We start from the raw sequence: 230,686 nt of genomic DNA on the forward strand, positions 1-230,686 counted from the left end.
TGGCGTCGAACCGGACGGTAATGGTCTGGTCGATGACACCTTCGGCATTGGCGGTTGCGACACCGGGCGTTCCGCCAAAGCCGGTGACCCGGCAGAACCAGTCGTAAAACGGCACCGACGCCCAGGCCAGACCGCCCATGACCAACACCACGCTCACAAGCCGCGTCACGGTTTTGAGTTTTGGGTCCATCGCCATCAGCTGCCCACCTCATTGGTTGGAACGGCAAAATCATCGTTCGACACTTTCGCCACGGTCAGCCCCATCACCAGAAGTGCAAAGGCGGCCAATGTCAGGCCCAGACCCAGATTGCGGCTGAACCGGCGTTTGTGCATTTCATGTTGTTTCGAAAGGCTCATCACCATCCCCCCAGACCGTACCCGGACAAAATGGCCTGAACCCATATCGCGGTAAAATGACCAAAGAGGTAATAGAGAGACAGCTTGAACACTTTTTTCTCGGTGCGATAGCCGTCGGCAATTGCCTGTTCTTCATCCCGGCGCCAGATCTCGATTGCGCCTTTCAGGAACAGTCCGTTCAGAATAAGCGCCACGGCCAGATACACCGGCCCGCCAATGCTGGTGAACGCGGCACCCACCGCAATCGGGGCCAGAAGCGCCGTATAGGCCAGAATATGGTTGCGGGTGGATCGGCGACCATGGGTCACGGTCAGCATCGGTACGCTGGCATCGTCGTAATCGGTCTTCACAAAGAGCGCCAAGGCCCAGAAATGCGGCGGCGTCCACATGAAGATCAACAGGAACATCAGTACGCTTTCGACGCTGACACTGCCCGTGGCCACGGCCCAGCCGATCATCGGCGGGAAGGCCCCTGCCGCCCCACCGATCACGATGTTCTGCGGGGTCCAGCGCTTGAGCCACATGGAATAGATCACGACGTAGAAGAAGATTGTGAAGGCCAGAAGGCCTGCCGCCAGAAAGTTGCTGGCCAGCGCCAGCATCACGGTCGACATCACCGCCAGGGTCATCCCGAAGGCAAAGGCCTCGCCCTCGGTCACGCGGCCTGCGGGGATCGGACGTTTGCGGGTGCGTTTCATCAACCGGTCGATATCCGCATCCCACCACATGTTCAGCGCGCCGGACGCGCCGCCACCCACAGCGATAAAGAGGATGGCCGCCAGACCGACAATCGGATGCACGGAAACAGGTGCGGCCAACAGACCCACAAAGGCTGTGAACACCACAAGCGACATCACCCGTGGCTTCATCAGGGCAAAGTAATCACCAAAACCGGCGTCACCGGTCTGCGCCGTGCCTTGCGCTGTGGTATTGCTGATGCTTGCGTCGCTCATCGTAACTCCGGGAGAGAGGGCCGCCCCACGCCGCATATAGCGTGCAGGGCTATGCCCGACCTATCAGGTCGTTTTACTCGACAGCTGCCACATCGTAATCGAGCGGCGTACCGGCATATTCGTCAATCGCGCCCTTGAGCCATTCATCGTAAGCCTCCTGGCTTACAACCTTGACCGTGATGGGCATATAGGCGTGGTCCTTGCCGCAAAGCTCGGAACACTGGCCAAAATAAACACCCTCTTTTTCCGCCTTGAACCAAAGCTGCGAGAGACGGCCCGGAACGGCGTCCTGCTTCACACCAAAGGCCGGGATGGTCCAGCTGTGGATCACGTCAGCACCGGTCAGGGTCATGACAACGACCTTGTTGATCGGCACAACAACGGCGGTGTCCGTGGCCAGCAGGAATTCATCGCGGGTGTATCCGGCGGCTTCCAACTCGGCCACAACCTCATCGTTGAGCACCTTGCCTTCGCCGATCAGGAAGCTGTCAAACCCAAACTCGTGATCGGTGTATTCGTAGCCCCAGTACCATTGGTACCCTGTGACCTTGATATTGATCTCACCTTCCGGGATTTCCTGTTGCTTGAACAGAACCGGCAACGAAAACGCGCCGATAAAGACCAGAATGACAATCGGAATGATTGTCCATGCCACTTCAACCGGCGAGTTGTGCGTGAAGCTGGCGGGCGTCGGGTTGGCCTTCCGGTTGAACCGGACAATTGCATAGAGCATCAGCGCGGTCACAAAGAGCGAGATCGCCGTGATGATGATCAGCACCATGTTGTCCAGCCAGACAATGTCGCGCATCAGTTCGGTGACAGGCTCTTGGAACCCCAAACCGCCGGTTTCCGGTCTGCCAATGATTTCAAGGTTCTCCTGCGCGGCGGCGGGGAGGGCAGAAAAGGCGGCCAGAGCGGCCAGCAGGTGAGAGGTAAATCGCATATTGCACCTTGATCGGTTGAGGTGGGTTTGGCCCGGCCTGGCACATATTTGTGGGCAGGCGAAGGAATCCCTTTGTTTCGTGGTCGTTAGAAACCATATTCTACGGCAACAGACAAGAATGACCATTGCGGCAAACGGACGCTTTTTCGATTTATTTCGTTAACACGCCGCCCAAAGATACAGGATCGGACCCGATGAGCGATAATTCCTTTCGTCCTTTCGAAACATCGCTGGACCGCGATGCTGCTCTGGCCCAGTTGCGCGCGGCCACAAAAGGCGCCGATGATGGCGAGCTTTTTCTGGAGCAACGGCGCGCCGAGGCGCTGCATTTCGATGATGGTAACGTAAAGACCGCCAGCTACGATGCGACCCAGGGGTTTGGTCTCCGGGCCGTTTTGGGCGACGTGACCGGCTATGCCCATTCCACCGACATCTCCGAAGCCGCGCTGACCCGTGCGGTGGAAACCGCCCGGCTGGCCGCAGGTGCCGGCGGCGGTGTTCTGGCCGACACGCCGGCGCATACCAATCGGCGGCTCTACACGGATGATGACCCGATCGCCGGGATCGACTTTCCAGTGAAGCTCGACACCCTGCGCGAGATCGATGCCTATGCACGCGATCTTGATTCCCGCGTGGTGCAGGTCTCGGCCTCGATCTCGGCCTCATATCAGGAAGTGGTTATCCTGCGCCCCGACGGCTCCGAGGTGGCAGACAGCCGCCCGATGTCGCGGGTCAACATCTCAATCATTGTCGATCAAAACGGCCGACGCGAAACGGGCACGTCCAGCGGCGGTGGCCGTGTGGGGCTCGACGGTGCGCTGGATCCGGCGGATTGGCAGGCCAAGGCTCGCGAGGCGCTGCGGGTGGCGGTTGTCAATCTGGATGCCGTTCCGGCCCCTGCCGGTGTGATGGATGTCGTGCTGGGGCCCGGCTGGCCCGGTATTTTGCTGCACGAAGCCATCGGTCACGGCCTTGAAGGGGATTTCAACCGCAAGGGCACCAGTGCGTTTGCGGGCCTCATGGGACAACGGATTGCAGCCAAAGGCGTGACTGTACTGGATGACGGCACCATCCCGGACCGGCGCGGCAGCATCACCGTTGATGATGAAGGCACGCCATCTGGCAAAAACACCCTCATCGAGGATGGCATTTTAGTCGGCTACATGCAGGACCGGCAAAATGCGCGGCTGATGGATGTGGCCCCCACCGGCAATGGACGGCGGGAAAGCTATGCCCACGCGCCAATGCCGCGGATGACCAACACATATATGCTCGGCGGACACGCGACACCGGCGGACATTGTGGCCGATCTGAAGGACGGCATCTATGCGGTGGGGTTCGGCGGCGGACAGGTGGATATTACCAATGGCAAGTTCGTTTTCTCCTGCACCGAGGCGTATCGCGTCCAAAATGGCAAGGTCGGGGCACCGGTCACCGGGGCCACCCTGATTGGTGACGGTGCCACGGCCCTGAAACAGATCCGCGCGCTTGGCAATGACATGACGCTGGATCCCGGGATGGGCAATTGTGGCAAACAGGGCCAATGGGTGCCCGTGGGTGTCGGACAACCCACCGTGATGATCGGCGGTTTGACGGTCGGTGGTTCCGCCACCTGACGGCACTTGGCTGTCATGCGCGCATGACAACGCAGGTCCGCGTAGTGATTCTGCGCATCAGATGAATCACCCGGGCTTTTATCCGGCTGATCACACCGCGCGTCCCGTTAAGCATTGAATGCATTTGCCCGGAATAGCGCAGGTTTTCTCGCTATAAATGGGGAGGCAAGTGTAAACGGGGCGCTTGCCCAAAATGTGTTTTCACACAAATTTTCAAATTCTTTTCTTTTTATCACAGTCAGTTACGCGATTTTTTGGAATTTCGTATCTGCCCTTTTTCATCGGTTTACCCCCCATTAACTACCCTGAACATAATACTGGTTTTGCAAGCAGGCGGAGTTACGATGTCCGAGGATTTCAAACATCCTTCCACTCACCCCCCACTCCCACCCACCACGGAAGATGATCGGGTATCGTGGCTTCGCCTGTTGCGCTCTCGCCGAGTAGGCCCCTCCACATTCTACAGATTGATGCAGGAACATGGCACAGCTCAAGCCGCGCTCGACGCCCTGCCCGATGTCGCGCGCGAAGCCGGTGTTGAGCGCTATAGCGTTTGCCCCGAAGGCGTGGCGCTGGCCGAGATGAAAGCCGCGCGCAGCGCCGGAGCGCAGATGATCTGTGCAGGCGATCCCGGCTTTCCCGCGATGCTCACAGAAATCTCTGATGCCCCGCCGCTCTTGTGGGCAGTTGGTGATCTTTCCATTCTATCCCGTCCGATGATTGCCCTTGTCGGCGCGCGCAACGCGTCGTCGCTTGGCCTGCGCATGGCGCGCGCCTTGGCTGCTGATCTGGGCACCAAAGGGTTTGCCGTTGTATCCGGCCTGGCACGCGGCATTGACACGGCCAGCCATCAGGCAGCGCTCGAAACCGGGACGATTGCCGTCATGGCCGGCGGCGTGGATGTGATGTACCCCGCCGAAAACACCAATCTGGCGCATGAGATCGCGCAAACCGGTCTACGCCTGTCCGAGCAACCAATGGGATTAACACCCCATGCCAAGCATTTCCCCCGGCGCAACCGGATCATCAGCGGCATTTCCCAAGCCACAATCGTGGTTGAGGCCGCCGCGAAATCCGGCAGCCTGATCACGGCACGCAATGCGCTGGATCAGGGGCGTGATGTTCTGGCCGTGCCCGGCCATCCGTTCGACGCGCGGGCGTCCGGATGCAATATGTTGATCCGGGATGGTGCCCGACTGGTGCGCAACGCCGAGGATGTGATCGAAGCATTGCCCCCGCGTGACGCGCCCGTTGTGAACGCAACACCCCATGATCAAAGTGAAATGCCGCTGGATGAACCACCGATCCTTCCCGCAAGTGGCGTGGGCCAAGCCCGCACGCCCCGCGAGACGAAAGACTTACACCAACAAATTCTGAACCGGTTGGGCCCCTCCCCCGTGGCGGAAGACCAGCTGATCCGCGATCTGGCAAGTTCAGCCCATACCGTGTCGCCCGCCCTGATTGATCTCGAGCTTGAAGGTCGGATCAAACGGCAAGCCGGTGGATTGCTGGCCCTCGCAGATTGACGCATGCCAAGGGGCAGCCCACAAGATGCCTGCTCGCTCGGCACCCTCTCCAAGAAGTTCACATACTCCATTTAGGCATGCTAATTTTACCGGCGCCCGAAAGGCCGCATTGACAATCCCTCTTGCCACCCCACATGTTCCGCCGCCAGAGACCTCGCTCCGAGTCGAAAGGAATTTATATGCCCGTTGTCGTCGTCGAATCCCCGGCTAAGGCCAAGACAATCAATAAGTATCTGGGTTCCGACTACACGGTTTTGGCCTCCTATGGGCATGTCCGCGACCTGCCGCCAAAAGACGGATCCGTCGACACTGAGAACAATTTCGACATGAAATGGGAGGTCGGGTATGACAGCCGCAAGCACGTCAAAGCCATCGCCGACGCCCTGAAAGACGACAATGCCCTGATCCTCGCAACCGACCCTGACCGCGAGGGCGAGGCGATCAGCTGGCACCTTGAAGAAGCGCTGCGCAAGCGCAAGGCGATCAAGAAGGATACGCCCGTCAGCCGCGTCGTTTTCAACGCCATCACCAAATCCGCCGTGACCGAAGCAATGGCAAACCCGCGCGAGGTTGATGAGCCGCTGGTACAGGCCTATCTGGCGCGCCGCGCACTGGATTATCTGGTGGGGTTCAACCTCAGCCCGGTGCTTTGGCGCAAACTGCCCGGCGCCAAATCCGCGGGCCGGGTGCAATCGGTCTGCCTGCGTCTGATCGTAGAGCGCGAGATGGAGATCGAAGCGTTCAATCCGCAGGAATATTGGTCGGTCAAGGCCATCCTCGGCACACCGCGCGGCAAGGAATACGAGGCGCGATTGACGCTTCTGGCGGGCAAAAAGCTCGACAAGTTCGATATCGGCAATGCCACTCAGGCCGAACTGGCCGTGCAAGCGATTGAAAGCCGCGACCTCACTGTTTCATCGGTCGAGGCGAAACCCGCCGCGCGCAACCCGTCGGCGCCTTTCATGACCTCGACCCTGCAGCAGGAGGCCAGCCGTAAGTTCGGCATGGGCGCGCGCCAGACGATGTCGGCAGCACAGCGGCTCTATGAGGCCGGGTACATTACCTATATGCGGACCGACGGGATCGATATGGCGCCCGAGGCCGTGATGGCCGCGCGCGACGCGATCAAGGACCGGTACGGCGAGGAATACGTCTCCAAATCGCCGCGCATGTACAAGAACAAGGCCAAGAACGCGCAGGAAGCGCATGAATGTATCCGCCCCACGGACATGACGCGCGATGCGAGCCAGATCAAAACCACCGACGCGGATCAGCGCAAGCTCTATGATCTGATCTGGAAACGCACATTGGCCTGCCAGATGGCATCGGCCCGGCTGGAGCGCACCACCGTCGATATCGCCAGCGCCGATGGTCAGGTGGGCCTGCGCGCCACCGGTCAGGTTGTGCTCTTTGAAGGCTTCATGAAGGTCTACGAGGAAGGCCGTGATGATACGGTTGTCGATGATGACGACAAGCGCCTGCCCCAGATCACCCAAGGCGAGGCCGCCGACAAGCGCAGCGTCACACCCGAGCAGCACTTCACCCAGCCCCCGCCCCGCTATACCGAGGCGACGTTGGTCAAGCGCATGGAAGAGCTGGGCATCGGTCGCCCGTCGACCTATGCCAGCATCGTCACAACGATTCAGGACCGCGAATATGTTCGCAAGGACAAGAACCGTCTGATCCCTGAAGACAAAGGCCGGATCGTCACGATCTTCCTGCTGAATTTCTTCCGCAAATACGTGGGCTACGAATTTACCGCCAATCTGGAAGAAGAACTGGATGTGATCAGCGCAGGCGAAGGCGACTATAAAGAGACGCTCGCCCGGTTCTGGCGTGATTTTTCCGCCGCCATTGGTGAAACCTCCGAACTGCGCATCACCGAAGTGCTGAACGTTTTGGACGAGGCATTGGCCCCCACGCTCTATCCGCCGCGCGAAGATGGCACCGATCCGCGGGTCTGTCCGCTCTGCGGCAATGGACAGCTGCACCTCAAGACGTCAAAATCCGGCGGCTTTGTCGGCTGCGGCAATTACCCCGAATGTCGCTACACGCGCCCCATCGGTGGCGATGCGGCTGAGGGTGGGGATCGTGTTCTGGGCGAAGATGCCGGGGATGAGATCAGTCTGCGTTCGGGTCGCTTTGGCCCCTATGTCCAGCGCGGCGAGGCCACAGAAGAGGATAAGAAACCGCCACGCGCCAGCCTGCCCAAAGGATGGTCGCAGGAAGATATGGACCTTGAGAAGGCACTGACGCTTCTCAGTCTGCCACGCGAAGTTGGACCGCATCCGGATGATGGCGAAATGATCGAGGCCGGCATTGGTCGCTACGGGCCTTTTGTCAAACACGGGCGTCTTTATGCCAACCTCAAGGAAGTCGATGACGTCTTTACCATTGGCATGAACCGCGCGGTGGAAGAGCTGGCCAAAAAGGCCGCCAGCCGGGGCGCCGGTCGCGCGGCGGCCAAACCCCTCAAGGAATTGGGCGAGCATCCCGATGATGGCGGCGCGGTAAATGTCATGGACGGACGGTACGGCCCCTACGTCAAATGGGAAAAGGTCAACGCAACGATCCCCAAAGGTGTGGAGCCCGCGGATGTCACCATGGAGATGGCGGTAGAGCTGATCGCCGAGAAGGCTGCGAAAAAGGGCAAGGGGCGCAAGAAAGCACCCGCCAAAAAGAAAGCCAAAGCCGCCAAGTAACACGGTCTTACGTACAAACACGTATGCGGGCGGATTGCGGCCGCTCGCACGTTGACTCTTACCCGCCCAACACAGCATATCCATGCAAAAGGGCTGGAAGAGGATTCCAACATGAAAAAGGTATACGCATCAGCCGCCGAAGCGCTGGATGGAGTGCTGAAGGACGGCATGACAATCGCCGCCGGGGGCTTTGGCCTCTGCGGCATTCCCGAATTGCTGATCGACGCGATTGTCGAAAGCGGTGTCAAAGACCTGACAGTGGCGTCCAACAACGCTGGTGTCGACGGGTTCGGGCTGGGCAAACTGCTCGACACGAAACAGATCAAGAAGATGATGTCATCTTATGTGGGCGAAAACGCCGAGTTCATGCGCCAATATCTGGCCGAAGAGCTGGAGCTGGAATTCAACCCGCAAGGCACATTGGCCGAGCGCATGCGCGCGGGCGGCTGTGGCATCCCCGGCTTTTACACCAAAACCGGCGTTGGCACGGTGATTGCCGAGGGCAAGGAGCATAAGGATTTCGACGGCGAGACCTACATCCTCGAACGCGGTATCTTTGCGGATGTGTCGATTGTGAAAGCCTGGAAGGCCGATCCGACCGGCAACGCGATTTTCCGCAAGACCGCGCGCAACTTCAATCCGCCCGCCGCCATGTGTGGCAAGATCTGTGTTCTGGAAGTTGAAGAGATCGTGGAACTGGGCGAATTGGACGGCGACCACATCCACCTGCCCGGCATTTATGTGCACCGCATCATTCAGGGCGAGCACGAGAAACGTATCGAACAGCGCACCACGCGCACGCGGGAGGACGCATAATGCCTTGGGATCGGAACCAAATGGCCGAACGGGCCGCGCAGGAGCTGGAAGACGGCATGTATGTGAACCTTGGCATCGGTATCCCGACGCTGGTCGCCAACTATGTGGGCGACAAGGACATCACGCTGCAATCCGAAAACGGCATGTTGGGCATGGGCCCCTTCCCGTTTGAGGGGGAAGAGGACCCGGACGTGATCAATGCCGGCAAGCAGACGATCACCGAATTGCGCCGCACCTCGTATTTTGACAGCGCCACCAGCTTTGGCATGATCCGGGGCGGCAAGATTGCCGCGGCGATCCTCGGGGCGATGGAAGTCAGCCAGGAGGGAGATCTGGCAAACTGGATGATCCCCGGCAAACTGGTCAAAGGCATGGGCGGCGCCATGGATCTGGTGGCTGGCGTGGGCCGTGTGGTGGTCATAATGGACCACACCAACAAGCACGGTGACAGCAAGTTGCTGACGGAATGCACCCTGCCCCTGACCGGCAAGGCGGTCGTGGATCGCATCATCACCAATCTGGGTGTGCTGGATGTGACCAAATCCGGCCTCGAAATTATTGAGCTGGCACCGGATGTTTCGCGCGAAGATATGATCGCGGCGACAGAGGCAAAAATCGTCTAATTGACCACCCTATATATAAGGGGTCTCTGTGCTCCTTATATATAGGCGTATCCTGAGACAAGCGGCGGGGCATAGAAGCCACCCAGATATAGACGCTCTTTCCGGCTTAGTTTGACGCCAGATCGAGGGCACATCCATCGCTGATCAATTCTGGTCTGGTTTTGCACAGCCCTTTGGCCACCTCAAACGCGGCCAGTACCTTGGGTACGTAATCGCGGGTTTCAGCATAGGGTGGCACACCGTCGTGGTTTTTGACGGCGTTTTCCCCCGCATTATATCCGGCGATGGCCATGACCGCGTCACCCTCAAATTCCTTGAGTAGCCAATCGAGGTAGCTGACGCCGCCCTTTATGTTCTGCGCTGAAGACAAGCTATCGGTCACCCCAAAGCGTTTGGCCGTATCGGGCATCAATTGCATCAGCCCTTGGGCGCCCTTCCCACTGACCGCATCAATCTTGCCGCCCGACTCGACGGAAATGATGGCCAGCACCAAAGCAGGAGAGACCTGCGTGCCGATCGTGGCCGACAGGATGTTCGCCCCCTCGGATTGCGCAATACTCTGCAGGGATTGCAACCGCGGGCTGCTGACCCCTGCCCCGCCGGGACCCGACGACAGGCTTGAGAGCGCCGTGCGCAACCGCTCGGACGCGTTCTCGTCGATGTTGGGCGATACTTTCTGCCAGAACCATCCATAGCGGGCATCCGGAACGACAGGGACAGACGGCGTGTCTGCGGCCTCTGATTCCTGCGCTGGCTCTTCGGGTTCTATCTGAACGGTGATCCTTTTGGACGTCCCGGCCTTGGGCGGGGTTCCCATCTTAAAGGTAAATTCGGGAAAAGGCGGCGGATCCGCAGCGAATCCCGCCCCTGCAATGGCTATTGCCGCAAAAAATGCGCCGAATCTGAATAAACCCATGGCTGAGTGCTGCTCTTGCATGTTCTGGTTGGCGCGAGTATCGCAAAAGTCCTGAATTTCCGCCAGCATTGTCTTTTATTAAGAAACCGTAAACCAGTAAGCGAGGCCTGATTCCACCCCCGATCTTGCGGTAAAAAGGTTTTTTTCATTTTTTATTTCTTTTATTTTCAATGGCTTGACTATTTACATCGGCAAATAAATGTCCGGTGCAGAAAAGGAACTATTGCCGCCTAATTCCTGCCTGATTTCACTGGCTATATCTCCCCATACCGCAACGGCAGCGGACCAGAAGAGAGTAACGGTCCAACGAGTTGTTTAAGCGGTTGCGAACCTTAGTAAATGATCCTTTGGAGGGACCACACAATGATCAAGTTTATCAAAAACTTCAAGAAAGACGAAGACGGCGCCGTAACAGTTGACTGGGTTGTTCTGACAGCCGCAGTTGTTGGCCTGGGCATCGCCGGTGTAACCACAGTTTCTGGTGGTGTTAACACTCTGGCCGGTACCATCTCGACAGACGTTGGCGCGACAACAACTGGTACAGCTGCTCCTTAAGCTTAGGCTTACTTGAAGCATAAAAATTTCAATTGGCCGCAGTTCTCGCAGTTGCGGCCTTTTGTTTACCCCGCGCTTGCAGTGCGCTGATCTCAGACCCAGCCGACCGCTCGGACTAAAATTGGCAAAATCTGCTGCTCGCAAATAGAAAGTTGACGAGTTCATGATACTGAAACGTTTGAAAACCAAAAAGTTTTGCCGCGACGAAAGCGGTGCCGTCACAGTTGACTGGGTAGTATTGACTGCCATGGTCGTCGGCCTTGCCATTGCAGGTGCCACCGCTGTGAGAACCGGCGTCGTGACATTGTCCGGTACGATTGCGACCGACGTAAGTGCCGTCTCCACAGGTACAGCACCTTAAGTCAAAAAACGGCGGCAACTGTTGTAAACTGCTGCCTCTTTTTGGCACGGACGGCAATTGACCTTCGGCATCCGACCTATCTGAAAAGACCGCGGCATCAGGCCTAAGCTCTGCTCAGATCCAGGATACCGTAAAACGTCGATCTGCGCAGTCCAAGGCAGGTATCTGCCCGATCTTTTTTGCGGAGCAATGCCAGGTTTGACGGCCGTTCCGTCAATCACGTTACATTCCGCGTTTGTGGCCCATAATTTCCAACAGCCCAAACCCTATTCTCCGCCGCAAAAATTGTGCCGCGTTGAGGAGCCAAACACCCTAACCCTTTCGTTTGATTTTTAGAAAAAACCCATCGTTTTCTGTCGCGAAACAATCACCACGCGACCCATTTTTCGCCACATTCGAAAGCAATAAGAAACTTTATGCGGATACCTTTGCGTATCGCGACTAAGCAGTAACCTTGAAAGGACTCATCCATGCGATTGGTTTTTGGACTTGTACTGATTGTGGGTCTCGGGCTGGCCGGTTTTGCCGTGTACATGGCCAAAGGCTACATTCAGGGCTATCAAACTCAACTTGCGAATGAACGCGCCCAACGTGCGCCGGTCATCGAAACGGTCGACATTTACGTCGCCGAAAAGCCATTGAAATACGGTGAACCTTTGAAGCAGGACAGTGTGAAACTGGTAAGCTTCCCAAAAGATTCGCTGCCCGAAGGCACGTTTGCAACGGTCGAGGAACTCTTCCCGGAAGGGGATGATGAGCCACGTGTCGTGCTGCGCGCCATGGAAGTTAACGAAGCCATTCTTCAAGTGAAAGTCACAGGTCCTGGCGAAGATGCCGGTCTGACCTCGCAACTTGAGCGTGGCATGCGGGCTTTCGCCATCAAAGTGGACGTCTCCAGCGGTGTGTCGGGCTTCTTGCGCCCGGGCGACCATGTGGACGTGTATTGGACCGGCAATATCGGTAGTAAAGGCGAACGCACCGAAGGCAATTCCACAGGTAAGGTCACCAAGCTGATCGAAACCGCCGTAAAACTGATTGCCGTGGATCAGGTCGCCGATGGTGACACGACCGGCGCGATCATTGCGCGCACCGTCACTGTCGCCGTGCGCCCGCAACAGGTTGCCGCCTTGGCACAGGCACAAACAACAGGTCGTTTGGCGCTGTCCTTGGTGGGTGCCGGTGACGATACGATCGCCGAAGCCATCGAGGTTGATCAACGCAGCCTGCTTGGCCTGACCGAGGCCCCCGTGGCCGAAGTTGTGCCCGAAGCACAGATTTGCACGATCAAAACGCGGCGCGGTGGTGAGACAATTGTATCACCTATCCCCTGCACCTGAAGACCCAACACATGAAAACTCCGGGGCGTCGAGCAATCGGCGCCCCGTTGCATTTTGGAAACTATTGCACGCATGCCACAATAAAGTCGGCCGCAAACCCTTTGATTCTTGAAAAAATTTTCGATCTGCCGCACAGTGCATGCAATCCAGGGCGTTAAGACCCTAAATTGAGGCGTGATCGGAAAGGCAGGTCACATGAAATATCTAGGTTTCTACAAAACGGCCCTATTGGGCCTGGCTTTGGCTGTTTCGCCAATGACCACTGTCGTTAAGGCAGATGACATACAAGTTTTAAGAAAGGGCGCGGGTCGTGATCTAAACGTCGCAATGAACCGCGCCGTTGTGGTTGAGAGTGAAACGCCATTTGCGGAACTCAGCATCGCCAACCCGTCGATCGCTGACTTTTCTACATTGTCAGATCGGACGATCTACGTGCTTGGCAAAACGCCGGGGCGCACAACACTGACGCTTCTGGACGCAACAGGCCGGTTGATCACAAATGTCGAGGTGCATGTCACCCCGGATGTTTCCGAGTTCAAGGAACGCCTGCGTCAGATCCTTCCAAACGAACGGATCGAAGTACGCTCGGCCAATGACGGCATCGTTTTGTCGGGCAGCGTGTCGAGCATCGCAAGACTGCAACGCGCCCTTGATCTGGCAGAACGCTATGCGCCAGAGCGCGTGTCCAACCTGATGGTCGTTTCCGGCCAACAACAGGTCATGCTCAAAGTTCGCTTTGCAGAAATGCAGCGCAGCGCTTCAAAATCACTGAGCTCATCCGTCGCGATCAACTCGCCATCGGGTGATGTCACAATCGGTGGCGAAACAGGCACATTCCTGGACGCAGGCAACGGGATTGGCACACCAATCACCGTTACACCGGGCACTGTTGGCGCGGTTAACTTCGGCATCAGCCTCGGCGACGTCCAGCTTGGCATCCTCCTGGAAGCCATGGAAAGCAAAGGGATTGTTCGCACATTGGCCGAACCGAACCTGACCGCTCTTTCCGGGCAGGAAGCGAAATTCCTGGCCGGTGGCGAGTTCCCGATCCCTGTGGATGAAGGCGATGACGGTATCACCGTTGATTTCAAACCCTTTGGTGTCGAATTGAACTTCGTCCCCCGGGTTGTCGATGACGGCATCATCAACCTCGAACTGGCCGCTGCGGTGTCATCAATCGACACCACCAACAGCGTCGTGCTCAACAATATCGAGCTTCCAGCCTTCCGCCGCCGCGATACATCGACCACCGTATCAATGCGCGACGGTCAAAGCTTCGCGATTGCCGGCCTCTTGCAGGACGACTTCCGCGATAACAACGCGCAGGTTCCATGGCTGGGCGATGTGCCAATCCTGGGCACGCTCTTCCGCAGCGCCGATTATCAGCGTTCGCAAACAGAGCTGGTCATTATTGTAACTGCACATTTGGTGTCTCCGACCCGCGGCGAGGCATATGCCCTGCCAACGGACCGGGTCAAACTGCCAACCGAGAAGGATCTTTTCCTGAACGGACGGGTGGCCAAAGACGTCAACAAACGTGGCGCAGCTGGCGAGGTAGCTAAGCAAGACTTTAGCGGCTCGTACGGCTACGTGATGGACTAAGGGAAAGGCAGGGGCACATGAAACATCTTCTCGCAATCGCAGGAATTCTCGCAATCTCCGCCTGCTCGAAACAAGCTCAGGTATATAAGTCGTACTTCTCTGAAGCGGGCTCGGTGATAGATGGTGGCAATTTCGGCAACGCCAATATGCAGAACCATCTGGTGATGACAGGTCAGCAAAGCTACGTTGAAAACCTGTCAAACCGGTTCTCGAACGAAGTGCTGAGCACCGTCAACTTCGCCTTCAACTCGGCTCAGTTGGACGCAACAGCACAAACCACCCTGCGCGAACAGGCCAAGTGGATCCGTCAATTCCCCGAAGTGCGCTTCCGCGTCTACGGGCACACGGATGCGGTCGGATCGAACGCGTATAACAAACGGCTTGGCATGCGCCGCGCCCGTGCGGTTGTCAGCTACCTGTCAACGCAAGGCATCAGCCGGAAACGTCTGGAAGCGGTCGTATCGCTTGGGGAAACCCAGCCATTGATCGTGACCAAGGGCCGTGAACGCCGCAACCGCCGCACCGTGACGGATGTATCGGGCTTCGTTGGCACCCATCCTATCGTGATGGACGGCAAATACGCCCAGGTGGTTTACCGCGAATATGTCGAAAGCGCGAAACCCGCGTCAGACCTTTCAATTATCTCCGAGGACGACTCGGTGGTGGCTGAATAACGGTCACGAGATAGCGAAATCTCCCTGCTCGGCACCTGCCGAGCCACCTAAAAACCCGCCGGTTGGCGGGTTTTTTTGTATCCCATAACCGCACAATTACGATCTTTTGGCCCAAATGTTGCCTAGATTTTAAGTCAGTCTCTGTACAACGCAACTGCGTTCCCCGTGGATATAGGGGCTGCTGTGATGGAGAAATCGGTGAGAAATATTGGACAAAATACCGATTTCATGACCGCACAGCGCTTACAGGAATAGGACTTTTGGTACGATGACGAGCAGCGCAATAAAACAACCGGATGCAAGCCCCATTGTGGCCTGCACGATAAGCCGTGACGTTCAGAACTTTGATCTGCTGATCGAAGACATGGAAGCCGCCCTTGGGGAAGCCTGGGGAGATCTTGGATTTTCCGAAGCCCTCGCCTTCTTCAACCAACCCGAGGCGGAAGCCCTGGAATTTGTCGCGGTTGCCGTGGACGAAACGGACGAAGAAGACCTTGTTATGTTGGGCGAAGTCATTGCATTGGCCAAAGCACGCAAGATCAAAGTCATCCTGATCGCCGAAGATGTCAGCCCGGCCGCCCTGCACCAATTGTTGCGTCAGGGCGCGGATGAATTTGTCCCCTACCCGCTCCCGGAAAACGAATTACAGGCCGCCATCGAACGGCTGCAAAAACCCGAACCCGTTGCGGTGCAGCCCGAACATACGCCTTTCGCGGCGTCGGGCCCCGAAAGCGACGGCGTGGTTCTGGCCGTGCATGGCATGGCTGGCGGAACCGGATCAACCACCCTTGCGGTGAACCTCGCCTGGGAACTGGCCACCGTTGCTAAAACCGATTCGCCGCGCGTCTGCCTGATCGACATGGATCTGCAATTTGGATCAATTTCTACATATCTAGATTTGCCCCGGCGCGACGTTGTCTACGAAATGTGGACGGATACTGAATCGCTGGATGAGGACATTCTCAAGCAGGCACTCGTACCGTTTGAAGAACAGATGTGGGTACTCACGTCACCGGCGGATATGTTGCCGCTCGACATGATCACACCCGAAGATGTGAACCGCGTGATCGATCTGGCGCGCAGCAAGTTCGACTACGTGATCATCGATATGCCCTCAACTTTGGTGCAGTGGACAGAAACGGTTTTGACCGCGTCGCAGATCTACTTTGCCAATCTGGAGCTGGATATGCGCTCGGCACAGAACGTTCTGCGTCTGAAGCGCGCTCTCAAGGCAGAAGAATTGCCGCTTGAGAAACTGCGGTTTTGCATCAACCGGGCCCCCAAATTCACTGATCTGAATGGCAAGTCACGCGTCAAGCGCATGGCGGAGAGCCTCGAGATCGGGATCGAAGTGCACTTGCCTGATGGCGGTCGCCCTGTGTGCCAAAGCGCAGATCACGGCATCCCACTGGCAACATCTGCGGCCAAGAACCCGCTGCGCAAAGAAATCGCAAAACTGGCCGCTTCTCTACACGAACTCGGAAAAAGCGAAGCGGAAGCCGCGTAAAAAGGTAATTTATAATGTTCTCACGTTACAAAAAACCGGCAGCCGGTGCTGCCAAACCCGATGCGAAGGCCGCTGAAGCGCCCAAGCCAGAGGTCGCGACCAAGCCGGTCGAGCAGGAGCAGGCCCAAAGTCTGCGCCGCCCAGTTGAGGTGACCCCGGCCAAAGCCGCACCAAAAGACAAAGAGCTCAAACGCAAGGAGCGTATGGCAGAACTGAAGCTGGATCTGCACCGGTCGCTTCTGGACAACCTCAACCTTGCAGCACTTGATACCGCAACCGAGGCGGACCTGCGTGCTGAGATCAGCTCGATCGCCGGTGAGGTTTTGGAAGAGCAAAGCATCGTTCTGAACCGCGATGATCGTGCGACGCTGACCCAAGAACTTTATGACGAGGTACGCGGCCTTGGCCCGCTCGAAACCTTGCTCAAAGACGACACCGTCAACGATATTCTGGTCAATGGCCCACAGCAGATTTTTGTGGAACGCGCCGGTAAACTGGAATTGAGCGACGTCACGTTCAAGGATGAAAAACACTTACTGCGGATCATCGATAAGATCGTTTCGGCCGTGGGTCGGCGGGTTGATGAATCCAACCCGTATGTGGATGCCCGTTTGCAGGATGGCTCACGTTTCAACGCCATGGTGCCGCCAATTGCGGTGGATGGCAGCCTGGTTTCCATCCGGAAATTCAAAAAAGACAAGCTGGGCATTGATGACCTGGTAAAATTTGGCGCTTTTTCCGAGGAAATGGCCGCCTATTTGCAGGCCGCGGTTGCTACACGCCTGAATGTTATCGTTTCTGGCGGTACCGGTTCCGGTAAAACGACCACGCTCAACGCGCTTTCAAGCTTCATTGACAACGATGAACGCATCCTGACAATCGAGGATACGGCGGAACTTCAACTCCAGCAGATCCATGTTGGCCGGATGGAAAGCCGTCCGCCAAACGTGGAAGGCAAGGGCGAAGTCAGCCCGCGCGATTGTTTGAAAAACGCTCTTCGGATGCGTCCGGACCGCATCATCGTGGGGGAGACGCGCGGCGAAGAAGTGATCGACATGTTGCAGGCCATGAACACCGGCCACGATGGGTCGATGACAACAATTCACGCCAACAACCCGCGCGATGGTGTCAGCCGTCTGGAAAACATGGTTGCGATGGCCGGGATCGAAATGCCTCTCAAGGCGGTACGCTCCCAGATTTCGTCAGCGGTGAACCTGATTGTGCAGGCCAGTCGTCTGCAGGACGGTTCCCGTCGCATGACCTCGATCACGGAAGTGACCGGGATGGAAGGCGAAGTCATTTCGATGCAGGAGATTTTCCGTTTCCAACGCGTCGGCCTGACATCCGAAAACAAAATTATCGGCCATTTTACCGGTACAGGTGTGCGTTCCAACTTTACCGAACGTTTCCGCTTGTGGGGGTACGATCTGCCACCGAGCATCTTTGAACCCATCGCCGCGGAGTAACCATTATGACCATCAGTGCAGAACCAATTATTTATGGTCTGATCTTCGTCGGCGTTCTCGTCCTGGTCGAAGGTCTGTACCTTACCGTTTTCGGTCGCTCGATCAGCCTGAACAACCGGGTCAATCGCCGTCTGGACATGCTGGACAAGTCCGGCAACCGCGAAGAGGTCATGGAAACCCTGCGCAAAGAGATGCAACAGCACCTCAAGGCGCGTCGTATTCCGCTCTATTCGATCCTGTCCAACAAAGCACAAAAAGCGGCGATTGCCTTTACCCCGAAACAGCTGATCATGTTGATGGTCGGCGTCAGTATTTTGGCGTTCCTTGGCCTGTCGGTCGGAACATCGACGTCCCTGCCCGTGCGCGTTGTGGTTTCTGCAGCGATGGGCGTGGGTGGTGTTTTCACCTGGATCAACATGAAAGCCGGCAAGCGCATGGCGATGCTGGAAGAGCAGCTTCCCGATGCGATCGAGCTGATGGTTCGGTCCTTGAAAGTGGGTCATCCGTTCACCTCGGCCATTCAGATTGTTTCGAACGAAGTCCAGGACCCACTGGGCACCGAATTTGGCGTTCTGTCGGACGAAGCGGCCTATGGTCGTGACATCAGTGAAGCGCTGAAAGACATGGCAGAACGGCTGGACATGCAGGACATGCGGTTCCTTGCCGTTGCGGTGACCATCCAACAGCAATCAGGTGGTAACCTTGCTGAAATCCTGTCTGGCCTGGCCAAGGTGATCCGGGCGCGTTTCCGTCTGTTCCGCCGCGTGAAGGCCATCACGGCAGAGGCGAAATGGTCAGGCAAGTTCCTGTCCGGTTTCCCCATTCTGGCCCTGATCGGCATTCAGTTGCTGAAGCCCGGCTACTATGACGAGGCGATGGAACATCCTTATTTCATCCCCGCCTGTTTGGCCGTTGGCGCCTTTTTGGTTCTAAATCTTATCGTTATGCGTGCCCTTGTGAACATCAAGGTCTGAGAAGGAACGAGTTATGAAATTTACGGCTCAGATTATGGATGTGCTGACGGGCGCGTTAGGCCCTTTTGGTCCGCTGATCGCGGTAGGTACGCTTGGCGTATTGATGATCTTGCTGACGATCCCGATTTTTCTCAAGCAACGTCAGGATCCGCTTGAAAAACTCAAGAAAGCCTCACGTTCCGGCGTTGTTGAAACACCCGACAAGAAAAAACGTCTGCGCACAGGTGGCCGCAATGAGAAACTGGACAAATATGCCAGTTTCCTTGAGCCGCAGGATGCCAAAGCGTTTTCCCAGATCAAGCTAACGCTGGTCCAGGCGGGATATCGTCATCGCGACGCCGTTCGGTATTTCCACTTTTCACAGATGGCGCTTGGGATTGGCTTTCTGATCTTGGGGGTTCTCTACTTCCTGCTCTTCAAAGCGGGTGGCGATTCCACCACGCAGCAAATGCTGCTCTACATTCTCGGCCCGGGTGCCGCGGGTTATATGATGCCCAAATATTGGGTCACCAAGCGGCTTGAAAAACGCAAAGAAGAAATCACCGATGGTTTTCCGGACTCGCTCGACATGATGCTGGTCTGCGTTGAGGCCGGTCAATCCATGGACCAATCGATCATCCGCGTGGCAAGTGAAATTCGGGCGTCCTACCCTGCGCTGGCCGAAGAGTTCGAAATCGTGTCGCATCAGATCAAGGCCGGTCGCGATAAACCATCGGTTCTCAACGAGATGGCAGAGCGCTGCGGCGTTCAGGATATTTCGAGTTTTGTGACCGTTCTTGTGCAATCACAAACCTTCGGTACGTCGGTTGCGGATGCGCTGCGCGTCTATGCGGGTGAAATGCGTGACAAACGTGTCATGCGCGCCGAAGAAAAAGCCAACAAGCTGCCGACCAAGATGACATTGGCCACGATGATGCTTACAGTTCCCCCATTGCTGATCATCCTGGTTGGCCCGTCCGTTCTGGGCATCTTGAAGCTGTTCGAGATGGGCGTGAACTAAGACTATTGAGGTTTCATGAGGCACGCGGGGGCGCTTCTGGTAATTTTGGTGACCCTTGCTGCCTGCAGCGAGGGTCGCGCGCCTGACGACCCTTACGCGCCCGGCATAAAGAAAAACGGCCAGGCGGTTGACGGCATTGTCGTCGGGAACCGTCTGATGACCGCCGGGGAATATGACCTCGCCATAGATGCGTTTTCACGCGCCGCACTCGAAGAAGGCATGACATCTGACGTTTTGGCAGGTCTTGGAACCGCCAATTTGGGCCTTGGACGCCTCGATCAGGCAGAAACGCTGCTTCGTCAGGCCTTGGAACTCGACGAAAAATCCCCCGAAATCTGGAACAATCTGGGGGTTGTTTTGATCGAAAAGGGCAAAAATGCCGAAGCCGAACAGTTTTTTCGCCGGGCATTTGCACTCGACAATGGCGAAAGTGACTCAATTCGTGATAATTTGCGCTTAGCGCTCGCAAAATCGGAAGATCCCGAGTATGATGACGGGCAAGAACAAGATTATAAATTGGTACGTCGGGGCAGTGGAGATTTCCTGATCCGAACGAAACCATGAACGAGGCCGAGGCAGTAAAAGGACGCAAAAATGCGCCATCCTATTTTCCTATCTTTATGTGTGACAGGCACAATTGCTCTGGCAGCCTGTGACCAAAAATCCACCCAGGACGTTGACCGAGCGTTTCAAGACGTGAATGTGATCGACGAAAGCAACCTGAACGACGTCATTCTGAATGCGGGCGACCCCAATGAGGCGGTTTCGTATTTCCAACGGGCAACCGCGCAGACACCTGATCGGATCGATCTGCAGCGCGGACTGGCAAAATCACTGGTCCGAGCCAAGCGCAACACAGAAGGTGTTTCCGCCTGGAAAAAGGTCGTTGAGCACGAAAAAGTGACGGACGAAGACAAAGTTGATTACGCTGACGCGCTGATCCGCAACAATGAATGGGACGAGGCCGACGCCGTTCTGGATCAAATCCCGCCAACGTTTGAGACGTTCAAACGCTACCGTCTGGAAGCCATGATTGCCGACAGCAATCAGGAGTGGAAGAAAGCGGACAGCTTTTACGAAACCGCTGTTGGCCTGACCACGCGCCCCGCAGGTGTGATGAACAACTGGGGGTACTCAAAACTGACCCGTGGTGATTTCCCCGCCGCTGAACGTTTGTTTGGTGATGCTATCCGCCAGGACAACTCGCTCTTTACCGCCAAAAACAACCTGATTTTGGCTCGCGGTGCGCAAGGAAAATATGCACTTCCCGTGATCAACACCACGCAGATCGAACGCGCTCAATTGCTCTATACATTGGGTTTGTCCGCTGTAAAACGCGGTGATACGTCGATCGGCAAAGGGCTGTTGCGCGATGCGATTGACACCCACCCCCAGCATTTCGAAGCCGCCGTGCGCAGCCTTCGTGCGCTGGAAGAGTCCTGATCTCCTGATCCGGTAAACACCAATGTCGCTCCACATCACATCGGCAGAAGCTTTATGGTTTCTGCCGTTTGCCCTTCCAATTTGCATTTGGGTCGCCTGGAGCGACCTCAGTCTGATGTTGATCAGGAACAAGGCCGTTCTGGCACTTGCTGCGATCTTTGTCGTCATCGGATTTATCGCCCTGCCCTTCGAAGAATACCCCTGGCGGCTGGCGACCATGGTCATTGTTCTGTTGATCGGCATTTTGGTGAATGCCGCGGGTCTGCTGGGTGCTGGCGACGCAAAGTTCATGGCAGCCGCAGCACCTTTCATTGATCCCGGTGACATCGTGTTGCTGACGCTTATCCTCTGCGCCACAATGTTTGCGGGCTACGTCACCCACAGAATTGCCAAGCATACCCCCTTCGCAACCTGGCTCCGGACTGGGTCAGTTGGACACGCGAGAAAAAATACCCAATGGGCTTTTCACTGGGCGCAACATTGGTGATCTATCTGGGGTTAGGCGTTTTACACGGTGCATAGCCTATTGCGCGGAAATTCCTAAATTTTTCAGCAAAAATCGGCCTGACCCTGCCGCATCCTCTCCACAATTTCTGCACCTTTCACCTGCATAATCCTTCAAAAGCGCGTGCAAAATGTGCGCGCAACAGTCATGTAACCAAATTGCGGGTCAAAAAACATGAACATGCAAGTAACGCCAGGCGTTCAGCCGCCCCCCTCCTGTCAGTCTTGAGGATATGCGGCTGCCCATCGTGATGATGCGCGACATTCTGATCAAAACGATGTTTCGCAAGAACATCGATCTTGTATCGGAATTGGCCACCGCCATTTGCTTGCCGCGCGCCGTGACCCAAGAATTGGTGGATCAAGCCCGCGCCCAAAAATTGCTGGAAGCAACCGGTACGCTGAGCGCGACAAGCGGCAACGAAATGGGATACCAATTGACAGATGCCGGCAAAGCCCGCGCATTGGATGCTCTGGCACAGTCAGAATATTTTGGCGCCATGCCCGTACCGCTCGACGTTTACCGCGAACAGGTCAAACGCCAATCGATCCGCAACATTCAGATCACCCGTGACCAGCTGACGAATGCGATGGGTCATCTGATCCTGCCAAATGAATTGCTCGATCACCTTGGACCCGCTGTCGGTGCGGGTCGGTCGATCCTGATGTATGGCCCTCCGGGTAACGGTAAATCCAGTATTTCCAATGGGATACGGGACGCAATGGGGGACAAGATCTATGTCCCACGCGCCATTGAATATTCCGGTCAGGTGATCACCGTCTATGACCCGATCGTGCATTCGAAAGCCGAACAGGAAGCAGACGATCCCAATTCATTGCGACGGATCCGTACGTTTGATGCCCGGTATGTGCGGTGCGAACGCCCAACAGTGATCACAGGTGGTGAACTCAGCCTCAACATGCTGGATCTGGTCTACAACCCGACGGCGCGCACCTACCAGGCGCCGCTCCAGTTGAAGTCGACCGGTGGTATCTTCATCGTGGATGACCTTGGTCGTCAGGCTGAACCACCACAGGCACTGGTGAACCGCTGGATTGTTCCATTGGAAGAATCCAAAGATATCTTGGCGCTGCAATCAGGTGAAAAGTTCGAAGTTCCCTTCGACACGCTGGTTATTTTCTCAACCAACTTCCACCCGAACGAAATCTTCGATAACGCGGCTCTGCGCCGGATTTTCTTCAAAATCAAAATCGATGGTCCCAATCAGGAAGATTTCCTGAAAATCTTTGCGATGGTCGCGCGCAAACGCAAAATGCCATTGGATGAGACCGCTCTCGTGCATCTTCTGAAGAAAAAGTATCCGACCATCGAAAATGTCTATGCGAACTATCAGCCGATCTTCCTGATCGACCAGATGATCTCGATCTGTGATTTCGAGGGGATACCGTATCAAATGACCCCCGATCTGATTGATCGCGCCTGGGCGAACATGTTCGTCAAACAGGAAAAAATCGACCACTAAGGTGGCTTTCCTTCGACATGCCGGCGGCCTAACCTGCCGGCATGTCACGACTACCTTCCACTTTTAAAAACTGGTTTAAAAATCGTGGTTGGTCAGTCCATCCGCACCAATTGGAAATGTTGGATCGCGCGCATGAGCCAGCGCTTTTGCTCATCGCGCCAACGGGCGGCGGTAAAACCCTCGCCGGATTTTTGCCCACGCTGGTGGACCTTGCCTCACAAGATCATGAAGGGTTGCACACCCTTTACATCTCTCCCCTCAAAGCGCTCGCCGCGGATATAAAACGCAATCTGCGAACACCTGTTGAGGAAATGTCTTTGCCGGTTCGGATCGAAGATCGAACCGGTGACACGCCCGCCAGCCGCAAGAAACGTCAGCGGGCCGACCCACCGCATATTTTGCTGACAACACCGGAAAGCTTAGCATTATTAACGTCTTACGAGGATGCACCACGCATGTTTCGCGGGCTAAAACGCGTGGTTGTTGATGAAATCCACGCCTTGGCAGACTCCAAGCGCGGCGACCAGTTGATGCTGGCGCTCAGCCGGTTAAACGCAATCTGCCCAAACCTGTGCCGCGTCGGTTTGTCCGCCACAGTAGAGGATCCAAACGCCATAGCCGCGTATTTGGCCCGGCATCCGGACCCGTGCGACATCCTGATGGCGGATCCGGGGCCCGAGCCGGATATTTCCATGTTGCACACCCCGGATCCGCCCCCTGGTCCGGGGGCGGCGCAGCCTATGCAATCCCGGCCGTGATGGAACAAATCCATCAGCACAACACCACATTGATTTTTCACAACACACGCGCCCAGGCCGAAATTTTCTTTCATAATCTCTGGCTTGAAAATGCCGACGGACTGCCCATCGGGATCCACCACGGAAGCCTCGATCGCAAACAGCGTGAGCGGGTTGAAGCCGCCATGCAGCGGGGCGAATTGCGGGCAATCGTATGTACGGGAAGTCTCGATCTGGGCATTGACTGGGGGGATGTTGACCTGGTCATTCAGGTAGGTGCACCCAAAAACGTCAAACGCCTGGTGCAACGGATCGGGCGGGCAAATCACCGCTACAACGCGCCGTCAAAGGCGCTGCTTGTCCCGGCAAACCGTTTCGAAGTCGTCGAATGCCACGCCGCACTTGCCGCTGTTAAGGAACATGATCTGGACGGTGACCCCCGCGGCCCTGGCCCCCGCGACGTGCTGTGCCAACACATTCTGATCCGGGCCTGCGCCGGGCCGTTTGACGCGGATGAGCTTTTTGCCGAAGTGATCACAGCCGGCGCTTATGCCGGATTGACCCGCGCTGCCTTTGATGAGTGCCTGACATTTTGTGCAACCGGCGGATATGCTTTGCGCGCGTATGATCAATGGCAGCGGTTGTTGCAACGCCCAGATGGGTGTTGGCAATTGCGCGATCCCCGTGCAGATCGGCTGATCCGCATGAATATCGGCACCATTCAGGACAGCGACAAGCTTAAGGTGCGCATGAAACGCGCCCGAGGAGGCAAACCTCTGGGCGAGGTTGAAGAGGGTTTTGCCGCATCTTTGACCGCAGGCGACACCTTCCTGATCGGCGGTCAAATCGTGCGCTATGAAGGTCTCCGCGAGATGACAGTTGAGGTCAGCCGCGACAAGGGACGAAAACCAAAGGTGGCGGTGTTTTCGGGCACGAAATTTGCAACCTCAACCCAGTTGAGCCACCGGATTTTGCGCCTGTTCGCACAGGATGACTGGCCCCAATTGCCGGATCACACGCGCAGCTGGTTGCACTTGCAGCGCGAGATGTCGCAATTGCCCGAAGCCGGGCGTCTCTTGATAGAGAGTTTTCCGCATGATGGCCGCGAACATGTGGCAATCTACGGGTTTGCCGGTCGAAACGCACAACAAACCCTGGGCCTTATCCTGTCCAAACGCATGGAAGAATTGCGCCTGGACCCGCTCGGGTTTGTCTCGACCGACTACGCAACCCTGATTTGGGGTTTGGAGCCTTTGACGGATGCGACATCCTTGCTGACACGTGATGCATTGCGGGCCGGATTGGACAGCTGGTTGACCGGAAACGCCGTGATGAAACGCACCTTTCGAGCCTCAGCCACCATCGCCGGGTTGATCACGCGCAACAGCCCGCAGGCGCGCAAATCGGGGCGTCAGGCGACGTTTTCCTCCGATATTCTCTACGATACGCTGGTCAAATACGACCCCGAGCATCTACTGCTGGACATCACCCGCGAAGAGGCCATGCGCGGGTTGATTGACTTTGGCCGGATCGAAGAGTTGGTCTCCCGGGTCGAAGGGCGCATCGATCTGCGCCGCCTGCCCCGTGTCACGCCTCTGGCCGCGCCACTCTTTCTGGAGGCCGGGCGCACCCCCGTGGACGGTGCGGCACAGGAGCGGCTGTTGCAGGAAGAAACGGAACGTTTGATGGCCGCCGCCGGACTGACAAACTGACACTTGCCAAATCATCGCCAACCCGCGAAAAGAACGTAACATGAACGGATGTGATTTCACTTTTGGCGGCGCTGAGATAACGGCGTTAGGGTCAGGCGCGCTGTATTGGGCCGCGCAGAACCTGCTCTGCGTCTCTGATCTTCACTTGGGTAAATCCGAACGGCGCGCCCGCTTGGGGCACGCGACGCTGCCACCCTATGAAACGCAAGATACCCTGACCCGCCTGGAGGCCGACCTGCGCGCAACAGGTGCAGATACCGTGATCTGCCTGGGCGACAGTTTTGATGACCGGGCTGCCGCAGAGGCCCTCTCTGACAGTGACAAACTATGGATCATGTCCCTTCAGGCAGGCCGGAACTGGATATGGATCGAAGGCAATCATGATCCAGGGCCTGTTGACCTGGGCGGCGCACATGTGGTGGAAAAATCACTTGAGCGCCTCAACTTTCGCCACATAGCATCGAGCGAAGGAAAGTACGAGATATCAGGGCATTATCACCCAAAGGTGACGCTACACGCAAAGGGTCGTGCCATCACCCGGCCGGCCTTTCTGGTCGATCAAAATCGCCTGATCATGCCCGCGTTTGGCACTTATACCGGTGGATTACGCAGCAGTGACGATGTGCTGCAAACCTTGATGGGCGACGACGCCATCGCCATCATGACGGGCCCAACACCTCGGCCCGTACCCTTGCCCCGACCCGGTCGCTAGATCAATCCGGCCTCTTCCAGATTGACGCGGTATTTCCGGCTGGCAGGCAGCTTTTGTCCATTCAACAAGACGACAAAAACTTTATGTGCGTTTTCGCGCTCAATCCGCTCAATCGCACTATGCGCCACCCAATGAGACCGATGCACGCAGTACCCATGTACCGGTTCCATCTCATCAATCGCATCGGTCAAACGCATTCTGAGCGTATCCACGCCCCTGGTTGTCACCACATCCACAAAATGATCCTTGGCCGTCAAACACAGGATATCGCCACGCACCTCCTTCGACAGACGCCGCAACAACCGCGGACGCTGCAACGTTTTTGGCATGCCTGGCACCTCAGGTTCGGGCAAAAAATCATATCCTTTGACTTCGAAGCCCGGCGCAATCCGGCGACCCAGAATGATGACCGCCGTGCACAGCATAACATAGCCCATTATCGCCGGTAGGGACGGCACATCGGTCACCGGTACGCCACGCAGAACGCGGGTAAAGACCCACACCATGGGGCCAAAAACAACCGACATGACCAAGATCATTGCGCCGTCGAAGAGCACGGGGCGTGCCGTACCGACAATGGCCAGCAAAACGGCGCGCAAGATATATCCGATGACAACCGCGGCACTGACCACGATAAGCCAATACAACATCCGGATTGGCGCTTCCATCGTCGCATGAGTGCCAAATGGCCCGGCGACGCCCGCAACGATAACGGACGTAGACCACGCGAAAATTGTCATTGGAGAGAAAAATGTCCGAAACGTCTCGGAAAAACTAATCTTGATCCTTGTTTTCAAAGACATACCACCAAATTGTTCCACCCTTATAACGTGTAATACCACGTATTTTTCTTGTTAACCAACTATTCACACAAACGCCCACTGCCGATATCCTGCATCAAGGCGTCCTGCCAAAAAATGGGAAACACCAGCCAAATGTCCCCCTGCAATTCCGACCGCATTCAGCAGAGTTTTTCCGCCCAGTCTTTGATGCAAACTCTTGGGGCTACTCTGGGCACAGTTAGTGCCGGTCACGTCGAAATCCATGCGCCAATTTTGCCCGGCAGCCGTCAGCAACACGGATTTGCCCATGCGGGCCTCACGTTTTCCATCGGTGACAGCGCGGCAGGCTATGCCGCCTTGTCCACCATGCCGGATGATCACGAGGTTCTGACCACCGAGATGAAAATCAACCTGTTGGCGCCCGCCCGGGGCGATCATCTCATAGCGCGTGGTAAGGTCATCAAATCGGGTCGCCGCTTGGTGATCGTGCAGGCCGATGTCTATGCGGTAGAAGACGCCAAAGAGACCCATATCGCCCTGCTCACCGGCACAATGATCCCCGTCAGCACCACATAAAAAAGGCCCCGGACAGTTCCGGAGCCTCTCGAACTTTCACGGCAACGCCTCTTTGGTTCAGGCCGTCAGCCCCTCGGGCTCCGCCAGACCATTGGCACGGCAACAGGCCGTGACCGTGTTCGCCAAAAGACAGGCGATGGTCATCGGGCCAACACCACCGGGCACAGGTGTGATTGCACCTGCAACTTCCTTGGCACTGGCAAAATCAACGTCACCCACCAATACGTTTTTGCCGTCGCGCTCGATCCGGTTGATGCCCACATCGATCACGGTTGCGCCGGGCTTGATCCAATCCCCGGGTACCATTTCCGGACGGCCCACAGCGGCCACCACGATGTCGGCACGTCGAACGACATCCGGCAAGTCTTTGGTTCGGCTATGTGCAATCGTAACGGTGCAGCTGTCGCCCAGCAAAAGCTGCGCCATAGGTTTGCCCACGATGTTCGAGCGTCCGATCACAACGGCATCCAACCCGCTGAGCGACCCGTGATGGTCACGCAGCATCATCAGGCTGCCAAGCGGCGTGCAGGGCACCATGGATTTCTGACCCGTGCCCAGCAAACCCACGTTGGAAATGTGGAACCCGTCGACATCCTTTTCCGGGCTGATCGAATTGATCACCAGATCCTCGTTCAAATGTTTGGGAAGCGGCAATTGCACCAGGATGCCATGCACCGCCGGATCGTTGTTCAGCTGATCCACAAGGGCCAGCAAATCCGCCTCCGACGTGTCCGCATCCAGTTTATGCTCGAACGAATTCATGCCCACTTCGACGGTCTGCTTGCCCTTTGAGCGAACGTAGACCTGGCTGGCCGGGTCTTCGCCCACCAGCACCACCGCCAGACCGGGCGTGATGCCGTTTTCTTCCTTCAGACGGGTCACATGGCCCGCTACCTTTTCACGTACTGTTGCGGCAAAGGCTTTACCATCAATAAGTTGCGCCGACATTCGATCTTCCTCTTCAAATCATACCGTTGCGGGATGGCGGGTGGGGTGATGGGCCCAAAGGCCCGAGCGTCACCCCGCCAGCTCCCTTAGAACAAGCCTTCGATCTGGCCACCATCATTGAGATGGATGTTTTCCGCCGCAGGTGTCCGTGGCAGTCCAGGCATGGTCATGATCTCACCGCAGACCACCACGACAAACCCGGCGCCCGCGCTCAGGCGCACCTCACGCACCGGCACGGAATGGCCCGTCGGGGCGCCGCGCAGGTTTGGATCTGTCGAGAAGCTATACTGCGTCTTGGCCATACAAACCGGCAGGTCGCCATATCCCTGATCTTCCCACAGCTTCAACTGATCACGGATTTTCTTGTCAGCCAGAACTTCATCCGCGCGGTAGATGCGCTTGGCCACAGTTTCGATCTTTTCGAACAGTGACATTTTGTCAGGGTAAATGGGGGAAAACTGCGACTTGCCGCTATCGGCAATCTCGGCCACGCGTTTTGCCAGATCCGCGGAGCCTTCGCTGCCCAATTCCCAGTGGCGCGAGACAATCGCTTCCGATCCCTGAGCTTCGGCGTAATCGCGAACCGCCTGCACTTCGGCATCGGTGTCGGTGACAAAATGGTTGACCGCAACCACGACCGGCACGCCAAAACCTTTGAGGTTTTCGATGTGACGACCGAGGTTGGAGCAGCCGTTTTTGACCGCATCCACATTCTCTTCGCCCAGATCGGCCTTGGCCACGCCGCCGTTCATCTTCATTGCGCGCACCGTCGCCACCAGCACCACACAATCCGGCGCCAGACCTGCCTTGCGGCACTTGATGTTCATGAATTTCTCAGCGCCAAGGTCAGCACCAAATCCGGCTTCCGTTACCACGTAGTCGGCGATCTTCAGCGCCGTTGTCGTTGCAGTAACCGAGTTACAGCCATGCGCGATATTGGCAAACGGGCCGCCATGCACAAAGGCCGGGTTGTTTTCCAGCGTCTGTACCAGATTGGGCTGCATCGCGTCCTTGAGCAGAACAGTCATCGCCCCTTCCGCCTTGATATCGCGACAGAAAACCGGGCTGCGGTCACGGCGGTACGCGACGATCATATCACCCAAACGTTTTTCCAGATCCTTTAAGTCTTTGGCCAGACAAAGGATCGCCATGACCTCCGACGCCACGGTGATGTCAAAGCCCCCTTCGCGCGGGAAGCCATTGGCCACGCCACCAAGCGATACGTTGATCTGACGCAGCGCGCGGTCGTTCATGTCCACAACCCGGCGCCACTGCACCCGGCGCACGTCGATTTCAAGCTCATTGCCCCAGTAGATGTGGTTGTCGATCATAGCAGACAGCAGCGAATGTGCCGACGTAATGGCATGGAAGTCGCCGGTGAAATGAAGGTTCATGTCCTCCATCGGAACAACCTGCGCATATCCGCCCCCGGCGGCCCCGCCCTTCATACCGAAGTTTGGCCCAAGCGATGCCTCGCGGATACAGATCATTGCTTTTTTGCCGATGCGGTTCAGGCCATCCCCCAGACCCACGGTCGTGGTTGTTTTGCCCTCACCCGCCGGCGTCGGATTGATCGCCGTTACAAGGATCAGTTTGCCGGTTTTATTCTTCTGAACCGAGTTGATGTAATCCTGGCTCACCTTTGCTTTGTCATGGCCGTAGGGCAGCAGATGCTCGGTGGGGATCCCCAGCTTGTCGCCAACCTCCTGGATCGGTTTCTTTTGTGCTTCGCGCGCAATCTCGATGTCAGATTTGTAGCTCATTTTGGATCCTTGTTTGGGCAGCCGAGGCCTATGTATCGCGGTAAAGTTCTCTGCGGGTGTACCGAGTCTTCCACGGTATACCGAACGCAAATCCGACACATCCAACGCTTGTTGCGTCGATGCGCCGCAGAATTGTTTCGCATAGGAAACACAATGAGCCAGAAATTACAGGCAAAACGCGGTAGAGGGAAGCGTTACTCCGCCGCTTTCAAGCTGCTCTGAAACATCGCCCAAACCCGTTGATCCGGGATGTGCAGACGCAGCGTGTCACCCACCCGCAACGGGCCTTCGCGTTCGACCCATGCGGTAACACCGCGGCGACCCTTGGCTGCCGGTTTGAATGCCTTGCCGTGCCCGGGGCGGTCTTTTTCAATCTCTTTGGCCGGATAGATACACGGGCGGTTTTGCATATCGATCACCAGCGCGGTGCCGTCCGCGTTCTGCAAGCGCGACGAGGGTGGCACGTGGCTGAAATCCGGGATGCCCTCGATCACGATGGACGCCCCCAACCATTCAGGCTCCAAGTGTTCAACGCCAATCTCACGCGCAATCGCGTCCATTTCTTCGGCGGACACGATGGAGAATTGGCGCACGTTGCGGATCTCGGTTCCTTCCGGGTACTGATCCTTGACCCGCACACAGGATGGGCGCGTCAGCCCCGCATGCACTTCCCCGTCGACACCCGCATACGAGGCCTCAACCTGTTCAAGCGGGACCGAACGAATGCCCTCTCCCCCTTTCTCCACCCGACCTAACCAGGTGATTTTGGCGGTATATTCAGTTGGCAACAGGGCGGGCATGGGGCAACCTCCAAAAATGGTCTGATAGGCGCACTGTTCACCCAAGCCCCTTCACGGTCAAATGAAAAACCGTACGCGACGTATCACCGGGCCTGATGGATCAGACCGTCAGGGTAAAGAACATCCGGCGGAACGGGAACAAGACCGAGCGATCCTGACGCACCGGATAGGCCGCATGCATGACCTCTTCGTAGCGTGCGATCATGTCAGCTTTTTCTTCTGCATTCAGCGCCTCAAGGATGGGCCGCGCATAGGTGCTTTCCGTAAACCGGCGCACGGGATGGCTTTCCGCCTCCGCGCCAAGGCGTTGAAAATACTCGGTTTCCCAAAGCCTGAATTGTCCCAATGGAGAGAGCAATTCTTCGTACTTCACCGGCGCCATCACGCCCGGCGTGCCCATTTTCTCAAACCGATCCGGGTACAGTTCTTCTGCAAGGCTCAACCAGACACGATGCGAAGGGGATTTGTTCTGATGCGGCATCTGAACGGCAAGCGTGCCGCCTTTGCCCAACATCCGCGCCAGACGCGGCAAGACCTGCTCATGATTGCCCACCCAATGAAGCGCCGCGTTCGAAAAGATCAAGCCGGGTGCCGTACGGGGGTGCCAATCGCGAATATCTGCCTGTTGAAGCGTGGTATATCCCTTGGACTGGCGCGCCTTGGTCAGCATCGCGGGTGAGGCATCGACCCCCACCACCTGCCGCCCGGCCGCCCGGGCCGAGAGCGCTTCGCCCAAGGCACCATTGCCGCACCCCAGATCAACCACATCGCCAGCGCCCATGCGACCAACCGCATTCAACAGGTCCAGCCCCGGACGCAGCCGCAAATCATGAAACCGGGCATAGGCGCCCGGGTTCCAATCCGTGTTTCGGGTCATCCCACTCACGTTGAGGGCTCTGGCTCCAGCCCGCCGTCACCGCCACGCCGTGTCTTGGGCTTGGTTTTGGGAATGGCTGTTACCGACGGCGCTGTGCCATCATCCGGCGTGTCGCCATCATCATCCGCTTCAGGCGGATCGCCATTGATCACGCGTTGGATTTGCTCGCCAGTCAGCGTTTCATACTCCAAAAGCCCCTTGGCAAGACGTTCCCATTCATCCTTCTTTTCGGTCAGGATTTTATAGGCCCGGTCATAGGCTTCGTCGATCAGGCGTTTCACCTCATCCTCGATCAGCTCTTTCGTTGCCGCCGAGATCGAGAAGCCGCCCGCCGCATTGCCCATATACCCTTCATGGGCCTGCTCGTAATCAACATTGCCAACCTTGTCGGACATGCCCCACCGCAGCACCATCGCACGCGCCAGGCCACTGGCCTGCTGGATGTCACCCGCCGGACCGTTTGATACATCATCGGGCCCGTATTTCAGGATTTCAGCGGCCTTCCCGGCCATGGTCATGGCCAGCTTTTCCTCACATTCGGATTTGTGCCAGTTCAACCGGTCGATTTCAGGCAGGCTGACAACCATTCCCAACGCACCACCGCGCGGAATGATAGTGGCCTTGTAGACCGGGTCGCATTTGGGCAGCGAGAGACCTACCACCGCATGGCCCGCCTCGTGATACGCGGTCTTTTCCTTTTGATCGTCGGTAAGGACCATGGAGCGCCGTTCAGCCCCCATCATCACCTTGTCCTTGGCATTCTCAAAGTCATCCATGGTCACAAAACGACGTCCCACACGGGCCGCGGTCAGCGCCGCTTCGTTGACAAGGTTGGCCAGATCCGCACCGGAGAAACCGGGCGAGCCGCGCGCGATGATCCGCAGATCAACGTCAGGGCCCAGAGGCGTCTTGCGTGCGTGCACGGCCAGAATTTTCTCGCGGCCCTTGATGTCGGGGTTCGGCACTGTGACCTGACGGTCAAAACGACCCGGACGCAACAGAGCGGGATCCAGAACATCCTTCCGGTTTGTCGCGGCGATGATGATCACGCCTTCATTGGCTTCAAAGCCGTCCATTTCCACCAGAAGCTGGTTCAACGTCTGCTCACGCTCGTCATTCCCGCCGCCATAGCCGGCACCCCGGTGGCGACCAACCGCATCGATTTCGTCGATGAACACAATGCACGGCGCGTTTTTCTTGGCCTGTTCGAACATGTCGCGGACACGGCTGGCACCAACACCCACAAACATCTCAACGAAATCCGAGCCGGAGATGGTAAAGAACGGCACGCCTGCCTCACCGGCAATGGCGCGGGCGAGCAGTGTTTTACCGGTACCCGGAGGGCCAACCAAAAGAGCACCTTTGGGGATTTGACCGCCCAGTCGGCTGAATTTTTGCGGATGGCGCAGGAATTCGACGATCTCCTGCAGCTCTTCTTTGGCCTCATCAATACCGGCCACATCATCAAAGGTCACACGGCCCTGCTTCTCGGTCAGCATCTTGGCCTTAGACTTGCCAAAGCCCATCGCGCCGCCTTTGCCGCCGCCCTGCATGCGGTTCATGAAGTAGATCCACACCCCGATCAGAAGGGCAAAGGGCAAGAGTGACAGCAAGAAGGTCTGGAAGCCCGACTGCTCCTGGCTTTCGGCCGCAACAGGCACGCCTTTTTCGATCAAAAGGGACGTGATTTCAGCATCTTCCGGCTTGACGGTGATGTATTCCTTGCCATCGGTGCCGCGGAACCGAACGTTCTCGCCGTCCAGGGTGACCTGGCTGACATTTCCGCCCTCAAGGGCCGCGACGAAATCGGAATATTTCATCGACTTGCTCTGCAGCGTATTGCCCGATCCGCTGAACAAATTGAACAGCGCCAAGATCAGCAAAAACAGCACAAGCCAGAAGGCGACATTTCTCGCGTTACCCAAGGAAACTCTCCTTTGAATTAGATTAGGTCCGGACCTAGCACATGACCCTTCTCTCTTAAATAGAGATCATCACTGTTTCTTCAACGACATTCTATGCAAACTCATTGCGATAATAATGAGGCGAAGTAATCTTCTTCGTCCCGCAAAAGGTCCAACTGCCAGCCATTTGGCATCATTGCCAACGGGGCCGCGACCAATGTGTCGCCCTGCCAAACCGCTGGACCGGCAAGTTGCGACACCTCTGGCAGGCCCGCATCGCGCCAGTCAGCGCACTGATCAAGGCCGGAATGGCCCAACGCGCCGATCGTCAGATCTTCGGCTGAAACGATACCTGTGAGTTTCCACCGAGCGTCCCAGATCTCACCCACGGGAACGCGCAGGTTGGCCACAGCATTGTGTTCCCGTGTGATCCGCAGATTGTGTTTTTCGACGACAACCTGACAGCCCTGCAGGGTCATGCCATTGCCGCCGCGAACGGATTCCATCAGCAGCTCCATGGCCCGGCCCCTTGGCGCGTATTCGGCATTGCTGACCCACTTCAGCGCCGATTGCATCAGACGGCGCGAGACCTCGCGCTGCAGGGTGCGAAACTCTTTGCGGCCGATAAGCAGGTCACCCGCTTCGAAGGTCACCATCTCGCGCGCCGCCAGAAAAACATACCAGTAGAGCGTCTTGCGCACTTCCGACATGTGATGGGCCACCGATGTCAGAGAGCTTGCGGAAATGCCCAGTGTTTCCAGCGCTGCCAGTACCTGCCGGGCGCGCACCCGTTCGTATCTGAGATCATCGTTGGTGGGGTCTTCCACCCATTCCACATTCAATGACCGCAAAACATCCCGCAACTCCTCGCGGGTGATCCGCAACGCCGGGCGGTAAAAAGTGACGGCGCCGTGACGTCGGGCATCGGACATGGCCGACAATCCATCGACCCCTGCTTCACGGGCAAGACGCATCAAAAAGGTTTCGGCCTGATCATCCGCGGTATGGCCCAAGGCGATACAGGTTACCTGCCGTTCTTCGGCCCAATTGGCCATCAGATCGTATCGCGCGCGCCGCGCCTGATCCGGTAGATTTCCGCGGCCGTCCCAGCCTTCCCACACCAGGCAATCATGGCTGACGCCCAACCGTTTCGCATGCATCCCGACCTGACGTGCTTCATGGCTGGATTCCTCGCGCAGACCATGATCGACAGTGACCGCGTGCAATGTGGGCCCGCCATGGCGCGCCCAATCCTGCAGCAAATACATCAAGGCTAGCGAATCGCTACCGCCGGAAACGGCCACGCCCAATCGGGATGGCGGATTAGGTAAGAATTGACCGGCGATGCGGTCCCTCAACAAGTCCCTTTGGTTGGCGTTCACTGACAGCCCAACTGGGCCATCTTGGATTGTGCCTGCGCAACCGCTGCATCTTGCGGAAATCGCACACCAACCTCGCCCAGAGTGACACATGCCTGATCGTTCTGACCAAGCTGACCCAAAATTGCGCCAACACGGTACAATGCTTCGGGCGCAACAGGACCGCCCTCATTCGTACTGAAAAGATCTAAATACACGCGCCCAGCCTGTTTCAAATCTCCGGCGTTTTCAAGGGCCTCACCGTGCAACAATGCCGCACGCGCACTCAGGGGACTACCCGGGTAACTTTGCTGAAAGGCTGCAAATTTCTCAGCCGCCTCGGCATGGTTGCCTGCGGTCATCGCCGCTTCGGCGGCCTCAAAGTCCGCTTTCTCTCCCACGGCGAGTTCAGGCCCCTCTTCCACCGGCTCTGCACCTGTGGTGCTGACGGCATCGGTTCCGGCATTGGTTGCCGGTGCAACACCACCCAATGTGCTACCAGTCTCGAGAGTTGAAATGTCGCAGCCCGTCTCCAACTCACACAAGCGGAATTCCAGATCACCCACCCGGTTGGTGCCATCCGTCACGACACGGTCGATGCGAAACTCCAGCTGTTCCGTCTTGGACGTCAAACGCTGCAATTCGCTTTCGATGGCCCCCAAACGGTCCAACGCCGAGCCGCCCACGGTCACTTCACCACTGGCGCCCGTGGTGCTCAATTCGCGTTTGAGACGCTGGAGTTCAACGTAAAGGATAGAAAGCTCCTGGCGTATGTCCGCCAGGGTCTCATCATTCTGCGCCCACACTTTCACCGGGGAAAGAACGGCCACAACGGCCACTACTGCTATAAATAGGCGCATGATCGTCTCCGCTCTTAGCTAAGGGGGTCACCGAAACGACGGTAACCGCGCGGCGGTTCTTGGCATAGCAGGCTTCTTCACTGCAGATTTCCAAGGGTCGTTCCTTACCAAAACTCACGACTTTCAGCCGGTTTGACGCGACACCCCGGCTCACCAGGTATTCCTGAACCGAGTTGGCACGCCGCGCGCCAAGCGCCACGTTGTATTCGCGTGTGCCCTGCTCATCCGCGTGACCTTCGATCACAGCGCTGAACTCGGGATTTGCCGACAGCCAATCTGCCTGACCGTTCAGGGTCAACTGAGCTTCGGGCGAGAGATTGGACTGGTCCACCAGGAACAGCACCCTGTCCCCGACGGTTTGCTGGAAATAGAGCGGCGATTTGGGATCCTGCGCACTGCCTTCCGCATAGGCCCCGGCACCCGCGCCGCCCGTTCCGTCACCGGCGCCTGCTCCGCCGAAGCGATCCGCATTGGCACAGGCCGACAAAGCGAGGCCTGCACATAGTAAAACTGTCTTGTTCAGAAAGGTCATTTGTTTGCCCTACTCGATTGTTTGTTTCATTGCCCTTCGTTCTTTTATCACAGCCTGCGTCCCATGAAAACGCGCTCACCCTCGCTATTTCTGCAGGGGTGACCACGCCGGATCGCTGGCGCCTGTATCCGTGTTGACCGGTTTCAGGTTGCGCCCGCTGATATCTACCGAATAAAGGCTCGCACGACCGCTGGCCCCTTGGGTTTCGCGGGTGAACATGATCACACGGCCATTGGGTGCCCAGGTCGGCCCTTCATCCAGAAACGACGCGGTCAGCAAACGTTCTTCGCTGCCATCTAGCCGCATCACCCCGATATGGAACCGGCCCTTGCTTTGCTTGGTAAAGGCCACCAGATCGCCGCGCGGCGACCAGACAGGTGTACCATAGCGCCCCTGACCAAAACTGATACGCCGCGCCTCGCCGCCGCTGGCGGGCATCACATAAAGCTGGGGGGAGCCGGACCGATCGCTTTCAAACACGATCTGAGAGCCATCGGGGCTAAAACTCGGGGCCGTTTCAATCGACGGTGCGTTGGTCAGCCGGGAACTTGCGCCCGAACTGACATTCATTTTGTAGAGGTCTGTGTTGCCGCCCTCAGACAGGGAATAGACAACTGTCTGACCATCCGGACCAAAGCGGGGTGCAAAACTCATCGTGCCCGCCTGACTTTCCAGAACGCGTCGGCCCACATTGGCGATGTCCAGAACATAAATCCGCGGCTCGCCGGTTTCGTAGCTGGTGTAAAGGATCCGGTCACCCGTGGGCGAAAACCGTGGTGCCAGTACGATCGACGCACTATCGGTCAGGTATTTCACGTTTGCCCCGTCGTAATCCATGATCGCCAGACGCTTGGCGCGATTGTCCTTGGGCCCGCTTTCGGCCACGAAAACAACGCGACTGTCAAAATACCCGCCTTCACCGGTGATCCGGCTATAAACCTGATCGGCCACCTTATGCGCCATCCGCCGCCAGCCCTCTTGCGTGCCCACGAGCTGCAAACCTTGTCCCAGCTCCTGACCGGCAAAGACATCGTACACCCGAAACCGCACGGTCAGTTTGCCCGCGCTGTCCACGCTGACCGCCCCGGTGATCAGGGCCTGTGCATTGATCGCTTTCCAATCCGGAAACTGAACCGGGCTGGAAAAGCTGGTAATCTGGCTGATATAGGCCCCGCTCGGCAATTCCCGGAATAATCCGGTTCCGCTCAGATCTGCGGCGATGACCCGCGCGATGTTGCGGCCAAATTCGGCCCCTGCGCCATTGTCGGCAATGAAATCGGGTACCGCGTAGGGCAAAGGCTCAATCACGCCCTCATCGATCTCAATCCGCAAAGGACCCGTTTCTTGTGCCGCAGCGGGTACCGCAAACAGGGTCAGGGCCATCAGGAGGGTCAGAAACTGTTTCATCATTTGATCCTCATTTTCTCCGGATTGAAGGTCATCTCTATATCGCGCCAGTGGTCGAATTTGTCGCGGGGAAGATCGAAACCTTTTGCCCCGCAGCGCAAAACCGCGCGTCTGGCCGCCTCATAAGCTTTTTTGACCGCGGCACCTGATCCACCAGATGCGCTCAACTGACTGACGGATACCGGTTTGCCATCCTCGGCCATCCTGACCGCAAGAACAACCGTGACGCCAAGCGCATCTGTACTCAGGCTGCCGACATTCCAGCATTGCTGCACCGCCACGCGCAGCGCATCTTTCTCGCCGCGTGTCAGAGGCGGACCACTGGGTGCCGCCGTGCCGGTTTCACCGCCGCCAAGCGCTTCGGCCAATGCGTCATTCACCGCGTTGCTGTCGGTTTGTGTCTCGGCCTCGGGCGGTTCCTGTTGTGCTGCCTGTGTCTCGGATTCCGGCTCAGGTGTCGGGCGCGTTGGTCGTGTTTTCGGCCGCAAGGACGAGGTGACGGCGGTCTGTGCCGGTTCTTCGGCTTCAGTGACAATCTCGCTGGTCGCAGCCTCAGGCGCGGTGGCGTCCGTTTCCTCGCGCGGCGTTTCTGCCGCCTCATCCGGCACGGTTTCCGGCTGAACAATATCATCCACCCGCGTGTCTGGCTCGGGCTGGGCCACCGGTTCGGGTGCCACCCTGTCAACGTCCTGGGGCTGAGCCTCATCGGCAACCTCAGGCACCAGCACGGCCACGTCTTCTGAGGGCGGTGTCAGTTCCGGGGCCTCATCACTCACCTCGGCCTCGGCCGGCGGTGTAAGCTCGGGCGTGTCAGGGCTTTCATCCGGTGTCGAGGTCTCCGCCGCGTCAGGTTGCGAAATCTCGGGCTGCACATCCGTGGCGATCCCCACATCCGGCGCCGTTTCTTCATCCGGGGCCTCGGGCGTTGTGACATCCACCGCCGTTTCCGGCGCCGTGTCAGGCGCAACCAGCGCGGCGTATTCCTCACCCGAAATGGCCGTCACCTCCGTTACCTCAAAGGGCAGCGGTTCGGATTTGAACACACCGCCCAGCAAGGCCCAGCCGATCAGGAGCAAATGCCCCGCCCCGGATATGATCTGACCGCTGTTCATGCGCGTTGCCGTCAGCCGCCCTGATCGTCCAGCGTCGGACCGCCGGTATCCGTGACCAGCCCGATATCATTGAACCCGCCGCGATTAAGCGCTCCCATCACCTGAACCACATCGGCATAGGGCACCGCCCCATCCGCACGCAAATAGACCCGTGTGCTGTCACGCTCGGCGGCAATCGCCTGCAACTTGACCACCAATTCATCGCGCACCACTTCGGTCGTTTGGATCATGACGACACCATCTGCCGTGACGGTCACTGTCAGGGGCTCTTCCTGCTCACCCGGCAAGGCCGCAGCGGCAGTTTTTGGCAACTCAACCGGCACACCCACGGTCATCAAGGGTGCGGCCACCATGAAAATAATCAACAGGACCAGCATCACATCCACAAACGGTGTGACGTTGATTTCGGCCATCGGGCGTGACCGGCCCCGGCCCCGCCGCCTGCGCGTGCCTCCGTCCGACTTCTGGACCACTCCACCACCCATGGGTCAGCTGTCCAACTGACGGCTGAGGATGGTGGCAAATTCATCCGCAAAGGCCTCATAGCCCGCAACGATGCGGTCGCTATCGGCACTCAGTTTGTTGTAGAAAATCACCGCCGGGATCGCCGCCAGAAGGCCCAGACCCGTGGCCAGAAGCGCCTCGGCAATGCCGGGTGCGACAACGGCCAGATTGGTGCTTTGCTGCTCGGCGATCTCGATAAAAGCGTTCATGATGCCCCAGACCGTCCCAAACAACCCAACGAACGGCGCTGTCGAGCCAACGGTCGCCAACACCTGCAACCCGTGCTGCAGACCCTCGCTTTCCTTGGCAATCGCCACATCCATGCTGCGGTCGATCCGGGCCGTTGCGCCAGCAATCAGCCCGCCATCATTTCGGTGGCTGCGCCGCCATTCCATCATGCCGGCGGCAAAGATTTTTTCGGACTGACCGGCCGGTTCAGCGCCGATTTCGTCAAACAGCTGGTCCAGCGGTTCACCCGACCAGAAGCGGCGGTCAAACACATCCGCTTCGCGCCGCGCCTTGCGATAGGTAATCCATTTCTGAATGATGATCGACCACGCCCAGAAGGACGCCACGATCAGCATCAACATCACGACTTTTACGATAAAGGTTGCACGCGCGAACAGCGCCCACATAGAGAAATCAATCTCCTGTGCCAGTGCCAGGGTTTCTGCTTCCATTTGCCTGCTCTTTTTTACGACCCGGTTGTTCCGGGCTTATTGAGGAGCAGATTATCCGATTTTAAAGGGGAAAGCCAATCACATCGCATGATTGGCAACAAATAGGTTGGGTTTAATGCAGCATCAGGCGGATATTCGCCGGAAGTCGCGCAGGTTGGCCCGCGTCATTGATGCAAACGATGGTGACAATTGCGGAAAAGAGCAGGTCCTTCCCGCGGGTGACTTTCTGCTCCATCACCAATCGCGCACCAGTCACGACCTGCGGGGTCGTTTCCACCTCGAGCACATCGTCAAACCGAGCCGGGGCCAGATACTCCGCCTCAACCCGGCGTACGGCGAACACCACGCCGTCCGTGTCGCGCATGGCATTCTGGTCAATGCCGATGTCGCGGACCCAGTCACTGCGGGCGCGTTCAATGAATTTGAGGTAATTCGCGTAATAGACGATCCCGCTCATATCGGTGTCTTCATAATAAACGCGGATCGGAAATTTGTGGCTCATGACGCGACCCTACGACCTGCCCCTGCCCCACGCAAGCGCGCTCAATGAGACAGCGCGCCGCCCTTTTGCATACGGGCAAACAAACGCAATGCGTGGCTTTTGTCCTGCGCCACGGCAGGCAGAATGGGATCGTAACCGGCGCGGATCAGATCAGCAATTTCCGGCCGCAGGATGACACTTTCCCCTTCTGGTATGACCGCCAGAGGCGACCGATCCGTGAACGCCGTATCCGACCACAGCAGGATCGTTTGCACCACCTGGCTTAGCGCCAATGTGTCCGCAGGCACCGCACTCAAATGCGTATCCATCCGCAGGAACACGAAACTGGCGCGGATGGCACCTGCCTCATCAAACCGGAAAATCCTGTATTGATTGGCCTCCGCTGATTTCAGTTTCTCCACAAGCGGCCCCAGATCCGGGATCAGCCGATCCAGATCAGGCACCTGTGGCAACTCATCCCACTCCCGAAAAAAGAAGACCATTAGGTTGGCGCCAAGCTCAGGATCAGTCTCGGCCATTGAGTGGCCCGCCAATTGCACAACCGCCTCAATGGCGCCTTTGACAACCGACAGTGTCGCGTCGTCCACGCCAAAAACGATCGGTACAATCGGACGGCCCCACCGGGCAAAAAGAAAGGAGCCATCCTTTCGGGTAAACAGCGCTTCTACATCATCGGCGGTCATAACCTGCGGGCCCTTTTGCATCTTTGCGCCTGCTCATACCAAACCGGCAACGCGGGTCAACGCCTGCAGCAACGCCGCCGCACGTCACTTGCCAAAGAGGTCCGTTTGACTGCGCCCGTCCGGTACGGCAAGCCCCAGGTGCTGCCATCCGCGCTGTGCCAGCATCCGACCACGCGGTGTGCGCTGGATCAGGCCTTGTTGCAGCAAGAAGGGTTCAATCACCTCTTCCAACGCATCGCGGGATTCCGACAGGGCCGCGCTGATCGTCTCAATCCCCACGGGTCCGCCCTGATAGGCCTCGGCAATCAGGCTCAGGTATCGCCGATCCGCCCCGTCACATCCCAGTTGATCAACCCCCAACCGGGTCAACGCATGATCGGCAAGGTCACGGGTCACGCGCCCATCGCCCTCGATCAGCGCAAAATCCACCACCCGGCGCAACAACCGCCCGGCAATCCGCGGCGTGCCACGCGCCCGGCGGGCAATCTCGCGCGCACCTTCGGCATCTGCGGGCGCGCCAAGCCGATTGGCATTACGGCTTACGATCTCGAACAGTTCGTCCACATCGTAAAACTGCAACCGCACCGGAATGCCAAACCGATCCCGGAGCGGCGTGGTCAACAGGCCCAACCGTGTGGTCGCCCCCACCAGTGTAAAGGGCTGCAATTCGATCCGCACGGTGCGCGCGGCAGGGCCCTCGCCAATCACCAGATCAAGTTCAAAATCTTCCAGCGCAGGATAAAGCACCTCTTCGACCGCCGGATTGAGACGGTGAATTTCATCAATGAAGAGCACGTCGTTGCGTTCCAGATTGGTCAGGATCGCCGCCAGATCCCCCGCCTTGGCCAGGACTGGCCCGGAGGTCATGCGAAACCCGACGCCCAGCTCCTTGGAGAGGATTTGCGCCAGCGTCGTCTTGCCAAGGCCCGGCGGACCGTGGAAGAGCGTATGGTCCATCGCCTCGCCACGTTGCCGTGCGGATTGGATAAACACCTTGAGGTTGGCACGCGCCTCGGCCTGTCCGATGAATTCATCCAAGACCTGTGGGCGCAATGACCGGTCCTGATCCTCCGGCATCGGCTCCGGGCGCAAGGTGGGGTCAGGCTCAGACATCGCTTACCCCTTTGGTGCCAGTAGTTTGAGGGCCGCCCGAATGAGCGCCGCGGTATCTGCCTCAGGCGTGTCACCCGCGGCTTGCGCGACGGCGCCCGCGGCCTCGCCCGGTGCGTAGCCCAGATTGCCAAGCGCCGAGAGCGCCTCGGCCTGCGCTCCGGACCCGGCGGGCGGGGCGGCAGGGACAGGCGCCTCTATCACGGCGTCCTCGCCCGTATCCATCACTGGCGCAGGCGTTGATCCCATGGCCATCACCTGCGGCGCCTTGTCTTTCAGCTCGTTGACCACGCGTTGCGCCGTCTTTGGGCCGATACCCTTGGCCGCCTTGACCGAATTCCAATCGCCAAGTGCAATGGCGCGGCCCACACCATCCGGCCCCAATGTGCCCAGAATGGCCATTGACGCTTTGGCGCCGACCCCCTGCACCGACATCAACAGGCGGTGCCATTCCTTTTCAACCAGTGAGGTGAAGCCAAACAGTTGCAGGTTATCGTCGCGCACCAGCAGATCCGTATAAAGCGCCACATGTTCGCCGGTTGCTGGCAGGGCCTGCAACGTCCGGTCGCTGCAATACACGAGATATCCCACACCGCGCACGTCGATCAGCACGTGATCACTGGCCCGGTAGTCAATCCTGCCCGCGATACGCCCGATCATGCGCGCAGTCTTTCGGTCATCACCGACGCGCTGCGGGCATGGTGGGCGTGGCAAATCGCAATTGCCAACGCGTCAGCGGCGTCCGGGCCCGCGGGATCACAGCCCGGCAATTGCACCTTTACCATATGCAGGATTTGCGCCTTGTCAGCATGCCCCACACCTACAACCGTTTTTTTGACCGAATTTGGCGCGTATTCCCCCACGTTCAGGCCAAATTGCGCCGGCACCAGCATGGCGATGCCGCGTGCCTGACCAAGCTTAAGCGTGCCCGCCCCATCCTTGTTCACAAAGGTCTGCTCCACCGCGGCCGTCTCGGGCGCGTAGGACGCAAAGACAGCCGTGAGTTGCTGATGTAAGGACAAAAGACGGGCCGCCAGGTCATCGCCACGGGATTTGCACACACCGTTGGCCACATGGCTCAACCGGCTTCCCTCCACATCAATCACGCCCCAGCCAAGGTTGCGCAACCCGGGATCAATGCCCAATACCCGCATGAATTTTGCCCTGCTCTTCCACGTTTTTCCAAGCACTAGCACGAAACGGGAACAAACACCAAGCAGAATGCAGGCCATCCCGCAGACGAAGACACTATGGAAGTATTTTAAATTCAAACAAAACAACGAACTATGGCGAAATCTAGCCATGCAAAAACTGCATAGGGACTATGCAGTTTTCTATGGTTGTCGCGCACGGCGGGCAGAACTACCTGAGCCTCAATCGTAATACAGTAATGCGCCGCGATTTAACCGGCGCTCAAGGAGTTAACCAATGGCCGTTATCGACACAACCCGCAGCCACGCCGCATCCGGCTTTGCATCCAACACTGTCGCAAAAATCATTGCGACGCTGAACACATGGTTTGAAACTCGCGCAACACGCAAGGCGCTGTCACAGCTGTCTGACCGTGAGCTGGAAGACATCGGTCTGAGCCGTGGTGATATCGCCCGGATCGGCCTTTAAGGCTCGAACTTTCGCCTGCCCCTGAAAACGGGGCGGCACTGATGTCGCGACACCCCGCGCGACAAACAGTAAAAAGCCCTGCGCAGAAGCGATGCGCAGGGCTTTTTCTATACTCAGGAACTGGCGTTACTTTTGGAGGGTGTTACTATTCGGATCACTCTCAGTGCCCGGGCGCTCTGTCCTCTGATGTGGATGAGCACTCCGGGAGGTATTGAGCGTTAATTCAAAAACGGACGGAGCTGTTGGGCAATGCCCATGGTGATCGGATCGGCCTGCATGGCAAATGCGCCAGCCTGCTCCACCATTGTGCCTGCCTTCAGGGCGCCAACGCGCTCGTTGTAGGTGGCTTCACCAGTGTGCGCCATCACCATGCCTTTGAAGACGAAGAAACCAACAACCAGCATCACAACCGCGCGGAGCGGGATGCCACGTTGACGGCGGGTTGGCCGAAACACGATCAAGCCATCGCGGCTGACCGACCCTTTGTAGCCTTGGGCCAAACGGGTGTGTTTACGGTCCAGTTTTTTCAGTCGGGCTTCAAACCCTGCAAAAGATTCACTCATTGTATCACTCATGGCAGTTACCTGCGATCTTGGCCCCCACCTCGATCAAGAAAAAACTACGTTTGAATTGTGGCAAAAAAAGGGCACACGCCGCGAAATAGCTGATTTTTAACTTATTTTAGATCGTTTTTAACGAGTGTTGTCGTCGTCCATTCACCAATCGCCTCGCGTTCCACCAGACTGTTTCCAGCCTGTGTATAAATCGCGATCACTTCATCGGCCTGTTCATTTAAAATGCCAGACAGAATCACGTGCCCCCCGGGACGCAATTGGCCAGTAATATCCCCTGCGAGCGCAATCAGCGGCCCCTTGAGGATATTGGCAAAGATCAAATCATAGGGTGCTGATTCCGTCAGCGTCGGATGATCCAGCCCTGCGGCCTCGACACACTGCACCTGCCCCGCCAGGCCATTGGCCGTGACATTGGCCAATGCCACCTCCACGGCCACCTGATCGATGTCACTGGCCAGAATAGTGCCTGACCAGACACGTGCCGCGGCCATTGCCAGCACCGCCGTGCCGCAGCCGACATCGAGCACGCGCTCGCCCACGAACCCCTGTTCGATCAACCGATCGAGCGCGCGCAGACATCCAAGCGTCGTGCCGTGATGGCCGGTGCCAAAGGCCATGGCAGCTTCGATCAGCAGCGGCTCGCACCCTTCGGGCACCTTGTCGGCATCGTGGCTTCCATACACAAAAAAGCGGCCAGCCTCGACGGGCACCAATTCGCGACGCACCTTGGACACCCAATCCACCTCTGGCACTTCGGAAATGGCAAAAGGGCGCGCCTTATGCAGTGTGGCCAGCAGGGCAAGCCCGGCCTGATCGGGTGGATCATTGAAATACCCACCAACTTCCCAAAGGCCCGAGCCATCCTCCATCTCGAAAACGCCGACACCTGTGGGTTCAGGATCAAGCGTTTCCAACGCATCAGCCAACGCTTCGGCAGGGGCTTTTCCTGCAAGTGTGGTCAGGGCGGTGAAGGTGGGCATCACAGAAGGCTCCTGTTCGGGTCTGATCGATCCTCTAGACCGTCACCCGGCGGATTGCCAGCACGCGCAATGGCAAAGCCGCGCCGAAACGCCCACGGTTTGCGTTGAGTTTTAGAAAATCCGGCCAATACAGGCTATGATTGCGCCATTCATATTTTATCATTTGGAGATTTTACCATGACCATTACCCTTGATATTCAGCAACCTCAGCCCTTCGATCTGGTCGATTCCAAAATCCTGATCGCCGGGAATGCAGCAGCCTTCGAAGGCACGCTCACGGTCAGCGTGTCCGAGGGCCACGACCAGGTTGATTCCTTCATAACGGTCGGATCCCTTGGGCTGCGGCAATTTCAGGGATCGGTTGATATCCCGGACACAAACAGCTTCAAACTGAACCGGCTTTTTCTGACACTTGCAGACAATACCGGCAATGAAAACGGGCCCTCCGTGGTGATCCCGGTCCTGTTTGGTCCAAAAATTCTGCCGGGGTACAGGGGCTGGCAACCTTACGCGGTTCAAGCCGGCGACACGCTGACCAGCATTGCAGAACAAGCCTATGGCAGCGGCGCCTTTCGCCCGATCTTTGAAGCCAACCAGCACATTATTTCCGACCCCAATGTCATATTTGCCGGTCAGGTCCTGCGGATCCCGCGCAACGATATCTGAGCACGGTCCAAATCAACGCGCTCGCTCTATTCAGCCGGGGCGGGCGCGGCACGGGCAAAGATCGTCTCGTTGCCCTTTTCGGGATGACGCGGGATCAGCATCGCCAGCAACAGCGACACGAAAGACATGCCCGCCGCCATCATGAAAACAGCCGCGGGCGAAACCAGCCAGAGATATCCCAGAAGCGCGGGTAAAAACACGGCTGCGATGTGGTTGATGGTAAAGGCCACGGCGGCCGTGGGCGCGATATCCCCCGGGTCCGCAATCTTCTGGAAATAGGTTTTGAGGGCCAAGGCCATGGAAAAGAGCAGATGGTCGACCACGTAGAGCGTCGCCGCGAGCAAAACGCCCCAACCAAAGAAGTAGATGCCCCCATAGGCCAGAAACACGAGAACCAGACCGATATATTCGAATATCAACGTATTCCGCTCACCGAAACGGTGAACCGCGCGCCCGATCAACGGGGCAAAGATCATATTGGCCACCAGGTTGATCATGAAAAGCGAGGTAACTTCATGCACCTCAAAGCCGAATTTTTCGACCATCATGAAGCCCGCAAAGACAATGAAAATCTGCCGCCGCGCACCCGCCATGAACTGCAATGCATAGTAGAGCCAGTAGCGTCGCCGCAGGATCATCTTTTTGACCTGTGGGTTGGGCGCTTCGAACTGCGGATAGGCAAAAAGCGCAAAGAGCGCCAGGGCCACCGTGACACCACCTGCCGCCATGTAAACGGTGTTGTAGCTGAGCCCCAACGCCTCCCACGTGAGGACGATCAGGACATATGCCACCAATGTCGCCGCCGATCCCGCCGCAACCAGCCAGCCCAGCACCTGTGGCGCGCGGGCTTTGTCCAGCCATTGCAGCTGCAGCGACTGATTGACCGTTTCGTAGTAGTGGAAACCGATCGAGCTGAGCATTGTGATGGTCAAAATACCGCCCAATGAAGGGAACCACGCCGTGATGGCCGTTGCGGCCCCCAACAGAACCAGTGACACAAGTCCCAGCACCTGTTCGCGCATGAAGATGATGATCGCGATCACGCCGATGGCAAAAAAGCCGGGGATTTCGCGCACCGTGTGCAGCCAGCCAATATCCGAGCCGTCAAACCCGGCCTGCTCGATCACAAAGTTGTTGAGCAGGGCCGACCATGTCGAGAACGCAATCGGCATAGCCGCTGCCATCAAAAACAGCAGCGTGATCGGGCGCCGCCAGAAAGGCAGGTTTTGCGCCTCGGACAGGGGGACGGTTTTGGTCATATACTGTCCTTACGCCCATCACGCGGTCTTGGCGAGTGCTGGTTCTGTGCGTCAGATCACATCCCATTGTACCGATATGCGGCCAACATTGTATGGCCCCTCTGGTCCCTGCCCCTGCATTGCGCTAGCGATTGGCCATTAAGCTGGCAGAGGTGTCACATGCCCAAGATCAAAATTGCATTGAATGGTTTCGGCCGCATTGGCCGCACAATCCTACGAATTCTCATGCAAAACGGGCAGGATTTCGAATTGGTGCTGATCAACGAAATCGAAAATCTGCAGACCTGCGCCTACCTGTTTCAATATGACAGCGTCTTTGGTCCCTTCCCCGGGTCTGTTGAAACCGGGGAAAAATCGCTGACGGTCAACGGGCAGACCATCCCGATTCTGGATGCCGCGGACCTCAGCACATTGGACCTTTCCGGCATTGATCTGGTGCTGGAATGCACCGGCATGGGCGGCGCTCGCGCGGTCGCCGAACGCGGCCTTGCGGCGGGCGCCAAGGCGGTTCTGGTCTCCGGGCCATCGTCAGAGGCCGACATCACGCTTGTGATGGGCGCCAATGAAGCAGATCTGGGGCAGGAGAAGATCATCTCCAACGCGTCCTGCACCACCAACGCATTGGCCCCGCTGGCCAAGCTGCTGGATGACGCCTTTGGGGTGATCAGCGGTCAAATGACCACGGTGCATTGCTATACCGGGTCCCAACCCACCATCGACAAGCCCCGTCAAACCCCCGAGAGATCCCGTGCCGCGGCGCTTTCCATGGTGCCCACAACCACCTCTGCCCAGCATCAGACGGGCCTTGTCCTGCCTCACCTCAAGGGCCGGATCGAAGCCCGCGCCATCCGGGTGCCGACGGCCAGCGTGTCCGCCATTGACCTGACAGTGCAGACCCGAGAAACCGTATCCGAAACGGCGGTCAACGACCTGCTGCAAACTGCTGCGGCAAAAAACACTGTCTTCGGGTGGACAGACCTGCCGCTTGTCTCCGCGGATCTGCGGGCGCGCCCTGAATCCATCGTGATGTCAGGCCGCGAGACATCTGTGTCGACAGGTGGCCTGCTCCGGGTCTTCGGCTGGTACGACAACGAATGGGGCTTTTCGCAACGCATGCTCGATATGGCGGGGTTGATCGGCCGCCGGTAGACAGATGGGGTTGCGGGGAACGCACAACGCGCACGGTGTTGATCTGTCGACCGCTTTCTTCCACACTCAGGACTGCCGAGACCACCATCTTTGGGAACCCCATGAAAGTCGCAACCGCCGCCTACCCTTTGGACCCGCTGGCCACGTGGTCGGACTACACCGACAAGCTCACGACATGGGTGTCTGATGCCGCGTCAAACAACGCGGATTTGCTGGTCTTTCCTGAATACGCGGCGATGGAACTGGCGATGCTGGCGGGACCTGATGTTGCCGCTCAGCTTGAACCGTCCCTGCATGCCGTGTCCGAGCGTATCGCCGAGGCCGACGCCATTCATGCGGACCTGGCTAAATCGCACGGCGTTCACATTCTGGCCGGCAGCGCACCGGTGTTTGACCCCGAAATCGGGCCTCGCCCCGTCAATCGTGCGCGTCTTTTCACCCCGTCGGGCGCGTGCGGCGTGCAGGACAAACAAATCATGACCCGGCTTGAACGCACGCCGATGCAGATGTCCCCCGGGGGGCCGCTCCGTCTCTTCGATACCGCACTCGGCAAAATCGGCATCCTGACATGCTATGACACTGAGTTTCCTTTGTTGGGGCGGGCACTTCTGGATGCTGATCTGATCCTGGCCCCGTCCTGTACCAAGGCGCTGTCCGGCTATTGGCGGGTGCGGATCGGGGCCATGGCCCGAGCCTTGGAAAACCAATGCGTCACGGTGATGTCCTCGCTTGTCGGTTCGGCCACATGGAACCTGGTCGCCGACGCGGGCACAGGGACGGGTGGTGTTTTTGGCCCCCCTGATGCGGGCTTTCCCGACACAGGCATCCTGGCCGTTGGACAAATCAACGCGCCCGGGTGGACCTATGCCGATGTTGATCTCGACGCTATTGCGCATGTCCGCAAAGACGGCCGCGTTCTGGGTCGCCATCATTGGCCCGAACAGACAGGCCGGGACGACCATGTCACATCTCACCCACTCCGGTGATTATCCCCTTGAAAATCATCCAAAACAGGCCCATTTAAGGGCGCGTTCCGCTATCATGCGGAAATCTTAACGTAGGAGAGACCATGGCCAAGGAAGAATTGCTCGAATTTCCCGGTGTCGTAAAGGAACTCCTGCCCAACGCGACATTTCGGGTCGAGCTTGAAAACGGCCATGAAATCATCGCGCACACGGCAGGAAAAATGCGTAAGAACCGTATCCGGGTTCTGGCAGGCGACAAAGTGCAAGTCGAAATGACACCCTATGATCTGACCAAGGGTCGGATCAACTATCGCTTCAAGTAACGGCGATGTCTGCCCTCCGAGACGCGGTTTCCGTTTTTCGGCTATGGGGCGGAATCCAAGCGATAACATGCGCCTGATCCTCGGCTCGGGCAGCCCACGGCGTCGCGAGTTGCTGGCCCAGTTGGGCATTGTCGCAGATGATGTCAGAGTCCCTGACATCGACGAAACGCCCTTCAAATCCGAATTACCCCGTCCGTATTGCATCCGCATGGCGTGTGAAAAAGCATGGGCCGTCCCCTGCGATGGGGGTGATATTGTCTTGTCGGCGGATACCACCGTGGCGTTGGGCCGCCGCATTTTGGGTAAGCCTGCAGATGCCACTGAGGCCGCGCAGTTTCTGCTGGCGTTGTCCGGGCGGCGGCACAAGGTGATCACCGCCGTGGCCGTCAGACGCGATGACACGATCTGGCAAAAGGTCGTGGTCACCGACGTCAAGATGAAGCGTTTGTCGGATCAGGAGATCAACGCCTACCTGGCCAGCAATGATTGGCAGGGCAAAGCAGGCGGATATGGCATTCAGGGCCCCGCGGGCGCGCTGATCCCGTGGATTCAAGGCTCCTTCACCGCTGTCGTCGGCCTGCCGCTGGCTGAAACGGCTGGCTTGCTGCAGGCCGCAGGTTACCCCCTTTACGAGGACCGCACATGAAAGGCCGCATGATCGCATTGGACCATCTGAACGAGACGGAAGTGGCCGCCTTGCTGGTCGATGGGCGGCTTGAGGATTTGATCGTCGAAAATGACGCGCCGGCCCCGGGCACCATATACAGGGCCGTGGCCGGTCGACCGGTCAAAGGTCAGGGCGGGATGTTTGTAAACACGCCCGAGGGATCAGGTTTTTTGCGCCAAGTCAAAGGCTTGGCGCCCGGAGATGTTCTATTGGTTCAAGTGACTGGATACGCCGAACAAGGCAAAGCCCTGCCGGTCACACAAAAGCTGCTGTTCAAGAGCCGCTACGCCATCATCACCCCCACCGCACCAGGCATCAACATCTCCCGCGCGATCAAGGATGACGACACGCGCGACGAATTGCTGGTCGTGGCGCGTGGTGAAATGGAAGTCAGTCAGATGGGGGTGATCCTGCGATCCTCATGCGCGGAGGCAGACCGCGAGGAGATTGCCGAGGATATCGCGCAGATGCTGGCGCTGGCCACCACAGTCACCGGTGACGCGGCCGGCACAGAGCCTGAAAAGCTGATCGATGGCGACGGCCCCCATACGCTGGCCTGGCGCGAATGGACCGAACCGGCAAGCGTTGCAAGTGACGCAGGCTGCTTTGGCGATCTGGGTGTTTTGGACCAGATAGATGCTCTGAGCGACACCAAAGCGCCGCTGTCGGGTGGCGCATCGATGTTTGTGGAACCCACCCGCGCGCTGACGGCGGTGGACGTAAACTCCGGATCAGACACGTCGCCCGCGGCCGGCCTGAAGGCCAACCTGGCAGCCGCCAGGGAACTCCCTCGCCAATTGCGCCTGCGTGGGATCGGCGGCCAGATCACAATGGACCTGGCGCCCCTCAACAAAAAAGACCGCCGTCAGTTTGAAACGGCTTTGCGCGCGGCCTTCCGGGCCGATCCTATCGAAACGGCGCTTGTCGGCTGGACCCCGTTGGGGCACTTTGAACTGCAACGCAAGCGTGACCGGATTGCCCTCAGCGAGGTCCAGATATGAGCTGCCCGATCTGTGAAAAACCAACCGAAGCAGCCTACAGACCATTCTGCTCCAAACGGTGCGCCGATATCGATCTGGGCAAATGGCTCAAGGGAGATTACGCGGTGCCCTCCCACGATCCGGAAGATATCGAAGAGGCACTCGAGCAGTCGTTGCAGCAATCCCCGCAACAGTCGGAAAAACCACATTGAAAAAGTTGCACACCCCTCTGGACACCCTGCCCCGCCTCGCCTAGAACGCCTGCACCCGAACGCCCATGCGTTCCCCGTGCCCGGGTAGCTCAGGGGTAGAGCAGTGGATTGAAAATCCTCGTGTCGGTGGTTCGATTCCGCCCCCGGGCACCAGTTCAACTTCCAAAGACGAGTAACTACATAGGTTGAGGCCCTATAAAATTGGGCTTTCGTGCTTCCGGTTGTCCGAAAGAGTTTTCCATGGTTCAGCCACATTCCGCCAGATTGGGGGCATTGTCGAATTAGTTGTTTGTAGGATGTCCCCAAACTTCAAAGGCTTCGCAAAGTCGGATTGGCATAGTGACGATTGCTATGACGCGCACGAATGTCCGCTTTGCCGAAACCGAGTGGTAGATTTGTTGACATATCGAATGGCAGCTTTGGACCATCCAAAACAAAGTAAAGTGGATTTGGTACTGACATGCTGCGCCTGTTCCGGCGGCGTCAATGAGCCCAAAGTAACGAACGATACAAGACGCAGGAACGACTGTTTTCGTGACACGTCTCCTTTGGCTGAGAAGGCGCGTCGGATATAAAGGACCTCTTCATTTACTGAACAGTCTCGCCGGGATTTATACCTCAGGCAGCAGCGATTTCACCGATCGGTTTTATGACAGAAAAATCCCCACGCGGATCAGTCTAGTCTGACTTACATTTTGACCTTTTCCGGACCGCGCAAAGAAAGCCGAGCGAACCCAGCAGTAACGGCAATCCGGCTGGTAATGGTACTGGCGTCGGTGACACGGGGTCCCTTGGATCAATCCAAAAATTGTTGACAACATTCGAGGCCTCGTTCGTGATAAAAAAACCATCCGGAAGAAGGAAGGCCGGACCATCTGTTGCCAACGAAGCTGTGAGTAAGCTCGAAAACTCGGCATCTGCGGTTCCGTCAGGAGCCTGTGCACTAACGGTTGTCGTATAGTTGATCGACAAGCTGAGCGAGTCCACGCCGGGCTGGACCAGAAAATTCTGAGTTTGGTGCCGACGACCGAGTGTAAAAAGCGCTGGATCAGACGGTCGATTCTCAAGAACCTCGAGTCGGTTTTGGTATAGCCCTATGTCTTCGTTTGCGCCTGGTCGCGAGCTGTCGGCCGTAAAGGTAAGATCATAGCTGACCGACGTGCCCGCGTTATTTGTGGAATTTGATGGCACGTTCTGAAATGCCAAAAGGGTAAAATCAAAGACGGCCGCGACCTCAATAGGCCCACCTGTGTAACCAACAGGTGCGCTGATCTGGAATGTATCCGACCAGAATCCCCGTGCAAAAACGCTGCTTCTTGCACCGTTAGAAACCGCTCTGGCTTCAATTCCAGTGAAGCCACCACCTGCAATTGCAGTTGATGAGGAGCCGCATGTGTTTGCAGTGTTGGAGCCGGTTCCACCTTCCCGTATGATTTGATTGGTTGGGCTTGTCTGATTTTCGGCGTAGCCGACGCAACTGTTGTCCAAGACACTGACAATAGTTGCGGCCTGCGACAGCGGAGCTATGCCAATTCCACTGAGCACCACCGCACTCGCCACCGCCCACTGAAAGCGCATCGCAACAAATCGAAACATTAACTTCCCTCCACCAAAAATCTTTAAATTAAAGTTATCGGGCAATGCGTAGCATGAGGGAAAGTCAGATGCATACTACAGGTGTTGTATGGGGAAAGCTTCAAGTGGACGTGATTAACGCCAAACTAAACTTCCGCCCATGGCCGACAAAAAGGTTTCGCGGTGCGAATAAGGCAGCATGAAGCCTGCATTCTCGATGTCGGAAAGAGAGACCTGATCGGGAAAGTCGTCCCTGAAACGACGGATATCGTCAACTGATACGGCCTGATCGTGCCGTCCATGCAAGATAGAAATCGGGGCGCGACATCGTTTCAAATCATCAGACCAGTCGCTGATTGCCATCTCAAAATCCTCGGCAATCAAGTCCAGATCCTGAGCGAACCGCGAGCGCATGCTTTCATCAAACTCTTCGACAATGTCTGATTGTTTCAGAAACTCTAAATCCGGCGTGTAGGGTGACATCTGACGTCCGTGGACGCGTTCTACCCCGCCAATTTTCCAGGCGCGTATTGAGAGATGCATCAGCAGTCGAAATAGCTTGGGTGAGGCCTTTCGTGCCCGAATGAAGGCTGCGGATAGTTTGGAATTTGAATTCTGGACTGAAAGGTACGGCAATGGGGGCATGCCTGACACCAACAAAATGTCAGACACACGGTCAGGAAGCTCACTTGCAAGGCCAATGGCATATCCGCATCCTGTATTCTGCGCGACGATCCGCGCTTTGGATACGCCCATTTGATTCAGGAAACTTTCAACGTCTTTCGCATAGCATTGCTTATTCGACTGACCAGGTGGCGCAGGGTCCGTTCCACCATATCCCGGGCGACATAGCGTCGCCACACACAACCCCCGTTCATGGAAGTCCTTTTCGAGTTTAGCTGGAAAAGTCCGCATCGTGACATTGGGGACAACGACTATCATTTCGCCTGCGATATCCCCCGCCAAGAACGCTTCGACTGATCTTCGTTCAGGGCGCAGCATATCGGCGCGTTTTCGGTTGGGGTGTGACGCGGCCTTGGCGATTGGAGTTAGCTGATCCAGGAAGTGAGAAATTGTGAGCACTTTACTGACGAGATCAGCTTGACGGTTTACACCAACTTTCTTCATCACAGAGTGAAACTGGGTACGAAGTGTCTTGATTGATTTATCAGTCTCTTCGGCTACTGACTTTAGATCCTTTCCGTTCAGAAATTTTTCAAGAATAGATTGCTCTGCTTTTGTCATGCCAAAGAAATCGGCCACACGCGCGATAATCCGGCGTTGCATTGTGCTATCGACCACAAAGATCAGACTGAAGGGATTGTTTGCACCTTCAAGCATGGCCGGAATAATTGCCAAAGTGATCGTGGCATCAGAGCCCGATCGCAGCGCGCCAACAAGTCGAATTTCTGCTTTGGAGTTTGTTCGGTCAGCGTGCGTTGGCAGCACATCAGACACCTTTTGCCCATCGGTGGTGAGCAAATCGATGGTGTCTATATTATCATCGGGAAATACGCTGAATTGCGCAATCGCAGCTTCGTTCATACGGACAATTCTGCCTGTGGCTGAGACCACTAATGCAGCATGGGAAAAGTTCGAGATCAATGCCCTTAGCTTAAGGTCTATCCGATCAGCCAAGTCCTGTTTTGTGAGAGCGGCAAGCGCCTGATCGACCTCAATTTCAGAAGCCAGGGTAAAGTCACAAATCTCGCTATGGTCACCATCAGATTTTACTTTTTCTACCCATGCTTCAATGATGTCGTCGAAACTACGGTCATCTGAAGCAAAGTGAGCGAGCTCGTTCAGGCTGCTGTCGGTTTGATGATTTTTTCGCCTACTCATGTTGAAATTTGATTGCACAAAAATGGGTTCCGGCGCAAGAAACACACATATTACCCCATGCTTCCAGCGGTCGAAAATTTAATGAAGCGGACAGTCCTGTGATCGTTCTTATCGGCCGTTTCGCCCGCGAAATGAACATTCGTCCTCAACCTGATTTTTTGCATGCAGTGAAAGTCCGCTATGCGGGCTGCAACCGCGGCATGGCAATCGCTCGTAGCATGTCAACTTTGGGCCGTGTAGGGACAAAACCGGCTTAGTGCGAACGGCGCTTCGATTTCACACTACCACCCTTAGCGGCCAAAGCTGCAGCGGCGCGAGCGCGGTTTTTCTTGCTACTGGGTTTGCCCTTTGGAGGTGGCTTGCCCTTTGTCGCGTCTTTACGGGTTTTGTGGCTTTTCCCTTTACGGAAGGCTCTGGCTTTCTTGTCTGCCTCATCCTTTGTCGTCGGAGTTGCGGTTGATCGACGACGAACAGGGGCATCCAGGGGCTTGTCAGGCAGGTCTGCTTTAGGACGTTGATCCGAAGCCTTTTGCGGCTTGCGATCTTCGGGTTTGGGTTTGCGGCGGCGGGGAACTGGCGCATCGTTCCATTCTACCGGCGTCGTATCACCCTTACGATGCCGTGGCTTGCCTCTGGTGGTGCGATTGGACTTGGGCCGCTCAAAGGCGGGAAGGTCCGGGGCCTTATCCAAGCGCACAACGTCTTTGGAGCCTTCGATTTTCATGCCGGGACCAACTGCGGCAAGAAAGCCCGCAACAGAAGCCTCGCGGATTTCTACGTATGACAAATCATCCACGATGCGGATGGCGCCGATATCGTCCTTGGTCAGATTACCCGCCTTGCACACCATTGGCAGCAAATGGCGCGGCGACGCATTTTGATTGCGTCCTTCTGACAGTGAGAACCAAACGCTGGGGCCAAATTCCCCGCGCGGCTTGGCTGGTGCAGCGTTCACCGCACCCAGTTCCTCGGGCGCTGAATGGCGCAGTTTGTACTGGCGCAGGTAAGCAGCGGCGATCTGCTCGGCGCTGAACTTTTCGATCAACTGATCGACCGACGCGCGTTCACTTGCGGCAATTTCCACGTACCAGTCATCCGCTGCCAGCATCCGCACCTGATCGCGCTCATTGACCTCTTCTGCTGAGGGTGCTGTGCCCCACTCCGCCATGAGCTTGGCGAATTTCAGAATGCGTTCTGCTTTCTTGCGCGAAGACGGCACGACAACCAATGCACTGACACCTTTGCGCCCGGCGCGACCTGTGCGGCCTGAGCGGTGCAACAGGGTTTCATGGCTGCTCGGCAGTTCGGCATGGACCACAAGATCAAGATTGGGCAGGTCAATTCCACGTGCGGCAACATCGGTTGCCACGCAAACCCGTGCCCGCCCATCACGCATGGCTTGCAACGCATTGGTGCGCTCGCTTTGGGTCAATTCACCCGACAAGGCAACAACGGAAAACCCACGGTTCGACAGGCGCGCGGTCAGGCGTGCCACCATCGCACGGGTATTGCAAAAGACGATCGCATTTGGTGCTTCATAATAGCGGAGCAGATTGATGATCGCGTTTTCCCCGTCGCGCGGCGACACCATCATGGCCCGATATTCAATATCGGCGTGCTGGGTCCGTTCGCCGGTCGTGCTGATACGTTCGGCATCCCGCTGATACCGTGTTGCGAGGCCGGCAATCGCGCGTGGTACAGTGGCAGAAAATAGCAGGGTTTGACGGTCTTCGGGCGTTGCATCCAGGATGAATTCCAAATCTTCGCGAAACCCCAGGTCCAGCATTTCATCTGCTTCGTCCAACACCACGGCGCGGATAGCTGTCAGATCAATCGAGCCGCGCATGATGTGGTCGCGTAACCGCCCGGGCGTGGCAACAACGATATGTGCCCCACGCGCCAATGCACGGCGTTCATCGCGCATGTCCATGCCGCCGACGCAGGATGCCAGAAACGCGCCTGTATCGGCATAGAGCCAACCCAGTTCTCGTTTTACCTGCAAGGCAAGTTCCCGGGTCGGCGCAATAATCAAGGCCAACGGGGTGCCCGCCGACCCAAATGCGTCTTCGATGCCCAACAATTTAGGAGCAATAGCAAGGCCAAAGCCTATGGTTTTCCCTGATCCCGTTTGTGCCGATACCAGCAAATCACGCCCCTCAAGCTCAGGTGCGGTGACGGCCTGCTGAACTGGCGTCAAACTATCATAGCCCTTTTGGGCAAGCGCATTTGCGATGGTCTGTTTCACGATGATGTTTCTTCGTATTGGCGAGGTGACGTGGGCTGAGCCGTATTGCAATCAGCGCATCATCCAAGGGTAAAAACAGCTCTCTACCGGGTGCCTCCGGCATTGTATAGCGAAGGTTTTGTTACCTCATCAAAACCATCTGTGCTCGACAGTTCAGATGTAGAAGGTATTGAGCGGCAGGCTTTTGCGTTCAAAGAACCGACATGCCTGGTCGTTCGGAGGCAAGGCGTAGCCGTATGCGACGCGCTGTACGGCTCTCAATGCCATCAGCGTTGTGAGAATTGATCAGCTTGCGGACTGCACAGAGTCAACCAACGTCCGGTTTCATTTGCTTCGCCACAGCATCACCTATGAGGTTCAACGCCTGGGATGGGCCGAAAAATTCAAGGTGATGGGGAGAAGGATGCTTCATTATCCAAACGGTATATTTGAACTCTTCCCAATCAAAGACGGCTAGACCAAGTGTCGGGCAAACCAGGCCGCGGGTCTCATTTCTTTGAAGGGCGCCCAAAATGCTCGGTTAACAGATCAAACACCAAGCGGATCTCGCCGCGCTGTGTGCAGTTCCGAATGGGTGGCCAGCCAAACCGGAAACTTGAAAGGTTCCATGTCCGGTAAAATCTGCTCTACCCCAGGTGTCATTGTACCAACTTCATCCATCATCGGGGCGATCCCGAACCCCTGTCGCACCATCTCCCAGGCCACGATCCCGTTGGCCGAGCCGATCCGAAAATTGTCCGGACGAACAGGGATGCCCGCTGGCTCAAGATAGCCGATCATCTCGTCAACCGAACCGAAGCTGACGAAATCCAACTCTGTCAAACCCGCTAGATCCGTAGGGCGCCGGACACGGTCCAGATAACTCGACGCGCCGTAGAAATTCGCCGTTACCTCCGTCACCAGTTTGGCGATCAGATCCGGCTGGGTCGGGCGCACATGACGGATCGCAATATCCGCCTCCCGGCGCTGAATGTCGCGGATCTCGTTTGAGGCCACCACGTCGATTTTTAGTCGCGGTGCCACGGCGCGGATTTTCTCCAGAACGGGCGGCAGCAAATAGGCCGACATTACATCCGCCGCGGTGATCCGCACTTGTCCTTCAATGGTCTGAGATTGCCCGGAGGCCACAAGCGAAATCCGGCTCGCCACATTGGCCATGTCGCGGACATGATCCAGTAATTCAGCCCCAGTCCCGGTCAAAGTCAGCGATTTACCGACACGTTCAAACAGCATCACGCCCAATGCCTTTTCCAGCGCAGCAATCTGTCGGCCCACTGTCGGCTGTGTCTGCCCCAATACCCGGGCCGCTGCGGAGAGAGACCCCTCTTCAACGGTTGCCAAAAACGCCCGCACCTGATTCCAGTCGAAGCTGATTGCCTGCCAATTCATGCATTATTGCATAACACACCAACATATTGAGGCAATTCCAAATAAAAATGCAGAGCGATACAAAGAGATAAGCGCATAGCAGAAAGACAATCATCATGACTGGCATGACCTTTGAAACCAATTTTTGGAGTAAAGTTTCCCGCAAATACGCCGCCAGCCCCATCGAAAACATGGAGGGCTATCTGGACACATTGGAGCGCACCAAAGCGCATCTGAGCCCCACGGATAACGCTCTTGAAGTCGGGTGCGGCACCGGCTCAACCGCGCTCCTTTTGGCACCTTATGTCGCCCAAATGACCGCCACCGACTTGGCCCCCGGTATGATCGAGATCGCTCGAGAGAAACTGGCGGAGGGAGGTCCTGACAACGTAACCTTCAAAATCGCCGACGTCCCCGCGCACAACCCGGCCGATGGCGCCTACGATGTCGTCATGGCCCATAACCTGCTGCATCTGCTCAAAGACCTCGATGCCGCCCTGGAGCATATCGCAACACTCGTTGCTCCTGGTGGTCTGTTCATCTCAAAAACCGTTTGTGAGCCACGAGCCGGAGGTCTGAAGTTCAACCTTATGCGCCGCCTTGCGCTGCCGCTGATGCAGCTGTTTCGCAAAGCACCATTCGTAAATTTTCTCTCCGCTGCTCAATTGGATTCCAAGATCGAGGCCGCCGGGTTTGAGATCATCGAAAGCGCAGATCAGATCGGATTTGCCCTCAGCCGTTATTTGGTGGCACGTAAACCCTAAAGAGCGTTTCTGCATGACGCGTCTTGCGGGGCAGTTGTTTTGAAGATTACCGGTTAAATCCGTCAATGCCCGCTTTGCGCCCAAATTGCTGGATACAGCACTGTGCACGAATAGTCGGGTTCATTTACCTCTCATAGGAACAGTAAAGGTTGAAGCTGGCTTAAAACCTGGACTTTTTGCGGCATGAGCTTGGAGCAAGGCGCGTTACTCAACAATAAGGCGGTGCGCCCTTCTGAAGGAGTCAGCGGCAGGAAAATTAGTTTATTTTCTATTCCTTCTACTTGCCCTACTCAAAGAGCCGGAACATACAAGACTTTGGGATCAAGTAGAGGAGGCTGATCCCGCAGACCAGCAGGGAGGGCCGGGATGACTAATGGACCAATTTGGGTTGTCGGTACATTCGACACAAAATCCGATGAACTAAATTTCATCAAAGACCGTATTGAAACAATGGGAGTGGCGGTCAAAACCGTTGATCTATCCGCCACTGGCAAGGCCAATGAGGCGGACGTCTCGTCAAAAGATGTAGCGGATTGTCATCCAAAAGGCCTTGAGGCCGTGTTCACCGGGGATCGCGGCACAGCTGTCGCGGGCATGGCAGAAGCGTTCAAGGTATGGACAGGACAGAACATTGGCCAGATCGGCGGAATGATTTCTGCGGGTGGTTCGGGTGGAACCGCGCTGGTGACTCCTTCGATGCAGATCCTACCCATCGGCACGCCAAAGGTGATGGTTTCAACGGTCGCATCTGGCAATGTCGAGCCATATGTCGGGCCGAGTGACACGATGATGATGTACTCTGTCACTGATGTACAAGGTATAAACGCAATCTCGCGAAAGGTTTTGGGAAACGCCGCTGCCGCGATTGCGGGAATGGCGCAGCAGAATGCAGACGCCAGTGCTGAGGCTGACGAAAAACCCGGCATCGGCTTGACGATGTTTGGTGTGACGACCAACGCAGTACAAGCGGTAATCAAGGAGATCGAGAGCAACTATGAACCGTTCGTTTTCCACGCCACTGGCGTTGGCGGACGGTCGATGGAAAAACTGGCGGATGGTGGGTTTTTCAAAGCCGTCATGGACCTAACGACGACTGAGGTTTGCGACATGCTGTTTGGCGGTGTTTTCGCGGCGACAGAGGATCGCTTTGGCGCGGTCATTCGCCAGAAATTGCCGTATGTAGGCTCTGTTGGGGCACTGGATATGGTGAACTTTGGCGCACCACCAACGGTGCCCGCAAAGTATGAGGGGCGTGTATTTTATGAACATAACCCGCAAGTAACGCTGATGCGAACGACACCGGATGAGAATGCGCAGATGGGTCGTTGGATTGCGAGACGTCTGAACGAGATGGAAGGCCCAGTGCAGTTCTTGCTGCCAGAGGGCGGGGTGTCCGCGTTGGATGCACCTGATATGCCGTTCCATGACCCTGCTGCGCTTGACAGCCTCTTTGCTGCGATTGAAGAAACTTTCGTTCGTGCGCCCAACCGAAGCTTGGTACGCGTGCCCCATAACCTCAACACACCTGAGTTTGCGCAAGCTGCTGTCGCAGCACTTGCCGAAGTGACCACTTAAAGGACCCCAAGGAAATGCCAAGATTTGAACGTGCGGAGCTGCTGAAGAAGTTTAACGAGATGAAAGCGAAAGGCGTGCCGATTGTCGGTGGCGGCGCGGGGACCGGACTTTCGGCGAAATGTGAGGAAGAGGGCGGTATTGATCTGATCGTGATCTATAATTCCGGTCGCTACCGGATGGCGGGTCGCGGGTCTCTTTCAGGGCTTTTAGCTTATGGAAACGCCAATGAGATCGTCAAGGAAATGGCGAGTGAGGTTATCCCCGTCACCAGGTCAACACCGGTTCTTGCAGGGGTGAATGGTACCGATCCGTTCTGCAATTTTGATATGTTCTTGGATGATCTGCAGCGCCTTGGCTTTTCCGGCATTCAAAACTTCCCAACAGTAGGTCTGATTGACGGTACCTTCCGCGCCAACCTTGAAGAAACAGGCATGTCTTATGCGCAGGAGGTCGAGGTCATTCGGATGGCGTCTGAAAAGGGCATGTTCACCACACCTTATGTCTTTAGCGCAGAAGACGCGACTGCGATGGCCAAAGCCGGTGCTGACATCATCGTTTGCCATTTGGGTCTGACCACGGGTGGGAACATTGGGGCTGAAACAGCTGTGACTTTGGATGATTGTGTTACGTCGATTGATGCCTGGGCGGAGGCCGCGCTGGCGGAGAACCCAGATGTTGTCATTTTGTGTCATGGTGGCCCAATTGCGATGCCGGAGGACGCTGAATACGTGTTGAAGCGAACCAAAAACTGCCATGGTTTTTATGGTGCCTCATCGATGGAACGCTTGCCGACAGAGACGGCCTTGGTGGCGCAAACGAAGGCCTTTAAGGATATCAAATTTTAGATTGTTGATCGATAGCTCGAGGCAATGGCTAAGCAGATCCGCATTGTGATGCGCATCCTTCGGACTTCCTTGCCCTTGCTACGGCTCTAATTGGGCAGGAGCAGCGGTTTGCATTTACAATCTTGATCGCAATCGAAGGGATGTTAAGGCTCTTGGGGCCCGTTTCTAAACGGGCAAAAAGCCAAAAGCGTGCCTGGGGAACAAAAACAAATGGCAGCTTTAGCCCCGCATAGCGGACATTGGCGCCCGCGCGCACTTTCAAGAGCTTTGCATTGACCGGTATGGGCTGGCTTCAGAACAGTTATCCCGATAGCAACGAGACAGCCGATGCTCTATCATCCAAATTGGATAAATCCATAACATCGCGACATTGTTTTCAAATCTGTTATTGTCGCCAAACGAGAAAGCCTGGAGGCCGATCTTATGTCTATACCCGAAGCGCTAAGGTCAAAACTGGTTCTCGTTGCAGAGGACAATCCAGTCTTGGCGGAGGGTATATCGCTTCAACTTGAGCAGCTAGGGTTCAATACTGTGCAAACCGCCGGAACATTAGAAGAATGTGCGGATATTGTTGAGAAAACCACACCTGGGCTTGCTGTGCTTGACTTCCATCTGGAGCGTGGGCAGACGTCCCAAGATCTAGCGGAAACCCTTCTCGACCAGGGCGTTCCTGTCATCTTTTCAAGTGGCAGCGGGTTGCCTGATGGCCTGTCGCCAAGACTGGCAAATCTCATTGTATTGGTTAAGCCGATCAGCTCCTCTGAATTCGAAAGAGCAATCGTTTTGTCCACCTGCTAATTCGGGATCAGAAAACGCCTCAAACCATGACAAAACCAGTGCTTGTCGAAAGCAAAATCACACGGCACCAACTAAGCCCTTTGCAATTACACGTCCCGTTCGGCCTCAAGGCTTCTTGCAAAACGCATGTTGACCTTAAAACCGACACCACCAGTCACCTCGATTGCGCCACCATATTGCTTGCTCATCAGACGGATTAAACGCCAGCCAAGGGAATCTGAATTCTCGGGCTTTGAGACACCATCCGGCAATCCGCGACCGTCGTCCGCCACGCTAAGACGTGTTCCATTTGTTGCGCGATACAGCCCAACAACAATCTTTCCAGATGTGCGCCCTTCAAAGGCGTGTTTATACGCGTTGGTAATCAGTTCATTGACGATAAGGCCAAGATTGATCGCTGTTTCGCCCTCGATGGTGAGATCATCACCTTCATTCACAACTTTCACGTTCAGATTTACACTATTGAACGCAAGTTCAGCGCGTTCGGCGATGTCTCCAAGGAATTTCTGTGAAGAGAGCAGATCACCACTTTCGGCGCGTTGGAGCTGTTGATGTGCTGCTGTTACAGCGGATACGCGGGTATTGAGGTCATTGAGAATTTGTTTGGCTTCGCTTGATTTGGCCTGATGCTGCGACATCACGATAAGTGTGCTGATCAAAGCAAGATTGTTACCGGTGCGATGATGGATTTCTTTCATCAAAAGATCACGCGATGCGACAGTCTCTAACAACTCTCGGTTCTGGTCCGCCAACGCAGCTGCCGGATCCAAAGAGGCCATTGCACTGAGTGCAGTTTTCGCCTGCGCGATTGAATCTTTCAGTGACGCTGCGCTCAATACACTGCAAAACGCAACATCAATGCGCGTCCCTTCAGGACCAGTTACAACTTCAAAACTATCAGCAATGCGTTCAACGCCAATAAGACCTAACCCAAGGCCTTTTAAGTGGGATTTTCCTTTTTCTAAACCCTGTTCATTGGACGTTATTCCGGGGCCTTGATCACTGACGGTTGCGGCAAGATTCAGGACCCCCGAGGCCACTTTGATTGACAATTGCGCCTGTCCCCCGCCCCCATGTTCGACAGCATTTCGCGCAAGCTCAAGCAGGGCAGTCACTGCGCGGGTCTTGGCGAAATCGCCAAAATCAAGTGCGCTGGCAATGACGCTGGCAACCTGGCGAAGGCGCACACTATCAACGTCGTTTTCAAGCGGGATGGTTGAAAGAAGATGCTGCGCCAATTTACGTCCCTCCCGTGACGCGAACGACAACGACACTTGCATCATCGCGACCTCTGAAAAATCTGTGTAAAAGAACGCCCGCGATCAGAAGCGGGGAGCGACGCAAAAGCCCGCTTTTCAAGTCTGACATACGAAGCGTCGTCAGCCCGTCACTGTGAAGGATAAAGAGGTCACGGTTCTTAAGCTCAAGCCCTTCCTCATATGCGCTGCGCGGCGGCCCGCCGATTTGTCCGTCGCGAACAGGAAACCGCTTTGTTGTGTCGTCCCGCACGCGCAGAGTGCTAATGTTGCCAAGTCCTGCGTAGTGAAGCGTGCTGTTCTCCACATCAAGGTTGATCATTGCGGCGACGCCGCCCCGATAAGACTGTAGCTGCTGTGATGCACGTGAAATCGTTTCTGCGGGATTACCCTTGTTGTGCTTGAAAACCTCGAGGATTTGGCTTGTTGCTTCAGCGGCCAAAGGACCATGCCCCAAGCCATCGCATAGGAAGAAGTCGGCACCGGCCCGCGTGATCCGGTTGGCCCATCCGTCACCGCAAACTCTTTCGGTCGGGTGACAAACAACAAGCCCTGCGAAATCGATGGTGCGGTTTTGGCTGTCCTCGTGAGACGTGACAAATTCACAGGCAATGACCGAACCGACCTCAACCTCGGTCCAAAGGTCAAATGTGTCAGACAGACGTTGCATCGCCCCAAGACCAAGCCCCGCCGTCCCACGACCACTTTCGCCATCGATCACCATGCGATCAAGATTGGAAATACCCGGCCCACTGTCGGCGACGATCAAAGCAAGCCGTGTGCCTTGGCCTATTGGCATGGCCTCAATCAACATACGCCCACGCCCTGCATGACGCAGTACATTGGTTGCGGCCTCTGTGACCACGATGGCAATTTCTTCGACCCGGGACGCCGCGAAACCCGCATGTTCTGCGGCTTTTCGCGCTGTGCGGCGTGCAACCGCGATCGCACTGCGATCTTCAATATCGAGCCAGCAACTCAAATCGACGTTGCCATCCGAATTTTCGTGCCCGCACCTGCGATTGCATTGACTTCGAACTCATCAACCAAGCGTTTCGCGCCACCTAGACCGCGGCCCATTCCACCGCCACTTGTGAAACCATCCGTCATCGCGAGCTCCATGTCCTCGATCCCGGAGCCATCGTCCTGGACTAAAACACTGATTGCATTTGGCCTGTCATGGATGAACACATCCATCCCGCCACCACCGCCATGCACGATGGCGTTTCGGGCAATCTCGCTGACAGCGGTGACAAATCGTGTTTTGCGTATCGATTTAGCCCCCATCTGGTCCATCGCGCGACTGGCCGCTGCGCGCGCCAGGGCGACGTCGCGGTCGGTCTGCAACGGGATATGTTCGACATGCCGCCCGTCGCGTCGGATCATTCCGAGCTCATCCGACGCAGCCGTTCCATCGCTTGCGTGACATTCAGGGCTGTCTTTGTTTCTGGCAGGTACATTCCAAGTTCCACAAGTGTCATCGCGACAGCTGGACGCATCCCCACGACAAAGGTCTGGGCGTCTAGCAGTTGTGCGATGCTGGCCAATTGTCCGATCACGCGACCAACAAAGGTGTCGACGATTTCAAGCGCACTAATATCGATGATCACGCCGCGCGCATTTTCTGTGGTGACGCGCTCGGACAACGCGTCCTGCAAATCAAGAATATCCGTATCCGTGATGTCTTCTTGAATTGCGACCAAAAGGACATCTTCGAAGAAATGAATAGAGGCGGCTTTCGTCACCTCAATGTACTTCTTTTTGGTGATGGCGTGGCCAAGCCGATCCAGAGCATTACCAAATGCGCTGCGAATTGTTGACCGCGTTGTAACCTCACCAACATCAACACCAAGCTGCACCATGGTCTGTGCAATTTTTGGACTGATCCCGCTTATTATACACTCTGCGCCCATTAAACGAACTGCAGAGGCGGTTCGCAAAAGGTGTTGAGCCACTTGCGTATCGACCGTTTTCACGCCGGTGATATCGACAATGACAACTTCTGCGCGCTGTAAAACAATTGCCTCAAGTAGGTTTTCCATAACGTCCTGAGCGCGCGCGGAATCAAGCGTGCCAATAAGCGGGAGCGTCAGCACTTTGTCCCAAAGCTCAACAACCGGCGTGGACAGTTCAAGCATCTCAACACGTTGGCGATCAATGACCTGCTCTCGCTCGGTCATGCAAACCTCATTCGTGTAAAGCGCAACGGCGTCGACAACACGCGACAGCATCCAGATTTCATCGATAAGAATGTCAGGTTTCCCCGTAAGCCTGTCTCGCAAACGCTCAAAAAGCGTGGATTTCAGCGCCATAATGAAGGACGCAATATCTGTTGGGCTCACCCCTCGGCGCACGCGCTCTCGGGTGACATCATTCAAGACACTGCGCAATTCGTCCTATGGTTCAGATGTCAGGCTGAAGTCTTGGTCGGTCAAGCCATCTTCGACACCTTGCTTGAGCGCCTTTAGAATAGCTTTGGTGTGTTCACGCCCTTCACTGTCAGAGAAAAGATCAGAGCGTTGCAGGCCTTCAATGCCTTGCGTGTTGAGCCAAGAGTCCAGGATCGCATCAGAATCATTCTCAAGGATCGCAAGGGTGTTAGATATCGCGGTTTCTTCCATCAAAATTGACTTTCATCTAGAGTCAGGAGCGTCCCAAGTTTGGTGCTTTGGGGGCTCATGGTATTTTTGGGTGTAAATCGGCAACGCAACACAACTATGCGGTGAGTGTTTCACATTCGCAGCTCATCGGCAACGCGTAAGTCTGGGCTGTTCTGTCGCGATACGCCAAACCAGTGTTGTCGGAACGCCTGTGCTAAGACGACACATGAATAGGCACGGTCGATCCAAAGATTTGGTTTGATTGCAGACAGGCTGTCTCTTGGACAATGCTTAACACGATGAATGCATTGTTTTTTAGGTGATGAGTTCTAGAGCGCCGCCAAGCTGACCGAATGTACCTGATCCGCGCGATGCGACACCCCATTTGATCCTGCAAAGCTATCGGCCCTGACAGCATCAGCCGCATAAATGGGATTCAATCCCAAATCTGCGGCACTACGGGTCGTCGACTCCACCCAATGATTGGCGGTCGCGCCACACAATACAACACGGTCAACACCGGCCTCTCATAGAATGATCCGCAATGACGTGTCCAAAAAACCGCTGCTGCCCTTTTTTCGACGGCAGGTTCGTTTGTTGCCTGGGCTGTGTAGGGTTGGACTGCTGAATCACGAGTATTTGGGTGACATGGATCGTTCGGATACGTGCCATGATGACGGAGATGAACCAAAGGGTATCCTGATGTTCGGAACTTCTCCACAAGTGACGCAATATTGTCTTCGGCTCCTGAGCGGGACTGTTCTGGTCAGATGCGTCTTCGTGCACCAGCGCCATTTGCACATCAATCACCAGCAGTGCAGTTTTCGCTGTCTGGTTCCTATGATTTGGCCGAGACCCTGCGTTTGGACAAAATTTTCTCCACGCGCGGGCCGTAGATGCGGATATTGATACTGTCATCCATTACACAATCCGGCCGTTCGTCATACGTCATAATGGCGGATATGCGGGGGCGGCTGCCTTCGACCTTTGTCACCCCGTGTAGCGAATAGCCACCCCGGAACAGGGTAAATGTACCCGCGCCGCGCGAAAACGTTTCGGCCTGAGACATATCACCCATCAATAGCCGATCTACCGCCTCGCGGTCTTCGGTGTCATCACTTCGTGAATTGGGGAGAAATGTGAATTCACCGCCTTTTTCGGCGGATTGCAACAGAAGGGTCACGGTGCATTCCGTGGTATCATAATGCCAGGCGTGCCAACTCTCGGGATGCAAGGCGACGACGTTGAGCGCCTGAAATTCATCAGCGCAGCGATAAAGTTCGTCTTTCATCTGAACCCTGCGAACAAATTCCGTCAGGATATCTGAACGATAGAGCCGCTTGAGCAGTGTTTCGTTTGGGATTTGATCATCTGCCAGCTGCACAGCGATATGTGTGAATTCTTTCCGCCGGGGGTCGTCCTTGGGCAACGAAGGGTCGATGGCGCCTTGGTAGATATTGCGTTTTACATGCAGCACCTCGGCGGTCGGTAAAAGCGTGTTGGCTTCTGCTTTCAAGCATTCAAGTGCTTCGGCACGAATAAACCCGTCCAGATTGCACCAGCCGTGATCCGTCATGCTGCGTTGGCACTCTGCCAGAAAATTCGCGCCCGCCCCGCTGTCCAAATCCGCAACCGGGTAGCGGTCGAGATCAATCAAATCCAAGACGAAGTCCTGTTGGGTTTGGTAGGTGTCAGCCATGACGAAGTCCTTTCTCAGCGTCCCAAATGGTGAGATGGCGATGGTGTCCACGCCACTATGAAGGGGCTTTGCGACCAGACAAAATAAATTAAGTCACTCATGAGCATAAAATATTTTGGGGAAAACCATGCGCCACAATCTCAATCTGAATTGCCTGACGTAGTCCTTCGGAAGACTGCTTTGAGCCCACCCTGCTTATTCGTCAGGGTCCGGCGAACGGCCGGTTTCAGTCACCGTTCGCCGCCAAAACCGGCATTGGCGCGGGTTTGTGAACGGCCACGCCGATCATGACGAGGATCACTCCGAGGACATCTACGGGGCTCGGAATTTGGCGCAGGACGATGACGCCAATGATCGTAGCGGTCGCAGGAAGGAGAGCGAGCAGGAACGCAAAGCTTGCACGTGGTAGGCGAGCCATCGCAAGTTGATCGCAGACATAGGGGATGACAGACGAGCAGATACCGACCCCAATCCCGGCCAGAACCAGAAGCGGTGCGCCGAAGGCTTCGAGAGCTTGCAGGAAGCCGATGGGCATGACGAAGATGAATGCCGCTGTCATAGCCGCGCCGAGACGCTCCACACCGCCAGAAGCGCCCCCTTCGGAAATCTTGTGGCCGAGTATGATGTATAGGACGAACAGAGACCCGTTCAGCACGGCCCAGAACAGGCCAAGAAGGTCGGACGTGAGGTCAGGGCCTTCGACCGCCAATAGCGACGGCACGTCTATCAGGAGCGCCACGCCGATGATGGCAAAGGCGAACGCCAGATAGTTGCGGCTTGTGCGGAGACCCCAGAGAGCGATCCCGATGGTGCCCACGAACTCGATGGCGGCGACCAGCGAGATCGGCAGCCGATCGAGCGCCAGATAGAAGGAGCTATTCATCACCGCGAGACACCCGCCAAGCGCAAGCAGAATAAGACGCTCGCGGGGCGACGATTTCTTGAACGTGCGCCAGGGTTTTGTGATCGGTGCGAAAACCAATGCGGCTGACGCGATGCGGAACCAGGCAACGCCAAGCACACCAACGACCGGAAAGAGCAGAACCGCGAAAGCCGGGCCAAGATAGTGGAAAACGGCGGAAACGCCGAACCATGCGTGAGGGGGAACGGCCCCGGACATGCGCGACATGAATCCGGGGGCGTTGGCGAGGGCAGGGTTTTCTGGGGATTGATCTGTCATGCATCTATAATGCAAGGTGGAAACAGATTTCTATATGGAGATTGGATATGTCAGTGACCGAATTGAACGCAAGAAAGAAGAAAAAAACACCTGATAACCTTCGATCCGAAGAAAGTGATTTAGATGGCATCGACGCCGCGATTCTGCGCGAGCTGTGCGCGGATGCCCGTATTCCCCGTGCCGAGCTGTCGCGCCGCGTTGGTCTGTCCGCCCCAAGCGTGGCGGACCGTGTGCGACGACTTGAGGATGTGGGCATCATCACAGGCTACGGCGCGCGCATCGACCCGGCCCGCCTTGGCTACGGCTTGACGATCCTTATCCGCGCGCGCCCACTGCCCGGCGAGATGAAGAACATGATCGAGGCGATCCAGGAGACGCCGCAAATCGTCGCTTGTGATCGTGTATCGGGAGAAGACTGCTTCGTCGCTCGGGCGCATGTCCGCGACGTTGCCGAAATGGAAGCTGTCATTGACCGGATCGTACCCTTTGGAGCCACCAATTCGTCTATCGTCCAGTCCTCACCAGTCGATGAGCGATTGGTGGAACTCTAGGTGTCGGACTGAAAGCGGACCTTTATTCGACGGCAGGTTTGTCCGCACAGCGGTCATTGGCGTCGATCTTACCGAGCTGCTGTTCTGGGTCAAAAATTTGCTTTTACGGCAACGAATACAAAAGCCCGTCTTGCGCGAAATGGCGCACCCAGAGGTTAGTGGAATTTATTACGATTGCTTACATGTAATTATGAATTAAATGGGGCGCCGCACCGCACCACATCAAAAACATAACATATTGATAGCGATCACTATTTTATTGAGTTTTTGCCCACATGCCTCAACAATCCACTTTTCAAACTTCACTGCTAATTCAACCGCCCCATAGATACATTTTCGAAGATCCAAACCGCAACATGAGCGCAAAAATGTGTCACCCGAATGATCTATCCGCCATCTCGCATAGGTGCCCTACCCTTTTCGTCAGGTGACAACGACGCATATTCCATATGCGACAGATTGAATTCGCGGCGGGCCGTTAAAATTGGGACGTCGATGAAACTCAAGGCTACCCGCTTCCGTGTATTCTTTGTAGACTGGCCGCGTGTCGTGCGGATAACCAGTATCCATAGAATGCTTTTGCTGTCGATGACCGGCCAAATTACGAAAGACCTGAGATGACGACCGGGAAAAATATGAAATTCACGACCGGCAGCATCATGCGTCACGTTTCGGTTTCTTCGTTTACGGCGAGCATCGGCTTGATGGCGATCTATGCGGTCGACCTGATCGATCTGATCTTCATTTCGATGCTCGGGTACGAGGAAATGGCCGCAGCCGCAGGCTATGCCAGCGCTCTGATGTTCTTTACCAGTGCAATCAATATCGGCCTGTCGGTCGCCGCGGGCGTTCTGGTATCGCGTTCCATCGGCGAGGATGATGAGCTGGAGGCCCGTGAGTATGCCACGAGCACCGCGATGCTCGTGATGGCGACCGGTCTTGTCATACCTCTGATTCTATTGATTAATATTGAGTTTTTTGTGGGCCTCCTTGGCGCTACGGGACAGGTTGCTGAACTGGCGGCAACCTATCTTTGGATTGTCGTGCCCTTCACTTGGGTCTCGGGTCTGTCGATGGTTACAGTCGCAGCGCTGCGGTGCTACGGAGAGAACAGGCTGGCGATGTACCCTGCCCTTTTCGGGGCACTGACCAATGCGGTGCTTGATCCCATTTTCATCTTCGCCCTCGGAATGGGTCTGCCGGGCGCGGCCTGGGCAACGGTGGCAGCGCGGTTTGTGACACTGGGCCTTGCCCTTTACCCGGCGCTGCGCAAGCACAATACATTTGTCCCCCCAAGCTTCCGCTTGCTCTGGCGTGATCTCCAGACGGTGACGCATTTCGCCAGCCGCGCCGTTCTGGCCAATGTGGCCACGCCCATTGGCACCGCGATCGTGACCCGCGAAATGTCGAAATTTGGGCCCGAGGCGGTGGCCGGGATGGCCGTGATCGGGCGGATGACGCCGGTCGCATTTTCCGTCATTTGGGCGCTGTCGGGGTCTATCGGGCCGATCATCGGGCAGAATTTTGGTGCGGGCCATATTGATCGCGTCAGACGCGCTTATCTCGATGCCATCAAGTTTGTGGCGATCTATGTATTCTGTGTTGCCATGATTTTGTTGGCCTTCCGCGGCCCGATTGCGGATCTCTTCAGTGCCGAGAACCTGACGAGAGAACTGATTTACCTCTACTGCTTCCCCGTTGCCCTTTCCTCGTTCTTCAGCGGCTCAGTGTTTGTGGCGAGCGCGTCTTTCAACACGCTTGGCCGCCCGTCTTATTCGACATGGTTGAGTTGGGGCCAGAACACACTGGGCACCTGGCCATTTGTGATCGCGGGCGGGATGCTGATGGGCGCGCAAGGGGTCCTGATCGGGCAAGCGCTCGGCAGCGTCGTCTTTGCCTCCATCGCGATATGGCTGGGCTGGCGGCTGATAAAGAACCCCCACAAGAAAACATGCGGCATCGCAGCCATAGCGCGCTCTTTGGCCATGGCAGCCTCATTGCCCATACGCTCCAGAAACATGTGGACCACAAATGATCCTGATCGAAGGACCAAAACCTTAGCGTTTGACCAAATCCTTAACATGGTTTTTGGTTCGACAAGCGCGGTAGGAGAATAAGCCAATGGAATTTATCACCACACATTACGTCATCGAAGCCGTCGGCTGGCTTGCCGTGCTGTTCAAACTGGCGACCTTCTCGATGAATTCGATGATCTGGCTGCGCGTCCTTGTGATATTGTCGTCGATCTGCTTCATCATCTACAGCGCTGTGTTTCAGATCTGGCCGCTTCTGGCGATCGAAGTCATTTTGCTCTGCATGAACGCCTACCGGCTTTACGAACTCATCGCGTTACGCAGATTGGTGACGCATATGACGGACGACTCCGAACCCGACTTCTCCGCCGCCATGGCATATGGGAAAAAGCGTGTCATCGACGCAGGCGATGTCCTTTTTGAAAAGGGCGATGCGGTTGACAGTCTTTACTATCTGGCCGAGGGCCTCGTTGAAATTGAAGGTCAGAACGTGACTGTGCCTGCGGGAAAGATTTTTGGCGAAATGGCGTTTTTCAACAGTAGTGCGGTGCGCATGGCCACGGTTCGGTGCGTGGAAGATACGGTTGTTTATGAGCTCAACGAAAAACGCTTTACGCGATTGCAGTATGAAGACCCCAAATTCGCCATGTCCGTGATGCGTTTGGTCACCAAGCGGCTTGTGGCAAACGCCGCGCAAACGCAAGAGGCTTAGTCCAGTTTAATCCGGCTGGAACCCCTGCCCTTTTCAGGACCCTGTCGCCTTGCTATGGTGAAGTGCCCGACGCTATTCAAGGGCCAGAAAACGGCCCAAGTGTGTTTTCGCGGCGCGAGACTTCCGACACCAGTTTGTAGAGCCGGTCAACCAATTCTTTGCCGTCCGAGGTTTGCCCCAGATGCTCGAGGGCCGGGCCAATCAGAGGCTCTACCTGTTGGTGGAAAAAGCACGGGAACTGTTCCACCAAATCCATCGGAGAGTTAAATCCGAGCTCACACGCAAAACCAGTTTCCAGGAATTCGTGGTAAAGCCTGCTTATCTTGGCAAGGTAATGCGGGTCAGCAATCTGGCCAATCAAATCCGCGGCCCGCACCAACGCGGGCTCGGTCTCATAATGCGCATAGGCGGGGTCATCCGGCACGGGAAACCGCGTGTATTCGATGGCTTGCGCAATGCGCTCCGGGTCAATGAAATCACTCCCTGCGAAGCGTTGGCGGACGTGTATCTTGGCCCGGTCAACATGATACGGCGCAAGATAGGCATCGGTGGTGCCACGCGGCGGACATACACGCTCACCCGCGTCGTTGATCACCACCTCATTTGGCGTATCACCATCACAAACGCCACGTGTGAAACCGATGTCATGGAGTAAAAGCGCCATGATGTAATGTAGCCAATCCTCCGGGCTCACCTCGCTCGCTTTGTGCTTCCCCTGGATGATCTGCTGACCAACCAGTGTGACCATCATCGTATGCTCTGAATTGTGATAAGGGGCGTCTGACGCACCTATATGTTCGAGTGTCTCGCGCGCTGTGTGATTCAGAAAATCTGCGTATTGCGTCTTCTGATCCGGAAAAGCCTGCAGAAACGTTTCAGCAAGATGATCGCCAAAAGCAGCAGCTGACACTGCGGCGGGGTTGAACATTATCGTATTCCCAACATCGCTGAAACGCTCCAAAGCAGCTTAGGCATAAGTGGAAGACTTATCAAACAGCCAGGGGATTCAACGGCTCCACTTTTCTTCAATGTGAACACACGTGACCGTATCGTTCGCATCATGCGGCAAGTGTATCTTAGAGACCCTTAAGTTTTCAAAAACCGTGACGCTGCCGTGTACCCGCCCGAAGCTCCATCAACGAAATGCACATGATTATCCTCCATGATGGAAGGGACAATACAGGTCAGCATCGCCTCGGATTGGGTATGCACCCCAAAGTGGATAATGCCGTCGTTCACACCTTCTTCGAGCAAAGCGCGCAGGTCCGCTTCGGTCACGCTGTCGCAATCCAGCGTCATTTTCAGCCCGTCCTCGAATTTTCGAAAATCAGCATTTTCACCAACCACGCGGCGATATCTACGGGCATCGAAACCCCCAACTTTCAGACCGGTTTTGATAAGCACCCAAGCCACAAAACTCTCAAACAAGGCCTTTCTGCGTGCGCGGCCAAGTGAACCTTGCCCGCGTTGTGCATGCGCCTCAAGCGTGGCACCGGCTGGCGGCCATGACACACCCGGGCCTTCGGTGGCAGAGGGATGACCGTTGGCTTCAAGGAGGCTTATCCGATCAAGCACGCGCGCAACGAATTCGGTGAATTTTGTCCAAGGCACATCAGCGCGCGGCATCACGATCATCGACATAATGACACCGTTTTTGCTGGGCATGTGGCTCCACCGACAGGACAATCCCGTTAAATCCGGGGTCGACCCTGGGGGAGCCTCTGGAACCGCGTGCTGGCCAGCTTTCATCTGGGTTTCTGCCCAATTGAGCCCCCCACCAAAGAACATCGCATAATCAACACCTTCGGAGGCTTGGAAGCGGGCCACCTTCACATCAAACCCTGCCTCGCGAACCTCTGACACAGGCACCATGCCGACACGCAGTTCCATCTCGAACGCCTCATGCGCCCAGAGTTTCACCGCAGCCAACGCATCGCTGGCATGATCTTTCCACGCGGGCGGGACAGCAAAACTCGCGCCGTCGCCGCCAAAAATATAGGGAAACGGATTGCCGCCATGGGTGTTGATTTGGGCGGAAATAACGGCGGCGCCGACCATGTTGACCGTCTTGTATTTTCCGTCCTGAACGGCTTGGGTTGATCCCTTGACGTCGGAGGTTCCGATCCACCAGTCATCGGGCAACGGTGAATAGTTTCCGGCATCGGACATATCGGCGAAATCGGAAAACTTACGTAAGTGATAGTAAAACGATACGTCGGTGTCTGCATTGCCCATTCCGCAACAATAGCCATGATAGCGCGCTTAGCCCAGTGTATTTGATAGCACGGTGGACCCGCCCCAACTGGCGCTCACTTCGCTATATGTATCTTCCGTGGGTGCTCAATCAGGCACCTCGATTGGCGTGAACAACTCAATTGGATCCGCCAGCCCGCGAATTGCATGTGGACCGCACGGTGAAAACAGATCAGGCGCGGCATTTGCGACAGCGGCGGTGGCTAAAATTCGGTGGCCCACTGTTTTGGTCAATCCTTCGATCCGGCTCGCAACATTGACCGCCGCACCAAGCACCGTGAAATCCAGCCTACCGGGGCTTCCGATATTACCATAACTGACTTGACCGACATTGATCCCAACGCCGAAATTCAAGGGCGGCTGGCCCGTCTCCTTTCGACTGACGTTGAGACTTGCAAGACCGGCCATCGCATCTTGTGCCGCGCGCGCCGCTTTCTGGCACTGATGGGCACGATCCACATTTTCTGAGATCGGGAAAATCGACAGAATGCCGTCGCCCATGAACTTAAGGACGTCCCCGCCATTTTCTTCGACGGATTGAACAACCAGATCGAAGTAGCCGTTCAACGCTTCAAAAACATGTTCTTCGGTCGCGTTGTCGGACATTGCCGTAAATCCGCGCAAGTCGCAGAACATCACGACAGCCTCTATCGTTGTACGTTCCCCGCGTTTGATCGTGCCATTCCAGACGGCCTCCGACGGCCCGTCCCCGAGGTATGTGCGCAAGAGACCTTTGGATGACTTGCGCATTGTTACGGGTTCCAGAGCGCAGGACAATGCGGGTAGCGCGGCTTCGATCATCTCCAGATGCTGAGGTAAAAATCCATCCGGGTCCCGTGTCACAAATGTACAGCCATGCAACGATCCATCGCCATAGGTGAGCAACGTGGCGTAGTAATCCGTTCCGCCAGCCTCGGCAAACTCCAAATACGAGATGTGGTCTGTCTCAGTATCCAACTGGCGCAAACTTTTGTGCAGGGGTTTTTTGTTTTCCATGAGGTACTCAAAGGAACTGCCGACGTAGCTGTCCGTCAACGTGATTTCATGCGTGACATCATAGACTTCGGTTTCCTCGGGTTTCCAGACAACGCCCCAGGCAATCAGCAATGGATTGGCGAAACGCTGACCGATGTTGGCCCGCCATAGCGGCACACCGGCATCGATCAGTGACGCGCAGAAATGCGATACAACTTTGACAGGGTCGCCCGAGCAACGACCCTCTTTAATCATCCAGTCTGTGAGCTTGGCCAAGTGTTCCATACCGCCAAAATAGGTACTGAATTGGATCAGGCATAGAAATTAGTTCTAATGAAATGATCCGCGCTGTTTGTTTCGCCATTGCTGCGCGAATTTAAGGCGCTGGACCTCTTGATAGGACGTACAGAAACGAAGGCAGCGGCCCTAGAAACCCCAACGCGCTTGACGACCCGGTTATCGCGTTGCGCCCCTTCAACCGTCAGAACTTCACCGGGATCAGGCTGCGCTTTTCTCGACCCAGGCCTTGCGCTCTGCCACGTATCCACGGCGGCCCGCGAGAAGGACAATGAACGCGACAAATCCAAATGCCCCGTATGAAATGGCAGAGCGCACCGTTACGCCCATCGCGAGAGGTGTGGCCAGTATCCGTTCAGACAGGCCCAAATTGAAACGGCGATCATCTTGCCTGTCCTGCGCGTCAACTGCTTCCTGATATGCGTCTGCATCGCGCGGCTGGATTTCAGTCATAAGCGCTTCGATTTCGAATTCTGCCGCAACACCGCCATCGATTTCAGAGCCGACACGTGTATAGCGGAAGAATGGATTATCCATGGTGATCTCCGGTGGCACTTTCAGGTTGGGCGCGCCCACCAGTTCCACGCGATGTCGGTGAAACAAGGGGTCGATCTTGTAGGGCGCATCAATGCCGTCCTCGGGAAGCTCTTCGAGTTCGCCTTTGATCGCATAGGGGTTCATCCAGAATTCCGCGCGGTGTTCTTCCAACCCCTCTTCCGTCAACCCGTAGTGTTCGTAGACGGTCAGAACATTGGCGTCCAAATCATCCACAAGATGGATAGGCGTCAAAACATGTGCACCCGGATACCGGCGTTCATACCATTTCAGATAGCTTTCGGCCCTGTCTTCCAGACCATCACGCTCGAACCAGTTCCGCTGTTGGTCAGCATCTGCACCGCGATAGATCGTCTCCACATAAAGACGCGCAGCGAGGTCACCTTCATTCGCGAACTCATAGCGGGATAAAACCTCATAAGTCGGGTCCTGCATGCGCTGTTGCGGCACTGCCACCAATGCATCGCTATGCGCCGTGAGCGGAAGCGCCCACGCAAAATCGGATGTCCGGATTGCGTCACCAAGCCCGCCCTGCAAAACATCTGTTGGGTCGAGAAAGTACGTACCTTCTTTGCCAAGCACCCGAACAACGGCGTGATTGAACAGATAAGGCGAAGGCGCGTATTTCGCGAGGGTCTCGCCATCGTCCAGATTGACCAAAACAACATCGGAAGAAATGCCCATATGTTCCAGCATGGAGACCAGCAGGAGTGCCTTGTCTTTGCAGTCGCCAAAACGACGGGACCACACGGTGGATGGCGCGCGCGGTAGATACCCGCCTGCCCCAATTTCGATCCCCATGTAGCGAATTTGCTCTTGCACTAGCCGGAATGCCGCCGTGACACGCTGCGTTTCGGTGCCCTCGAACTGATCTACCACCTCACGCAAATCTGCCGGAAGAGGCTGAGGCGCGTACGCATCAACGACCCGATCTGCAATTGAATTCCAGTCCGAAGCCGTCGAGATCTGCGTATCGCCATAGAAGTCTTTCCACGAATTATAGCTGTCGCCCATATCGGGTGAAGGCGTGTTTTCGTGTCGCCAAAGGTATGATGTCCAACCCTCGCGTGAAGTGATCTTTGGAACAGCCGGACCTGTTATGGTGATCTCCCGTTCATGAGGGGCGAGCAGCCGGAATTGGTCTATCTGATAGCCGTAGAGGGGTTTCTTCGTGCGCCAATAGAGGAAATGCTCGGGGAAGACGCTTGGCTTGGCTCGGACCGTCCACGACATGTCGATGATATCACCAACACGCAGATCGCTAATATCGGCATATCGGGTCAGGCGCCCGTCGAGAATCCCGTAATCCAACTCGCTTTCGCGGCGTATGTCGATGTAATCAATGTTTTCGATCTTGCTTCGGATACCGCCACGTTCGCGCCAGATACCATGCACGATCAACTCTTCATCGGCTGGATCAAAGTTGAAGCGCACAGCCCCAACATCTTCCAATCCGCCGCGGGATACCACTTTCACCACACGACGTGAAAACCTGTCATACCCTTCAGGATTAAGCTGCACCTGAATGTCATAAAGCATTTGGTGCACACCATTTTCGACGAAGTCCTGTGGGCTTACGTCAGAAGTAGGCAACACGCTTGCCTCTACCCAATCAGGCCAGTTTTCGGCCTTTACCTGCACCGGCAGCATGAGACATGTGATGGTGATCAAAACTGTGAAAAAACGGATCATGCGGCACGTGTCCATGTAATGGCAGATTGCGAATTCCCCCACGGACCCGCGGGTGGTTGCAAGTTCAGATGCGCAATCGCGTCGCGCGTCTGTGTTGTGTCCGGAACAATTGCCAGCGTTTGCTTTGTCGTTCGCAAGACGAGCCATCCGTCCCACAAATCGATCTTTTTGATCGCATTCCAGCGGATTTTTTGTCGGAAAAACGCGCGGCTGATCTCAATGCCGTCCGCGTGTACCGACAGGGCCGTCTTGCCGTGCGTGACACCATGGAGGTCATGGCCATCTACGGTCAGCTTTTGCCGACGCCGCCGCAAACCAATTTGCGCGATGCGACCATCATTTTTGCCGACCAATACGAAAGCAAAACTGAGCGCCAAAAAAGTACCGATGGATTGCGCATTAAATGTTCCAGATTGAAAAAACCAAAGGCAAAGAGCGCATAAACCGCCAACCAGATACAAGCGGCAACGATATGGGGCCAAATGATATCAGCAGGTGCGGCTTCATCTTTGTTGCGCGCACGTTCGGTCAGATACACATCCTGTTTCAAGTCATAGTGCAGGACGTTTTCGGCCTCAGCAGGCAGGCTCCAACCAGCGTCAGAAACTTTCTTTTTGTTTTTGCGAAATGTCTTTAACCATAGCTTGGCATCATCTGTGGCCGCGTAATTGACTTCCGCCAGCGTACTATGCAGTAGCAAAAACCCTTTTCTGCACCATGACGAATGAAATTGGCCAAGGTGCTTTTCCTCATCGACATCTTCGAACGACCATCCGACAGCCTCATCCGAGAGCGTCACGACCGCATTGCCCTTGTCTACGCCAAACTCGTCGTTCGGATGCTCCGTATCCAAAGGGAGAAAAGTGTTGTAGCAAAACTTTCCGAAGTTTTTTGCCGATGACCAAATCCACCAGGACAAAAGAGCGCCAAAAACCGCAAATACGATTGCTTCGCCGTAGTCCTGTATGTCCCAGGTGGCTTTTACAAACTCCACAGCCATGTCGTCGAAGACACTGATCGTGACAAACATCAAAATGACGGGAAGCATAGCAACGTACAAAAGCGAACGCCGATGGATAAGCCGAATAACTTTGTTCAAGGTTTGGTGGTCGTGTAAATGTTTGTATTTTAGCATGTAATTGAGCGGCTTTGACCGCAGCACTGTGGACAGGTTTCTATGCGCAAACCAAACACCAAATAATGGCGGAAATACGCCTCCAGTTGAGCAATAGTGCAGCGCGTTACATCCACTGAACAAATGACGGCCCAAAACCCAAGGGGCCGGAACACATCTGTGCAACGCTGCATAACACAAATACCCACATAGATAGATACATTGATCCCGTTTTGCCCTACAATCACCCGAAACTGAAAATTGCCAGAGTTGCGACCGGCCCCGAAGGAAGACAATCGTATGACTGACACAAAGACCCGTATTCTCGACCTGGCGGAACATCTGACGCAATCAAAGGGCTTTAACGGGTTCAGTTATCTGGACCTTGCCGCGGAAATTGGCATCAAAACGTCCAGTATTCACTATCACTACAAGACCAAGGCAGATCTTGCTTTTGCGCTGGTCGAACGTCACCGCGAAAACCTGGCCAATGCATTTCAGCGCCTAGATCAAGAAGTGGCGGAACCCAAAGACCGTCTCGATGCGGTCGTGACGCATTTCAAAGCGTATATCGGTGAAGACAAGATCTGCATGTGCGGCATGATGGCCGCAGAATTTGAAAGCATCAGTCCCGCCGTGCGCAAGGCCTTGGCGCATTATTTTCGCGACTTTCAAAACTGGATTGCCAAACAGTTTTCTGCCCTTGGACATCCAAACCCACCGGCGGTCGCGCTGCAATATGTCAGCGCGCTTGAGGGATCACTCATGTTGGCAAGATTAGAAAGCGAAGCGTCAATCGTGGATCGATCACTGGATGGTTTCGTGGCCGCTTAAGACATACCGACTGTCTTTCAGCGCGGTCCTGAGCATCCATCGCTCGCCTAGGTGAGGTCAATGTCCGTCGGAACTCAAGCATAACAGACAAGGTCACTGGCCCAAAAACTCGCGAGCATGCCTGTTGCGAACAAAACAGATGCGAGTGCCATGACAAATATTGGCATGGTCCGAATGCACCCCGGGAGCAGAAGGCATCAGATACCGTCACACGGATTATATCTAGCCATCGCCTGTGGGCGTCACGGTGGACATACGCGATCCGCGGGCTAAAATAAGACCTAAGTTACGTCGTACAATGTAAGTCGAAATCGGCCGCCTACCTTTTTCATGCCGGAACGACATCGTACGCGCCTTTGGTTGCCGGTGGATTTTTTTACTAAAACGCGCGCTTTTTTGTTCTTGCGTGGGTTGTGAATAAAACACAAAACAGCTACATACAGATAGATAGACTACCTGAGTGCCACTGGTACGATTTTGGATGATCCAAAGACCACCACAGAACGATTTAATCAGCGCCGAATCCGCGGGCGTTTTCATGTCACACAGACCCCAACACACCAGTTCAAATGGAGAAAATTCATGACAAAACTAACCCTCAACGGAACTCTTCATGAGATAAGTGGTGATCCCGACATGCCCCTTTTGTGGGCCATTCGTGACCTTGCCGGGTTACCGGGCACCAAGTTTGGGTGTGGTGCGGGCCTGTGCGGTGCCTGTACTGTGCATGTGGACGGCGTCGCGCAACGCTCGTGCCAGATATCACTTGCAGATGTCGCCGGTCAGCAGATCACCACAATCGAGGGGCTTGATCAAAATGGCGACCACCCGGTGCAAGAGGCATGGCGCGAATTGAACGTGCCGCAATGTGGATTTTGCCAAGCCGGTCAGATCATGCAGGCCTCTTCATTCCTCAAAGAAAATCCGAACCCGACGGATGATGAAATCATGGAAAACATGTCCGGCAATGTCTGCCGGTGTGGCGCCTATGAACGGATCGTCGACGCGGTGCGTCTGGCAAGCACAAGGACCTGAACCATGCTGAAGTATCTGGAACAATTTACACCTAAAGCGCCCACGCAGATTAGTGTTGGCAAGATGTCGCGCCGGGGATTCCTGGGCGTGAGTGGCACCTTTGTACTGGCAGCCTGGGCAAAGCCAAGCCATGCATTTGATACCTATGCCGTTGGCGGCACAGACATGCCACACGGGTTGGTCGAAGATCCCTTGATCTTTGTTTCGATCGACGCGGATGGTACCGTCACGCTGGTCGCACACCGGTCGGAAATGGGGACAGGAAGCCGCACATCGCTGCCAATGGTCATGGCCGACGAAATGGAGGCCGATTGGGGCCGCGTGAAGATCGTGCAGGCCCCCGGTGATGAGCCGAAATACGGCAACCAGGACACGGACGGCTCCCGTTCTTTGCGCCACCACATTCAGGCGGCCCGCAAGATAGGTGGATCAGTACGCACAATGATGGCGCGCGCCGCGGCCCAGGAATGGGGGGTAGATGCCACCCAAGTCCGCGTGGAAAATCACGTTGCCATCCACCCTGATGGCACAGAGCTGGGGTTTGGCGATCTTGCCGAAGCCGCCATGGCGCAACCGGTGCCCACGCATGAAGAGATTGCCTACAAGACCGAGGATCAGTTCCGCTATATCGGTAAGGGAAATGTCGGCATCACCGATTTGCGCGATATCACGACGGGCACCGCCGTTTATGGCGCTGATGTTCAGATCGAAGGTATGAAGGTTGCCGTGATCGCCCGCCCGCCGGTTGTTGGTGGCCGTGCGGTTTCCTACGATGCAACCGATGCCCTGGCCGTGCCGGGTGTGCACTCTGTGCACGAAATCCCGTATGGCGGATTGGCACAAAAATTCGCCCCACTGGGCGGGATTGCAGTTGTGGCCGACAACACCTGGGCGGCGATGCAAGGCCGGGACATGTTGGAGATCGAGTGGGAGGCGGGCGCGCACGGCAGCTACAATTCCGAAAGCTTCCTGCAAGAGCTGGCCCAGACAGCGGAACAGCCGGGTACAATTGCGCGCGACAAAGGTGACATTGATGGCGTCCTTGCCAGCGCAAGCCGCACCTTTACGCGGACCTACACACAGGATCACATCGCCCATATCCCGATGGAACCCCCTGCCGCCGTCGCGCATTACAAAGAGGACGGCACGCTGGAGCTTTGGGCCCCTGTACAAAGCCCCTATGCGGCGCGCACGGATACCGCGGCAGCCCTTGGTCTGGACCCCGAACAGGTCACCATGAACGTCACGCTTCTGGGCGGTGGGTTTGGTCGCAAATCCAAAGGCGACTATGTTACCGAGGCCGCTCTTTTGTCGCGCGAAACCAAAACACCGGTGCGCGTGCAATGGACCCGGGAAGACGATGTGAAGCACTCGTTTTACCACACCATCTCGGCGCAACGGATTGAGGTCGCGCTGGATGATGCAGGCAAAGTCACGGGCTGGCATCACCGAGCGGTTCAACCGTCGATCCTTTCGACCTTCGCGCCGGACGAGGGGAATGTGTTGCCCCTTGAGCAAGGCATGGGCCTGACCGATCTTCCGTTCGATATTCCCAACATCCGCGCCGAAAACGGCAAGGCGCTGGCCCACACCAGGATCGGATGGTTCCGCGCCGTGTCGAACCTGCCCCATGCATGGGCGATTGGTTCCTTTGTTGGCGAGCTTGCCGAGGAGTTGGGCAAGGATCAGCTTTCCATGTGGTTGGAGCTGTTGGGGACCCCTCGCAAACTAGACTATGCCGAGGCCGCCTTCCCAGAGAACTTCTGGAATTACGGCGAACCCTGGGATGAGTTCCCGATCGACACTGGCCGGATGGCAGATACGTTGAAACTGGCCGCTGAGGGCATCGGTTACGGCAAGGAGCTGCCGCCCGGCGAAGGTATCGGCTTGGCCGTGCACCGAAGCTTCGTGTCTTACGTAGCGTGCGCGGCACATGTGAAAATCGTCGATGGCACCATCACCATTCCCGAGATGCACATGGCAATCGATTGCGGTTTCGCAGCCAACCCTGAACGCATCGAAAGCCAGATGCAAGGCGCGGCCGTAATGGGCATGACCACGGCGCTGCATTCCGGCATCAGCTTCGAAGACGGGGCCGTGGTGCAGGAAAACTTCTACGACTACGACGTGGCCCGCGCCGACAACTTCCCCCGCAAGGTGGTGACGCACATCGCCAAGCATCCGTTCTCGGTGCCGGCAACTGGCGTTGGAGAGCCGGGCATGCCACCAGTGCCGCCGGCCATCTCGAATGCGCTCTTTGCCGCAACCGGCGAGCGGCGTCGGAAATTGCCAATGGGCCTCGACGTCTAACATGAAAAAGCCCTGTTGCGGTTTGACCTGCAGCAGGACTTTTTCGGGGCTTCGATCAGCTGTTTTTTCGACAGTGTCGTTGAGAAACGGGGTCGAAGGTCTGGCCAAGTTGATTGGCAGGATTGCGACGCCAGAATCCATAGCTTGAAACAGAAAAAGGGGGAGCTTTTGACCGGCTCCCCCTTTCACACTTCATAGCAATTTACAGATCAGCAGCGGCTACGCTCCGAATGCTGGGCCAATTTTCATCTGCCTTGGTGATGATCCCTGTCTTGTCTTCCATGAATTGCGCAAGAACCTCGCCGTTCAGGAAAACGTACAGCTTGCCATCAACAACAGCCGAGTATTCTGGGTTGCCGTCCAGTTTCTTCTCATAAGCAACGCCCAATGTGCAGAAGCCGCCGTTTTGCGGTGTGTATTTGGCCGGGTTTGCTTCAAACGCATCCTTGTTTTCAGCGCTATCGAAGTAGTAGGCCACGCCGTCATGGGCCGCAAAGAACTGCGGGTCGCCATCGACCTGTGTGCCATTCAGCAGCGCGACAGGGTCAGCCCCATGCAGGCCAAGCGGTGCACCCGCGTAGGTCATACCGGGTGCCACATTGAATTCGTCAGCGGCTAAGGCAGGCGTCATTGTCAGCGATGCGCCCAACAGTGACAGTGCGACGATGCTGGATGTTGTGAGGTTTTTCATAGGGTTATCCTTTTGGGAGGGTTAGTAGTAGAGAGATGAGTATCTATGCATAGATAGTTATTTTAGGTGAAATAGACGCGCAAAAAGCAGAGGCCCGTTATTGTTTGAACCCTCTTTCGGCGCGTCCCTGGCAGTCTAGTTGTTCGTGTGAGAGTCGTAGACCTTGCCGCTGATCTTCCACGCCCCTTCTTCCTTGTAGAGGACGAAGAAATCCGTGAAACGATTGCCGCCCCAGTCAATGAACTCGACGCGCGCCGCAGCAGCAGGACCAGACACATTGATCCACGCGATATGATGGCGGACATTGTCGGACGCGCCGCCATCGGCAACAGCACCGGCAAAGGTATCGGCGTCCAGATTGTACACCGTTCCGTCAATTGATCCGAGAATATGAGCGTGATCATAAAACGCGGAACGCGTCAGTTCACCATCACCGGTGCGTGCGGACGTGATGTAGGGTTGCAGGGCTTTTTCGATCGCCGCGTATTCAGCAAAGCTTTGGCTTTCCAAAACTTTACCATTTTCGGACCCTTGGGCAGTCTGCATGGGAAGCGCGAGCAGGCTAAGTGCCAGTATGCTGCTCTTGATGGTTTTTTGGCGCATTTTCAGGTCCTTTCAGGAGGTAGGTGGAGGGTCGTGAGTGGTGGTTTCATCAGCTAAACGCGTGGGAATCCCATGCCTTGCTTTCGATCATCCATGTCTTGTCGTGCTTTTGCAGCACATAAAGATCCGTGAATGACGAGCCGGTACAATCGGTGAATTCTACAAGTGCAGCAGCGGCATCTCCGACCAGATCAATCGAAGAAACATGATGTTCCCGATCGTGGCACGGGTCAGCGGGTGTGGCAGACGCACCGATTGATTGAGCAAGGAGGTTCTCAATCTTGGAAATATCGGCGTAATTGGCGTTACCAAATGTTTGCGTAGATCTGTTCTGTGACGAATGCATGGCGTTGTCCTCGGTTTCAATTTCAAATATCTATCTATATATATGTAGTTGAAATATGTAGAGGCAATCTTTGGTTCTCACAAAAAGTTCAACTGCAAGTGTTCTGCCGCACCCAAAAGGCCGCGCCGCAAAGAGCCCTTTTTGTCGTCGGGCCGAACCAGAATACGATGCCAAGTTAACTCGTCACGTGTCGAACAAGTCTTTCAGGTCTGGTTGCGATGCCATGCCTGCATAGCTGCTTCGCACCAACCACTTGGTCAACGTGCGGGTCATGAGTTCGAGCCCGGTACGTGTAAAGTTTCCGTACGCAGTTTCGCGTTCATACGGTGTTCAACAAATTAACTGCATGCAAAATTCTGCTCGCAGCTTTTTCAGATCCCGATTGCGAAATCATTTGCGACGAAATTCGATTTAAGTTGTCCTGCATCGTCCGGTCGCCAATCAGCCGTTCGACTTTGTCCACGAGCTGCTCGGGCGCCCAATCAGCTCGATCCAGACGCTCTCCGGTTCCGGTTTCCACGGCGCGCGATGCGTTATCGTGACCGTCCCAGCAATAGGGCATGACCAGCGATGGCACTCCAAAGTAAAGCGCTTCGCAAAAACTGTTATTGCCACCATGGTGAATAAAAAGATCGGCCTGTTTGACGATGGACGGCTGCGGAAACCAACTGCCCAGATAAACGTTGTCCGGCACTTTCTGATAGCTTTCCAGAAACCCGCCGACATTAACGTAAAAGCGCGCGGCGAGCGTGGCGAAAGTCTCGATCATCCGGCTGATCAGTCCGGTATCAATCGCGCCAAGGCTGCCAAAACTGAGATAGACAATAGGGCCTTCGTTGACTGGCAACATCGGTGGATCGAAGCGGGCCTCCTCGCGCACACATCCTTCCAGGAACACAAACCTATCCTCAAGCAACGGGCTGGCCCGGTCATACCGGATCGCAGATGGGGCAAGCAGAAGGTTCAAATGGTCCGACACCTCCAGAAATTGCCCCTCAGGCAGGGCAGCCAACCCTCGGCTCCGGCGAAACCGGTTGTACCGCGCATGTGCGGACGCCGTGGCCGCCAGGTAAGCCGTTTCGAATGCCTTCCGGTCGGGATCGTCTGCCCTCATTCCGGACAAGTACGGTGGCACATTGGGGTCGGAAATTTCCGTCTCGGCGCAGGACACAACCCGGACCCACGGGACGCCCGCATTGGCAATCGCCGGGAACATGATCACGTTATCAAGCACGATCGCGTCCGGCTTGATACGTTTCAGCAAAGCCTCAAGCCCCGCCTCTGCCTGGATCGCCGTATCAACGATGGCCTCCCATGTCGGTGCAACATAGCTGGTCAATTGTGCCGTCGGAGACTGATTGAAATGCGCCAGATGGGTCGAAATGAAAGACTGCCAGTTTTCGTCGGATTGCTGGGGTGATTGGGTGGCTGCAGGCAGGTGATACTCTTTGAACCCGTATTCCGAAAAGACACCGGTGAACCCGGCGTGGCACAGAAAAACCGGCACGGCGCCGGACCGTTGCAGTTGCTGGGCGATGCCCACGCAGTTCAGCGCAGCGCCAAAGCTGGCTTCGGGGAAAAATGCGATCACCGGCGCGGTCATGCGATCGTACTCTGCGCTACCGGACGAATGCCCCGGTTGGCCGCCTGTGGCCTGCGGATTTGTGACCGGCGCAGATGCAGCACCATCTGATCCGCCGCAAGCTGGTGTTGTGCCCGTTCAAGACTGTCGAGGATATCCAGATGCTCTTCGAGCGATTGGCGCAGCCTGAAATCCGGGATCGTTTGATCCTTCTGGGTCGAGGATCGCAAGCGATGATGCGCCAACAAGGCTCCGCGAAGAAACCGGTTGCCCGAACCTTCGGCAATCAGGCTGTGGAACGCGCAATCAAGGCGCAAAAACGCGGCACTACCCATCCCGCCTTCTGACCGCGTCATGAGGTCATTCATCTGTTGGCGCATCATTCCGGCCTTCTGGTTATCCATGGAAAACCCAGGTGCCATGATCGCTTGCGGTTCGAGCGCGAGACGGAAGGCAAGGCTGTCGGACAGGGCATTTGGCGTGTCGAGAATCGGCTGGAACGCCCAGGCGCGGCCCGGAAGTTGTGTCACGATCCCATCAGCGCCTAGTATTTTTAATGCATTAAGTACAGCCGATCTTGGTGCGCCGTATTTTCTGACAAGGGCACTCACGGACTGAACATCGGTGATACGGCGCTCTGCACGATCCTTCAGAATTCGGTCGGCAAGGCTGTCCTCAACCTCATCAAGCTGCGCCAACCCGTCGGTCATCGCAACCTCCGGTCGCACCATCAAAAAATACCCCTCCTCAGCGCGCCGCACCACAATACCATTATTTTCCAGTATTTTAAGCGCCGACCTGATGGGCGTTCGGGAAACACCGCACGCATTTGACAGCGTCGTTTCTGGGAGGTGGTCGCCCTTTCGCAAACTTTGCTCCAGGGCGAATTCGACAATCTGGCGCGCCAGCTTCAGGTGGTTTTGACGTGTGTTGCTGCGCGGTTTTAGCATTTGTTCGGCTTGCGTCGTCGGTTTCGTGGGATCGGGAATTCGCCAAGGCGGGAGCTTCGGAAAAAGACTGCAAAAACACTTTGACGTATTTTTGCTGCGATTAATACTGAAATTATCGCGATTATGAAGAATCGCAAGACCAAAAGTCCGGGCCTGCGGGCACCGGTCATTAACATACGATCCCGGGAGGAATTTCATGACTTCACTATTTCGCCAGACCAGCACCTGCCTGATCACCGCCCTGACTGCTTTCGGCCTGCCCGCGATGGCAGACCCGCTAACCGTTTCAAACTGGGACGGGTACATGGCCGCGGATGCAATCGATAATTTCAACGCGGAGACCGGCAACGAGGCCGAACTTGTCCTGCATGCCACCAACGAAGAGATCATGGGAAAACTGATCGCCTCCAAGGGCGTTGGCTATGATGTGGTTTTCGTGTCGTCGCCATTTGCCGAGGTTCTGAACAATCTTGGCCTTGCGGAAGAGCTGGACCATTCGAAAATTCCAAATATCGCGAACCTCTATGCCGAGGCGAACAGCCTTGAACACGACCCCGGCAACGTCTTTTCGATGCCCTATGCCTGGGGAACAACCGGGCTTTGTTACCGGTCGGATCTGGTTGCCGAGCCCGCATCCTGGAACGACCTGCTGAAGCCTTCGGATGACGTCGCCGGCAAGACAACAATGCTGGCCACGGACCGCTGGTTGCTGGCGGCGGGGCAATTGGCGCTTGGCTATTCGGTCAATGAAACTGATGCCGACAAGATGGCCGAAGTACGCGATCTGCTGATCGACGCCAAAGGCACGTTGCTGGCCTATGACGACACGACATTCTACGCCAAGCTGGTCTCGGGTGAGGCCGAGCTGGTGCAGGCGTGGGATGGTTGGTGCAACTACGGCATCGGTGAAAATGCCGATATCAAATACATGATCCCGTCAGAAGGATCGGACCTCTGGGTGGACACGATGGTGATCCTCAAAGCGTCGGAAAACAAAGACGCGGCCTATGCATTCGTGAACTACATCCTTGATGCGGACAACCATCGTTGGGCGGCGGAAAACATCCTCTACAAAGTCCCCAATGAGGCCGCGATGGCGGGCGTGGATGCGTCGCTTATTGAGACCTTTCCGAACATGGGCATGCAACCCGCGGATATGCTGAAATTCGAGCAATTGCGCGATGTCGGCGAGGCCCAGCGCGACTATTCCCGCCTCGTGTCGGAAATCAAGGCCGCGAACTGATCAGACACCTCCCCCGGCGCAACGCTGTGGGGAGGGTTGCCCTCAAAAGAAAACCCGAAAATCCCGGTGCAGGCCTGACGCATGACAACTGACCGCAGACCGCTGCTCCTGATGACCCCGGCGCTCATGTGGCTCTTTGGGCTGATGGTTGTGCCATGCCTGCTGATCCTGGCGCTGGCATTTTTTCGGCGAGGCATCTACGGCGGCATCGAATACACGCTGACTTTTGAAAACCTGGCGCTGGTTTTTGACCCGCTTTACTTCCAGATCTTCATGAAATCGGCGGGCATTGCGGGTCTTGCGGCCACGATCGCCTGTGTCCTGGGATATGCCGCCGCCTATGCCATCGCCGCCATGCCGCGCCGCCACCAACCCATGCTGCTTTTCTTTGCGGTGCTGCCCTTCTGGTCGAACTACCTGGTGCGCACCTATGCGTGGATCGTGCTTTTGAACCGCGAAGGGCTGATCGTGAACCTGGCACGCTGGATCGGGTATGAGGGCGAACTACCAAGCATGCTCTACACCGAATCCGCCGTGGTGATTGGACTGGTCTACAATTACCTGCCCTTTGTAATCCTCAGCTGTTACGCGCCACTCTCGCGTCTGAACCCCGATATTGCCGAAGCCTCGCGCGATCTGGGCGCATCCGGCTGGACGACCTTCCGGCGCGTGACCCTGCCACAAACCGTGCCCGGCATCGCAACCGGTTTCGTCTTTGTCTTTGTCCTCTCTATCGGCAATTTCGTGACCCCTGCCCTGCTCGGCGGTGGCCAGTTCCAGATGATTGGCAATCTGGTCTATGCGCAATTTCTGACGGCCAATGACTGGCCCTTTGGCGCGGCGCTATCGATGGTTCTGATCGTTGTGATGCTGAGCCTCTTGATGCTTCAGGCCACGGTGGCCGAGCGTGCCGCGGGCGGAAAGCGCAGTGCCGATGGCTGATCGCAACACATTCCGGCTGATGCTGCTGATCCTCGGCGTCATCTTCGCCTTTCTCTACATCCCCATTTCGGTGCTCGTCGGGCTTTCGTTCAACGAAGGCGGCCTGCCCACGGCCTGGACCGGGTTTTCAACCAAATGGTACGCCGCGCTGCTGGAAAATGACGATATCCTGCAAGCCGCAGGCAACACGGTGATCGTCGCGGTATTTTCCACCGTTCTGTCGACCATTCTGGGCACTCTTCTGGCGGTAGGTGTCGAAATCCGGCGGCGCACCGGCAAATGGCTGGAAACCGTCATATTCGCGCCCATGATCATCCCCGATATCGTTCTGGCCATCGCCCTCCTCAGCTTCTTTTCGCTTCTGGGTGTGACAATGGGCCTGCACACGATCATCGTTAGCCATGTGGTCTTCAACCTCGCGTTTGTCTGCGCCGTCGTGCGCGCACGGCTCAAAAACTTTGACTGGTCGATTGTCGAAGCCTCAACTGATCTGGGGGCCTCAACTTTCACGACCCTGCGGCGCGTTGTGCTGCCAGTGTTGATGCCCGCGATCCTGGCTGGCAGCCTGCTGGCCTTCACGCTTTCAGTAGATGAATTTATCATCGCTTTCTTCACCGCCGGTGCGGGCCGGTCGTCGATCACCTTGCCGATGCAGATATTCGCGATGATCCGATTTGGCGTCACACCCGAGATCAACGCGCTGGCCACGGTGGTGATGGCGGTCTCGGTGATCGCGCTGACGCTTTCACAGCGGCTCAATCGCGGGGGGCTGCCCGGACAATGACCCGCCCGCTTTTGACCCTCCAGGATGTGCACAAGAACTTTGGTTCGGTCAATGCCGTGTCCGGTGTCACGCTGGAGATTTTCGAGAACGAGTTTTTTGCCCTTCTGGGGGCGTCGGGCAGCGGCAAAACAACGCTTTTAAGGGTCTTGGCGGGGTTTGAACAACTCTCAGGCGGCGATGTGCTGTTGGAGGGTGCCTCGATTGCCGATTTGCCACCTAACCGGCGACCCGTGAACCTGATGTTCCAATCCTATGCGCTTTTCCCCCACATGACCGTGACCCAGAACATCGCATACGGGCTGGAAATGGACCGGTTGCCCAAAGCGGAAATCGCCACCCGTGTCGATGATATTCTGGACGTGATCCAGCTCGCGCATCTGGCCAAACGCAAACCCGATCAGCTGTCAGGCGGGCAAAAGCAGCGCGTTGCGCTGGCCCGCGCGCTTGTCAAACGACCCAAGGTGCTTTTGCTGGACGAACCCCTGGGCGCGCTCGACAAAAAACTGCGCAGCGAGATGCAACTGGAGCTCAAACGTTTGCAGCATGAGTTTGGCATCACCTTCATCGTCGTCACCCATGATCAGGAGGAGGCGCTGGTGATGGCAGACCGCATTGCCATCATGAAAGACGGTGGTCTGTTGCAGGTCGGAACCCCGCACGAAATCTACGAGACACCGCACACCCGCTTTGCTGCGGACTTCATCGGCGTGATGAATTTCCTGCCTGTCACCCATGACGGCAAGGAATACGTGACCGCCGATGGCACCCGGATCGCCGCGACCAAATCCACCGATGGCTCCCTCATCGGATCGGCGGTTGCGGCGGTCCGGCCTGAGCGGCTGCATGTCGGGACGGCTGGTGACAACACGCTAACCGGAGAGATTTCGGAAATCGCGTATCACGGGCTCGACCTGCTCTTGCACATCACAACCGTGCAGATGGGCACGCCCCTGATCGTCCGAATGACAGCTGATGCCGCGGATCAACAGCGCCCTGCCGTCGGCAACCCCACAACTGTCAGCTGGTCCGCGAAGGACACGCTGATTTTCCCGGCCTGACAGGCCGGACATTACGAAAAGGAGATATCATGGAACAGAAAACTTTCGCCTTCTTCCCCGAAGCCGCTTTTGGCCCGGCACTCAATTCTGTGGGCATCGCACAGGCCATCACCAAGATGGGCCACAAGGCCGTGTTCCTGTCTGATCCGGGCTTTGTCGAAATCTACGAAGGTTATGGGTTCGAGGCCCATCCCGTGGCCCTGTCCGAACCAATGCCGCCGGAGCAAATGGCCAAGTTCTGGGAGGATTTTATCAACGGTCATATCCCCAACTTCCGCAAGGCGCCCATCGACCAGATCGACAATTACGTCAAAGAATGCTGGGAGGCGATCGTGGACAGCGCCAAATGGGCGGAAAAGGATCTGCCCGGCGTTCTGGACAAGATCAAACCGGATGTCATCGCGGTCGATAACGTGATCCTCTTTCCGGCGATCAAGCAATATGGTGTGCCTTGGGTACGGATCATCTCATGCTCGGAAAATGAAATCGAAGATCCGGCCATCCCGCCGCATCTTTCGGGCATGTCCGAAAATGACAAAACAGGCCACGCGGCCTTCCGCGCGCGGTTCGAAGAGGTGATTGCGCCCATCCACGCCGATTTCAACGAATTCCTCTCCGAATGCGGGGAAGCGCCCTACCAGATCGGTGAGTTCTTTGAGGCCTCGCCGCATCTCAACATGATGCTCTACCCCGAGCCTCTGACCTACACCCGCGCGAACCCACTGGACCCGAAGCGCTTCCAGTACCTCGAAGGCTGCGTACGCCAGGACGATCCCTACGAGGTGCCAGAATTTGCTGCCAACAATGATGGACCGTTGCTTTACATCTCCTTCGGCTCTCTTGGTGCGGGCGATACCGATCTGCTCAAGCGCCTGATCGACCTTGTCGGCAAATCCCGCTACCGCGCGCTGGTCAATGTGGGCGACTACGAGGCCGAATATTCAGACATCCCGCCCAATGTCGTGATCCAAAGCTGGTACCCGCAACCATCGGTCATCCCGCAGGTCGATGTGGTGATCCATCATGGCGGCAACAACTCCTTCACCGAATGTCTCTACTTCGGCAAACCCGCGATCATCATGCCTTATGTCTGGGACGGGCATGACAACGCGATGCGGGTGCAGGAAACCGGGTATGGCTTCCGCTCGGACCGCTATGACTGGACCGATGACGATATCATCGCCAAGATCGAGGCCTGCCTGACAGACACCACGATGCAGGGCAGACTGGCAGACATTTCCAAGCATATGCAGGGATGTGAAGGCCCGTCCAAGGCCGCCAAGCTGTTGGTGGGATTGACAGAATGACCAACCTCGCTGCTTCCGCCCCGCATATCCACGACCCTGACAGGCATGAAGACGTGGTGGATTGGGGGCCGATCCCGACCATGATCGAAGGTCAGTCCCTGACCAGCGGTAAACTGCTGCACAAAGGACCGGACGGGCAATCCGAATGCGGTCTGTGGGTCTGCACCCCCGGCAAGTGGGAATGCCATGTCACCAGGGACGAGTTCTGTCATTTCCTCGCAGGGCGCTGCACCTATGTGCATGAAAGCGGCGACGTGATCGAGGTTAAGCCCAACACCGCGGCCTTCTTTCCGCAGGACTGGAAGGGTGTCTGTACCGTCCATGAAACGGTCAAGAAGGTCTACATGATCCGCTGACCGGATCGCTGCGCCAAAGGAGGCCCCATGGCTGATGCACTGACCGCCCGCTATTTCCTCTGCCCCGGTTATCACGCCAGCGCAGGGCAGGTTCACGACGTCATTGACCCGGCCACGCTGAGCACGGTTGGCCAACGTGCCGTGGTCACGGAGGATGAGCTCTCCACCGTTCTGACCCGCGTGAACGCAGCGCAGGTGGATTGGCAACGCATGGACGCTAAATCGCGCGCCAAGTCGCTTCACGATCTGGCGCACCGGATCGAAACCACCGATCTGACTGACTGCGCCGTCCTGATGAGCCGTGAGATGGGCAAACCCTATCCTGAAGCCATCGGAGAGTTGCAGAATTGCGCGCCAATCTTTCGCTACTACGCGGAAATGGCGCGGGACGAGGCGGGCAAGATCGCGGGCACGACGCAGGCCGGGTCGTTTCAGTTTGCGAAATACGAGCCACTTGGCGTCTCGGCCCATATCATACCGTTCAATTTTCCGGTCTTGCTGATGTGCTGGACGGTTGCGGCCTCATTGGCCGCGGGCAATGGCTGTGTTGTCAAACCGGCTGAGATTACAACGCTCTCCACGCTGGAGTTCATGCAGGTCTTTGCGGGGCTTCCTGGCGATCTGGTGGCGTGCGTGCCTGGCGGCGCGGAGCTGGGCAAGGCGCTCGTTGCCAGTGATCTGACCCATGCCGTGGCCTTCACCGGATCGGTTGCAGCCGGACAGGCGGTTGCCGCGGCCGCTGGCGCCAAGATGAAACCGGCGATCATCGAAGCCGGCGGATCAGACCCGATGATCGTCAGCGCACATGCCGATATCGACGTGGCCAGCGCCGGGGCTGTCACCGGGGCGTTTCACATGACCGGGCAGGTCTGCACCTCGACAGAACGGCTCTACGTGGTCGACAGCATTCACGACCAGTTCGTTACTGCCTTCGCGGCTGAAACGGCCCGGCTGCGGATTGGCAATGGGTTGGAAAAGTCCGAGATCGGCCCGCTCAGCAGCCAAGCCGCCCGCGACAAGGTCGAGCGACTGGTTGCAGATGCCGTTGCCAAGGGCGCGACGGTGGTCTGCGGCGGGCGAATTCCGCCCGAACATCAGACCGGCTGGTTTTATGAACCCACAATCCTGACCGACTGCACACCAGATATGGACCTGCTGCACGAAGAGTGCTTTGGCCCGGTGGCCGCCATCCTGCGCGTGCCGGATTTCGACGCGGCAATCGACGGAGCCAACGACACGAAGTTCGGGCTGGGCGCCTGTGTCTTCACATCCTCGCTGGACGAAGCGCATGAGGCGCATGAACGGCTTGAGGCGGGCATGGTCTGGATCAACAATCCCCTGATCGACAATGACGCGTTGCCCTTCGGTGGCTGGAAGGCATCCGGCATGGGCCGAGAACTGGGCCGTCAGGGCCTTGATGCGTTCCGCCGCGCCAAAATGGTGATACTGGACCACAAACCCGTCCGTCAGGATTGGTGGTACCCCTACCCCGATGACTGGTTTCTGGATGCGGGTGGACGGAAACTTGTCTGACGGAAGCCAGATTGCCACGAGGTTGAAGCGATTGGCGCGCGTGCCGTCGTGACGACCCTGACGCCCTATGCCCGAGCTAGCACGACCCCCTATTGGTTTACGACAGTGCCCCAAGGCAAGACCTGCGCCGCGTTGGACACAGATGTCAGTTGCGACCTTGCCATCATTGGCGGTGGTTTCACCGGACTTTGGAGCGCATTGCAGGCGCGACTACATTTCCCGGATGACACCATTTGTCTGGTCGAGGCGCGTCACTGCGGTCAGGAGGCCTCGGGCCGCAATGGCGGATTTTGTGCGCCGTCCATTTCGCATGGCGTGTCCAACGCCTTGGCGCGCTGGCCTTCTGAGGCCGAAACCCTGATCCGCCTGGGTCGCGAAAATCTGGATGCCTTGGAGCAAGACCTTGAGGCATTTGACATTGGCGCAGATTTCACGCGCGCGGGCAAACTGAGCCTTGCCGAAACCCCCTGGCAACGCGAGGGCCTCGAGACCACGGCGGCGCATTATGCGAGGTTTGGTATCGACTGCCACTTGCTTGAAGGCGGCGCGCTGCGCGAAAAATTCAACAGCCCAGTCTATGACGCCGGGTTGTTCGAGCCAAATTATGCGTTGGTGAACCCGTGCAAACTGGTCACCGGTTTGCGTGACGCGTGCTTGCGAAATGACATCCGCATATGCGAAGAAACACCTGTCACTGCGCTGCACGAAACCGGCTGTTCCCTTCGGCTGGAAACACCGGCGGCCACCATCACCGCCAAACGTGCAATCATGGCCACCAATGCCGCCGTTCCGCTGTTGCCAGAACTGCGGCAGACGATCATCCCGGTGTTTGACTATTCTCTGGTGACCGAACCGCTGACAGATGCGCAATTGGAAAGTATCGGCTGGACAGGCCAGCACGGGGTCGCAGACAGCGGAAACCAGTTCCACTACCTGCGCAAGACTCAAGACAACCGAATTCTCTGGGCAGGGTTTGATGCGATCTATCACTATGGCAGTCGCCGCGACGGTGAATTGCTGCAACGCGAAGAAAGTTTTGCCCGTCTTGCGGCGCAGTTCGCCACCGCCTTCCCATCGCTTTCAAACGTGAAATTCGACTATAAATGGGGCGGTATCATCGACACGTCTGCGCGCACGACGTTTTTTGTGGGCACAGCGTTTTCTGATCGCGTGGCCTACGCAATGGGCTTTACCGGGCAAGGTGTTTCCGCCAGCCGGTTCGCCGCATTGACGATGCTCGACCTGCTGCAAGGTATCCAGACAGAGCGTACGGATTTGCAGATGCTCCGCCAAAGACCGGTGCGCTTTCCGCCTGAACCTTTTCGTTCGCTGGCCATTCACATGGCACAAAAGGGCCTGGCGCGAGAAGACCGAACCGGACGGCGCGCGCTGTTTCTGCGTGCATTGGACAGGTTCGGCGTTGGTTTCGATTCCTGAATGCTGCGCCACATGACTGGCAGGCTGGATGTCCCACAAGGCCGGTATTCCCTTGCGAGAAAATCTGGCTCGCCTTCACGCGACCGGCCTCGGCGCGCACGAACCTCACTTATGGTACGGCTGGCCGATGGCTTTGGGCGGGCTGGGCGTGCCGATGAACCCCGCCAAAAGCAGGACTGTCAGCACATAGGGCAAGGCCAGCATAAGCTGGGTCGGCACCTCACCAATCAACGGCAGATCAACGCCTTGTAACCGCGAGGTCGCAGCCTCCAGAAACCCAAACATCAGACAGGCCATGAAGGCCGTGAGGGGCCGCCAATTTCCGAAGATCACGGCTGCCAGCGCGATATACCCTTTGCCCGCCGACATTTCGCGCACGAAGTTGCCGCCCTGGGCCACCGAAAGATAGGCCCCCGCAATGCCGCAGAACACACCGCCAATCATCAGCGCGCGGTACCGCAACCACGTGACGGACACGCCGGCGCTGTCCACGGCTTCGGGTACTTCACCCACGGCGCGCATGCGCAGGCCAAAGCGGGTGCGATAAATGATGAACGCTGTCAGAGGGACCGCCAGTAAAGCGATATAAACCAAAAGGTTATGACCTGAAATGAGCTGGCGGTAGATCGTGCCAAAGACAGGGATGGCATCCAGCGTTTCCGTGCCAAACCATTCAACCGGCTTGAACCGCGCGTCCCGCGGCAGCGTCGGTGTTTGCCCACCCCGCCGAAAGAGTGCAATGCCGATCACAACCGTCAGACCAGAGGCCAGAATGTTGATGGCCACGCCCGAGATCACCTGATTGCCTTTATGTGTGATGCAGGCAAACCCATGGATCAAGGACATCATCACACTGGCCAGAATGGCGCATCCCAACCCCAAAAAGGCCGACCCAGTCAGGGCCGCAACCGCCGCCGCAACAAACGCGCCGGTCAGCAGCTTCCCCTCTAGCGAAATGTCGATCACGCCGGAGCGTTCCGCAAAGATGCCCGCCATCGCGCACAGGATCAGCGGCGTGGCGATCCGAAGCGTTGCGTCGAAGGTCAAGAGGAGCTGGTAGAGAAAATCAGCCATGCGCCACCTCCCGCGGGGCCCAGAAGCGGGCAATCAGTCGCGCCAGAGGTGGGTTGAACATATAGACCAACGCCCCTGAAAAGAGGATGATCATGCCTTGGATCATCAACACCATTTCGCGCGTGATGGACTGAAACTCGAAATCCAGTTCCGCGCCGCCTTGATAGAGCGCGCCAAAGAGCAGCGAGGCCAGCAGTATACCAATCGGGTGGTTCCGCCCCATCAAGGCTACGGCAATGCCCGTGAACCCATATCCCGCCGTGTAGTTCAGGATCACCCGGTGGCTGATCCCAAGGATTTCGTTGGTGGCAAGCAAGCCCGCAAACCCGCCGGCGATGGCCATGGCGATGATGATGGTGCGCGCCACGTTGATTCCGGCGTAATGCGCGGCCTCCGGGTTTTGCCCCACGGCGCGGATGGCAAACCCCAGCCGTGTCCGCCAGATCAGGAACCAGAAGAACACCAGCGCGACGAGTGCAAGCAGAAACGATGCATTCAGCGGTGTGGCCGCAATATCGATCCCCAGACCGCTGAGCATGTCATGCATTTTGGGCAGGTAACTGCCGGCAGGCAGCGGTTCGGATTGCGGCGATTGTTGACCAGGCTCCAGCATGGGACCCGCGAGCAACCACACCATGATCGAAGCCGCAATGAAATTGAACATGATCGTGGTGATCACGATGTGACTGCCGCGTTTGGCCTGTAGATATCCGGGGATAACGCCCCAACAGGCACCCGCCAGAGCCGCCCCTGCTATGGCGATCGGCAACGCGACGATGCCGGGCGCCGCCCCCACGGCAAAGGCGGCCACAGCAGCACCGAGCCCGCCCATATATGCCTGGCCTTCACCACCGATGTTGAACAGCATCGCGTGAAAGGCCGTGGCGACCGCAAGCCCCGTAAAAACGAAATTTGTCGTGTAGTAGAGCGTGTAACCCAGACCGCCTGAATAGACGAACGCCCCTTTGAGCATCACACCAAGCGCTTCAATCGGGTTTTCCCCAATGGCCAACACCACCAGACCACATACGAAAAGCGCCGCCATCAGGTTGATGATCGGGAGCACGACAAGATCGGCCCAACGCGGGAGCGGGGGAACAGGTTTGCTCATGCGGGCGTTGCCTCGCGCTGCTCTCCGGCCATCATCAGGCCCAGTGTTTGTCGGTCTGCCGCCGCGCGGTCCACAATCCCCACATTCTTGCCATCGCAGAGCACCATGATCCGGTCAGACAGAGACATGATTTCATCCAGCTCAACACTCACCAACAGGATCGCACATCCCGCATCCCGCAGGGCCAGAAGTTGCTTATGGATGAACTCGATGGCCCCCACATCCACGCCACGCGTCGGCTGACCAACCAGCAACACGACCGGATTTGCAGAGAATTCGCGCGCAATCACGATCTTCTGCTGGTTGCCGCCGGAAAAGTTCTTGGCAAAGTGGCGCGGTGCATCCGGGCGCACATCGTAATCCCGCATTTTTTCGGCGCAATTGGCTTCGATGGCGGTTTGATCCATCAGCAGGCCGGTCCCCGCGAGATCGCTGTCTTGCAGCCCAAGGATCATATTCTCCTTCGCCTCAAAGTGCAGGATCAGTCCGTGCCGGTGCCGGTCCTCCGGAATATGACGCACCCCAAGATCGCGGATGATACGCGGGGTGGTTTTGGTGGCCGCGGTCACATCGGTGCCCAGAATGTTGATCGACCCCGTCGAGAGATGTCGCATACCTGCCAGCACCTCCATCAACTGTGTCTGACCGTTGCCAGATACGCCCGCGACGCCCAAAATCTCACCGGCGCGAACCTCAAAATTGATTTCCTCAAGCTCAACCACGCCCTGACTGTTGGTGTATCCCAGCCCGGTGGCCGAAAATTGCACCGCACCCGGCGTGGCATCTGTCCGCTCGACCTCCAACAACACTTTGCGGCCTACCATCAACTCGGCCAACTCCGCCGGCGATGTTTTTGCCGTCTCTCTGTGCCCAACGATCTGACCCTGACGCATGATATCAACCGCATCGGTGATCTCCATGATCTCAGCCAGTTTGTGGGTGATCAGCAAAACCGAAACGCCCCGATCACGAAGCACCTTGAGAATTTCAAACAGCTGCTCCGCCTCTTGCGGTGTCAGCACGCCCGTGGGTTCGTCAAGGATCAGGATTTTTGCCCCCCTTTCAGCGCCTTGATGATCTCGACCCGCTGCTGCTGGCCCACATTCAGATCTTTCACCAACGCGTCCGGATCGATCCTGAGGTTGTAGCGCTCCGACAGCTCGATAATCCGCTCGCGCGCGGCTTGCCGCCCCTCCCGCAGCATCACGCCCCCTTCCGTGCCCAGCATGACGTTTTCCAGAACCGTGAAGGTCGGGACAAGCATGAAATGCTGATGAACCATACCGATGCCGTGCCCAATGGCATCCGCCGAGGAGCGCATATCGACACGCTCCCCAGCCACGAAAAACTCACCTTCGTCGCAGGTATGCATGCCGTACACGATGTTCATCAGCGTCGATTTGCCAGCGCCGTTCTCACCGATGATCCCATGGATCGTCCCCGGTTTGATGGCCAAATCGATGTCACGGTTGGCGCGGATCAGACCAAAGGATTTGCTGACACCCCTGAGCTCCAACGCATAGGGAGCGGCCACGCCGCTCCCGTCTTTTTTGTCCCCCGACATGTGCGGATCAGTCTACCGGGCAGCTGCTGTCCGAGCGATAGTCATGCACCACGATTTCGCCCGACTTGATCTTGTCTGCTGCCCCTTCGATGGCCGCTTTCATGTCATCGGAAATCAGGGATGCGTTATGTTCGTCAAGCGCCCAACCGACACCTTCTTCGGCAATGCCAAGATTGCGGATGCCGGTGTCAAAGTTGCCATCCATCGCATCTTTCATGGTCTCATATGCTGCTACATCGACACGTTTCAGCATGGAGGTCAGCACGTTGCCCGGCGCCATGTGGTTTTGGTTGGAATCGACGCCAATCGCCAGCTTGCCAGCATCTGCGGCGGCCTGAATGACACCCACGCCGGTGCCCCCCGCCGCCTGATACACAACGTCAGCGCCGCGGTCGATCTGGCTTTGGGTCAGTTCTGCGCCCTTGCCCGGATCGTTCCAGGCCTTGGGTGTGTCGCCCGTCATGTTTTCGATGATGCTTGCATCCGCGTTGACGGATTTCACGCCCTGTTTATAGCCACAAGAAAATGCGCTGATCAGAGGAATATCCATGCCGCCGACAAAACCCACTGTGCCAGTTTCAGAGGCCATCGCCGCAGCAATCCCGACCAGATAGCTGCCTTCCTGTTCCTTGAACGCATATTGGCGCAGGTTTGGTTGATCCAGCCAGTTCACGTCGATAATCGAGAAATTCACCTCCGGGTTGGCCGCAGCCACAGCGTCGATCGCATCCGCCTGCGCAAAACCCACGCCCAGAACCACGGTGGCACCGCGCTGCACCATCTTCTCCATCGCCTGCTGACGCTGGACTTCGTTGGTCACCTCGAATTCCATCACCTCGACACCGGTCTCGTCGGTGAATTTCTTGATGCCGTTATACACACCCTCGTTGAAGGAGCCGTCGAATTTACCGCCCATGTCGTAGATCACGGCCGGTTTGAAATCCGCGGCCAACGTAATGCTGGACACGGTCGCGAAAGTCGCGGCCAGTACGGTTGTCAGTGCTTTCTTCATCGGTGAACTCCTTGTTGAATATGCGGCCGCGAACCGGCCTTTATTGTCTATGTCGTTCAGCCACCCTGGCCGATTTCCTTCAGTCGTTCCTGCAAAAATTCACCGGCGGTCTGATGCGCAAGCTGCACCTCGGGGCGCGGATGCATAAAGAGCGGCAATGAATATCGCGATTGGTTTTGCTGCTTTGGCGGATTGATCACGCGGTGCACGGTGGACGGGTAATAATTCCGGCTGGCCTGCGCCAGCATATCGCCCGCGTTCACGTTGATGTACCCGGTGCCGCACGGAATATCATGCCACGTTCCGTTCACATCCTGCGCCTGCAACCCCGGCTCGGACCCGGTAACCAGCAGGGTGATCAGGTTGATATCGCCATGTGCCGCAGCCCGCACTTCGCCCGGCGCCACGTCATCGGGCAATGGCGGGTAATGCAACACACGCAACAGGTTATCGTCCGATCCGTTGACCATTTCCGCAAAAGGCATGGACAGCTTTTGCGTCACCTCATCAGGCGAGACCTGATCCAGCCAGCCCAGCAATGTCTCTCCCAGACCGATCAGGCTTGCATGAAATTTGCGCGTCACATCCTCGCATTCCGCCGGGACGTGTTGCGATTGATAGACGTGGAAGAATTCCTTGAGGTCCTTTTGCGCGCGGCCCTTTGCATTTTCTGATTTATACCCGAAATATCCTGCCGGATCGCCCGCCGGGGTGGCATCATTCTGCTTGTCATCGCGCGCGAAATAGCCGGACCAGGTGTCATACATCGCCTGGATTTCCGACATGTCGATGTCGTGGTCCTTGATCACGGCGAATCCGGTTTCACGCAGGGACTTGGCAAATCGTTCGGCCGCATCCGGCTCCTTGGGGCTGACGGCCAGAACTTCGAACTTTGCCATGCTTGACGTCCTTTTTTCTTTGTTTTGCCGTTCGCGGTTTTCGCAAGTCTAGAACCTTGATCGCCGCCGCATCAACCCACGTCGCAGCGTCACCTAACGACCGAATCTGCGGGAACAATCGTGGCGGTTGCGATCTGCGACCCCTCCGGAGAATACTCTTGAGGTCCCGCCGTTCAAGGACAAAATACACCGCCACGTTGGTGTGCCCGCCCTTATGCGTTGCGCAAAAAAGCCTCAACCTCATCCGCGCTTGGAATCGCCGCCGCCGCACCTTGACGCGTCACCTGTATCGCAGATGACGCCGCTGCAAAGGCCAGCGCGTGCTTGACATCGCCGCCCTCAAACCGCGCCATGAACGCGCCCAAAAACGTGTCCCCTGCCCCGGTTGTATCAATGGCCGCAACAGTAAAGCTGTCCTGGTGCAAGATGTGCCCGCCGGAGTGCAACTGCGCCCCTTGAGCACCCTTGGTGATCAGCACATGTTCTATCCCCAGATCCCATGGCTCGCGGCCTGTTGCCCGCAACAACGCCTCCGCTTCACCCTCGTTCAAGGCCAGAAGCGAAAGACTGCCAAGTAACGCCTGCACCGCGTCGGCATCAAAGGGTGCTGCGGAATACGCAACCTTCAATTCACGCGCATGGGCCATATGGGCGATGTGGCCCACCAGGTTGGTCTCGTTTTGCAATAAAACCCAATCCCCGGGCTCTGCGCCTTCCAGCGCATGTTCGATCTGGGTCTCTGAAAAGGACTGGTTTGATCCGCCGTACAGGACAATCTGGTTTTCCGCCGCATCGTCGACGAAAATCACCGCATGTCCTGTCGGCTCGTCAACCACTGCGATATCTGCCGTTGAAAGGCCAAACCCGGAAATCTCGTCGCGCAACCAATCGCCGTCCGGGCCAAGACATCCGATATGCCGCACCGCGCCGCCGGATTGCGCAACCGCGATGGATTGGTTGATCCCCTTGCCGCCCAGAAATTTTTCGAACGACGTGCTGGCAAGGGTTTCTCCGGCCGCAGGCAGGTGCGGCATGCGGTACACCAGGTCCAGATTGATTGAGCCAAAATTGAAGATCATCTGTATCTCTGCATTGGATTGAACCATCAGCTTAGCCATGATCGATGGAACATGCGACCCGCAACAAAAACCGCGCGGTAAAGCGGCAAACCCGCAAGACCTGCCGCACAGATACGGCGGGCTATACGGGCCTAGTGCACGTATTTAGAATGGCAAAACCGAAGCTTTGTTTAGCCCTAACGTGACTGGACACGGCACACCTTAGTTTGTCGATTCCCACCGGAAATGATACACTCTGGGTTGTCCGAGGCATTTTTAGCCGGACTCCTTTTTTGTTTAGTCATTAGATAGATGGAATTTCAGTATGAAGCTTAGTGATATTGAAGGTGCGGCCGAAACGCCAGACACCGTTTCCCAAACCGCGGGCATTGTGTCGCTGTCGGATTTCCTGACGACCACCGGCGTTCTGACCGAAGCGCAGCGCCGCGAAATTGTCGAACAGGCGCAGTTTTTGATGGAGGAAATTTACGTCCATCTGCCGCTGAAACAGGCGATGCATGCGGTGGATCCGGTGCAGCGTCTCAAGCTCTTGCGCCGCCGGGTGGGGACGCTGGACGAGCGCCAGTTCCACGACGAGATGATTTCGATTTTCAAAAGCGTTCGTGATCTGCACACGAACTACGTTCTGCCCGCACCCTACAGGGCACATACCGCCTTTCTGCCGTTCCTGATGGAGGAATTCTACGACGACACCGGCACGCGGCACTTCACTGTTTCCCGGATGCTTGTGGGCTTCACCCATCCGACATTTGTGCCAGGTGTCGAGGTGACGCACTGGTCAGGTGTCCCGGTCGAGCGCGCCGTGGCGGAAAATGCAGATCGCGAAGCGGGATCAAACCCGCCAGCGCGCCATGTTCGCGGACTGGACGGCATGACCGTGCGCCCGATGGCGATGTCCCTGCCACCCGATGCAGATTGGGTCATGGTCGGCTATGTGGGCCTTGATAACCAGGCCCATGAACTGCGTTTGCCGTGGCAGGTATTCAGCCCGGATGACACGGGCGATGGCGGCGCTACGGGGACAGGACTGGCCACCGGGGAAGAGATGGATCTGGAATTGGCCTTGGCCATGGGTCTGGACTTGAACATGGAACTGACCAACCGCGCGCGGCTGGAATTGTTCTTTGAAAACACCAAGCATCGGCGCGACAAGGTGCAGGAAATCTACCGTGGCGGGACCATGGGCGAGGAAAGTCTGGAGACGATCGTCGCGGAAACCAGTTTCTTTCCCGACACGTTCGAGTTTCGCACGGTCCAGCGCAATGGAACGGAATTCGGGTATTTGCGGATCCGGACTTTCAGCCAACCCGGCCCCACACAATTCATCGACGAGGTACGGCGGATTCTGGCAATGCTGCCGCAAAACGGTCTGATCATCGATGTGCGCGGCAATGGCGGCGGCATCATTCTGAACGGCGAACGGATGCTGCAACTCTTTACCGATGACACCATCGAAGCCGAGCGGTTGCAGTTCATCAACAACGACATCACGCTCAGGATCGCTGAATCTGCGCTTGGTGGATTTGCAACACAATGGGCGCGATCCATCGAACTTTCCGTTGTGACAGCTGCGGTCTATTCGCAGGGGTTTCCGATCGAACCCGCCGCCAACACAAACGCCATTGGTCGCGTCTACCCGGGCAAAACCGTGGTGATCACCGATGCGCGTTGCTATTCCACAACGGATATTTTCGCCGCCGGGTATCAGGATCATGAAATTGGCCCCATTCTGGGTGTCGATGGCAACACCGGTGCGGGTGGTGCCAACGTATTCACCCATGGCTTGCTCAGGGATGCGCTCTCTGTGACGTCAAATCCGATCTCCGCATTGCCGGGCGGGGCGGATATGCGCTTTGCCATTCGTCGCACCACACGGGTGCGCGAAAATGCGGGCGTGCCGCTCGAAGATCTGGGCGTTGTGCCCGATCATTTGCACCGTATGACGCGCAACGATGTGCTGAACGGCAATGTCGATCTGATCGCGGCTGCCGCAGACCTGATTGCATAATCGCGTTCGAAGGTCGAAACGTGTCGGGCGGTCTGTGCCGCCCGTCACCGCATGTGTCACCTCCTCCGTTAGCCTTGCGGTCGAGCCTCTTTTGGTCTTGGGTAACGTTTCTGTCTGATCACGGGTATGAACGGAAACGATGCTCGACACACCAAAAAACCCGCCCCTTCTGGGATACGCTGACCGCTTGTCAGTCCGGCCCGGTGACGAGCTTGCATTCAAAGTCTCTTCGACCTCATCACACCCCTTTTCGGCCCGCCTCATGCGCTCCATCAGCGCTGATCCAAACCCGAACGGTCCGGGCATTATCGAAGAAGACGCCGCCGAGTTTTTTGCCCCTCTGGAGGTGACGTCGGTCGAGCGGCCTTTCTTTCCCGGCTCCTACGGCATTGCCCGCGCCGAGGTGACACTGCCCGCCAATGCTCGCATCGAAATGTCGGCATTGGTTTTCCCGACCCTGCGGTCTGAACGGTATCAGACGGTCTTGAGCATCGGTGCGTTTGATCTCGGACTGACCCCAGAAGGCACGCTGTGCCTTTGGGTTGATGGGCAGGCCGCGACCACGGAACAACCGCTCAAACTGCGAAAATGGCACCAAATCGCGGTGACGGTCGATGCCGGGTTGGTCACCCTCACGCAGACCACATTGGGCCGCCATTCGCCCTCATCGGTACAGACCAAACTCACGGTCGGCGATGTGGACCATCAGACAGGCAAACCCGTGATTGCCGCCAAAATGCAGGACGGCACAGCAACCCAGCATTTCAACGGCAAGATCGAAGCGCCCGCCATTTCGGTGGATGGTCACCCCCTTTGCGCATGGGATTTCAGCAAAGGCATTTCGACCACGACAGTGCATGCCACGGCGGGCCCGGATTTGGATCTGATCAACTTTCCTGCACGCGCAGTGACCGGCGCCCACTGGGACGCCACCGAAATGAACTGGACGCACAATCCTTCGCAGTATGCAGCGATCCATTTTCACCAAGACGACATCTACGATTTCGAGTGGGAGACCGATTTCACATTCACCCTACCGGATGACATTCCCTCAGGCGCGTATGTCATGCGGCTGGAGTGCGATGGTCAGCGCGACGCGATCCCTTTCTTTGTGTGCCCACCCCGCGGGCACCGCACGGCGGACCTGTGTGTGCTGATCCCAACATTCACCTACACGGTCTATGGCAACCATGCGCGCCCGGATTTTGAGCCCGTCTGGAAGGAGAAATTTGCCGCCTGTGATGCCTATCCGCACAACCCTGCCGAATACCCGCACTATGGTTTGTCGACCTATAACAACCACGCGGATGGATCCGGGATTTGCCACGCATCCTATCGCAGGCCCTTGTTCAACCTCCGCCCCGGTTACATGACATTCGGCGATACCGACTGTTCCGGATTACGGCATTTTCAGGCGGACACGCATTTGCTCAGTTGGCTTCATGCCAAAGGGATCGCATATGACGTGATCACGGATCATGATCTGCATGAAAACGGGGGTGCATCTTTGGCCGGATACAAGGCCGTGACCACGACCACCCATCCGGAATATCACACCGCCCAGACACTGGATGCGCTGCAAAGCTATCGCGATACGGGCGGCAACCTGCTCTATCTTGGTGGCAATGGGTTTTACTGGCGCATCGCCATCCATCGCGAAAATGACAGCCTGCTGGAAATCCGCCGGGCCGAAGATGGTATCCGCGCATGGGCCGCCGAACCGGGCGAATACTACAACGCATTTGATGGCACCTATGGCGGCCTGTGGCGCCGCAATGGCCGGGCGCCGCAGGACCTTGTTGGGATTGGTTTTGCCGCGCAGGGAGAGTTCTTTGGCGATCCCTATCGACGGATCAGCACCGACCCTGCGTTTGACTGGGTTTTTGAAGGGATCGAAGGCGACATCATCGGAGATTTTGGATTTTCGGGAAATGGCGCCGCCGGATTTGAGTTGGACCATATCGACTACCGGCTGGGATCACCCGAAAACACGGTGTTGCTGGCGCGCTCAGCGACCCGCGACGCAGGATTTGTACTCGTCCCCGAAGAACAGCTGACACATCTGACCAATTTATCCGGTGGGCCGGTCCGCGATACCCTGCACGCCGATATGATCTGGGCGGACTATCCCGGCGGTGGCGCTGTGTTTGCAACCGGGTCCATTACCTTTTGTGGTTGCCTGCCATGGAACAATTATACCAACAACGTCTCGCAACTTCTGCAAAACGTGTTGACCAAAATGCTGGCCTGAGTGGGCGAGCACGCGGCGGTCGCCGATACCCGGCCTTAGACGGAATAGCTGGGCAGCTTGCGAAACGCGTCGCGGAGCGCCTCGCCCCAATCCGTTGAGATGGTTTGAAAAATCTCGTCAGACGCTTCGATACGTTTGGTGCGATCTGATGAGAACAGAATCCGTCTCGTAGATTTCAACGTCAAATGGCAGGCCAACACCAAGATTGGCTTTGACCGTGGAGTCAAACGAGATCAGCAACAGTTTCAGGGCATCTTCAAAACTCAAATCCGGGTCGTACGCGCGCACCAGAATGGGCTTGCCGTATTTCGTCTCACCAATCTGGAAAAACGGCGTGTCATCCGTGATCTCGATGAAATTACCCTCGGGGTAGATCAGGAAAATCGTCGGTTGGCCGCCTTCAATTTGCCCTCCAACAATGACCGAGGCGCGAAACTGATCTTCTGACGTCTGTCCATTCGGGCTGCTGGAGGCAATCACTTCCTTCAAGGTCGTGCCGACCAGCCGCGCGACCTGAAACATCGTCGTTTGCTTGAGAATACTGGGGTCGCGGTCTTCAGCGGATTTGGAGCGTTCTTCGAGCAGGCTGATCATGGACTGTGTTGTGGCAAGATTGCCCGCCGTCATGATGGTGATCTTGCGCTCACCCGGCACGGTCCAGGTGAACATCTTCCGACTGACCGAAAAATTATCAACCCCCGCGCTGGTGCGGGTATCAGACATAAACACCAGACCGCTGTTGATGCGCATGCCAACACAATATGTCATCGAAGTTCGCCTTTTGAATCGGTTTGCGCTCTGCTTACTGCTGCACCTGCAAAGACACAATCATCGCTTCATCTGACGCACCCAACCGCATCCCCGAAACCGGCGCCGCATCACGCGCATCCCGGCCAATCGCGATACGCACGTATTTCTCGTCCGGGGCAACCCCGTTCGAGACATCAAAACCGACCCATCCTAGAGCATCGATATGCGCCTCAGCCCAGGCATGGCTGGCATCCTGATCGATCTGATCGTTGATCAACAGATAGCCGCTGACGTAACGGGCGGGAATGCCCAGGTCCCGCGCGGCGGCAATGAAAATGTGGGCGTGATCCTGACAGACCCCATGCCCGATCTCGAGCGCTTGCTCGGCCGTTGTATCAGTATCCGTATCCCCAAGCTGGTAGGGTGTTGATTTCAGAACGGCCGCCGAAAGAGCATGCAGCCCATCAAGCGTGGTTTCGTGTTTCCGCACGACATCACCAAGCGCCCTTATCCCTGCGCCCGTTTCCGTCAGCGGCGTTGCGTGCTCAAAATGCCAAAGAGGGGCGCAGCCATACACCTTGCCCAACACACCGGCCGTATCCTTCGTCGCAACGGTACCGCGCGCCGTGATCGACAATTTCTGCGCGCCGGGTTCGATGCTGACCAGATCGGTGTGATTGCCATAGTGGTCGCGGTAACTGGCTTCGATCTTGCCGCCCTCAACGCTCAAATTCCAATCGGTCACATCCTGAACAGGCGCATCAAGCGGACGCAGCCGTACCTTTTGCAGCGCGTAATCCACCGGCTGATCATAGTTGTATTGCGTGGTGTGATTTACATGAAGCTGCATCTAGTTGTTGAACCTGTAATCCTGCTCGATCTGCAGACCGAGATTGGCATTGTCGCGAATAACAGAGCCCAGAAACTCATGCAGCCCCTCGTCAAAAATCGATGCGATATCGCGTTTTTCCAAACGCGCCCGCAGCGTATCGGCCAGATCATGGCTAGCCAATCTTTCACCGTAGCTGTCCGCCAGCGCACTCAGGTTGGCAACAATTTGCGCCACACAAAATGACAGCGACCGCGGCATGCGCTGATCAAGAATCAAAAAGCTGGCAATCGCGGGGGCCGTGTAATCCTCTTCCACCGCCCACCGAAACGCCCGATGCGCCGATACCGAGCGCAACAGCGTTTCCCATTGCACGTTATCCAGCCTGCCCCCCACCAAAGACGAGGCAGGCAACAACGCGTGGTATTTCACATCAATGATCCGCGCCGTGTTGTCGGCCCGTTCCGTGTGAATACCGATCTGACAGAAGTGATAGGTATCCTTGCGCAGCATCGTACCGGTCAGCGCGCCGCGTACGAGGGCAGATTGCTGTCGGATCGCTGCCAGCACCTCGGGCAGATCGGTTTCCTTGACCGGATCGCGCAGCAGATCACAGAGCTGCATCCACGTCTCGTTGACCCCGGTCCAGACTTCGGTCGTGAGCGCCGTGCGCACCAGCCGGGCGTTATCGCGGGCCGATTTGATCGCGGAATAGACCGAACTTGGGTTATCCCCATCCCGCAACAGGAAATTCGTGACCCGAGCGCTGTCGTAACTGTCGTATTTTTCCTCGAATGTGGCTTGTACGGCGGAGGTGACGATCACGGATTTCCACTCGGCTTCCGCATCCGTAGACCGCGTCAGTGCGATGCGAAACCCAGCCTCGATCAGCCGTGCCGTGTTTTCCGCCCGCTCAAGCGAGCGGAACATCCAGTAAAGACCCCCTGCGGTTTTTCCTAACATCAGTCTTCCAATACCCACGTGTCTTTGGTGCCGCCGCCTTGGCTCGAATTTACAACCAGACTGCCCGCCTTCAGGGCCACGCGGGTTAATCCGCCGGGTGTGATCACCACGCCGTCTGGTGAAACCTGCGCAAACGGCCGCAAATCGACGTGGCGAGGTGCGAGGCCCTTTTTGGTGAAAATCGGCACCGTGGACAGCGACAGCGTTGGTTGGGCGATGTAATTAGCCGGGTTTTCCTTGAGCTTTTCGGCAAATTCCGAAACTTCGCGCTTGCTGGCAGCCGGGCCGACCAACATGCCATAGCCGCCCGATCCGTGCACTTCCTTCACAACCAGATCGCACAGGTTGTCCAACACGTATTTCAATGTCTGCGGCTCGGAACAACGATGGGTTTCCACATTTTTCAAAATGGCCCGCTCACCGGTATAAAACTCCACGATATCAGGCATGTAGCTGTAAATCGCCTTATCATCTGCCACACCTGTGCCGGGCGCATTGGCAATGGTGATATTGCCCGCACGATACACGTCCATAATGCCAGGTACGCCCAGCATCGAGTTTGGATTGAAGGTCAGCGGATCGAGAAATTCATCATCGACCCTGCGATAAAGCACGTCGATCACCTTGTAGCCGCGGGTGGTGCGCATCGCGATATGGCCATCCACAACCCGCAGATCATGGCCCTCCACCAGCTCGACCCCCATCTGATCGGCCAGAAAACTGTGCTCGTAATAGGCGGAGTTGTGAATGCCGGGCGTCAACACCGCCACGCAGGCGCGTCCCTCGCACGAGGCCGGTGCGGATGCCGCCAAGGAACGACGCAGGTTCTTGGGATAATCACTGACCTGCTGCACTTTGATCTTGCTGAAAAGCTCGGGAAACATCTGCAACATCGTCTCGCGATTTTCCAGCATATAGCTGACACCGGAGGGGGTGCGCGCATTGTCTTCCAGCACAAAAAAATCATCCTCGCTCGTGCGCACGATATCGGTTCCAACGATATGGGTGTAGACGTCCCCCGGCGGGCTGAAATCCATCATTTGCGGTAAGAACGCATCGTTGTGGGCGATCAGCTCCACCGGGACGATGCCTGCCCGCAGAATTTCCTGCCGGTGGTAGATGTCGTGCAGAAAGGCGTTGATCGCCCGAACACGCTGATCAATCCCCTTCGAGATCTTTGTCCATTCCCGGTTCGACACGATGCGCGGGACCAGATCAAACGGGATCAGGCGCTCCTCTGCGTCCGTGTCGCCATAGACGTTAAAGGTGATCCCGGTCCGCCTGAAAAACGCTTCGGCCTGCCCAGCTTTCTGCGCCAGACGTCCGGTATCTTGCTTTGAAAACCACGCCTCGTATTGGGAATATGGTTGCCGAACGCCAACGGATGCTTGCATCTCGCTGAAATGAATTTGTTCTGATGCCATATCCAAAGACTACAGTTTTAAGCCGACATATCAACACCGGCGGGCAACAAGCCCCCGACCAAGCGAATAGTGATGAAAATTGCGGCACCTCTTGCAGACTTGCCAAAATCAACTGCAGGTCCGGTCGCACATCCCCCACAGCGCCGATGAATTTCGCCTGGCTACGGCAAAACAGGCATGTCGGAAATAGATATAAAATACAAAGCCTTACACATTTATGTTCATAGATGCACGCATGTCTGTGGATTTGGGCATGTTGGATTAACCCAGCACGGCAGCTACGTACTGTTTCTTGATAAATTTCGGCGTTCCACCCGGACAGGAGCACGTGTTTGGCCCACATAGCAGATGCAAAATTCACCCAAGGCAATCTGATGCGACATGTCTCGACCATGTCATTGACCGCAAGCATTGGGTTGATGGCGGTATTCGCCGTTGACCTGATTGACCTCTTTTTCATCTCCCTTCTGGGCGTTGACGAACTGGCGGCATCTGCGGGGTACGCCAGCACGCTGATGTTCTTCGCAAGCGCCATCAATATCGGTCTGTCCATCGCGGCGGCCGCGCTTGTGTCGCGAGCCATCGGCGCCAATCGCGAAGACGAAGCGCGCGGCTATGCCACAAGTGTCGCCGTGTTTACGGTGCTGATCGGCATTCTGGTGCCGGTTGTGATGCTATCGAATGCGGACTTCCTTTTGGGGCTGGTCGGCGCGTCCGGAGAGATCGCCGAGAAATCCAAATCCTATCTTTTCATCATCCTGCCCACGACGGTGTTTTCCGGCCTGGCGATGGTCTCTGTCGCCGTGTTGCGCGCCTATGGTGACGCGAAACGCGCCATGTACCCTTCGCTCCTGGGCGGCGGCGTGAATGCTGTATTGGACCCAATATTTATCTTCTCACTGGGCCTTGGGCTGGAAGGTGCAGCATGGGCCACGGCCATTGCCCGCATGGCCACGATGGGCTTTGCCCTCTACCCCGCGATCAAGGAATATGACGCGTTCGCAAAGGTTAAACTTGGCAACGTATCGCGTGACATGGCCGCGGTGATCGGCATTGCCATTCCCGCCGTTCTGACAAATGTCGCAACGCCTTTAGGCACCGCCATTGTCACACGGGAGATGTCCAAATTCGGCACCGAAGCCGTGGCAGGGATGGCCGTCATCGGCCGCTTGACCCCTGTCGTTTTCGCCGTGGTGCTGGCCCTGTCCGGCGCAATCGGCCCCATTATCGGTCAGAATTTCGGCGCATCCCGACTGGACCGTGTGCGCGAAAGCTACATCGATGGTTTGAAATTTCTGGCGATTTACGTGGTTCTGGCGGCGATGGTGCTGTTTTTCCTGCGCGTTCCGATTTCGGATATGTTTGGCGCCGAAGGAGACGCGCGCACGTTGCTTTTCTGGTTCTGCGGCCCATTGGCCTTGGCCAACTTCTTCAACGGCGCGATTTTCGTGTCCAACGCCTCGTTCAACAATCTTGGGCATCCTGGATATTCCAGCTGGATCAATTGGGGGCGTCACACCCTTGGCACCTGGCCTTTCGTCATCCTGTTTGCCGCATGGTGGGGTGCGCCTGGCGTTCTGATCGGGCAGGCCGTTGGTGGTGTGATCTTCGCCGCGATCGCTGTTTGGCTGAGCTTCCGGGTGATCCATCATCCCGGTGGCAAGCTCTTCATGCCGTTCATGTGCCCGCAACAGCACCGCATGCAGGTCGTCACCGGCAGATGTATTCGCTGATGCGCCCGGTCACGTCGCGCAACGCGGACGGCTACGCACCATTGAAGTGATCGGCCAGAAAATCGACAATCGCTCTGGTTTTGGGTGCAAGGTTACGTTTATCGGCAAACGTCACGGCCACATCGGCATGCTTTTGCGTATACGTCGGCAAGACCCGAACCAGCTCGCCTGAGGCGATTTTCGCCGCAACAAGATAGGTGGGCAAACGGGCGATGCCCAAACCCGCAAGTGTCGCACGAAACACCACATCGGCGCTGTTGCCGACAAAGTTACCGGTGGCATTAACCGTGTGCTGCACGCCGTCCATCTCGGCCTGCCATGCGTTTCGATCCACGTAGTTAGACGTGCGCAGACAGTTGAAATTCGCCAGATCGCCAAAGGTTTTCGGCGCCCCGAACCTTTCGATAAATGCCGGTGCCGCACACAGAATGCGGGTGTTGGACATGATCTTGCGCATGATCACATTCGGATCTGCTAATTGCTCGGCAAAATTGATCGCCACATCGAATTTTTCGGCCTCCAGGTCCACTTTACGATCCGTCAGTTCCAGTTCCAACGTCACGTCCGGGTAACGCTCCAGAAACTCCGGCAGGATGTCCATCAACTGCGACTTGCCGAATGCCACGCTGCAAACCACATGCAGCACGCCCTGAGGGTGGCCGGTAATGCTCGAAATATGCTCCTCAGCCTCCAGAACTTTTTCGGCGACCGCACGGCATTTCTCGTAATATTCCTGGCCTTCATCCGTCAGCGAAACCCCTGCCTTCGTGCGGTGCAGCAATCTGTGGCCAACGTGATCCTCCAGATGCTTGATCTGCTTGCTAAGGGCCGAAGGCGTTTGCCCGCCTTGCCGGGAGGCAGCAGATATACTGCCCATTTCTACAACCTTTACAAAGGTCAACATCTGGGAAGACACGTCCATACCGCGACGCCATCCTTTCCGATTTGGCACAACCCCATTGCTCAATCGCCGGGTTGGTGGAACCACATTTACGTACTAACTCTGCAGTGCAGCATAAATTCTGCGACGCAGCAATGCAAATGGATGTGTTGTGTGAAGATGGCAAGATCACGCGCCAGTTCTTTCATGCAATTGCCCAAAAAGGCGGCACGTCTCTTCGGTTTTGCGCATCCAGGCATCACGCTGTGAAGGGCAGGAAAACCAAGTGATCGAGTATTGAGGAACACGCATATGAAACACCAGCAAAACTCCGGATTATTGATGCATGCGCCATTTCATAGGCGGGGCACGCGTGCCGTTTCGACCGTGCTCGGCACGTGGGCCAGCACCTTTCGCACCAGCCTCTCAAAGACCCTGACAAATTTGCGTATCGGCCGAATGGAAAAGGTTCTGCGCGCCATGTCTGACGCGCAGCTTCGGCAAATTGGCATTACCCGCGACGACGTCGAAACGCATGCAAGATATCTGGCGACCCGGAAATAGGTCGTCCGAACAAGCGTTGGCCGCATCTCATGTGCGCCGACGCATCACAGATCAATGGCCTGCTCTGATCAAGTTGGCGTTGAAAGGTGTTGGGCCTCGCTCCTCCCAGAGTTCCCCTGACACCGCTCCATAACGGCTCCCCCTTCAGGATGTCGTTAGCATTTGGGCTGGCACCCCTCTCCTCCTCCCTGGGGTGTCAGCCTGCGCTTTTCTTGAAATTTCACGTTTGCCGGAGATTTCACACCCTATTGGGTGCTTTCTGTCAGCCCGAAAATGGCGCCAGTTGCGGCACGGTACCAGATGCATCCATATCGACCCGGCCGGTCCGGGCGTCGCACGCAGAACGCAACAAGTAATTGAGCCGTCCGTGCCAAAGCCGGTCATTTTTGATACCCAGCCGCGCCCGCATTTCAAAAAGCCGTTGCGCCCAGGCCAGGATATCCGCCGCCGAAATGTCTGTGGTTGCGACCTCTCCGGGGAGCAACGGACAAAGTGCCAGATGCGCCTCCAGTTCACGGCCGCTGAAGATAATGCCCCGCATTTCCAAGGCCTTGGACACGACAATGGCGCGCCCCCGCCGCTGCGCCGCGGCCTTGGCCACCGTCGCGGCCTGTGCATGGCGTCTGTAATGCAGAAAACACGCCTCAAGGTTCCGGGCCTCCCCGAATTCCAGCAGCCGAAGAAACAACTCCTGATCCTGCCGGACTTGCAGGGATTCCAGGTAATGCATGGCAAATTCGGGAATTCGCGAGCGATCGAACATCACCGTCGGGTGCAGGATGGGTGTGCGAAACCAAAGCTCCTGGCGCAGCTCTTCGGGATCACTTGGGCTGGCATGCATTGTCGCATCCGAGGTTTCGACATCCCCGATGATCTGCACAGCGGTGCCGCATATCACCAGATCGGTCTCCGCCGCAAAAGCCGCCAATTGTGCGTCAAACCGGCCGGGCAGGCTGATGTCATCGGCATCCATTCGGGCAATAAATCGTCCCTGCGCCGCATCAAGACCGGTGTTCAAAGCCTTGGGCAAACCCTGATTATGACCCATGGAGATGACCCGAAGGCGCGGGTCGGCAATGGCCGCAAGCACATCAGGCGTTGCATCCGTCGACCCGTCATCAATTGCCAGCACCTCGATGTCCTGAAACCCGTCCGACAGCACACTTTGCGCGGCCTCCCGAACCGTATCGGCGTTGTTGTAGACGGGTAAAAGAACCGACACCAAAGGGCGTGATGACGTATCAGGCATCAGCAGGCCCGTCCGACACCGCCTGAGCCGCCAATGCCTGATCCAAAACCACCTGCAATCTGGCCCGATCGGGCTTCATATGTGCGACGCGTGGGAATTCCGGCATCGCTACGATCAGTTCCGGCGTTGCATATGCGCCAAATTCGGCTTGGATCAACGCCTCGACCTCATCGCTCAACGCATCGCTCTCTTGGTCCGTTTCCAAAACCAATCCATAGCGCTCAATGCCGTCAACCTGCGGCAATCCAAGCGCCACGGCATCGCGCAAGGCCGCATGGTCAAGAACAGCGTTTTCAACCGCCATTGGCGAGAGGAACTCACCCTCACGGGTCTTGATCAGATCGTGACTGCGGCCGGTCACCACAAAATGCCCGTTTTCCAGTCGGCGCCCCATATCCCCGCTTGTAAACCAGCCCGGTGCGCGGGGGCGAAACCCATCATCGGTGTAGTGCCCGATAAAAAGCCTGTCACCACAAAGCCTTATGTGCCCAACCTCGCCCGGGGCGCACGGCGCGCCTGCGTCATCGACAATGCGAAGCAATAGACCTTGTGACACCGCACCGGCATCCCCCATCGTGCCTGTTCGCGCAGACGCAAAGACACCTGCGGTTTCATTTGCGCCATAGTGATCCCGTAATTCAGCCGATAAGAGGCCTGCAGCCCGCGCGCGTATCTGGGCCGGTAAAACGCCGGTTCCGCAACACAAAGCGCGCAGCGCGGATAGGTCAATTTCAGCCATTCGTTCGGGGCCCAGTTCAGCAATGGCGCGGATGGTGCTTGCAATTGTTTGCATCACCGACACGCGGAGCCGGGACATGGCCGTTAAAACCTGCAAACTGTTCGTGCGGGAGTGCGGTGATAGGATCACACTTGCCCCAAATCCCATCGCGGGCATCAAGACCAAACTGCGCAGCCCCGACAAGGCAGACAGATCGGTGACAGACCCATGACGCATCGTCGCCGCGTCCGGATCGGCCCGTTGGGCGAAACGCGTTGTGTGATAGAGGTTGCGATGGCTGAGCACGATCATTTTCGGCACCCCTGTCGAACCCGATGTGGTCACAACAACCGCTTCGCGGTCCGGATCAGGGTCTGGTCGGCTTGAAACGGACGCGCCGTGTTCCATCCATGCATCAAACCCCGTGTCGCCGGTGTCGTCCGATAAATCAATCCAATCTGCTTTCAGTTCTGCCTCTGCCTCCGGAGGGCCGGACAGGAACCACAATCGCGGTGAAACACGCGCCTGCATCAAGCGCATCATGCCAGTACTCACGCCCTCGCGCACCAGGAGCACTGATGCGCCCACTTCCCAAGCGGCCAGCGTGATGACAACGCTTTCCAGACTGGGCTCAGCGGTCACCGCGACGTGCCCTCCGATCTGAACGCCGTCGCCCGCCAGACGGCCGCTCACGGCATCTACCATCTCGGACAAGTCAGCAGTTGTTACACAAAACGCCTCTGCCCACGGGTCCGCCGGGTCTTCGACGAACACCGCCGGCGCATCGGGTTCGGCAGCGGCCCGCTTGCGCAATGACCCTGCGATATGTCGCTCTGCGATTGGGGTTGGGTCAGTGGGAAGGTTGTGGCCTGCAATTTCAACGGCAGGAAGGTCATTCAGATCAACATCAAATGCCGCGAATTCTGCCGCCGCGGCGCTGGCATCTGGTCCCATACGCGCCTCAACCGATGCAGCATCATGGCCTTCGATCCGCATGAAGAGCGCGGCAAGGGCCGTTTCGCTGATCTGCCCCTCGCGTCCGTTGTAAGAGGTCCGCAAAAGGTCCGCATCTATGGTCAGCGTTCCGGTCATGTCACGCCCCTGCTGGCCCCATCCAACGCGTCAAAAAGGAGCCGATGCATGGTGCGCGCTGCATCGAACATGCGCGTGTGTTCGACACCCGTCACATAGTCCGCAAAAAGGGCGTGGTAGTGATTGCCCAGGCGGGGATGGTCATTCTTCAGATCAATGCGTTCAACCTGCGCATCGGTCCGAAGGGACACATATTCCCCGCTGTGATGCAGCTCCAATCGCGCGTTCTTTTTGGCAAACGTGATCTCGCTGCGTTTCATGTTTTCACCGGCGGTCCACCGCGTCTGAACATGTCCCTGACCGCCGGGCCAAACCAACTCAACGCTGGCCTCACTGTCCAGATCATCTGGCGCGCTATGCGTAAACGATGCGGATCGGACCTGGGTCTGGTCCAACGGGATGATCATATCCAGAACACTCAGCGCGTTGATGCCACCGTCGCGCCATGAACCGCCAAGCTCAGTAGCACCGGCAATAACCGCGCCTTCAACCACATAAGGATCATGGAAATGGCACTCGACGGACACGGGCGGCCCGAACCGCGCAACAAGATCGTCACGGTATTGCGCAAACCAAAGCATCTCACGCCCAAACGCCGCGTGCAGGGCAACATCCAACCGCCCATGGGACGACGCTGCAGCGTCACACAAGAGGTCAAATTCCCCACGCGAAGGTGTTGCCGGTTTTTCCAGCAAAACATCGGCACCAGATGAAAGCGCAGTCTGCGCCAAAGCCAGATGTGTCGCGGGCGGTGTCGCGATGATAACCGCGTCTGGAACAACTTCAGCCATCATTGCGTCCAATGAGGGAAAATGCGGGCAGGCCAAAGCCGCGATTTTCTTGGGTCGCGCGCGCAAATCTACGGTCGCAACCAACTCAAGGCCGGACTGTGCCGCAATGCCTGCAATATGGTGGCGCGCGACATGCCCCAACCCCACAAGACCCAGCCGTTTCATTGCTGATCTCCTGTGCCTGCGCAATTGGGAACAAATGCGTCGATATCGTCCACAATCCGCGCCGCGATCTGGGCTGCCCCTTGCTGCGTCAAATGCTGCGCATCAATGTAGTTCTCACGACCCGGCGACATCAGAGCCTGAGGGTCGGAAAACCGCCATCCGTTGCTCTGGGCCAGACCTGCCATGGCATCAAGGGTACGTGCCAGGAGAACTTCGGCGGTGACACCCGAGTCCCAGTCCAGCCTCGAGCGTAAATGCTGTTCGAACCGTCGGCGTTCCTCGGCGTCACCCGTTTCGCGAATACGTCCGCGATGGGCAATAAGCACAGCGGCATCTCGCGGCGCCAGCGTCGAGATCGTCTGACCCATTTCTGCCAGCGCTCCGTCCAGCCGTGCCACGCTTTGCGGATCAACCGCCCGTGCCGGAATATACCGATCCATTGAAAACCGCCGCTGCAACTGGCGCAGTTTGCGGATCACCGCGACGTCGCTTACCCTGCCCCGCCGATCATTCATGAACTCGTCAATGGGCTGTGCGCCCATTCGTCTATAGGCCTCATAGGGCGAGCCCGAAAAAATCACGGTGACATCCGGGGACAGACGCGCGCGCAGATCCGGCCAATGATCGGCAAGGGTCTCGGAGGCATAGCTTGGCCCCGCAAAGGTCACATAATCAAACCTGCAGGTCGGATGACGTTCAGACATCATGCGGGTCACCGTGGCCGGCAGGGTGTTTTCCTCAACAAGGTCCGCGCCGAAAACAACGCTGTCGCCCAGAAACGCCAAGCGCACAGTATCTGCGGGTTTGGGCGTTGCAACTTCCGGGCTGCGCAACCCTTGCGCGTTGAAGGTCAAATGGCGCCAGCCGCTCTCCGGGCGGAACCGCATCACCGCATCATCCGGATCAATGGCGGTCGCGTCGCGTAGCGCGAGCCAATCGAAAATCGGCGCCGGACGCGACGCCGCCTTGTTCTGCAAATAGGCCTCAGCCGCGCCAAACAACAGCACGGGGAGCGCCAATAAAATAACGGCAAATCTGATTTCGCGCAAACGATCTGGGGTCACTGCATCCACCTATAACCGATCATAGAGGAAACGCGCCTCAGGCGCATTGAGGCACATCACGATCAGCGCAACAAGCGCACCATAAAGGGCAAGCGTCAGAAAAACCGCCATGATCGGCGTCACGCGGCGGCTCAGATACCGGTAAATCATCCGCCTACCCCCAATATCGCAAAGAACCGTGCGGGCACGTCCGTCAGGCTGGGCGTGGTCAAAATGACGAAACTGAACCAGACAAAGTGTACCGTCAGCACAATGCTCGCCAGATGAAGGGCGGTATGGCGCGCACCGGATGGCTCATGTGGTCCTGCCGGGCGCATGTCGCGCATTTTTTGCCAGATAACGATGCCGACCCAATGATAGCAGGCCCAAAGCAGGTATCGCAGGGAAATTTCGTGCCAGAGACCGATCAGGATCATCGTTGACAGCGCGCCAAGTGCCGGACTGCGCGTCTTGGCGACCACGGGCCCGTAGATGTATTCCCGACACCAGCGCGACAAAGAAATGTGCCAGCTTTGCCAGAAGGCCGAAATGTTGGGTTTGAGGTAGGGCCAATTGAAATTTTCGATGATCTTGAAACCCAGCATCGCGGCAAAACCGATGGCGATATCGCAATGGCCAGAAAACTGCAGGTAAATATTGAGCCCGTCCTTGACGACGTCGAGATAGAGCGCCCACCACGATCCTGATGCTGCCAGATGCGAGATTGCCGCCTCCATCCACCCTTCCAGCAGAAAATTGCTGAGTACGACAATCTTGAGATATCCAAAAATCACACGCTCAATCCCCTCCAGAAAGAGTGGCATTTCAAAGCGCTGGCGATTCTGGTCCCGCAGGAATGTATCAATCCGGTGGATCGGTCCGACCACAAAGGTCGGTGAGAAAAAGAGGTAGCTGGCCAAATCTTTGGGCGCGACGGAGCTCAACGTGCCTTTGAAATGCTCAAAGAGGACGTGCAAACACCGAAAGGTGTAGTAGCTCAGGCCCAGCGGGATGCCAAAATCTTCGATAAACGTGCCGGGCGTGGTGACGGCCTGCAGTTTGAAACCGGCCAATGCGGCGGCAAGCACACCGCCCACCCCCAGCAACATGGGCAAGGTGAGGCGCGGTTTGGACAAACCAAACACGGTCATCCCCCATGCGCCGATCAACAGCCCCACGGACAGCGGGTCTACATACGCCAAAAAGGCCAGCGAACTGGCCATCAGGAACCACGGGCGCAGCCCGCGCGGTGCCAGCCAATAAAGACCTACACTGGCCCACATCCAGATGAGCCATTGAAGCGAAACAAAACTCATTTGCCCGGACCCACTGCTCGGGATTGCATCACAAGACCCGCCCTATCCGGCTTTCTTGGTCAGGATATCCGCCAGATCCGCCAGTTTCCCAACCCGCAGCACTTCGCGCGCCGATAACGTCACGCCAAATTGCGTTTCAAGCGATGTGATCAAAGTCAGATGCGCAAAGCTGTCCCAGCCCCGCGTATTGGCCGGCTCGGAGCTGAGATGCAGTTTGCCGACAGGCAGACCAAAGACCTGCGCGGCTTCAGTCAAGACCTTGTCGGACACATCTGTCTCAGACACGGACCCTTCGGACATGTCCAAAGACTGGCACTCGGCGCGTAATTGTTTGACCAGCACCTTGCCCGCCGGATTACGCGGAAGCGCATCCAGTACCACCGTGATCCGGGGCACTTTATGGGGGGCAAGACGTGCCCGGCACTGTGCCAAAATCTCATTTCTATCAATCTCACCACCGGCTTGTGGCACAAGGGCCGCAGCCACCTGTTCGCCCCAGACACCGTGGGGAATGCCGAAGGCAATGGCATCGGCCACGCCTTCACACTCCAACAGGCAATCGGTGATTTCCTGCGGATGGATGTTGACACCCGCCGCGATGATCAGCTCTTTTCGGCGGCCGGAAATGGTCACGAATCCGTCTTCGCTTGCCGTTGCAAGATCACCGGTTCTGAACCAGCCATCCGTGAAGCTTTGCGCCGTCAGTTCAGGTTGATCGCGATATCCGCGGGTGATGATTTCTCCCTTGAGGCACAATTCACCGGTCTCACCCGTGCTCAGAGACGCGCCGTTTTCGTCGGCGATTTTCCAATCGCACCCAACCGCCTTGCCCACCGTCCCGATGCGGCGCGTTTCTGCATCCGGCCCACTGTAGAAAACCTCGCAGACGGTTTCGGACATGCCATAGGTGTTCACCACGGACACACCAAAGCGGTCCTCGATCGAGCGCCACAAGGAAGCGGGCAGACGATCCCCGCTGGACCGGATGTAGCGGAACGTGTCGCCCTTGAAACTGTCGGTGAATTCATTGCCCAGCCGGTCCATCAGCGCCAGAATGGCCGGAACGACAATAAAATGTGTGATCGCATCGCGGTACACGCCGTAGAGAAGATCTTCCAACTTGGTGATGTCAAACTCGACAGGCCGAAACAGGGTTGCGCGGTTCAAAAACGTGTTGATCGGCCCGTGAAACAGGCCGTCCGTGAAATACATCGGCAACGGGTTCAGAATACGCGCCGACGCGTCAAAATCATATACGTCACCAAAGGCCCGCAACTGTGCAGCGATGTTGTCATGGCTGAGCTCCACCACTTTGGGAACGCTTGTGGTGCCGGACGTATTGAGCATCAGAGCAATCAAGTCGCCAGTGAGGTCCGCAGGCGGCGCGACAGGCTCCAGCCCGTCTGCCAGCGCCATCAGCGTTGGCGTAGCTTCGCGCCCCGGGTTGGCACGCAACCGCCCCAGCAAGCCAGATCGTGGCTTGCCCGCCGCCCATTTGGCAAACCCTGTTGCGGTGATGTTTTCCGGTAGATACACCTCCTCGCCCGGCACGATTTCGTGAAAGAAATGCGTCAGACCGCAGGCTTTACTGGCGCGGGCCACTTCGGCATCGGTCATATCGGGGTTCAATACCACAACCCCCAGGCCAAACCGCATGGCCGCTAATACAAAGGCACTGACACTTGCCGGGTCACGAGCCAAAATACCAACACGGTCGCCGGTTTTCAGGCCAGACTGTGCAAAATACGCAAACAAACCCGTGATGGTTTTTCGCATGTCAAAATAGCTGACCGACTGCTGGTCAATCTGCAGAAAAGGTTTTTTCAGGGTTTCGTCCAGCAAAACCCAATCAATTGAATCGCTGAAATCAGTCAAAACAACACTCTTTTTTCGTATCTAATCACGCCCATAATTAAGTCGAAAAGCGTCGCAATTAAGTAAACGGTTGGGCAATATTATTGTGTCTAACGCCTTATAATTGAAAGGCAACATTTTGTCGCGCGGGTACAAAAATATCCCCGGTATGATGCAAAATGCTTCAGACCGCGCCGGTAAATGAATTTGTCTGGGCGCGGTCCCAGTATTTTGCAAAGGCCGGATGAATGGCCTCGTTCGTTTCAAGATCGCCCGGTTCCAGCCACAGGTATTGACTGGCCGCGGACCGCGCTTCGCGGCTGTTGATGCGCATCATCAGATGATGCGGCGTAAATTCCGACGGGTGCGTCAGGCCCGATGATTCAACCGCCTCTTTCAATGCCGTCAGGGTGTTTTTGTGGAAATTCGCCACACGCGCGCTCTTGTCTTCGATCACAAGCGCCTTGTACCTGCCTGCGTCCTGCGTGGTCACACCTGTGGGACACTTGCCGGTATGGCAGGCCTGCGCCTGAATGCAGCCCAGAGCAAACATGAACCCGCGCGCGACGTTGCAGCTATCGGCCCCAAGGGCAAACACCCGGCACATGTCGAACGCGCTGATCAACTTGCCAGACGCGATGATTTTCACCTGATCGCGCAGGCCCAGACCAACCAGCGTGTTATGCACCAGCATCAGGCCCTCGCGCAGCGGCGCGCCCTTGTGGTCCGCAAATTCAACCGGGGCCGCACCTGTCCCGCCTTCGGCGCCATCAACGGTAATGAAATCGGGACACACACCGCTTTCCTTAATTGCCTTGGCGATGGCGAACCATTCCCACGGGTGTCCCACGCACATTTTGAAGCCAATGGGTTTGCCGCCCGACAAGCCCCGAAGCTTGTCGATAAAGGCACAAAGCTCCAGCGGTGTCGAAAAGGCGCCATGGGCACTTGGGCTGATGCAATCAACACCCACCGGCACGCCCCGCGCAGCCGCAATTTCTTCGGTAACCTTGGCCCCCAGCAGAATACCGCCATGGCCGGGCTTGGCACCCTGTGAAAGCTTAATCTCGATCATCTTGACCTGATCATCCGCGGAGGTTTCCGCAAACTTGTCACCGTCGAATTTGCCATCCTCGGTCCGGCAGCCAAAGTACCCGCTGCCGATCTGCCAGATCAGATCGCCGCCGTGTTTGCGATGAAAGCTCGAGATTGACCCCTCACCGGTGGTATGTGCAAAGCCCCCTTGCTTGGCACCTTTATTCAACGATTCTATGGCGTTAGGTGACAACGCGCCGTAGGACATGCCGGAAATGTTCAGCACCGACCCCTGATAGGGTTTCGTGCAGTTCGGCCCCCCAAAGGTCACGGTGAACGGTGCCGCCTCGAGATGCTGAGGCGCAACGGAATGATTGATCCATTCATGCCCCACTTCGTTAACATTGCGCAGCGTCCCAAACGGGCGCAGCCCCTCCATCCCCTTGGCGCGACGATAGACCAGCGCGCGCTGTTCGCGCGAAAACGGCGTCTCCTCGTGATCGCTTTCCAGAAAATACTGCCGAATTTCGGGGCGGAAATGTTCGAACAAAAATCGCAGGCGCGCCACTAGCGGATAGTTCTTGAGAACCGCACTTTTGTTTTGCAACAGGTCAAACAATCCGATGGCCGAAAAGAGAGCGGAAATCCCGGCAATTGCGCCCCCCAGAAAGGCACCAGTGACGCCAGCAGCAACCCAAAAGGCACGAGTGCAATGACGATGAGAAGGGGGAAATAGCGCATATTTGATACTCCAATTGCAAAAAGTAACGCATTGTCGAGCGTCAACGTCAAGTTGCGGAGCATTCCAGCGTGCAGGTTAAAAGTTCTTTAATGGCATCCAGATCGGGTGAATTAGGGCCGCACAGACGCCCAGAAAACACGCCAAGTACGCGTCAAATCACGCGTCGCATCCATCAGAAATCACGGGGTTTCAGGCGAAAATCTGTTCCGCGTGGTTTTCCAGATAAATCTTCAACCACGGCGTATATCCTTCCGGATTTGCCTGCACCAGACGTGTCAGTTCGGCCATATCCACCCAGTTGGTGTCCATCACCTCATCCGGGTTGATCTCCATTTCCACCGGCGCATCGACGCGCCACACGAAAACATCCACCAACTCATGTTCGATCAGACCATTGCCCACATCTGCGCGGTATTCCAACTGATCGCGATAGGTCAATGAATGCGCCTTGATCCCCAACTCTTCGTCAAGGCGGCGAATGGCGCAGGCCTCGGGGTCTTCGTCCCAATGGGGATGGGTACAACAGGTATTCGCCCAGAGGCCCGGCGTGTGATATTTCGAGAGCGCCCGGCGCTGGATCAGCACTTTGTTGCCCCACATGATAAAGACTGACACGGCTTTGTGGCGCAGACCGCGCAGATGCACATCCAGTTTCTCAACGGCTACCAGATCATTGCCAATCCAGGCTGGGATCATTGCATTCATGTGAATTCCGCCCGTACCAGACGTGTCAGATGCGCCAGGTTTTTCAACCCGATCCGCAGATGCGCCATTGGTCGGGCGCGCACCAGTTTTTTGTTCATATAGGCCTCGAACGTCAGGCGTTGCACATCGATGTCGTGGCAGAGCGACACAAACCGCTCGCGCCGGTCGTCGGACTTGTAATAGGCGTTTTGCATGGATGCCAAGACCCGAAACACCATCTTGTGCTCGCGCATAAAGAGCTGACGCGCCAGTTTCAGGTCCTTTACGTGTCCCGATGCAAGACAGGCCGAGGCCGCCGTGGCCGCCACCCGGCCACCGACCATGGCATAGTAAATCCCCTCGCCGGAGCTTGGCGCAACAACGCCCGCGGCATCCCCTGCCAGCACAACGTCACTGCCATTGTCCCACCGGTCCAGTGGTTTCAGCGGGATAGGCGCGCCTTCGCGGCGGATGGTCTTGCAACCTTCCAGCCCGCTTGCGACCCGCAGGTCCGCCGTGGCCTGTTTCAGATCCACCTCGCGCACCATCGAGCCCATGCCAACGCTCGCCGATTTGCCATGGGGAAAGACCCAGCCGTAGAAATCCGGGGAAATCCGGCCGTCATAGATCACGTCGCACCGCTTGGGGTCATAGTCTCCCATGGCGTCCGGTGCCTCGATGATTTCGTGGTAGGCGATGACATAAGGAATGCGGTCACCGCCGGGCACCTCGGCCCGGGCCACGTTGGAGCGTGCGCCATCCGCGCCGATGATCAGCTTGGTCTCCAGCGCGCATTCCTCGCCGCTGGCCTTGTCGCGGTAGATCACGAACGTACCTTCATCGTTCCGATCAATCCGCAGGAACGTCCCAGTACACCGGTGGGCCCCGGCTTCGGTAGCACGCACCCGCAGGAATTCATCGAAATCCTCACGGTTCACCATGCCGACAAAGCCATTTTCGATCGGAATATCGACCTTGCGCCCCGTGGGTGAAATCATACGCGCCGTGTTGACCTTGGCGCAAAGCTGCTCATCCGGGATATCGAAATCGGTAATCAATCGCGGCGGGATCGCCCCGCCACAGGGTTTGATCCGCCCATCCCGGTCAATCATTGCCACCTTGTGGCCGGACCGCGTTAAATCCTCAGCGGCTGTGGCCCCCGATGGCCCGCCTCCTACGACGACAACATCATACATGGTCATTCTCCCGGAACGATGGCCGCATGACGGCCTCGGTTATGTTCAATTACGCGCAGCGCCAGTAGGGCTGCGACAACAAATAGAAGCGCTTCAAAGAGGAACACTGCACCAAAGGCAGTGGCGTCACTGGGGGTCAAAAGGCGCATGATATCCACCATCGCGGCCCCCATCAGGCCACCAAATCCGGCAGCCACGGCCTGTGCCGCACCCCACAGGCCCATGCGCGTGCCTTCCCGCGCTTCGCGCCCGCGCGCGGCGAGCGCCATCATTGAGCCGATGGCGGCCACGGCGAACATGCCATTGAAAAAGCCGAGCAATACGACTGCCGGTGTCAACGTCGCAGGGTTGGCAGCGCCGCCCAAAAGGCTGATCACCGCAAGACTGCCCGCAGACCCCAGACACCCGGCAATCACCCAACTGCGCAGACTGCCGCGGCGCAGGCCGGTGGCCACGATGCCCACGGTCAGCATGCCAAGGAAAACGCCGCCATTCTGCGCCCCGCTGAGCGACGTGGACTGGCCCGGTGTGAAGGCAAAGACCAGCCCGGCATAAGGCTCCAGGATCAGCTCCTGCATGAAATAGGCGGTCATCGACAAGAAAACGAAGATGGTGAAATTGCGCGCGGCGGGCTCGGCCCAAATCTCGCGCAGGCCATCGATAAAGCGCGTTTTTTCAGTGGTTTGCGGCTGCGCATCCACACCGCGTTCTATGCCCCAAACGGCAACGACCGTCAGGGCAATTGCGCCCATTGTGACGATTGTCACGATCCGCATCAGAAGTGCCGGGGTGTAAGGATCAAGAAAGGCACCCACGGTGCCTGCGGTGACCGCAATGCCCGCAATCATCATCAGCCATGTGATCGTTGCTGCCGCCGCGCGACGGTGCGGTGCGGTGGCCGTGGCCAACAGCGCCAGAAGCGAGGTACCAGAAGCACCCACACCAACGCCAATCAATGCGTAGGCCGCAATCGACAGGGCCATGGCGGCCGAAAAGCTGGTTTCAAAGAGGACAACACCAGCTGACGCACCAAGCGCCCCTGCTGCCAAGGCCACCATGCCACCAATGATCCACCGTGTGCGATGCCCGCAGGTATCCGACATAAACCCCCAATTGGGGCGTGTGATCTGGATGCCGTAGTGCAGCGCAATCAGGAAACCGGGCAGAACCGCGGGCAATGCCAGCTCGACCACCATCAGACGGTTCAGCGTTGAAGTGGTGAGCACCACAACCGCACCCAGTGCCATTTGCACCAGACCGAGACGGACAATTGATAGCCAGCTGAGTGTCATCTAGAGCGCTCCCACACTGCGCAGCGCAAAGGCCGCGATCATCATGCCACTGACGTAAAGGGTGACACCCGTGGCGTTGTACCAGGGGGCGCGGCCCTTGGGGTCCGAAAGCAGCACGCGCATCGCCCAGAACTGTGCGATCAGAACGCCAGCGATGGCCGCCGCATGCCAGGGCCGATCCCAAAACATCAGCGCTGCGATCACCGCAACTTGCGGCAGGCTCATCACCCAACAGGCGACGCGAGCGGCGCGTTCAGGGCCCAATGTGACGGGCAAGGAATTGACGCCTGTCTGGCGATCACCCTCTAACGCCTTGAAATCATTGAGTGTCATGATGCCATGCGCGCCCAAAGCATAGAGCAGGGCGACGATGACCACTGGCAGTGCCGGCGCGCCTGCGGCCATTACCGCGGCGCCGGTGAACCATGGCAGACCTTCGTAGCAGAGCCCCACAAGGCCCGGGCCCCAGATGCCGGAGCGTTTGAGCCTAAATGGTTCAGCCGAGTAAATCCACGCAGCAATCACGCCAAAGATGGTCGCGCCAAAGCCCCAAGGCCCAAGGAACGAGCCAAGGATCAAGGCAAACCCGCTCATCACGATGGCAATCCACAGCCCCCACCGCCCGGGAATGGCGCCGGACGGGATCGGGCGATGCGGTTCGTTGATCGCGTCCACATGTCGATCGCACCAGTCATTTGCCGCCTGGCTCATGCCGCAGACGACTGGTCCGGCAAGGATCATTCCCACCAACAAAAGTCCCGGCGAATGTGCCAACGGCACGCCGGATGAGATCACCCCACACAGATACGCCCAGATGGGCGGAAACCATGTGATCGGCTTGATCAATGTCAGGGCAGCGCGGGGACTTGGGTAGCGCCGACCGACGTGTAAATCCAATGTGACACTCATAGTGTCAATTAAACTATACAATCACGAATTCTGAAAGGTTTTTTTGGGGGTTTTGGCGTATTGTGCAGCCCTATTCGCGGCCTGCATCCCCGCTCAACAGGTTATGCTTGCGCAGTTTGACATACAGGCTCTGTCGAGACAGGCCCAACATCTCGGCCGCAGCCGCCCGGTTGTTGCTGGTCAGCTTCACCGCCGTCTCGATACACATCTTCTCGATCACATCTGACGTGGCCGATACCAATGTCTTCAAAGACGCGGTGCCCACCAGGTCCATAACGCTCTGCATCGCCTCATCACTCATGACAGACGCACCAATTTCGGTGTCCGTCACCTCGCGGGGCGTTACATCCCGAATGATCAGACCAAATCCAAGGTCACCGCCCCGACGGCGCAACCGCGCCGCCGACAGATCGACATTGGCGCGCGTCCCCACTGTGCTGAGAATCTGCGTTGCATAGCTGCGCAGACGCCCTTTTTTGACCGATGTTTCCAGAATGAGTTTGAGGTCCACCGAGCCCCGTGCGAGAAAATCAGCCAAGGATTTATTTTTGATATCACGTATTTGAGCCGCATCCGTCAGGATCAGGAACGCCTCATTCGCATCGCGGATCACGCCTTTGGAATCGGTCAGGACAATCGCATCACTGGCCGCCGCAAACAGGGATGCCAAAGATTGGGCAACCTCCGGACCGGAGGCATCCGCCTCATCCAGCGTTGATAGGCGGCACAACAAAAAGAGCTCGCCCGCCGCGCGGAAAAACTGTGCCAGCGCCGTTAATTCCCGACCGCTGCGCCGCGCAACAAACTCGACCTCTCTGCGCTCTTCCGCCGTCGCCGCCGTGCGCAATGCCTCCATCAGGTCGCTTTTCCGCTGCCCCTCCAGAGCTTGCGCAAACGAACTTCCTGACAGTGTTTCAACCTTGGACCCAAGCAACGTTGCCGCCGCACTGTTGAGATCCCGGATCCGACCGGATTCGGGCTCCACCAGCACCAAAGGCGTCTCGGACGCCTCAAGCACAACGCGGTAGAACGTTTCGCCACTGCGTATTTTCTGCTGGTCGCGGTCACGAGCCGTCTGCTCGGCAACCAACAGTTGCTGCACTTCGGCAATGGGCTGCATATCGCGCCCGATCAACAAAATAGCATCCCGGCCGGACACACGGTGCAGTGAATAACGGATCGGGAATTCCCATGTCGCATTGTCCACATGGTTCAATTGCAACATGCGCGGCACCAGATCGGGATCCCGGATCATTGCCGTACTGCGCTCGTGGTATTTTTCGCGGCTCTCTATGGTCAGAAAACTATTGAAATCCCGGCCAACCCAATGGTCGAGACACCCCAGAGACGGGCATTCGGGATTAACCGAAATACCTTCGATGACACGATCATGGCCGACCATGATCGCAAGGTCTGCAGATTGCTCCACCAACTGTTCGACGCTGGCGGCGGCAGGCAATTTACCCGCGCGCATCGTATCAACATTAGCTGTCTGCTTTGTCACGCCATTTCCCCGTCACGTCGTCGCCCCAAGAGCAAAGCTTCAAAAGGGGGACAATTCAGCCACGGCCTTCAGGCCACAGCTTTCTACTGCCTCTCGGGCGGACCGTACTGCGTGGTCCACACCAGTGACTTTTTTCACTTCTTCACGATCATCAATAATCCGTCCGCCCGCCACGACCGGGGGCATACTCTCAACATTTTCGCGCATGTAATTGACCAAAGCAGATGTGTTTTCAACAGAATTCCACGTCGCAAGCGACAGACCCACCATCGAAAACCGATTTGTTTCAATCAACATTGCAATTTCAGCATCCGTCAATCCAATCGCCATGCGAACCCACAAGCCTTGACGGCGCAAATCATCGGCGGCAACGAACGCTCCTAGCGAATGTTGCTCAAATTGCGGAATAACCATGAGGACGGATTGTCCAAGGGGGATGCTGCGGTCCAGAAGCTGGCTGCTGTCCGTACCGTCAGATTGTTCACGAAACAAAGCCTGCAATCTTGATGCACCCGTTGTCACATCAACAAAACTGGCTTCGTCGCTTACCCACTTCTCTCCCAGATAGCGCGAAGCCTCGGGGATGTAATATTGGTAAAGCTCTTCGCGGCGAACACCGTTTGACATCAGATTGGACAAAACCTTCTGATGTTCCGTTTCCGACGCAGACATCAACGCATCACCCAGGCGGGCAATCCATTCGACCTTGCTGCGCGGCTCTGTTTCGGCGTTTCCGGACACCATCGCTTTCAAAGCAGATTCCACCAGAAATCGGATCGCCGGTTTTTGCTCCGACGATAAGTCGGAATTATTTTGTATAGCGCTTTTTTCCATGAGTTCCTCCCATGGATGCATTTCTGATGACACTGCTTTCAGCGGTAGTGTTTTTGACTGCTCTTCCTGTCCTTGTGTGCGATAGTGTGCAGGTGTTCCGCGGCAATGTCAATTTTCCTTGACATTTGCGCGCATCGCCACGGGTCAATCAGTTGTAATCACGTTCAAAAATTTCCGCATCCCCGGCGACATACCCCAACAAAACCAAGGGAATCACCGCGTCAGGCCGAATTCGCTCGCATCCGCCGTTAACGTTTACAGCAGTAGACCCTCAATAGTGTAAATTATAATTGACACTTTTGGCTCCCAGCACATAGCATCAATCATGAACTTTACGGCCGGCGAGGGGAATATGACGCCAGAAGCGCCGCATAAATCTGAATGCGCCAAGCTATATACCGACGCGCAGCGCGCGCGCCGAGACGCAACCGTCTGGACCTTGGTTCAGGGCATTCTTGCGCCTGCACAATTCTTGGTCTTTCTGGTCTCTCTGGCCCTCGTTCTTCGGTTCTTGCTGACCGGCGAAGGGTACGAGATCGCAACCCTCTCCATACTGGTCAAAACCGGGTTTCTTTTCCTCATCATGGTTACTGGTGCGATTTGGGAAAAAGTTGTTTTTGATCAATACCTTTTCGCCCCTTCCTTCTTCTGGGAAGACGTCTTCAGCTTTGCCGTTATCGCGCTTCATGCCGCCTATGTCTGGGCCCTCTACGCCGGTGCACTTTCCCCCGCCGGATTGATGGTTTTGGCCCTGGCCGCATACGGTGCGTATGTCATCAATGCCGGGCAGTTTCTGCTCAAGCTCAGGGCCGCCCGATTGCAGGCCCCGGACCAGGCCGGAGAAGCCGCATGACCCGCCACGACACCCCCAATATGGCACCACCTGGCAGCGACCTGCCCGCGCCGGTTAACGGCTGCCGGGACGCGCCGATTCTCAAGCAGCGCGGCCAGCACGAAGTGTTTTGCGGCTTGACCGGCATCATTTGGCTTCACCGCAAGATGCAGGATGCGTTCTTTTTGGTGGTCGGATCGCGGACGTGTGCGCATCTTCTGCAATCGGCTGCCGGGGTGATGATTTTCGCCGAGCCACGCTTTGGCACCGCGATCCTGGAAGAGACCGATCTGGCCGGTCTCAAGGACGCGCAGGACGAATTGGAACGCGTGGTCCAGGACCTGCTGGCGCGCCGTTCGGACATCCGTCAGCTCTTCCTCGTGGGCTCCTGCCCATCCGAGGTGATCAAGCTGGATCTGGCCCGTGCGGCCGAAAAACTATCAGCACAGTTCGCGCCCAAGGTGCGGGTGCTGAACTATTCGGGCTCGGGGATCGAGACCACATTTACCGAAGGCGAAGATGCCTGTCTTGCTGCGATGGTGCCGGTGCTGCCGGAAACCGATCAGCGTCAATTGATGCTAGTGGGCGCCCTGCCCGACGTGGTCGAAGATCAGGCACTGGACCTTCTTGCGAAGTTGGGCATCGAAAACGTTTCGGTTTTGCCGGCCCGCAGTTTGGACAGCGACGTATCCGTTGGCCCCAACACTGTCTTCGCCCTCACCCAGCCGTTTCTGGGGGGCACCCATGCCGCCCTGGAACGGCGCGGGGCGCGTCACATTCCCGCGCCATTCCCGTTCGGCGAAGAAGGCACCACCGCGTGGCTTTTGGCTGTTGCGCGGGAATTCGGCGTTGATAAGGCGCATTTCGACGCCGTGACCGACGCGCCCCGCGCCCGCGCCAATCGGGCTGTTGCTAAAGCCGCCGAGAACCTCGCCGGTAAATCCATCTTCTTCTTCCCCGACAGTCAGCTTGAGATCCCCCTCGCCCGCTTTCTGACGCGGGAATGCGGCATGACCGCAGTCGAGGTATCCGCACCGTTCATCCATAAGGGCGTTGTGGGCCCTGATCTCGATCTGCTGGCCGAAGGGCCGACCATTGCCGAAGGGCAGGATGTGGAACTGCAGCTGGACCGCTGCCGCGCCGCGCGACCTGACCTGACGGTCTGTGGCCTGGGCCTAGCCAATCCGCTGGAGGCCGAAGGGCTTGCCACCAAATGGGCGATCGAGCTGGTGTTTACCCCGGTGCATTTCTACGAACAGGCCGGTGATCTGGCCGGGCTCTTCTCGCGCCCGCTGCGCCGCCGCGACCTGCTGCGTCTGGAGGCTGCGGAATGAAGCTCAGCGTCTGGACATATGAAGGCCCGCCCCATGTTGGGGCACTGCGCGTGGCCACGGCCATGAAGGGTCTGCATTATGTGCTGCACGCGCCGCAGGGCGATACCTATGCCGATTTGCTCTTCACAATGATCGAACGCCGCGATCACCGCCCACCGGTGACCTATACCACGTTCCAGGCGCGTGATCTGGGCGCTGATACCGCCAACCTTTTCAAAACTGCCTGTCAGAAAGCCTATAACCGGTTCAAACCGCAGGCGATGATCGTCGGGGCCTCCTGCACCGCCGAACTTATTCAGGACGATCCCGGCGGCATGGCCGAAACCATGGGCATGCCCGTGCCGGTCATTCCACTGGAACTGCCCAGCTATCAGCGCAAGGAAAATTTCGGCGCGGATGAGACGTTTTTCCAGATCACCCGCCATCTGGCGCAGCCGATGGAGCGGACCAAGCACATTAGCTGCAACTTGATCGGCGCCACGGCGCTTGGCTTCCGCCACCGCGATGACATCACCGAAGTCACCGCCCTGCTGGAAGAGATGGGCATCAGCGTCAATGTCTGCGCGCCCTATGATGCCACGCCCGAGGATATCACCCGGCTGGGGGCGGCGCATTTCAACGTGCTGATGTATCCCGAAACCGGTGAGGCCGCGTGCCGCTGGATGGAGCGGGAACTGGACCAGCCCTACACCAAGGTTGTGCCCATTGGTGTCGGCGCCACCCGTGATTTCGTGGCCGAAGTGGCCGCAATCGCCGGGGTTGAGCCGCGCCTTGATACATCGCGCCTGCGCCTGCCCTGGTATGCCGCCAGCGTCGACAGCACCTACCTGACCGGCAAGCGCGTGTTCATTTTCGGGGATGGCACCCACGTCGCCACCGCCGCCCGCATCGCCCGGGATGAGATGGGGTTCGAAGTTGTCGGCATGGGCTGTTACAACCGCGAAATGGCCCGCGGCATCCGCGCGCTGGCCAAGGATTTTGGCGTCGACGCGCTGATCACCGATGACTACCTCGAAGTTGAGCGCGCGATTGAGGATCTGGCCCCCGAGATGATCCTCGGCACCCAGATGGAGCGCCATATCGGCAAGCGTCTGGGCATCCCCTGCGCCGTGATCTCATCGCCCGTGCATGTGCAGGACTTCCCCGCCCGCTATGCCCCACAAATGGGCGTTGAAGGCGCGAATGTGATTTTTGACACCTGGGTGCATCCGCTGGTCATGGGGCTGGAAGAGCACCTCTTGCACATGTTCCGCGATGATTTCGAATTCCACGATGCGGCCGGCCCCAGCCATCACGGCGGCCACGCACCCAAGCCCGAGGCTGTCGAGGCGCCCGAGCCTGCGCTTGAGACCACCAGCAGCTCCGCTGAGGTGATCTGGCTCGCGGATGCGGAAAAAGAACTGAAGAAAATCCCCTTCTTTGTGCGCGGCAAAGCCCGCCGCAATACCGAGCTTTTTGCCGCCAACCAGGGCGTGCAAGAAATCAGCGTTGATACGCTCTACGAAGCAAAGGCCCATTATGCGCGATGACATTGTCATAGACCGCGCCCCACGCGCCTATAACGTCGTGATCCTGACGTTGGACAGCCATGCGGCGGGTCCGTGCGACCGCGTGGCCGAAAGCCTTGCCGCCGATTTCCCCGGCCTGAACCTGAGCGTGCATGCCGCGGCCGAATGGGGCGAATGCCCCGACACGTTGCAAGCCGCTAAAGAGGCGATTGCCACCGGCGACATTATCATTGCCAATCTGCTCTTCCTCGAAGAACACATCAACGCCATCCTGCCGGACCTTCAGGCCCGCCGCGACGGGTGCGACGCCATGGTTGGCATCATCGCCGATGCGCAGATCGTCAAGCTGACCAAGATGGGCACGCTGGACATGTCCAAGCCCGAAAGCGGCACCAGCAAGCTCTTGAAAAAGCTGCGCGGCGCGGGCAGGCCATCGGTCGAAAAGGGCGCGCGCAAGATGAAGCTCTTGCGGCAATTACCCCGCATTCTGCGTCTCATTCCCGGCAAGGCGCAGGACCTGCGCGCCTGGTTCCTGGCGATGCAATACTGGCTCGGCGCGTCGGATGACAACATTGATGCCATGGTCCGTTACCTGGTCTCTCGTTATAGCCATGTGGATGCGTGGCGCGGTGCCAAAGCTGCTGAACCGCTGGCCTATCCTGATACCGGGCTCTACCATCCTGACCTTCCCGAGCGCATTACCACTGACATCGATGACCTGCCAAGTGCCGGGCAACCCACAGCCACCGTTGGGCTGCTGATGATGCGCAGCTATGTCCTCTCCGGCGATACCGCGCATTATGATGCGGTCATTCGCACGCTTGAGGCGCGGGGCCTGCGCGTCTTGCCTGCCTTTGCGGGCGGGCTTGATGGACGGCCTGCGATTGATACGTTTTTCCTCGATAATGGCGTGCCACGGATCGACGCGCTCTTGTCGCTCACGGGTTTCTCGCTGGTGGGTGGCCCTGCCTATAATGACAATGACGCCGCAATTACCGTATTGAAATCGCTGGACATTCCTTACGTCGCCGCCCATCCGCTGGAATTCCAGACATTGGGTCAATGGGCCGCCTCACCGCAGGGTCTGGGCCCGATTGAAACCACGATGCTGATCGCCCTGCCTGAACTGGACGGCGCGACCAACCCAACGGTCTTTGCCGGACGTCACGGGGCCGACGGCTGCAACGGCTGCCCGCGCGCCTGTCAGGCCAATTCAACGGTCAAGGCGATGGCCCCCTGCCCCGAGCGGATTGATCATCTGGCCACCCGGGTCGAAAACCTCGCGCTCCTGCGCCGCTCCGATGTGGCTAAGCGCAAGGTGGGCATTGTCCTCTTCGGCTTCCCGCCCAATGCGGGCGCGGCGGGCACCGCGGCTTATCTTGATGTCTTCCGCTCACTGCACAACACGCTGCACGCCATGGCCGCACGCGGCTATGATCTGACGCCACCTGCGACGGTCGAAGAAACCCGGGCCGCCGTGCTGGAAGGCAGTGCGCAACAATATGGGCAGGAGGCCAACGTCGCCGCCCATGTCAGCGCCGATGACATCGTAGCCGGCACACCGTGGCTGGATGAGATCGAGGCCCAATGGGGCGCGGCCCCCGGCAAGGTGCAATCCGACGGGCGCGGCGTGTTTGTTCTGGGCGCGCAGTTTGGCAATGTCTTTGTCGGCGTGCAGCCCGCGTTTGGTTATGAGGGCGATCCGATGCGGCTCCTCTTCGAGCGCGGATTTGCACCAACGCATGCCTTCACACAATTCTACCTCTGGCTCAAAAACAATTTCCGCGCAGACGTGCTCTTGCATTTCGGCATGCATGGCGCGGTGGAATTCATGCCCGGCAAACAGGCGGGCCCTGGCGCAGATTGCTGGCCCGATCGCCTGATCGGCGACATGCCAAACGTCTATCTGTACGCCTCCAACAACCCGTCCGAGGCCACGCTGGCCAAACGCCGGTCTGGTGCCGTGACCGTCACTCACCTGACACCGCCCCTCTCCAGTGCGGGTTTGTATAAAGGTCTGGCCGAGCTGAAAGACAGCCTGACCCGCTGGCGCAAAACGGCCCCGGACGCCCCTGAGCGTGCTGAACTGGAAGAGCTGATTGCCGAGCAAGCCGCTGCGGTGGATATGGAAGACAGCGCCGCGGAAACCCTCTGGCTGAAGCTTTTGGAGACCGAAGATGCGCTGATCCCTGAGGGTCTGCATGTGCTGGGCGAGCCGATGAGTGCCGAGGCGCGTGCGGACTACCTCGCGCTAATGAACGACTGTGATGATGCCACCCGCGCCCGTGTCGATCAGCTCTTGCAACAGGATGCGGAAATCCCCGCGCTGCTCAACGCGCTTGACGCCCGCTACACCGCGCCGGTGCCGGGTGGTGATCTGATCCGTTCGCCGGATATCCTGCCCACGGGCCGCAACATCCACGCGTTTGATCCCTTCCGCATGCCCACCGAATTTGCCTGCCGCGATGGCGCACAGCAGGCGCAATTGCTGCTGGAGACACACAAATCCATGCCGCGCACCGTTGCCTTGGTGCTCTGGGGCTCCGACAATATCAAATCCGACGGCGCACCGATTGCACAGGCGCTGGCCCTGATCGGGGCGACACCGCGATTTGACAGCTTTGGCCGTCTTTGTGGTGCGGATTTGATCCCGCTGGAGGACCTGGGCCGTCCGCGCATTGACGTGATCATGACCCTTTCGGGCATCTTCCGCGATCTTCTGCCCCTGCAGACCAAACTGCTGGCCGAGGCCGCGCTCAAGGCTGCAATGGCCGATGAGCCGCTGGATCAGAACTTCATCCGCGCCCATGCATTGGCCTATGCCAAGGAAATGGAGTGTGACATTCAAACCGCCGCTCTGCGGGTCTTCTCCAACGCCGAAGGGGCGTATGGCTCGAACGTGAACATGCTGGTCGATGGCTCCGCCTTTGGCGACGAGGATGAACTGGCCGACGCCTATGAGGCGCGCAAGAGCTTTGCCTACGGCACCGATGGCAAGGCCCGCCAGAACGCGGAACTCTTGCAAAAAGTGCTCTGCGACGTCGATCTGGCCTATCAGAACCTCGAATCCACCGAATTAGGCGTCACTTCTGTCGATCACTATTTCGACACGCTTGGCGGCATTTCCCGCGCAGTCAAACGCGCGCGCGGTGGTCAGGAGGCGGCCGTCTACATCAGCGACACCACCCGGGGCACCGGCAAGGTTCGCACGCTGGCCGATCAGGTCTCGCTCGAGACACGGTCGCGCTCGCTCAACCCGAAATTCCACGAAGCCCTGCTCAAGCACGGCGCCGAAGGTGTCCGCCAGATCGAAAGTCACATCACCAACACCGTGGGGTGGTCCGCCACCACCGGTCAGGTCGAGCCTTGGGTGTATCAGCGGATTTCCGAAACCTTTGTGCTCGATGACGACATGCGCCAGCGCCTGACCGATCTCAACCCTGCCGCGTCCTCGCGCATGGCGAACCGCCTGCTCGAAGCGCATGACCGTGACTATTGGCAACCCGATGACGCCACGCTTGAGGCGTTGCGCAATGCCGCCGACGAAATGGAAGATCAGCTAGAGGGGGTCGCCGCAGAATGACTTCCCTCCAACATCAGAAAGGGTCCCTATCATGAGCCCCCGCGACGAAGTTCCAAACCTCAAAGGCCAGGACGGCGAAGGTTCCGTTCAGGTCCATCAGGACCCTTCCGCCAAGATCGAAGGCGCCAAGGTGTTTTCCGTCTACGGCAAGGGCGGTATCGGTAAATCGACCACCAGTTCGAACCTCTCGGCGGCATTTGCCTCGATGGGCAAACGCGTGCTGCAGATCGGCTGTGACCCGAAACATGACAGCACATTCACACTGACGGGCCGCTTGCAGCCCACAGTAATCGATATCCTGAAGGAGGTTGATTTCCACCCCGAAGAGCTGCGCCCCGAAGATTTCGTGGCCGATGGCTGGGGTGGTGTGAAATGCGTCGAGGCTGGTGGTCCTCCTGCAGGTACGGGCTGTGGCGGCTATGTCGTGGGCCAAACCGTGAAACTCCTCAAGCAGCATCACATGCTGGAAGACACCGACGTGGTGATCTTCGACGTCTTGGGCGACGTGGTGTGCGGCGGGTTTGCAGCACCCTTGCAACATGCGGATCGCGCCCTGATCGTGACGGCGAATGACTTTGACAGCATCTACGCGATGAACCGGATCATTGCCGCGGTTCAGGCCAAATCCGCCAACTACAAGGTGCGTCTGGCAGGCTGCGTGGCCAACCGCTCAAAAGACACCAACGAGGTGGATCGCTATTGCGACACCGTCGGGTTCAACCGCATCGCGCATATGCCCGACATCGACGCCATCCGCCGCTCGCGCCTCAAGAAAAAGACGCTCTTTGAGATGGATGACGAGGAAGACATCGTCATGTGCCGCAAGGAATACGTAAAACTGGCCGAAACGCTGTGGAACGGGACCGAACCACTGGCCCCCGCCCCGATGGAAGACCGTGATATCTTTGAACTTCTGGGATTTGATTGATGTCCTACGACCGCACGCTCACACGGGTCGAAACCTATTTCGACAAGACGGCCACCCGCACCTGGGAACGGCTGACCAGTGACGCGCCGGTCTCAAAGATCCGAGAAACCGTCCGCCGGGGTCGCGACGAAATGCGCGCGCAATTGCTGTCACGCCTGCCTGATGATTTGCGCGGGGCGCGGATATTGGACGCGGGCTGCGGTGCCGGGCAAATGACGGTGGAGCTGGCCACACGCGGCGCGCAGGTGGTTGCCGTAGATATCTCCCCGTCGCTGGTCGAAATTGCCAACAAACGCATTCCACCGCATTTGCAGGGTCAGGTTTCGCTGCGCAGCGGTGACATGCTTAGCAACAAATTGGGCCGCTTCGACCATGTCGTGGCCATGGACAGCCTGATCTATTATCGCGACGCGGATATCGCACAAGCGTTACAAACTCTGGGCAAACGGACATCAGGCAGTGTGCTCTTTACCGTGGCACCGCGCACGCCTCTGCTGATGATGATGTGGCGCGCCGGACAGCTTTTCCCACGGGCCGATCGCTCGCCCACGATGGTTCCTCATGCGCCCGAACATCTGGCGCAAGCGCTGAAAACAGCCGGGTCCAAAGGCACGCTCAAGTCTCTGCGTCGCATCACTTCCGGTTTCTATATCAGCCAAGCGATGGAGTTCACTGCATGAGCCAACGCGCATCCTCCGGCCTGGCGCAACTCTCCGCGCGGTACCTGCCCTTCGCAGATGCCGCCAGCGAGGGCTTGCCCATGGGTCAGTTGCTGCGCCTGTCGCTCTTTCAGGTCTCCGTTGGCATGGCCACGGTGATGCTCTTGGGCACATTGAACCGCGTGATGATCGTGGAACTTTCAGTACCGGCCACCATCGTGGCCTTCATGATTGCCTTGCCGGTGCTGATCGCCCCTTTCCGCACGCTACTGGGCTTCCGCTCGGACACTTACCGCAGCGCCATCGGCTGGAAACGCATCCCCTATCTCTGGTTCGGATCGCTCTGGCAAATGGGCGGATTGGCCGTCATGCCCTTCGCCTTGCTGGTCCTCTCGGGAGAGCAAACCGTTGGCCCGACATGGGCGGGCGAGGTTCTGGCGGCGCTGGCCTTCCTGATGACCGGTCTGGGCCTGCATATGACCCAAACCGCGGGCCTGGCGCTTGCCACGGACCGCGCCGATCCTGAAACACGCCCCCGCGTGGTGGCGTTGCTCTATGTGATGTTCCTTCTGGGCATGGGTGTGTCGGCGGTGGTCATCGGCTGGCTGCTGACGGACTTCTCAAGCCTGACCCTTGTGCGCGTTGTTCAGGGCGCCGCCGTGGTGGGCATCACCCTGAACCTGATCGCGCTTTGGAAACAGGAAAAAGTCCGTCCAATGTCGCAGGATGAGCGCGCGGCGCCACGTCCGCGTTTCCGCGATGCATGGGCTGATCTGATGAATGGTGGACAGGCCGGACGCCTCTTGGCGGTGGTCTTCTTCGGCACCATGGCGCTTAACATGCAGGACGTTCTGCTCGAGCCCTATGGCGGTGAAATTCTGGGCCTTTCTGTTTCCGCAACCACACTTCTGACCGCCCTTTGGGCCGCAGGCGCGCTCGCAGGGTTCGCCTTTGCGGGCCGGATGCTGGCACAGGGCAGCGATGCCTTCCGCATTGCTGGGGCCGGACTGGTTGTGGGCATCCTGGCGTTTTCAGCCGTGATCTTTGCGGCCCCGATGCAATCCGCCACGATCTTTTTTGCGGGCGCCGGCCTGATTGGTCTGGGCGGCGGGCTCTTTGCCGTCTCCACCTTGATTGCGGCCATGAACATGAAGGCCAACGGAGCCGCCGGGCACGGCCTGGCCCTTGGCGCATGGGGGGCGGCCCAAGCCACGGCCGCCGGACTGGCCATCGCTCTGGGCGGTGGCTTGCGCGACTGGATCAACGCCATGGCCACCTCCGGCCGATGGGGCGAGGCGTTGGACACGCCCGCCACTGGCTATTCATTTGTCTACCACATCGAAATTGGACTGCTCTTTGTCACGCTGGCCCTGTTGGGGCCACTGGTGCGCAATGCACGGTCCGCGCTGCACACACAGCACAATAAATCGGCCCCTGTCGGCCTGGCCGATTTTCCAACCTGAGACGCCGACTGCGAAAAGGAAAACGAGATGACGGAACCGTTCTTTGGAAACTTCGATCTTGCCAGTTTGACGCTCTGGTTGTTCTGGATCTTCTTCGCCTTGTTGATCTTCTACATCCAGCGCGAAAATATGCGCGAGGGCTACCCTCTGGAAGATGACGACGGCAATGTATCGGCAAATCAGGGCCTTTTCCCGGTGCCGGAAGACAAGACCTTCAAACTGCCCCACGGGCGCGGCGAAAAAACCGTTCCTTCGGGTCAGACGCCGGAACGCCCCAACCTGCCACTGGAAAAGACCGCGGCGGGCAATGGCTTTCCCTTTGCGCCAACCGGTGATCCGATGGCAGATGGTGTTGGTCCGGCCTCCTGGGCGCCACGCCGCGATGTGCCCGAGCTGGATGGCCACGGCCACCCCAAGATCGTGCCAATGTCAGCCGCTGAACACTTCCAGTTTGCTGCCGGGTTTGACCCGCGGGGCAAAGAGGTAAAGGCCGGAGACGGCGAAGTTGTCGGCACCGTGATCGACATGTGGATCGACGAACCCGAGCAGCTGGTGCGCTACCTCGAGATCGAACTGCACGCTTCGGTCGGGTCCGGTACACGCCTTGTGCCGCTGACGATGGCGCGCATTTGGCCGAGCCATGTCAAGGTCCGCTCGATCTTTGCCAAACACTTCAACGGTGTTCCTCAGCACGCCTCACCCAATCAGGTGACCCTGCTCGAGGAAGACAAGATCTGTGGCTACTACGGCGGCGGCACGCTCTATGCCAGCGCCGAACGCCAAGAGCCCGTTCTGGGTTGATCAGGGAGACGCAGCCATGAGCCACGATGATTTCGCCATTGAACCCGTAAAGGGCCTGCCGGAACTGCCCCCGGAGGGAGAGCATATCCTGTGGCAGGGCAGCCCGGACTGGAAGGCCTTGGCGCGCGACGCCATGAACCTTTACTGGGTGGCGGGATATTTCGTGCTTCTGGCGGTATGGCGCTTTGTCACGATTGTCGATCAGGCGGGTGGGGCCACGGCCTTTGCCGCCTCGTCGCCGTTCCTGATCCTGGGCGTGATCGTCTGCGCCTTGCTGATGCTGGTGGCCTATATTCAGGCCCGTGCCACCGTCTACACCATCACCAATCGCCGCGTGGCCATGCGCATCGGTGCGGCCCTGACCGTGACGCTCAACCTGCCCTTCACCCAGATCCGGAATGCCGATCTGGCACTGCGTCCGTCGGGTGTGGGCACAATTGCCCTGGACCTGCTGGGAGAGACGCGCCTGTCTTACCTGGTATGCTGGCCCCATGTGCGTCCATGGGTCCTGCGCCGGACGCAACCCGCTTTGCGCTGCATCAAAGACGCCGACCGCGTGGCAGGTATACTGGCAGAAGCCGCCGAGGCCCGCATCAGCACGCCGCAGGTCAAGCGCCGCGCGCCAACCGCAGCCGTCGCGGCCGAGTAAGAGGACATAGCACATGGTTCAGATCGACACCCAAGCCCCCAAACCCAGCTACGACAAAGAGCTGATCCCGCGCGCCCTGGTGCGTGCGATGTTTGCGCTGGTGGTGGTCTGTCTTGTGCTTGTCACAGTGGCCCGTTTGACCGGAACCCCGCCCGCCGCAACCCCGCCTGAGGGCACCGTGGTGGCCAGCCGCAGCGTGACGCTGGAAGTGGATGTCAGCGGCGCGGCTCTCGTGCGCGACGAGGCGGGCGCTTTGATCGCGGATCTGAGCCCCGAGCAGGGTGGTTTTATCGCCGGTGTCGGCCGGGTGATCGAACGCGAGCGGATGAAGAACCGCGTGGCCCTCGAGGGGCCGGTGACCCTCATCTGGCAAGATACGGGACGTATTTCAATTCAAGACCCCAGCACAGGCTGGAGCGCCGATTTAATGGGATTCGGCGTCGACAATGCCAAGGCCTTCGCACGGCTTTTGGCACCAATGGAGAGAGGAGGCCAATAATGGGATGGCTTACCAAAGAAATCGAACACGCGCCGTGTACTGTGGAAATCAGTCACAAGTTCGAAAGTCTGCATGCACATGTCCGCTTCAACAATGGTGCGGTCGTCTACCCCGGTGACGAGGTCAAGGTCCACGGACCCGAGATCATGGCACCGTTTGGAGAGATCGTCACAGAAGATCGCGACGCCACGATTTTTCGGGCATCCAAGCTGGAACAGCTCTGGACCCGCCTGACCGGCGATTTCGAGGTCATGGAACTGTGTGAATTCTCATTCTCTGAGGAGGTGAGGTTATGAATGTGAACGTCAAACATACCGCCGATGCCACAACCGTCGAAGAAGGTCTGGCCATCGCCGAAGCGCAAGACAAGCAGTACAATGACGACATGGCCACGGAAACGGCTATGTCCAACACCTTGCTGACACCGCGTTTTTATACCACCGATTTTGATGAACTGGACGCCATTGATGTGACACCTGTTCGCGAAGAATGGGACCGGCTTGTTGCGCAAATGGTCAGCGATCCCAACAAGGGTCACTTCAAGAAAAACGAAGACTGGGATCACGTCGATTGGGACGGGATGGAGCCGCAGCTCAAGAAGGAATTCATCGATTTCCTGATCTCTTCCTGCACCGCCGAATTCTCGGGCTGCGTTCTCTACAAAGAGATGAAGCGGCGGGGCAACAACAAGGATATCACGCAGCTCTTCCAACTGATGGCACGCGATGAGGCCCGCCACGCAGGTTTCATCAACGATGCGCTGCGCGAAGCCGGTTTGCGGGTAAACCTGGGCTTTTTGACCCAGAAGAAGAAATACACCTATTTCCGTCCGAAATTCATCTACTACGCCACCTATCTCAGCGAAAAGATCGGGTACGCGCGCTATATCACCATCTTCCGCCATCTGGAGGCGCATCCGGAGCATCGCTTCCACCCGATCTTCAAATGGTTCGAAGAATGGTGCAATGATGAGTTCAGCCATGGCGAGGCCTTTGCCCTTCTGATGAAGACCGACCCAAAGCTGACCTCGGGCAAGAATGTCTGGTGGATCAAGTTCTTCCTGACGGCGGTTTATGGCACGATGTATGTGCGCGACCACCAGCGCCCGGCCTTCCACGAGGCCCTTGGCGTTGATCCTGACTGGTACGCCCATGAAGTCTTTACCAAAACGTCCGAACTGACCAAGCAGATCTTCCCGATCACACTGGATATCGAAAATCCGCGTTGGCAAAGGGGCTGGAACGCCTGCAACAGGCCAATGCTGATCTGGCAGCCGCCAAAGAGGCCTCCGGTCCGCTGGCGGTTCTGCGGCGCGCCTCGGCCAGTGCCCGTGCGGCCGCCGCCTTTGTCGGACTTTTCACAATCCCGGTCAAAAAACACACCGTACCGGCCTCAACCCGATTGGAGCCCGCATACTGATGACCTCTCCCTGGATCGCAGCACTCTTTGCTCTGTTTGTCTGGTGGTTTTCCACCGGGGCGATCCTGTGGGCCGTGCGTCATGCCGATCACGGCGGTCGGCAAAAGCGCATGATCCTGACACTGGCAAGCCTGCCGGTGTTGGCACTGGGCATCTGGGGCTTCATGACCACGCTTGAAATGACCAGCCTTCAGGGGGCCTATTGGGGCTTCCTGTCGGCGCTGGCGATCTGGGGCTGGGTTGAACTCTCATTCCTGACGGGCGCGATCACGGGCCCGAACCTCTATGACTGCCCCGATGATACGCCTGAATGGGAGCGCTTCATCCGCGCCTGGGGCACCATCGCCTATCACGAAATGCTTCTGGTGGCGGTGCTGATACTGGTCTGGATTTTTGGCCACGGCGCGGAAAACGGCTTTGGTCTCTGGACCTTCACAATCCTCTATTTCGCGCGGATTTCGGCCAAGCTGAACCTGTTTTACGGCGTGCCGCGCATCAACACCGAATTTATCCCCGAGGCGCTTGGGCATCTGCCCAGCCATTTCCGTATCTCGCGCCTCAACTGGATTTTCCCCGTTTCGATCACCGCGCTGACCTTTGCCGCAGCGTGCTGGCTGGAACGGCTCTATCAGGCCCAGACGGTCGGTCAGGAGGCAGGTTTTGCCTTGCTCAGTGCCATTACCGCTCTGGCGCTGCTCGAACACTGGCTGATGGTTCTGCCGCTGCCAGATGCAAAACTATGGCGTTGGATGCTTCCCGCGCCGAAACCAAAACACAAGACAGGACAACCGGAGGGACATCATGGATTTTGACGCCATGTTCAACACACAGCTCGACGCGCTGAAAGATGAGGGCAATTACCGCATCTTCGCCGAACTCGAACGGCAATGCGGCGCGTTTCCCAAAGCCAAAAGCCATGATGACGAGGCCCCGGATGAGGTGACCGTCTGGTGCTCGAACGACTATCTGGGCATGGGGCAACACCCTGTGGTCCGTCAGGCGATGAAGGATGCCGTGGACAGCTGCGGCACCGGTGCCGGTGGCACGCGCAACATTTCGGGCACCAATAACCATCACGTGGCGTTGGAGCACGAACTCGCCGATCTGCACGGCAAGGAAGACGCGTTGCTCTTCACCTCTGGCTATGTCTCGAACTGGGCAGCACTGTCCACGCTTGGCAGCCGGTTGCCCGATGCCGTGATCCTGTCGGATGAGCTGAACCACGCCTCGATGATCGAAGGCATCCGCCATTCACGCGCCTCGAAAGTCATCTGGAAGCACAACGACCCCGAAGATCTGGACCGCAAACTGGCCGCCCTCCCGGCCAATGCGCCCAAGATCGTCGCGTTCGAGTCTGTCTATTCCATGGATGGCGACATTTGCCCGATGAAAGAGATTGTCGAAGTTGCCGAGAAGCACGGCGCGATGACCTACCTCGATGAGGTCCACGCCGTTGGTCTCTACGGGCCACGCGGCGGCGGCGTCAGCGAACGCGAAGGCCTGGCTGACCGCATCACCCTGATCGAGGGCACGTTGGGCAAGGCCTATGGCTGTATGGGCGGCTACATTACCGGCTCTGCCGCGCTGTGCGACTTTGTGCGCTCCTTTGCGTCCGGATTTATTTTCACCACCGCCCTGCCCCCGGCTGTGGCCGCTGCGGCCAAGGCCTCGATCGCGCATCTCAAGGCGTCGCAGGTCGAGCGTGAACAGCAGCGCCGTCAGGTGGCGCGTCTGCGGGAGCGACTGGAGGCCCGGGGCATTCCGCACATGATGAACCCCAGTCACATCATCCCGGTGCTGATCAAGGACCCGGTCAAGTGCCGGATGCTTTCGGATATCCTGATGCGTGATTACGGCATCTACGTTCAGCCGATCAACTATCCCACGGTTCCGAAAGGCACGGAACGCCTGCGTTTCACACCCGGACCCCTGCATTCGGACGAGGATATTGACCGTCTTGTCGAGGCGCTGAACGTGCTTTGGAAACAATGCGCTATTGCGCATGCGGTTGCCTGAAGACGGCGATTTCAATCTGTCACGTTGACTTTCTGCCCGATACGTTAAATTGTCTCGCGGCAAACACGGGAGTATGAAATGAAATCCAGTTTTCTAGTAATCGCCGCTACGGTTGCATTGTCGTCGCCAGCATTCGCTGAGGGTGACGCTGAAAAAGGCGAAAAGGTCTACAAAAAATGTAAGGCATGCCACATGGTCGCGGATGACGATGGCAACGCGATTGTGAAAGGCGGCAAAGTCGGTCCCAACCTCTACGGCATCAATGGCCGGGTCGCCGGTTCCGTTGAAGACGCGAAATATTCCAAATACACGGTCGCCGCTGGTGAAGCAGGGCTGGCTTGGGATGAGGCGGAATTTGTTGCTTATGTGGCCGACCCAACCGCGTATCTGCGTGAAAAACTGGGTGATGACAAAGCCAAGAGCAACATGAAATTCAAGCTCAAGAAAGAGCAGGATGCCATGGATGTGTGGGCATATCTTCTTTCGGTAGGTCCATCGGAATAACCCGACTTACCGTTCCAGAAATTCAGAAAAGGCCGCGTGGGATCATCTCCGCGGCCTTTTTTGTTGGTGTGATTTAAGCGGCCTCAGCGCGCGATTGTCAGCGGAACAACCTCGGCGCTTTGACCGATCGCATGGCGGGCTGTGGCGGCGATATCGGCGGCACTCAGACCCGCATCCGCATACATTTCCGCCGGGCTTGCCTGATCGATAAACCGGTCTGGCAGGCACATCGTACGAATCGCCAGACCCTTATCGAGAGCCCCGTGGCGCGCCAGCGCGTGCAGAACGATGGACCCAAATCCGCCCTCAGCGCCCTGCTCCACAGTCACAATTGCGCGATGAGATCGGGCAAGGCGCAGTACCATATCCGTATCAAGCGGCTTGGCAAATCGGGCATCGGCCAATGTCACGCTCAGGCCTTCTTCGGCCAAAAGCGCTGCCGCCTTGCGGCATTCGCCCATGTGACCCCCAAAGGACAGGAGGGCAACGTCGTCACCTTCCTGCACAATGCGGCCCTTGCCGATATCCAGCACATGACCGCGCTCCGGCATTTCCACGCCTTCACCCGCACCACGCGGATAGCGGAAGGCAATCGGCCCCTCATCATGGGCAGCGGCCGTTGTAACCATATGCATTAGCTCCGCCTCATCCGAGGCCGCCATGATTGTAAAGCCCGGCAAATTGCCCAGATATCCAACGTCAAATGCGCCCGCATGGGTGGCGCCATCGGCCCCGACCAGCCCGGCGCGATCAATTGCAAAGCGAACAGGCAGGTTTTGCAGGGCCACATCATGCACCACCTGATCGAATCCGCGTTGCAGGAAGGTGGAATAGATCGTGCAGAAGGGTTTCAGACCACTGGCCGCCATTCCGGCACAGAACGTTACCCCGTGCTGCTCGGCAATTCCCACATCGAACACCCGTGCGGGGAAGCGCTCGGCCATGATATCGACGCCGGTGCCCGATGGCATTGCGGCGGTGACCGCCACGATATCCGGATCGCGCGCGGCCAGATCGGTCAGCGTTTTGCCGTAGACCGAGGTATAGGACGGCGCGCCGCCCCCGCCTTTCTTGGCCATGGTGCCCGTCTCGACATCGAATTTCGAGACACCGTGATATTTGTCGGCACTGGTTTCGGCCGGTGCATAGCCCTTGCCTTTGACGGTGCAGCAATGGATCAGAACCGGCCCCGTGGCGCGCACCCGCGCCGCGCGCAGGACGGTCAACAGCTGATCCATATCGTGGCCATTGATCGGCCCGACATATTCAAACCCAAGCTCTTCGAACAGCGTGCCCGAACCGGTCAGCCCTGTGGCCAACTGGCGCGCGCGTTTGGCGCCTTCGCGAATGGGCGACGGAAGTGCGGCCTCAAACCCTTCGGCCAGGGATTTCATCTTGGCCAGCGGCTCATTGGCATAAAGCCCCGAAAGATAGCTGGACATCGCGCCCACTGGCGGTGCGATGCTCATCTCATTGTCATTCAGGATGACGAACAGCCTGCGGCCTTCGGCACCGGCGTTGTTCATCGCCTCATAGGCCATACCCGCGCTGATCGAGCCATCACCAATGACAGCAATGGCGTCGCCAGTGGCCTGCCCCATATCGCGCCCCACGGTAAAACCAAGGGCCGCACTGATCGAGGTAGAACTATGCGCCGCCCCAAAGGGATCAAAATGCGATTCCGAGCGCTTGGTAAATCCGCTCAGACCGTCCTTTTGCCGCAAGGTTCGGATCCGGTCACGACGACCTGTCAGCACCTTATGCGGATAGCATTGATGGCCCACATCCCAGATCAGTTTGTCCATCGGCGTGTTGAATACGGCATGAATGGCCACGCTGAGTTCCACCACACCCAGACCTGATCCCAGATGCCCGCCGGTTTCCGATACCGCATCGATCACCTCGGCACGTACTTCATCGGCCAGGGTCGACAGTTCCGTGTCCGACATCTGCCGCAGATCTGCCGGACCTGCCACGCGGTCCAACAACGGTGTTTTGGGTTTCTGGTGTGTCATCGCTGGCCCCCTTGGCAGTGGTTGGCTGGCGTCGCCCGGGTTCGAAAGTCATGCGAACGGCGCGATGGAGATGTCGGGGACGGCGGCCAGATTTGGCCACCGTCCGTTTTCGTCAGTTGCTGTAGTCAGGTGTGCCGGTGGTGGCCAATTCGGGCCAATCCTTGATGACATTCACCCCCTGCAGCGGTTTCTGATAGCCTTTGTGGCAGGTTTTACAGGCGGCTTTGGGTGCATCCTGATGGACCGGTCCCAAGCGCTCTGCCGGATATGTGTCCTTGAGTGGCACCAGATATTCGGTGTTGATCTCTTGCACCATCTGCAGACCGAGACTTTCGGTCGCCCATTGCGGCGTCACCTGACCCGCATCGTAAAAGGCCCGCGTGTTGTGACAGAAGGTGCAGTTCACACCCAGACTGTCCGCCACATAGTTCATCAGGGCATATGTCCGCTCGGCGTGCTGAATACCCAGATGGCCATCTTGGCCCGGGATACCGGCCACGCGCGATTCCAGATCATGCACGCCGATGATCTCACCATCCAGAAGATAGGTCTCCAGAGCATCCGACGGCAGCGAGGTAAAGCTGCTGAGCGGGGTGACCCGGTTCTGGATCGCTGACCATCCTGCGGCGGCCTCGTTCACATTGCCCAGCTTGAACCAGATGTCACTTGGCACATTCTGGCCGCGGTGACAGGTCATGCAAGTCACCCCCACCTCGGCATTGGCATTAACGTGGCCATCCCAGTTCTCGTTGATGTTCTGGGTCATCTGGATCATGCGACGTGAGACAACCTTGGTATAGAGATTATCTTCGCCATAGGTCTCCAGATCACCATCACCATGGCAATAGGCACATCCCTCTTCAGGCGACACCCACCGGGTCATCGCCGCCATCAGACGGTTGAAATTGTCTTCTGTGAGCGCGCCCAGGACCTGAACGTTTTCATAGATGTCGCCGGCCAGCTGTTCACCGCCTTCGGGAACGTAAGGCTCATCCTCGATCAACTCTTCGATCGACGGATCTGGCTTGGCCAGATCAGCTTTGAACTCCGTCAGCGACATCCCGTTGCCACGCGGCCCGGTTTGCAGGCTTTCTGTGGCAAAGGGCTGCCCCAGTGTCATCAGGGCGATGACGCAGAACACCACGCCCCCCAACACCCCAAAGGCAATTGCCGGTTTGTAGATGTTGGTCGGGTTTTCCGCGTTCCATTTATCGAACCATTTGGGCCACATGATTATTCCTCCCGTCCGATAAAGGCGTCATAGGAACCGTAGTTCTCGTAGCCGTATGAGCCGTCATACATGGGTGCAAAGTGATGTTCCTGCGCCCAGATGAACCAGTTATCCACCACGGTGCCCGTCAGCAGGATGCCGATGCCGCCGGTAATGGGCGTCAGCACCGCGAACCACCAGGCCCATCGGTGAATACCTTCCATCGTGGCGTTGAACCCCATGGTCCAGCGCCAGAAGAGCGCGGCGCGTTCCGTGGCGGTGCCGCGGTCCACGATCTGCTCCAATTCCCGGTCCCCGCCAAAACGTGTCACCGCCAAGATGGTCGCGCCGTGCATCGCAAAGAGCAGGACCGAACCATAAAGGAAGACGATCGATAGACAGTGGAAAGGGTTGTAATAGAGGTTGCCGTAGCGGATCGAAAACGCTGTGGTCCAATCCAGATGCGGGAAGATGCCGTAAGGAACCGCCTCCGACCATGACCCCATCAGGATCGGGCGGAAGAGGCCCAGCACCAGAAAGAGCCAGATGGCGCTGGCAAAGGCCCAGGCCACGTGTTTGCCCATCTTGTGTTCCGCCGCCAGCAGGTAAGTGCGCAACCACCACGTGCATACACTGACCAGCAGGAAGAACGAGGCGATGATATACCAGCCCCCATCTTGCAGCGGCGGCATGCGCAGCCCGTATTCAGGGCTCGGTGGCTCAAGCGCCAGCCAGAAAAGCTGTCTCAGGAATTCAGGGATCGACCAGCCGACCTGCGCCAGCATGTTGATGCCGATGATATTCAGGGTCAAAATCATCGTGGCCAGGCTGACCATACCGGTCCAACCCAGATAGATCGGGCCGATCTGTGCGTTCCCGACCCAGCCCATCAACTTGCTGTACCATGGTTTGAGCAAGCGCTCCTGCGCCATGTTCTTGTCATCGTCCATGCCCATTTCTGGTGGGCCCTGAACCTGAACTTGGGTGAATATGTTCTGATACTCGATCATGATCAAAACCCTCCCTGGCCGGGCCAAATGGGCAGCTCAAGCCACCAGTTCCACCATTCCGGCCAGCCCTTGGTCCAGACCGGGCCGCTGATGATGATGCAGACCGCGCTGAAGAACACCGCGTTGATCGCCAAGAGGAAGCCGACGCGGTGAATGCCCAAGGTGCCCACTGAATAACCGATGAGATCGCGGAAGAACGTGTCTTCGTGATCGGGGGTGCGCATCTCTTCATCTTTTTCAGGATTGGCCGCGCTCAGGATCAGACCACCATGCAGCGCCAGCGCCAGACAGGTGGTGAAGAAGAGCGTCACTGCCAGCATATGCGCCGGGTTATAGTGGAAGTGCAGATAGGCGTAGCCGGTGTTGCTGACCCAATCGAGATGGCTGAAAATCCCGTAGGGAAACCCGTGCCCCCAGGCGCCCATCAGGAGCGGCCGGAAGATCACCAGCGTCACATAAGCCAGGATCGCAAAACTGAAGGCAAAGGGTACGTGGTAGCCCATGCCCAGTTTGCGGCATATCTCAACCTCGCGCAGCGCCCAGCTGATGAACGCACCGGTGGCACACATCGTGATGATCTGCCACAAGCCGCCCTCCATCAGAGGGGCTACACCAAGGCCGTAACTCAAGTCCGGGGGGCAATATTAATCAACCAGGGGTTCCAAGTGCCCTGATGTGCCGCGCCCCAGAAAATCAGGATCGTGCCCAGAAGCGCGAAAAACGCCGTGGTGACCCCGAAAAAACCCACATAAAAAGGCCCGACCCAAAAGTCGAACAGATCGCCGCCAATCAGCGTCCCTCCGCGGACGCGATACTTTCTTTCAAAGCTGAGCAAAGCCATCTTTATTTCTCCGCATCTGGCGGCCGGTCCGGTCAGACCACAGGCCGTCGTCGTTTATTTTTTGGTTTGTTGCGGGCGAGACGTGCCCGCCCGCAACTGTCTTGCAAGGACTTGCGTCCGTGGCTCACTCGGATGCTGAGCGTGATGCTGCAGCATTCTCAAACCAGTTGACGCCGTTAGACAGAACCACCAGGTGGATCATCGCCGCCAACAGGAAGAGAAAGACGCCTTGTGCAACAAACACGCGGCGCGGATCAAAAATGAGCCAGACTTTGTAGAACTTGGACATTTCTAATCCTTCCTCAGAACCATGGAGCCCAGATGTAGGTCGCGATATGGGCGACCACTGCAATCATCGTGAACAGCCAGAGGCCACTCATGTAGATGGAATGCAGCTCTTGGGCTTGCTCGTCGGTGAGACCTGTAAAGGACAGGTCGGAGTTATCAGCCATAAACTTTCCTCCGGAACGTTACGCTGACGCCGCGTACCCCGCGGCCGGGTCCGTCGGAACCATTGCGGCCCCTCAGGTGTCTGTCCGCCCGGATGGGCAGGCAGGTTGGACTCGGCTTACTGATCAAAAATCAGACCGAGAATATGATGGGCGTCAGCCGGTCGGCCTCTGCCCATGCGCGCGCCATTGGCCCGCGCAAATTCAGTGTTTGCTGACGCATGATGTCGCGCACCCAACGGATGGTTGCAGACGGCAGCGAAAGCACGAAGATCAATGTGAAATAGACCCAGTATTCGGCACCACGGCGTCGGTTTTTGGACCGTTGCGGTGTGGTTGACGTGATATCTGTCATGGGGTCACTCCTCCCTCGGGCGTGTGGCGATTTCTGGTGAAAGCGCCTTGACGGTTTCCAGTAGGACGCGTTCGGCGCCCTGTCGCAGCGCTGCCTCCTCAGCAGCGTCGCGTAGTGTTTTTGCCGCAGAAATGCGGGTCAGGATCGGATGGCTCGAAACAATCCGGTCGAGTTCGGCCTGGGCATCGGCATCCCAGGGGAAATCGCGGCGTAGCGGTGTGGGCGTGGCCGGCGTGGCGTCCATCTCGGAGGCCAATGGCAGGATGTGGAACAGGGCATCGAAAAGCCCGTTGCAGACTTCCTGCACCAGATAGGTTGCCCCCGCGTATCCCATCATCGGTGTACCCGTCGCGCGCCGGATGGCGGCTCCGGGGAAGCTGGCAGGAATAAAGGCTGGTTTCGGCCCATGCCCGCCCTGCAACTCGGCCAGATACATTTTTTCGTTGATCGAACCCATCAGGATCAGCGGGCGTTTTTGCCCGATCAGCGCACGCACCTCTTCGTTATTGGTCTTGGTCCCGGCACAGCGCGCCACCGCAAAGGCACAAGGCAGGCCCATATCATTTTCCAGGAAATTCCGGATGCCACGGGCATAGGTCTCATTTGCCACAATACCGAAACTGGCCGTGGCAAAGAAATCCTGCGTCACAGAGCGCCACAGATCCCAGACCGGCTTGATGGTTGAATGCTTTTCGCGGGTAATGAACGGCTCTGGATCAAGCCCCAGCATCTCGCCCAGTTTGCGCAGGAAGAGTGTGGTGGATTCAATCCCAATTGGCGCCTGAAGGTAAGGTTTTTCAAGCACTTCCGACAGGCCACGGCCAAATTCGCGGTACATGCAAATGTTCACATCTGCATTCACCAGATCGCGCATTTCCGCCAGATGGGCGCCCAGTGGCATCACCATGTTGACCTCGGCCCCGATGCCTTCGACCAGACGCCGGATTTCGGCCAGATCAGAGGGCATGTTGAACGTGCCGTACATCGGCCCAAGGATATTGACGCGCGGTGCGGCGCCCTCCTCACGTTTCTTCTCGCGCGGCATCCGGCCCTTTGTCATGCCAAACTCGGTAAAGAGCCATGTCATCGCGCGGTCCGCGGCTTCCCACTGATCTTCGTCAATGGTGCGTGGCAAAAAGCGTTGAATATTGGTGCCCTGCGGTGTCACGCCGCCGCCAATCATCTCGGCAATTGACCCGGTGACCACCACGGCAGGCAGCGCCGGATCAAGCGTGCCCCAGGCGCGTTTCATCGCGCCCTCGGTGCCTTCGCGGCCCAGCTCTTCTTCGCCCAACCCCGTCACCACAATTGGCAACTCATGCGGCGGCAAAGCATCGGTGTAGTGCAACACGCTGGTCACCGGCAGGTTTTCACACCCCACCGGCCCGTCGATCACGACCTGCAGGCCTTTGACCGCACAGAACGCGTAGATCGCGCCCCAATACCCGCCGGCCCTGTCATGATCCTGGATCAGCATCAGATCATCTCCTGCGCTTTTTCGGCCCGGCGTTTTTTCTCCAGCTTCTTCTGGTTCAACGCGCGGAATTCCGGCCGCAGATTGGGGTCACCTTCCCAGACGCCCGCCGTGTCGCCGGTGCCAACGCCCTCGAAGAACGCTTTCATGTTGTCCATGCGTTCCTTGTTGGCGATGGCCGCATTGACCACTTCGGCCAGGCTGCCTGCGCCCGCAGGTCCCATCAACGGCCGGGCAGAAATGAGGTTCGTGAAGTAAAGCCCCGGAATACCGAGCTCTTTGGCCTTTTGCACAACCGGTGTCGTGCCGATGGCCAGATCGGGTTTCACCCCTTCCATCGCGGCGCAATCTTCTTCCAGCGAGGCGCGGAAATTGACCGTCACGCCCTTGGCGCGCAGCCAATCGGCATCCGCTTCTGACCACGGCGTCCGCGGACAGGCCGTGCCGACATATGGCACGTTCGCGCCGCTTTCGATCAGCAGGCGGGCAACCAGCAATTCGCTGCCCTCATAGCCGGAAAGCGTGATGGTGCCCTTGATCGGCGCACCACTCAGGGCACCCTTGATCGCAGGCAGGAATGCATTTTGCGCCGCGGCAACTTTGTCAGCGGCCAGCCCGAAGGCATCGCCAATGCCTGCCAGCCACGCGGCGGTGCCGTCATGACCCACGGGCGCACTGCCCACGATGGGACGGCCCGCCGCCTCAAACTCGCGGATCGCCGCAGTGTAGAACGGGTGGATCGCGGCCACGGCACCGCAGTCCAGCGCCGAATAAAGCTCGCGCCATTCGCGGCAGGGCACAACCGGCCCGGCGGCCAATCCCATGGGGGCCAGCATCGCGCCGATCATCACCGGATCCGCCGGGAACATCTCGCCCAGCAGAGACACGGTTGGGCGGTCTGATTTTCCACCTTCGGGTGCGGCCACAGGGCCCGCTTCGATTTCCTGGCGGGCATAGTTCAGCATCGCCCCGGCCAGTACGTCTTTGGCCTCCGCATGGGTCGGGATGCCAAAGCCGGGCACGTCGATGCCCACGATCCGCACGCCGTTGATTTCATCGGGCAGCAAGCGCAAAGGCACACCGCTGGCGGTTGGCACGCAGAGATTGGTCACCACAACCGCGTCGAAACGGTCAGGATCCGCCAGCTCATGTACAGAGTCGCGGATATCCTCGAACAGCTTGCCCGTGACCAGCGTTTCGGAACTGAACGGTACGTAGCCCACCGACCGGCGCGCCCCGTAGAAATGGCTCACAAAAGTAAGGCCGTAAACGCAGCAGGCCGAACCGCTCAGCACGGTGGCCACGCGTTTCATGCGCAGACCGACGCGAAGCGACCCAAAGGCAGGGCACATGCTCTGCGGCTTGTCATGCGGTCCTTGCGGATAATCCCGCGCGTATTGATCCAGCAGGTCGGATTGACCCGCCATGCGCGCGGCCTTCTCCATCTCCGATCCGGAATGACAGCCTAGCCCGGGATCACCCTGCAATTCGGGTGTGTCCTCGCGGGGTTTGCCCTTGATGACCTCGGCGCTCGCGGCGCTGTCATATGTGACCTCTTCGGCCATTCAGCTGCTCTCACGCATCATCGTAGATCACTTCCAGCGACTCTTTTGGCTTGGCATCTTTGCCGCGCATGTCTTCGTCGGTTGCAGGCTCCAATGTGATGCCCGCACCGGTTTCCGACCCGTCAAACAGCTCCAGCAACCCATCTTGTGTCAGAGGTGCCGGGCGTACAGGTGGCGCCACGGCGACGTTTTCGCCCAGCTCGGCAAAGAGCGCGCCCCACTGACTTTCGGCCGTGCCAACGATTTGATAATTCGCGGATTTCTTGCGCAGATCATCGTCCTGCGGGATCGAGGCCAGGATTGGAATGTCGACGGCCTTGGCAAAGGCTTGTGCCTCGCCGGAATGGTCATCCTTGTTCACCACAAGACCCGCGACACCGACATTGCCGCCCAGTTTGCGGAAGTATTCGACCGCCGAGCAGACATTGTTGGCCACGTAAAGCGATTGCAGATCGTTCGAAGCAACAAGGATCACTTTCTGTGCCATATCGCGTGCAATCGGCAGGCCAAACCCGCCGCAGACCACGTCGCCCAGGAAATCGAGCAGGACGTAATCAAAGTCCCAATCATGGAAGCCCAGTTTTTCGAGAAGCTCGAACCCGTGGATGATGCCGCGACCACCGCAGCCCCGGCCCACTTCCGGCCCGCCGAGTTCCATCGCGAACACACCGCCGCGCTTGAAACAGACATCGCCGATCTTCACCGGCTCACCGGCGAGGTTCTTCTTGGTGGAGGTTTCGATGATCGTCGGACACGCCTTGCCGCCAAAGAGCAGGCTGGTCGTGTCAGATTTCGGATCACATCCGATCAGCAGAACGCGTTTGCCCTGCTCGGCCATCATGTGGCTCAGATTGGCGAGGGTGAAGGATTTCCCGATCCCGCCCTTGCCATAGATCGCAATGATCTGGGTTTTCTTGGTCGGCTCATCGGTCACCAGATCAGCCAGGTCCTCGCCCGCTTCGTCGCGCAGACGCTGATCGAAATCTTTCAGGTTTGGCACATCGTCTTTCACGCGGCGTCCTTCCAGTTGAGTATCATTTTAAGACAGGTCGGATCTTCGAAGGCCGTGCGATAGGCACCCGGCACATCCTCGACACCTGCTTCATGGGTAATCAGGTCGCTCATCGACAGCGCACCGCTGTTGATCAGGTCACGCACAGCGGTCAGGTCTTCGCGCGCCCATTCCGCCGCGACGCGGAACCGCGCCTCTTTCATAAAGGCGGGTGGAAAGGCAAAGCTGAGCGGATCAGCGTAAAACCCGGCCAGCACGATCTCGCCGCCCTTTTTGATGCGCCCGATCAGATCATTCAGGATCGCGGCATTGCCAGAGGCATCGTAGATCGCGGCGTAGTCACGACGCGGATCATGCTGCGGATCGATCACGTCGTAGCCTTGCGCGCCCGCACGTCGGTCCGGCTCGATCTCCCACACGGTGGGTGCAGGCGCACCCGCCGCAACGGTCAGTCGTGCCAGAAGGCGACCCAGAACTCCGTGCCCGACAATCAGATCAGGCACAGCCTTCTCGAGGCCGGCGATCGCATGGCGCGCCGTGGCCGCCAGCGCCAGCAAGGCACCTTCGGGGCCCAAAGCAGGGTCAATTTTTGTGACGCGGTCGGCCGATGTCACCAAACGAGACGCCGCACCACCAAAGAGGCCAAAGGCCCCATCAAAACAATCCGCGCCCGGAATGAAGACATGATCACCCGGCCGGAAACCGGAATCATGTCCGGCCTCAACAACCTCGCCCGCAGCCTCATATCCCGGCACCAGCGGATAGCCCATGCCAGGAAACGGCGGCATCTGGCCAGACCAGAACAGCTTTTCGGTTCCTGTCGATATGCCAGAATGTGCAATGTTTACAACAAGATCACCCGCGCCTGGCGCTTTGAGCGGCAGGCAGTCGAGTTGTAGATCCTCCGGACCGTTCAGATAGACGGCTCGCGCCTCCATGATGGCCTCCCCATCGCTCCACCCTGAAAAAGACTCAGTCGGGAGCGGTTCTTGATGTATTGTAAGTGTAAAGAGACACTCATATGTGTCAAGTTTTCTTTACAGTATTTAAGAGAGGGTTAAGCCGGCTTGGAACAGGTCACAACGCTGGTCACATAGGGGCGCAACGCCCGTGGCTGTTTGATGTTCTCGAAGCCAGCCGCCGCGCACATCTCGGCTATACGCGCCGCTGATCGCACGCGTCCGGTGCCCATCGCCATCGTGTAGAAATTGAAATAGATATCCCCTGCAGGCTCAGGCACCTTACCGCCCGCCATAGGCTCTGACACGATCAATCTTCCACCGTCCGGCAGCGCGGCGTAAGCCTTGGCCAACAGATCAATCACGGTTTCGTCCCGATGGTCATAAAATACCCGCACCAGTGAAATGGCATCTGCTCCTGTCGGGAGATCACCCGTGCGGAAACTGCCGGGGCGCAATTCGATGCGTTGCCCCTGCCCAGCCCGATCAAACCTGGCCCGGGCAGTTGGCACAACTTCGGGCAAATCCATCAGCATGGCGCGCATCTTTGGATGGGCACGCAAGACTTCGGTCAAAAATGCGCCAGAACCGCCGCCGACATCCAGCAACGTGTTGATCCCGCGCATGTCGACCATGCGCAACGTATCGTGGGCAACCAGCTGTTGGGATTGCGCCATCAGATCCGAATACCGCTCTGCGACATCAGGCGGGATATCGCCGGATTGACCAAAGACATAAGGCCAGAATTGCGCCAGTTCCGTCTCCGTTTCCCCCCGCAACAGGGCAACCGGGTCCGCCATATCCGCATATAACGCCTGATTGTGGCTGATCATCTGCGCCAGCCCCGGCACCCCCAGAATGGCCGCGCCGCGCCGGGCCAGCGCATAGCGCCCATCCCGCCTGCGCCGTAGCAAACCCATCGCAGCGCCTGCTGCAAGCAACCGCTCCATCCGCCCTGCAGGAACGCCCACGGCCAACCCGAGCTGTTCGGCCGAACTGGGCCGGTCCAGAAGCCGGTGCAATATGTTAAGCTCGACCAGAGCCAGCAGCGCCTGCGACTTCACAAACCCTTGCAAAAGATCAAAAATTTCGGCGCCATCACGCCGTGCAACGCTGCGCCCGACGGGAATACGGCTGGCCCATTTCTGAAAACCAGACCGCGCAACCAGCCGCGCGAACCACAAAGATGGAGAGAATTGAAAACGGGGTATGGGCTCGCCCGACGCCATCGCGGATCAGGCCCGGTTTCTGGCGGGTACTTTTGGCATGATCGATTTTGCCTTCAGGCGTACAACTTCGGCCAATGCCGCTTCGCCCGGACAGGACGGGATCGAGGCAATGGCGCCAGAAAGCGTATCCGACAGCCGCTCAAACGCGCCGTCTACACCCAATTCAGTGACGGCGCTTGGCCGACCATGCAGATCATCCTGCCCAACGGGTTTACCAAGCGATGCTTCATCCATCAGCGCATCGCGCAGATCATCAGCCACCTGGAAGGCTTCACCGATCAGCGCGCCGAGGTCATACCACGGCTCCGGATCATGACCGGCCGAAATTGCCCCCATCTGCGTCGCCGCCACAAAGAGCGCAGCCGTTTTGGAATGGTGATATGCCGCCAGATCAATTTTGGGCTCACTTTCCCAGCCTTGCCCGGCGCAAATGCCGTTAGGCATGCCCGTGCGTTGGGTCAGGGTCAAAATCATGCGTGCCGCCCGCATTGCATCAATATCCGCCGTGCGCGCCAGCGTTTCAAAGGCCAGAATGATCAGGCTGTCACCGGTCAAAACTGCCAATGGTTCGGAATAGGCGCGGTGCACAGACGGCTTGCCACGCCGCGTTTCCGCGTCATCGAAACAGGGCAGATCGTCATGCACCAAGCTGGCGCAATGCATCAATTCCAGCGCCGCCGCCGCCGCATTGGACAGGGCGGGTTGATCATCGCCGCACGCCTTGGCAACGGACAACAAAATCGTGGGCCGAATGCGCGCGCCACCCGGCAGCGTTGCATATTCCAGCGCTTCAGAGAGACGTTTGGGCGCTTGCTCGCCGCGCGCCGTGGATAAAGCGGTCGCAATGGCTGTTTCGACCCGTTCTGATAGCGGCATGAAAGCCTCCCGTTTGGCGTGCGTCACATCAGATTGACACTATTTGTGTAAATCATACTGGACACATTGCAGTAGCGAGTCAACAATTAGGCATGACAGCAACTCGGACATCACCAGCGCACAAGCCCCGCGTCGCGGTTATCGGCGCAGGGATTGCGGGGCTGGCGGCGGCGGCCCGACTGGCCCATTCCGGCGCGGATGTCACTGTGTTCGAAACCCATGCGACTCCGGGTGGAAAAATGCGCGCCTTGCCAACACTGGCAGGCCCCGTGGATGCCGGGCCCACGGTGCTGACCATGCGACCGGTGTTCGACGCGCTTTTCCAAAGTCTGGGCGAAAACATCGAGGATCATGTCACGTTGATCCGCCAAAATCTGCTTGCACGACATTTCTGGCCGGATGGCAGCCAGCTGGACCTGTTTGACACCGCAGAACGAAACATCGACGCCATAAGCGATTTTGCTGGCGCCAAGGCCGCGCGGCAATTTGATGCCTTCTGTGACCGGGCGCGCAGCTTGTTTGACGCCTTTGACGCGCCGATGATGCAAGCGGCCACCCCCGCATTCACCACACTGGCGCGCCACGTGGCCCGACAACCGCGTTTGCTGGCGAAAATGGCGCCGCTGTCGACCCTTCATGGCCTTTTGGACCGACTGTTTGATGACCCGCGACTGGTGCAACTCTTTGGCCGCTATGCCACCTATGTGGGCGGCTCACCCTATCAGGCCCCTGCCCTTCTGGCCCTGATCTGGCAGGCTGAAGCATCGGGCGTCTGGGCGATCAAAGGTGGCATGCACCAATTGGCACAATCGCTGATGGCCCTTGCGCAGGACCGCGGCGCCACGTTCCAGTTTAACACCGCGGCCGACGCCATCAACACTGAAAACGGCAAGGTTTGCGGCATCACAACAGCCGATGGTCGGGTTTTTCCGACATCGACCGTATTGTTCAACGGCGACCCCCGCGCCTTTGGCCTCGGCCTACTGGGCAGTGATTGCGCCAAGGTCGCGCCACAAACCCAATCCGTTGCCCGCAGTCTGTCTGCAGAAGTCTGGGCCTTTGCCGCGCGCGCAACCGGCCCGGATCTGGCGCATCATAATGTGTTTTTCAGGGCCGATCCCAAACCGGAATTCGATGGGCTGGCAAAGGGCCACATGAGCGATACGCCGACAATCTACGTCTGCGCAATGGATCGCGGCCTGAACACGCCACCGCCCGAGATCGAACGCTTTGAAACGATTGCCAACGCGCCCCCGCTGACCGCACGACCGACCCAAGAGGATGTTTCCAAATGTCAGACACGCACCTTTCAGACGCTGGCGGATTTCGGCCTGCACTTCGACCGGATGCCGGGACCCGAGAGTCTGACAACACCTCGGGACTTCGAACAGCTGTTTCCCGCCTCGGCCGGGTCACTTTACGGGCAGAGCCCGCATGGGATGACCGCCGCGCTGCAACGGCCTCAGGCCCGAACGGCGATCAAGGGGCTTTATCTGGCCGGGGGCGGCACGCATCCGGGGGCGGGCGTGCCGATGGCGACGCTCTCCGCACGGCACGCGGTCGAGGCGATCTTGAGCGACCAAATTTTGACATCGACGTCCCGCCCAACGGCTACGCGTGGTGGTATGTCGACGGCATCCGCGACGGCGGCGGGCGCGCCATCAGCGTCATCGGGTTCATAGGTTCGGTCTTTTCCCCGTGGTACGCGTGGTCCGGGCGGCGCAACCCGCAAAACAACGTCTGCATCAACGTGGCCACCTATGGGCCGGGCGGGCGGTTTGCCATGACAGATCGCGGCCAGACCGCTTTGCGTCAGACACCTGATTGCCTGACGGTTGGTCCGTCCTCCATGCGATGGGACGCCGGTAAACTGATCATCGAGGTCAATGAGATCGCCGCGCCGCCACTGGTCTCGCGCGTGCGCGGCACCATCACGGTCACCCCGTCAGCTATCACCAATGTTGAGGCCGCCTTGACGCCGGAAGGCACGCATATCTGGCGCCCCTTCGCCCCCACCTGCGACATCCACGTTGATCTTGATGCGCCCGGCTGGACATGGGACGGGCATGGCTATTTCGATGCCAATTTCGGCACCCGCGCGTTGGAGCAGGATTTCACCTACTGGACCTGGGGCCGCTTTCCGGTGTCGGGGGGCAGCACCTGTTTTTATGATGCAACCCTGCGCGATGGCAGCACGCTGTCTCTGGGCGCGCATTTTGACCGCGATGGGGCGGCCAGCGTTGTCGCGCCACCCCCAAAGCCCGCCTGCCCCGCAGCCTTTGGGCCGTTGCGCGCGATACCCGCGCCGATGCCGGATACGCCCCGGCACAGGTGCAGAACATGTTGGATGCGCCGTTTTACAGCCGGTCATCCGTGCGCACGCAAATCGACGGGCAGGAAAGCATTGGCGTGCACGAAGCGCTGGATTTGCGGCGTTTTCGGTCGCCCCTGCTCAAACCCATGTTGGCCTGTCGCGTGCCGCGTCGCACGCGGTGGCGTTTCGATTGATTTCAGGCGTTTTCCGGGTTCAACCGTATGACCGACAGATTGAGCGCGCCAGCCACCGACACCCACAGCAGATAAGGTAGAAAGAGCAATCCCGCGACCGTATCCACCTGCCAGAGTGCTATCATGCAGGCGGCAACCGACACCCACAGGCAGGCCAAGACAAGCAACCCCGCTTTGAGTTTCTGCAGGCCAAAAAACACCGGCGTCCAGAGGCCATTAAGAGCGATCTGAAGCGACCAAAGTGCCATTGCCAAGCCGTTTCCCGGGCTGACGGCCACACGCGCCCCGGCATAGGCCATACAAAGGTAAAGTGTGGTCCAGGCAACCGGGAACATGAAATTGGGCGGCGTCCAGGAGGGCTTCTTCAGCGCGTCATACCACGACCCGGGCGGAAACATTCCCCCCGTGGTTCCAGCCGCAACGCAAGCCGCCAGAAATATCGAGAAGTAGAGCCAGATCATATTGGTTTTCCAATGCCATGCCCGTGTTGCAGCGCACTTGACCGCTCGGCAACATCCCGCGCCTTGAGACCCGCCAGCGTGCCGTAGAGCGCATCGCTCCAGCCCCGTTCAGTCGCATTGCGATCTGCCGCCGCATCAACCAGAAAGGCGATTTCCGGCAGAGGTCGCGCGTGGATGACGGGCGACCGGGGCATAACCATTGTCCCCGAGGTGCGCAGCACCGCCAGCGCCAGCCACCCCAATTTCTGACGTCGCACCGTATGGGCGCGGTGATCTATGGAATTGCACTTCAGTCGCTGAATTTCGCCACCAATCCCCGCATAAATATACCGTGCTGCAAAAATACCGGGGCGGCAGGACACAGGCAACGCGCCTATGCCCGCCTCGGATCGCACATAAAGCGCATCGGCTTCACGCAAAAGGCGATCCACCATGGAATGCACCGCATCTGACATGCGCGGTGCGGCCAAAAACGCCTCAGGGTCCAGACCGGCATCACGCATCCAATCGGTCGGAATATAAAGCCGGCCCTCGCGCGCATCCTCGCCCACATCGCGGGCGATATTCGTCAGCTGCATTGCCACGCCCAGATCACAGGCGCGCGCCAGCGCATCCCGGTCCCGCACGCGCATGAGCACACACATCATCGCCCCCACGGCCGAGGCCACGCGCGCCGAATAGGCCCGCAAATCCGACAAACTGGCATAGCGTTTTTCCATCGCGTCCCAGGCCAACCCCTCAAGCAGGGCCTCCGGCAACGCGCTTGGCATCTCGAAATCCTCGATGATCGCGGCAAAGGCCCGGTCTGCGGGCGCGTTTCTGGGCCGCCCCGCATAGGCCAGATCAAGCCGTTCATGCAGGCGCAACACTGCATCCGCCTTGGCCGGTTGCAGATCAACCGCGTCATCCGCCAGCCGGCAAAACGCATAAAGCGCCAGCGCCGGATCCCGCAATTTGCGCGGCAGAAGCCGGGAGGCCGCATGGAAAGAGAGCGACCCGTGGCGGATCGCCTCTACGCAATGCGCCATATCCTTGGGATCAATCATCGCTGCATCACCGTTTCCGCATGTGGCACCAATTGATCCAAGACTTCAGCGCTGGTCACCACACTGGGCAATCCCGCACCGGGATGTGTCCCCGCGCCCACAACATAAAGCCCCGCAACTTCTTCGCTGATGTTGTGCGGACGAAACCACGCACTTTGAAAAATCCGCGGTTCCAGTGAAAAACCAGCGCCATAGGGGCTGAGATAGCGATCGCGGAACGTATCCGGCGTGAACACCAGCTGTTCGGTCAGATGCTCTTCCAAACCGGGCAGCATATGCTCCTCCAGCACGGTTTGCATTTTCCGCCGATACGTTTCTGCCTCGGTCGACCAGTCGACCGATTGGTCATGGCCCAGATGGGGCACAGGGCTGAGCGCATAGAATGAATCGTCACCCGCGGGTGCTGCCGTCGGGTCTGTGACGGTTGGGCGATGCACATAAAGGCTCATGTCGTCCGCCAGCGTGCCTTTTGAGAAGATGTCGCGCAAAAGACCCGTGTAACGCGGGCCGTTCATGATTGTGTGGTGCCCGACATCGGGCCATTTATCCCGCGTTCCTTTGGTGCCGAAGTACCAGACGAACAGGCTCATCGACCATTTCGACCGCTTGAGCCGTGCGGATGTCCAGCGCCGCCGCTTGAAATTGCGCAGGAGGTGATCATAGGTGTGGCCCGTGTCAGCGTTGGACACCACGATATCCGCATCCACCACATCACCGCTGCTCAGCCGAACGCCGCTGGCATGGTCACCCTTCACCAATATCTCATCGACCTCGGCACTTTGGATCACCTGACCGCCCTGATCCTCGATCACATCACGCATGGCGCGCGCAATCGCATCGACGCCGCCAATCGCGTAGTGAACACCGAATTCCTTTTCCAGATGGCTGACCAGAATATAGACCGAGGTCACTTTGGTCGGGTTGCCCCCGATAAAGAGCGGGTGCAGCGACAGCGCCATGCGCAGGCGTTCATCTTTCACCCGTGCCGACGCGTGACCATAGACCGACCGGTCTGCGCGCAGGGCGGCAAACCCTGGCAACGCCTTGGCCAAATCCCACAATTTGTTCATCGGACGACGGCCCAGCCCCTCGAAGCCGAAATGATACCGTTTCTCGCTATCGCGCAGAAAGCGTTTATACCCTTCAACATCGCCCGGTGACAGACGGGCCACTTCCGCCATCATCGCCTCGTCATCGGCAAAAATCTTGAAGCGGCTGCCATCCGGCCAGCGCAGCTCGTAATAGGGGTCCAGCGGTTCAAGCGTCACGTCCGTATCAAAGTCACGACCGCACGCAGCCCATAAATCACGAAACACATAGGGAACCGTCACGATGGTTGGTCCCAGATCGAACCGGTAGCCATTTTGCCAGATGCAGGAGCCGCGCCCGCCTGGACTGTCCAATCGATCCAGAACGCTCACGCGGTAGCCTTTGGCCCCCAATCGCATCGCTGACGAAAGCCCGCCCAAACCGGCCCCGATCACAACAGCATGCGGTCGCGCGTCCGTCGCAAGTCGTTCGCCGTGGAAAGATTCGTGACGTGTCAACATATTGAAAGACTACATGTGTCTAGTTTAGTTGACAATCATTCACTGCAACGCTTTCCTGTTTCTCGAAAGCGTGCCAATAATCGGCCGCAGATCGTTTAGGAGCTACGTCATACAAACTGTATCGCTCAGTTTTTTCCGTTTCCCACCTGGGCTTAGCCGGTTCTGGGCCTTCGCGATGATGGGTCTCGCGCGCCGTCACATGCGCCGTGTCGAGGGCCTGGGTTTCTGGAAATTATGCGGCTCCGGGACGGGCGAAGGCTTCACGCCAATCCCGAACACGGCCGTATATTCCATTTTGGCCACATGGCCGGACGAGGAAACTGCGCGCCAGCAAACCCGCTCCGCCGCCATTTTTCGCAGATATCTGAGCCAAGCCAGCGAATGCTGGACCGTGTTTCTGACGCCAGTTTCGTCGCGTGGCGAATGGTCAGGTGTGGCCCCGTTTCATCCGCACGAACAGGCCATTGACGGCCCTATTGCAGCGTTGACCCGAGCGACAATCCGGCCTTTGACCGCATTGCGGTTCTGGCGCCGCGTGCCCGACATCAGCAACGTCATTGGGGCAGACAGCAACGTGATGTTCAAAATCGGCATCGGTGAAGTGCCCTTGATGCACCAAATCACCTTTTCGATCTGGCCCGACACCGACACCATGGCAGAATTCGCCCGCGTGGATGGCCCCCATGCGCGCGCTATCAGGGCCGTGCGCGACGGAAATTGGTTTCGCGAAGAGCTTTATGCCCGCTTCCATGTTCTGGGCGAGCATGGCACGTGGAACGGGACCAGCCCCCTGAACGCACATGAGGCCGCAGCATGACGCCAGTCTTTCCGTTTTCGGCCATTGTCGGACAGGACCAGATGAAACTGTCTTTGATCCTGACGGCGATCGACCCCACCCTGGGCGGCGTGTTGGTGTTTGGCGATCGCGGCACCGGAAAATCCACAGCGGTGCGTGCCCTGGCCGCGCTATTGCCACCAATCCAGTCCGTCAAAGGCTGTCCCATTAACGCCGAGACGCGGGCGGAATGCCCGGACTGGGCGGATATCAAGGGCGACAAGACAGTCAAAATGGCCACGCCTGTGGTCGATCTGCCTCTGGGCGTGACTGAAGATCGGGTCACTGGTGCACTGGATATCGAACGCGCCCTGACACGCGGCGAAAAGGCATTTGAGCCGGGGTTGCTGGCGCGTGCCAATCGCGGCTACCTGTATATTGATGAGGTCAATCTACTGGAGGATCACATCGTTGATCTGCTGTTGGATGTGGCCCAATCCGGGGTCAATGCGGTTGAACGCGAAGGCCTGTCGATCCGCCATCCGGCCCGGTTTGTTTTGATTGGCTCCGGCAACCCGGAAGAAGGTGAATTGCGCCCGCAACTGCTTGATCGCTTTGGATTATCAGTCGAAGTTGCCTCGCCCACGGATATCGATGAACGGATCGAAGTGATCCGCCGCCGGGATGCGTTTGAGAACGACACCAAGCCCTTCATGACCCGCTGGCGGCGCAAGGATGGCAAAATCCGTAAAGACATTCTGGCCGCACGCGATCTTTTGCCCAACACGCAAACGCCCGATGATATTCTGCGCGATTGTGCAGAGCTGTGTCTGGCGCTTGGCACGGACGGCCTGCGGGGGGAACTGACCCTGATGCGCGCCGCGCGTGCACTGGCCGCGTATCAGGGCGACACCAAGACCGATCGCACCCATCTGCGCGCCGTGGCACCCATGGCGCTCAGCCACCGCCTGCGGCGCGATCCACTGGACGAAGCAGGATCGGGGACACGGGTGGCACGCCTTGTCACCGACGTCTTGGGATGAGCGCGCCAACGCCCATCGCGAAACGGGTCGCACGGGCACTGGCAGCATTGGCAATCGATCCCGCAGGCCTCAGAGGCATGTCGGTTCGGGCGCGCGTGGGGCCCGCACGCGCGGCGTTCGAGGCATTATTGCCGCGTCTGCCCGGCACCTTGCGGCGCGTCCCTCCGACAGTTTCTGACACGCAGTTGTTTGGCGGTCTCAACATTGCCGCCACCCTGGCCGAAGGGCGCCCGGTCCATGAGCCGGGGCTGGACCAGACGGCAACCCTGCTTGCCATGCCCATGGCGGAACGGATCACACCCGGTCTTGCGGCACGACTGGCGCAGATACTGGACCGGGCCAAAGGGCATGCGCTGATCCTCTTTGACGAAGGCGCGGACACCGATGAACGCGCGCCGCAAGCTTTGCTCGATCGGGTGGCCTTCCACGTTGATCTGAATGAAGTGACGATGGAAGAAGCACGCTATCCCTTCCCCGCTCCCGGGGATGTGGATCACGCCCGCGCCCATCTGACCGAATTACGCCTGACCGCCGATGACCTCAGCGCACTCACGGTTTTGGCCGCGCGTTTCGGAATTGACAACCTGCGCGTCCCCACATTGGCGGCACATGCGGCGCGCGCGCTGGCCGCACTGGACAGGGCGGCAGAGGTCGGCGAAGAGCATATCCGCGAGGCGGTCGAACTTGTGTTTCCGCACCACGCCCAACATGTCCCGGAGATGCACGAAGACCCTCCCTCGCCGGACACGCCCGATCCGACCGATGGACCTGACACCAAAGAAGACGGCGAAGCGACAACGCCCGCACTCCCCGAAGAGATGTTGGTGGATGCGGTGGCTGCACTATTGCCCCGTGATCTGTTAGAGTTGGGCGCGCGGGACAAGGCCGCAAACCCGCGCAGTGGCGGCAGTGGCGCCGGGGGCCGACGTCTTGGCAATCGGCGTGGACGTCCCCTACCCGCGCGACCCGGCAAACCCGATGGCCGCAACCGGATTGATCCTGTGGCCACACTGCGTACTGCCGCGCCGTGGCAGCGCCTGCGCCGCCAACATGTGCAAGACGCCCGGCCGATCATCATTTACCCGACCGACATCCGCATCCGGCGCTACGAAGACCGCTCAGACAGGTTGCTGATCTTTGCAGTTGATGCATCCGGATCCGCCGCCGTTGCCCGGCTGGCCGAGGCCAAGGGCGCGGTCGAATTATTGCTGGCACAGGCCTATGCCAAACGGGATCAGGTGGCGTTGATATCCTTTCGCGGCGCCACGGCCGAGGTGTTGCTCCCGCCGACCCGCTCGCTGCTGCAGGGCAAAAAGCGGCTCGCGGCATTGCCCGGCGGCGGCGGCACCCCGCTGGCGGCAGGCCTGCAAGCAGTCCTGCGCCTCGCTGATCAGGCGCAGGGCCGCGGGTTGAGCCCGATGCTGGCCCTGTTGACCGATGGACGCGCCAATGTCGGCCTCGAAGGAGAACCGGGACGCGCCGCAGCCCTGGAGGAAGCCACCACGCTGGCAAAACAGATCGCCCATACCGGCCTCAAGGCAGTGATGATCGACACGTCCATGCGGCCCGGGCCACAGGCGGCTGCGATTGCCGGGGATCTGGGGGCGCGCTACGTTCCGCTGCCTCGGGCTGACGCCCATGGGATAAGCGCTGCCGTCGACACCGCGTTGGAGCAGTAGCGCCATGGATTGGGACCGCGATCTTCCGACCTGGCCCCTTGCCTCGCTCTCGCGCCGCATCCCTCTGCGCACCCATCGGTGGCACGTTCAGGAGACCGGCAAAGGTCCGACGATCCTGCTTTTGCACGGCTCAGGCGCAAGCACCCATAGCTGGCGTGACATGATCCCGATTCTGGCACGCGATCACCATGTCGTGGCGATCGACCTACCCGGGCAAGGTTTTACCCAGATCAGCCGAAAAGACCGTTGCGGCCTGCCCGCGATGACGCAGGACATAGCAGCACTTTGCGATGATCAGAATTGGGCCCCCTTTGCCGTCATCGGACACTCCGCCGGGGCGGCCATTGCGCTCAATCTGGCCAAACACTTCGCCGATTCAGAGCATGCACCACCTGCCATCATCGGCATCAACGCGGCCTTGGGACGGTTTGAAGGGGTGGCGGGCTGGCTTTTTCCGCTGTTGGCAAAGGTGCTGGCGCTCAATCCGCTGACCTCTTACGCATTTGCGGCTGGTCGCAACAGCGACGCACGCGCACGGCGCCTGATCGAGGGCACAGGGTCCGCGCTGAACGCCGAGGGTATTGATCTTTACGGACGTCTCATTTCGGACCGTAACCATGTCGAGGGCACGCTGCAGATGATGGCGCAATGGAATGTTGACGCGCTTTTGGATGAGTTGGCTGATATCTCATCCCGCTGCCTGTTCATTGTCGGCGAAAAGGACAAGGCCGTGAAGCCGGAAATTTCGGAACGCGCCGCGGCGTCCATGCCAAGCGCAGAGATCATTCGGATGGACACTGCCGGCCATCTGGGACACGAGGAAGAGCCGCAGAATGTCGCCGCAATTATCCTGAACTGGCTGCACCCAGATCGGGGCGCGGGTGATGCTGCACCTGCCGACACCCCCTGACCATGGTTTAGACAGCCGCCTCAATTTCCCGGAAAAATCCTGAAATTTTAAAGACTTCACCTTCTGTGTTCTTGATCGCGATACCATGTGATTCAACGTTTATGACCGCATCGTCTTCACACAACAGGCGTTTTACAAACCGGAAATCCTCACCCTTTTTGATCGCCTTGTCGACACAGGCCTTCACAGCTTTCCGGTCATCCGGATGGTAAAACTTGATGCCAGCCTTGAGGTCAGGCTTGAACTCTTCCGGCGTGGTTCGGTGAATGCGGAAGACCTCCTTCGACCAGTAAAGCTCCTGCGTCGCGATATCGATTTCCCAATAGCCCGCGCCAGAAAAGTTCTGCAGTGCTGTCATGCGGGTGATGAGATCCTGCGCCTGATTTCGCGACTCCATCAATTCAGACACATCTGTTGCCACCGAATAGATTGTGGGCGTTTTTGCCACCTCGCTCGAGTAGCTGAACCGGTTCATGGCAAGCCAAATGTGCTTTTCGGTATGTGGCGAATAGAACTGGATCGACTCTTGGGACATGTCTTCATTGCCCTTGAGGAATTCCGCATCGGATTTCAGCAGCCTCTTGGCCGCTTCAGGGTCAATCAGTTCGGTGATGTTCTTGTTGATCGCCTCTTCTGCTGACACACCCAGTGATTTTGCCGACGCATTGCTGATCCGCAGAATATTGCCCTTGTTATCGCGGTGCATGAGATACACGTAATCGGAACGCAGTATCATCTCCATCTCGCGCGCCAGACCCGGGAATTCCGTGACCACGATCGTCACGCCCTGTATCTGTCCGCTCGCCTCGAAATAGGGTGAGCAACTCAACTTCACCCGGTTGCCCATTGAATTGAACTCGCGGTCCACCGTTGCGCCCATTTGCAGCGCCTCACTGCAGATCGGTGCAAGGCTTGGGAACCCGTCCGGAAGCACACATTGACTGATATGAGGAGACGCCAGCGGCAATTTGATACCAAAGATGTCGGTCGCCGGTCGCGTGGCCTGCGTGATCTGGAACGCACTGTCGACCACGATGATCGCAAGCGGCGTGCTCTCCAGAACCGACGTCAGTTCGCCCGTGCGCCCGCTCAGCTCTGAAGCTGTAACCTGCAATTCTTCGTTGACGGTGATCAGCTCTTCGTTGGTTGATTGTAGCTCTTCATTCGAAGTCTCCAGTTCCTCATTCGAGGCCTGAAGCTCTTCGTTGGTTGATTGCAATTCTTCGTTCAGCGATTGCAGCTCTTCGTTCGAGGTCTCGAGCTCTTCGATGGTCTGCTGCAAAGCCTCACGGGTCGATGCAACCTCGTTTTCGAGGAAACGGATACGTTCCGACACAACGTTGTCATCCAGTTCCTCGATGTCCTGGGAGGTTAGCGCCGCCTTGTCAACCTTGACAGGCGTGAAGACAACCAACGCCGCCCTTTCGTTGATTTCCTTGGCTACGATCGGATAGACATCCAGCCGGATTTCTTCCTCGTCATTTACCGCCAAAAGGTGGCGCACACCGGCGCGGTGGGTTTTGTTCTTGAGCGCAATGGTGATTAGGCTGCGGGCCTCTTCGCGCAACGGCGAGCGCAACAGGTCGAGATGCATCTTCAGGTTCGACGCCTCGTTGACTTCCACAAAGCTCGAGATGTTGCCGTACACCCGTACGATGGAATAATCGTCCGTCACCAAAACAGAGTTGTGACCAAGCGACTGAGCCAATGCTTCAAACAGGTGGCGATCGGTGGTTTGCGCCCGTTCTGTTGGTTCGGGCATCCGAATTTGACGCGCCGCGTAAGGCGGGTTGGAGACGTTGAGCGGCACTTGCGCGGTACTGCGCAGCACGCGCTTGTGATACACATGCGAAGCACTGCGATCCTGAACAAAAAGCTCGTCCGATCCCGCCACGCTTTCTGCGGTTCCAAGGAACAACAGGGCGTTTGCAGTCAACGCGTAGTGGAACCGCGACATCACCTTTTGCTGCAGCGAGTTTCCAAAATAAATCAACAGGTTGCGACAGCAAATCAGATCAACATTCTGAAACGGCGGATCCTGACAGACATTGTGGTCCGAAAACAGGATCGCGTTGCGCAACGTGTCGATCATCCGGATACCGTCCTTTTGACGGATGACGTATTTCTCGGCCAGCTCCCTCGGAATATCTTCCAGAGCCGCGGTTCCATAGGCACCGCCTCGCGCAACCTTCAGCGCGTTTTTATCGATGTCGGTGGCAAAGATCTGCACATGGGCTTTCAGGTCGATGCCGGGTCCACCCAGGGTCTCGGACAGCAACATCGCGATCGAATAGACTTCTTCACCCGTCGCACATCCCGCAATCCAGACCCGCAATGGGCCTTCGCCGCTATCTTTGATCAACTCCGGCAGAAGTTTTGACAGCTGTTCAAACTCATCCGGGTCGCGGAAGAATCGCGTGACCGAAATCAACAAATCCTTGAAGAGCGCATCGACCGCATCGGGATTATTGCGACAAAACTGCGTGTATTCCGCTTGGGTTTTGATCCCCAGCGCCACCATCCGGCGTTCGATGCGTCGGCTGATCGTGGTTTGCTTGTATTCACGAAAATCCACACGGGTTTTTGCCAGCAAAATCTGCAACAGATCCGAGATTGGCGTACTCTGCAATTCGCGCGAGCGGAACCCTTCAAAGTCATGCAGCGACGACAGGATTTTGGCCAGATGCGTCCCGATCTCCAAAGGCCGCAAGATCAGATCAACACATCCTGTCTGTACCGCCGCATGGGGCATACCATCATATTTGGCGCTGTCTGTGTCCTGCGCGATGGTGATGCCGCCTGCCTCGCGGATGGCCTGCACTCCATACGCGCCATCGCTGCCAGTACCCGACAGGATGATCGCCATTGATTTCTCGCCGTGGTTGTCTGCAAGGCTTTGCAAGAAGCGATTGACCGACGGCTTTGGCATCGCAGGTTCAGGGCTCGGCTCACGCAGCCGCAACGCGCCATCTTCAAACACAACATCCGTGTTGGGAGGTGTGATATAGACCACATTCGGCTCAGGGACCGTCTGGTCCTCAACGTCCTTCACGATCAGGTCTGTTTGCCGCGCAACCAGCTCTGTCATAAGGCTTTTGTGATGTGGCGACATGTGTTGGACAACCACATATGACACCGGCAAATCCGATGGCAACGTGACGACCAATTCGCGCACCGCCTCCAGCCCGCCTGCAGACGAACCAATCCCAATAATTGTCAATTCCGACTTCGTATCTTCCATTGCCCCACGCGCCCCACCTAAAGCTTTATTTTGATCATATAGCTCAACCCTAGGGATTTCTATTGCGAATCGTATTCTTTCGCCATTGCCGACAACCATTCCTTAACCAAAATCAACAATTCATTAACCAATTGGACATTTTTACGTTTAAAAAACAATTAACTAGGATTTTGCCCAAGTTTACTTTCTGTAAATATTTGCTTCTTATTTCTCAATTTAACTGTTCGAATTTTAGCGAGGGAGAAGAAATGCGGGTCACAGCTGATGTCCAGTCCCACGACAAAGGTGTCTCAACACGAAAGTTTGTCGTAAACCTGACTTTACTGGATGGACATGATCCTGAAGTGCGATCATGTGAAATCATTGGCCGGAATTACCGAAATAGAACGTCCTTCGGCGAACGAACGCGTCTTGATGATGTATTTGTGAAAGCCGTGTCGGACGGGCTGAGCCGATGCCTTTCGAAGATGAGTAACGACACCGAAGTTGTTGCCTTGCCAGATTTTGTTGTTGAGACCCCGGGCCTGACCCTCGCGGGCGCACACATGATGGTCTCCAAAGGTGATGACGGCACGTTGCACATCATTTTCCGGTTCCGTTTCTTCCTTGGCGGAATCAACCGTGCGTTTAATCGCAACATCGGCTTCGATGGCGATATCAGCAGCGAAAGCAGCCGTCTGTCTGCGCTTGTTCTGGCCGATCTGGCATTGCCCATTCTGAATTTCTGCGAAGCAGCCAAGGCAGGAATGATGAACCATGATGCGCCCATAACCGGTTTTGTCGACAAGCTTGCGGAACGATCCAATGAGATCAGTTTTCAGATTGAGTTGGTCAAGCGGTTCATCGAGCATCCTGGTGCAGCGCATATCGCAATTGCGGACTATCCCAAAGCCTATGAGAGTGCCCGCAAACTCGGTCTGTTACCGTCCCATGTGGAAGACGCCTGACACGTTTGATTTGCGCCTGCCGCAAGTGATCTGACACCCATCGACACCTTGTGACCCCTGCCCTCTCTTCGAGACGCGGGGCATTACAACGTTGTTGACAGATATCTTGGGCGATGCTGATTTGGACATGAAATTTCCCGCGTTTTGATTGGCAGCGCCAACGGGCGGCGGATTTCTCGCCACTCTGTCCGCTGCCAACAAGGTTTTCCCATGTCCCCACCATTTCCCCGCGAGGAATATACTGACCGACTGGCGCGCGTGCGTGCCTCGATGGTGCGCCTAAAGTTCGACCTGCTGGTGATCGGCGATCCGGCCAATATCAATTGGCTCACAGGGTATGACGCGTGGTCTTTTTACACACCGCAGATCATGGTTGTCGGCTTGGAGCAGGACCCTACCTGGATCGGCCGCGAAATGGATGCCGGGGCGGCCAATTTCACAACCTATCTGCCCGCGGCGCAGGTCATCCCCTTTCCGGAACATCTTGTGCAGCAACCCGAGGTGCATCCGGCCCAGTTCATGGGGGACTGGATGCGGGCACAAGGCATGGATGGAAAGCGAATTGGGTATGAAAGTGATGTATACTACCTGACACCCGCCGCGACCGGACATCTGATGTCCAAACTGCCCAACAGCACATGGGTTGATTGCGGCCTCCTGGTCAATTGGGTGCGGCTGGTCAAAAGCCCCGCCGAAATCACCATGCTGAAACAAGCCGCCGACATCGCGGGTCTGGCCATGCAGACCGCCTATGACGGTGTGCGCCCCGATGTGCGGCAGTGCGATCTGATGGCCGATATCGTTGCGGCGCAAATTCGCGGGACGCCGGAATTTGGCGGCGACATGACCGCGTTGCACCCGCTTGTTCTGGCTGGCGAGGCCGCATCGACCGCACATCCGATGTGGACGGATGAAACGTTCAGCGCGGATCAGACCATTGCGTTCGAACTGGGCGGTTGCCGCAAACGCTACAATGCGGGTCTGGCACGCACCGTTCATATCGGCACGCCACCGCAAAACCTGATCACTACGGCGCAGGCCGTCGGCGAGGGGATGGACGAGGTTTTGAACGCCATGCGCGCAGGTGTGGAATGCCGCGCGGTTCATGCCGCCTGGCAAGCGGTTCTCGATCAATACGGCCTCGAAAAGAAAAGCCGGATTGGATATTCAATCGGTGTCGGGTACGCCCCGGATTGGGGGGAACACACCATCAGTTTCCGACCCGACGATGTAACCCCTCTGCCGGAAAATGCTGTTGTGCACATCATTCTGGGCATGTGGATGGATGGCTGGGGGATGGAGCTGAGCGAAACCATTCACGTGCGGGCAAATGATGCGGTTTGCCTGACCCAGTTTCCCCGGGATGTGCATGTGATTGATCTGTAGATCGCGCGCGCGCGGACTTCTTTGTCGAACCTTGAGCGCGCTTATCCGCGGAACGTGGCCATTAAACGATTTGAAATCAAATACCTGTAGAACCGCCGGGTCTCTTCTTTTGTAAGGGCTGCGCGCGGTCAAACGGGCCATCGCGCCTGCCCTATTGTATCAGGTACGCCGCGCCATGTTCTCGTCCCCCTATTCTCACGCAAAAGACTCCGCCTTTTGGAAATCCTGCCGGGACGCGCCTGATCTGTTGCTGGACGATCTGTATCAACCCTCTTTTGCATTGGACAAAAACACCAAGATCGCCACGGGTGGCAGTTGTTTTGCACAGCATGTCTCGCGCTATTTACGCCACTCGAATTGTACGCTTGTGGATGTGGAGCCTGCCCCCGCCGGCATGACCCCAAAAACCGCTAAGCTATTTGGGTATAACCTTTTTTCTGCGCGTTACGGGAATATCTACACCGCGCGCCAATTGCTTCAGCTGTTGCAGGATGCCATGGTGGAAAGGTGCCATCATAGCGCCGTTTGGCGGCGGAATGGCCGTTACTTCGATGCCATTCGGCCAACGGTCGAGCCTGAGGGCTTTGAAACACGCGAGGAGATGTGTGCCTTTCGGTTGGACCATCTGCGCCGGGTCCGAAGCCTGTTTGCCGAGACCGATGTTTTCATTTTCACCCTTGGTCTGACTGAAACATGGATCGACGCAGAAACCGGCGTTGCCTTCCCAACTGTGCCCGGCCTTGTCGCGGGTGAATTTGACCCTGGCAAACATGCGTTCTTGAACATGGGGTTTCAGGAGGTTTTTACCGATCTATCCGCAGCCATTGATGTGATGCGGCAGCTTTCGCCCGGCTTGAAAGTGATTTTGACCGTATCGCCAGTGCCGTTAACCGCAACCGGCAGCGGACGGCACGTCGTGCAGGCCAATACCTACTCAAAATCCGTCCTGCGGGCTGTCGCGGGCGACATGGCGGCACAAGACCCGGATATCGATTATTTCCCATCCTATGAGGTGATCACCGCCTTGCCCCACACTACCCCGTTCTTTGAACCGAACCAGCGTACCGTTTCTGAAGCGGGTGTTGAAACGGTGATGCAGATGTTCTTTGGCGCGCATGGCCTAAAAACATCACAAGGCCTTATAAATAAAATACAATTTCAATCTGATATCTCACATACTAAAGCAATCGACCCGGCCTGCGAAGACGTCATGCTCGAGGCATTTGCGCCAACATGAAGCTCTGCATGATCGGAAATTCGCATGTCGGCATGCTTGCGGGGGCGATTCATCAACGCGCCGACCGCGACTTGACGGCGACTGTCTTTGCCTGCCCCGGTCTGACCGAAGATCAATTTGAATTAATGGGAGGGCGCCTGCGAAGTTGCGATGAAAAGCTCGCCAAGCACTTAAAGCGCATCGGCACGTCAATGGAACTGGAGATCGACGATTTTGACGCCATTGTATTGGTCGCTCAAACGGCGTCTCTCTATGTCGCCTTGGCCCCCCTGCGCACGCATTTCATCTCCAGATGGCCATCCACAAGTGCCGCGATCGCCCGCCATGCGTCACGTGAACCTTTGGTCAAACCGCTGCTGAGCAACGCCGCATATGTCTCCATCCTGATTGACCGAATTGGCATCAGTTTCACAAGTGATCTGGCGCGGAAGATCAGAAATCAGAGCGATGTTCCCATCTTCGTCGTGCCGCAACCCTGCCCCTCGATCAAAGTGTTGAAGGTCCGAAAAGATAAGACCGAATTTCAACAAATTGTAGAAAACGGCGATGGCGAAGACGTGTTTGCAAGCCTGACGCAAGCGCATGTTGATCATTTTTCTCAAACCCCCGACGCGCAATTTCTACCGCAACCCGCGGAAACCCTCGCCCATGGCTGTCTAACTGGTTTAAAATACTCACGAAATTCGCTTCGCTATGACGGGGTTGGTCAGCGTCCCGAGAAAGATACACTGCACGCCAATGCGCTTCTTGGTCAGTTTTTCCTCGACCAGATAAGTGCAAGCCCTTTGCTTTGATCCGCTGATTTAGAGACAATCTTCTGCACTCCTTAAAAATCGTTAGCGGAAGATTAATTTCTGCCCCCGAAAGTCCCGCCAGTCCTTGCATTTCTGGAGACGCCTATGGCGACGAAAATTTTCATCCTTGCCGGTCAAAGCAACGCACGGCGTGTCAGCTCGGAGGTGGTGCGAGAACTCGATGCAACCTATGGCGCCGACAACTATATTTTCGTCAAGGTCACGGGGCCCGGTGCCCCCTGACCCGGGAACGCGATACGGCGCAGGACTGGCAGACACCGGGCGAGTTGCGCAGCATGCTCACAGCCGCCACGCTACAGGCGCTTCAAGACAACCCCGGCAGCTACTTGGCCGGGATGATGTGGCTGCAGGGCGAAGCCGATGCGCATACCACGTCAAAATCCGACATCTACAAATCGGAATTCAACGCGTTCATGGACGAATTCCGCGCCGATGTCATCGCGGGTTTCGGCGCCAACCGTTCCGGCATCGAAGAGATGGACATGGTCATCTCAAACCTGTCCGCACAGGCGGATGCGGTTGAAACCTACGGAAAATGGCATGAAATGCGCCAAAACCTGCAGAGCTTGGGGGATGAAAGCGGACAGGTCACCACAATTGATCCGGACGCCGTTGCGGCACAGGCAGCCATCAGCGCAAGCGCCATGTTTGATGATCATCTGCATTACGCAAAACCGTTTCGAAAGGCCTTGGCAGAAAGCCTGGTTGGGAAGCTGTCGGATTTATTTGCGCAAAAACAGACAAAACATATCGGCACCGACGGGGATGATGTTTTTGGTGCGGATCTGGGGATCAGCCATGCGATTGGCGGCAAGGGGAACGATATCTACATCGTCGATCAAATCTTTGACCGCGTTACAGAAATTGCGGGTGAAGGGTATGATCAGATCACAAGCGCCATCTCGTTCGACCTGCGCGAAGACGGCAAAAACATCGAAGAGTTGCGGCTGTCGGGTGCCGAAAACATCCATGGTTTTGGAAACGGGCGCGACAATTTGATCGTCGGGAACGCAGGTGACAACTTCCTGACCGGTGCATGGGGAAATGACACGCTGGATGGCGGTGCGGGCAATGACAGTCTCAGCGGGTCGCGGGGCAAGGATGTGTTTGCTGATACGTCCGGCGCGGATCAGATGGCAGGTGGCCGGGGCAGTGATATTTACTATGTGGACGATGTCGGCGACCAGATTCTGGAAAATGCGGCCGAAGGGTATGATCAGGTTTTCAGCTCGGTGACATATGCTCTGGATACCCAGAGCGCGCATCTAGAAGCGCTTGAATTGACAGGCACTGCTGATCTGGACGCCACAGGGAATGCCAAGAAAAACGCAATCACCGGCAATTCCGGCGACAATTTTTTGGCAGGTTTGGAAGGCAAGGACACATTGCAAGGCGGTGCTGGGGACGACACGCTCGATGGCGGTCAAGGCAGCGATATCCTGACCGGAGGGGCGGGTGCAGACGTATTTGTGTTCGCCGATGGCTATGGCAAGGACAAAGTAACCGACTTCAATGTGGGACCATCACAAGACAGGATTGACCTCTCGAACCTCAGCGCGGTGACCGATTTTGAGGACTTGATGGCAAACCATCTGCGCCAGTCGATCAACAAATCCGTCATCGAAGACGGTGAGGGCAACAAATTGATCCTTTTGAATGTGCAAGTTACTGACCTGCACGCGGATCACTTCCTGTTTTGACGCCTGGCCCTTAGGACTTCGGTTCTAGGCATGGCGTTGACCAATGTCGCCCGCTTCTCTCTGTCAGAGTAAGCCTTTGTCACGCACCACATCGCAAAGGACTTTTCGGAAATACGATCTGCAGTGCAAATACTATTTTAGTTTTTGGGTGATCAACGGTGTCAAGCATGAGTGCTTGGCTGGGGTGGTAGGATTCGAACCTACGATCTCCTGTACCAAAAACAGTTGCCCTACCGCTAGGCCACACCCCAATTGTGCCGTGCTAGTTACTCCGGACATCGATGCGGTTCAAGTGCGGAAAAGAAAAAATAGTTAATTTTGCGCGACCAATGGATGGACCACGCTCACGGTCGCTTCAGTCGAGAATTTCGTCGGGCTCAATTCCCCATACGCGTTGCTTGGGCACCCAGCCTTTGTAGCCAGCAGCCGAGAGGCGACACCAGTCAGCACTGCACTCCAGCACCCGCGCAATCACACCCAGTTCAAGCTGCGCCACGGCCATTGCTTGATCAGCGGGTTGGGCGCGCAATTCCAGCATATCATGTTCGATTATGGCCGTACGCACGCCAGACAAAAGCGAATAATGGATCCAGCCACCAACGCCATCGCGATCTCGCACGCGGCGCCAATGGCCGTGCTCGGCGGTGATCTCCAGCGGCACATCCTTGCGCGTGAACACCCAGTCGATCTGATGCGTCAGGCTTGGCCCGCGCCGCACGTTGCCTTCGCTGGCTTTCAGCGAAACATACCGCGGCAATGGCAGGTTTGTGACCGGCCCGCGATCCTGGGCGGTTGCAGACCCCACAAGGATCAGGATCAGACCCGCCGCACATAACACCAGAGATTTCATGACCTGTGCCCGATTTATGCTCAAACTTTTAAAAGGGGTTCTTGTGCCCCGGCTATTCCTGCGCCACTCTGGCATCAACGCGCCGGATTTGCAAAGGACAAGGAGAGGCTGAATGCCATCTGCACGCCTGAGTGTTGTCGTAACGCGACGCTTGCCTGAATCTGTAGAAAACCGCATGGGTGAGTTATTCGATGTGACCCTGCGGCAAACCGATGAGGCCATGAGCCGCGCGGAACTGACACAGGCGGTAAAATCAGCAGATGTTTTGGTGCCAACCTTGAGCGACCAGATCGATGCCGGGCTGATTGCGCAGGCCGGGGATCGGCTCAAACTGATCGCAAATTATGGCTCGGGCATCGACCATATCGACGTTCAGACCGCCCGCCAACATGGCATATTGGTCTCGAACACGCCCGGCGTGTCCGCCGACGACACGGCGGATATGACATTGGCATTGATGCTGGCCGTCACCCGGCGGATACCTGAAGGGTTGAACGTGATCCAGAAAGGCGGATGGGACGGCTGGTCCCCCACGGCGCTTTTGGGCGGGCGGATCGCCGGACGGCGGTTGGGCATTCTGGGCATGGGCCGCATCGGACAGGCCGTCGCGCGGCGGGCAACGGCCTTTGGAATGCAAATCCACTACCACAATCGCAGACGGCTGAGATCCGAGATCGAAGAAGGTCTCGGCGCAACCTACTGGGAAAGTCTGGACCAGATGGTGGCCCGGATGGATGTGTTGAGCCTCAATTGCCCGCACACGCCGTCGACCTTCCATTTGATCAATGCGCGGCGCCTGAAACTGATGAAACCGGATGCGGTGATCGTGAATACGTCGCGCGGTGAAGTGATTGATGAAAATGCCCTGACGCGTGCTTTGCGGGCGGGTGAAATTGCCGGTGCCGGGCTTGACGTCTATGAACATGGGGCCGACACAAACCCACGTCTGAAGGCCCTCGATAACGTTGTTTTACTGCCGCATATGGGCTCTGCAACGGTCGAAGGCCGTTTGGAAATGGGCGAAAAAGTACTGTTGAATATCAAGACATTTGATGACGGGCACCGCCCACCGGATCAGGTTGTGCCCGCGATGCTGTAGGCCGGATTGTCCGGTTCAGATACGTGCACCCGCCTGCCCTGATCACGACTTGGGTAAAGCGCTCGACAACGCAACACTGACAGAAGGGAGACGTCCTATGAAATTTGGTTGGATCACCGCAATTGCCCTGACGTTGACGGCGCAGACCACAGGCGCGCAGCAAGCTGCAGATGGCGTGGCACCGGAAGCCGCAGGCGCCGGGTTGATTGCCACCTCTCCCGCCGCGCGGGCGGCCGAGACCGCCAAACTGTCCGGCTTGCCGGTTGACGCAGAAAACTGGATGGTCGCGGCGGCCAATCCGCTGGCGGTCGAGGCTGGCGCCAAGGTATTGCGCGCCGGTGGAACGGCCGCGGATGCGATGATCGCCGTGCAAACCGTTCTGGGCCTCGTGGAGCCACAAAGCTCCGGCCTGGGCGGTGGCGCTTTTTTGGTCTGGTATGACGGCGAAACGCAGGAACTGACCACGCTTGATGGCCGTGAAACCGCACCACTGGCCGCCACGCCGCGGCTCTTTCAGGACGACACCGGACAACCGCTTGGATTCTTTGATGCGTTGATCGGCGGCCGGTCTGTCGGAACGCCCGGCACACCCGCCTTGTTGCAAGCGGCGCATAAAAAGTGGGGCCGTTCAGAATGGGCCACCCTCTTTGACGATGCCATAACCCTCGCCCGTGATGGCTTTTTGGTCAGTCCGCGCCTGGCCGGATTGGTTGCCGGTGATGCGGAACGGCTTGCAAGCCACGCTGAAACGGCGGCCTATTTCTTGCCCAACGACGCACCCATCGTGGCAGGCGATCTGCTGAAGAACCCGGCATATGCCGACACTTTGGAGCAGCTTGCAGAGAATGGGTCGGACGCGTTTTACGCAGGTGAAATCGCGCAAGATATCGTCGAAACGGTACAGGGCACCACCGGCAATCCCGGGGTGTTGGGCGCAGTGGATCTGGCGATTTACACCGTCAAAGAACGTGCGCCGGTCTGCGCGCGTTACCGCGTCTGGGATGTTTGCGGGATGGGCCCGCCGTCTTCAGGTGCGCTGACTGTCGGACAGATTTTGGGTCTGGTTGAAGCCTCAGACATGTCAGCAATCGGGCCACAAGACCCACATGCCTGGCGCCTGATTGGCGATGCCAGCCGGCTGGCGTTTGCGGACCGCGGTCGCTACATGGCCGATAGTGATTTTGTCCCTGTGCCCACTCAAGGCCTGATCGATCCGGATTATCTGGCGCAGCGCGCGCTGCTTTTGGCCGGAGAGACCGCCCTGTCCGAGGTCGCGCCCGGCGCACCGGAATATGATCACTCGCTGATCTGGGCCGACGATGACGCAATCGAAATGCCCTCGACTTCGCACATTTCCATCGTCGATGGCTACGGCAACGCGCTTTCGATGACGACAACGATTGAAAACGCCTTTGGCTCGCGTCTGATGGTGCGCGGGTTTCTACTGAACAACGAACTGACTGATTTTTCGTTCAGCAGCCACCGCGACGGCGTCCCCATTGCAAACCGGGTGGAACCTGGAAAACGCCCGCGGTCCTCAATGGCTCCCACAATTGTGTTGCAGGACGGCGCACCGGTCTTGGTTGTCGGCAGCCCCGGCGGCAGCCGGATCATCGGCTATGTCGCAAAAACCATCATTGCCCATCTGGATTGGGGTTTGGACGTGCAACAAGCCATCGCATTGCCGCACCTGGTGAACCGGTTTGGCACCTATGACGTCGAAGAAAACACCAGTGCTGCAGATTTCTCGGCACCGCTGCAGGCACTGGGGTTTGAAACCAATGCGCGGCCGCTCACATCTGGCCTGCACGCCATTTCTATTGGCACTGGCCTACAGGGCGGCGCGGACCCCAGACGCGAGGGAATTGCTCTGGGCGAGTAGACCATTGGGCGCTATGGGCGCGTTTCATGGGCACGGTACAGGCCGGCTGAACCATAGTTTTGGCAACAAGAAAGTACCAGTTGCCAAAATTCTGTGCTAAACTGGTTCAATTCTGTCCGTACCGGTCAGGTTTGTGTGAAATTTGGCGGCATCTGAGGTGCAGCTCTTATTGACCATCGGCTGACACAGGGCAGGTTCGTTGGAATAGGACGCCCGGTGGCACGCCCCCGGGCAAGACACGGATGAACAAAAAGATCGACGAGGCCCAAACTTCCTTTGTGACGGCGCAGCCCATCGGTGCGACTGTCCAAATTGTTGTCGATACACTCTTTGCTCGGATCAAATCCGAAGAATATCCATTGGATACCCGCCTCCCCTCGGAGCGCACGCTGGCATCTGGTTTGGGCGTGGCCCGGAACACCGTGCGTGAAGCGCTCGACGTTCTGGAAAGTCAAAAAGTGATCCGCAGGCGGGCCGGCTCCGGCAGTTTTGTCACCTACCGGTCAAGCGCTGCACATGCGGCCCCTGCCGATTCCGTCGCCGATGAAACCAGCCCGCTGGATCACCTTGTGGTGCGGGGCATTCTTGAGCCGGAAATGGTGCGTCTGGCCGTGGTCAACATGACACCGCGCATGATCACGGAATTGAGTGAGACCCTGTCTGAAATCGAAACCATCCAGACCGATGTCGACACTTTTATTGAGCTCGAAGAAAAGCTCTACATGCAGATTGCCACAGGCACCGGCAACCCGCTGCTGGCCTCGTGTTACAAACTGTCGATGGACACCTATCGCCAGAGCTTCCGGACCAAATTGCGGCGCCGTAATCTGACGCCTAAACGGATCCAGGACTATCAGAAACGCTACAATACACTTTTCAACGCGATTGCTTCGCGCGATATCGCTTCAGCGGTTGAGTTCATCAAACTCCATCTTGTCGAAGAACAGCAACTTCTTTTGCAGGAAATCTGAACCCGCGCGTTATTTTTCGAGCGAGCGCGCTTTGAGCACCGTAGATTGGGGCGTCCGCTCCAGCCGCTGTTCCCACATTTGCCCTAGGTCCAGCATTTCCGCTTTCAACAAATCGGTATGGTCGGCAAGCCACGCGGGAATAGATCCGAATTCAACGATACACGCCTTGCCGTCTTGTATACTGACAACAGGCCAATCCCCAACTAACGCATTGTTTATCCCAAATATTTCCCTGCCCCACCATGACGCAGAGCCAAACGCATGGGTCACATGGCCCAACTGTTTCATGGCCGCCAGAACAGAGGTCGGATTGACCGATCCGGCCTTCTCTACGGCGGCGTGCCAGATGTCCAGGATAGCGGCATACTCCCAGCTGACCGCACTCCAGCTACCGGGAAACTGGGTGTTGTATTCCTCGTAAAACGCATTCGGCTGATTAAAGAAAAACGCCTTTTCGCGGAGCTCAGGGTCATCAAAATCCGGAAACTGGAAGACCACGCCTTCCATAAAATCGCGACTGGTTCTATCGACCAACCGATCATAGTGATCCAGCGTGCACGAGAGAATTTGACCCTGAAATCCCTGCTCATACGCATATTCGGTCATGGCATGCACCATGGGCGTGTAGCTCGTGCACCAGCACAGAATATCTGGGTTTTGTGCCAACATTGGCTGGACGATTTCGGCAACATCACCACCTTCGGCGGGATATTGGACTTCTTTCAAAACGTTGATTCCAGCCGCCTTGAAAGCCGCGCGATACGTCGCCAGTGACGGCAACCCCATCCCGTCACGCTGTGCGCACATTGCCACGTTTTTCAATTCCGGTCGCGCGCGCGCCAACCAATCCACGCCAGTCACAACGTAAATCGGGTGCACTTCGCTCGGCGCGATCAGATAAGGCGTGTCCGGAGACAGGTCACTGGGCAGAAGCGTTGAGGTCAATATCCGCTTTTGACCGAGGAAATCTGCAACGGCTGCAAAACTGTCGCCGCCTAACATCATCATCAGCTTTACATCATGTTCTCGCACCAGATGCATTGCACCTTCCCGCGCAGCCTCGGGATCATCACCACAATCATATGCGTGAATTCGGATCGGATAACGGCGCCCATCGATCAGCAAACCACCCGCTTCGTTCAACCAGTTTTCCCAGATCCGACACCCATGCAGCCCGGGAAGACCCCATGATTCGACCTGTCCGCTGAGTGGCGCCAGAAAGCCTATATCGACCGATTTCGCCATACCCACCGACAAACGGGGCATGGCGCCGGAAACCGCCAGTCTTTGTGCAAAGCTCGAAGAATCCATGATTAATTCTACACCGTTTCTTTTTCGAGCAACATCCGTTGTCGCGGTTTGAGCGATTATTGTTGACATATTGGTACAGTAATTGGCTAACTAAAAGGAACCAAAAGAACCAAATTTCAATTTTGGTTCATACCAATCCAGGGAGACGACGACAAATGGCCAAGAAACGTGTTGCAATCATTGGGGCCGGGCCTTCTGGTCTTGCTCAACTCCGGGCGTTCCAGTCCGCCGCGAAAAACGGCGAAGATATCCCAGAGGTCGTTTGCTACGAAAAGCAGTCCGACTGGGGCGGTTTGTGGAACTACACCTGGCGCACTGGCGTTGGCGATGATGGTGAACCCTGCCACGGATCAATGTATCGCTACCTGTGGTCCAACGGCCCCAAGGAAGGCTTGGAATTCGCCGACTACACGTTTGACGAACATTTCGGCAAGGAAATCGCCAGCTATCCACCCCGCGCGGTTCTCTTTGACTACATCAAAGGTCGGGTCGAAAAGGCCGGGGTGCGCGACTGGATCCGCTTCAACAACGTGGTGCGCGACGTCCGCTTTGACGACGACAGCCAGAAATTCCACGTCCGCGCCCGTGACAGCAAATCCGACACCGAAACCGATGAGACTTATGACCATGTGATCGTCGCGTCGGGCCACTTCTCAACGCCGAACGTGCCCTTCTACCCGGGCTTTGACGCCTTTAATGGTCGCATCCTGCACGCCCATGATTTCCGCGATGCGCGCGAGTTCACCGACAAGGACATCCTGATCCTCGGCACCTCCTACTCGGCCGAGGACATCGGATCGCAATGCTGGAAATACGGGTGCAAATCGATCACCGTGGCGCACAGAACCGCGCCTATGGGATATGCCTGGCCGGACAACTGGCAGGAAGTTCCCGCGCTGGTCAAGGTCGAAGGCAAAACCGCCCATTTCAAGGACGGGACCAGCAAGGATATCGATGCGATTGTCCTGTGCACTGGATACAAGCACCACTTCAACTTCCTGCCCGATGATCTGCGCCTCAAGACTGCGAACCGGCTGGCCGCTGCGGACCTCTACAAGGGTGTTGTGTGGAACAAGAACCCGCAGATGTTTTACCTGGGCATGCAGGACCAATGGTACACGTTCAACATGTTCGACGCGCAGGCGTGGTGGGTGCGCGACCAGATCATGGGCAAGATTGCCCTGCCCGACCAGGCAACGATGGAAGCCGATCCCAAGGCCCGCGAAGCTGCGGAGGATGCGCTGGAGGATGATTACGCTTGCATCGCCTATCAGGGTGCCTATGTGCAGGAACTGATCGACGAAACGGACTACCCAAGCTTCGACGTGGAAGCCGCCAATCAGGCGTTCTACGAGTGGAAGAAGCACAAGAAAAAGGGCATCATGGAATTCCGCAACCACGGCTACACGTCGCCGATGACCGGAAAACAGGCCCCTCCGCACCACACACCGTGGAAAGACGCGCTGGACGACAGTCTGGAATCCTATTTGCAGACCTAGCGATATGCCCGGCCCGCCTCTCCCCGGCGGGTCGGGAAAACCAGCACAGAAAAGCCCCGTACGCGTCTCAGCGCCGGGGCTTTTTTCGTATCATCAGCTGTGTTGTGACAGGGTGGTCAGACCAGCGCCAACATCAGCGCCGGGAGACCAATCATGCCTCCGATGATAAGCGCGGATGCCGTTTTCAAACCTTTGAACATGTTGTTTCTCCCTCGGGGTTTCTTGCTACATGCCAAGACCTAGAACGCAGGCACCCCAAACCCATGCGGCAGCCCGTCGCATATGGCCGCATCGTCTGCCGAACACAGCCCGCAAAACCTTCAAGTCACCCGCAGCCACGTCATCATGCCGCTGGCAGAATGTTCGAGCATGTGACAATGCAGCAGCCAATCGCCCGGATTATCGGCGACAAAGGCGATTTCCGTGGTTTCACCGCGGTCGACCAGCACCGTATCACGAAGCGGCCCTGTGCTGCCGTCCGGCAAAACAGGACGGAAATGATGTCCATGAAGGTGCATCGCGTGCGGCCACGCGGTATCGTTTGTCATTGCGATGCGGATTGTTTCGCCTTGCGATGCTTCAAGAAGTGGCGTGTCGTTCATGTCCGCCATCCCGTTGAACGCCCAGGCTTTTCCGCTGGCGACCAGCTCGCGTGCGTCGGTCATCTGCCCGTCCAGCATCGCACCGCCCATGCGGCCCATCGCACCGCCGTCCATCTGAAGGCTGACCTTGCGTGCCGTGGAGAGCGCCCCGAGCGGCGCAACCGCGTTAGGCGGCAAGGCCACCGGATCCCCAAGGACCTGCGACCGGGACGTCTCGCGAATATTGAAGGTCGCCAGCGCATAGCCGCCGTCGCGCTCAAGGCTCAACAAAAACGCCTCTGTCCCTTCTTCGGCAACCACGTCGACAATCAGGTCAACGCGCTGCGCCGGGGCGAGCGTGAGACGTTCCAATCGCTGCGGCGCATCAAGCGGCATCCCATCAAGCGCCATCACCCAGCCCGTCAGACCCCGCGGCTCCACAGCGAATATCCTGGCATTTGCGGTGTTGACCAGTCGCAGCCGCATCCGTGTGAAACGCCCCACGTCTAGGCTCCACGCACCGGTACCGTTGACGGTGATCCAGTTCCCGATCCGCCCCGCATGCGACCAGTCATGCATGTTGCCAAAGTCTTCGGCAATCTGCGCGTCATCGCTCAGCCGCCAGTCATCCAACAACAACACTTCGTCGCGATCGACATCCGGCGCACCATCTGGTTCGTCCACGATCAAAGCGCCGGAAAGACCACGCGCCATCTGTTCCCATGTTCGGTTGTGAGGGTGGTACCAATACGTCCCCGCGTCCGGAACCGTGAAATCGTAATGAAATGCATTACCAGGTGCGACCGCATCCTGGGTCATCCCGGCGACACCATCCATGGCATTTTCGATGCGTATCCCGTGCCAATGAATGGTAGAGGCCTGCGGCAAGCCGTTAATGAACCGCCGGTTGAGGCGCTCCCCCTGCCGCACGCGGATGGTTGGGCCAGGGACGCTGTCGTTGAACGACCAAACGGCTGTTTTCTGATAATCATCCGGGGCGATCTGCGCCAAACCTGCGCGAGCAGTAAGTGTTTGCGCTTCGTCAGACCGGGCCGCACAGGGCAAAGAAAGCGCAGAGGCAGACCCCAAAAGGCCCAGATTGAATTGACGCCTGTTCAAACGATCCATGAAAACTCTCCGACTGCTTCTGTGTCGCTGTTGCAGGTTATCTTATCGCAAATCGCCATCTACGGAATTACCTTTGGGGGCGCGGCGAGTGACGTGAGCATTGCCGTGACGAAGAGCACCGCAAAAACAAATCCTGCCTCGCAGATGATGGTCCTTTGAAAACGTTGCGCGGCTTTTGGATGCGCGGCCAACAATGCTGGCGTAGTTGAAAACTTGTGGAACGCGGCGAGAGACAGGACACAACAAAACACCGCAAGTTTGACCAGAAAGATTTGACCATAGGGTGTCTCAAGCACCTTGGGCGTCAAGGCACCAAACGCCGCAAGCGTCACGGCGCCGGTACACATCACCGCGGCCACGATCCACATCGCCTTGGTGCCAAACTCGTGCGCCAAAGCGCCCGCCTTTTGGGGCGATTCCTGTTTTGCAGCGCGTGCCAAAGGCGCAAAGCCACCGATCCAGAAGGCCAGGCCCAAGATATGGAGCGTAACCAGCGTCGCGAGTAACCGCCTTGGCTCATCAAGGCTGTGGCCCCGAAACGCAAAAGACGCAGACGCCAAAACAGCGCCGATGATCGCCACCCTTTGTCCCATTCGTGACGGGTGAAGAATTCCAAGAATGAGTATTAGGCCAGCCAGCCGTATTGCGGCACTTGTGCCCAATGGGCTCTCAACAATCATATTCAGGATCACCGGATCGAACGCCCCGTCCAAGGTGCCGCCCATGAGGAAACTCGCCCGGACCGGCAAGCGAACAACGCTGAAAAGGCCCGCCGCCACTGCCGACCACGCAGCCCATCTGCACAAGGATGTGCGCCCACGCGCACTCAGCGACACAAGTGCGACGCACGCCAAGACGCTCCCTGCCGCCAAAAGTGTTGTGGAATAGGCGAGCGCTTTTGCCAGGATAGACACCCAGGTGATCGTGTCTGCGGCGGAAACTGCGTCGAGCATCGGAACTCAGTCGGCAACCACAAATGAGAAGCTGCCTTGCATGGCATGCCCATCCGCGGCGAGGCCGCGCCATTCAACACGGTACGTCCCGACGGGCAGCGGTTCCGGTTCTGCGTGAAATTCCATGGCCGGCTCCAAGCTCGTTTCCCGGTTCATGGACATTTCAGCTCCGTCTTCATTCAGCAACCGAACCAGCGTCAAACGCATCGGATCGTCAAAAACCATGTGGATCATGGGCGGGGTTTCTGCCAGCTGCGCACCATCCGCTGGCGTCGTGCTTTCTTTGTCCGAATGCGCCATGGCGGCGGTTCCGGCCCACAAAAGCACCGTGCAAAGCCTGAGCACTGTGCAAAGCCTGAAAACTGAATTCATCTCTTTCGTCTCCTGTACCTGATCCGACGTCTCCAATGCTTTTCTACGACCTCCAGTTGGCGGAAGGTCAACAACAATTTTGGCCCGTGCAGCGTTTCAGTGTGGCGCATAGAATGGCTGCTTTGTCCGCAAAACGGACACCGCGCTCTAGCCGGCTTTCACTGCCGTCCCGATGCGGGCGGCACGAAACCCCCAGCCTTCCCGGCCAATGGACCGGCACAGGATCATGACAGGGATCAGGCCGAAAAACATCAGCACGAGCGACGGGACCGCCGCCTCGTGCAAGCGTTCGTCGGCGGCCAGACGGTGCGCTTGTACTGCGAGGGTCTGGAAGTTGAACGGGTGCAGGATCAGCGTCGCGGGCAGCTCCTTCATCACGTCGACAAACACGATCAGCAGGGCCGTCAAAACGCTGGTCCGCGACACGGGCAGATGCACGCGCCACAGCATCTTGGGCGCGCTCTGTCCCAGTGATCGTGCGATCGCATCGAAATGGCCGGGCACCGTCGCCATGCCGCTGTCATAGGCATTGAGTGCTGCCGCCATAAAGCGTCCCATATAGGCCAGCACCATCAACCAGATCGACCCGGTGATCAGCAATCCGGTCGAGATGCCGAATTGCGCTTCCATCACGCCATCAATCAGGTTGTCGAGCGCGGCCAGCGGCACCATCAAGCCCACGGCAATCACCCCGCCGGGCACCGCATATCCCAACCCGGCCCCGATCACGAGGCCTTTGGATGTGCGTCCCGGGCGGGTGCGGGCGCGAAACCCGATCAGGATGGCACCAATGACCGTGAGAATCGATGCCACGCCCGCCAGCGTGATCGAATTGAACATCAAAGCCGTATACCGCGGCGCCAGAAGGCTTTGCCCGGATCCATATGCCATCACGCTCAGCATCACCGCCGGAATAAGGAAGCCCAGCATCACCGGCAAAAGACAAATCAGTGCCGCAAGCCAGCCTGCACCACCGGTCAGGCGTGGCTTTTCCATCTGTTCAAACCGCGCGCCCCGCCCGGCGGTCCGGGCCTTGCCGCGTTGGGCGCGCTCAAGCCCGGCCAACAGGAGCGCAAAGCTCAGGAGGCAGAGCGACAATTGCGCCGCCGCAGCACGATCCCCCAAACTGAACCACGCCTGATAAATGCCGGTCGCAAAGGTCTGGACGTTGAAAAACGCCACCGTGCCATAATCCGCAATCGTCTCCATCACCGCCAGAAGCGCACCGCCCGCAATCGCCGGGCGTGCCATCGGCAGGGCCACGCGGTAGAAGGCTTTTACCGGCGAGCGGCCAAGCGTGCGCGCCACCAGAAACGCATTTGAGGATTGCTGCCGGAACGACGCCCGCGCCAGAAGGTAGACATAGGGGTAAAGCACCACGGTCAGCATCATCGCCGCGCCGCCCAGACTGCGGATTTCCGGGAACCAATAGTCGCGTGGCCCCCATCCTGTCACGTCACGCAAAAGGGTCTGGACCGCACCCGGATGATCCAGCAAATGCGTGTAAGCATAGGCCAGCACATAGGCCGGAAAGGCCAACGGCAGGGCCAACGCCACCTCCAGCCATTTCGATCCGGGGAAGCGATAGACTGTCACCAGCCACGCCGTTACGCTGCCAATCACCGCGGTTGAGACGCCCACGATAATCACCAGCGCCAGCGTTGTACGTGCATAACGTGGAAGCACCGATGACAGCACGTCGCGCCAGGTTTGCAGGTCACCGGTGAAGGCTGCCAGCGCCGCCGCCACAATAGGCGCCACGCAACAAATCACGGCCACCCAGGCCAGACGATGCAACAGGCGTTCGGTCATAAAGCGGCACTTCGCTGGTTTCAGATATCGTCTGCTGCCACAATTTTTGCATTGAGGCCAGAAAAACCCGACAAAAAAAGTGCGACAAAGCTACATTTCGTCAGAGAAACGCGCCGAATACTTCCTGGTATTGCGACATTTTTTCAACCTGATCGGTCGCCCCGTCCCCCAGTGCACAGACGACATCCTGGTAGAGCAGGTTCAGCCCGAAGTGCAGCCCAACCGGCATCGGCAGGAAAAACTGGCCCTCGTTGGGGAAGGTAAAAACGTGATCAGCGAACTGACTGCCCCAATCGCAAAACTCATCGCACATCAGGATCACTTCGTAGCCGTTGTCCTTGGCATGTTCCGCCAGCGCCGGCCCGTGCGAGGCATACCGGAACATATCAATGATCAAGAGGCATTTGCGATCCGCTTCCTGAGTGAAGACCTCGGTGTAAACGCCATCCAAGCCGGAGACGACCTTCACGCCGGGCCGGACGTAATTTAGCCGCATTGCCAGCCCGGTCGCCAGATATTGGTAGAGCTGGAAGCCCACAATCGCCACGAAATCCGACTGCGCCAAACAATTCACACCAGCCTGCCACTTGGGGGAGGCACGCAAGTGCAACGCTGCACTGATGCCCGCTTCGGCCATCTCGCGCTCTTTGCCAGCGCCCTGCGTGGCCTGCGACCGCACGAAACTCTGGTAGCGATCCCCGATTCTCGCCGATCTTGGCCCCGACATTTCCTGCCGCGCCTTGGTACGTAACTCGGCCGCGCGCTCATATCCCAGCTTCTTGAAAAACCGGCTGACCGTCATCGGGCTGACCTCCAGCTTCTGCGCAATCTCGGCACTCGTTTCCAGCGCAAGCGCCTCCGGGCGACTCACCAGATAGGTTGCAACCCTTTGTTCCAGCTTGGTAAAAGGCACATCGCCGTTGCGGATGATGTCTTCTATTTTCATTGTCGCCTGACCCCCTGTTCAGTCGCGCATCCGGTCAACACATCTCGCACTCTGAGCGGTAGCTTTTGCGGTTGACCGCTATTTGTATCCCATTATTATTGATATTGGTAGAAAAATACCAAAAGCAAACAATGGGGCGCGTTTCGCCGGGGGTTCCACGCTTGTGACCACACGATAACGTGGCGACAAGATACCTTTACACCTCCCCAGAATCGCGACAACCTTGCCGACATAATCGGGGACAAATGCAACCGGCGTTTGATCCATCCCCGCAAATCAGGGAGACTTCAATGAAAACACTTCGTACCTTAACGGCTGCAACAGCCATTTTTCTGGGTGCGGCCAGCATGGCGCCGGCTCAGACACTCAATTTCGCCTATGACGCGGACCCGGTTTCTCTGGACCCGCATGAACAACTCTCCGGCGGCACGCTACAGCTGAGCCACATGATCTTCGATCCGCTGGTACGCTGGAACAAGGATCTCGGCTTTGACGGCCGTCTGGCTGCCAACTGGGAGCGTGTTGACGACACCACCATGCGATTTTCGCTGCGCGAGGGTGTGACCTTCCATTCGGGCAATCCGATGACCGCGGCAGATGTCGTCTGGACAATCAACCGCCTCAAGGAATCGCCTGATTTCAAAGGCATTTTCGCAAGCTGGGCCTCGGCCACAGCGATTGATGATCTGACCGTAGAAATCAAGACAGACGGGCCCAGCCCGCTGGTGCTGCACACGGCAACATACGTGTTCCCGATGGACAGCAAGTTTTACGAAGAGGGCGGCGCCGAGATCGTCAAGCACGGTGACAGCTTTGCATCGAAAACCGTGTCGGGCACCGGCCCTTTCACCATCACCGAGCGTGAGCAAGGCGTGAAAGTCGTCTTTTCGCGTAACGCGAACTACTGGGACACTGACAGCCCTGGCAACGTTCAGACCGCAATCCTGACGCCGATCAAGGAAGCGCCGACACGCGTGGCCGCCCTGCTGGCCGGTGACGTCGATTTCATCGCACCTGTTCCGCCCACGGATCTGGAGCGCATCGATGCAGACCCCAACACGCAGTTGGTAACCATGACCGGCACGCGGATCATCACGCTGCAGCTCAACCAGTCACGCCACGAAGCACTGGCCAACATGAAGGTGCGTCAGGCGATGGTGCATGCCATCAACAACGAAGGCATCGTGCAAAAGATCATGAAGGGCTTTGGGACACCCGCGGCGCAACAATCGCCAAAGGGGTACATCGGTCACAATCCTGATCTGGCGCCACGCTATGACCTGGCCAAGGCACAGGCGCTGATGGAAGAAGCCGGATATGCGGATGGGTTTGAGGCCACGATGATGTGCCCCAACAACCGTTACGTAAACGACTTCAAAATCTGTGAAGCGTCGGCCGCGATGTTGGCCAAGATCGGCATCAAAATCGATCTGACAACCATGCCCAAGGCGCAATACTGGCCCAAGTTTGATGAGCGTGCCGCGGACATCATGATGATCGGCTGGCACTCAGATACCGAGGACAGCGCCAACTTCAACGAGTTCCTGACCATGACACCGGACGAAGCAACCGGACGTGGCCAATACAACTCGGGCAACTACTCGAACGAAAAGGTCGACAGCCTGACCCTCGCGTCACTGACCGAGACCAAGGGCGATGCCCGCGCCGAGCAGCTGCAGATGGTCGAAAAGATCCTGTTTGACGAGGCCGCCTTTGTGCCTCTGCACTGGCAGGATCTGGCCTGGGCCGCACGCAGCGGTGTCAACATCGAGCCTGTGCTCAACGTGATGAACTTCCCCTATCTGGGCGATCTGGTCATCGAATAAATCAACCCTCGCGGGCCGGACACATCCTCCGGCCCGCTTCCTTTTGAGCGCCAGGTTTTCATGCATATCCTAGCTTTCCTCATCCGACGCGCCATTCAGGCCGTGATCGTGATGTTTGTGATCTCACTGATCGGCTTTTCCATTCAGGACAATCTGGGCGATCCGCTGCGCGAGCTTGTGGGTCAGTCGGTCTCCGAGGCCGAACGCCAGACGCTCCGGGATGAGCTTGGCCTCAATGATCCTTTCCTTGTTCAGTACGGCCGCTTCATCGGCAACGCGCTGCAAGGCGATCTGGGCACCTCTTATTTCTTCAAACGTCCTGCGCTGGACGTCATCATGGATAAATTTCCCGCCACGTTCGAGCTTGTATTGGGCGCAACGGTTCTCTTTCTGGCCCTGTCCATTCCGGGGGGCATCTATTGCGCGATCAACCGCGAGAAATTTCTGGCCAAATTCATCATGACCGGCTCGATCATTGGCATCTCGGTGCCTGTGTTCCTGACAGCGATTTTCCTGGTCTGGATGTTCGCGGTCGAGCTGCAATGGTTGCCCGCTTTTGGGCGGGGCGACACGATCACCCTGCCCTGGGGCTGGGACACTGGGCTGCTGACATTGGATGGCCTCAGCCACCTCATCCTGCCCTCGATCGCACTCAGCTCGATCATGCTACCCCTCTTCATTCGCCTCATTCGGGCCGAGATGATGGAGGCGATGGGCACGGATTATGTCCGTTTTGCCAAGGCCAAGGGGCTCAGCACCGGGCGCATTCGCTACGTGCACGCCTTCCGCAACACGCTGCTGCCGGTGGTCACCGTGGGCGGTTTGATGATCGGGACGCTGATTGCCTACACCATCCTGACCGAGACCGTGTTCCAATGGCCCGGCATGGGGTTTTTGTTCCTTGAGGCCGTGAACCGCGTCGATACCCCGTTGATCATCGCTTACATCATCGTCGTTGGCTTGATCTTCGTTGTGGTCAACACGCTGGTCGACTTCATCTACACCCTCATCAATCCGATGGTGAAACTGCCGGGAGCCAAATCATGATCACATGGCAGGGCTTCCTTAAACGTTTTCTGAGTGATCCGGTGGCAATCGGCGCGGGTGTCGTGCTTCTGGTGCTGGTCCTGATGGCAGCGCTGGCGCCACTCATTGCACCGCAAAACCCCTATGATCTGATCCAGCTGGACATCATGGACAGTGAAATGCCCCCGTCCTGGAAACCGGGAGGTGACGACCGGTTCCTTCTGGGCACCGATGCCCAGGGACGCGGCGTTTTGAGTACGATCATGTACGGCACCGGCATTTCGCTGATCATCGGTATTGGCGCGGTGATCGTGCAAGCCGTTCTTGGTATCACTCTGGGGCTGGTCGCGGGATACAAGGGCGGCTGGATCGATAGCTTCCTCATGCGCCTGGCTGATATCCAGATGTCACTCTCGACGCTGATGATCGCCATCATCGTTCTGGCGCTTTTCCAGGCCGCATTCGATGCCAATGTCTATGCCGATTACGCGATTTTCATGCTGATCATCATCATTGGCATCGCCGAATGGCCCAAATTCGCCCGTACCGTGCGATCCTCGGTTCTGGGCGAGAAAAACAAGGAATATGTCGATGCGGCCCGGGTGATTGGCCTGCCGCCGCGCAAGGTCATGTGGGGGCATATCCTGCCCAATACGCTCACGCCCGTGCTGGTGATCTCAACCATCCAGGTGGCCGAGGCGATCATGACCGAAGCCGCGCTTTCCTTCCTCGGCCTCGGCATGCCAGTGGATCGTCCATCGCTTGGCTCGCTCATCCGCTCCGGGTTTGAGTTCGTCTTCTCGGGTCAGTACTGGATCACCTTCTACCCTGCCCTCGTGCTCATTGCGCTTGTGCTGGCGCTGAACCTTCTCGGGGACTGGCTCCGCGATGTGCTCAATCCGAAACTGCGGCGGGGGGATGACTGATGGCCATGCTCGAAGTCACTGATCTGCACGTCGCTTTCCCACGTGGCAAACACGATGAGGTTGAGGCGCTGCGCGGCGTCTCCCTGACACTCGAAAAAGGCGAACGTCTGGGCGTGGTGGGCGAATCCGGTGCCGGTAAATCCATGCTTGCCTTCGCCATCCTGAACCTGATTGCCGAACCGGGCCGGGTCAGCCACGGCAGTGTCAAGTTCAACGGTGAAAACCTGCTGGACCTGCCCGAACGCAAGATTCGCGACATCCGCGGTAACCGCATTTCGATGATCTTTCAGGATCCGATGGTCACACTGAACCCGGTTCTGTCGATCGGCGTGCAGATGATGGAAACCCTGCGCGCGCATCGCAAGATCAGCGACAAGGAAGCCCGCGCGCTCTGCATTGCCAAGCTAAAAGAAGTGGCCATTCCATCGGCTGAATCGCGGCTTGATGCCTATCCGCATGAGCTTTCGGGCGGTCTGCGCCAGCGCGTCGTCATCGCCATTGCCCTTCTGACCGATCCCGAGATTATCATCGCGGATGAGCCCACAACCGCGCTTGATGTGACAATTCAGGCCGAGATCATGGCGCTGATCCTCAAGCTTTGTCGTGAAAAGGACGTAGCACTTATCCTTATCACCCATGATCTGGGCGTTGTGGCCGAAGTGACTGAGCGTCTGATGATCATGTATGCGGGCAAATGTGTTGAGACCGGCCCCACACGCCAGATCATCGATAGCCCGAGCCACCCTTACGCCAGTGGCCTTTTGAAGGCGCTGCCGCAACATGCGGGCCGGGGCACCAAGCTTTATCAGATCCCCGGTTCCATGCCGCCGATCACCAACCTGCCCAAGGGCTGCACCTATCACCCCCGCTGCGATTTCGCGACGGAACGCTGCCACGGAGGCGAGCCTGATCTGGTCAACGGTGTGGCCTGCTTCAATCCCCTGCGGGACAAAGCCGAGGCCGCGTCATGAGCACTAAGAGTGTCAAATCTGGGCCGATTGTCGAAACCAAAGGCGTCGAGGTCCGTTTTCCCCTGCCCACGCATTTCTTGAGCCGCGAAAAGCCTGTTCTGCACGCGCTCAATACGGTGAATGTATCGATCATGCCGGGCGAAAGCTTTTGTGTCGTGGGCGAATCCGGCTGTGGCAAAACCACGCTAGGCCGCGCCATTCTGGGGCTGAACACGCCCACAGCAGGCGAAATATTCTTTAATGGCAAGCGCATAGACCAGATGGAAGAGCCCGAGCGCAAACCCATCCGCCGCGACATGCAGATGGTGTTCCAGAACCCCTACGCGTCCCTGAACCCACGTCGGAACGTGTTTGAAACCCTGGCAGAGCCTGTGCGCCACCTGATGCCCGAAATGTCCGCGGTTGAGGTCCGCGCGCAGGTGGAAGATGTGCTCTCGGCCACCGGATGCGACCCCTCTTGGCAACGGCGCCTGCCCCATGAGTTTTCCGGCGGTCAACGCCAACGCATTGCCATCGCCCGTGCGCTGGTGACCAACCCGGCCTTCATTGTCGCCGATGAACCGATCTCGGCACTGGATGTGTCCATCCAGGCACAAATCCTGAACCTGCTGACCGATTTGCAAAAAGAGCGGGGGCTGACCTATCTCTTTATCACCCATGACCTCAGCGTGGTGCAGCATTTCGGTACACGCGTCGCAGTCATGTATCTGGGTCAGGTGATGGAGCTGGCCACGGCCGAGACAATCTTTGACACGCCCAAACACCCCTACACACAGCTTTTGCTCGATGCGATCCCCAAGCTCGAAGGCGGCTCCTTCGACAAACCCCGCCAACCGGGTGAACTGCCCGACCCGGTGAACCTGCCCAAGGGCTGCCCCTTTGCCGCGCGCTGTCACATGGCGCAGGATCGCTGCCGTCAGGAGCGCCCTGCGCTGCGGGCATTACCAAACGGGACGGAAGTGGCCTGTCACTTCGCGGAGTGACGACCAAAGAAATTGTGGATAACTCAGGCCAATGTCGGAAATCTGACATTTTGCCGGAAAGTTCTGTGTGTAACGTTGGTAGGCAAACCGTTTTGGGGCTAGTGCCCAATGCTGCCTTTGGCCACCGCCGTCGCCTTGAGAATGGCAAAGCACTTCAAACCGGGCTCCAATTTTAACTCTTTCGCCGCTTGCGCGGTTATACGCGCCAAAATCCTGTCGGTCCCGGTGCGAAGCGAAACAGCGGCACCCGGGCCATCACCCATCCGAACCTCCTCGACATCGACCGCCAGAATATTGCGCGACGACAGCCCTTTGGGACGTTCGAGCGACAATAGAACATCTTGCGCCAACACCCTGATTCTAATGATTGATCCAGGTTCTGCATCCACACCGGGCAAGATCAGTTCACCGCCGCTGATCGCCAGACGGCTCAACCCATCGGGCCCATGCGCCATGACCTTTGCCTGCAGGATCGAACCGGCCTCGCGCACGCCCACAAAAGGCATCATCGACGGATCGCTCAAAACCTCATGGGCAGGCCCCTGATGCGCCACGCGGCCATCCTTCAACAGGATCAGTATATCCGCCAGTCGCGCCACTTCAGCCACCGAGTGGCTGACATATAAAATGGGCGTATCGCTATGGTCTCTGAGCCGTTCCAGATAGGGCAAAATTTCGTCTTTTCGCGGTTCATCCAGCGCGGCAAGCGGCTCATCCATCAGCAAGATCTTGGGTCCCGACATCAAAGCGCGCGCCAATGCGACGCGTTGTTTTTCGCCCCCCGACAGGCTGCCGGGCTGTCTGTTCAGAAGTCCACCCAACCCCAACAAATCCACGACTTCCCCGATGTCGCCTGCAGCTTGGGAAAACCGCATGCCAAAGCGGATATTCGCCTCCACCGACAAATGCGGGAACAGGCGACCATCCTGAAAAACATATCCGATCCGGCGCTTATGCGGCGGTACAAAAACCCCCTGTGCCGTGTCTAACACCACCCTGTCATGTAGGGTAATTCGCCCGGTTTGCGGCCTGAGCAATCCCGCTACCGCATTGGCAACACTGGTTTTTCCGGATCCCGAAGGGCCAAACAACGCGGTCACGCCCGCATCCGCTTCAAAAGCAACTTCGAGTGAGAAGCCGTCAAACCCATGGGAAATTTCAACCGTCAAGCTCATCGCTGTCCAATCCGGTCTGCCACACGGCGCGCCAACCCTTCGGAGATCAACACCGCCCCCAACGCAACGATGAGCGACAAGACAACCAGACGCACCGCGCTGGCCTCACCGCCGGGCACCTGCAAAAACGCGTAGATGGCAGATGGCAAAGTCTGAGTTTGACCCGGGATGTTGGCCACAAACGTGATGGTGGCCCCGAATTCGCCCATGGCCTTGGCAAATCCCAATACCGCGCCCGCCAGAATGCCCGGTGCTATAAGGGGCAATGTCACGAGGAAGAACCCGGCCCATCTCCCGGCACCCAAGGTAGAGGCGGCCTGCTCAAGCTTGGGATCCACCGCATCGAATGCCAATCGGATCGCGCGGACCACCAGCGGGAAACCCATGATGCCAGCCGCCAGGGCGGCACCGGTCCAGTGAAACGCAATACTTATACCCCAGCTTTCCAGTAGACTTCCGATGGTGCCGTTGCGGCCAAAGGTTAACAACAGGATATAACCCGTTACAACTGGGGGCAAAACCAGCGGTAAATGAACCAATGCATTAACAATGGATTTCCCCCAGAATTCACGCCGAGACAAAAGCCACGCAACCGCGATCGCCAAGGGCACGCTGATCAACGTCGCGACCAATGAGACCTTGAGGGACAGCGCCAAGGCGGCCCATTCTTCGGCGCGCAGCATTATCCGGCCTCATTGTGCAAGGGAAGAAATCCGTGTGATTGGAAAATTTTTGCGGCAGTTGAACCTGTAAGAAATGTTAAAAAATCAACGGCATCACGGGTGCTATTGTTGTTAATAACTGCCGCGGGGTAGATGATCCGGTCATGCATATCGTCAGGGATATCATACAAAATGACGACGCCAGATTCCGCCTGCGCATCGGTGGCATAGACCAAACCCAAAGGTGTCTCGCCACGGGCAACCAACGCAAGCGCCGCGCGGACATTTTCCGTCTCCGCCAGACGGGGCGAAAGAGCATTCCAAAACCCTTCAGTTTCAAGCCATTGCCGCCCGTAGATACCCGCTGGCACGCCTTGCGTGTGGCCAATCGCCATGCGTCCTTCTCCCAACCTCTGCAAAAGGCTGTCAGCACTCAGCTCGGCCAGAGGTTTTGCATCCTGCGGACCGATAAGAACCAGGCGGTTTCCCAGAAGGTTCAAGGCTTTACCGCCCTCAAGTAATTCTTTTTCCTTCAACCAAGCCATCCATGCGGTATTTGCAAGGATGACGATATCAGCCGGCGCACCCTGCGCAATCTGGCGCGCGATCTGACCGCTGCCGCCGTATGAAATAACGAGATCACCGGTGTAAGCCGCCGCTACCTCGTCAAGCGCGCCGCGCAGGGAAGCCGCTGCAAAGATGGTTACAGTCTGCCCGGCTGAGGCCGAAACAGGCGTTACAAACACCCAGAAAATGCTGAAGAGGAAGGCAAAAAAACGCGTCATTTGTACGAGTATTCCAGCGCGTGGATACCAGCGCAAGCGAAAGCGCGAAAAACATATGTGGTGCAAAACCCCAACAAAAACACTACATTTGGGCATCTTGACGCCAAATGAACCAAAAAAATTTGTTAAATTTAAAGATAATTGCCATATTGGGGAAAATATTGAAGAAAACGAGCGGTTTAAAGGGCGGAATATTCCCGTGAGCGTACAGGGTGCAAAACAAGAGCCGATCAATTTGTTGTCGGCATCGAAATCAGGGGTTCGGACGCAGTTCGCAGCCCTCTGTTATCGTATTGTGGACGGGAAAATCCGGATCCTGCTGGTGACGTCTCGTGGCTCCGGCCGGTGGATCATTCCACGCGGATGGCCGATGGACAACAAAACGCCGTGCGAGGCTGCTCTGACCGAAGCCTGGGAAGAAGGCGGTGTGCGCGGCAAGGGCTTCCCGTCGTCGCTTGGACTTTACTCCTACACGCGCGACATCGGCGAAGAGGGGCTGACCCCCTGTGTCGCAATGGTGTACCCGGTCAAGGTCAAGAAACTCGCAAAAACATACCCCGAACAAAGCGAACGAAAGCGCAAATGGTATTCGCGCAAAAAGGCAGCCGAACTGGTGGACGAGCCCGAATTGGCTCACATCATCCGGAGCTTTGATCCGTCCGGCTTATGATCTTGCAAATTGGGCCTTGCTTGAAACCGGCAGGTTTTGGCATAGCTGTTGCGCTGTGCTGCAGGATGCCTGAATGATTCAGTTTACTCTCAAATGTGACGCCGATCACCGTTTTGACAGCTGGTTCAAATCATCTGCGGCGTTTGACACGCTGATGTCCGCGGGCATGGTATCTTGTGCCATTTGCGGATCGACCAAGGTCGAAAAGGCGCTCATGGCCCCAAAGGTGCGCGACAGCAAGAAAAAGCGGCTTGAGGCGTCACCGCAGCTGACCGAACAGGCAATGGCGGAGTTAAAAAAGCAGGTCGAGCAAAATTCGGAATATGTAGGAATGAACTTCGCCCGCGAGGCGCGCGATATTCATGATGGCACATCCCCGGAACGCTCAATCTACGGGGAAGCCAACGCCGAAGAGGCCAAAAAACTGATTGAAGATGGCGTGGCGGTCACGCCTCTGCCATTTGTTCCAGGGCGAAAAACCAACTGATTTCCGCCCGTCAGAGCCTGTCTAGGATGCACGGACCTCTTGCCCTACCCCTGCGTTCGGCCTAAACCGCCCGCGACTTACTCGCCAAGGACGCACCAATGCCCGTTCTCGTCATGAAATTCGGTGGCACCTCTGTTGCCACGCTGGATCGCATCCGCCGCGCCGCCAAACGCGTGGGCGTTGAGGTGGCCAAAGGCTATGACGTGATCGTCATCGTCAGCGCGATGGCGGGCAAAACCAATGAGCTGGTGGGGTATGTCAATGAAACCTCCCCGCTATACGACGCGCGCGAATATGATGCGGTGGTCAGCTCGGGCGAAAACGTCACCGCCGGTCTGATGGCATTGACCTTGCAGGAAATGGATATCCCCGCGCGCAGCTGGCAGGGCTGGCAGGTGCCGTTGATCACCACCAGCGCCCATTCCGCCGCCCGGATCGAGGAAATTCCAACGGAAAACATCACCGCCAAATTCGCGGAAGGAATGCGCGTGGCCGTGGTGGCGGGGTTTCAGGGCATTTCGCCGGATGGCCGGATCACCACCCTTGGCAGGGGCGGCTCGGACACCAGTGCCGTGGCCTTTGCAGCGGCCTTTGAGGCGGAACGGTGCGATATCTACACCGATGTCGATGGCGTCTACACCACCGATCCACGCATCACATCCAAGGCGCGCAAACTGGACAAGATCGCGTTTGAGGAAATGCTCGAACTGGCGTCTTTGGGGGCCAAGGTTTTGCAGACCCGCTCGGTCGAACTGGCGATGCGCTACAATGTGAAACTGCGCGTGTTGAGCAGTTTTGAGGAACAATCGGATGACGCGGGCACGTTGGTCTGCGCCGAGGAGGAAATCATGGAATCAAACGTTGTTTCGGGCATTGCCTATTCGCGCGATGAGGCGAAAATGACCCTCGTTTCTGTCGCGGACCGCCCCGGCATCGCGGCTGCGATCTTTGGCCCCTTGTCGGATGCAGGGGTCAACGTGGACATGATCATTCAAAACATCGCTGAAGAAGGCCGCACGGACATGACCTTCTCGTGCCCCACCGATCAGGTGACACGGGCAGAAAAGGCGCTTGAAGGTGCCAAGGAGCGCGGCGACATCAACTACCACGACCTGATAGCCGACACGAATGTGGCCAAAATCTCGGCCGTGGGCATCGGGATGCGCAGCCAATCCGGCGTGGCCGCAAAGATGTTCAAAACGCTGTCGGATGAGGGGGTGAACATCAAGGTCATCGCCACCTCCGAGATCAAGATTTCCGTTCTGGTCGATCGCAAATACATGGAACTTGCCGTACAGGCGTTGCATGACGTGTTCGAACTGGAAAAAGCGGCGTAACGCTTGCCGATACGCCAATTGGCGTTCGGTTTTGCAAATGTTGATTCATAATCGTTGATAAAATCCCGTTTCGTGCGGGCCAAGACTGTGGTCTACTCGACGCAGGGAATGACATGTGCCTTAGAAGGAGGCAGCACCGACATGGACGATCAGTCGGGAACAGACAGCCGTAAATTGCTGGGCCGCCTGCGCGATGTCATGGCCGATGACACCGCAGGCCAGCAGCGGCTCGACCGGATCACGGAACTCATCGCCGATGAGATGCACACGGCTGTGTGTTCGATCTATCTGTTCCGCGATGAGGACACGTTGGAGCTTTGTGCAACGCAGGGTCTGAACCCGGACGCCGTGCACCAAACCCGTATGCGCATGGGCGAGGGTCTTGTGGGCCGTGTGGCCCGCACCGGTGCTGTGATCAATACCGACGATGCGCCCGGTACCAAGGGCTTCCGCTACATGCCCGAGACCGGCGAGGAGGCGTATTCCTCCTTCATGGGTGTTCCGATCCAGCGTTTGGGTGAGAAACTGGGCGTTCTGGTCGTGCAGTCGCGTGATACCCGGCTCTATTCGGACGAAGAGGTTTATGCGGTCGAAGTGGTCGCAATGGTGCTGGCAGAAATGACCGAACTGGGCGCGTTTGTCGGCGAAGGCGCCGCCATGTCCGCGCGTCACCAGCAACCGGTGCTGTTCCGGGGGGCCACCGGACAGGAAGGCGCGTCGCAGGGCCATGTCTGGCTGCACGAACCGCGCGTTGTGGTGACCAACCCGATTGCAGATGATCCCGTACGGGAAATGGAACGGCTGACCGAAGCGGTAGAAGAGTTGCGCGTGGGCGTCGACCGGATGCTGTCGAGTGCGGCCACAGGCGACAAGGAACAGCTTGAAGTGCTGGAAGCCTATCGCATGTTCGCCAATTCCAAGGGCTGGATGCGGCGGATGGAGGAAGACATCTCGCGCGGACTGTCGGCCGAGGCCGCCGTCGAGAAGGAGCAATCTGCGGCCCGCGCCCGGATGGGTCAGGTCAAGGATTCGTATCTGCGCGAACGCCTGCATGACCTGGATGATCTCAGCAACAGGATGCTGCGCATTCTGACCGGTCAGGGGCATGAAACAGGCGCCGAGATGCCGCCCGACCCGATCCTCGTTGCCCGCAACATCGGCCCGGCAGAGTTGCTGGATTACGGCCGCAAACTCAAAGGGATCGTGTTGGAGGAAGGCTCGGTCGGCTCTCACGCGGCCATCGTGGCACGTGCGCTGGCCATCCCGCTGGTGATCCATGCGGACCGGGTCACCACCGAGGCACTCAACGGCGATCTGGTGCTGGTCGATGGCGATCAGGGGATTGTGCATCTGCGCCCGGACGAAACCGTCGTGGCGGCGTTCCGCGACAAGATGGCCATGCAGACGCAGGCGCAGGAACGCTATGTCTCGATCCGAGGCAAACCCGCAACAACGCTCTGTGGCACCAACATCTCGCTCCTGATGAATGCGGGATTGATGGCGGACCTGCCAAGCCTGGAGAGCTCCGGCGCCGAAGGTGTGGGTCTGTTCCGAACCGAGCTTCAATTTCTTGTCCGCTCGCACATGCCCAAACGCGCCGAGCTGTCGGAACTCTATGCCAAGGTGATCGATGCCGCCGGGGACAAACGCGTCATTTTCCGAACGCTCGACATCGGCTCCGACAAGGTACTGCCCTATATGACCGCCACGGATGAACCCAACCCGGCCATGGGTTGGCGCGCGATCCGGGTGGGGCTGGACAAGCCTGGCGTGATGCGGATGCAATTGCAGGCCCTGATCCGTGCCGCCGCGGGTCGACCGCTCAGTGTCATGTTCCCTTTCGTCGCGCAACGCGAAGAATTTCGCATGGGCCGGGCCGAGATGGAAAAGGCTCTGGAACGCGAACGAATTCTGGGCCATCCGATCCCGGAAAAACTCGACGTCGGAGCGATGCTGGAAACGCCGTCGCTCGCTTTTGCGCCACACAGATTCTATCAGGATGTCGATTTTCTATCGATTGGCGGCAATGACCTGAAACAGTTCTTCTTTGCGGCAGATCGCGAAAACGAACGTGTGCGCCGCCGGTATGACACGCTGAATGTCAGCTTTCTGTCGTTTCTGGAAAACATCGTCGCGCGGTGCACCGCCACCGGCACGCCGCTATCGTTTTGCGGCGAAGATGCGGGCCGCCCGGTCGAGGCCGCGTGCCTGGCCGCCATCGGATTGCGAACCCTGTCGATGCGTCCGGCCTCCATCGGGCCTGTGAAGTCAATCCTGCGGCGCATAGATCTGGTCGACCTGAAAGCCGTGATCGACGAGGCAAGCGAAGAAGGCCACCAGTCTGTGCGGCCTTACGTGATGAAATACCTCAAGGGAAAACTCTGAATTCAGGCGTGGTGGATCGGCGCCCGCTCGACCCGCTTGCGGAATTCTTCAAGCAATTCAGCATGATCCCGGTCGGCATCAATCGCCAGACGTCGCAGGCCAAAATGCACATGGGCCATCTGTTGATAGTAGCTGGTATAAGCGTAATTCGTGGCAGCACCGGCCGCCGCGCCCAGTACCGGTACGGTTTGCGCGGCCAGTTTTTGGCCCAGAACAGTGGCCAGTCGCGGTGCAACCCGGGCGATCAGTGTATTGATCGTGGCACCGGTGACCGCCAGACGTGTGCTTAGAAACGCGATATCCGAACCATCGTCATGATCAAGCGGCCCCGCTGCGGACAGCACCTGGATACAGTCGAACATCACGCCTTTTTCCTGCGGATCAAAGCCATACTCCACGGCGACATCCTGTATTGCGCGCAACAGGATCGTGGTGGTGACCGGCAGTTCAGCCATGGCACTTGGCAATCCTCCAAAACCACCCGCCGCCCCCATGGCTGTTGTGACCGCGCGGGTCAGCCAGCCCGGCTGTTCCCCCACAAGCCCGCGGGAGCGTTGCGCGGCCTCCATCGCCAGTTTCAATGCCTGTTCCGCGCCATCACCCAAACGGCTGCGCATGCCCTCGGGCAAACGGTCCAGCAGGTTTTCGGCCTGCCCGCCCACAAGGTTCAGCACCTGAATGCCGATATTGCCAGCCGCCGCGTGACGTTTGGCCAAATCATCCAGACGGTGGTCCGTATCGCGTGGCGCCAGGGCGTTTTCTAAAACTTCCATGCCTGAAATATCGGTGGTTTGGCCCGGTCTTTCAAGCACTGCGGGTGACTTTGCCTGCAACACCGTCCCACGCACCGGGGCGAAGCGCATGGCCCAGAACTCGGTCCGGGTTGGTGGGTGGCGGCATCTCGACATCCGGCAATTTGGCAAATCCAAACCGCCCGTAATAGGGCGCGTCGCCCACCAGCATCACCCGCAACCAATCGCTTTTTTGCGCCAGGTGGAGGCTTTCGCGGATCAATGAGCCGCCCAATCCTTCGCCCTGTCTCGTGGGGTGCACCGCCACGGGTCCCAGCAACAGAACCGGCGCGTTCGAAACCAAAACCGGCCAGAACCGGATCGCACCTGCCAGAATATTGTCGGGATCGCGCGCCACCAGGCTGAGGCCAGGTACCGGGTCAATCCCATCGCGCAACCGGTAGGACGACAACGCCTCGCGGCCGGGCGCAAAGCACAAGTCATAAAGTGCTTCGACCTCCCACCAATCGTCATTCTCTTCCGGCCGAAGCAGTAACACGCGCATTTCCTTGCGAATTTCAGTGGCACTGCGGGTAGCACGGCGTTAGGTCTGGTTCAAACAGCTATGCGAGGCGCAGATGTTCTACGAACCCAAAAACGGCCACGGGTTACCGCACAATCCGTTCAACGCCATCGTGACGCCACGCCCCATTGGCTGGATCTCGACACGCGGTGCAAACGGGGCCGACAATCTGGCCCCGTATTCGTTTTTCAACGCAGTGGCCTATGTCCCGCCCCAGGTCATGTTTGCGTCCACCGGCGTGAAACCGGATCGCGACGGGACCAAGGACAGTCTGGCCAATATCCGCGACACCGGCGTGTTTTGCGTCAATATCGTTGAATACGCGGCGCGGGACGTGATGAACCAAAGTTCCGGTCCCTGGGACAGCGACGTTGATGAATTTGCCGACGCGGGCATCGAAAAGGCCGCGTGCGAGACCATTGCCTGCGCCCGTGTGGCCACCGCGCCCGCTGCGTTGGAATGCAAATTGACGCAGATTGTACCCCTTGAAGGGGCCGCCAATTTCATGGCCATCGGTGAGGTGATCGGCGTGCACATGCGTGACGATTGCCTGATCGACGGGCTCTTTGATGTGACACGTTTCAACCCGCTGGCCCGGCTGGGCTACAAGGATTATTCGGTTGTTCGTGAGGTCTTCAGCATCAAACGCCCGGGCGAATAACGCCTAGTGGCCGGAGCCCAAGACGCCGGTTCGCACGCCATAATCCACGGCCAATTCGTAATCGGGATCATCATCGCTATCGACCATCAGGTGGCCCGCCTTGGTCAGCAATTGATGGCAATCGCGGCTCAGATGGCGCAGTTTGATCAGCTTGCCCGCGGCCTCATATCGCCCGGCAATACCCTCGATTGCCTGTAGGGCGGATTGATCCACAACCCGGCTTGCGGCGAAGTCAACGATCACCATATCGGGATCATTCTCCACATTGAAAAGCTCGCTAAATCCTTCAGCTGAACCGAAAAAGAGAGGGCCCTGGATTTCATAAACCTTGGCACCGGCTTCGGAGGTTGAATTGCGCTCAAAGGCATGAATGCGCGTGGCGTTGTTCCATGCATAAGTCAGCGCCGAGACGATCACACCCACCACCACCGCGATGGCCAGATCGTATTTCACCGTCACAACCGTCACCAACACGATCACCGCGGCATCGCTGAACGGCACTTTGCGCAGGATCGTCAGCGAGTTCCATGCGAAGGTCCCGATCACCACCATGAACATCACGCCCACCAAGGCCGCCAGCGGAATTTGTTCGATCATCGGGGCCGCGAACAGGATGAAAACAAGCAAGAAAAACGCCGCCGCGATCCCCGCAATCCGTGTACGTCCACCCGATTTGACGTTGATCATCGACTGACCAATCATGGCGCATCCGCCCATACCGCCGAAAAACCCGGTGACGGAATTGGCGATGCCCTGCGCGATGCATTCCTGACTGGCCCCGCCCCGCCTTCCGGTAATTTCACCGACCAGGTTCAATGTCAGCAGGCTTTCAATCAGGCCAATCGCGGCCAGAATGACGGCATAGGGCAAAATAATTTCGAACGTCTCAAACGTCAGTGGTACCATGGGAATATGGAAGCTGGGCAACCCGCCTTTGATCGAGGCCAGATCGCCCACGCGCGGCACATCAAGACCAAATGCAATCACCAGCCCGGCCACAACACCGATACCAGCGAGCGGCGCGGGGATGACCCGCGTCAGGCGCGGCATCACCCAGATCACCGCCATAGTCAGCCCCACCAGACCCAGCATCGTGTACATCTCAGCCGCCGGGAGCCATTGACCGCCGCTCATGCCATGGCCTGTATTTTCCATTGTGCCGGGCACCTTGAACTGGCCCAGTTGCGCCAGAAAAATCACGATGGCGAGCCCGTTGACAAAGCCCAACATCACCGGGTGCGGCACCAGACGGATGAATTTGCCCCACCGAAGCGCACCCGCGATGATCTGCAAGATCCCCATCAAAACCACAGTGGCAAAGAGGTATTCCACCCCGTGCTGCGCGACCAGCGCGACCATCACGACGGCGAGGGCCCCTGTGGCCCCGGAAATCATGCCCGGGCGCCCACCGATAAAGGCCGTGATCAACCCCACCAGAAACGCCGCATAAAGACCCACAAGCGGATGAACACCGGCAACAAAGGCAAAGGCCACCGCCTCGGGCACCAGCGCCAGCGCCACCGTCAATCCGGCCAGCAATTCAATCCGCACCCGCGACACGGTAAATTTCTCATCTTCCATGATCCGCAGGTCCGGCATGGAAATCTTGTCGGCAAAAACTGCCAGAATTGCGTGTTTCAAGGAAAATATCCTGTCGGACTGTTTGCGCGCGAACGGACCCATTACTAGGCGGCGCCCCAAATGGCCAGCAACAATATCATACCAATACGCCCCACACGGGCATATATACGTCATCTGGCCTGCGGGTTTTGCCCATTGCAGCCATTTCCTTTCATACAGCGCGCACGTATCAATAGGGCGCAATAGCTAACGGAGCGATAATGAGCGATACAAAGATCGGCATCATCGGCGGCTCGGGCGTCTATGACATTGACGGGCTGGAAGGCGCGGAGTGGACACGAGTTGAAAGCCCCTGGGGCGCGCCGTCGGATGACATCCTGACAGGCACGTTGCACGGCGTTTCAATGGCGTTCCTGCCGCGTCACGGGCGCGGGCATGTGCATTCGCCCACCACGGTGCCCTACCGCGCCAACATTGATGCGCTGAAGCGTATCGGCGTGACTGATGTGATCAGCGTATCCGCCTGCGGGTCATTCCGTGAAGACATGGCACCCGGTGATTTTGTCGTTGTAGATCAATTCATTGACCGCACTTTTGCACGCGACAAGTCCTTCTTTGGCACCGGCTGTGTGGCCCATGTCAGCGTGGCGCATCCAACCTGTCCGCGCCTTGGGGATGCTTGCGAAACCGCAGCGCGCGACGCCGGGATCATTGTGCACCGCGGCGGCACCTATCTGGCCATGGAGGGCCCGCAATTCTCGACCCTTGCAGAATCTAAAATGTACCGCGAGGTCTGGGGCTGCGACGTGATCGGCATGACCAACATGCCCGAGGCCAAACTCGCCCGCGAGGCCGAGTTGTGCTACGCCTCCGTCGCCATGATCACCGACTATGACAGCTGGCATCCCGATCACGGCGAGGTGGATGTGACACAGATCATCGCCACGCTGATGGGCAATGCCGACAAAGCCCGCGACATGGTAAGCCGCCTGCCCGCCCTTCTGGGCGTGGAACGCGCGCCCTGCCCCCATGGCTGCGACCGCGCGTTGGAATATGCCATCCTGACCGCACCCGATGCACGTGATCCGGATCTTATGGCGCGTCTGGATGCGGTGGCGGGTCGGGTGCTGTGACGGGCGCTTTGGCGTCCGTCTCCCGGCGCCATTGCAGATAGGCCTGATAGACCTCAACCGAACTGGCAAACCGGAACCGCGCAAAAATGTAGAGCGCGACCACCATGGCCAGCACCGCACAGCTCACCCCGATGGGATCGCGGACCACGCCCAGACAGATCGCCAGCACCAGACAGCCGATGGCCAGCGCGCGAAACATCTTGGATATCCCTTCCAGGAGCAACACCCGCTCCACCGGTCGTTTGGCATTGGTCAGCGCAGATTTCGCATGGTTGAAATGATGGCCAATCGGACTTTCCTCTGCCTGCGCGCGTTTGGCTTCGTATGCCTTGACCGTCTCCAGGATCGAGTCGGGTTTCTTCCAGCGTGGCCGCGCATAGAGTTTGTCATAGGGTTTGTTGAACATATGCCCGGCCTCTTGCAGCGCCACGCCGGACAGGATCACCAGTGCCGCCGCCATGGCTGTATCAAGGGACGTCACCGGCCAGGCCTCGGGCAAATACCCGATCCAGCGCGCTTCGATCTGAACCAGCACCCAGATGAACACTGTGCCGGGCACCAGATAGGCCAGGCCCTCCAATACTGTCACCTTGACCCCTAAATCTTCGGGTTTCATCGCAAAATTCCTTCATAAAATACCGGGTCACTATACCGGCTTTTATCCGGTTTTCGATTTCTCTTTAAGCGCCAGCATCTTCCCGGTAACCCTGTTGGCGAGAAAACGCAGTGCTACCCACCACAAAGGAGATAACCGTCATGACATTCGAAATATGGATCACCTTTGTTGCCGCCTCGACCGCGTTGTTGATGATCCCGGGGCCCACGGTGCTTCTGGTGCTCAGCTACGCGCTCAGCCAGGGACGGCGCGTGGCCCTGGCCAGTGCGGCAGGCGTGGCTTTGGGTGATCTGGTTGCCATGACGGCCTCACTTTTGGGTCTGGGCGCGCTGGTGCTGGCCTCTGCCACGCTCTTTACAGTGCTGAAATGGGCCGGTGCGCTCTATCTCATCTGGATGGGGATCAAACTCCTGCGCGCGCCGCGCTCGGAAGGGTTGGATACTGTCGCCACGCAGGACGCCACGGCGCGCAAGGTCTTTGGCCATGCGGCGGCGGTCACGGCGCTCAACCCGAAATCCATCGCCTTTTTCATCGCCTTCGTGCCGCAATTCATCACCGTGGGCGCACCATTGGCCCCGCAATTCACGATCCTGATTGCCACATTCGTGGGGCTGGCCGCGCTCAATGCCCTGATCTTTGCGTTGCTTGCGGACCAACTGCGCCTGACCATCAAACGCCCCGGCGTAATCACCTGGCTGACCCGTGGCGGCGGGGCAGCCCTTGTGGGCATGGGACTGATGACCGCCACCTTGCGCCGTACCTCATGACGGATCGCCCCGGCACGGTTCTGATCCTCGGGGCAGATGGCTTCATCGGGCGGCATCTGGCATTTGGCCTGCGCGCCGACGGGTGGCAGGTGATTGCATGTGCCCGTCGCACCAAACGGCTGGCCCGGATGGGGTTTGATACGCTCAAGGCTGATCTGAGCGCTCCGCGCACCGCCACGCCGGAATTCTGGCAGCCGCATGTGGCAAACGTCACCCATATGGTCAACGCCGCCGGTGTTCTCAGCGCGGCGGACCGCATCTGCGAAGCCGTGCATGTCACCGCCCCCGGCGCGCTCTATCAGGCACTGCCAGACGGCGCACAAGGCCTCCTGATCTCGGCCGTGGGTATTGACGCGGCTGACACGGGTTTCGCCATTTTCAAGCGCGCAGGCGAAGAGATGGCGGCCAAACACGGCGTCACTATACTGCGCCCCGGTCTGGTGCTGGGCGATACATCCTATGGCGGTTCATCGCTGATGCGCGCGCTCGCTGCCATGCCCCTGATGACGCCGGTGGTGGGCAAAGGCCAACAGGCTTTCAACCCGATCCACGCCGCCGATCTGACCGATTTGGTGGGGCATTTGTTGCAACACCCGCCACCGCCCGGCCCGCATGAGGTGGGCGGACCCGAAGAGTTGACCCTGTCGCAGATGCTGAAATCCACCCGGCGATGGCTGGGTCTGCCCCGCGTGCCGCAACTGCGTTTGCCGCTACCGCTTGTACGCCTCATGGGGCGCATAGGCGACGCGATGCGCCTTGGCCCGATTTCGACCACCGCGGTTACGCAATTGCAAACCAACGTGCTGGCCGCACCCAGTGCACATGTCCAGTCACTGCCCATCCAACCGCGTGGGTTTTCGCAGTTTCTGGGCGCACGCCCGGCAGGCACGCAGGACTTGTGGCACGCACGCGCCTATCTGATGCGTCCAGCGCTGCGAATTGTGCTTGCGCTGATGTGGCTGGCCTCCGGCATTCTGGGCCTCACACTGCCAGCTGAAGAGTTTCTGCCCCTGATCCAAAGTTCAGTCCTGAGTGACACCGCCCTCACCGTTCTGGCCCGCGCCGGAGGTATCGCGGACATTGCCATTGCGCTGGCCCTGCTACGCGGATGGCGGCCCCGATTGATGGTCGGCATTCAGGCGTTGATGATCCTGGGATACACTATTGCCTTCACCTGGCTTGCCCCAGCGCTCTGGCTGCTGCCCTTGGGCGGTCTTCTGAAAAACATCCCTCTTTTGATGCTGATCGCGCTGCAGGGCATTCTGGAAGATGAAAGATAAGTCATGGATCCCTACCTCACGGCAAAATGGCTCCATATCCTCAGCTCGACCGTCCTGTTTGGCACCGGCATCGGCACCGCTTTCCAAATGGTCTGGGCGATGCGCACCCGTCAGATTGAAACTATCCATTCCGTGGCCTCCGGCGTGGTGGTGGCCGATTGGATATTCACCCTGCCCGCAGGCATACTTCAGCCCCTGACCGGCCTGTGGCTGGTCACACTTGCCGGGTTTTCGCTGACCGAGCCGTGGCTGATGGCAACCTATGCGCTCTACCTGCTGGCGTTTTGCTGTTGGGCGCCGGTCGTAAAACTGCAAATCCGCATTCGCAACCTGACACGCGACGCATTGGCCGATGGTCAGTCAACCCTGCCGGATGCCGCATATCGCGCCTACAGACGCTGGTTTGTGCTGGGCTGGCCCGCCTTTGGCGCACTGGTAGCGATCTTTTGGTTGATGATTGCGAAACCCCCGTTTTGGTAAGCCTGCACGCTCACCCCTTGCGCTTCAGGCATCTTTGCGCATAACCGATAGCGGCGCATGACCACGGGATCCGACAATGGCACAGACAAAGACCGTCAAAGACTACATCCGCACCATCGTCGATTTTCCGCATGAAGGGATCATGTTTCGCGATGTAACGACGCTGTTTGCCGATCCGCGCGGGTTTCGCATGGCCATCGATCAGATGCTGCACCCTTATGCGGGCATGCAGATCGACAAGGTCGTGGGACTTGAGGCGCGCGGATTTATTCTGGGCGGGGCGATTGCGCACCAGTTGAGCAAAGGGTTTGTGCCGATCCGCAAGAAGGGCAAATTGCCCGGTACGGTGATCAGTCAGGACTATCATCTGGAATATGGCGAGGCCGTTGTGGAAATCCATGACGACGCCATCGAAGCCGGTGAGAAAATCCTGCTGGTCGATGATTTGCTGGCCACCGGTGGCACCGCTGATGCTGGTATCAAACTGATCGAACGTCTGGGCGGTGAGATCGTGGGCTGTGCTTTTGTTGTTGATCTGCCTGATCTCGGTGGACGCGCGCGCGTTGAGGCGCTTGGCATGGATGTCCATGCGCTTTGTACCTTTGACGGGGCATAGGCGGTCCGCGTCACTCGGATTAATCATTTGATAACCATGATCCGTCTAGAGTTCAGGTGCCCGCGTTGACGGGCCTCGTTCGCAACGACCATTCCTGATTGGCACCGTTAGAGACATCGAACGCGCGCGCCTCGTGCCATCCCCCTCCAGCACGGGGCGCGACCTTACCAAGTCTATTTTTGATAGTAATCGCGGAACCAATGCACGAATTGGGCAATGCCGTCGCGAATGTCTGTCTTGGGCGCGTAGCCTGTTAGCTCCTGCAACAATCGCGCATCCGCCCATGTGGCGGGCACGTCGCCCTTTTGCATCTCCATGTAGTTCCGCTTGGCCTCGACCCCGAGTTCGGCCTCGATCGCATCGACGAAATCGACCAGCCGCACCTTGTCGGAATTGCCGATATTGACCACGCGGTAAGGTGCGACCGGTGATAGGCTGTCCCAATCAGCGATGTCATTGGCACTGTCGGGCCGCACGGGTGCTGCGTCGATCAGCAAGCGGATGCCACGCACCAGATCCTCGACATAGGTAAAATCGCGGAACATGTCGCCGTGGTTATAGATGTCAATCGGCCGCCCATCGAGGATTGCATCGACGAATTTGAACAATGCCATATCGGGCCGGCCCCAGGGACCATAAACCGTGAAAAACCGAAACATGGTAGTGGGCAGGTTCCACAGATGCGCATAGGAATGGCCCATCGCCTCGGTTGCCTTTTTCGTGGCGGCATAGATTGTCATCGGGCTGTCGGCCTTGTGCGTCTCGGCATAGGGCATATGGGTGTTGGCACCATAGACCGATGAGGTTGATGCCATCAGCAAATGCTGCACCTCAAGGCGCCGTGCGGCCTCCATCACATTGAATGTGCCGACGACATTGGCCTCGACATACGCGCGGGGCTGCTCGAGCGAATAGCGCACCCCGGCTTGGGCTGCGAGATGCACGATCACATCCGGTTTGAACCCATCGATGGCCGCGCTCAGGGTGTCGTTATCCTCAAGCAGGGCTTCGGTGGCGGCAAACCCCGGCTTTTGCGCCAACATCTGATGGCGGCGCTGCTTTAGCGTTACGTCGTAATAGTCGGTCATCCCATCATAGCCGTGGACGCTGATTCCTTCGTCCAGCAAAAGCTGCGCCAAGTGAAACCCGATGAAACCCGCCGTGCCTGTGATGAATACCCGCTGCATTCTGCCCCGTTCCCATTGTTTTACTCAGCGATACCCGCCACGGGATGTTCCGACAACCCTGCTTGTCCCCGGCCATGAACCGCATGTGCTTTGTTGACAGCACTATACGTATTGTTAAGGTTTGCGCGAATAAAATCTCTCGAATTAAGGGGGCTGAAATTGGCAATCAAGATCGAAATGCTTCGCTGTTTTCGCGCCGTGGCGGATCACGGAAGTCTGGCGGACGCGGCGCAGACACTGGGGCGCACGCCGTCGGCCGTCTCCATGATGCTGCGCCAGTTCGAGGATCATGTGGGCTCGCCCCTCTTTGAAAGCGCGCGCAAATCGCGGCTGACCCCTTTGGGTGAAACGGTGCTGACCGAAGCCCGGCGGGAGCTGGAGCATTTTGATCGCACGGTCGCCTCGATCGAAGGGTTGTCGCAAGCTGAGCTGGGCCATGTCAGATTGGCCGTCACACCGTCTGTCGCACAATCCATTCTGCCGCCTATTTTGGAAACGTTTATGCAAAAGCACCCCGGGGTGCGGATTGACATGCGTGATACTGACAGCGCGTCGGTGCAGCGGGAGCTGACCTCGGAACGCGCCGATATCGGCATGGCCAGCCTGCGTCAGATGCCGGGATTTGACCGTGAGTTGATCTTTTCCGATCGCTTCGGCGTGGTCTGCCCGATCAACAGCCCCCTAGCGCAGAACTGGTCATCACTGCGATGGTCGGACCTGGAGGGTGTCAATTTCATCGCCAACGGTCTGTGCCACACGATCCGCGACGAGGGTTTTGCCCCGATCCTGGAAAAATCACAGCTCATGGTGCCCAATACGACCTCAATCCTGAGCCTTGTGCGGGCCGGTGTTGGGGTCACGATCCTCCCGGAACTGGCGGTGCTGCCGGAATTTCTTGATTTGGAGTTTTTGCCGCTGGCAGAGTGTTCGGCACGGCGCGAAGTGTGGATGGTCACACCATCCGGCCATGTCCTTACCCCCGCGGCACAGGCCCTGGCCGACACAATCCGTCGCGCGCCGATCAACGTCAACCATAGCTAACTTCAGAAAACCTGAAGAAATCTAAATCCTTTTGCGTTTGCCTGAATCGTTGGGATGTGACGTAATGCCGGACGAGTTTTCATCACCTAAATCAACACAAAGGAAAGCCCATGGGCCTGACAACGCAGAATTTCATCGCAGGCAAATGGGTTGCGGGCACGGGCGAGGTAGAAAACCGGAATCCGTCGGATTTGAGCGACGTGATCGGGCATTACGCGCAGGCCAGCGGTGATCAGTTGGAACAGGCGCTGGACGCTGCACAAACCGCACAAGCCGAATGGGCCGGATATGGCATGGAGCGCAAACAGGCGGTCCTGATGTCCATCGGCAATGAGATGATGGAACGCGCCGAAGAGCTGGGCACATTGTTGAGCCGCGAAGAGGGCAAGCCATTGGCCGAGGGCAAGGGCGAGGTGTTCCGCGCCGGTCAGTTCTTTACCTACTATGCCGCTGAATGCCTGCGCCAACTGGGCGAAAACGCCGACAGCGTGCGTCCGGGCATCGAGGTGGATGTGCGCCGCGAACCCATTGGCACAGTGGCCATCATCAGCCCGTGGAACTTCCCCACGGCGACCGCCAGCTGGAAAATCGCGCCCGCGCTGGCCTATGGCAACGCAGTGATCTGGAAGCCGGCCAATGTCACGCCCGCCTCCGCCGCCGCGCTGACCGAGATCATCAGCCGTCAGGACATACCTGCAGGCCTTTTCAACCTCGTCATGGGCGCCGGTCGCGATGTAGGGCAGCGCCTTGTCGAAAGCCCCAAGATCAACGCGATTTCCTTCACCGGTTCGGTCCCCGTAGGCAAAGGTATCGCCACGGCCGCCATCCAGAACCTGACCAAGGTTCAACTGGAAATGGGCAGCAAAAACGCGTTGGCCGTGATGGATGATGGCGACATTGATCTGGCCGTCTCGCTGGCCCTCGGTGGGGCATTTGGTGGCTCTGGCCAGAAATGCACGGCCTCCTCGCGGCTTATCGTGCACAAGAACGTGCATGACGAATTCGTCGATAACCTGATCAAGGGCGCGGAGGCGATGAAAGTTGACCATGCGCTGGCCGAAGGTACACAAATCGGCCCGGTGGTAAGCGAACAGCAATTGAACGAAAACTTGGCCTATGTCGATCTGGGCAAATCCGAGGGGGCCGAACTTGCCTGCGGCGGTGTGAGTGTGGATCGTAAAACCGAAGGGTACTACATGACGCCCGGTGTTTTCCTCAATACAAACAATGACATGCGCATCAACCGCGAAGAGATGTTTGCGCCCCTTGCCGCCGTAATCAAGGTCGACAGCTATGCCGAGGCATTGGCCACAGTCAACGACACCAATTTCGGCCTGACCGCCGGGATCGTCACCCAAAACCTGGCCCGCGCCACGCATTTCCGCCGTAACGCGCAGACCGGCGTGGTCACCGTGAACCTGCCCACCGCAGGCACGGACTATCACGTGCCGTTTGGTGGCCGGGGCGACAGCTCTTATGGTCCGCGCGAACAAGGCACCTATGCCAAGGAATTCTACACCACGGTCAAGACCGCTTACATCGCGGCGGGCACACCTGAATGACCTATGTGATCGACAACCTGCAATACGCCAACTGGTCGGAAAAAATCTTTCGCGAAATGCGTGACGGCGGTGTGGACGCGGTGCATGTCACGATCTCATACCATGAGAACTTCCGCGAAACGGTGCTGAATTTCGAGAAATGGAACCGTTGGTTCGAGCAGTATCCGGACCTCATTTTCCACGGGGAATGGGGCGATGATGTGCGCCGGGCGCGCGAAACGGATCGCACGGCAATTTTCTTTGGATTTCAAAACCCTGCGCCGATTGAGGATGACATTGGTCTGGTGGAAATCGTGCACAAGCTGGGCGCGCGTTTCATGCAGTTGACCTATAACAACCAGTCCCTGCTGGCCACGGGCTGCTACGAGACCGAAGACCCCGGCATCACCCGTATGGGCAAGCAGGTCATCAAGGAAATGAACCGTGTCGGTTTGGTGGTCGATATGAGCCATTCGGCAGATCGCTCAACCATAGAGGCGGCGGACATATCGGAAAGGCCCATTACCATCACTCACGCGAACCTGCACTCCTGGCAGCCTGCGTTGCGCAACAAAAGGGATGATGTTGTGCGCGCGGTTGTGGAAAACGGCGGCATGATGGGCTTTTCGATGTATCCGCACCATTTGAAAGGCAAGACCGACTGCACATTGCAGAGTTTTTGCGAAATGGTCGCCACCGCGGCCGAGACGTTTGGCGCCGAGCATTTTGGCCTCGGATCGGACCTCTGTCAGGACCAGCCGGATAGCGTTGTGGAATGGATGCGTGTTGGCCGCTGGTCGAAGGAAATCGATTATGGCGAGGGATCAGCCGCCGCCCCGGGCTTCCCGCCCCAACCCGAGTGGTTCAAGGACAACCGCGATTTTGGAAATATTGCCAAAGGCTTGCGTAAGGTCGGCTTTGACGAAAACGAAGTCGCTGGCCTGATGGGAGACAATTGGCTACGATTTTTCGACACTAATTTTAGGCCAGCTAAAGCCTCTTAAACCCAATGCCCTATATCACCCGCTAGGCAGAGGAGGACGATGATGCACAAACCTGATCCGACACGCGTGATCCCCCCCGCGACCCCAAGGTGGTGATGCGGCTTAACCGGTTGGGATCTTTCCATCAATCGCGCCTTTCCTTCATCCGCGTTTTGCTGCGGCGCTTGAAGGCACAGAACTGGACCTTTGATTGCGCCAAATTTGACATCGACGCCAAGGGTGTGGGCCGGGCGGTGTATTCAGCCCACGGGCCCGACCGCAGCTATTCTTTGGTGGCCTTTGCCAATGACCTGCCGCCGGAAAAGCGCTCGGACCGCGTGATTGCCACGGAATGGGACACAACATTCACGCTTTTTGACGGCATCCCGACGGAAGACGACGTCGAACGTTTGTCGCGCAACGTGCCCAAGCAAGAGGCTGGTCGCGTCAGCGAAAAGGAACTGTCACTTAGCCGCGCAAACCGGTCTGTCCGCCTTTGGGATCACGTTGTTGATGCGCTGAGCCGGGGCCAACAACCCGACCTGCAAAAGGTCGAAGATGTTGGATATCTGATGCGTACAACCGCCGTATACGGGTCCGGCAAATTCGGCGCGGCAGATCGCGAGAAATCAGCGGACCGGCCAGAATGCAGCGGCCCATTTCAGATCGAGTTACTGTCGGTGTATCTGATCCGCACATTCGTGATGGACCTTGTCGAGCACATGGCCCGCGCCCGTGCACCTGAAACCGCGGTCGCGCTTGATCCGGCTCTGCGGCGGCGGTTTGGCATCGGGAATTCAACCGGTCTTGGCATGGCACCTTTTCTGTTGAACCACCCCGCTTTGATCAGCAATTGGATACATGCCAAGGAAGAAGCGCTGGCACGCGTCAGGTCCCTGCCCACCGCCAGCGACGCAGAAACCCAGAGTTTCCGCGATTTCGCCACCCGCGCACAGCTTCACGCGGCGTATTGGACCTCCGAGCACCCGATCCAGGTTGAAAAACTAGCGCAGTTGCGGGCGGATATGTCGGCCCTTCTGGCGCATCTGGAAACGGCTGACCTGACGACAAACCACCCTTGGGATCGCCTGTGGCACTGGGCCGAGACCACATTGTCGGTTGAGGGGCAGGAACAGGTGGCCTCCTTGCTGCTGGAACCTTACGCCGACATGATAGACGGGTTAAGTGACTGCATGTCAGCGGACGAAGCGCGGTTTTATCAGATTGACGGCGCGATGACCGTTGCACGGCTGAAAACCCTGACGGAAGACATCTACGATTGGGCGCTTGAAACTGATTGGACATCGCGCGACGCGCAGGCACGGGTCTGGTACGTCTCCGAGGAAAAACTGGAACCGCGCATGGGCGAGCGCTTTGACGAGCCGATAGAGCCGTTTGAACAGCCCCTGAGCCCTGGCCGGGATGCCGCGCATATGTATGCGGACCTCAAGACATGTGCCGATGGTCCGATTGCCGCGTTTCTTCTGCGCCACCCGGAACACCGCCACATGGTACGCCGCGTCCAGATAGCAGCCAAACACCCCTATGCCGAAATCCGCGACAACACGATCAGCGCAACGGTGATGCCGATCGACCTGCTGCGCGCCAAGCTATCGTTTTTGGAGCGTGCCATTTTGATCCCAGATCAGACCGGTGGGTGCGCATCAACATGTATCAGCACGCGCCGTTTCCGCATGAACTGGCGACCGGAAATGCTGATGACTGGACCTACCCCTACCTGCCGGACGCGCCGGGATGAGTTGGTCACTGAATGAGGTTGAGGCCCTTGCAAAAAAGGCGGCACGTGGTGCCGGATTAAACTGGGGGCTTGCCGATGAGGCCGGGAAATCCACCCGCTGGCTGATGGAAATGGGCCTGCCCGGCACGGATTGCCTCGCGGGTCTGTTGACCCAAAATGACGGCGCGCCCTACGAAAAACTCTGCCCTTCAGTGGGCAACGTCCCGTGGACGGCGCCGGCGGGGGCGCTCTGCCCGGTGATCACAGGCGCCACGCTTTGCGACCATGCGGCGCACCTATCAAACGGACATGGTTTTGATCTGGGGCCAACCTCTTTTCCCCTGCTTTTGCTGCCGTTTGCCGCCGGCATGGCGCGGCACTCGGACACCTCGGTTGCCGTCACGTGGCCGGGCACAGATGTCATGATAGACGACGCAGGTCAGCTGTGGGTCCGCGCGGATGACACACTGGATGCCGCACACACCGCGTCCGTCCGTATCGAACCAACAACCCAGACGGCAACCACCACGCCGAAAGCGACGCTGACCCGCTGTGATATCCCGGACCAAATCGCAAAGACGCTTGGGGCACTGGCCCACCGTACCTACGCCCCCGACACGCCCGAGAGCCGTGAGGCAGGGGCCGGTGCGGGCCTTACAGACAACGATTAATCTACCGAACGCGCGTGGCTACATTTCGGCCAGACGCGCCACGTAGCGGGCCAGCGTATCAATCTCGAGATTGACCTGATCACCCATAGCGGCGTCGCCCCATGTTGTGGCGGTCTTGGTGTGCGGGATGAAATTAATGCCGAAGTCACACCCGTCTACTTCGTTCACCGTCAACGACGTGCCATTCAGCGTGACCGAGCCTTTGGGCGCGATAAACCGGGCCAACTCCGCGGGTGCCCGCAGAGTGACACGGGTGCTGTCGCCCTCTTCAACAAGCTGCACAATTTCAGCCAGACCATCCACATGGCCGGATACGATATGCCCGCCCAGCTCGTCCCCAACCTTGAGCGCGCGCTCGAGATTGATCCGCGTTCCGTCACGCCAAGTGTTCAGATTTGTCTTCGACAGGGTCTCGGCCGACACATCAACATCGAACCAATCCGCACCGGTTGCCACAACCGTCAAACAGGCGCCATCGCACGCAATCGACGCGCCAATATCAATGCCGTCGGTCTGGTAAGCGGTCGCGATCCGAACGCGCAGATCACCCCGTTGGGTCAGCTGCCGCACCGTGCCAATATCCGTGATGATGCCCGTGAACATGACGCGCCTCCCTTTGCATTTCCGCAACACACCCGGCTTAACGCATTTGGATCGTGGTGCAAAATTAACCTTACTCGCTTTAGACTTAGCGCCGCCAGGTGGCAAGACGTGCCACAGCGCGCGACATATAATGGCCGAAATTCGGTGTTATCCCCCGCGCAACCGAAAAAGGGCTGAGTAGTAAATGAGTGTTCTGACTGGAAAAGACCGGGTATTCCTGTTCCTTCAGGGACCTCATGGGCCGTTTTTCCGCAAACTATCCAACATGTTGCGCAAATCCGGTGCTACAACGTGGCGCATTGGGTTTAACGCGGGCGATCAAGCGTTTTGGCGCGAAAAGTCGAGTTACGTTCCCTATCGCGGCACCCTCGAGGAGTGGCCCGATACGATCGCGGCGGTCATCGATGAAAAGCAGGTGACCGATATTGTGCTCTATGGCGACACGCGGCCCGTTCATGCCCAGGCCATCGAGCAAGCCCGCGCCAAGGGTCTCCGCATCCACGTCTTTGAAGAAGGCTACATGCGGCCCTATTGGGTGACATATGAACGCGGTGGCACCAATGGGCATTCGCGCCTGATGGACATGAGCATCGAGGATATGCGCACCGCCTTGCTGCGCTCAGACATGGATGCCCCCCTGCCGCCCTCCAGTTGGGGCGATATGCGCGAACACATTTTCTACGGCGCGCTCTATCACGGCTTCGTTTTGCTAAAAAACCGCCGGTATCGCAATTTCCGGCCACACCGGGCGATGACCGTTTCTCAGGAGTTTAAACTGTACCTGCGGCGCCTACTATTGATGCCCTTTCATGCGCTGGATCGCCGGTTGGCCACGCGCCGTATCCGGCGCGGTGGGTTTCCCTATCATCTGGCACTGTTGCAGCTGGAGCATGACGCGTCATTTCAGGCGCATTCCCCGTTTTCATCGATGACGGAATTTCTGGAAACGGTGATGAAAGGGTTTGCCGATGGCTCGGCTCCGCATCACCATCTGGTTTTCAAAGCGCATCCGCTGGAAGACGGCCGGGTGCCGATCCGGCGTGAATTGAAACGGCTGGCGCGAGACCATGGGCTTTCTGACCGGGTTCACTACGTGCGCGGCGGTAAACTGGCGCAGTTGCTGGATGAAGCGCGCAGCGCCGTCACAGTAAATTCCACAGCCGCCCAACAAGTGCTGTGGCGCGGGATTCCGCTCAAGACGTTTGGCCGCGCGGTCTATGACAAACCCGAATTTGTCTCTACCCAACCTCTCAACGAATTCTTCGCAGGTGCCGGACGTCCGGACCATGGCGCGTACAAGGATTATCGCCGGTTTTTACTTGAAACCAGCCAGGTTGCCGGTGGTTTCTACTCGACCCGCGGGCGCCGTCAGCTGCTGCGCCAGGCGGTGGATATGATGCTGGCGCCGGACGATCCCTACGATGCGCTCAAATCCGGCACCGCGGCTCCGCGGCAACAGTTGCGCGTGGTGAGTTGAAAAGCACGCTGCAAACACTGGATTTTACTGCCAGATTCCGCTAGATTGCTCAAAAAAAGACTGAGGCAGTTTAATAGGTCGAGGAGACCGAGCAGTGAATTCCCAATCAAAACGATGGGCGAAGTCCGTCGCCTTTTTGGTCGTTGTGGCCACTCTTGCGTCATGTGCTCTGCCCCGGGTCGGGCCAAACAAGCGCGAGATCTTTGAAGGATCCGTCCAGCAATCGGGCGATGCGTTTATCGTATCGGTCAATGATCGCGTCACGCGCGCCACCGCCGTACAACCCGCGCTCGGATTCAGTCAGGACTTCCTGCGAGCCGGCAAGCTCGGCTCGGACACCATCCGCCCCGGCGACACTTTGGGGCTGACCATCTGGGAGAACGTCGATGACGGCCTTCTGGCCGGCGAAGCGCAAAGCCAGACCGTACTGGAAGAGGTACAGGTTGACGGCGCGGGGTTCATCTTTGTCCCCTATGCCGGACGCATCCGCGCGGCAGGCAACACGCCCGAGGCCATCCGTCGCGTCATCACCGCAAAGCTGGATGAACAAACCCCTGATCCGCAGGTACAGGTCCGACGTCTGGCCGGAAATGGCTCGACCGTTTCGCTGATCGGCGCCGTTAATGGCCAGGGTGTCTACCCGATTGAGGCCCCCACACGCACACTTTCGACCATGCTCGCCAATGCTGGCGGTGTGGCCATCCCGCCCGAAGTGGCGCAAGTCACCGTGATCCGTGGTGAGCATCGCTCAAAGGTGTGGTTCCAGGACCTCTTCAAACATCCCGAATTCGACATTGCCCTGAGGGCCGGTGACCGCATTCTGGTGGAACAGGACAGCCGCGCATTCACGGCATTGGGCGCCACAGGTGCACAGGCACGCGTCACCTTCGAAACCCAAACCCTAAGCGCCGTCGAAGCCATTGCCACGGTCGGGGGTCTGTCAGCCAATGCGGCGGATCCAACCGGCATCTTCATCATGCGCAACGAACCTGCGGCGATCGCCAATCAGGTTCTGGGCCGCACGGACCTGGAAGGCGCGCAGCGCCTCGTCTACGTTCTGGATCTGACACAGCCCAATGGTGTCTTTATGGCGCGTGATTTCGCGATCCGCGATGACGACACGCTCTATGTCACCGAGGCACCTTTCGCCCAGTGGGGCAAGGTCATCTCGGCGCTTACAGGAACATTGTCGGCCGTTGGATCGGTCTCAACCTCGAGCGAAACTCTCGGATTGTGATGTCCGAACCGGAAACGCACTCCCCCGCCGAGGCCGAAACGCCCCGGCGGGTTTTCTATTTCAACGCCGGATTTCTGAAACAGGCGCGCATTCGCCGCATCATGGAACTGGCGGGCTTTCCCCTGCAGCTTGGCAAACCCGGTGAAGAAGACCAGATCGCCGTATGGGGTCATTCGCCTTATGCGCAACGCGGCGAAGCGGTGGCCAAAACCACCGGCGCCGCCATTTTGCGGGTCGAAGACGCGTTTTTGCGGTCCATCCACCCGGGTCGCGATGGCGAGCCGCCCTTGGGCCTTGTGATCGATCAGCGCGGCGTGCATTTCGATAGCTCCCAACCTTCCGATCTCGAACATTTGCTGGCCAACCATCCGCTGGACGACACCGCGTTGATGAACCGCGCCAGAGGGGCGATTGAATTCCTGAAAGAAGCGCATCTGAGCAAATACAACGGGTTTGATTCCGACGCGCCCTGCCCCGACCCCGGCTATGTGCTGGTGATCGATCAGACCAAGGGCGATGCCAGCGTGACCCACGGACAAGCCGATGCCAATACGTTTCGTGAGATGCTTTATTATGCGCAGGAAGATCATCCCGGTGCGCGCATTGTGATCAAAACCCATCCCGAAACCATCGGCGGACACCGGGAGGGGTATTTTTCCGACGATGACGCCTCAGACCGTGTGACGTTGTTCCGCGATCCTGTCAGCCCGTGGGCCCTGTTTGACGGTGCCATCGCGGTTTATTCCGTCAGTTCCCAACTGGGATTCGAGGCGATTTTTGCCGGTCATAAACCACATATTTTCGGGCAACCCTTTTATGCCGGATGGGGTCTCACCGAAGATCGACATCCCGTGGGTCTGCCACGGCGTGGCCGCGGGTTGAGCCGCGCACAATTGTTTGCCGCGGCCATGATCCTTTATCCCAAATGGTATGACCCGCACCGCGACCGGCTTTGTGAAATCGAAGACGCCCTTGCGCAATTGAGTGCAGCAGTGCGCAGCTGGCGCGAAGACCATAACGGGTGGAACGCATACGGGATGCGGTTGTGGAAGCGCCGGCACCTCCAGAAATTCTTTGGCGGACATGGCCGCGTGGCCTTCCGCCGCGGCCCAGCATCCCGTGGCACCGCCCCCACCGTGGTATGGGCCAATCAGACGGCGCGCGCGCCCGAAGGCGCCATCCGCGTTGAGGACGGATTCTTGCGCTCGCGCGGCTTGGGCGCGGAACTGACCCCGCCCCTCTCTTTGGTCAGTGACGATCTTGGCATTTACTACGACCCTGCCGCGCCCAGCCGGTTGGAAGATTGGATCGTCAAACGCGCCACCCTGCGCCCGGATCAAGTGCTGCGCGCGGAGCGGCTGATCAGCCGGGTGATCAAACTTGGGCTGTCCAAATATAATCTCGGCGGTGAAACATCCGATCTGCCCGAAGGTCATCGGATTTTGGTGCCGGGACAGGTCGAAGATGATGCCTCCATTTTGCTGGGCGCGGGCGAGATCACCACAAACCTCGCACTTCTTGAATGGGCGCGGGCAGAAAATACGAACGCAATCCTGATCTACAAACCGCACCCCGATGTCGTTGCGGGGCTGAGACCGGGCCAGATCGAGGATGCCGCACTGCAGGATATCGCAGATGTAGTTGTGCAAGACGCGGATCCTGCCGCGCTCTTGGCGCAGGTGAATGAGGTCTGGACCATGACGTCACTTCTGGGTTTCGAGGCCTTGCTGCGCGGCGTCTTGGTCACCACAACCGGCGCGCCGTTTTACGCAGGTTGGGGATTGACCCGTGACCGCGGACAAATCCCGGCGCGACGCAACGCCCAACCTACCTTGGCAGGGTTGGTTCATGCCGCGCTAATCGACTACCCGCGCTACTTTGACCAGGTCACCGGCACCGCCTGTTCGGTTGAGGTGGCAATTGACCGTCTGAGCACGGGTGCCGTTGCCCATCCCGGGGCCGCCAACAGGTTGCTGTCAAAATTGCAGGGGGTTTTTGCGTCCTATGCCGGGTTTTGGCGTTAACCGCGCACCCAACGGTGCATCACGTCATTGCCCACGGCGCGTTGTTCTATTCGCCTGAAACGGGGCGCTTCTTCCAATTGGCTGAGACCCATGGCGCCGATTGCGGGCAACCCTTCGGCCCCCATGGCCAACCCGGCGGTATAGCCGACAAGTTCGTCCACCAAATCAGCGCCCAAAAGAGACGCGGCCAACCCGCCCCCGCCTTCGCAAAAGACCCGGGTCAATCCCCGCGCACCAAGCTCTTTCAAAACGGACCGCACATCCAGCTGACGACCGGTCAGTTCGCACGGTATCAGCACCGCACCAATGCCTTGCCACGCCTCGACCAGCGCGGAATCTGCGTCCGACCCATGGCAGAGCCAAAGCGGTATGTCCTTTGCCGAGCGGGCCAGTTTGGACATCATCGGCAAATCCAGCCGGCGCGACACCACCACCCGCACAGGCTGGCGCGCAATTCCGAGATCGCGCACGGTCAGAGACGGATCATCCGCCCGCGCGGTACCAGCCCCGACCATCACCGCATCATGTCGCGCCCGAAGGCTGTGCACGTGGCGGCGCGCGTCCGGTCCGGTGATCCATTGGCTTTGACCGCTGGCCGTGGCAATCCGCCCGTCAAAGGAACTGGCCAGCTTGAGGGTCAGATGCGGCCGTCCCTGTTCTACCTTCAGGAAAAACCCGCCAAGATCAGACGCGGCCTGATCCGCCAGAACACCGGTGACGACGTCGATGCCCGCCTCCTTGAGTTTCGCGATCCCCTGACCGGCGACGCGCGCATCACAATCGCTGACGGCCACCACCACGCGCGCCACGCCTGCGGATAAAAGCGTATCGACACAAGGTGCCGTTTCGCCGTGATGGGAACAGGGTTCTAAGGTGACGTAGACCGTGGCACCCTTTGCAGCATCGCCCGCCTGATCAAGCGCCTGCGTTTCCGCATGCGGCCGACCTCCATCCGCCGTCCGGGCCCGCCCGACGATCCGTCCGTCTTTGACAACGACACAGCCAACCGAAGGGTTGGGCCAGGTACGGCCCTGTCCCCGTCGGCCCAACATCAGGGCCAAAGACATGTAACGCTGGTCGAGGCCGCTCAATCGTCCGCAGTATCGTCGGAGGTGGCCGCGTCGGGACGTAACTCACTGACAAACTTGTCAAAATCATCCGCCGCTTGGAAATTCTTATAGACACTGGCAAAGCGCACATAGGCCACGGTATCAATCCGCGCGAGGCTTTCCATGACAATCTCACCCACGGTTTTGGATGGAATGTCTGTCTCGCCCATGCTCTCCAAACGCCGCACGATGCCCGAAATCATCTGCTCAATGCGCTCCGGCTCGATGGGGCGCTTCTGCAACGCGATACGGATCGACCGCTCAAGTTTGTCGCGATCAAAATCTTCCCGTCTGCCATTGGTTTTGACCACGACGAGGTCACGCAACTGCACGCGCTCATAGGTGGTGAAACGCCCGCCGCATGCGGGGCAAAACCGACGCCGACGAATGGAAACGTGATCTTCTGCGGGACGCGAATCTTTGACCTGAGTGTCTATGTTTCCGCAAAACGGACAGCGCATGAGCTGGTCCCCTTTTCTTCTCTACCTCGTGATGTATGGGTCTGATGCCCAACAATCCACCGTCACTATAGGTGAGCCGCAAGGTTTTGGGTAGAGGGGAAATTACACCGCTAAATGAGCAGTGACATGTCGGTCATGCGGCGCATTTCGGTGCTCAAAAACGTATAGTCCCTGCCACGTCCCCAATGCCATGCGCCCCTCGCGCACCGGGATATTAAGGCTCACCGGCATCATCGCCGCCTTGATATGCGCGGGCATGTCATCCGGGCCTTCATACGTATGGGTCAGATACTGCATCGACGGGTCTGTGCTCGGCGGCACAAGCCTTTGGAAATAATGCAAAAGATCGCTTTGCACTTCCGGATCCGCGTTTTCCTGGATCAACAGACTGGCGGAGGTATGGCGGATAAACAGGGTCAACAGACCATCTGCCAGCGCTTGTGTGCCAACCCAGGATGCAACCTGCGCCGTGAATTCATAAAGCCCCTGACCACGGGTCGAAATCACAAAATCCGTTTGCATGTCATCTCCTGAAAACAACCACGACACAGTCGCGCGAAATCTGGGTCATCCTACGGGCTGGCCTCACGTGACAAAACCCCGTGATAGCGGATCAGAAAACCGAGTAGTGGCGCCCGTGCGCCAACGTCAAATTGCAGATGACCATCCGCGGTCTCCGCCTCAGACGTCTCACTGACCGGCAACAGCGCACGCGGAACCGGCACGCCAAATAGATGCATCCGGGAAACCGTGATCTGCAACGCTCCATCCCGCAAATCCAGCGCCAGCGTCAGCCGGATCGGGCCAAAGCGTTCCACCACATGGCGCGCGGTGGCGTCGGGTTTGAGGGTCGAACGGGTCACATGACCCCCGAAGTTCCGAACCCAAATGCTATGATGGGTCGTCGACGTGATCGAAAGTCGCGTTGGCACGGCCTTTCCTGCGGGCGGAAACCCGGCAAGCCCAAGCACCAACCGTGCGGCCCAGCCCGTGCCGCGGGTGATATCACACTGCCCGCTGTAATGCTTTTCACCCTGACCCGTATGCAACTCGCGCACAGCGCGCGGCACATCCAGACCTTTCGCTTCAATCACTTGCAGAAACGGATCGCTCATCCCCATCCGCCCGGCAGAAACCGTGCCTGAATAGACGCATCTGGAACCATGCAGGTGGGGTATCGCCCAAAAAGACGGTAGCGGTTGCGCGCAATGGCGAAATAGGC

212 protein-coding genes, 2 tRNA genes and 6 pseudogenes (2 of these 220 running past the window's edge) are annotated in these 230,686 nt (G+C 57.8%); 106 read left to right on the forward strand and 114 right to left on the reverse strand.

Features of this window, described 5'->3' with window-relative positions; all coding sequences use genetic code 11:
- The 4 genes from ACZ1HJ_RS18360 to coxB form a co-directional block, all read right to left on the reverse strand.
- Nucleotides 1-196: the 5' end (the start) of a cytochrome c oxidase assembly protein gene (locus tag ACZ1HJ_RS18360; RefSeq protein WP_472720073.1), read on the reverse strand. It extends 386 nt beyond the left edge of the window; the window shows 196 of its 582 coding nt (coding positions 1-196); the start codon lies at nt 194-196; its stop codon lies beyond the left edge, outside the window.
- On the reverse strand, nt 196-357 hold the full coding sequence (locus ACZ1HJ_RS18365; RefSeq protein WP_472720074.1) for a hypothetical protein: 162 nt from the start codon (nt 355-357) through the stop codon (nt 196-198). Before ACZ1HJ_RS18365 ends, ACZ1HJ_RS18360 begins: the two co-directional genes overlap by 1 nt.
- Nucleotides 357-1,310, reverse strand: coding sequence for a heme o synthase (cyoE, locus tag ACZ1HJ_RS18370; protein WP_472720075.1), 954 nt, complete (start codon nt 1,308-1,310; stop codon nt 357-359). The genes ACZ1HJ_RS18365 and cyoE overlap by 1 nt, the downstream gene beginning before the upstream one ends.
- A 73-nt stretch (nt 1,311-1,383) precedes the next feature.
- A complete protein-coding gene (gene coxB, locus ACZ1HJ_RS18375; protein ID WP_472720076.1) occupies nt 1,384-2,253 on the reverse strand; it encodes a cytochrome c oxidase subunit II in 870 nt (289 codons plus the stop codon).
- Between the two features lie 194 nt (nt 2,254-2,447).
- Here coxB and tldD point away from each other — a divergent pair, with 194 nt between their 5' ends.
- The 5 genes from tldD to ACZ1HJ_RS18400 all read left to right on the forward strand — a co-directional run bounded on the left by tldD (nt 2,448) and on the right by ACZ1HJ_RS18400 (nt 9,536).
- On the forward strand, nt 2,448-3,869 hold the full coding sequence (gene tldD / locus ACZ1HJ_RS18380) for a metalloprotease TldD (RefSeq protein WP_472720077.1): 1,422 nt from the start codon (nt 2,448-2,450) through the stop codon (nt 3,867-3,869).
- 344 nt (nt 3,870-4,213) lie between these two features.
- Complete coding sequence (gene dprA / locus ACZ1HJ_RS18385) at nt 4,214-5,395, forward strand: DNA-processing protein DprA (RefSeq protein ID WP_472720078.1); 1,182 nt, start codon at nt 4,214-4,216, stop codon at nt 5,393-5,395.
- 179 nt (nt 5,396-5,574) lie between these two features.
- Nucleotides 5,575-8,097: a type I DNA topoisomerase gene (gene topA, locus ACZ1HJ_RS18390; RefSeq protein WP_472720079.1), complete on the forward strand. Its 2,523-nt coding sequence runs from the start codon at nt 5,575-5,577 to the stop codon at nt 8,095-8,097.
- Nucleotides 8,098-8,208: 111 nt separating this feature from the next.
- The gene (locus tag ACZ1HJ_RS18395) at nt 8,209-8,913 is read left to right on the forward strand and encodes a CoA transferase subunit A (protein ID WP_472720080.1); all 705 of its coding nucleotides are present in this window, start codon (nt 8,209-8,211) and stop codon (nt 8,911-8,913) included.
- On the forward strand, nt 8,913-9,536 hold the full coding sequence (locus ACZ1HJ_RS18400; RefSeq protein WP_472720081.1) for a 3-oxoacid CoA-transferase subunit B: 624 nt from the start codon (nt 8,913-8,915) through the stop codon (nt 9,534-9,536). The genes ACZ1HJ_RS18395 and ACZ1HJ_RS18400 overlap by 1 nt, the downstream gene beginning before the upstream one ends.
- Nucleotides 9,537-9,642: 106 nt before the next feature.
- Here ACZ1HJ_RS18400 and ACZ1HJ_RS18405 read toward each other — a convergent pair whose 3' ends face one another.
- The gene (locus tag ACZ1HJ_RS18405; protein ID WP_472720082.1) at nt 9,643-10,452 is read right to left on the reverse strand and encodes a lytic transglycosylase domain-containing protein; all 810 of its coding nucleotides are present in this window, start codon (nt 10,450-10,452) and stop codon (nt 9,643-9,645) included.
- 363 nt (nt 10,453-10,815) lie between these two features.
- On the opposite strand from ACZ1HJ_RS18405, the gene ACZ1HJ_RS18410 reads away from it, so the two are divergent.
- The 15 genes and pseudogenes from ACZ1HJ_RS18410 to pdeM all read left to right on the forward strand — a co-directional run bounded on the left by ACZ1HJ_RS18410 (nt 10,816) and on the right by pdeM (nt 26,520).
- Nucleotides 10,816-11,007 carry a Flp family type IVb pilin gene (locus tag ACZ1HJ_RS18410; RefSeq protein ID WP_472720083.1) on the forward strand — a complete coding sequence of 64 codons (192 nt, stop codon included), beginning with the start codon at nt 10,816-10,818 and terminating at the stop codon, nt 11,005-11,007.
- 163 nt (nt 11,008-11,170) lie between these two features.
- Nucleotides 11,171-11,368 (forward strand): Flp family type IVb pilin, encoded by a 198-nt coding sequence (locus tag ACZ1HJ_RS18415; protein WP_472720084.1) that lies wholly within the window; start codon nt 11,171-11,173, stop codon nt 11,366-11,368.
- A 470-nt stretch (nt 11,369-11,838) separates the two neighbouring features.
- Complete coding sequence (cpaB, locus tag ACZ1HJ_RS18420; RefSeq protein WP_472720085.1) at nt 11,839-12,705, forward strand: Flp pilus assembly protein CpaB; 867 nt, start codon at nt 11,839-11,841, stop codon at nt 12,703-12,705.
- Nucleotides 12,706-12,900: 195 nt separating this feature from the next.
- Entirely contained in the window at nt 12,901-14,307 is a 1,407-nt protein-coding gene (locus ACZ1HJ_RS18425) for a type II and III secretion system protein family protein (RefSeq protein ID WP_472720086.1), read from the forward strand.
- 17 nt (nt 14,308-14,324) lie between these two features.
- Nucleotides 14,325-14,981, forward strand: a complete 657-nt coding sequence (locus tag ACZ1HJ_RS18430) for an OmpA family protein (protein ID WP_472720087.1) — start codon at nt 14,325-14,327, stop codon at nt 14,979-14,981.
- 268 nt (nt 14,982-15,249) lie between these two features.
- A complete protein-coding gene (locus ACZ1HJ_RS18435; RefSeq protein WP_472720088.1) occupies nt 15,250-16,488 on the forward strand; it encodes an AAA family ATPase in 1,239 nt (412 codons plus the stop codon).
- Nucleotides 16,489-16,502: 14 nt separating this feature from the next.
- Complete coding sequence (locus tag ACZ1HJ_RS18440; RefSeq protein ID WP_472720089.1) at nt 16,503-17,954, forward strand: CpaF family protein; 1,452 nt, start codon at nt 16,503-16,505, stop codon at nt 17,952-17,954.
- A gap of 5 nt (nt 17,955-17,959) precedes the next feature.
- Nucleotides 17,960-18,928, forward strand: coding sequence for a type II secretion system F family protein (locus tag ACZ1HJ_RS18445; protein WP_472720090.1), 969 nt, complete (start codon nt 17,960-17,962; stop codon nt 18,926-18,928).
- A gap of 13 nt (nt 18,929-18,941) precedes the next feature.
- A complete protein-coding gene (locus ACZ1HJ_RS18450; RefSeq protein ID WP_472720091.1) occupies nt 18,942-19,928 on the forward strand; it encodes a type II secretion system F family protein in 987 nt (328 codons plus the stop codon).
- A gap of 15 nt (nt 19,929-19,943) precedes the next feature.
- Nucleotides 19,944-20,492 carry a tetratricopeptide repeat protein gene (locus ACZ1HJ_RS18455; RefSeq protein ID WP_472720092.1) on the forward strand — a complete coding sequence of 183 codons (549 nt, stop codon included), beginning with the start codon at nt 19,944-19,946 and terminating at the stop codon, nt 20,490-20,492.
- A gap of 30 nt (nt 20,493-20,522) precedes the next feature.
- Nucleotides 20,523-21,371 carry a tetratricopeptide repeat protein gene (locus ACZ1HJ_RS18460; protein ID WP_472720093.1) on the forward strand — a complete coding sequence of 283 codons (849 nt, stop codon included), beginning with the start codon at nt 20,523-20,525 and terminating at the stop codon, nt 21,369-21,371.
- 115 nt (nt 21,372-21,486) lie between these two features.
- Nucleotides 21,487-21,858: a prepilin peptidase gene (locus tag ACZ1HJ_RS18465; protein ID WP_472720094.1), complete on the forward strand. Its 372-nt coding sequence runs from the start codon at nt 21,487-21,489 to the stop codon at nt 21,856-21,858.
- A 250-nt stretch (nt 21,859-22,108) separates the two neighbouring features.
- Nucleotides 22,109-23,359 (forward strand): ATPase, encoded by a 1,251-nt coding sequence (locus ACZ1HJ_RS18470; protein ID WP_472720095.1) that lies wholly within the window; start codon nt 22,109-22,111, stop codon nt 23,357-23,359.
- 41 nt (nt 23,360-23,400) lie between these two features.
- A pseudogene (locus tag ACZ1HJ_RS18475) lies at nt 23,401-25,808 on the forward strand (ligase-associated DNA damage response DEXH box helicase).
- A 40-nt stretch (nt 25,809-25,848) separates the two neighbouring features.
- A complete protein-coding gene (pdeM, locus tag ACZ1HJ_RS18480) occupies nt 25,849-26,520 on the forward strand; it encodes a ligase-associated DNA damage response endonuclease PdeM (protein WP_472720096.1) in 672 nt (223 codons plus the stop codon).
- Here pdeM and ACZ1HJ_RS18485 read toward each other — a convergent pair.
- Entirely contained in the window at nt 26,517-27,260 is a 744-nt protein-coding gene (locus ACZ1HJ_RS18485; RefSeq protein WP_472720097.1) for a LytTR family DNA-binding domain-containing protein, read from the reverse strand. The genes pdeM and ACZ1HJ_RS18485 overlap by 4 nt on opposite strands.
- 195 nt (nt 27,261-27,455) lie before the next feature.
- Here ACZ1HJ_RS18485 and ACZ1HJ_RS18490 point away from each other — a divergent pair, with 195 nt between their 5' ends.
- A complete protein-coding gene (locus tag ACZ1HJ_RS18490) occupies nt 27,456-27,878 on the forward strand; it encodes a PaaI family thioesterase (RefSeq protein ID WP_472722239.1) in 423 nt (140 codons plus the stop codon).
- A 57-nt stretch (nt 27,879-27,935) separates the two neighbouring features.
- Here ACZ1HJ_RS18490 and folD read toward each other — a convergent pair whose 3' ends face one another.
- The 17 genes from folD to ruvC form a co-directional block, all read right to left on the reverse strand.
- Nucleotides 27,936-28,826, reverse strand: a complete 891-nt coding sequence (gene folD, locus ACZ1HJ_RS18495; RefSeq protein ID WP_472720098.1) for a bifunctional methylenetetrahydrofolate dehydrogenase/methenyltetrahydrofolate cyclohydrolase FolD — start codon at nt 28,824-28,826, stop codon at nt 27,936-27,938.
- Between the two features lie 86 nt (nt 28,827-28,912).
- Nucleotides 28,913-30,589 (reverse strand): formate--tetrahydrofolate ligase, encoded by a 1,677-nt coding sequence (locus tag ACZ1HJ_RS18500; protein ID WP_472720099.1) that lies wholly within the window; start codon nt 30,587-30,589, stop codon nt 28,913-28,915.
- Between the two features lie 194 nt (nt 30,590-30,783).
- Complete coding sequence (locus ACZ1HJ_RS18505; protein WP_472720100.1) at nt 30,784-31,389, reverse strand: MOSC domain-containing protein; 606 nt, start codon at nt 31,387-31,389, stop codon at nt 30,784-30,786.
- 100 nt (nt 31,390-31,489) lie between these two features.
- On the reverse strand, nt 31,490-32,266 hold the full coding sequence (locus ACZ1HJ_RS18510) for a methyltransferase domain-containing protein (protein ID WP_472720101.1): 777 nt from the start codon (nt 32,264-32,266) through the stop codon (nt 31,490-31,492).
- A 5-nt stretch (nt 32,267-32,271) separates the two neighbouring features.
- A complete protein-coding gene (gene ftsH / locus ACZ1HJ_RS18515) occupies nt 32,272-34,191 on the reverse strand; it encodes an ATP-dependent zinc metalloprotease FtsH (RefSeq protein WP_472720102.1) in 1,920 nt (639 codons plus the stop codon).
- A gap of 101 nt (nt 34,192-34,292) precedes the next feature.
- Complete coding sequence (gene tilS / locus ACZ1HJ_RS18520) at nt 34,293-35,528, reverse strand: tRNA lysidine(34) synthetase TilS (RefSeq protein ID WP_472720103.1); 1,236 nt, start codon at nt 35,526-35,528, stop codon at nt 34,293-34,295.
- Between the two features lie 20 nt (nt 35,529-35,548).
- On the reverse strand, nt 35,549-36,388 hold the full coding sequence (ybgF, locus tag ACZ1HJ_RS18525; RefSeq protein ID WP_472720104.1) for a tol-pal system protein YbgF: 840 nt from the start codon (nt 36,386-36,388) through the stop codon (nt 35,549-35,551).
- Nucleotides 36,318-36,920: a peptidoglycan-associated lipoprotein Pal gene (gene pal / locus ACZ1HJ_RS18530; RefSeq protein ID WP_472720105.1), complete on the reverse strand. Its 603-nt coding sequence runs from the start codon at nt 36,918-36,920 to the stop codon at nt 36,318-36,320. Before pal ends, ybgF begins: the two co-directional genes overlap by 71 nt.
- Nucleotides 36,921-37,004: 84 nt before the next feature.
- Nucleotides 37,005-38,327, reverse strand: coding sequence for a Tol-Pal system beta propeller repeat protein TolB (tolB, locus tag ACZ1HJ_RS18535; protein ID WP_472722240.1), 1,323 nt, complete (start codon nt 38,325-38,327; stop codon nt 37,005-37,007).
- Entirely contained in the window at nt 38,327-39,439 is a 1,113-nt protein-coding gene (locus tag ACZ1HJ_RS18540) for an energy transducer TonB (protein WP_472720106.1), read from the reverse strand. The genes tolB and ACZ1HJ_RS18540 overlap by 1 nt, the downstream gene beginning before the upstream one ends.
- 11 nt (nt 39,440-39,450) lie before the next feature.
- The gene (gene tolR, locus ACZ1HJ_RS18545) at nt 39,451-39,924 is read right to left on the reverse strand and encodes a protein TolR (RefSeq protein WP_472720107.1); all 474 of its coding nucleotides are present in this window, start codon (nt 39,922-39,924) and stop codon (nt 39,451-39,453) included.
- Nucleotides 39,925-39,927: 3 nt separating this feature from the next.
- Nucleotides 39,928-40,623: a protein TolQ gene (tolQ, locus tag ACZ1HJ_RS18550; RefSeq protein WP_472720108.1), complete on the reverse strand. Its 696-nt coding sequence runs from the start codon at nt 40,621-40,623 to the stop codon at nt 39,928-39,930.
- Between the two features lie 112 nt (nt 40,624-40,735).
- A complete protein-coding gene (gene ybgC / locus ACZ1HJ_RS18555) occupies nt 40,736-41,125 on the reverse strand; it encodes a tol-pal system-associated acyl-CoA thioesterase (protein ID WP_472720109.1) in 390 nt (129 codons plus the stop codon).
- A gap of 41 nt (nt 41,126-41,166) precedes the next feature.
- On the reverse strand, nt 41,167-41,808 hold the full coding sequence (locus ACZ1HJ_RS18560; RefSeq protein WP_472722241.1) for a hypothetical protein: 642 nt from the start codon (nt 41,806-41,808) through the stop codon (nt 41,167-41,169).
- 84 nt (nt 41,809-41,892) lie between these two features.
- On the reverse strand, nt 41,893-42,921 hold the full coding sequence (gene ruvB / locus ACZ1HJ_RS18565; protein WP_472720110.1) for a Holliday junction branch migration DNA helicase RuvB: 1,029 nt from the start codon (nt 42,919-42,921) through the stop codon (nt 41,893-41,895).
- Nucleotides 42,922-42,924: 3 nt separating this feature from the next.
- Nucleotides 42,925-43,578, reverse strand: coding sequence for a Holliday junction branch migration protein RuvA (ruvA, locus tag ACZ1HJ_RS18570; protein ID WP_472720111.1), 654 nt, complete (start codon nt 43,576-43,578; stop codon nt 42,925-42,927).
- Entirely contained in the window at nt 43,575-44,072 is a 498-nt protein-coding gene (ruvC, locus tag ACZ1HJ_RS18575; protein ID WP_472720112.1) for a crossover junction endodeoxyribonuclease RuvC, read from the reverse strand. The genes ruvA and ruvC overlap by 4 nt, the downstream gene beginning before the upstream one ends.
- Before the next feature lie 274 nt (nt 44,073-44,346).
- Here ruvC and ACZ1HJ_RS18580 point away from each other — a divergent pair, with 274 nt between their 5' ends.
- Nucleotides 44,347-44,538, forward strand: a complete 192-nt coding sequence (locus ACZ1HJ_RS18580; protein ID WP_472720113.1) for a DUF1127 domain-containing protein — start codon at nt 44,347-44,349, stop codon at nt 44,536-44,538.
- A 218-nt stretch (nt 44,539-44,756) separates the two neighbouring features.
- Here the strand turns inward: ACZ1HJ_RS18580 and ACZ1HJ_RS18585 are convergent, their stop codons facing one another.
- A complete protein-coding gene (locus tag ACZ1HJ_RS18585; RefSeq protein ID WP_472720114.1) occupies nt 44,757-45,101 on the reverse strand; it encodes a hypothetical protein in 345 nt (114 codons plus the stop codon).
- A 113-nt stretch (nt 45,102-45,214) separates the two neighbouring features.
- Nucleotides 45,215-46,093 (reverse strand): 50S ribosomal protein L11 methyltransferase, encoded by an 879-nt coding sequence (locus ACZ1HJ_RS18590; protein WP_472720115.1) that lies wholly within the window; start codon nt 46,091-46,093, stop codon nt 45,215-45,217.
- 177 nt (nt 46,094-46,270) lie between these two features.
- On the opposite strand from ACZ1HJ_RS18590, the gene ACZ1HJ_RS18595 reads away from it, so the two are divergent.
- Complete coding sequence (locus tag ACZ1HJ_RS18595; protein WP_472720116.1) at nt 46,271-46,759, forward strand: LysM peptidoglycan-binding domain-containing protein; 489 nt, start codon at nt 46,271-46,273, stop codon at nt 46,757-46,759.
- A gap of 26 nt (nt 46,760-46,785) precedes the next feature.
- Here ACZ1HJ_RS18595 and ACZ1HJ_RS18600 read toward each other — a convergent pair whose 3' ends face one another.
- Nucleotides 46,786-48,018 (reverse strand): MFS transporter, encoded by a 1,233-nt coding sequence (locus ACZ1HJ_RS18600; protein WP_472720117.1) that lies wholly within the window; start codon nt 48,016-48,018, stop codon nt 46,786-46,788.
- A gap of 159 nt (nt 48,019-48,177) precedes the next feature.
- On the opposite strand from ACZ1HJ_RS18600, the gene ACZ1HJ_RS18605 reads away from it, so the two are divergent.
- The 7 genes from ACZ1HJ_RS18605 to ACZ1HJ_RS18635 all read left to right on the forward strand — a co-directional run bounded on the left by ACZ1HJ_RS18605 (nt 48,178) and on the right by ACZ1HJ_RS18635 (nt 52,467).
- Nucleotides 48,178-49,167, forward strand: a complete 990-nt coding sequence (locus ACZ1HJ_RS18605; RefSeq protein ID WP_472720118.1) for a type I glyceraldehyde-3-phosphate dehydrogenase — start codon at nt 48,178-48,180, stop codon at nt 49,165-49,167.
- 101 nt (nt 49,168-49,268) lie between these two features.
- The gene (locus tag ACZ1HJ_RS18610) at nt 49,269-50,153 is read left to right on the forward strand and encodes a carbon-nitrogen hydrolase family protein (protein WP_472720119.1); all 885 of its coding nucleotides are present in this window, start codon (nt 49,269-49,271) and stop codon (nt 50,151-50,153) included.
- 83 nt (nt 50,154-50,236) lie between these two features.
- Nucleotides 50,237-50,455: a translation initiation factor IF-1 gene (gene infA, locus ACZ1HJ_RS18615; RefSeq protein WP_007205486.1), complete on the forward strand. Its 219-nt coding sequence runs from the start codon at nt 50,237-50,239 to the stop codon at nt 50,453-50,455.
- A 67-nt stretch (nt 50,456-50,522) separates the two neighbouring features.
- Nucleotides 50,523-51,101 carry a Maf family protein gene (locus ACZ1HJ_RS18620; protein WP_472720120.1) on the forward strand — a complete coding sequence of 193 codons (579 nt, stop codon included), beginning with the start codon at nt 50,523-50,525 and terminating at the stop codon, nt 51,099-51,101.
- The gene (locus ACZ1HJ_RS18625) at nt 51,098-52,123 is read left to right on the forward strand and encodes a ribonuclease E/G (protein WP_472720121.1); all 1,026 of its coding nucleotides are present in this window, start codon (nt 51,098-51,100) and stop codon (nt 52,121-52,123) included. Before ACZ1HJ_RS18620 ends, ACZ1HJ_RS18625 begins: the two co-directional genes overlap by 4 nt.
- Nucleotides 52,120-52,314 carry a DNA gyrase inhibitor YacG gene (locus ACZ1HJ_RS18630; RefSeq protein WP_472720122.1) on the forward strand — a complete coding sequence of 65 codons (195 nt, stop codon included), beginning with the start codon at nt 52,120-52,122 and terminating at the stop codon, nt 52,312-52,314. Before ACZ1HJ_RS18625 ends, ACZ1HJ_RS18630 begins: the two co-directional genes overlap by 4 nt.
- Before the next feature lie 78 nt (nt 52,315-52,392).
- A tRNA-Phe gene (locus tag ACZ1HJ_RS18635) sits at nt 52,393-52,467 on the forward strand.
- 525 nt (nt 52,468-52,992) lie between these two features.
- On the opposite strand, the gene ACZ1HJ_RS18640 is transcribed toward ACZ1HJ_RS18635, so the two are convergent.
- From ACZ1HJ_RS18640 to ACZ1HJ_RS18655, 4 genes are all read right to left on the reverse strand, one after another.
- Nucleotides 52,993-53,910, reverse strand: a complete 918-nt coding sequence (locus tag ACZ1HJ_RS18640; RefSeq protein ID WP_472720123.1) for a VPLPA-CTERM sorting domain-containing protein — start codon at nt 53,908-53,910, stop codon at nt 52,993-52,995.
- A gap of 114 nt (nt 53,911-54,024) precedes the next feature.
- A complete protein-coding gene (locus tag ACZ1HJ_RS18645; RefSeq protein ID WP_472720124.1) occupies nt 54,025-55,776 on the reverse strand; it encodes a bifunctional helix-turn-helix transcriptional regulator/alpha/beta hydrolase in 1,752 nt (583 codons plus the stop codon).
- A 208-nt stretch (nt 55,777-55,984) separates the two neighbouring features.
- Entirely contained in the window at nt 55,985-57,976 is a 1,992-nt protein-coding gene (locus ACZ1HJ_RS18650; RefSeq protein WP_472720125.1) for a DEAD/DEAH box helicase, read from the reverse strand.
- Between the two features lie 528 nt (nt 57,977-58,504).
- The gene (locus ACZ1HJ_RS18655) at nt 58,505-59,365 is read right to left on the reverse strand and encodes a LysR family transcriptional regulator (RefSeq protein ID WP_472720126.1); all 861 of its coding nucleotides are present in this window, start codon (nt 59,363-59,365) and stop codon (nt 58,505-58,507) included.
- A 95-nt stretch (nt 59,366-59,460) separates the two neighbouring features.
- Between ACZ1HJ_RS18655 and ACZ1HJ_RS18660 the strand changes: the two genes are divergently transcribed.
- The 4 genes from ACZ1HJ_RS18660 to ACZ1HJ_RS18675 all read left to right on the forward strand — a co-directional run bounded on the left by ACZ1HJ_RS18660 (nt 59,461) and on the right by ACZ1HJ_RS18675 (nt 63,326).
- The gene (locus tag ACZ1HJ_RS18660) at nt 59,461-60,108 is read left to right on the forward strand and encodes a class I SAM-dependent methyltransferase (RefSeq protein ID WP_472720127.1); all 648 of its coding nucleotides are present in this window, start codon (nt 59,461-59,463) and stop codon (nt 60,106-60,108) included.
- 366 nt (nt 60,109-60,474) lie between these two features.
- Nucleotides 60,475-61,683 carry a Tm-1-like ATP-binding domain-containing protein gene (locus tag ACZ1HJ_RS18665; protein WP_472720128.1) on the forward strand — a complete coding sequence of 403 codons (1,209 nt, stop codon included), beginning with the start codon at nt 60,475-60,477 and terminating at the stop codon, nt 61,681-61,683.
- A gap of 14 nt (nt 61,684-61,697) precedes the next feature.
- Nucleotides 61,698-62,528, forward strand: coding sequence for a phosphoenolpyruvate hydrolase family protein (locus tag ACZ1HJ_RS18670; RefSeq protein ID WP_472720129.1), 831 nt, complete (start codon nt 61,698-61,700; stop codon nt 62,526-62,528).
- Nucleotides 62,529-62,951: 423 nt separating this feature from the next.
- Entirely contained in the window at nt 62,952-63,326 is a 375-nt protein-coding gene (locus tag ACZ1HJ_RS18675; RefSeq protein WP_472720130.1) for a response regulator, read from the forward strand.
- Between the two features lie 86 nt (nt 63,327-63,412).
- Here the strand turns inward: ACZ1HJ_RS18675 and ACZ1HJ_RS18680 are convergent, their stop codons facing one another.
- From ACZ1HJ_RS18680 to ACZ1HJ_RS18715, 8 genes are all read right to left on the reverse strand, one after another.
- A complete protein-coding gene (locus ACZ1HJ_RS18680) occupies nt 63,413-64,564 on the reverse strand; it encodes a sensor histidine kinase (protein ID WP_472720131.1) in 1,152 nt (383 codons plus the stop codon).
- 1 nt (nt 64,565) lies between these two features.
- Entirely contained in the window at nt 64,566-65,564 is a 999-nt protein-coding gene (locus tag ACZ1HJ_RS18685) for an ATP-binding protein (protein WP_472720132.1), read from the reverse strand.
- Nucleotides 65,561-65,968: an ATP-binding protein gene (locus ACZ1HJ_RS18690; protein ID WP_472720133.1), complete on the reverse strand. Its 408-nt coding sequence runs from the start codon at nt 65,966-65,968 to the stop codon at nt 65,561-65,563. Before ACZ1HJ_RS18690 ends, ACZ1HJ_RS18685 begins: the two co-directional genes overlap by 4 nt.
- The gene (locus ACZ1HJ_RS18695) at nt 65,965-66,972 is read right to left on the reverse strand and encodes an STAS domain-containing protein (RefSeq protein ID WP_472720134.1); all 1,008 of its coding nucleotides are present in this window, start codon (nt 66,970-66,972) and stop codon (nt 65,965-65,967) included. The genes ACZ1HJ_RS18690 and ACZ1HJ_RS18695 overlap by 4 nt, the downstream gene beginning before the upstream one ends.
- 6 nt (nt 66,973-66,978) lie before the next feature.
- A complete protein-coding gene (locus ACZ1HJ_RS18700; RefSeq protein ID WP_472720135.1) occupies nt 66,979-67,203 on the reverse strand; it encodes an RsbRD N-terminal domain-containing protein in 225 nt (74 codons plus the stop codon).
- A gap of 308 nt (nt 67,204-67,511) precedes the next feature.
- Entirely contained in the window at nt 67,512-67,658 is a 147-nt protein-coding gene (locus ACZ1HJ_RS18705) for a hypothetical protein (RefSeq protein WP_472720136.1), read from the reverse strand.
- 362 nt (nt 67,659-68,020) lie between these two features.
- Nucleotides 68,021-68,881, reverse strand: coding sequence for a HalD/BesD family halogenase (locus tag ACZ1HJ_RS18710; RefSeq protein ID WP_472720137.1), 861 nt, complete (start codon nt 68,879-68,881; stop codon nt 68,021-68,023).
- 226 nt (nt 68,882-69,107) lie between these two features.
- Complete coding sequence (locus ACZ1HJ_RS18715) at nt 69,108-70,061, reverse strand: EamA family transporter (protein ID WP_472720138.1); 954 nt, start codon at nt 70,059-70,061, stop codon at nt 69,108-69,110.
- 47 nt (nt 70,062-70,108) lie between these two features.
- On the opposite strand from ACZ1HJ_RS18715, the gene ACZ1HJ_RS18720 reads away from it, so the two are divergent.
- The 3 genes from ACZ1HJ_RS18720 (at nt 70,109) to ACZ1HJ_RS18730 (ending at nt 73,357) form a co-directional block, all read left to right on the forward strand.
- The gene (locus ACZ1HJ_RS18720) at nt 70,109-70,612 is read left to right on the forward strand and encodes an Lrp/AsnC family transcriptional regulator (RefSeq protein WP_472720139.1); all 504 of its coding nucleotides are present in this window, start codon (nt 70,109-70,111) and stop codon (nt 70,610-70,612) included.
- A 635-nt stretch (nt 70,613-71,247) separates the two neighbouring features.
- On the forward strand, nt 71,248-72,729 hold the full coding sequence (locus ACZ1HJ_RS18725; RefSeq protein ID WP_472720140.1) for an MATE family efflux transporter: 1,482 nt from the start codon (nt 71,248-71,250) through the stop codon (nt 72,727-72,729).
- 4 nt (nt 72,730-72,733) lie between these two features.
- Nucleotides 72,734-73,357 carry a Crp/Fnr family transcriptional regulator gene (locus ACZ1HJ_RS18730; protein WP_472720141.1) on the forward strand — a complete coding sequence of 208 codons (624 nt, stop codon included), beginning with the start codon at nt 72,734-72,736 and terminating at the stop codon, nt 73,355-73,357.
- 76 nt (nt 73,358-73,433) lie between these two features.
- Here the strand turns inward: ACZ1HJ_RS18730 and ACZ1HJ_RS18735 are convergent, their stop codons facing one another.
- From ACZ1HJ_RS18735 to ACZ1HJ_RS18755, 5 genes are all read right to left on the reverse strand, one after another.
- Nucleotides 73,434-74,285, reverse strand: a complete 852-nt coding sequence (locus ACZ1HJ_RS18735) for a hypothetical protein (protein ID WP_472720142.1) — start codon at nt 74,283-74,285, stop codon at nt 73,434-73,436.
- Between the two features lie 158 nt (nt 74,286-74,443).
- Complete coding sequence (locus ACZ1HJ_RS18740; RefSeq protein ID WP_472720143.1) at nt 74,444-75,592, reverse strand: DUF3095 domain-containing protein; 1,149 nt, start codon at nt 75,590-75,592, stop codon at nt 74,444-74,446.
- Between the two features lie 105 nt (nt 75,593-75,697).
- Nucleotides 75,698-76,870 carry an adenylate/guanylate cyclase domain-containing protein gene (locus ACZ1HJ_RS18745; protein WP_472720144.1) on the reverse strand — a complete coding sequence of 391 codons (1,173 nt, stop codon included), beginning with the start codon at nt 76,868-76,870 and terminating at the stop codon, nt 75,698-75,700.
- Between the two features lie 213 nt (nt 76,871-77,083).
- The gene (locus ACZ1HJ_RS18750; RefSeq protein WP_472720145.1) at nt 77,084-79,129 is read right to left on the reverse strand and encodes a DUF3857 domain-containing transglutaminase family protein; all 2,046 of its coding nucleotides are present in this window, start codon (nt 79,127-79,129) and stop codon (nt 77,084-77,086) included.
- 289 nt (nt 79,130-79,418) lie between these two features.
- Nucleotides 79,419-80,228: a hypothetical protein gene (locus ACZ1HJ_RS18755; RefSeq protein WP_472720146.1), complete on the reverse strand. Its 810-nt coding sequence runs from the start codon at nt 80,226-80,228 to the stop codon at nt 79,419-79,421.
- Nucleotides 80,229-80,543: 315 nt separating this feature from the next.
- Between ACZ1HJ_RS18755 and ACZ1HJ_RS18760 the strand changes: the two genes are divergently transcribed.
- The 3 genes from ACZ1HJ_RS18760 to ACZ1HJ_RS18770 all read left to right on the forward strand — a co-directional run bounded on the left by ACZ1HJ_RS18760 (nt 80,544) and on the right by ACZ1HJ_RS18770 (nt 84,422).
- On the forward strand, nt 80,544-81,077 hold the full coding sequence (locus ACZ1HJ_RS18760; protein ID WP_472720147.1) for a TetR/AcrR family transcriptional regulator: 534 nt from the start codon (nt 80,544-80,546) through the stop codon (nt 81,075-81,077).
- A gap of 582 nt (nt 81,078-81,659) precedes the next feature.
- The gene (locus ACZ1HJ_RS18765; protein ID WP_472720148.1) at nt 81,660-82,112 is read left to right on the forward strand and encodes a (2Fe-2S)-binding protein; all 453 of its coding nucleotides are present in this window, start codon (nt 81,660-81,662) and stop codon (nt 82,110-82,112) included.
- A 3-nt stretch (nt 82,113-82,115) separates the two neighbouring features.
- The gene (locus ACZ1HJ_RS18770; RefSeq protein WP_472720149.1) at nt 82,116-84,422 is read left to right on the forward strand and encodes a xanthine dehydrogenase family protein molybdopterin-binding subunit; all 2,307 of its coding nucleotides are present in this window, start codon (nt 82,116-82,118) and stop codon (nt 84,420-84,422) included.
- A 202-nt stretch (nt 84,423-84,624) separates the two neighbouring features.
- Here the strand turns inward: ACZ1HJ_RS18770 and ACZ1HJ_RS18775 are convergent, their stop codons facing one another.
- The 6 genes and pseudogenes from ACZ1HJ_RS18775 to ACZ1HJ_RS18800 form a co-directional block, all read right to left on the reverse strand.
- A complete protein-coding gene (locus ACZ1HJ_RS18775) occupies nt 84,625-85,113 on the reverse strand; it encodes a YHS domain-containing (seleno)protein (protein WP_472720150.1) in 489 nt (162 codons plus the stop codon).
- Nucleotides 85,114-85,248: 135 nt separating this feature from the next.
- Entirely contained in the window at nt 85,249-85,716 is a 468-nt protein-coding gene (locus ACZ1HJ_RS18780) for a nuclear transport factor 2 family protein (RefSeq protein WP_472720151.1), read from the reverse strand.
- A 49-nt stretch (nt 85,717-85,765) separates the two neighbouring features.
- A complete protein-coding gene (locus ACZ1HJ_RS18785; protein ID WP_472720152.1) occupies nt 85,766-86,062 on the reverse strand; it encodes a nuclear transport factor 2 family protein in 297 nt (98 codons plus the stop codon).
- A gap of 319 nt (nt 86,063-86,381) precedes the next feature.
- Nucleotides 86,382-87,665 (reverse strand): nucleotide disphospho-sugar-binding domain-containing protein, encoded by a 1,284-nt coding sequence (locus ACZ1HJ_RS18790; protein ID WP_472720153.1) that lies wholly within the window; start codon nt 87,663-87,665, stop codon nt 86,382-86,384.
- Nucleotides 87,662-88,354 carry an FCD domain-containing protein gene (locus tag ACZ1HJ_RS18795; protein ID WP_472722242.1) on the reverse strand — a complete coding sequence of 231 codons (693 nt, stop codon included), beginning with the start codon at nt 88,352-88,354 and terminating at the stop codon, nt 87,662-87,664. Before ACZ1HJ_RS18795 ends, ACZ1HJ_RS18790 begins: the two co-directional genes overlap by 4 nt.
- A 36-nt stretch (nt 88,355-88,390) precedes the next feature.
- Nucleotides 88,391-88,900 (reverse strand): annotated as a pseudogene (locus ACZ1HJ_RS18800) (GntR family transcriptional regulator); the annotation flags it as partial.
- Between ACZ1HJ_RS18800 and ACZ1HJ_RS18805 the strand changes: the two are divergent.
- From ACZ1HJ_RS18805 to ACZ1HJ_RS18840, 8 genes are all read left to right on the forward strand, one after another.
- Complete coding sequence (locus ACZ1HJ_RS18805) at nt 88,791-89,837, forward strand: polyamine ABC transporter substrate-binding protein (protein WP_472720154.1); 1,047 nt, start codon at nt 88,791-88,793, stop codon at nt 89,835-89,837. The pseudogene ACZ1HJ_RS18800 and the gene ACZ1HJ_RS18805 overlap by 110 nt on opposite strands.
- 81 nt (nt 89,838-89,918) lie before the next feature.
- Complete coding sequence (locus tag ACZ1HJ_RS18810) at nt 89,919-90,779, forward strand: ABC transporter permease (protein ID WP_472720155.1); 861 nt, start codon at nt 89,919-89,921, stop codon at nt 90,777-90,779.
- Nucleotides 90,772-91,563, forward strand: a complete 792-nt coding sequence (locus tag ACZ1HJ_RS18815; RefSeq protein ID WP_472720156.1) for an ABC transporter permease — start codon at nt 90,772-90,774, stop codon at nt 91,561-91,563. Before ACZ1HJ_RS18810 ends, ACZ1HJ_RS18815 begins: the two co-directional genes overlap by 8 nt.
- Nucleotides 91,560-92,621: an ABC transporter ATP-binding protein gene (locus ACZ1HJ_RS18820; RefSeq protein ID WP_472720157.1), complete on the forward strand. Its 1,062-nt coding sequence runs from the start codon at nt 91,560-91,562 to the stop codon at nt 92,619-92,621. The genes ACZ1HJ_RS18815 and ACZ1HJ_RS18820 overlap by 4 nt, the downstream gene beginning before the upstream one ends.
- Nucleotides 92,622-92,650: 29 nt before the next feature.
- Nucleotides 92,651-93,928 (forward strand): nucleotide disphospho-sugar-binding domain-containing protein, encoded by a 1,278-nt coding sequence (locus ACZ1HJ_RS18825; RefSeq protein WP_472720158.1) that lies wholly within the window; start codon nt 92,651-92,653, stop codon nt 93,926-93,928.
- Nucleotides 93,925-94,284 (forward strand): cupin domain-containing protein, encoded by a 360-nt coding sequence (locus ACZ1HJ_RS18830; RefSeq protein WP_472720159.1) that lies wholly within the window; start codon nt 93,925-93,927, stop codon nt 94,282-94,284. The genes ACZ1HJ_RS18825 and ACZ1HJ_RS18830 overlap by 4 nt, the downstream gene beginning before the upstream one ends.
- A gap of 27 nt (nt 94,285-94,311) precedes the next feature.
- Nucleotides 94,312-95,817, forward strand: coding sequence for an aldehyde dehydrogenase family protein (locus ACZ1HJ_RS18835; protein ID WP_472720160.1), 1,506 nt, complete (start codon nt 94,312-94,314; stop codon nt 95,815-95,817).
- A gap of 48 nt (nt 95,818-95,865) precedes the next feature.
- The gene (locus tag ACZ1HJ_RS18840) at nt 95,866-97,254 is read left to right on the forward strand and encodes an NAD(P)/FAD-dependent oxidoreductase (protein ID WP_472720161.1); all 1,389 of its coding nucleotides are present in this window, start codon (nt 95,866-95,868) and stop codon (nt 97,252-97,254) included.
- Nucleotides 97,255-97,359: 105 nt separating this feature from the next.
- Here ACZ1HJ_RS18840 and ACZ1HJ_RS18845 read toward each other — a convergent pair whose 3' ends face one another.
- The 7 genes from ACZ1HJ_RS18845 to ACZ1HJ_RS18875 form a co-directional block, all read right to left on the reverse strand.
- The gene (locus tag ACZ1HJ_RS18845; RefSeq protein ID WP_472720162.1) at nt 97,360-98,328 is read right to left on the reverse strand and encodes an ABC transporter permease; all 969 of its coding nucleotides are present in this window, start codon (nt 98,326-98,328) and stop codon (nt 97,360-97,362) included.
- Nucleotides 98,321-99,439, reverse strand: coding sequence for an ABC transporter permease (locus ACZ1HJ_RS18850; RefSeq protein ID WP_472720163.1), 1,119 nt, complete (start codon nt 99,437-99,439; stop codon nt 98,321-98,323). The genes ACZ1HJ_RS18845 and ACZ1HJ_RS18850 overlap by 8 nt, the downstream gene beginning before the upstream one ends.
- Nucleotides 99,436-100,461, reverse strand: a complete 1,026-nt coding sequence (locus ACZ1HJ_RS18855) for an ABC transporter ATP-binding protein (RefSeq protein ID WP_472720164.1) — start codon at nt 100,459-100,461, stop codon at nt 99,436-99,438. Before ACZ1HJ_RS18855 ends, ACZ1HJ_RS18850 begins: the two co-directional genes overlap by 4 nt.
- A gap of 20 nt (nt 100,462-100,481) precedes the next feature.
- A complete protein-coding gene (locus tag ACZ1HJ_RS18860) occupies nt 100,482-101,003 on the reverse strand; it encodes an ATP-binding cassette domain-containing protein (RefSeq protein ID WP_472720165.1) in 522 nt (173 codons plus the stop codon).
- Nucleotides 101,004-101,010: 7 nt separating this feature from the next.
- The gene (locus ACZ1HJ_RS18865) at nt 101,011-102,015 is read right to left on the reverse strand and encodes a BMP family lipoprotein (protein ID WP_472720166.1); all 1,005 of its coding nucleotides are present in this window, start codon (nt 102,013-102,015) and stop codon (nt 101,011-101,013) included.
- Nucleotides 102,016-102,071: 56 nt separating this feature from the next.
- The gene (locus tag ACZ1HJ_RS18870; protein WP_472720167.1) at nt 102,072-102,914 is read right to left on the reverse strand and encodes a 2OG-Fe(II) oxygenase family protein; all 843 of its coding nucleotides are present in this window, start codon (nt 102,912-102,914) and stop codon (nt 102,072-102,074) included.
- Nucleotides 102,915-103,126: 212 nt separating this feature from the next.
- Nucleotides 103,127-104,032, reverse strand: coding sequence for a ribokinase (locus ACZ1HJ_RS18875; protein ID WP_472720168.1), 906 nt, complete (start codon nt 104,030-104,032; stop codon nt 103,127-103,129).
- Between the two features lie 265 nt (nt 104,033-104,297).
- Here ACZ1HJ_RS18875 and ACZ1HJ_RS18880 point away from each other — a divergent pair, with 265 nt between their 5' ends.
- Nucleotides 104,298-106,001: a S41 family peptidase gene (locus ACZ1HJ_RS18880; protein WP_472720169.1), complete on the forward strand. Its 1,704-nt coding sequence runs from the start codon at nt 104,298-104,300 to the stop codon at nt 105,999-106,001.
- A 139-nt stretch (nt 106,002-106,140) separates the two neighbouring features.
- Nucleotides 106,141-108,252: a N,N-dimethylformamidase beta subunit family domain-containing protein gene (locus tag ACZ1HJ_RS18885; RefSeq protein WP_472720170.1), complete on the forward strand. Its 2,112-nt coding sequence runs from the start codon at nt 106,141-106,143 to the stop codon at nt 108,250-108,252.
- Nucleotides 108,253-108,287: 35 nt separating this feature from the next.
- Here ACZ1HJ_RS18885 and ACZ1HJ_RS18890 read toward each other — a convergent pair.
- The 4 genes and pseudogenes from ACZ1HJ_RS18890 to ACZ1HJ_RS18905 form a co-directional block, all read right to left on the reverse strand.
- A pseudogene (locus ACZ1HJ_RS18890) lies at nt 108,288-109,020 on the reverse strand (proteasome-type protease).
- Between the two features lie 34 nt (nt 109,021-109,054).
- On the reverse strand, nt 109,055-109,852 hold the full coding sequence (locus ACZ1HJ_RS18895; protein ID WP_472720171.1) for a transglutaminase family protein: 798 nt from the start codon (nt 109,850-109,852) through the stop codon (nt 109,055-109,057).
- Nucleotides 109,853-110,794: an alpha-E domain-containing protein gene (locus ACZ1HJ_RS18900; protein ID WP_472720172.1), complete on the reverse strand. Its 942-nt coding sequence runs from the start codon at nt 110,792-110,794 to the stop codon at nt 109,853-109,855.
- The gene (locus tag ACZ1HJ_RS18905) at nt 110,794-112,218 is read right to left on the reverse strand and encodes a circularly permuted type 2 ATP-grasp protein (protein ID WP_472720173.1); all 1,425 of its coding nucleotides are present in this window, start codon (nt 112,216-112,218) and stop codon (nt 110,794-110,796) included. Before ACZ1HJ_RS18905 ends, ACZ1HJ_RS18900 begins: the two co-directional genes overlap by 1 nt.
- Nucleotides 112,219-112,550: 332 nt before the next feature.
- Here ACZ1HJ_RS18905 and ACZ1HJ_RS18910 point away from each other — a divergent pair, with 332 nt between their 5' ends.
- Complete coding sequence (locus ACZ1HJ_RS18910; protein WP_472720174.1) at nt 112,551-113,951, forward strand: MATE family efflux transporter; 1,401 nt, start codon at nt 112,551-112,553, stop codon at nt 113,949-113,951.
- A 31-nt stretch (nt 113,952-113,982) separates the two neighbouring features.
- Here the strand turns inward: ACZ1HJ_RS18910 and ACZ1HJ_RS18915 are convergent, their stop codons facing one another.
- Entirely contained in the window at nt 113,983-114,873 is an 891-nt protein-coding gene (locus tag ACZ1HJ_RS18915; protein ID WP_472720175.1) for a LysR family transcriptional regulator, read from the reverse strand.
- Nucleotides 114,874-115,143: 270 nt separating this feature from the next.
- Here ACZ1HJ_RS18915 and ACZ1HJ_RS18920 point away from each other — a divergent pair, with 270 nt between their 5' ends.
- On the forward strand, nt 115,144-115,395 hold the full coding sequence (locus tag ACZ1HJ_RS18920; protein ID WP_472720176.1) for a hypothetical protein: 252 nt from the start codon (nt 115,144-115,146) through the stop codon (nt 115,393-115,395).
- Between the two features lie 262 nt (nt 115,396-115,657).
- On the opposite strand, the gene ACZ1HJ_RS18925 is transcribed toward ACZ1HJ_RS18920, so the two are convergent.
- The 14 genes from ACZ1HJ_RS18925 to ACZ1HJ_RS18990 all read right to left on the reverse strand — a co-directional run bounded on the left by ACZ1HJ_RS18925 (nt 115,658) and on the right by ACZ1HJ_RS18990 (nt 131,819).
- Entirely contained in the window at nt 115,658-116,644 is a 987-nt protein-coding gene (locus ACZ1HJ_RS18925) for a glycosyltransferase family 2 protein (RefSeq protein ID WP_472720177.1), read from the reverse strand.
- The gene (locus ACZ1HJ_RS18930) at nt 116,637-118,454 is read right to left on the reverse strand and encodes a class I adenylate-forming enzyme family protein (protein ID WP_472720178.1); all 1,818 of its coding nucleotides are present in this window, start codon (nt 118,452-118,454) and stop codon (nt 116,637-116,639) included. The genes ACZ1HJ_RS18925 and ACZ1HJ_RS18930 overlap by 8 nt, the downstream gene beginning before the upstream one ends.
- Entirely contained in the window at nt 118,451-119,410 is a 960-nt protein-coding gene (locus ACZ1HJ_RS18935) for a Gfo/Idh/MocA family protein (protein ID WP_472720179.1), read from the reverse strand. The genes ACZ1HJ_RS18930 and ACZ1HJ_RS18935 overlap by 4 nt, the downstream gene beginning before the upstream one ends.
- The gene (locus ACZ1HJ_RS18940; RefSeq protein ID WP_472720180.1) at nt 119,407-120,474 is read right to left on the reverse strand and encodes a hypothetical protein; all 1,068 of its coding nucleotides are present in this window, start codon (nt 120,472-120,474) and stop codon (nt 119,407-119,409) included. The genes ACZ1HJ_RS18935 and ACZ1HJ_RS18940 overlap by 4 nt, the downstream gene beginning before the upstream one ends.
- Before the next feature lie 9 nt (nt 120,475-120,483).
- Entirely contained in the window at nt 120,484-120,624 is a 141-nt protein-coding gene (locus tag ACZ1HJ_RS18945; protein ID WP_472720181.1) for a hypothetical protein, read from the reverse strand.
- Nucleotides 120,621-121,769, reverse strand: a complete 1,149-nt coding sequence (locus ACZ1HJ_RS18950) for an MBOAT family O-acyltransferase (protein ID WP_472720182.1) — start codon at nt 121,767-121,769, stop codon at nt 120,621-120,623. Before ACZ1HJ_RS18950 ends, ACZ1HJ_RS18945 begins: the two co-directional genes overlap by 4 nt.
- 42 nt (nt 121,770-121,811) lie before the next feature.
- Nucleotides 121,812-123,644 (reverse strand): AMP-binding protein, encoded by a 1,833-nt coding sequence (locus ACZ1HJ_RS18955; RefSeq protein WP_472720183.1) that lies wholly within the window; start codon nt 123,642-123,644, stop codon nt 121,812-121,814.
- A 163-nt stretch (nt 123,645-123,807) separates the two neighbouring features.
- A complete protein-coding gene (locus tag ACZ1HJ_RS18960) occupies nt 123,808-125,265 on the reverse strand; it encodes an FMN-binding glutamate synthase family protein (RefSeq protein WP_472720184.1) in 1,458 nt (485 codons plus the stop codon).
- A gap of 324 nt (nt 125,266-125,589) precedes the next feature.
- Nucleotides 125,590-126,105, reverse strand: coding sequence for an isopentenyl-diphosphate Delta-isomerase (gene idi / locus ACZ1HJ_RS18965; protein WP_472720185.1), 516 nt, complete (start codon nt 126,103-126,105; stop codon nt 125,590-125,592).
- The gene (locus tag ACZ1HJ_RS18970) at nt 126,102-127,280 is read right to left on the reverse strand and encodes a geranylgeranyl diphosphate reductase (RefSeq protein WP_472720186.1); all 1,179 of its coding nucleotides are present in this window, start codon (nt 127,278-127,280) and stop codon (nt 126,102-126,104) included. Before ACZ1HJ_RS18970 ends, idi begins: the two co-directional genes overlap by 4 nt.
- 2 nt (nt 127,281-127,282) lie before the next feature.
- Nucleotides 127,283-128,572: a BCD family MFS transporter gene (locus tag ACZ1HJ_RS18975; RefSeq protein WP_472720187.1), complete on the reverse strand. Its 1,290-nt coding sequence runs from the start codon at nt 128,570-128,572 to the stop codon at nt 127,283-127,285.
- Nucleotides 128,573-129,481, reverse strand: a complete 909-nt coding sequence (gene chlG / locus ACZ1HJ_RS18980) for a chlorophyll synthase ChlG (protein WP_472720188.1) — start codon at nt 129,479-129,481, stop codon at nt 128,573-128,575.
- 70 nt (nt 129,482-129,551) lie between these two features.
- A complete protein-coding gene (ppsR, locus tag ACZ1HJ_RS18985; protein WP_472720189.1) occupies nt 129,552-130,985 on the reverse strand; it encodes a transcriptional regulator PpsR in 1,434 nt (477 codons plus the stop codon).
- A gap of 39 nt (nt 130,986-131,024) precedes the next feature.
- Nucleotides 131,025-131,819 (reverse strand): cobalamin B12-binding domain-containing protein, encoded by a 795-nt coding sequence (locus tag ACZ1HJ_RS18990; protein WP_472720190.1) that lies wholly within the window; start codon nt 131,817-131,819, stop codon nt 131,025-131,027.
- Between the two features lie 352 nt (nt 131,820-132,171).
- Between ACZ1HJ_RS18990 and bchF the strand changes: the two genes are divergently transcribed.
- The 15 genes and pseudogenes from bchF to ACZ1HJ_RS19065 all read left to right on the forward strand — a co-directional run bounded on the left by bchF (nt 132,172) and on the right by ACZ1HJ_RS19065 (nt 148,014).
- Entirely contained in the window at nt 132,172-132,672 is a 501-nt protein-coding gene (bchF, locus tag ACZ1HJ_RS18995; RefSeq protein ID WP_472722243.1) for a 2-vinyl bacteriochlorophyllide hydratase, read from the forward strand.
- Between the two features lie 20 nt (nt 132,673-132,692).
- Nucleotides 132,693-133,985, forward strand: coding sequence for a ferredoxin:protochlorophyllide reductase (ATP-dependent) subunit N (locus ACZ1HJ_RS19000; RefSeq protein ID WP_472722244.1), 1,293 nt, complete (start codon nt 132,693-132,695; stop codon nt 133,983-133,985).
- Nucleotides 133,982-135,514 carry a ferredoxin:protochlorophyllide reductase (ATP-dependent) subunit B gene (gene bchB, locus ACZ1HJ_RS19005; RefSeq protein ID WP_472720191.1) on the forward strand — a complete coding sequence of 511 codons (1,533 nt, stop codon included), beginning with the start codon at nt 133,982-133,984 and terminating at the stop codon, nt 135,512-135,514. The genes ACZ1HJ_RS19000 and bchB overlap by 4 nt, the downstream gene beginning before the upstream one ends.
- Nucleotides 135,504-139,076 (forward strand): magnesium chelatase subunit H, encoded by a 3,573-nt coding sequence (locus ACZ1HJ_RS19010; RefSeq protein WP_472720192.1) that lies wholly within the window; start codon nt 135,504-135,506, stop codon nt 139,074-139,076. The genes bchB and ACZ1HJ_RS19010 overlap by 11 nt, the downstream gene beginning before the upstream one ends.
- A gap of 31 nt (nt 139,077-139,107) precedes the next feature.
- The gene (gene bchL, locus ACZ1HJ_RS19015) at nt 139,108-140,004 is read left to right on the forward strand and encodes a ferredoxin:protochlorophyllide reductase (ATP-dependent) iron-sulfur ATP-binding protein (RefSeq protein ID WP_472720193.1); all 897 of its coding nucleotides are present in this window, start codon (nt 139,108-139,110) and stop codon (nt 140,002-140,004) included.
- Nucleotides 140,004-140,684, forward strand: a complete 681-nt coding sequence (bchM, locus tag ACZ1HJ_RS19020) for a magnesium protoporphyrin IX methyltransferase (protein WP_472720194.1) — start codon at nt 140,004-140,006, stop codon at nt 140,682-140,684. The genes bchL and bchM overlap by 1 nt, the downstream gene beginning before the upstream one ends.
- Complete coding sequence (locus tag ACZ1HJ_RS19025) at nt 140,681-142,126, forward strand: MFS transporter (protein ID WP_472720195.1); 1,446 nt, start codon at nt 140,681-140,683, stop codon at nt 142,124-142,126. Before bchM ends, ACZ1HJ_RS19025 begins: the two co-directional genes overlap by 4 nt.
- 27 nt (nt 142,127-142,153) lie before the next feature.
- Nucleotides 142,154-142,927, forward strand: coding sequence for a photosynthetic reaction center subunit H (puhA, locus tag ACZ1HJ_RS19030; RefSeq protein WP_472720196.1), 774 nt, complete (start codon nt 142,154-142,156; stop codon nt 142,925-142,927).
- A gap of 16 nt (nt 142,928-142,943) precedes the next feature.
- Nucleotides 142,944-143,576: a photosynthetic complex putative assembly protein PuhB gene (gene puhB / locus ACZ1HJ_RS19035; protein WP_472720197.1), complete on the forward strand. Its 633-nt coding sequence runs from the start codon at nt 142,944-142,946 to the stop codon at nt 143,574-143,576.
- A 13-nt stretch (nt 143,577-143,589) separates the two neighbouring features.
- A complete protein-coding gene (puhC, locus tag ACZ1HJ_RS19040) occupies nt 143,590-144,075 on the forward strand; it encodes a photosynthetic complex assembly protein PuhC (protein WP_472720198.1) in 486 nt (161 codons plus the stop codon).
- Entirely contained in the window at nt 144,075-144,371 is a 297-nt protein-coding gene (locus ACZ1HJ_RS19045; protein ID WP_472720199.1) for a hypothetical protein, read from the forward strand. The genes puhC and ACZ1HJ_RS19045 overlap by 1 nt, the downstream gene beginning before the upstream one ends.
- Nucleotides 144,368-145,494 (forward strand): annotated as a pseudogene (gene acsF, locus ACZ1HJ_RS19050) (magnesium-protoporphyrin IX monomethyl ester (oxidative) cyclase). Before ACZ1HJ_RS19045 ends, acsF begins: the two are co-directional and overlap by 4 nt.
- On the forward strand, nt 145,494-146,306 hold the full coding sequence (gene puhE / locus ACZ1HJ_RS19055) for a putative photosynthetic complex assembly protein PuhE (RefSeq protein ID WP_472720200.1): 813 nt from the start codon (nt 145,494-145,496) through the stop codon (nt 146,304-146,306). The pseudogene acsF and the gene puhE overlap by 1 nt, the downstream one beginning before the upstream one ends.
- The gene (gene hemA / locus ACZ1HJ_RS19060; RefSeq protein ID WP_472720201.1) at nt 146,296-147,510 is read left to right on the forward strand and encodes a 5-aminolevulinate synthase; all 1,215 of its coding nucleotides are present in this window, start codon (nt 146,296-146,298) and stop codon (nt 147,508-147,510) included. Before puhE ends, hemA begins: the two co-directional genes overlap by 11 nt.
- 78 nt (nt 147,511-147,588) lie before the next feature.
- The gene (locus tag ACZ1HJ_RS19065) at nt 147,589-148,014 is read left to right on the forward strand and encodes a c-type cytochrome (RefSeq protein ID WP_472720202.1); all 426 of its coding nucleotides are present in this window, start codon (nt 147,589-147,591) and stop codon (nt 148,012-148,014) included.
- Between the two features lie 83 nt (nt 148,015-148,097).
- Here the strand turns inward: ACZ1HJ_RS19065 and dxs are convergent, their stop codons facing one another.
- From dxs to ACZ1HJ_RS19130, 13 genes and pseudogenes are all read right to left on the reverse strand, one after another.
- Nucleotides 148,098-150,029 (reverse strand): 1-deoxy-D-xylulose-5-phosphate synthase, encoded by a 1,932-nt coding sequence (gene dxs, locus ACZ1HJ_RS19070; protein ID WP_472720203.1) that lies wholly within the window; start codon nt 150,027-150,029, stop codon nt 148,098-148,100.
- A 112-nt stretch (nt 150,030-150,141) separates the two neighbouring features.
- Entirely contained in the window at nt 150,142-151,260 is a 1,119-nt protein-coding gene (gene pufC, locus ACZ1HJ_RS19075) for a photosynthetic reaction center cytochrome PufC (protein WP_472720204.1), read from the reverse strand.
- A gap of 2 nt (nt 151,261-151,262) precedes the next feature.
- Entirely contained in the window at nt 151,263-152,249 is a 987-nt protein-coding gene (gene pufM, locus ACZ1HJ_RS19080) for a photosynthetic reaction center subunit M (protein WP_472720205.1), read from the reverse strand.
- Between the two features lie 2 nt (nt 152,250-152,251).
- Nucleotides 152,252-153,090, reverse strand: a pseudogene (gene pufL, locus ACZ1HJ_RS19085) (photosynthetic reaction center subunit L).
- Between the two features lie 124 nt (nt 153,091-153,214).
- A complete protein-coding gene (gene pufA / locus ACZ1HJ_RS19090) occupies nt 153,215-153,379 on the reverse strand; it encodes a light-harvesting antenna LH1, alpha subunit (RefSeq protein ID WP_472720206.1) in 165 nt (54 codons plus the stop codon).
- Between the two features lie 13 nt (nt 153,380-153,392).
- Nucleotides 153,393-153,542 carry a light-harvesting antenna LH1, beta subunit gene (pufB, locus tag ACZ1HJ_RS19095; protein WP_472720207.1) on the reverse strand — a complete coding sequence of 50 codons (150 nt, stop codon included), beginning with the start codon at nt 153,540-153,542 and terminating at the stop codon, nt 153,393-153,395.
- 130 nt (nt 153,543-153,672) lie between these two features.
- Complete coding sequence (gene pufQ / locus ACZ1HJ_RS19100) at nt 153,673-153,894, reverse strand: cytochrome PufQ (protein ID WP_472720208.1); 222 nt, start codon at nt 153,892-153,894, stop codon at nt 153,673-153,675.
- Nucleotides 153,895-153,898: 4 nt separating this feature from the next.
- Nucleotides 153,899-155,371, reverse strand: a complete 1,473-nt coding sequence (gene bchZ, locus ACZ1HJ_RS19105; RefSeq protein ID WP_472720209.1) for a chlorophyllide a reductase subunit Z — start codon at nt 155,369-155,371, stop codon at nt 153,899-153,901.
- Complete coding sequence (gene bchY / locus ACZ1HJ_RS19110; protein WP_472720210.1) at nt 155,371-156,933, reverse strand: chlorophyllide a reductase subunit Y; 1,563 nt, start codon at nt 156,931-156,933, stop codon at nt 155,371-155,373. The genes bchZ and bchY overlap by 1 nt, the downstream gene beginning before the upstream one ends.
- Before the next feature lie 10 nt (nt 156,934-156,943).
- Nucleotides 156,944-157,945: a chlorophyllide a reductase iron protein subunit X gene (locus ACZ1HJ_RS19115; protein ID WP_472720211.1), complete on the reverse strand. Its 1,002-nt coding sequence runs from the start codon at nt 157,943-157,945 to the stop codon at nt 156,944-156,946.
- Nucleotides 157,942-158,883 (reverse strand): chlorophyll synthesis pathway protein BchC, encoded by a 942-nt coding sequence (bchC, locus tag ACZ1HJ_RS19120; protein WP_472720212.1) that lies wholly within the window; start codon nt 158,881-158,883, stop codon nt 157,942-157,944. Before bchC ends, ACZ1HJ_RS19115 begins: the two co-directional genes overlap by 4 nt.
- A gap of 119 nt (nt 158,884-159,002) precedes the next feature.
- Nucleotides 159,003-160,133 carry a methyltransferase gene (locus ACZ1HJ_RS19125; RefSeq protein ID WP_472720213.1) on the reverse strand — a complete coding sequence of 377 codons (1,131 nt, stop codon included), beginning with the start codon at nt 160,131-160,133 and terminating at the stop codon, nt 159,003-159,005.
- A 6-nt stretch (nt 160,134-160,139) separates the two neighbouring features.
- The gene (locus ACZ1HJ_RS19130; protein ID WP_472720214.1) at nt 160,140-161,009 is read right to left on the reverse strand and encodes a polyprenyl synthetase family protein; all 870 of its coding nucleotides are present in this window, start codon (nt 161,007-161,009) and stop codon (nt 160,140-160,142) included.
- Between the two features lie 92 nt (nt 161,010-161,101).
- Between ACZ1HJ_RS19130 and crtD the strand changes: the two genes are divergently transcribed.
- Complete coding sequence (crtD, locus tag ACZ1HJ_RS19135; protein WP_472720215.1) at nt 161,102-162,691, forward strand: 1-hydroxycarotenoid 3,4-desaturase CrtD; 1,590 nt, start codon at nt 161,102-161,104, stop codon at nt 162,689-162,691.
- Nucleotides 162,646-163,517: pseudogene (gene crtC / locus ACZ1HJ_RS19140) on the forward strand (carotenoid 1,2-hydratase). The gene crtD and the pseudogene crtC overlap by 46 nt, the downstream one beginning before the upstream one ends.
- Nucleotides 163,518-163,519: 2 nt before the next feature.
- Here the strand turns inward: crtC and tspO are convergent.
- The 3 genes from tspO to ACZ1HJ_RS19155 are packed head-to-tail and all read right to left on the reverse strand — an operon-like array spanning nt 163,520 to nt 166,574.
- Nucleotides 163,520-163,978 (reverse strand): tryptophan-rich sensory protein TspO, encoded by a 459-nt coding sequence (gene tspO / locus ACZ1HJ_RS19145; RefSeq protein WP_472720216.1) that lies wholly within the window; start codon nt 163,976-163,978, stop codon nt 163,520-163,522.
- The gene (gene crtB / locus ACZ1HJ_RS19150; protein WP_472720217.1) at nt 163,975-165,024 is read right to left on the reverse strand and encodes a 15-cis-phytoene synthase; all 1,050 of its coding nucleotides are present in this window, start codon (nt 165,022-165,024) and stop codon (nt 163,975-163,977) included. Before crtB ends, tspO begins: the two co-directional genes overlap by 4 nt.
- Entirely contained in the window at nt 165,021-166,574 is a 1,554-nt protein-coding gene (locus ACZ1HJ_RS19155; RefSeq protein ID WP_472720218.1) for a phytoene desaturase, read from the reverse strand. Before ACZ1HJ_RS19155 ends, crtB begins: the two co-directional genes overlap by 4 nt.
- A 109-nt stretch (nt 166,575-166,683) precedes the next feature.
- Between ACZ1HJ_RS19155 and crtA the strand changes: the two genes are divergently transcribed.
- The 4 genes from crtA to bchO are packed head-to-tail and all read left to right on the forward strand — an operon-like array spanning nt 166,684 to nt 170,981.
- Nucleotides 166,684-167,391 carry a spheroidene monooxygenase gene (gene crtA / locus ACZ1HJ_RS19160; protein ID WP_472722245.1) on the forward strand — a complete coding sequence of 236 codons (708 nt, stop codon included), beginning with the start codon at nt 166,684-166,686 and terminating at the stop codon, nt 167,389-167,391.
- Complete coding sequence (gene bchI / locus ACZ1HJ_RS19165; RefSeq protein WP_472720219.1) at nt 167,388-168,392, forward strand: magnesium chelatase ATPase subunit I; 1,005 nt, start codon at nt 167,388-167,390, stop codon at nt 168,390-168,392. The genes crtA and bchI overlap by 4 nt, the downstream gene beginning before the upstream one ends.
- Nucleotides 168,389-170,071 carry a magnesium chelatase subunit D gene (locus ACZ1HJ_RS19170; RefSeq protein ID WP_472720220.1) on the forward strand — a complete coding sequence of 561 codons (1,683 nt, stop codon included), beginning with the start codon at nt 168,389-168,391 and terminating at the stop codon, nt 170,069-170,071. Before bchI ends, ACZ1HJ_RS19170 begins: the two co-directional genes overlap by 4 nt.
- A 4-nt stretch (nt 170,072-170,075) precedes the next feature.
- Entirely contained in the window at nt 170,076-170,981 is a 906-nt protein-coding gene (bchO, locus tag ACZ1HJ_RS19175) for an alpha/beta fold hydrolase BchO (protein WP_472720221.1), read from the forward strand.
- Between the two features lie 7 nt (nt 170,982-170,988).
- Here the strand turns inward: bchO and ACZ1HJ_RS19180 are convergent, their stop codons facing one another.
- Complete coding sequence (locus tag ACZ1HJ_RS19180; protein ID WP_472720222.1) at nt 170,989-174,222, reverse strand: chemotaxis protein CheB; 3,234 nt, start codon at nt 174,220-174,222, stop codon at nt 170,989-170,991.
- 248 nt (nt 174,223-174,470) lie between these two features.
- Between ACZ1HJ_RS19180 and ACZ1HJ_RS19185 the strand changes: the two genes are divergently transcribed.
- The 6 genes from ACZ1HJ_RS19185 to ACZ1HJ_RS19210 all read left to right on the forward strand — a co-directional run bounded on the left by ACZ1HJ_RS19185 (nt 174,471) and on the right by ACZ1HJ_RS19210 (nt 180,307).
- A complete protein-coding gene (locus tag ACZ1HJ_RS19185) occupies nt 174,471-175,169 on the forward strand; it encodes a hypothetical protein (RefSeq protein ID WP_472720223.1) in 699 nt (232 codons plus the stop codon).
- A 210-nt stretch (nt 175,170-175,379) separates the two neighbouring features.
- Complete coding sequence (locus tag ACZ1HJ_RS19190; RefSeq protein WP_472720224.1) at nt 175,380-176,555, forward strand: M24 family metallopeptidase; 1,176 nt, start codon at nt 175,380-175,382, stop codon at nt 176,553-176,555.
- Nucleotides 176,556-176,802: 247 nt separating this feature from the next.
- Entirely contained in the window at nt 176,803-177,792 is a 990-nt protein-coding gene (locus ACZ1HJ_RS19195; protein ID WP_472720225.1) for a GSCFA domain-containing protein, read from the forward strand.
- An 8-nt stretch (nt 177,793-177,800) separates the two neighbouring features.
- A complete protein-coding gene (locus tag ACZ1HJ_RS19200; RefSeq protein WP_472720226.1) occupies nt 177,801-178,586 on the forward strand; it encodes a hypothetical protein in 786 nt (261 codons plus the stop codon).
- A 105-nt stretch (nt 178,587-178,691) separates the two neighbouring features.
- Complete coding sequence (locus ACZ1HJ_RS19205) at nt 178,692-178,829, forward strand: hypothetical protein (RefSeq protein ID WP_472720227.1); 138 nt, start codon at nt 178,692-178,694, stop codon at nt 178,827-178,829.
- Nucleotides 178,826-180,307 (forward strand): calcium-binding protein, encoded by a 1,482-nt coding sequence (locus tag ACZ1HJ_RS19210; protein ID WP_472722246.1) that lies wholly within the window; start codon nt 178,826-178,828, stop codon nt 180,305-180,307. The genes ACZ1HJ_RS19205 and ACZ1HJ_RS19210 overlap by 4 nt, the downstream gene beginning before the upstream one ends.
- A 176-nt stretch (nt 180,308-180,483) precedes the next feature.
- Here the strand turns inward: ACZ1HJ_RS19210 and ACZ1HJ_RS19215 are convergent.
- A tRNA-Gln gene (locus tag ACZ1HJ_RS19215) sits at nt 180,484-180,558 on the reverse strand.
- 104 nt (nt 180,559-180,662) lie between these two features.
- The gene (locus ACZ1HJ_RS19220) at nt 180,663-181,157 is read right to left on the reverse strand and encodes an SH3 domain-containing protein (RefSeq protein WP_472720228.1); all 495 of its coding nucleotides are present in this window, start codon (nt 181,155-181,157) and stop codon (nt 180,663-180,665) included.
- A gap of 112 nt (nt 181,158-181,269) precedes the next feature.
- Here ACZ1HJ_RS19220 and ACZ1HJ_RS19225 point away from each other — a divergent pair, with 112 nt between their 5' ends.
- The 3 genes from ACZ1HJ_RS19225 to ACZ1HJ_RS19235 all read left to right on the forward strand — a co-directional run bounded on the left by ACZ1HJ_RS19225 (nt 181,270) and on the right by ACZ1HJ_RS19235 (nt 185,109).
- The gene (locus ACZ1HJ_RS19225; RefSeq protein ID WP_472720229.1) at nt 181,270-182,256 is read left to right on the forward strand and encodes a 2-hydroxyacid dehydrogenase; all 987 of its coding nucleotides are present in this window, start codon (nt 181,270-181,272) and stop codon (nt 182,254-182,256) included.
- A gap of 97 nt (nt 182,257-182,353) precedes the next feature.
- Entirely contained in the window at nt 182,354-184,138 is a 1,785-nt protein-coding gene (gene ggt, locus ACZ1HJ_RS19230) for a gamma-glutamyltransferase (RefSeq protein ID WP_472720230.1), read from the forward strand.
- A gap of 242 nt (nt 184,139-184,380) precedes the next feature.
- Nucleotides 184,381-185,109 carry a FadR/GntR family transcriptional regulator gene (locus tag ACZ1HJ_RS19235; RefSeq protein ID WP_472720231.1) on the forward strand — a complete coding sequence of 243 codons (729 nt, stop codon included), beginning with the start codon at nt 184,381-184,383 and terminating at the stop codon, nt 185,107-185,109.
- 9 nt (nt 185,110-185,118) lie between these two features.
- Here ACZ1HJ_RS19235 and ACZ1HJ_RS19240 read toward each other — a convergent pair whose 3' ends face one another.
- Entirely contained in the window at nt 185,119-186,420 is a 1,302-nt protein-coding gene (locus tag ACZ1HJ_RS19240) for an ABC transporter substrate-binding protein (protein ID WP_472720232.1), read from the reverse strand.
- Between the two features lie 155 nt (nt 186,421-186,575).
- On the opposite strand from ACZ1HJ_RS19240, the gene ACZ1HJ_RS19245 reads away from it, so the two are divergent.
- Entirely contained in the window at nt 186,576-187,919 is a 1,344-nt protein-coding gene (locus ACZ1HJ_RS19245) for an NAD(P)-binding domain-containing protein (protein WP_472720233.1), read from the forward strand.
- A 320-nt stretch (nt 187,920-188,239) separates the two neighbouring features.
- Here ACZ1HJ_RS19245 and ACZ1HJ_RS19250 read toward each other — a convergent pair whose 3' ends face one another.
- From ACZ1HJ_RS19250 to ACZ1HJ_RS19270, 5 genes are all read right to left on the reverse strand, one after another.
- Nucleotides 188,240-189,628: a multicopper oxidase family protein gene (locus ACZ1HJ_RS19250; protein WP_472720234.1), complete on the reverse strand. Its 1,389-nt coding sequence runs from the start codon at nt 189,626-189,628 to the stop codon at nt 188,240-188,242.
- 59 nt (nt 189,629-189,687) lie between these two features.
- Nucleotides 189,688-190,581, reverse strand: coding sequence for a copper resistance D family protein (locus ACZ1HJ_RS19255; protein WP_472720235.1), 894 nt, complete (start codon nt 190,579-190,581; stop codon nt 189,688-189,690).
- 6 nt (nt 190,582-190,587) lie between these two features.
- Complete coding sequence (locus ACZ1HJ_RS19260; protein ID WP_472720236.1) at nt 190,588-190,953, reverse strand: copper resistance CopC family protein; 366 nt, start codon at nt 190,951-190,953, stop codon at nt 190,588-190,590.
- A 147-nt stretch (nt 190,954-191,100) separates the two neighbouring features.
- On the reverse strand, nt 191,101-192,765 hold the full coding sequence (locus tag ACZ1HJ_RS19265) for an ABC transporter permease (protein WP_472720237.1): 1,665 nt from the start codon (nt 192,763-192,765) through the stop codon (nt 191,101-191,103).
- A gap of 100 nt (nt 192,766-192,865) precedes the next feature.
- Nucleotides 192,866-193,711 (reverse strand): MurR/RpiR family transcriptional regulator, encoded by an 846-nt coding sequence (locus ACZ1HJ_RS19270; RefSeq protein ID WP_472720238.1) that lies wholly within the window; start codon nt 193,709-193,711, stop codon nt 192,866-192,868.
- A gap of 290 nt (nt 193,712-194,001) precedes the next feature.
- Between ACZ1HJ_RS19270 and ACZ1HJ_RS19275 the strand changes: the two genes are divergently transcribed.
- From ACZ1HJ_RS19275 to ACZ1HJ_RS19295, 5 genes are read left to right on the forward strand one after another with little or no spacing between them, the layout of a single operon-like run.
- Nucleotides 194,002-195,537 carry an ABC transporter substrate-binding protein gene (locus tag ACZ1HJ_RS19275; RefSeq protein ID WP_472720239.1) on the forward strand — a complete coding sequence of 512 codons (1,536 nt, stop codon included), beginning with the start codon at nt 194,002-194,004 and terminating at the stop codon, nt 195,535-195,537.
- A gap of 60 nt (nt 195,538-195,597) precedes the next feature.
- Nucleotides 195,598-196,584, forward strand: coding sequence for an ABC transporter permease (locus tag ACZ1HJ_RS19280; protein ID WP_472720240.1), 987 nt, complete (start codon nt 195,598-195,600; stop codon nt 196,582-196,584).
- A complete protein-coding gene (locus tag ACZ1HJ_RS19285) occupies nt 196,581-197,489 on the forward strand; it encodes an ABC transporter permease (RefSeq protein ID WP_472720241.1) in 909 nt (302 codons plus the stop codon). The genes ACZ1HJ_RS19280 and ACZ1HJ_RS19285 overlap by 4 nt, the downstream gene beginning before the upstream one ends.
- The gene (locus ACZ1HJ_RS19290; RefSeq protein WP_472720242.1) at nt 197,489-198,460 is read left to right on the forward strand and encodes an ABC transporter ATP-binding protein; all 972 of its coding nucleotides are present in this window, start codon (nt 197,489-197,491) and stop codon (nt 198,458-198,460) included. Before ACZ1HJ_RS19285 ends, ACZ1HJ_RS19290 begins: the two co-directional genes overlap by 1 nt.
- Nucleotides 198,457-199,443, forward strand: coding sequence for an ABC transporter ATP-binding protein (locus tag ACZ1HJ_RS19295; protein WP_472720243.1), 987 nt, complete (start codon nt 198,457-198,459; stop codon nt 199,441-199,443). Before ACZ1HJ_RS19290 ends, ACZ1HJ_RS19295 begins: the two co-directional genes overlap by 4 nt.
- Before the next feature lie 98 nt (nt 199,444-199,541).
- Here ACZ1HJ_RS19295 and modC read toward each other — a convergent pair whose 3' ends face one another.
- Genes modC through modA form a run of 3 tightly spaced genes read right to left on the reverse strand, consistent with a single transcriptional unit; the run spans nt 199,542 to nt 202,299 of the window.
- Entirely contained in the window at nt 199,542-200,618 is a 1,077-nt protein-coding gene (modC, locus tag ACZ1HJ_RS19300) for a molybdenum ABC transporter ATP-binding protein (RefSeq protein WP_472720244.1), read from the reverse strand.
- Nucleotides 200,615-201,301: a molybdate ABC transporter permease subunit gene (gene modB, locus ACZ1HJ_RS19305; RefSeq protein WP_472720245.1), complete on the reverse strand. Its 687-nt coding sequence runs from the start codon at nt 201,299-201,301 to the stop codon at nt 200,615-200,617. Before modB ends, modC begins: the two co-directional genes overlap by 4 nt.
- Entirely contained in the window at nt 201,301-202,299 is a 999-nt protein-coding gene (gene modA, locus ACZ1HJ_RS19310; protein ID WP_472720246.1) for a molybdate ABC transporter substrate-binding protein, read from the reverse strand. Before modA ends, modB begins: the two co-directional genes overlap by 1 nt.
- Between modA and ACZ1HJ_RS19315 the strand changes: the two genes are divergently transcribed.
- The 4 genes from ACZ1HJ_RS19315 to ptsP all read left to right on the forward strand — a co-directional run bounded on the left by ACZ1HJ_RS19315 (nt 202,265) and on the right by ptsP (nt 206,944).
- The gene (locus ACZ1HJ_RS19315; protein WP_472720247.1) at nt 202,265-202,735 is read left to right on the forward strand and encodes an NUDIX hydrolase; all 471 of its coding nucleotides are present in this window, start codon (nt 202,265-202,267) and stop codon (nt 202,733-202,735) included. The genes modA and ACZ1HJ_RS19315 overlap by 35 nt on opposite strands.
- A 73-nt stretch (nt 202,736-202,808) precedes the next feature.
- Entirely contained in the window at nt 202,809-203,222 is a 414-nt protein-coding gene (locus tag ACZ1HJ_RS19320; RefSeq protein ID WP_472720248.1) for a DUF1178 family protein, read from the forward strand.
- Nucleotides 203,223-203,320: 98 nt separating this feature from the next.
- Nucleotides 203,321-204,559 (forward strand): aspartate kinase, encoded by a 1,239-nt coding sequence (locus ACZ1HJ_RS19325; protein WP_472720249.1) that lies wholly within the window; start codon nt 203,321-203,323, stop codon nt 204,557-204,559.
- Between the two features lie 141 nt (nt 204,560-204,700).
- Nucleotides 204,701-206,944 (forward strand): phosphoenolpyruvate--protein phosphotransferase, encoded by a 2,244-nt coding sequence (gene ptsP, locus ACZ1HJ_RS19330; RefSeq protein WP_472720250.1) that lies wholly within the window; start codon nt 204,701-204,703, stop codon nt 206,942-206,944.
- A 2-nt stretch (nt 206,945-206,946) separates the two neighbouring features.
- Here the strand turns inward: ptsP and ACZ1HJ_RS19335 are convergent, their stop codons facing one another.
- Together ACZ1HJ_RS19335 and ACZ1HJ_RS19340 are read right to left on the reverse strand one after the other, a co-directional pair.
- Nucleotides 206,947-207,717: an EcsC family protein gene (locus tag ACZ1HJ_RS19335; protein WP_472720251.1), complete on the reverse strand. Its 771-nt coding sequence runs from the start codon at nt 207,715-207,717 to the stop codon at nt 206,947-206,949.
- 31 nt (nt 207,718-207,748) lie between these two features.
- A complete protein-coding gene (locus ACZ1HJ_RS19340) occupies nt 207,749-208,240 on the reverse strand; it encodes a GNAT family N-acetyltransferase (RefSeq protein WP_472720252.1) in 492 nt (163 codons plus the stop codon).
- Between the two features lie 73 nt (nt 208,241-208,313).
- Here ACZ1HJ_RS19340 and ACZ1HJ_RS19345 point away from each other — a divergent pair, with 73 nt between their 5' ends.
- Entirely contained in the window at nt 208,314-208,919 is a 606-nt protein-coding gene (locus tag ACZ1HJ_RS19345) for a flavin reductase family protein (protein WP_472720253.1), read from the forward strand.
- A gap of 3 nt (nt 208,920-208,922) precedes the next feature.
- Here ACZ1HJ_RS19345 and ACZ1HJ_RS19350 read toward each other — a convergent pair whose 3' ends face one another.
- Complete coding sequence (locus ACZ1HJ_RS19350; protein WP_472722247.1) at nt 208,923-210,518, reverse strand: SulP family inorganic anion transporter; 1,596 nt, start codon at nt 210,516-210,518, stop codon at nt 208,923-208,925.
- Between the two features lie 242 nt (nt 210,519-210,760).
- Here ACZ1HJ_RS19350 and ACZ1HJ_RS19355 point away from each other — a divergent pair, with 242 nt between their 5' ends.
- Nucleotides 210,761-211,633 (forward strand): S-methyl-5'-thioadenosine phosphorylase, encoded by an 873-nt coding sequence (locus ACZ1HJ_RS19355; protein ID WP_472720254.1) that lies wholly within the window; start codon nt 210,761-210,763, stop codon nt 211,631-211,633.
- On the opposite strand, the gene ACZ1HJ_RS19360 is transcribed toward ACZ1HJ_RS19355, so the two are convergent.
- On the reverse strand, nt 211,593-212,249 hold the full coding sequence (locus tag ACZ1HJ_RS19360) for a hypothetical protein (RefSeq protein WP_472720255.1): 657 nt from the start codon (nt 212,247-212,249) through the stop codon (nt 211,593-211,595). The two genes, ACZ1HJ_RS19355 and ACZ1HJ_RS19360, sit on opposite strands and share 41 nt — an antisense overlap.
- A 140-nt stretch (nt 212,250-212,389) precedes the next feature.
- Between ACZ1HJ_RS19360 and ACZ1HJ_RS19365 the strand changes: the two genes are divergently transcribed.
- The 4 genes from ACZ1HJ_RS19365 to ACZ1HJ_RS19380 all read left to right on the forward strand — a co-directional run bounded on the left by ACZ1HJ_RS19365 (nt 212,390) and on the right by ACZ1HJ_RS19380 (nt 215,392).
- Entirely contained in the window at nt 212,390-213,016 is a 627-nt protein-coding gene (locus ACZ1HJ_RS19365; RefSeq protein WP_472720256.1) for a LysE family translocator, read from the forward strand.
- Nucleotides 213,013-214,296 carry an SDR family oxidoreductase gene (locus ACZ1HJ_RS19370; protein WP_472720257.1) on the forward strand — a complete coding sequence of 428 codons (1,284 nt, stop codon included), beginning with the start codon at nt 213,013-213,015 and terminating at the stop codon, nt 214,294-214,296. Before ACZ1HJ_RS19365 ends, ACZ1HJ_RS19370 begins: the two co-directional genes overlap by 4 nt.
- 3 nt (nt 214,297-214,299) lie before the next feature.
- Nucleotides 214,300-214,776 (forward strand): DUF2269 family protein, encoded by a 477-nt coding sequence (locus tag ACZ1HJ_RS19375; RefSeq protein WP_472720258.1) that lies wholly within the window; start codon nt 214,300-214,302, stop codon nt 214,774-214,776.
- Nucleotides 214,777-214,852: 76 nt separating this feature from the next.
- Nucleotides 214,853-215,392 (forward strand): adenine phosphoribosyltransferase, encoded by a 540-nt coding sequence (locus tag ACZ1HJ_RS19380; protein ID WP_472720259.1) that lies wholly within the window; start codon nt 214,853-214,855, stop codon nt 215,390-215,392.
- Between the two features lie 173 nt (nt 215,393-215,565).
- Here the strand turns inward: ACZ1HJ_RS19380 and ACZ1HJ_RS19385 are convergent, their stop codons facing one another.
- Nucleotides 215,566-216,579, reverse strand: a complete 1,014-nt coding sequence (locus ACZ1HJ_RS19385; RefSeq protein WP_472720260.1) for a GDP-mannose 4,6-dehydratase — start codon at nt 216,577-216,579, stop codon at nt 215,566-215,568.
- 159 nt (nt 216,580-216,738) lie between these two features.
- Here ACZ1HJ_RS19385 and ACZ1HJ_RS19390 point away from each other — a divergent pair, with 159 nt between their 5' ends.
- The 5 genes from ACZ1HJ_RS19390 (at nt 216,739) to ACZ1HJ_RS19410 (ending at nt 222,553) form a co-directional block, all read left to right on the forward strand.
- Entirely contained in the window at nt 216,739-217,620 is an 882-nt protein-coding gene (locus ACZ1HJ_RS19390) for a LysR family transcriptional regulator (protein WP_472720261.1), read from the forward strand.
- A 110-nt stretch (nt 217,621-217,730) separates the two neighbouring features.
- Entirely contained in the window at nt 217,731-219,182 is a 1,452-nt protein-coding gene (locus tag ACZ1HJ_RS19395) for an aldehyde dehydrogenase family protein (protein ID WP_472720262.1), read from the forward strand.
- Complete coding sequence (locus ACZ1HJ_RS19400; RefSeq protein ID WP_472720263.1) at nt 219,179-220,165, forward strand: membrane dipeptidase; 987 nt, start codon at nt 219,179-219,181, stop codon at nt 220,163-220,165. The genes ACZ1HJ_RS19395 and ACZ1HJ_RS19400 overlap by 4 nt, the downstream gene beginning before the upstream one ends.
- A gap of 95 nt (nt 220,166-220,260) precedes the next feature.
- Entirely contained in the window at nt 220,261-221,919 is a 1,659-nt protein-coding gene (locus ACZ1HJ_RS19405) for a hypothetical protein (RefSeq protein ID WP_472720264.1), read from the forward strand.
- The gene (locus ACZ1HJ_RS19410; RefSeq protein WP_472720265.1) at nt 221,900-222,553 is read left to right on the forward strand and encodes a DUF3726 domain-containing protein; all 654 of its coding nucleotides are present in this window, start codon (nt 221,900-221,902) and stop codon (nt 222,551-222,553) included. Before ACZ1HJ_RS19405 ends, ACZ1HJ_RS19410 begins: the two co-directional genes overlap by 20 nt.
- A gap of 18 nt (nt 222,554-222,571) precedes the next feature.
- On the opposite strand, the gene ACZ1HJ_RS19415 is transcribed toward ACZ1HJ_RS19410, so the two are convergent.
- A complete protein-coding gene (locus ACZ1HJ_RS19415; protein WP_472720266.1) occupies nt 222,572-223,156 on the reverse strand; it encodes a riboflavin synthase in 585 nt (194 codons plus the stop codon).
- Between the two features lie 184 nt (nt 223,157-223,340).
- Between ACZ1HJ_RS19415 and ACZ1HJ_RS19420 the strand changes: the two genes are divergently transcribed.
- The 3 genes from ACZ1HJ_RS19420 to ACZ1HJ_RS19430 all read left to right on the forward strand — a co-directional run bounded on the left by ACZ1HJ_RS19420 (nt 223,341) and on the right by ACZ1HJ_RS19430 (nt 227,894).
- A complete protein-coding gene (locus ACZ1HJ_RS19420) occupies nt 223,341-224,633 on the forward strand; it encodes a capsule biosynthesis protein (RefSeq protein ID WP_472720267.1) in 1,293 nt (430 codons plus the stop codon).
- Nucleotides 224,634-224,727: 94 nt separating this feature from the next.
- Nucleotides 224,728-225,870, forward strand: a complete 1,143-nt coding sequence (locus ACZ1HJ_RS19425; protein WP_472720268.1) for a polysaccharide biosynthesis/export family protein — start codon at nt 224,728-224,730, stop codon at nt 225,868-225,870.
- Nucleotides 225,870-227,894, forward strand: a complete 2,025-nt coding sequence (locus ACZ1HJ_RS19430; RefSeq protein ID WP_472720269.1) for a capsular polysaccharide biosynthesis protein — start codon at nt 225,870-225,872, stop codon at nt 227,892-227,894. Before ACZ1HJ_RS19425 ends, ACZ1HJ_RS19430 begins: the two co-directional genes overlap by 1 nt.
- On the opposite strand, the gene ribD is transcribed toward ACZ1HJ_RS19430, so the two are convergent.
- From ribD to ACZ1HJ_RS19455, 5 genes are all read right to left on the reverse strand, one after another.
- Complete coding sequence (gene ribD / locus ACZ1HJ_RS19435; RefSeq protein ID WP_472720270.1) at nt 227,891-228,985, reverse strand: bifunctional diaminohydroxyphosphoribosylaminopyrimidine deaminase/5-amino-6-(5-phosphoribosylamino)uracil reductase RibD; 1,095 nt, start codon at nt 228,983-228,985, stop codon at nt 227,891-227,893. The genes ACZ1HJ_RS19430 and ribD overlap by 4 nt on opposite strands.
- On the reverse strand, nt 228,982-229,464 hold the full coding sequence (gene nrdR / locus ACZ1HJ_RS19440; RefSeq protein ID WP_472720271.1) for a transcriptional regulator NrdR: 483 nt from the start codon (nt 229,462-229,464) through the stop codon (nt 228,982-228,984). Before nrdR ends, ribD begins: the two co-directional genes overlap by 4 nt.
- Nucleotides 229,465-229,566: 102 nt before the next feature.
- Nucleotides 229,567-229,986: a secondary thiamine-phosphate synthase enzyme YjbQ gene (locus tag ACZ1HJ_RS19445; RefSeq protein ID WP_472720272.1), complete on the reverse strand. Its 420-nt coding sequence runs from the start codon at nt 229,984-229,986 to the stop codon at nt 229,567-229,569.
- Nucleotides 229,987-230,036: 50 nt separating this feature from the next.
- Complete coding sequence (locus tag ACZ1HJ_RS19450) at nt 230,037-230,579, reverse strand: DUF4166 domain-containing protein (RefSeq protein ID WP_472720273.1); 543 nt, start codon at nt 230,577-230,579, stop codon at nt 230,037-230,039.
- A protein-coding gene (locus tag ACZ1HJ_RS19455; protein WP_472720274.1) for a thiol-disulfide oxidoreductase DCC family protein crosses the window boundary here: on the reverse strand, nt 230,576-230,686 show its 3' end. It continues 345 nt past the right edge of the window; 111 of the gene's 456 nt are visible here — the last part of the coding sequence; its start codon lies off the right edge, out of view; its stop codon occupies nt 230,576-230,578. The genes ACZ1HJ_RS19450 and ACZ1HJ_RS19455 overlap by 4 nt, the downstream gene beginning before the upstream one ends.

Source organism: Roseovarius sp. JB2-10, assembly GCF_055693585.1.

Bases quoted from the DNA above. Each gene is read 5' to 3' on its own strand.
- ACZ1HJ_RS19125 (WP_472720213.1), bottom strand. From the start codon at position 160,133: ATGGCGTCGGGCGAGCCCATACCCCGTTTTCAATTCTCTCCATCTTTG.
- ACZ1HJ_RS18485 (WP_472720097.1), bottom strand. From the start codon at position 27,260: ATGACAATTTTCGCGTGGTCTACGTCCGTTATCGTTGCGGGCGTCGCC.
- ACZ1HJ_RS18845 (WP_472720162.1), bottom strand. From the start codon at position 98,328: ATGGCTGATTTTCTCTACCAGCTCCTCTTGACCTTCGACGCAACGCTT.
- ruvA (WP_472720111.1), bottom strand. From the start codon at position 43,578: ATGATCGGGCGTATCGCGGGCAGGATTGACTACCGGGCCAGTGATCAC.
- ACZ1HJ_RS18795 (WP_472722242.1), bottom strand. From the start codon at position 88,354: ATGACCGACGGGTTGGCGCAGCTTGATGAGGTTGAGGACAGCCTTGCC.
- ACZ1HJ_RS18725 (WP_472720140.1), top strand. From the start codon at position 71,248: ATGAAATTCACGACCGGCAGCATCATGCGTCACGTTTCGGTTTCTTCG.
- ACZ1HJ_RS19240 (WP_472720232.1), bottom strand. From the start codon at position 186,420: ATGGATTCTTCGAGCTTTGCACAAAGACTGGCGGTTTCCGGCGCCATG.
- ACZ1HJ_RS18655 (WP_472720126.1), bottom strand. From the start codon at position 59,365: ATGAATTGGCAGGCAATCAGCTTCGACTGGAATCAGGTGCGGGCGTTT.
- puhB (WP_472720197.1), top strand. From the start codon at position 142,944: ATGAGCCACGATGATTTCGCCATTGAACCCGTAAAGGGCCTGCCGGAA.
- ACZ1HJ_RS19280 (WP_472720240.1), top strand. From the start codon at position 195,598: ATGCATATCCTAGCTTTCCTCATCCGACGCGCCATTCAGGCCGTGATC.
- ACZ1HJ_RS18640 (WP_472720123.1), bottom strand. From the start codon at position 53,910: ATGTTTCGATTTGTTGCGATGCGCTTTCAGTGGGCGGTGGCGAGTGCG.
- pufQ (WP_472720208.1), bottom strand. From the start codon at position 153,894: ATGACAGATATCACGTCAACCACACCGCAACGGTCCAAAAACCGACGC.
- ACZ1HJ_RS19220 (WP_472720228.1), bottom strand. From the start codon at position 181,157: ATGAAATCTCTGGTGTTATGTGCGGCGGGTCTGATCCTGATCCTTGTG.
- ACZ1HJ_RS18785 (WP_472720152.1), bottom strand. From the start codon at position 86,062: ATGCATTCGTCACAGAACAGATCTACGCAAACATTTGGTAACGCCAAT.
- tolQ (WP_472720108.1), bottom strand. From the start codon at position 40,623: ATGGAAGCAGAAACCCTGGCACTGGCACAGGAGATTGATTTCTCTATG.
- ACZ1HJ_RS18595 (WP_472720116.1), top strand. From the start codon at position 46,271: ATGACCATTACCCTTGATATTCAGCAACCTCAGCCCTTCGATCTGGTC.
- ACZ1HJ_RS18870 (WP_472720167.1), bottom strand. From the start codon at position 102,914: ATGGCAAAGTTCGAAGTTCTGGCCGTCAGCCCCAAGGAGCCGGATGCG.
- ACZ1HJ_RS18825 (WP_472720158.1), top strand. From the start codon at position 92,651: ATGGAACAGAAAACTTTCGCCTTCTTCCCCGAAGCCGCTTTTGGCCCG.
- tolR (WP_472720107.1), bottom strand. From the start codon at position 39,924: ATGGGTGGTGGAGTGGTCCAGAAGTCGGACGGAGGCACGCGCAGGCGG.
- ACZ1HJ_RS18700 (WP_472720135.1), bottom strand. From the start codon at position 67,203: ATGGAAGAAACCGCGATATCTAACACCCTTGCGATCCTTGAGAATGAT.
- ACZ1HJ_RS18460 (WP_472720093.1), top strand. From the start codon at position 20,523: ATGCGCCATCCTATTTTCCTATCTTTATGTGTGACAGGCACAATTGCT.
- ruvB (WP_472720110.1), bottom strand. From the start codon at position 42,921: ATGTCTGAGCCTGACCCCACCTTGCGCCCGGAGCCGATGCCGGAGGAT.
- ACZ1HJ_RS18945 (WP_472720181.1), bottom strand. From the start codon at position 120,624: ATGATTTACCGGTATCTGAGCCGCCGCGTGACGCCGATCATGGCGGTT.
- ACZ1HJ_RS19190 (WP_472720224.1), top strand. From the start codon at position 175,380: ATGTCCCCACCATTTCCCCGCGAGGAATATACTGACCGACTGGCGCGC.
- ACZ1HJ_RS19000 (WP_472722244.1), top strand. From the start codon at position 132,693: ATGGCACCACCTGGCAGCGACCTGCCCGCGCCGGTTAACGGCTGCCGG.
- bchY (WP_472720210.1), bottom strand. From the start codon at position 156,933: ATGGCCGAAGAGGTCACATATGACAGCGCCGCGAGCGCCGAGGTCATC.
- ACZ1HJ_RS19405 (WP_472720264.1), top strand. From the start codon at position 220,261: ATGCGGCTTAACCGGTTGGGATCTTTCCATCAATCGCGCCTTTCCTTC.
- ggt (WP_472720230.1), top strand. From the start codon at position 182,354: ATGAAATTTGGTTGGATCACCGCAATTGCCCTGACGTTGACGGCGCAG.
- ACZ1HJ_RS19155 (WP_472720218.1), bottom strand. From the start codon at position 166,574: ATGTTGACACGTCACGAATCTTTCCACGGCGAACGACTTGCGACGGAC.
- ACZ1HJ_RS18935 (WP_472720179.1), bottom strand. From the start codon at position 119,410: ATGAAACGGCTGGGTCTTGTGGGGTTGGGGCATGTCGCGCGCCACCAT.
- ACZ1HJ_RS18410 (WP_472720083.1), top strand. From the start codon at position 10,816: ATGATCAAGTTTATCAAAAACTTCAAGAAAGACGAAGACGGCGCCGTA.
- ACZ1HJ_RS18760 (WP_472720147.1), top strand. From the start codon at position 80,544: ATGACTGACACAAAGACCCGTATTCTCGACCTGGCGGAACATCTGACG.
- ACZ1HJ_RS19335 (WP_472720251.1), bottom strand. From the start codon at position 207,717: ATGGAAGTTTTAGAAAACGCCCTGGCGCCACGCGATACGGACCACCGT.
- ACZ1HJ_RS19180 (WP_472720222.1), bottom strand. From the start codon at position 174,222: ATGGAAGATACGAAGTCGGAATTGACAATTATTGGGATTGGTTCGTCT.
- ACZ1HJ_RS18740 (WP_472720143.1), bottom strand. From the start codon at position 75,592: ATGGGCAATGCAGACACCGACGTATCGTTTTACTATCACTTACGTAAG.
- hemA (WP_472720201.1), top strand. From the start codon at position 146,296: ATGGATTTTGACGCCATGTTCAACACACAGCTCGACGCGCTGAAAGAT.
- ACZ1HJ_RS19370 (WP_472720257.1), top strand. From the start codon at position 213,013: ATGACGGATCGCCCCGGCACGGTTCTGATCCTCGGGGCAGATGGCTTC.
- ACZ1HJ_RS18750 (WP_472720145.1), bottom strand. From the start codon at position 79,129: ATGATCCGTTTTTTCACAGTTTTGATCACCATCACATGTCTCATGCTG.
- ACZ1HJ_RS18895 (WP_472720171.1), bottom strand. From the start codon at position 109,852: ATGCAGCTTCATGTAAATCACACCACGCAATACAACTATGATCAGCCG.
- dxs (WP_472720203.1), bottom strand. From the start codon at position 150,029: ATGACACACCAGAAACCCAAAACACCGTTGTTGGACCGCGTGGCAGGT.
- pufB (WP_472720207.1), bottom strand. From the start codon at position 153,542: ATGGCTGATAACTCCGACCTGTCCTTTACAGGTCTCACCGACGAGCAA.
- ACZ1HJ_RS18405 (WP_472720082.1), bottom strand. From the start codon at position 10,452: ATGGGTTTATTCAGATTCGGCGCATTTTTTGCGGCAATAGCCATTGCA.
- ACZ1HJ_RS19205 (WP_472720227.1), top strand. From the start codon at position 178,692: ATGGCGACGAAAATTTTCATCCTTGCCGGTCAAAGCAACGCACGGCGT.
- ruvC (WP_472720112.1), bottom strand. From the start codon at position 44,072: ATGCGGGTATTGGGCATTGATCCCGGGTTGCGCAACCTTGGCTGGGGC.
- ACZ1HJ_RS19285 (WP_472720241.1), top strand. From the start codon at position 196,581: ATGATCACATGGCAGGGCTTCCTTAAACGTTTTCTGAGTGATCCGGTG.
- ACZ1HJ_RS19265 (WP_472720237.1), bottom strand. From the start codon at position 192,765: ATGACCGAACGCCTGTTGCATCGTCTGGCCTGGGTGGCCGTGATTTGT.
- ACZ1HJ_RS18585 (WP_472720114.1), bottom strand. From the start codon at position 45,101: ATGAGTGAATCTTTTGCAGGGTTTGAAGCCCGACTGAAAAAACTGGAC.
- bchZ (WP_472720209.1), bottom strand. From the start codon at position 155,371: ATGCTGATCCAGGATCATGACAGGGCCGGCGGGTATTGGGGCGCGATC.
- modB (WP_472720245.1), bottom strand. From the start codon at position 201,301: ATGCTGCGCGCCGAAGAATGGGCCGCCTTGGCGCTGTCCCTCAAGGTC.
- ACZ1HJ_RS18710 (WP_472720137.1), bottom strand. From the start codon at position 68,881: ATGGCTGACACCTACCAAACCCAACAGGACTTCGTCTTGGATTTGATT.
- ACZ1HJ_RS18900 (WP_472720172.1), bottom strand. From the start codon at position 110,794: ATGTTAGGAAAAACCGCAGGGGGTCTTTACTGGATGTTCCGCTCGCTT.
- ACZ1HJ_RS19400 (WP_472720263.1), top strand. From the start codon at position 219,179: ATGACCTATGTGATCGACAACCTGCAATACGCCAACTGGTCGGAAAAA.
- ACZ1HJ_RS18605 (WP_472720118.1), top strand. From the start codon at position 48,178: ATGCCCAAGATCAAAATTGCATTGAATGGTTTCGGCCGCATTGGCCGC.
- puhE (WP_472720200.1), top strand. From the start codon at position 145,494: ATGACCTCTCCCTGGATCGCAGCACTCTTTGCTCTGTTTGTCTGGTGG.
- pdeM (WP_472720096.1), top strand. From the start codon at position 25,849: ATGAACGGATGTGATTTCACTTTTGGCGGCGCTGAGATAACGGCGTTA.
- tspO (WP_472720216.1), bottom strand. From the start codon at position 163,978: ATGATCTGGCTCTACTTCTCGATATTTCTGGCGGCTTGCGTTGCGGCT.
- ACZ1HJ_RS19245 (WP_472720233.1), top strand. From the start codon at position 186,576: ATGGCCAAGAAACGTGTTGCAATCATTGGGGCCGGGCCTTCTGGTCTT.
- ACZ1HJ_RS19275 (WP_472720239.1), top strand. From the start codon at position 194,002: ATGAAAACACTTCGTACCTTAACGGCTGCAACAGCCATTTTTCTGGGT.
- ACZ1HJ_RS18430 (WP_472720087.1), top strand. From the start codon at position 14,325: ATGAAACATCTTCTCGCAATCGCAGGAATTCTCGCAATCTCCGCCTGC.
- ACZ1HJ_RS18830 (WP_472720159.1), top strand. From the start codon at position 93,925: ATGACCAACCTCGCTGCTTCCGCCCCGCATATCCACGACCCTGACAGG.
- ACZ1HJ_RS18810 (WP_472720155.1), top strand. From the start codon at position 89,919: ATGACAACTGACCGCAGACCGCTGCTCCTGATGACCCCGGCGCTCATG.
- ACZ1HJ_RS19420 (WP_472720267.1), top strand. From the start codon at position 223,341: ATGAGTGTTCTGACTGGAAAAGACCGGGTATTCCTGTTCCTTCAGGGA.
- ACZ1HJ_RS18790 (WP_472720153.1), bottom strand. From the start codon at position 87,665: ATGACCGCGCCGGTGATCGCATTTTTCCCCGAAGCCAGCTTTGGCGCT.
- ACZ1HJ_RS18885 (WP_472720170.1), top strand. From the start codon at position 106,141: ATGCTCGACACACCAAAAAACCCGCCCCTTCTGGGATACGCTGACCGC.
- infA (WP_007205486.1), top strand. From the start codon at position 50,237: ATGGCCAAGGAAGAATTGCTCGAATTTCCCGGTGTCGTAAAGGAACTC.
- nrdR (WP_472720271.1), bottom strand. From the start codon at position 229,464: ATGCGCTGTCCGTTTTGCGGAAACATAGACACTCAGGTCAAAGATTCG.
- tldD (WP_472720077.1), top strand. From the start codon at position 2,448: ATGAGCGATAATTCCTTTCGTCCTTTCGAAACATCGCTGGACCGCGAT.
- idi (WP_472720185.1), bottom strand. From the start codon at position 126,105: ATGAATGCAATGATCCCAGCCTGGATTGGCAATGATCTGGTAGCCGTT.
- ACZ1HJ_RS18675 (WP_472720130.1), top strand. From the start codon at position 62,952: ATGTCTATACCCGAAGCGCTAAGGTCAAAACTGGTTCTCGTTGCAGAG.
- ACZ1HJ_RS18745 (WP_472720144.1), bottom strand. From the start codon at position 76,870: ATGGAACACTTGGCCAAGCTCACAGACTGGATGATTAAAGAGGGTCGT.
- ACZ1HJ_RS19450 (WP_472720273.1), bottom strand. From the start codon at position 230,579: ATGAGCGATCCGTTTCTGCAAGTGATTGAAGCGAAAGGTCTGGATGTG.
- ACZ1HJ_RS19445 (WP_472720272.1), bottom strand. From the start codon at position 229,986: ATGCAAACGGATTTTGTGATTTCGACCCGTGGTCAGGGGCTTTATGAA.
- ACZ1HJ_RS18765 (WP_472720148.1), top strand. From the start codon at position 81,660: ATGACAAAACTAACCCTCAACGGAACTCTTCATGAGATAAGTGGTGAT.
- ACZ1HJ_RS19025 (WP_472720195.1), top strand. From the start codon at position 140,681: ATGAGCCAACGCGCATCCTCCGGCCTGGCGCAACTCTCCGCGCGGTAC.
- ACZ1HJ_RS19295 (WP_472720243.1), top strand. From the start codon at position 198,457: ATGAGCACTAAGAGTGTCAAATCTGGGCCGATTGTCGAAACCAAAGGC.
- ACZ1HJ_RS19255 (WP_472720235.1), bottom strand. From the start codon at position 190,581: ATGCTCGACGCAGTTTCCGCCGCAGACACGATCACCTGGGTGTCTATC.
- ACZ1HJ_RS18560 (WP_472722241.1), bottom strand. From the start codon at position 41,808: ATGACCGCCGATGATGTAGAAGCGCTGTTTACCCGAAAGGATGGCTCC.
- ACZ1HJ_RS19325 (WP_472720249.1), top strand. From the start codon at position 203,321: ATGCCCGTTCTCGTCATGAAATTCGGTGGCACCTCTGTTGCCACGCTG.
- ACZ1HJ_RS19395 (WP_472720262.1), top strand. From the start codon at position 217,731: ATGGGCCTGACAACGCAGAATTTCATCGCAGGCAAATGGGTTGCGGGC.
- pufC (WP_472720204.1), bottom strand. From the start codon at position 151,260: ATGTGGCCCAAATGGTTCGATAAATGGAACGCGGAAAACCCGACCAAC.
- puhA (WP_472720196.1), top strand. From the start codon at position 142,154: ATGACGGAACCGTTCTTTGGAAACTTCGATCTTGCCAGTTTGACGCTC.
- pufM (WP_472720205.1), bottom strand. From the start codon at position 152,249: ATGATCGAGTATCAGAACATATTCACCCAAGTTCAGGTTCAGGGCCCA.
- ACZ1HJ_RS18465 (WP_472720094.1), top strand. From the start codon at position 21,487: ATGTTGATCAGGAACAAGGCCGTTCTGGCACTTGCTGCGATCTTTGTC.
- ACZ1HJ_RS18820 (WP_472720157.1), top strand. From the start codon at position 91,560: ATGACCCGCCCGCTTTTGACCCTCCAGGATGTGCACAAGAACTTTGGT.
- bchL (WP_472720193.1), top strand. From the start codon at position 139,108: ATGAGCCCCCGCGACGAAGTTCCAAACCTCAAAGGCCAGGACGGCGAA.
- ACZ1HJ_RS18730 (WP_472720141.1), top strand. From the start codon at position 72,734: ATGGAATTTATCACCACACATTACGTCATCGAAGCCGTCGGCTGGCTT.
- ACZ1HJ_RS18780 (WP_472720151.1), bottom strand. From the start codon at position 85,716: ATGCGCCAAAAAACCATCAAGAGCAGCATACTGGCACTTAGCCTGCTC.
- ACZ1HJ_RS18690 (WP_472720133.1), bottom strand. From the start codon at position 65,968: ATGATCCGACGCGACGGGCGGCATGTCGAACATATCCCGTTGCAGACC.
- ACZ1HJ_RS18610 (WP_472720119.1), top strand. From the start codon at position 49,269: ATGAAAGTCGCAACCGCCGCCTACCCTTTGGACCCGCTGGCCACGTGG.
- ACZ1HJ_RS18915 (WP_472720175.1), bottom strand. From the start codon at position 114,873: ATGGACGTGTCTTCCCAGATGTTGACCTTTGTAAAGGTTGTAGAAATG.
- ACZ1HJ_RS19380 (WP_472720259.1), top strand. From the start codon at position 214,853: ATGGCACAGACAAAGACCGTCAAAGACTACATCCGCACCATCGTCGAT.
- ACZ1HJ_RS19250 (WP_472720234.1), bottom strand. From the start codon at position 189,628: ATGGATCGTTTGAACAGGCGTCAATTCAATCTGGGCCTTTTGGGGTCT.
- ACZ1HJ_RS18975 (WP_472720187.1), bottom strand. From the start codon at position 128,572: ATGACACTCAGCTGGCTATCAATTGTCCGTCTCGGTCTGGTGCAAATG.
- ACZ1HJ_RS19410 (WP_472720265.1), top strand. From the start codon at position 221,900: ATGAGTTGGTCACTGAATGAGGTTGAGGCCCTTGCAAAAAAGGCGGCA.
- ybgC (WP_472720109.1), bottom strand. From the start codon at position 41,125: ATGAGCCACAAATTTCCGATCCGCGTTTATTATGAAGACACCGATATG.
- ACZ1HJ_RS18400 (WP_472720081.1), top strand. From the start codon at position 8,913: ATGCCTTGGGATCGGAACCAAATGGCCGAACGGGCCGCGCAGGAGCTG.
- ACZ1HJ_RS18505 (WP_472720100.1), bottom strand. From the start codon at position 31,389: ATGCCCGCCCTGTTGCCAACTGAATATACCGCCAAAATCACCTGGTTA.
- ACZ1HJ_RS18775 (WP_472720150.1), bottom strand. From the start codon at position 85,113: ATGAAAAACCTCACAACATCCAGCATCGTCGCACTGTCACTGTTGGGC.
- tolB (WP_472722240.1), bottom strand. From the start codon at position 38,327: ATGAAACAGTTTCTGACCCTCCTGATGGCCCTGACCCTGTTTGCGGTA.
- bchM (WP_472720194.1), top strand. From the start codon at position 140,004: ATGTCCTACGACCGCACGCTCACACGGGTCGAAACCTATTTCGACAAG.
- ACZ1HJ_RS19365 (WP_472720256.1), top strand. From the start codon at position 212,390: ATGACATTCGAAATATGGATCACCTTTGTTGCCGCCTCGACCGCGTTG.
- ACZ1HJ_RS18500 (WP_472720099.1), bottom strand. From the start codon at position 30,589: ATGAGCTACAAATCTGACATCGAGATTGCGCGCGAAGCACAAAAGAAA.
- ACZ1HJ_RS19340 (WP_472720252.1), bottom strand. From the start codon at position 208,240: ATGCGCGTGTTACTGCTTCGGCCGGAAGAGAATGACGATTGGTGGGAG.
- ACZ1HJ_RS18860 (WP_472720165.1), bottom strand. From the start codon at position 101,003: ATGTCGGGGGACAAAAAAGACGGGAGCGGCGTGGCCGCTCCCTATGCG.
- ACZ1HJ_RS19130 (WP_472720214.1), bottom strand. From the start codon at position 161,009: ATGCCGCTATCAGAACGGGTCGAAACAGCCATTGCGACCGCTTTATCC.
- ACZ1HJ_RS18950 (WP_472720182.1), bottom strand. From the start codon at position 121,769: ATGAGTTTTGTTTCGCTTCAATGGCTCATCTGGATGTGGGCCAGTGTA.
- ACZ1HJ_RS18925 (WP_472720177.1), bottom strand. From the start codon at position 116,644: ATGCCTGATACGTCATCACGCCCTTTGGTGTCGGTTCTTTTACCCGTC.
- ACZ1HJ_RS19260 (WP_472720236.1), bottom strand. From the start codon at position 190,953: ATGAATTCAGTTTTCAGGCTTTGCACAGTGCTCAGGCTTTGCACGGTG.
- ACZ1HJ_RS18395 (WP_472720080.1), top strand. From the start codon at position 8,209: ATGAAAAAGGTATACGCATCAGCCGCCGAAGCGCTGGATGGAGTGCTG.
- topA (WP_472720079.1), top strand. From the start codon at position 5,575: ATGCCCGTTGTCGTCGTCGAATCCCCGGCTAAGGCCAAGACAATCAAT.
- ACZ1HJ_RS19350 (WP_472722247.1), bottom strand. From the start codon at position 210,518: ATGCCGGACCTGCGGATCATGGAAGATGAGAAATTTACCGTGTCGCGG.
- ACZ1HJ_RS19225 (WP_472720229.1), top strand. From the start codon at position 181,270: ATGCCATCTGCACGCCTGAGTGTTGTCGTAACGCGACGCTTGCCTGAA.
- ACZ1HJ_RS18970 (WP_472720186.1), bottom strand. From the start codon at position 127,280: ATGTATGATGTTGTCGTCGTAGGAGGCGGGCCATCGGGGGCCACAGCC.
- ACZ1HJ_RS18670 (WP_472720129.1), top strand. From the start codon at position 61,698: ATGCCAAGATTTGAACGTGCGGAGCTGCTGAAGAAGTTTAACGAGATG.
- ACZ1HJ_RS18625 (WP_472720121.1), top strand. From the start codon at position 51,098: ATGAAAGGCCGCATGATCGCATTGGACCATCTGAACGAGACGGAAGTG.
- ACZ1HJ_RS18720 (WP_472720139.1), top strand. From the start codon at position 70,109: ATGTCAGTGACCGAATTGAACGCAAGAAAGAAGAAAAAAACACCTGAT.
- ACZ1HJ_RS18425 (WP_472720086.1), top strand. From the start codon at position 12,901: ATGAAATATCTAGGTTTCTACAAAACGGCCCTATTGGGCCTGGCTTTG.
- ACZ1HJ_RS19360 (WP_472720255.1), bottom strand. From the start codon at position 212,249: ATGAAACCCGAAGATTTAGGGGTCAAGGTGACAGTATTGGAGGGCCTG.
- ACZ1HJ_RS19200 (WP_472720226.1), top strand. From the start codon at position 177,801: ATGATCGGAAATTCGCATGTCGGCATGCTTGCGGGGGCGATTCATCAA.
- ACZ1HJ_RS18905 (WP_472720173.1), bottom strand. From the start codon at position 112,218: ATGGCATCAGAACAAATTCATTTCAGCGAGATGCAAGCATCCGTTGGC.
- bchF (WP_472722243.1), top strand. From the start codon at position 132,172: ATGACGCCAGAAGCGCCGCATAAATCTGAATGCGCCAAGCTATATACC.
- ACZ1HJ_RS18620 (WP_472720120.1), top strand. From the start codon at position 50,523: ATGCGCCTGATCCTCGGCTCGGGCAGCCCACGGCGTCGCGAGTTGCTG.
- ACZ1HJ_RS18920 (WP_472720176.1), top strand. From the start codon at position 115,144: ATGAAACACCAGCAAAACTCCGGATTATTGATGCATGCGCCATTTCAT.
- folD (WP_472720098.1), bottom strand. From the start codon at position 28,826: ATGTCGGCGCAACTTATTGATGGTAAAGCCTTTGCCGCAACAGTACGT.
- ACZ1HJ_RS18930 (WP_472720178.1), bottom strand. From the start codon at position 118,454: ATGACCGGAACGCTGACCATAGATGCGGACCTTTTGCGGACCTCTTAC.
- ACZ1HJ_RS18660 (WP_472720127.1), top strand. From the start codon at position 59,461: ATGACTGGCATGACCTTTGAAACCAATTTTTGGAGTAAAGTTTCCCGC.
- pufA (WP_472720206.1), bottom strand. From the start codon at position 153,379: ATGTCCAAGTTCTACAAAGTCTGGCTCATTTTTGATCCGCGCCGCGTG.
- ACZ1HJ_RS18665 (WP_472720128.1), top strand. From the start codon at position 60,475: ATGACTAATGGACCAATTTGGGTTGTCGGTACATTCGACACAAAATCC.
- ACZ1HJ_RS19385 (WP_472720260.1), bottom strand. From the start codon at position 216,579: ATGCAGCGGGTATTCATCACAGGCACGGCGGGTTTCATCGGGTTTCAC.
- ACZ1HJ_RS18875 (WP_472720168.1), bottom strand. From the start codon at position 104,032: ATGGCTAAGCTGATGGTTCAATCCAATGCAGAGATACAGATGATCTTC.
- ACZ1HJ_RS18590 (WP_472720115.1), bottom strand. From the start codon at position 46,093: ATGCCCACCTTCACCGCCCTGACCACACTTGCAGGAAAAGCCCCTGCC.
- ACZ1HJ_RS18805 (WP_472720154.1), top strand. From the start codon at position 88,791: ATGACTTCACTATTTCGCCAGACCAGCACCTGCCTGATCACCGCCCTG.
- bchI (WP_472720219.1), top strand. From the start codon at position 167,388: ATGACGCCAGTCTTTCCGTTTTCGGCCATTGTCGGACAGGACCAGATG.
- ACZ1HJ_RS18490 (WP_472722239.1), top strand. From the start codon at position 27,456: ATGTCCCCCTGCAATTCCGACCGCATTCAGCAGAGTTTTTCCGCCCAG.
- ACZ1HJ_RS19010 (WP_472720192.1), top strand. From the start codon at position 135,504: ATGCGCGATGACATTGTCATAGACCGCGCCCCACGCGCCTATAACGTC.
- crtB (WP_472720217.1), bottom strand. From the start codon at position 165,024: ATGATTGATCCCAAGGATATGGCGCATTGCGTAGAGGCGATCCGCCAC.
- ACZ1HJ_RS18770 (WP_472720149.1), top strand. From the start codon at position 82,116: ATGCTGAAGTATCTGGAACAATTTACACCTAAAGCGCCCACGCAGATT.
- bchB (WP_472720191.1), top strand. From the start codon at position 133,982: ATGAAGCTCAGCGTCTGGACATATGAAGGCCCGCCCCATGTTGGGGCA.
- cyoE (WP_472720075.1), bottom strand. From the start codon at position 1,310: ATGAGCGACGCAAGCATCAGCAATACCACAGCGCAAGGCACGGCGCAG.
- puhC (WP_472720198.1), top strand. From the start codon at position 143,590: ATGGTTCAGATCGACACCCAAGCCCCCAAACCCAGCTACGACAAAGAG.
- ACZ1HJ_RS18630 (WP_472720122.1), top strand. From the start codon at position 52,120: ATGAGCTGCCCGATCTGTGAAAAACCAACCGAAGCAGCCTACAGACCA.
- ACZ1HJ_RS18415 (WP_472720084.1), top strand. From the start codon at position 11,171: ATGATACTGAAACGTTTGAAAACCAAAAAGTTTTGCCGCGACGAAAGC.
- ACZ1HJ_RS19045 (WP_472720199.1), top strand. From the start codon at position 144,075: ATGGGATGGCTTACCAAAGAAATCGAACACGCGCCGTGTACTGTGGAA.
- ACZ1HJ_RS18445 (WP_472720090.1), top strand. From the start codon at position 17,960: ATGACCATCAGTGCAGAACCAATTATTTATGGTCTGATCTTCGTCGGC.
- ACZ1HJ_RS18815 (WP_472720156.1), top strand. From the start codon at position 90,772: ATGGCTGATCGCAACACATTCCGGCTGATGCTGCTGATCCTCGGCGTC.
- ACZ1HJ_RS18880 (WP_472720169.1), top strand. From the start codon at position 104,298: ATGAAGCTTAGTGATATTGAAGGTGCGGCCGAAACGCCAGACACCGTT.
- crtD (WP_472720215.1), top strand. From the start codon at position 161,102: ATGACAGCAACTCGGACATCACCAGCGCACAAGCCCCGCGTCGCGGTT.
- ptsP (WP_472720250.1), top strand. From the start codon at position 204,701: ATGGACGATCAGTCGGGAACAGACAGCCGTAAATTGCTGGGCCGCCTG.
- ACZ1HJ_RS19320 (WP_472720248.1), top strand. From the start codon at position 202,809: ATGATTCAGTTTACTCTCAAATGTGACGCCGATCACCGTTTTGACAGC.
- ACZ1HJ_RS18835 (WP_472720160.1), top strand. From the start codon at position 94,312: ATGGCTGATGCACTGACCGCCCGCTATTTCCTCTGCCCCGGTTATCAC.
- ACZ1HJ_RS18450 (WP_472720091.1), top strand. From the start codon at position 18,942: ATGAAATTTACGGCTCAGATTATGGATGTGCTGACGGGCGCGTTAGGC.
- ACZ1HJ_RS18365 (WP_472720074.1), bottom strand. From the start codon at position 357: ATGAGCCTTTCGAAACAACATGAAATGCACAAACGCCGGTTCAGCCGC.
- ACZ1HJ_RS18455 (WP_472720092.1), top strand. From the start codon at position 19,944: ATGAGGCACGCGGGGGCGCTTCTGGTAATTTTGGTGACCCTTGCTGCC.
- ACZ1HJ_RS18470 (WP_472720095.1), top strand. From the start codon at position 22,109: ATGCGGCTGCCCATCGTGATGATGCGCGACATTCTGATCAAAACGATG.
- ACZ1HJ_RS19185 (WP_472720223.1), top strand. From the start codon at position 174,471: ATGCGGGTCACAGCTGATGTCCAGTCCCACGACAAAGGTGTCTCAACA.
- ACZ1HJ_RS18735 (WP_472720142.1), bottom strand. From the start codon at position 74,285: ATGTTCAACCCCGCCGCAGTGTCAGCTGCTGCTTTTGGCGATCATCTT.
- ACZ1HJ_RS19270 (WP_472720238.1), bottom strand. From the start codon at position 193,711: ATGAAAATAGAAGACATCATCCGCAACGGCGATGTGCCTTTTACCAAG.
- ACZ1HJ_RS18715 (WP_472720138.1), bottom strand. From the start codon at position 70,061: ATGACAGATCAATCCCCAGAAAACCCTGCCCTCGCCAACGCCCCCGGA.
- ACZ1HJ_RS19065 (WP_472720202.1), top strand. From the start codon at position 147,589: ATGAAATCCAGTTTTCTAGTAATCGCCGCTACGGTTGCATTGTCGTCG.
- bchC (WP_472720212.1), bottom strand. From the start codon at position 158,883: ATGGAGGCGCGAGCCGTCTATCTGAACGGTCCGGAGGATCTACAACTC.
- coxB (WP_472720076.1), bottom strand. From the start codon at position 2,253: ATGCGATTTACCTCTCACCTGCTGGCCGCTCTGGCCGCCTTTTCTGCC.
- cpaB (WP_472720085.1), top strand. From the start codon at position 11,839: ATGCGATTGGTTTTTGGACTTGTACTGATTGTGGGTCTCGGGCTGGCC.
- ACZ1HJ_RS19355 (WP_472720254.1), top strand. From the start codon at position 210,761: ATGAGCGATACAAAGATCGGCATCATCGGCGGCTCGGGCGTCTATGAC.
- ACZ1HJ_RS19415 (WP_472720266.1), bottom strand. From the start codon at position 223,156: ATGTTCACGGGCATCATCACGGATATTGGCACGGTGCGGCAGCTGACC.
- bchO (WP_472720221.1), top strand. From the start codon at position 170,076: ATGGATTGGGACCGCGATCTTCCGACCTGGCCCCTTGCCTCGCTCTCG.
- ACZ1HJ_RS19170 (WP_472720220.1), top strand. From the start codon at position 168,389: ATGAGCGCGCCAACGCCCATCGCGAAACGGGTCGCACGGGCACTGGCA.
- pal (WP_472720105.1), bottom strand. From the start codon at position 36,920: ATGACCTTTCTGAACAAGACAGTTTTACTATGTGCAGGCCTCGCTTTG.
- modC (WP_472720244.1), bottom strand. From the start codon at position 200,618: ATGAGCTTGACGGTTGAAATTTCCCATGGGTTTGACGGCTTCTCACTC.
- ACZ1HJ_RS18440 (WP_472720089.1), top strand. From the start codon at position 16,503: ATGTTCTCACGTTACAAAAAACCGGCAGCCGGTGCTGCCAAACCCGAT.
- ACZ1HJ_RS18600 (WP_472720117.1), bottom strand. From the start codon at position 48,018: ATGACCAAAACCGTCCCCCTGTCCGAGGCGCAAAACCTGCCTTTCTGG.
- ACZ1HJ_RS18510 (WP_472720101.1), bottom strand. From the start codon at position 32,266: ATGACCCGAAACACGGATTGGAACCCGGGCGCCTATGCCCGGTTTCAT.
- ACZ1HJ_RS19430 (WP_472720269.1), top strand. From the start codon at position 225,870: ATGTCCGAACCGGAAACGCACTCCCCCGCCGAGGCCGAAACGCCCCGG.
- ACZ1HJ_RS19290 (WP_472720242.1), top strand. From the start codon at position 197,489: ATGGCCATGCTCGAAGTCACTGATCTGCACGTCGCTTTCCCACGTGGC.
- ybgF (WP_472720104.1), bottom strand. From the start codon at position 36,388: ATGCGCCTATTTATAGCAGTAGTGGCCGTTGTGGCCGTTCTTTCCCCG.
- ACZ1HJ_RS18865 (WP_472720166.1), bottom strand. From the start codon at position 102,015: ATGAAGAAAGCACTGACAACCGTACTGGCCGCGACTTTCGCGACCGTG.
- ACZ1HJ_RS19235 (WP_472720231.1), top strand. From the start codon at position 184,381: ATGAACAAAAAGATCGACGAGGCCCAAACTTCCTTTGTGACGGCGCAG.
- ACZ1HJ_RS18435 (WP_472720088.1), top strand. From the start codon at position 15,250: ATGACGAGCAGCGCAATAAAACAACCGGATGCAAGCCCCATTGTGGCC.
- chlG (WP_472720188.1), bottom strand. From the start codon at position 129,481: ATGAGTGTCACATTGGATTTACACGTCGGTCGGCGCTACCCAAGTCCC.
- ACZ1HJ_RS18540 (WP_472720106.1), bottom strand. From the start codon at position 39,439: ATGAACAGCGGTCAGATCATATCCGGGGCGGGGCATTTGCTCCTGATC.
- ACZ1HJ_RS19345 (WP_472720253.1), top strand. From the start codon at position 208,314: ATGTTCTACGAACCCAAAAACGGCCACGGGTTACCGCACAATCCGTTC.
- ACZ1HJ_RS18580 (WP_472720113.1), top strand. From the start codon at position 44,347: ATGGCCGTTATCGACACAACCCGCAGCCACGCCGCATCCGGCTTTGCA.
- ACZ1HJ_RS18990 (WP_472720190.1), bottom strand. From the start codon at position 131,819: ATGGAAAAAAGCGCTATACAAAATAATTCCGACTTATCGTCGGAGCAA.
- ACZ1HJ_RS18850 (WP_472720163.1), bottom strand. From the start codon at position 99,439: ATGAGCAAACCTGTTCCCCCGCTCCCGCGTTGGGCCGATCTTGTCGTG.
- ACZ1HJ_RS19375 (WP_472720258.1), top strand. From the start codon at position 214,300: ATGGATCCCTACCTCACGGCAAAATGGCTCCATATCCTCAGCTCGACC.
- dprA (WP_472720078.1), top strand. From the start codon at position 4,214: ATGTCCGAGGATTTCAAACATCCTTCCACTCACCCCCCACTCCCACCC.